General features: G+C 57.9%; 216 protein-coding genes, 4 tRNA genes, 1 other RNA gene and 1 pseudogene (1 of these 222 only partly in view). 102 read left to right on the forward strand and 120 right to left on the reverse strand.

The window, feature by feature from the left end; all coding sequences use genetic code 11:
- The 6 genes from ENGE1_RS02435 to ENGE1_RS27870 all read left to right on the forward strand — a co-directional run.
- Positions 1 to 344 (forward strand): HNH endonuclease signature motif containing protein (locus tag ENGE1_RS02435; protein ID WP_064360539.1); only part of this gene is annotated, 344 nt, incomplete at its 5' end.
- Positions 337 to 489, forward strand: a complete 153-nt coding sequence (locus tag ENGE1_RS28780; RefSeq protein WP_162268877.1) for a hypothetical protein — start codon at positions 337 to 339, stop codon at positions 487 to 489. The genes ENGE1_RS02435 and ENGE1_RS28780, both read left to right, overlap by 8 nt.
- Positions 490 to 617: 128 nt before the next feature.
- The gene (locus tag ENGE1_RS02445) at positions 618 to 974 is read left to right on the forward strand and encodes a phage terminase small subunit P27 family (protein ID WP_048253838.1); all 357 of its coding nucleotides are present in this window, start codon (positions 618 to 620) and stop codon (positions 972 to 974) included.
- The gene (locus tag ENGE1_RS02450; protein ID WP_048253837.1) at positions 958 to 2619 is read left to right on the forward strand and encodes a terminase large subunit; all 1662 of its coding nucleotides are present in this window, start codon (positions 958 to 960) and stop codon (positions 2617 to 2619) included. The genes ENGE1_RS02445 and ENGE1_RS02450 overlap by 17 nt, the downstream gene beginning before the upstream one ends.
- A 2-nt stretch (positions 2620 to 2621) precedes the next feature.
- Positions 2622 to 2813: a hypothetical protein gene (locus ENGE1_RS02455; RefSeq protein WP_048253836.1), complete on the forward strand. Its 192-nt coding sequence runs from the start codon at positions 2622 to 2624 to the stop codon at positions 2811 to 2813.
- Positions 2814 to 2841: 28 nt separating this feature from the next.
- On the forward strand, positions 2842 to 3114 hold the full coding sequence (locus tag ENGE1_RS27870) for an excisionase (protein WP_174543323.1): 273 nt from the start codon (positions 2842 to 2844) through the stop codon (positions 3112 to 3114).
- Positions 3115 to 3280: 166 nt separating this feature from the next.
- On the opposite strand, the gene fis is transcribed toward ENGE1_RS27870, so the two are convergent.
- From fis to acuI, 11 genes are all read right to left on the reverse strand, one after another.
- Positions 3281 to 3577 carry a DNA-binding transcriptional regulator Fis gene (gene fis, locus ENGE1_RS02460; RefSeq protein WP_000462905.1) on the reverse strand — a complete coding sequence of 99 codons (297 nt, stop codon included), beginning with the start codon at positions 3575 to 3577 and terminating at the stop codon, positions 3281 to 3283.
- Positions 3578 to 3602: 25 nt separating this feature from the next.
- Positions 3603 to 4568: a tRNA dihydrouridine synthase DusB gene (gene dusB, locus ENGE1_RS02465; protein WP_043080939.1), complete on the reverse strand. Its 966-nt coding sequence runs from the start codon at positions 4566 to 4568 to the stop codon at positions 3603 to 3605.
- Positions 4569 to 4935: 367 nt separating this feature from the next.
- Entirely contained in the window at positions 4936 to 5817 is an 882-nt protein-coding gene (prmA, locus tag ENGE1_RS02470) for a 50S ribosomal protein L11 methyltransferase (RefSeq protein WP_043080937.1), read from the reverse strand.
- Between the two features lie 12 nt (positions 5818 to 5829).
- Complete coding sequence (gene panF / locus ENGE1_RS02475) at positions 5830 to 7281, reverse strand: sodium/pantothenate symporter (RefSeq protein ID WP_048253835.1); 1452 nt, start codon at positions 7279 to 7281, stop codon at positions 5830 to 5832.
- Positions 7271 to 7513 (reverse strand): YhdT family protein, encoded by a 243-nt coding sequence (locus ENGE1_RS02480; RefSeq protein WP_043080935.1) that lies wholly within the window; start codon positions 7511 to 7513, stop codon positions 7271 to 7273. Before ENGE1_RS02480 ends, panF begins: the two co-directional genes overlap by 11 nt.
- A gap of 97 nt (positions 7514 to 7610) precedes the next feature.
- A complete protein-coding gene (gene accC, locus ENGE1_RS02485) occupies positions 7611 to 8960 on the reverse strand; it encodes an acetyl-CoA carboxylase biotin carboxylase subunit (RefSeq protein ID WP_043080933.1) in 1350 nt (449 codons plus the stop codon).
- 10 nt (positions 8961 to 8970) lie between these two features.
- Positions 8971 to 9429, reverse strand: coding sequence for an acetyl-CoA carboxylase biotin carboxyl carrier protein (gene accB / locus ENGE1_RS02490; protein WP_043080932.1), 459 nt, complete (start codon positions 9427 to 9429; stop codon positions 8971 to 8973).
- Between the two features lie 22 nt (positions 9430 to 9451).
- Complete coding sequence (gene aroQ / locus ENGE1_RS02495) at positions 9452 to 9904, reverse strand: type II 3-dehydroquinate dehydratase (RefSeq protein ID WP_043080930.1); 453 nt, start codon at positions 9902 to 9904, stop codon at positions 9452 to 9454.
- 235 nt (positions 9905 to 10139) lie between these two features.
- Entirely contained in the window at positions 10140 to 10739 is a 600-nt protein-coding gene (gene msrQ / locus ENGE1_RS02500; RefSeq protein WP_048253834.1) for a protein-methionine-sulfoxide reductase heme-binding subunit MsrQ, read from the reverse strand.
- Positions 10740 to 11735, reverse strand: coding sequence for a protein-methionine-sulfoxide reductase catalytic subunit MsrP (gene msrP, locus ENGE1_RS02505; protein WP_043080928.1), 996 nt, complete (start codon positions 11733 to 11735; stop codon positions 10740 to 10742).
- Between the two features lie 77 nt (positions 11736 to 11812).
- Positions 11813 to 12787, reverse strand: a complete 975-nt coding sequence (gene acuI, locus ENGE1_RS02510; RefSeq protein ID WP_048253833.1) for an acrylyl-CoA reductase (NADPH) — start codon at positions 12785 to 12787, stop codon at positions 11813 to 11815.
- A gap of 220 nt (positions 12788 to 13007) precedes the next feature.
- Between acuI and csrD the strand changes: the two genes are divergently transcribed.
- The 8 genes from csrD to tldD all read left to right on the forward strand — a co-directional run bounded on the left by csrD (position 13008) and on the right by tldD (position 25248).
- Entirely contained in the window at positions 13008 to 14948 is a 1941-nt protein-coding gene (csrD, locus tag ENGE1_RS02515; RefSeq protein ID WP_048253832.1) for an RNase E specificity factor CsrD, read from the forward strand.
- 294 nt (positions 14949 to 15242) lie between these two features.
- Positions 15243 to 16286 (forward strand): rod shape-determining protein MreB, encoded by a 1044-nt coding sequence (mreB, locus tag ENGE1_RS02520; protein WP_006818047.1) that lies wholly within the window; start codon positions 15243 to 15245, stop codon positions 16284 to 16286.
- A 68-nt stretch (positions 16287 to 16354) separates the two neighbouring features.
- A complete protein-coding gene (mreC, locus tag ENGE1_RS02525; protein ID WP_048253831.1) occupies positions 16355 to 17365 on the forward strand; it encodes a rod shape-determining protein MreC in 1011 nt (336 codons plus the stop codon).
- The gene (mreD, locus tag ENGE1_RS02530) at positions 17365 to 17853 is read left to right on the forward strand and encodes a rod shape-determining protein MreD (RefSeq protein ID WP_043080924.1); all 489 of its coding nucleotides are present in this window, start codon (positions 17365 to 17367) and stop codon (positions 17851 to 17853) included. The genes mreC and mreD overlap by 1 nt, the downstream gene beginning before the upstream one ends.
- Positions 17854 to 17867: 14 nt before the next feature.
- Positions 17868 to 18455, forward strand: coding sequence for a Maf family protein (locus ENGE1_RS02535; RefSeq protein WP_045288751.1), 588 nt, complete (start codon positions 17868 to 17870; stop codon positions 18453 to 18455).
- Positions 18445 to 19914, forward strand: a complete 1470-nt coding sequence (gene rng, locus ENGE1_RS02540) for a ribonuclease G (RefSeq protein ID WP_043080921.1) — start codon at positions 18445 to 18447, stop codon at positions 19912 to 19914. The genes ENGE1_RS02535 and rng overlap by 11 nt, the downstream gene beginning before the upstream one ends.
- A 25-nt stretch (positions 19915 to 19939) precedes the next feature.
- The gene (gene yhdP / locus ENGE1_RS02545) at positions 19940 to 23731 is read left to right on the forward strand and encodes an AsmA2 domain-containing protein YhdP (protein ID WP_048253830.1); all 3792 of its coding nucleotides are present in this window, start codon (positions 19940 to 19942) and stop codon (positions 23729 to 23731) included.
- A 71-nt stretch (positions 23732 to 23802) separates the two neighbouring features.
- Entirely contained in the window at positions 23803 to 25248 is a 1446-nt protein-coding gene (gene tldD / locus ENGE1_RS02550; protein ID WP_045288753.1) for a metalloprotease TldD, read from the forward strand.
- Between the two features lie 34 nt (positions 25249 to 25282).
- Here the strand turns inward: tldD and aaeR are convergent, their stop codons facing one another.
- Positions 25283 to 26206 (reverse strand): HTH-type transcriptional activator AaeR, encoded by a 924-nt coding sequence (gene aaeR / locus ENGE1_RS02555; RefSeq protein WP_043080917.1) that lies wholly within the window; start codon positions 26204 to 26206, stop codon positions 25283 to 25285.
- A gap of 131 nt (positions 26207 to 26337) precedes the next feature.
- Between aaeR and aaeX the strand changes: the two genes are divergently transcribed.
- The 4 genes from aaeX (at position 26338) to ENGE1_RS02575 (ending at position 29820) form a co-directional block, all read left to right on the forward strand.
- Positions 26338 to 26541 carry a p-hydroxybenzoic acid efflux pump operon protein AaeX gene (aaeX, locus tag ENGE1_RS02560; RefSeq protein ID WP_043080916.1) on the forward strand — a complete coding sequence of 68 codons (204 nt, stop codon included), beginning with the start codon at positions 26338 to 26340 and terminating at the stop codon, positions 26539 to 26541.
- A gap of 7 nt (positions 26542 to 26548) precedes the next feature.
- Positions 26549 to 27481, forward strand: coding sequence for a p-hydroxybenzoic acid efflux pump subunit AaeA (gene aaeA, locus ENGE1_RS02565; protein WP_048253862.1), 933 nt, complete (start codon positions 26549 to 26551; stop codon positions 27479 to 27481).
- 5 nt (positions 27482 to 27486) lie between these two features.
- Positions 27487 to 29454 (forward strand): p-hydroxybenzoic acid efflux pump subunit AaeB, encoded by a 1968-nt coding sequence (aaeB, locus tag ENGE1_RS02570; RefSeq protein WP_043080915.1) that lies wholly within the window; start codon positions 27487 to 27489, stop codon positions 29452 to 29454.
- 90 nt (positions 29455 to 29544) lie between these two features.
- The gene (locus tag ENGE1_RS02575; protein ID WP_043080914.1) at positions 29545 to 29820 is read left to right on the forward strand and encodes a barstar family protein; all 276 of its coding nucleotides are present in this window, start codon (positions 29545 to 29547) and stop codon (positions 29818 to 29820) included.
- 48 nt (positions 29821 to 29868) lie between these two features.
- Here ENGE1_RS02575 and yhcN (ENGE1_RS02580) read toward each other — a convergent pair whose 3' ends face one another.
- From yhcN (ENGE1_RS02580) to argR, 3 genes are all read right to left on the reverse strand, one after another.
- Entirely contained in the window at positions 29869 to 30135 is a 267-nt protein-coding gene (gene yhcN / locus ENGE1_RS02580; protein WP_043080913.1) for a peroxide/acid stress response protein YhcN, read from the reverse strand.
- 141 nt (positions 30136 to 30276) lie between these two features.
- Positions 30277 to 30540, reverse strand: coding sequence for a peroxide/acid stress response protein YhcN (gene yhcN / locus ENGE1_RS02585; RefSeq protein WP_043080912.1), 264 nt, complete (start codon positions 30538 to 30540; stop codon positions 30277 to 30279).
- Between the two features lie 365 nt (positions 30541 to 30905).
- Positions 30906 to 31376, reverse strand: coding sequence for a transcriptional regulator ArgR (argR, locus tag ENGE1_RS02590; RefSeq protein ID WP_043080911.1), 471 nt, complete (start codon positions 31374 to 31376; stop codon positions 30906 to 30908).
- Between the two features lie 415 nt (positions 31377 to 31791).
- Here argR and mdh point away from each other — a divergent pair, with 415 nt between their 5' ends.
- Positions 31792 to 32730, forward strand: coding sequence for a malate dehydrogenase (gene mdh, locus ENGE1_RS02595; RefSeq protein ID WP_043080910.1), 939 nt, complete (start codon positions 31792 to 31794; stop codon positions 32728 to 32730).
- A 60-nt stretch (positions 32731 to 32790) separates the two neighbouring features.
- Here mdh and degS read toward each other — a convergent pair whose 3' ends face one another.
- From degS to zapG, 3 genes are all read right to left on the reverse strand, one after another.
- The gene (degS, locus tag ENGE1_RS02600; RefSeq protein WP_043080909.1) at positions 32791 to 33849 is read right to left on the reverse strand and encodes an outer membrane-stress sensor serine endopeptidase DegS; all 1059 of its coding nucleotides are present in this window, start codon (positions 33847 to 33849) and stop codon (positions 32791 to 32793) included.
- Between the two features lie 89 nt (positions 33850 to 33938).
- The gene (degQ, locus tag ENGE1_RS02605; RefSeq protein WP_043080908.1) at positions 33939 to 35312 is read right to left on the reverse strand and encodes a serine endoprotease DegQ; all 1374 of its coding nucleotides are present in this window, start codon (positions 35310 to 35312) and stop codon (positions 33939 to 33941) included.
- A 97-nt stretch (positions 35313 to 35409) separates the two neighbouring features.
- A complete protein-coding gene (gene zapG / locus ENGE1_RS02610; protein WP_043080907.1) occupies positions 35410 to 35808 on the reverse strand; it encodes a Z-ring associated protein ZapG in 399 nt (132 codons plus the stop codon).
- Positions 35809 to 36002: 194 nt separating this feature from the next.
- Here zapG and zapE point away from each other — a divergent pair, with 194 nt between their 5' ends.
- The 5 genes from zapE to sspB all read left to right on the forward strand — a co-directional run bounded on the left by zapE (position 36003) and on the right by sspB (position 39718).
- Complete coding sequence (gene zapE, locus ENGE1_RS02615) at positions 36003 to 37136, forward strand: cell division protein ZapE (protein ID WP_048253829.1); 1134 nt, start codon at positions 36003 to 36005, stop codon at positions 37134 to 37136.
- Positions 37137 to 37426: 290 nt separating this feature from the next.
- Complete coding sequence (rplM, locus tag ENGE1_RS02620) at positions 37427 to 37855, forward strand: 50S ribosomal protein L13 (RefSeq protein ID WP_002918559.1); 429 nt, start codon at positions 37427 to 37429, stop codon at positions 37853 to 37855.
- A gap of 15 nt (positions 37856 to 37870) precedes the next feature.
- Positions 37871 to 38263 (forward strand): 30S ribosomal protein S9, encoded by a 393-nt coding sequence (rpsI, locus tag ENGE1_RS02625; RefSeq protein ID WP_000829815.1) that lies wholly within the window; start codon positions 37871 to 37873, stop codon positions 38261 to 38263.
- A gap of 311 nt (positions 38264 to 38574) precedes the next feature.
- Complete coding sequence (sspA, locus tag ENGE1_RS02630; RefSeq protein WP_043080905.1) at positions 38575 to 39213, forward strand: stringent starvation protein SspA; 639 nt, start codon at positions 38575 to 38577, stop codon at positions 39211 to 39213.
- 4 nt (positions 39214 to 39217) lie between these two features.
- Entirely contained in the window at positions 39218 to 39718 is a 501-nt protein-coding gene (gene sspB / locus ENGE1_RS02635; protein WP_043080904.1) for a ClpXP protease specificity-enhancing factor, read from the forward strand.
- A gap of 87 nt (positions 39719 to 39805) precedes the next feature.
- On the opposite strand, the gene ENGE1_RS02640 is transcribed toward sspB, so the two are convergent.
- Together ENGE1_RS02640 and gltB are read right to left on the reverse strand one after the other, a co-directional pair.
- Complete coding sequence (locus ENGE1_RS02640; protein WP_045288759.1) at positions 39806 to 41224, reverse strand: glutamate synthase small subunit; 1419 nt, start codon at positions 41222 to 41224, stop codon at positions 39806 to 39808.
- Between the two features lie 9 nt (positions 41225 to 41233).
- Complete coding sequence (gene gltB, locus ENGE1_RS02645; protein WP_106912758.1) at positions 41234 to 45694, reverse strand: glutamate synthase large subunit; 4461 nt, start codon at positions 45692 to 45694, stop codon at positions 41234 to 41236.
- Positions 45695 to 46362: 668 nt separating this feature from the next.
- Here gltB and ENGE1_RS02655 point away from each other — a divergent pair.
- The 4 genes from ENGE1_RS02655 (at position 46363) to mtgA (ending at position 51320) form a co-directional block, all read left to right on the forward strand.
- Positions 46363 to 47283, forward strand: a complete 921-nt coding sequence (locus tag ENGE1_RS02655) for a TIGR01212 family radical SAM protein (protein ID WP_048284012.1) — start codon at positions 46363 to 46365, stop codon at positions 47281 to 47283.
- Between the two features lie 94 nt (positions 47284 to 47377).
- A complete protein-coding gene (gene arcB, locus ENGE1_RS02660) occupies positions 47378 to 49705 on the forward strand; it encodes an aerobic respiration two-component sensor histidine kinase ArcB (protein ID WP_064360540.1) in 2328 nt (775 codons plus the stop codon).
- Positions 49706 to 49944: 239 nt separating this feature from the next.
- Positions 49945 to 50598, forward strand: coding sequence for an isoprenoid biosynthesis glyoxalase ElbB (elbB, locus tag ENGE1_RS02665; RefSeq protein ID WP_043080900.1), 654 nt, complete (start codon positions 49945 to 49947; stop codon positions 50596 to 50598).
- Positions 50595 to 51320, forward strand: a complete 726-nt coding sequence (gene mtgA, locus ENGE1_RS02670; RefSeq protein ID WP_048253827.1) for a monofunctional biosynthetic peptidoglycan transglycosylase — start codon at positions 50595 to 50597, stop codon at positions 51318 to 51320. Before elbB ends, mtgA begins: the two co-directional genes overlap by 4 nt.
- A gap of 1 nt (position 51321) precedes the next feature.
- On the opposite strand, the gene yrbL is transcribed toward mtgA, so the two are convergent.
- The 12 genes from yrbL to ENGE1_RS02730 all read right to left on the reverse strand — a co-directional run bounded on the left by yrbL (position 51322) and on the right by ENGE1_RS02730 (position 60031).
- The gene (gene yrbL, locus ENGE1_RS02675; protein WP_048253826.1) at positions 51322 to 51954 is read right to left on the reverse strand and encodes a PhoP regulatory network protein YrbL; all 633 of its coding nucleotides are present in this window, start codon (positions 51952 to 51954) and stop codon (positions 51322 to 51324) included.
- Positions 51955 to 52136: 182 nt separating this feature from the next.
- Entirely contained in the window at positions 52137 to 52409 is a 273-nt protein-coding gene (npr, locus tag ENGE1_RS02680; protein ID WP_045288765.1) for a PTS phosphocarrier protein NPr, read from the reverse strand.
- Complete coding sequence (gene rapZ, locus ENGE1_RS02685; RefSeq protein WP_043080896.1) at positions 52406 to 53260, reverse strand: RNase adapter RapZ; 855 nt, start codon at positions 53258 to 53260, stop codon at positions 52406 to 52408. The genes npr and rapZ overlap by 4 nt, the downstream gene beginning before the upstream one ends.
- Positions 53261 to 53293: 33 nt before the next feature.
- Complete coding sequence (ptsN, locus tag ENGE1_RS02690) at positions 53294 to 53785, reverse strand: PTS IIA-like nitrogen regulatory protein PtsN (protein WP_043080895.1); 492 nt, start codon at positions 53783 to 53785, stop codon at positions 53294 to 53296.
- Positions 53786 to 53842: 57 nt separating this feature from the next.
- A complete protein-coding gene (gene hpf / locus ENGE1_RS02695; RefSeq protein ID WP_043080894.1) occupies positions 53843 to 54130 on the reverse strand; it encodes a ribosome hibernation promoting factor in 288 nt (95 codons plus the stop codon).
- Positions 54131 to 54152: 22 nt separating this feature from the next.
- Positions 54153 to 55586 (reverse strand): RNA polymerase factor sigma-54, encoded by a 1434-nt coding sequence (rpoN, locus tag ENGE1_RS02700; protein ID WP_043086293.1) that lies wholly within the window; start codon positions 55584 to 55586, stop codon positions 54153 to 54155.
- A 47-nt stretch (positions 55587 to 55633) separates the two neighbouring features.
- Entirely contained in the window at positions 55634 to 56359 is a 726-nt protein-coding gene (gene lptB, locus ENGE1_RS02705; protein ID WP_043080893.1) for an LPS export ABC transporter ATP-binding protein, read from the reverse strand.
- Positions 56360 to 56365: 6 nt separating this feature from the next.
- Positions 56366 to 56920 (reverse strand): lipopolysaccharide ABC transporter substrate-binding protein LptA, encoded by a 555-nt coding sequence (lptA, locus tag ENGE1_RS02710; protein ID WP_043080892.1) that lies wholly within the window; start codon positions 56918 to 56920, stop codon positions 56366 to 56368.
- Positions 56901 to 57473 (reverse strand): LPS export ABC transporter periplasmic protein LptC, encoded by a 573-nt coding sequence (gene lptC / locus ENGE1_RS02715; protein WP_043080891.1) that lies wholly within the window; start codon positions 57471 to 57473, stop codon positions 56901 to 56903. Before lptC ends, lptA begins: the two co-directional genes overlap by 20 nt.
- Complete coding sequence (kdsC, locus tag ENGE1_RS02720; RefSeq protein WP_048253824.1) at positions 57470 to 58036, reverse strand: 3-deoxy-manno-octulosonate-8-phosphatase KdsC; 567 nt, start codon at positions 58034 to 58036, stop codon at positions 57470 to 57472. Before kdsC ends, lptC begins: the two co-directional genes overlap by 4 nt.
- 16 nt (positions 58037 to 58052) lie before the next feature.
- On the reverse strand, positions 58053 to 59039 hold the full coding sequence (gene kdsD, locus ENGE1_RS02725) for an arabinose-5-phosphate isomerase KdsD (RefSeq protein ID WP_048253823.1): 987 nt from the start codon (positions 59037 to 59039) through the stop codon (positions 58053 to 58055).
- Between the two features lie 14 nt (positions 59040 to 59053).
- Complete coding sequence (locus ENGE1_RS02730) at positions 59054 to 60031, reverse strand: calcium/sodium antiporter (protein WP_048253822.1); 978 nt, start codon at positions 60029 to 60031, stop codon at positions 59054 to 59056.
- 210 nt (positions 60032 to 60241) lie between these two features.
- On the opposite strand from ENGE1_RS02730, the gene mlaF reads away from it, so the two are divergent.
- The 7 genes from mlaF to murA all read left to right on the forward strand — a co-directional run bounded on the left by mlaF (position 60242) and on the right by murA (position 65028).
- Positions 60242 to 61054: a phospholipid ABC transporter ATP-binding protein MlaF gene (gene mlaF / locus ENGE1_RS02735; RefSeq protein WP_043080887.1), complete on the forward strand. Its 813-nt coding sequence runs from the start codon at positions 60242 to 60244 to the stop codon at positions 61052 to 61054.
- A 7-nt stretch (positions 61055 to 61061) separates the two neighbouring features.
- Positions 61062 to 61844 carry a lipid asymmetry maintenance ABC transporter permease subunit MlaE gene (gene mlaE, locus ENGE1_RS02740; protein ID WP_043086292.1) on the forward strand — a complete coding sequence of 261 codons (783 nt, stop codon included), beginning with the start codon at positions 61062 to 61064 and terminating at the stop codon, positions 61842 to 61844.
- A 4-nt stretch (positions 61845 to 61848) separates the two neighbouring features.
- The gene (mlaD, locus tag ENGE1_RS02745; RefSeq protein ID WP_043080886.1) at positions 61849 to 62400 is read left to right on the forward strand and encodes an outer membrane lipid asymmetry maintenance protein MlaD; all 552 of its coding nucleotides are present in this window, start codon (positions 61849 to 61851) and stop codon (positions 62398 to 62400) included.
- Between the two features lie 17 nt (positions 62401 to 62417).
- The gene (gene mlaC / locus ENGE1_RS02750; protein WP_043080885.1) at positions 62418 to 63053 is read left to right on the forward strand and encodes a phospholipid-binding protein MlaC; all 636 of its coding nucleotides are present in this window, start codon (positions 62418 to 62420) and stop codon (positions 63051 to 63053) included.
- On the forward strand, positions 63053 to 63340 hold the full coding sequence (gene mlaB, locus ENGE1_RS02755; RefSeq protein ID WP_043080884.1) for a lipid asymmetry maintenance protein MlaB: 288 nt from the start codon (positions 63053 to 63055) through the stop codon (positions 63338 to 63340). The genes mlaC and mlaB overlap by 1 nt, the downstream gene beginning before the upstream one ends.
- A 125-nt stretch (positions 63341 to 63465) precedes the next feature.
- A complete protein-coding gene (ibaG, locus tag ENGE1_RS02760; RefSeq protein WP_043080883.1) occupies positions 63466 to 63720 on the forward strand; it encodes a BolA family iron metabolism protein IbaG in 255 nt (84 codons plus the stop codon).
- Between the two features lie 48 nt (positions 63721 to 63768).
- On the forward strand, positions 63769 to 65028 hold the full coding sequence (gene murA / locus ENGE1_RS02765) for a UDP-N-acetylglucosamine 1-carboxyvinyltransferase (protein WP_045288770.1): 1260 nt from the start codon (positions 63769 to 63771) through the stop codon (positions 65026 to 65028).
- Between the two features lie 57 nt (positions 65029 to 65085).
- On the opposite strand, the gene sfsB is transcribed toward murA, so the two are convergent.
- Positions 65086 to 65355 (reverse strand): DNA-binding transcriptional regulator SfsB, encoded by a 270-nt coding sequence (gene sfsB / locus ENGE1_RS02770; protein ID WP_043080881.1) that lies wholly within the window; start codon positions 65353 to 65355, stop codon positions 65086 to 65088.
- A gap of 176 nt (positions 65356 to 65531) precedes the next feature.
- Entirely contained in the window at positions 65532 to 66503 is a 972-nt protein-coding gene (gene ispB / locus ENGE1_RS02775; protein ID WP_043080880.1) for an octaprenyl diphosphate synthase, read from the reverse strand.
- Positions 66504 to 66759: 256 nt separating this feature from the next.
- Here ispB and rplU point away from each other — a divergent pair, with 256 nt between their 5' ends.
- From rplU to cgtA, 4 genes are all read left to right on the forward strand, one after another.
- Positions 66760 to 67071: a 50S ribosomal protein L21 gene (gene rplU / locus ENGE1_RS26660; RefSeq protein ID WP_000271401.1), complete on the forward strand. Its 312-nt coding sequence runs from the start codon at positions 66760 to 66762 to the stop codon at positions 67069 to 67071.
- 19 nt (positions 67072 to 67090) lie between these two features.
- The gene (gene rpmA / locus ENGE1_RS02785) at positions 67091 to 67348 is read left to right on the forward strand and encodes a 50S ribosomal protein L27 (protein ID WP_004385076.1); all 258 of its coding nucleotides are present in this window, start codon (positions 67091 to 67093) and stop codon (positions 67346 to 67348) included.
- A 92-nt stretch (positions 67349 to 67440) separates the two neighbouring features.
- Positions 67441 to 68406 carry a DMT family transporter gene (locus tag ENGE1_RS02790; RefSeq protein ID WP_045288772.1) on the forward strand — a complete coding sequence of 322 codons (966 nt, stop codon included), beginning with the start codon at positions 67441 to 67443 and terminating at the stop codon, positions 68404 to 68406.
- 15 nt (positions 68407 to 68421) lie between these two features.
- Positions 68422 to 69594 (forward strand): Obg family GTPase CgtA, encoded by a 1173-nt coding sequence (gene cgtA / locus ENGE1_RS02795; RefSeq protein ID WP_048253821.1) that lies wholly within the window; start codon positions 68422 to 68424, stop codon positions 69592 to 69594.
- Between the two features lie 44 nt (positions 69595 to 69638).
- Here cgtA and dacB read toward each other — a convergent pair whose 3' ends face one another.
- Positions 69639 to 71072, reverse strand: coding sequence for a serine-type D-Ala-D-Ala carboxypeptidase (gene dacB / locus ENGE1_RS02800; RefSeq protein WP_048253820.1), 1434 nt, complete (start codon positions 71070 to 71072; stop codon positions 69639 to 69641).
- A 249-nt stretch (positions 71073 to 71321) separates the two neighbouring features.
- On the opposite strand from dacB, the gene greA reads away from it, so the two are divergent.
- Positions 71322 to 71798: a transcription elongation factor GreA gene (greA, locus tag ENGE1_RS02805; RefSeq protein ID WP_043086291.1), complete on the forward strand. Its 477-nt coding sequence runs from the start codon at positions 71322 to 71324 to the stop codon at positions 71796 to 71798.
- Between the two features lie 142 nt (positions 71799 to 71940).
- Here the strand turns inward: greA and yhbY are convergent, their stop codons facing one another.
- Complete coding sequence (gene yhbY, locus ENGE1_RS02810; protein ID WP_045288773.1) at positions 71941 to 72234, reverse strand: ribosome assembly RNA-binding protein YhbY; 294 nt, start codon at positions 72232 to 72234, stop codon at positions 71941 to 71943.
- A 125-nt stretch (positions 72235 to 72359) separates the two neighbouring features.
- On the opposite strand from yhbY, the gene rlmE reads away from it, so the two are divergent.
- The 8 genes from rlmE (at position 72360) to ENGE1_RS29140 (ending at position 84454) form a co-directional block, all read left to right on the forward strand.
- Entirely contained in the window at positions 72360 to 72989 is a 630-nt protein-coding gene (gene rlmE, locus ENGE1_RS02815) for a 23S rRNA (uridine(2552)-2'-O)-methyltransferase RlmE (RefSeq protein ID WP_043080875.1), read from the forward strand.
- Positions 72990 to 73103: 114 nt separating this feature from the next.
- Positions 73104 to 75017 carry an ATP-dependent zinc metalloprotease FtsH gene (gene ftsH / locus ENGE1_RS02820; RefSeq protein ID WP_043080874.1) on the forward strand — a complete coding sequence of 638 codons (1914 nt, stop codon included), beginning with the start codon at positions 73104 to 73106 and terminating at the stop codon, positions 75015 to 75017.
- A gap of 81 nt (positions 75018 to 75098) precedes the next feature.
- A complete protein-coding gene (gene folP / locus ENGE1_RS02825) occupies positions 75099 to 75947 on the forward strand; it encodes a dihydropteroate synthase (RefSeq protein WP_048273205.1) in 849 nt (282 codons plus the stop codon).
- A complete protein-coding gene (gene glmM / locus ENGE1_RS02830) occupies positions 75940 to 77277 on the forward strand; it encodes a phosphoglucosamine mutase (RefSeq protein WP_048253818.1) in 1338 nt (445 codons plus the stop codon). Before folP ends, glmM begins: the two co-directional genes overlap by 8 nt.
- Positions 77278 to 77505: 228 nt before the next feature.
- Entirely contained in the window at positions 77506 to 77835 is a 330-nt protein-coding gene (gene secG, locus ENGE1_RS02835) for a preprotein translocase subunit SecG (protein ID WP_043080871.1), read from the forward strand.
- 15 nt (positions 77836 to 77850) lie between these two features.
- Positions 77851 to 77937 (forward strand) — tRNA-Leu (locus tag ENGE1_RS02840).
- A 225-nt stretch (positions 77938 to 78162) separates the two neighbouring features.
- Entirely contained in the window at positions 78163 to 79416 is a 1254-nt protein-coding gene (locus ENGE1_RS02845) for an SfnB family sulfur acquisition oxidoreductase (RefSeq protein ID WP_048253817.1), read from the forward strand.
- 919 nt (positions 79417 to 80335) lie between these two features.
- Entirely contained in the window at positions 80336 to 84454 is a 4119-nt protein-coding gene (locus tag ENGE1_RS29140) for an autotransporter outer membrane beta-barrel domain-containing protein (RefSeq protein ID WP_176579555.1), read from the forward strand.
- A 75-nt stretch (positions 84455 to 84529) separates the two neighbouring features.
- On the opposite strand, the gene ENGE1_RS02860 is transcribed toward ENGE1_RS29140, so the two are convergent.
- The 3 genes from ENGE1_RS02860 to argG form a co-directional block, all read right to left on the reverse strand.
- Positions 84530 to 84796 carry a hypothetical protein gene (locus ENGE1_RS02860; RefSeq protein ID WP_045288778.1) on the reverse strand — a complete coding sequence of 89 codons (267 nt, stop codon included), beginning with the start codon at positions 84794 to 84796 and terminating at the stop codon, positions 84530 to 84532.
- A gap of 133 nt (positions 84797 to 84929) precedes the next feature.
- Positions 84930 to 86168 (reverse strand): mechanosensitive ion channel family protein, encoded by a 1239-nt coding sequence (locus tag ENGE1_RS02865; RefSeq protein WP_043080867.1) that lies wholly within the window; start codon positions 86166 to 86168, stop codon positions 84930 to 84932.
- Between the two features lie 147 nt (positions 86169 to 86315).
- Complete coding sequence (argG, locus tag ENGE1_RS02870) at positions 86316 to 87662, reverse strand: argininosuccinate synthase (RefSeq protein WP_043080866.1); 1347 nt, start codon at positions 87660 to 87662, stop codon at positions 86316 to 86318.
- A gap of 329 nt (positions 87663 to 87991) precedes the next feature.
- Between argG and ENGE1_RS02875 the strand changes: the two genes are divergently transcribed.
- From ENGE1_RS02875 to mtr, 12 genes are all read left to right on the forward strand, one after another.
- Positions 87992 to 88068, forward strand: a tRNA-Met gene (locus ENGE1_RS02875).
- Between the two features lie 197 nt (positions 88069 to 88265).
- On the forward strand, positions 88266 to 88718 hold the full coding sequence (gene rimP, locus ENGE1_RS02880) for a ribosome maturation factor RimP (RefSeq protein ID WP_043086287.1): 453 nt from the start codon (positions 88266 to 88268) through the stop codon (positions 88716 to 88718).
- A 27-nt stretch (positions 88719 to 88745) separates the two neighbouring features.
- Positions 88746 to 90233: a transcription termination factor NusA gene (gene nusA / locus ENGE1_RS02885; protein WP_045288779.1), complete on the forward strand. Its 1488-nt coding sequence runs from the start codon at positions 88746 to 88748 to the stop codon at positions 90231 to 90233.
- A 24-nt stretch (positions 90234 to 90257) separates the two neighbouring features.
- A complete protein-coding gene (gene infB, locus ENGE1_RS02890; protein ID WP_045288780.1) occupies positions 90258 to 92945 on the forward strand; it encodes a translation initiation factor IF-2 in 2688 nt (895 codons plus the stop codon).
- Positions 92946 to 93045: 100 nt separating this feature from the next.
- Positions 93046 to 93447, forward strand: coding sequence for a 30S ribosome-binding factor RbfA (gene rbfA / locus ENGE1_RS02895; RefSeq protein ID WP_043080863.1), 402 nt, complete (start codon positions 93046 to 93048; stop codon positions 93445 to 93447).
- On the forward strand, positions 93447 to 94391 hold the full coding sequence (gene truB / locus ENGE1_RS02900) for a tRNA pseudouridine(55) synthase TruB (RefSeq protein WP_048253815.1): 945 nt from the start codon (positions 93447 to 93449) through the stop codon (positions 94389 to 94391). Before rbfA ends, truB begins: the two co-directional genes overlap by 1 nt.
- A gap of 147 nt (positions 94392 to 94538) precedes the next feature.
- Positions 94539 to 94808 (forward strand): 30S ribosomal protein S15, encoded by a 270-nt coding sequence (gene rpsO / locus ENGE1_RS02905; RefSeq protein ID WP_024552689.1) that lies wholly within the window; start codon positions 94539 to 94541, stop codon positions 94806 to 94808.
- A gap of 248 nt (positions 94809 to 95056) precedes the next feature.
- On the forward strand, positions 95057 to 97192 hold the full coding sequence (pnp, locus tag ENGE1_RS02910; RefSeq protein WP_043080861.1) for a polyribonucleotide nucleotidyltransferase: 2136 nt from the start codon (positions 95057 to 95059) through the stop codon (positions 97190 to 97192).
- A gap of 107 nt (positions 97193 to 97299) precedes the next feature.
- Positions 97300 to 98190 carry a lipoprotein NlpI gene (nlpI, locus tag ENGE1_RS02915; RefSeq protein ID WP_043086286.1) on the forward strand — a complete coding sequence of 297 codons (891 nt, stop codon included), beginning with the start codon at positions 97300 to 97302 and terminating at the stop codon, positions 98188 to 98190.
- Between the two features lie 104 nt (positions 98191 to 98294).
- Positions 98295 to 98372 (forward strand): protein YrbN, encoded by a 78-nt coding sequence (yrbN, locus tag ENGE1_RS28325; protein WP_122984328.1) that lies wholly within the window; start codon positions 98295 to 98297, stop codon positions 98370 to 98372.
- Positions 98365 to 100239 (forward strand): DEAD/DEAH family ATP-dependent RNA helicase, encoded by a 1875-nt coding sequence (locus tag ENGE1_RS02920; protein ID WP_127626225.1) that lies wholly within the window; start codon positions 98365 to 98367, stop codon positions 100237 to 100239. The genes yrbN and ENGE1_RS02920 overlap by 8 nt, the downstream gene beginning before the upstream one ends.
- Before the next feature lie 133 nt (positions 100240 to 100372).
- Positions 100373 to 101617, forward strand: a complete 1245-nt coding sequence (gene mtr, locus ENGE1_RS02925; RefSeq protein ID WP_048253814.1) for a tryptophan permease — start codon at positions 100373 to 100375, stop codon at positions 101615 to 101617.
- A gap of 36 nt (positions 101618 to 101653) precedes the next feature.
- Here mtr and ENGE1_RS02930 read toward each other — a convergent pair whose 3' ends face one another.
- From ENGE1_RS02930 to ubiU, 3 genes are all read right to left on the reverse strand, one after another.
- On the reverse strand, positions 101654 to 102658 hold the full coding sequence (locus tag ENGE1_RS02930; RefSeq protein WP_048253813.1) for a luciferase-like monooxygenase: 1005 nt from the start codon (positions 102656 to 102658) through the stop codon (positions 101654 to 101656).
- Between the two features lie 76 nt (positions 102659 to 102734).
- Positions 102735 to 103613, reverse strand: coding sequence for a U32 family peptidase (locus ENGE1_RS02935; protein WP_048253812.1), 879 nt, complete (start codon positions 103611 to 103613; stop codon positions 102735 to 102737).
- Between the two features lie 8 nt (positions 103614 to 103621).
- Entirely contained in the window at positions 103622 to 104617 is a 996-nt protein-coding gene (gene ubiU / locus ENGE1_RS02940) for a ubiquinone anaerobic biosynthesis protein UbiU (protein WP_048253811.1), read from the reverse strand.
- A gap of 221 nt (positions 104618 to 104838) precedes the next feature.
- Between ubiU and ubiT the strand changes: the two genes are divergently transcribed.
- Together ubiT and ENGE1_RS02950 are read left to right on the forward strand one after the other, a co-directional pair.
- Positions 104839 to 105363 (forward strand): ubiquinone anaerobic biosynthesis accessory factor UbiT, encoded by a 525-nt coding sequence (gene ubiT, locus ENGE1_RS02945; protein ID WP_043080853.1) that lies wholly within the window; start codon positions 104839 to 104841, stop codon positions 105361 to 105363.
- Complete coding sequence (locus ENGE1_RS02950) at positions 105357 to 105860, forward strand: GNAT family N-acetyltransferase (RefSeq protein WP_048253810.1); 504 nt, start codon at positions 105357 to 105359, stop codon at positions 105858 to 105860. Before ubiT ends, ENGE1_RS02950 begins: the two co-directional genes overlap by 7 nt.
- On the opposite strand, the gene ENGE1_RS02955 is transcribed toward ENGE1_RS02950, so the two are convergent.
- Positions 105847 to 106131: a GIY-YIG nuclease family protein gene (locus ENGE1_RS02955; RefSeq protein ID WP_043080851.1), complete on the reverse strand. Its 285-nt coding sequence runs from the start codon at positions 106129 to 106131 to the stop codon at positions 105847 to 105849. The two genes, ENGE1_RS02950 and ENGE1_RS02955, sit on opposite strands and share 14 nt — an antisense overlap.
- Before the next feature lie 54 nt (positions 106132 to 106185).
- On the opposite strand from ENGE1_RS02955, the gene ENGE1_RS02960 reads away from it, so the two are divergent.
- A complete protein-coding gene (locus tag ENGE1_RS02960) occupies positions 106186 to 106629 on the forward strand; it encodes a YhbP family protein (RefSeq protein WP_048253809.1) in 444 nt (147 codons plus the stop codon).
- Here the strand turns inward: ENGE1_RS02960 and ENGE1_RS02965 are convergent.
- Positions 106609 to 107127: a type 1 glutamine amidotransferase domain-containing protein gene (locus tag ENGE1_RS02965; RefSeq protein ID WP_045287367.1), complete on the reverse strand. Its 519-nt coding sequence runs from the start codon at positions 107125 to 107127 to the stop codon at positions 106609 to 106611. The two genes, ENGE1_RS02960 and ENGE1_RS02965, sit on opposite strands and share 21 nt — an antisense overlap.
- A gap of 109 nt (positions 107128 to 107236) precedes the next feature.
- On the opposite strand from ENGE1_RS02965, the gene ENGE1_RS02970 reads away from it, so the two are divergent.
- Positions 107237 to 107884 (forward strand): NAD-dependent epimerase/dehydratase family protein, encoded by a 648-nt coding sequence (locus ENGE1_RS02970; protein WP_048253808.1) that lies wholly within the window; start codon positions 107237 to 107239, stop codon positions 107882 to 107884.
- Between the two features lie 35 nt (positions 107885 to 107919).
- On the forward strand, positions 107920 to 108960 hold the full coding sequence (locus ENGE1_RS02975; protein WP_048253807.1) for a permease: 1041 nt from the start codon (positions 107920 to 107922) through the stop codon (positions 108958 to 108960).
- A 35-nt stretch (positions 108961 to 108995) separates the two neighbouring features.
- Here the strand turns inward: ENGE1_RS02975 and dolP are convergent, their stop codons facing one another.
- The 4 genes from dolP to ENGE1_RS02995 are packed head-to-tail and all read right to left on the reverse strand — an operon-like array spanning position 108996 to position 112715.
- Positions 108996 to 109571 (reverse strand): division/outer membrane stress-associated lipid-binding lipoprotein, encoded by a 576-nt coding sequence (gene dolP, locus ENGE1_RS02980; protein WP_043080846.1) that lies wholly within the window; start codon positions 109569 to 109571, stop codon positions 108996 to 108998.
- Between the two features lie 9 nt (positions 109572 to 109580).
- Complete coding sequence (gene diaA, locus ENGE1_RS02985) at positions 109581 to 110171, reverse strand: DnaA initiator-associating protein DiaA (protein ID WP_043080845.1); 591 nt, start codon at positions 110169 to 110171, stop codon at positions 109581 to 109583.
- Between the two features lie 25 nt (positions 110172 to 110196).
- Positions 110197 to 110586 (reverse strand): YraN family protein, encoded by a 390-nt coding sequence (locus tag ENGE1_RS02990; protein ID WP_045287364.1) that lies wholly within the window; start codon positions 110584 to 110586, stop codon positions 110197 to 110199.
- The gene (locus ENGE1_RS02995; RefSeq protein ID WP_043080842.1) at positions 110544 to 112715 is read right to left on the reverse strand and encodes a penicillin-binding protein activator; all 2172 of its coding nucleotides are present in this window, start codon (positions 112713 to 112715) and stop codon (positions 110544 to 110546) included. The genes ENGE1_RS02990 and ENGE1_RS02995 overlap by 43 nt, the downstream gene beginning before the upstream one ends.
- A 63-nt stretch (positions 112716 to 112778) precedes the next feature.
- On the opposite strand from ENGE1_RS02995, the gene rsmI reads away from it, so the two are divergent.
- Both rsmI and ENGE1_RS03005 read left to right on the forward strand, forming a co-directional pair.
- Positions 112779 to 113642, forward strand: coding sequence for a 16S rRNA (cytidine(1402)-2'-O)-methyltransferase (gene rsmI, locus ENGE1_RS03000; RefSeq protein ID WP_043080841.1), 864 nt, complete (start codon positions 112779 to 112781; stop codon positions 113640 to 113642).
- 4 nt (positions 113643 to 113646) lie between these two features.
- Positions 113647 to 114654 (forward strand): Fic family protein, encoded by a 1008-nt coding sequence (locus tag ENGE1_RS03005; RefSeq protein ID WP_048253806.1) that lies wholly within the window; start codon positions 113647 to 113649, stop codon positions 114652 to 114654.
- Between the two features lie 12 nt (positions 114655 to 114666).
- Here the strand turns inward: ENGE1_RS03005 and ENGE1_RS03010 are convergent, their stop codons facing one another.
- The 9 genes from ENGE1_RS03010 to kbaZ all read right to left on the reverse strand — a co-directional run bounded on the left by ENGE1_RS03010 (position 114667) and on the right by kbaZ (position 123385).
- Positions 114667 to 115203, reverse strand: coding sequence for a DUF2058 domain-containing protein (locus tag ENGE1_RS03010; RefSeq protein ID WP_048253805.1), 537 nt, complete (start codon positions 115201 to 115203; stop codon positions 114667 to 114669).
- A 91-nt stretch (positions 115204 to 115294) separates the two neighbouring features.
- Positions 115295 to 117187 (reverse strand): alpha-galactosidase, encoded by a 1893-nt coding sequence (locus tag ENGE1_RS03015; protein ID WP_048253804.1) that lies wholly within the window; start codon positions 117185 to 117187, stop codon positions 115295 to 115297.
- Positions 117188 to 117205: 18 nt separating this feature from the next.
- A complete protein-coding gene (gene kbaY / locus ENGE1_RS03020) occupies positions 117206 to 118078 on the reverse strand; it encodes a tagatose-bisphosphate aldolase subunit KbaY (RefSeq protein WP_048253803.1) in 873 nt (290 codons plus the stop codon).
- Between the two features lie 11 nt (positions 118079 to 118089).
- Positions 118090 to 119238, reverse strand: a complete 1149-nt coding sequence (locus tag ENGE1_RS03025; protein WP_048253802.1) for an SIS domain-containing protein — start codon at positions 119236 to 119238, stop codon at positions 118090 to 118092.
- 271 nt (positions 119239 to 119509) lie between these two features.
- Positions 119510 to 119944 (reverse strand): PTS galactosamine/N-acetylgalactosamine transporter subunit IIA, encoded by a 435-nt coding sequence (agaF, locus tag ENGE1_RS03030; RefSeq protein WP_064360541.1) that lies wholly within the window; start codon positions 119942 to 119944, stop codon positions 119510 to 119512.
- A 17-nt stretch (positions 119945 to 119961) separates the two neighbouring features.
- Complete coding sequence (gene agaE, locus ENGE1_RS03035; RefSeq protein ID WP_064360542.1) at positions 119962 to 120840, reverse strand: PTS N-acetylgalactosamine transporter subunit IID; 879 nt, start codon at positions 120838 to 120840, stop codon at positions 119962 to 119964.
- Positions 120830 to 121603 (reverse strand): PTS N-acetylgalactosamine transporter subunit IIC, encoded by a 774-nt coding sequence (gene agaW, locus ENGE1_RS03040; RefSeq protein ID WP_045287356.1) that lies wholly within the window; start codon positions 121601 to 121603, stop codon positions 120830 to 120832. Before agaW ends, agaE begins: the two co-directional genes overlap by 11 nt.
- Positions 121604 to 121613: 10 nt before the next feature.
- On the reverse strand, positions 121614 to 122087 hold the full coding sequence (agaV, locus tag ENGE1_RS03045; RefSeq protein WP_048253800.1) for a PTS N-acetylgalactosamine transporter subunit IIB: 474 nt from the start codon (positions 122085 to 122087) through the stop codon (positions 121614 to 121616).
- A 17-nt stretch (positions 122088 to 122104) separates the two neighbouring features.
- Positions 122105 to 123385, reverse strand: coding sequence for a tagatose-bisphosphate aldolase subunit KbaZ (gene kbaZ, locus ENGE1_RS03050; RefSeq protein WP_048253799.1), 1281 nt, complete (start codon positions 123383 to 123385; stop codon positions 122105 to 122107).
- 250 nt (positions 123386 to 123635) lie between these two features.
- Between kbaZ and ENGE1_RS03055 the strand changes: the two genes are divergently transcribed.
- From ENGE1_RS03055 to ENGE1_RS03065, 3 genes are all read left to right on the forward strand, one after another.
- The gene (locus tag ENGE1_RS03055) at positions 123636 to 124445 is read left to right on the forward strand and encodes a DeoR family transcriptional regulator (RefSeq protein ID WP_045287353.1); all 810 of its coding nucleotides are present in this window, start codon (positions 123636 to 123638) and stop codon (positions 124443 to 124445) included.
- A 59-nt stretch (positions 124446 to 124504) separates the two neighbouring features.
- Positions 124505 to 124881, forward strand: an RNA gene (rnpB, locus tag ENGE1_RS03060) — RNase P RNA component class A.
- A gap of 330 nt (positions 124882 to 125211) precedes the next feature.
- Entirely contained in the window at positions 125212 to 125490 is a 279-nt protein-coding gene (locus tag ENGE1_RS03065) for an IS66 family transposase zinc-finger binding domain-containing protein (protein ID WP_048253798.1), read from the forward strand.
- A gap of 40 nt (positions 125491 to 125530) precedes the next feature.
- Here the strand turns inward: ENGE1_RS03065 and ENGE1_RS03070 are convergent, their stop codons facing one another.
- From ENGE1_RS03070 to ENGE1_RS03075, 3 genes are all read right to left on the reverse strand, one after another.
- Complete coding sequence (locus ENGE1_RS03070; protein WP_043080828.1) at positions 125531 to 125755, reverse strand: YdcH family protein; 225 nt, start codon at positions 125753 to 125755, stop codon at positions 125531 to 125533.
- 220 nt (positions 125756 to 125975) lie between these two features.
- On the reverse strand, positions 125976 to 126146 hold the full coding sequence (locus ENGE1_RS28945; RefSeq protein WP_098938361.1) for a hypothetical protein: 171 nt from the start codon (positions 126144 to 126146) through the stop codon (positions 125976 to 125978).
- Positions 126147 to 126170: 24 nt separating this feature from the next.
- The gene (locus ENGE1_RS03075; protein ID WP_048253797.1) at positions 126171 to 126872 is read right to left on the reverse strand and encodes a pirin family protein; all 702 of its coding nucleotides are present in this window, start codon (positions 126870 to 126872) and stop codon (positions 126171 to 126173) included.
- Between the two features lie 103 nt (positions 126873 to 126975).
- Between ENGE1_RS03075 and ENGE1_RS03080 the strand changes: the two genes are divergently transcribed.
- The gene (locus tag ENGE1_RS03080; RefSeq protein WP_048253796.1) at positions 126976 to 127872 is read left to right on the forward strand and encodes a LysR family transcriptional regulator; all 897 of its coding nucleotides are present in this window, start codon (positions 126976 to 126978) and stop codon (positions 127870 to 127872) included.
- 57 nt (positions 127873 to 127929) lie between these two features.
- Here ENGE1_RS03080 and ENGE1_RS03085 read toward each other — a convergent pair whose 3' ends face one another.
- The 10 genes from ENGE1_RS03085 to ENGE1_RS03130 form a co-directional block, all read right to left on the reverse strand.
- Complete coding sequence (locus tag ENGE1_RS03085) at positions 127930 to 128916, reverse strand: glutathione S-transferase family protein (RefSeq protein ID WP_043080825.1); 987 nt, start codon at positions 128914 to 128916, stop codon at positions 127930 to 127932.
- A 135-nt stretch (positions 128917 to 129051) separates the two neighbouring features.
- On the reverse strand, positions 129052 to 129444 hold the full coding sequence (locus ENGE1_RS03090) for a DoxX family protein (RefSeq protein WP_043080824.1): 393 nt from the start codon (positions 129442 to 129444) through the stop codon (positions 129052 to 129054).
- Between the two features lie 218 nt (positions 129445 to 129662).
- Entirely contained in the window at positions 129663 to 129962 is a 300-nt protein-coding gene (locus ENGE1_RS03095; protein ID WP_043080822.1) for a YqjK-like family protein, read from the reverse strand.
- On the reverse strand, positions 129955 to 130353 hold the full coding sequence (locus ENGE1_RS03100) for a phage holin family protein (RefSeq protein WP_043080821.1): 399 nt from the start codon (positions 130351 to 130353) through the stop codon (positions 129955 to 129957). The genes ENGE1_RS03095 and ENGE1_RS03100 overlap by 8 nt, the downstream gene beginning before the upstream one ends.
- A 2-nt stretch (positions 130354 to 130355) precedes the next feature.
- Positions 130356 to 130658, reverse strand: coding sequence for a DUF883 family protein (locus ENGE1_RS03105; RefSeq protein ID WP_043080820.1), 303 nt, complete (start codon positions 130656 to 130658; stop codon positions 130356 to 130358).
- Between the two features lie 38 nt (positions 130659 to 130696).
- A complete protein-coding gene (locus tag ENGE1_RS03110; RefSeq protein WP_043080818.1) occupies positions 130697 to 131065 on the reverse strand; it encodes a DUF1090 domain-containing protein in 369 nt (122 codons plus the stop codon).
- A 148-nt stretch (positions 131066 to 131213) separates the two neighbouring features.
- Positions 131214 to 131597 carry an EnvZ/OmpR regulon moderator MzrA gene (gene mzrA / locus ENGE1_RS03115; protein ID WP_043080817.1) on the reverse strand — a complete coding sequence of 128 codons (384 nt, stop codon included), beginning with the start codon at positions 131595 to 131597 and terminating at the stop codon, positions 131214 to 131216.
- A gap of 2 nt (positions 131598 to 131599) precedes the next feature.
- Positions 131600 to 132262, reverse strand: a complete 663-nt coding sequence (gene yqjA / locus ENGE1_RS03120; RefSeq protein WP_043080816.1) for a DedA family general envelope maintenance protein YqjA — start codon at positions 132260 to 132262, stop codon at positions 131600 to 131602.
- A gap of 314 nt (positions 132263 to 132576) precedes the next feature.
- On the reverse strand, positions 132577 to 133353 hold the full coding sequence (exuR, locus tag ENGE1_RS03125; RefSeq protein WP_043080814.1) for a transcriptional regulator ExuR: 777 nt from the start codon (positions 133351 to 133353) through the stop codon (positions 132577 to 132579).
- Positions 133354 to 133470: 117 nt separating this feature from the next.
- Positions 133471 to 134766: an MFS transporter gene (locus tag ENGE1_RS03130; RefSeq protein WP_043080813.1), complete on the reverse strand. Its 1296-nt coding sequence runs from the start codon at positions 134764 to 134766 to the stop codon at positions 133471 to 133473.
- A 460-nt stretch (positions 134767 to 135226) separates the two neighbouring features.
- On the opposite strand from ENGE1_RS03130, the gene uxaC reads away from it, so the two are divergent.
- From uxaC to ENGE1_RS03145, 3 genes are all read left to right on the forward strand, one after another.
- Positions 135227 to 136636, forward strand: a complete 1410-nt coding sequence (gene uxaC / locus ENGE1_RS03135; RefSeq protein ID WP_048253795.1) for a glucuronate isomerase — start codon at positions 135227 to 135229, stop codon at positions 136634 to 136636.
- 19 nt (positions 136637 to 136655) lie between these two features.
- The gene (locus tag ENGE1_RS03140; protein WP_048253793.1) at positions 136656 to 138143 is read left to right on the forward strand and encodes a UxaA family hydrolase; all 1488 of its coding nucleotides are present in this window, start codon (positions 136656 to 136658) and stop codon (positions 138141 to 138143) included.
- Positions 138144 to 138216: 73 nt separating this feature from the next.
- Positions 138217 to 138771, forward strand: coding sequence for a YgjV family protein (locus tag ENGE1_RS03145; protein WP_045287343.1), 555 nt, complete (start codon positions 138217 to 138219; stop codon positions 138769 to 138771).
- Between the two features lie 16 nt (positions 138772 to 138787).
- Here the strand turns inward: ENGE1_RS03145 and sstT are convergent, their stop codons facing one another.
- The 4 genes from sstT to ENGE1_RS03165 form a co-directional block, all read right to left on the reverse strand.
- Complete coding sequence (gene sstT / locus ENGE1_RS03150; RefSeq protein WP_043080809.1) at positions 138788 to 140032, reverse strand: serine/threonine transporter SstT; 1245 nt, start codon at positions 140030 to 140032, stop codon at positions 138788 to 138790.
- Between the two features lie 211 nt (positions 140033 to 140243).
- Positions 140244 to 141206: a TerC family protein gene (locus tag ENGE1_RS03155; protein ID WP_043080808.1), complete on the reverse strand. Its 963-nt coding sequence runs from the start codon at positions 141204 to 141206 to the stop codon at positions 140244 to 140246.
- Between the two features lie 238 nt (positions 141207 to 141444).
- On the reverse strand, positions 141445 to 142443 hold the full coding sequence (locus ENGE1_RS03160; protein WP_043080807.1) for a Gfo/Idh/MocA family protein: 999 nt from the start codon (positions 142441 to 142443) through the stop codon (positions 141445 to 141447).
- A 70-nt stretch (positions 142444 to 142513) separates the two neighbouring features.
- On the reverse strand, positions 142514 to 143014 hold the full coding sequence (locus tag ENGE1_RS03165) for a M48 metallopeptidase family protein (RefSeq protein ID WP_043080806.1): 501 nt from the start codon (positions 143012 to 143014) through the stop codon (positions 142514 to 142516).
- 83 nt (positions 143015 to 143097) lie between these two features.
- On the opposite strand from ENGE1_RS03165, the gene rlmG reads away from it, so the two are divergent.
- A complete protein-coding gene (gene rlmG, locus ENGE1_RS03170; protein ID WP_043080805.1) occupies positions 143098 to 144234 on the forward strand; it encodes a 23S rRNA (guanine(1835)-N(2))-methyltransferase RlmG in 1137 nt (378 codons plus the stop codon).
- 36 nt (positions 144235 to 144270) lie between these two features.
- Here the strand turns inward: rlmG and argF are convergent, their stop codons facing one another.
- Complete coding sequence (argF, locus tag ENGE1_RS03175) at positions 144271 to 145275, reverse strand: ornithine carbamoyltransferase (protein ID WP_048253792.1); 1005 nt, start codon at positions 145273 to 145275, stop codon at positions 144271 to 144273.
- 176 nt (positions 145276 to 145451) lie between these two features.
- On the opposite strand from argF, the gene rraB reads away from it, so the two are divergent.
- From rraB to miaE, 3 genes are all read left to right on the forward strand, one after another.
- A complete protein-coding gene (gene rraB, locus ENGE1_RS03180) occupies positions 145452 to 145865 on the forward strand; it encodes a ribonuclease E inhibitor RraB (RefSeq protein ID WP_043080803.1) in 414 nt (137 codons plus the stop codon).
- A gap of 148 nt (positions 145866 to 146013) precedes the next feature.
- Positions 146014 to 146763: a LysM peptidoglycan-binding domain-containing protein gene (locus tag ENGE1_RS03185; protein ID WP_048253791.1), complete on the forward strand. Its 750-nt coding sequence runs from the start codon at positions 146014 to 146016 to the stop codon at positions 146761 to 146763.
- A gap of 90 nt (positions 146764 to 146853) precedes the next feature.
- On the forward strand, positions 146854 to 147612 hold the full coding sequence (gene miaE, locus ENGE1_RS03190) for a tRNA isopentenyl-2-thiomethyl-A-37 hydroxylase MiaE (protein ID WP_048253790.1): 759 nt from the start codon (positions 146854 to 146856) through the stop codon (positions 147610 to 147612).
- A gap of 40 nt (positions 147613 to 147652) precedes the next feature.
- Here miaE and ENGE1_RS03195 read toward each other — a convergent pair whose 3' ends face one another.
- Positions 147653 to 148693: an alpha/beta hydrolase gene (locus ENGE1_RS03195; protein ID WP_048253789.1), complete on the reverse strand. Its 1041-nt coding sequence runs from the start codon at positions 148691 to 148693 to the stop codon at positions 147653 to 147655.
- A gap of 128 nt (positions 148694 to 148821) precedes the next feature.
- Positions 148822 to 149325 carry a GNAT family N-acetyltransferase gene (locus ENGE1_RS03200; RefSeq protein WP_043080801.1) on the reverse strand — a complete coding sequence of 168 codons (504 nt, stop codon included), beginning with the start codon at positions 149323 to 149325 and terminating at the stop codon, positions 148822 to 148824.
- A gap of 190 nt (positions 149326 to 149515) precedes the next feature.
- Between ENGE1_RS03200 and ENGE1_RS03205 the strand changes: the two genes are divergently transcribed.
- The gene (locus tag ENGE1_RS03205) at positions 149516 to 150715 is read left to right on the forward strand and encodes a YjgN family protein (RefSeq protein ID WP_043080800.1); all 1200 of its coding nucleotides are present in this window, start codon (positions 149516 to 149518) and stop codon (positions 150713 to 150715) included.
- Between the two features lie 62 nt (positions 150716 to 150777).
- Here ENGE1_RS03205 and ENGE1_RS03210 read toward each other — a convergent pair whose 3' ends face one another.
- From ENGE1_RS03210 to pepA, 3 genes are all read right to left on the reverse strand, one after another.
- Positions 150778 to 153633 (reverse strand): valine--tRNA ligase, encoded by a 2856-nt coding sequence (locus ENGE1_RS03210; protein WP_043080799.1) that lies wholly within the window; start codon positions 153631 to 153633, stop codon positions 150778 to 150780.
- The gene (gene holC / locus ENGE1_RS03215) at positions 153633 to 154076 is read right to left on the reverse strand and encodes a DNA polymerase III subunit chi (RefSeq protein ID WP_043086282.1); all 444 of its coding nucleotides are present in this window, start codon (positions 154074 to 154076) and stop codon (positions 153633 to 153635) included. Before holC ends, ENGE1_RS03210 begins: the two co-directional genes overlap by 1 nt.
- Before the next feature lie 83 nt (positions 154077 to 154159).
- Entirely contained in the window at positions 154160 to 155671 is a 1512-nt protein-coding gene (pepA, locus tag ENGE1_RS03220; RefSeq protein ID WP_043080798.1) for a leucyl aminopeptidase, read from the reverse strand.
- Between the two features lie 269 nt (positions 155672 to 155940).
- On the opposite strand from pepA, the gene lptF reads away from it, so the two are divergent.
- Positions 155941 to 157041, forward strand: coding sequence for an LPS export ABC transporter permease LptF (gene lptF, locus ENGE1_RS03225; RefSeq protein WP_048253788.1), 1101 nt, complete (start codon positions 155941 to 155943; stop codon positions 157039 to 157041).
- Positions 157041 to 158123 (forward strand): LPS export ABC transporter permease LptG, encoded by a 1083-nt coding sequence (gene lptG, locus ENGE1_RS03230; RefSeq protein WP_043080796.1) that lies wholly within the window; start codon positions 157041 to 157043, stop codon positions 158121 to 158123. The genes lptF and lptG overlap by 1 nt, the downstream gene beginning before the upstream one ends.
- Positions 158124 to 158174: 51 nt before the next feature.
- On the opposite strand, the gene ENGE1_RS03235 is transcribed toward lptG, so the two are convergent.
- Positions 158175 to 159674, reverse strand: a complete 1500-nt coding sequence (locus tag ENGE1_RS03235; protein ID WP_043080795.1) for a helicase HerA-like C-terminal domain-containing protein — start codon at positions 159672 to 159674, stop codon at positions 158175 to 158177.
- A 136-nt stretch (positions 159675 to 159810) separates the two neighbouring features.
- Between ENGE1_RS03235 and ENGE1_RS03240 the strand changes: the two genes are divergently transcribed.
- Positions 159811 to 161463, forward strand: a complete 1653-nt coding sequence (locus tag ENGE1_RS03240) for a dihydroxyacetone kinase subunit DhaK (RefSeq protein ID WP_048253785.1) — start codon at positions 159811 to 159813, stop codon at positions 161461 to 161463.
- Positions 161464 to 161496: 33 nt separating this feature from the next.
- Here ENGE1_RS03240 and ahr read toward each other — a convergent pair whose 3' ends face one another.
- The 8 genes from ahr to ENGE1_RS03280 all read right to left on the reverse strand — a co-directional run bounded on the left by ahr (position 161497) and on the right by ENGE1_RS03280 (position 169985).
- On the reverse strand, positions 161497 to 162516 hold the full coding sequence (gene ahr / locus ENGE1_RS03245; RefSeq protein WP_048253784.1) for an NADPH-dependent aldehyde reductase Ahr: 1020 nt from the start codon (positions 162514 to 162516) through the stop codon (positions 161497 to 161499).
- A 72-nt stretch (positions 162517 to 162588) separates the two neighbouring features.
- Positions 162589 to 164058: a SulP family inorganic anion transporter gene (locus ENGE1_RS03250; RefSeq protein WP_048253783.1), complete on the reverse strand. Its 1470-nt coding sequence runs from the start codon at positions 164056 to 164058 to the stop codon at positions 162589 to 162591.
- Entirely contained in the window at positions 164055 to 164690 is a 636-nt protein-coding gene (locus tag ENGE1_RS03255; RefSeq protein ID WP_048253781.1) for a carbonic anhydrase, read from the reverse strand. Before ENGE1_RS03255 ends, ENGE1_RS03250 begins: the two co-directional genes overlap by 4 nt.
- A gap of 325 nt (positions 164691 to 165015) precedes the next feature.
- A complete protein-coding gene (locus ENGE1_RS03260) occupies positions 165016 to 166329 on the reverse strand; it encodes an ABC transporter substrate-binding protein (RefSeq protein WP_048253779.1) in 1314 nt (437 codons plus the stop codon).
- Positions 166322 to 167395, reverse strand: coding sequence for an ABC transporter ATP-binding protein (locus tag ENGE1_RS03265; RefSeq protein ID WP_048253778.1), 1074 nt, complete (start codon positions 167393 to 167395; stop codon positions 166322 to 166324). The genes ENGE1_RS03260 and ENGE1_RS03265 overlap by 8 nt, the downstream gene beginning before the upstream one ends.
- The gene (locus ENGE1_RS03270; RefSeq protein ID WP_048253777.1) at positions 167389 to 168219 is read right to left on the reverse strand and encodes a phosphodiesterase; all 831 of its coding nucleotides are present in this window, start codon (positions 168217 to 168219) and stop codon (positions 167389 to 167391) included. Before ENGE1_RS03270 ends, ENGE1_RS03265 begins: the two co-directional genes overlap by 7 nt.
- Before the next feature lie 10 nt (positions 168220 to 168229).
- Positions 168230 to 169117, reverse strand: a complete 888-nt coding sequence (locus ENGE1_RS03275) for a carbohydrate ABC transporter permease (protein WP_048253776.1) — start codon at positions 169115 to 169117, stop codon at positions 168230 to 168232.
- Positions 169107 to 169985, reverse strand: coding sequence for a carbohydrate ABC transporter permease (locus ENGE1_RS03280; protein ID WP_043086281.1), 879 nt, complete (start codon positions 169983 to 169985; stop codon positions 169107 to 169109). Before ENGE1_RS03280 ends, ENGE1_RS03275 begins: the two co-directional genes overlap by 11 nt.
- Positions 169986 to 170159: 174 nt before the next feature.
- Here ENGE1_RS03280 and ENGE1_RS03285 point away from each other — a divergent pair.
- The 3 genes from ENGE1_RS03285 to ENGE1_RS03295 all read left to right on the forward strand — a co-directional run bounded on the left by ENGE1_RS03285 (position 170160) and on the right by ENGE1_RS03295 (position 173022).
- Positions 170160 to 170244: transfer RNA gene (locus ENGE1_RS03285), tRNA-Leu, on the forward strand.
- A 199-nt stretch (positions 170245 to 170443) separates the two neighbouring features.
- On the forward strand, positions 170444 to 171700 hold the full coding sequence (locus tag ENGE1_RS03290; RefSeq protein WP_048253775.1) for a tyrosine-type recombinase/integrase: 1257 nt from the start codon (positions 170444 to 170446) through the stop codon (positions 171698 to 171700).
- 197 nt (positions 171701 to 171897) lie between these two features.
- The gene (locus ENGE1_RS03295) at positions 171898 to 173022 is read left to right on the forward strand and encodes a DNA methyltransferase (protein WP_048253774.1); all 1125 of its coding nucleotides are present in this window, start codon (positions 171898 to 171900) and stop codon (positions 173020 to 173022) included.
- Between the two features lie 12 nt (positions 173023 to 173034).
- On the opposite strand, the gene ENGE1_RS03300 is transcribed toward ENGE1_RS03295, so the two are convergent.
- The 11 genes from ENGE1_RS03300 to ENGE1_RS03355 all read right to left on the reverse strand — a co-directional run bounded on the left by ENGE1_RS03300 (position 173035) and on the right by ENGE1_RS03355 (position 189077).
- The gene (locus ENGE1_RS03300) at positions 173035 to 177186 is read right to left on the reverse strand and encodes an AAA domain-containing protein (protein WP_255265513.1); all 4152 of its coding nucleotides are present in this window, start codon (positions 177184 to 177186) and stop codon (positions 173035 to 173037) included.
- Positions 177187 to 177667: 481 nt separating this feature from the next.
- Positions 177668 to 177811 carry an integrase core domain-containing protein gene (locus ENGE1_RS26670; protein ID WP_073971302.1) on the reverse strand — a complete coding sequence of 48 codons (144 nt, stop codon included), beginning with the start codon at positions 177809 to 177811 and terminating at the stop codon, positions 177668 to 177670.
- A 31-nt stretch (positions 177812 to 177842) separates the two neighbouring features.
- A protein-coding gene (locus tag ENGE1_RS03305) for an IS3 family transposase (RefSeq protein ID WP_371320894.1) occupies positions 177843 to 179005 on the reverse strand; the annotation gives its coding sequence in 2 pieces (ribosomal slippage) (positions 177843 to 178747 and positions 178747 to 179005; 1164 coding nt in all).
- Positions 179006 to 179415: 410 nt separating this feature from the next.
- Positions 179416 to 180534 carry a hypothetical protein gene (locus ENGE1_RS03315; protein ID WP_048255202.1) on the reverse strand — a complete coding sequence of 373 codons (1119 nt, stop codon included), beginning with the start codon at positions 180532 to 180534 and terminating at the stop codon, positions 179416 to 179418.
- Positions 180527 to 182356, reverse strand: coding sequence for an AAA family ATPase (locus ENGE1_RS03320; RefSeq protein ID WP_162268878.1), 1830 nt, complete (start codon positions 182354 to 182356; stop codon positions 180527 to 180529). Before ENGE1_RS03320 ends, ENGE1_RS03315 begins: the two co-directional genes overlap by 8 nt.
- A 324-nt stretch (positions 182357 to 182680) precedes the next feature.
- A protein-coding gene (locus ENGE1_RS03325) for an IS3 family transposase (RefSeq protein ID WP_119218195.1) occupies positions 182681 to 183768 on the reverse strand; the annotation gives its coding sequence in 2 pieces (ribosomal slippage) (positions 182681 to 183516 and positions 183516 to 183768; 1089 coding nt in all).
- Between the two features lie 153 nt (positions 183769 to 183921).
- Positions 183922 to 184185: an AMP-binding protein gene (locus ENGE1_RS03335; protein WP_048255205.1), complete on the reverse strand. Its 264-nt coding sequence runs from the start codon at positions 184183 to 184185 to the stop codon at positions 183922 to 183924.
- 110 nt (positions 184186 to 184295) lie between these two features.
- Complete coding sequence (locus ENGE1_RS03340; RefSeq protein ID WP_048255208.1) at positions 184296 to 184637, reverse strand: cupin domain-containing protein; 342 nt, start codon at positions 184635 to 184637, stop codon at positions 184296 to 184298.
- A 24-nt stretch (positions 184638 to 184661) separates the two neighbouring features.
- Entirely contained in the window at positions 184662 to 186776 is a 2115-nt protein-coding gene (locus ENGE1_RS03345) for a TonB-dependent receptor (protein ID WP_048255209.1), read from the reverse strand.
- 686 nt (positions 186777 to 187462) lie between these two features.
- Positions 187463 to 188335 (reverse strand): NAD(P)-dependent oxidoreductase, encoded by an 873-nt coding sequence (locus ENGE1_RS03350; RefSeq protein ID WP_048255211.1) that lies wholly within the window; start codon positions 188333 to 188335, stop codon positions 187463 to 187465.
- Positions 188336 to 188504: 169 nt separating this feature from the next.
- The gene (locus ENGE1_RS03355) at positions 188505 to 189077 is read right to left on the reverse strand and encodes a nucleotidyltransferase family protein (RefSeq protein WP_048255212.1); all 573 of its coding nucleotides are present in this window, start codon (positions 189075 to 189077) and stop codon (positions 188505 to 188507) included.
- A 203-nt stretch (positions 189078 to 189280) separates the two neighbouring features.
- On the opposite strand from ENGE1_RS03355, the gene ENGE1_RS03360 reads away from it, so the two are divergent.
- Genes ENGE1_RS03360 through ENGE1_RS03370 form a run of 3 tightly spaced genes read left to right on the forward strand, consistent with a single transcriptional unit; the run spans position 189281 to position 195217 of the window.
- A complete protein-coding gene (locus ENGE1_RS03360) occupies positions 189281 to 190669 on the forward strand; it encodes a hypothetical protein (protein WP_064360553.1) in 1389 nt (462 codons plus the stop codon).
- Positions 190666 to 192576 carry a phospholipase D-like domain-containing protein gene (locus tag ENGE1_RS03365; RefSeq protein WP_048255213.1) on the forward strand — a complete coding sequence of 637 codons (1911 nt, stop codon included), beginning with the start codon at positions 190666 to 190668 and terminating at the stop codon, positions 192574 to 192576. Before ENGE1_RS03360 ends, ENGE1_RS03365 begins: the two co-directional genes overlap by 4 nt.
- The gene (locus tag ENGE1_RS03370; RefSeq protein WP_048255215.1) at positions 192566 to 195217 is read left to right on the forward strand and encodes a DEAD/DEAH box helicase; all 2652 of its coding nucleotides are present in this window, start codon (positions 192566 to 192568) and stop codon (positions 195215 to 195217) included. Before ENGE1_RS03365 ends, ENGE1_RS03370 begins: the two co-directional genes overlap by 11 nt.
- A gap of 84 nt (positions 195218 to 195301) precedes the next feature.
- Here the strand turns inward: ENGE1_RS03370 and ENGE1_RS03375 are convergent, their stop codons facing one another.
- Together ENGE1_RS03375 and ENGE1_RS03380 are read right to left on the reverse strand one after the other, a co-directional pair.
- Positions 195302 to 195895 (reverse strand): hypothetical protein, encoded by a 594-nt coding sequence (locus tag ENGE1_RS03375; RefSeq protein WP_048255217.1) that lies wholly within the window; start codon positions 195893 to 195895, stop codon positions 195302 to 195304.
- Positions 195896 to 196014: 119 nt separating this feature from the next.
- Complete coding sequence (locus ENGE1_RS03380) at positions 196015 to 197988, reverse strand: PhoX family protein (protein ID WP_048255219.1); 1974 nt, start codon at positions 197986 to 197988, stop codon at positions 196015 to 196017.
- A gap of 246 nt (positions 197989 to 198234) precedes the next feature.
- Here ENGE1_RS03380 and ada point away from each other — a divergent pair, with 246 nt between their 5' ends.
- The gene (gene ada / locus ENGE1_RS03385; RefSeq protein ID WP_048255221.1) at positions 198235 to 199290 is read left to right on the forward strand and encodes a bifunctional DNA-binding transcriptional regulator/O6-methylguanine-DNA methyltransferase Ada; all 1056 of its coding nucleotides are present in this window, start codon (positions 198235 to 198237) and stop codon (positions 199288 to 199290) included.
- Here the strand turns inward: ada and prpR are convergent.
- The gene (gene prpR / locus ENGE1_RS03390; RefSeq protein WP_048255223.1) at positions 199287 to 200888 is read right to left on the reverse strand and encodes a propionate catabolism operon regulatory protein PrpR; all 1602 of its coding nucleotides are present in this window, start codon (positions 200886 to 200888) and stop codon (positions 199287 to 199289) included. The genes ada and prpR overlap by 4 nt on opposite strands.
- A gap of 215 nt (positions 200889 to 201103) precedes the next feature.
- Here prpR and prpB point away from each other — a divergent pair, with 215 nt between their 5' ends.
- The 5 genes from prpB (at position 201104) to ENGE1_RS03415 (ending at position 207321) form a co-directional block, all read left to right on the forward strand.
- Positions 201104 to 201994 (forward strand): methylisocitrate lyase, encoded by an 891-nt coding sequence (gene prpB / locus ENGE1_RS03395; RefSeq protein ID WP_043080763.1) that lies wholly within the window; start codon positions 201104 to 201106, stop codon positions 201992 to 201994.
- Positions 201995 to 202053: 59 nt separating this feature from the next.
- Complete coding sequence (gene prpC, locus ENGE1_RS03400; RefSeq protein WP_048255224.1) at positions 202054 to 203220, forward strand: bifunctional 2-methylcitrate synthase/citrate synthase; 1167 nt, start codon at positions 202054 to 202056, stop codon at positions 203218 to 203220.
- A 20-nt stretch (positions 203221 to 203240) separates the two neighbouring features.
- Complete coding sequence (locus ENGE1_RS03405) at positions 203241 to 204692, forward strand: bifunctional 2-methylcitrate dehydratase/aconitate hydratase (RefSeq protein ID WP_048255225.1); 1452 nt, start codon at positions 203241 to 203243, stop codon at positions 204690 to 204692.
- A gap of 13 nt (positions 204693 to 204705) precedes the next feature.
- Positions 204706 to 206592, forward strand: a complete 1887-nt coding sequence (gene prpE / locus ENGE1_RS03410; RefSeq protein ID WP_048255227.1) for a propionate--CoA ligase — start codon at positions 204706 to 204708, stop codon at positions 206590 to 206592.
- A gap of 114 nt (positions 206593 to 206706) precedes the next feature.
- Positions 206707 to 207321 carry a Fic/DOC family protein gene (locus ENGE1_RS03415; RefSeq protein ID WP_225823439.1) on the forward strand — a complete coding sequence of 205 codons (615 nt, stop codon included), beginning with the start codon at positions 206707 to 206709 and terminating at the stop codon, positions 207319 to 207321.
- Here ENGE1_RS03415 and ENGE1_RS28950 read toward each other — a convergent pair.
- Positions 207318 to 207476 carry a hypothetical protein gene (locus tag ENGE1_RS28950; protein ID WP_169804718.1) on the reverse strand — a complete coding sequence of 53 codons (159 nt, stop codon included), beginning with the start codon at positions 207474 to 207476 and terminating at the stop codon, positions 207318 to 207320. The genes ENGE1_RS03415 and ENGE1_RS28950 overlap by 4 nt on opposite strands.
- A 189-nt stretch (positions 207477 to 207665) precedes the next feature.
- Between ENGE1_RS28950 and ENGE1_RS03420 the strand changes: the two genes are divergently transcribed.
- Positions 207666 to 208091, forward strand: a complete 426-nt coding sequence (locus tag ENGE1_RS03420; protein WP_048255228.1) for a WapI family immunity protein — start codon at positions 207666 to 207668, stop codon at positions 208089 to 208091.
- Positions 208092 to 208735: 644 nt separating this feature from the next.
- Here the strand turns inward: ENGE1_RS03420 and ENGE1_RS03425 are convergent.
- On the reverse strand, positions 208736 to 209776 hold the full coding sequence (locus ENGE1_RS03425; RefSeq protein WP_064360545.1) for an IS481 family transposase: 1041 nt from the start codon (positions 209774 to 209776) through the stop codon (positions 208736 to 208738).
- 193 nt (positions 209777 to 209969) lie between these two features.
- Between ENGE1_RS03425 and ENGE1_RS03430 the strand changes: the two genes are divergently transcribed.
- Both ENGE1_RS03430 and ENGE1_RS28790 read left to right on the forward strand, forming a co-directional pair.
- Positions 209970 to 210533, forward strand: a complete 564-nt coding sequence (locus ENGE1_RS03430) for a hypothetical protein (RefSeq protein ID WP_155409078.1) — start codon at positions 209970 to 209972, stop codon at positions 210531 to 210533.
- 150 nt (positions 210534 to 210683) lie between these two features.
- Positions 210684 to 210941: a hypothetical protein gene (locus ENGE1_RS28790; RefSeq protein ID WP_048254420.1), complete on the forward strand. Its 258-nt coding sequence runs from the start codon at positions 210684 to 210686 to the stop codon at positions 210939 to 210941.
- A gap of 178 nt (positions 210942 to 211119) precedes the next feature.
- Here ENGE1_RS28790 and ENGE1_RS03435 read toward each other — a convergent pair.
- Positions 211120 to 211195: transfer RNA gene (locus tag ENGE1_RS03435), tRNA-Ile, on the reverse strand.
- A gap of 127 nt (positions 211196 to 211322) precedes the next feature.
- Between ENGE1_RS03435 and mug the strand changes: the two genes are divergently transcribed.
- Positions 211323 to 211829 carry a G/U mismatch-specific DNA glycosylase gene (gene mug, locus ENGE1_RS03440; protein ID WP_048254418.1) on the forward strand — a complete coding sequence of 169 codons (507 nt, stop codon included), beginning with the start codon at positions 211323 to 211325 and terminating at the stop codon, positions 211827 to 211829.
- 45 nt (positions 211830 to 211874) lie between these two features.
- Here mug and ENGE1_RS03445 read toward each other — a convergent pair whose 3' ends face one another.
- From ENGE1_RS03445 to rpsU, 4 genes are all read right to left on the reverse strand, one after another.
- Positions 211875 to 212264 (reverse strand): hypothetical protein, encoded by a 390-nt coding sequence (locus ENGE1_RS03445; protein WP_048254416.1) that lies wholly within the window; start codon positions 212262 to 212264, stop codon positions 211875 to 211877.
- A 266-nt stretch (positions 212265 to 212530) separates the two neighbouring features.
- Complete coding sequence (gene rpoD, locus ENGE1_RS03450) at positions 212531 to 214375, reverse strand: RNA polymerase sigma factor RpoD (protein ID WP_043080753.1); 1845 nt, start codon at positions 214373 to 214375, stop codon at positions 212531 to 212533.
- A gap of 155 nt (positions 214376 to 214530) precedes the next feature.
- Positions 214531 to 216273 carry a DNA primase gene (gene dnaG / locus ENGE1_RS03455; protein WP_043080752.1) on the reverse strand — a complete coding sequence of 581 codons (1743 nt, stop codon included), beginning with the start codon at positions 216271 to 216273 and terminating at the stop codon, positions 214531 to 214533.
- A 173-nt stretch (positions 216274 to 216446) separates the two neighbouring features.
- A complete protein-coding gene (gene rpsU, locus ENGE1_RS26685) occupies positions 216447 to 216662 on the reverse strand; it encodes a 30S ribosomal protein S21 (RefSeq protein ID WP_001144069.1) in 216 nt (71 codons plus the stop codon).
- Between the two features lie 226 nt (positions 216663 to 216888).
- On the opposite strand from rpsU, the gene tsaD reads away from it, so the two are divergent.
- Positions 216889 to 217902 (forward strand): tRNA (adenosine(37)-N6)-threonylcarbamoyltransferase complex transferase subunit TsaD, encoded by a 1014-nt coding sequence (gene tsaD / locus ENGE1_RS03460; protein ID WP_043080751.1) that lies wholly within the window; start codon positions 216889 to 216891, stop codon positions 217900 to 217902.
- A gap of 36 nt (positions 217903 to 217938) precedes the next feature.
- Here the strand turns inward: tsaD and fic are convergent, their stop codons facing one another.
- From fic to ENGE1_RS03500, 8 genes are all read right to left on the reverse strand, one after another.
- Positions 217939 to 219015: a protein adenylyltransferase Fic gene (gene fic / locus ENGE1_RS03465; RefSeq protein WP_048254415.1), complete on the reverse strand. Its 1077-nt coding sequence runs from the start codon at positions 219013 to 219015 to the stop codon at positions 217939 to 217941.
- A 189-nt stretch (positions 219016 to 219204) separates the two neighbouring features.
- A complete protein-coding gene (gene ureG, locus ENGE1_RS03470; protein WP_045287297.1) occupies positions 219205 to 219822 on the reverse strand; it encodes an urease accessory protein UreG in 618 nt (205 codons plus the stop codon).
- Between the two features lie 9 nt (positions 219823 to 219831).
- On the reverse strand, positions 219832 to 220506 hold the full coding sequence (locus ENGE1_RS03475) for an urease accessory protein UreF (protein ID WP_048254413.1): 675 nt from the start codon (positions 220504 to 220506) through the stop codon (positions 219832 to 219834).
- Positions 220506 to 220970, reverse strand: coding sequence for an urease accessory protein UreE (gene ureE / locus ENGE1_RS03480; protein ID WP_048254412.1), 465 nt, complete (start codon positions 220968 to 220970; stop codon positions 220506 to 220508). The genes ENGE1_RS03475 and ureE overlap by 1 nt, the downstream gene beginning before the upstream one ends.
- 9 nt (positions 220971 to 220979) lie before the next feature.
- Complete coding sequence (ureC, locus tag ENGE1_RS03485; RefSeq protein ID WP_048254411.1) at positions 220980 to 222683, reverse strand: urease subunit alpha; 1704 nt, start codon at positions 222681 to 222683, stop codon at positions 220980 to 220982.
- A complete protein-coding gene (locus ENGE1_RS03490; protein ID WP_045287293.1) occupies positions 222680 to 222997 on the reverse strand; it encodes an urease subunit beta in 318 nt (105 codons plus the stop codon). The genes ureC and ENGE1_RS03490 overlap by 4 nt, the downstream gene beginning before the upstream one ends.
- A gap of 13 nt (positions 222998 to 223010) precedes the next feature.
- Positions 223011 to 223313 (reverse strand): urease subunit gamma, encoded by a 303-nt coding sequence (locus ENGE1_RS03495; protein WP_048254409.1) that lies wholly within the window; start codon positions 223311 to 223313, stop codon positions 223011 to 223013.
- Between the two features lie 13 nt (positions 223314 to 223326).
- Positions 223327 to 224151, reverse strand: a complete 825-nt coding sequence (locus tag ENGE1_RS03500) for an urease accessory protein UreD (RefSeq protein ID WP_048254407.1) — start codon at positions 224149 to 224151, stop codon at positions 223327 to 223329.
- 265 nt (positions 224152 to 224416) lie between these two features.
- Between ENGE1_RS03500 and ENGE1_RS29455 the strand changes: the two are divergent.
- Positions 224417 to 224866: pseudogene (locus ENGE1_RS29455) on the forward strand (STM2901 family protein).
- Positions 224863 to 225204, forward strand: a complete 342-nt coding sequence (locus tag ENGE1_RS03510; protein ID WP_306725741.1) for a DUF1493 family protein — start codon at positions 224863 to 224865, stop codon at positions 225202 to 225204. The pseudogene ENGE1_RS29455 and the gene ENGE1_RS03510 overlap by 4 nt, the downstream one beginning before the upstream one ends.
- 20 nt (positions 225205 to 225224) lie before the next feature.
- On the opposite strand, the gene ENGE1_RS03515 is transcribed toward ENGE1_RS03510, so the two are convergent.
- Both ENGE1_RS03515 and plsY read right to left on the reverse strand, forming a co-directional pair.
- A complete protein-coding gene (locus ENGE1_RS03515) occupies positions 225225 to 226688 on the reverse strand; it encodes an MFS transporter (RefSeq protein WP_048254406.1) in 1464 nt (487 codons plus the stop codon).
- 111 nt (positions 226689 to 226799) lie between these two features.
- On the reverse strand, positions 226800 to 227426 hold the full coding sequence (gene plsY / locus ENGE1_RS03520; protein ID WP_043080740.1) for a glycerol-3-phosphate 1-O-acyltransferase PlsY: 627 nt from the start codon (positions 227424 to 227426) through the stop codon (positions 226800 to 226802).
- A gap of 107 nt (positions 227427 to 227533) precedes the next feature.
- Between plsY and folB the strand changes: the two genes are divergently transcribed.
- Positions 227534 to 227544, forward strand: partial view of a bifunctional dihydroneopterin aldolase/7,8-dihydroneopterin epimerase gene (gene folB / locus ENGE1_RS03525; protein ID WP_048254404.1) — the 5' end (the start) only. Its footprint extends 355 nt past the window's final position; only the first 11 of its 366 coding nucleotides appear in the window; its start codon is at positions 227534 to 227536; the stop codon falls past the right edge of the window.

Below are 227544 nucleotides of genomic sequence, written 5' to 3' on the forward strand. Positions count from 1 at the left end.
TCGATTCCAGACGCGGCCACCGTCGCGCCCGTGGTTACTCAGCATCATGGGAGAAGTACCGTGCTCAGTATCTGAAACGTCACCCCCTGTGTGTCGAGTGCCAGAAGCTGGGCCTCTACGTTCCTGCAAAGGTTGTCGATCACATCATCCCTATCGACGGCGGCGATGATGTTCTGTTCTGGCCTGAGTGGAATCACCAGCCGTTATGCCAGTCCCACCACAACCAGAAGACCACGCAACAAGACCCCGGCACCAAAGCGAAGCGCAAAGCAGGGCTGTACCGGGAGCAGGAAGAACGCGCGGCCCATCGCAATGACTGGATGTATGAGGCCAGCAATGAATGAGAAAGACGTGGTGAATCTGTACCGATCATTGATGCGCTGCCGTGATGGTTTCATGCAGGGCCGAGACAGACGCACTGAGCGCCAGCCAGTGAAGCGCGTGAGTGAGCGTGACCGGGAGCTGCGGGAATGCTTCCGCAACCGCTGACAGGCCGCATGGACGGGGTGGGGGAGGTTTTCAGGACAAAACTCAAGGTGCCAGGCACCGCCCCCCTCCTCATATTTTTACGCACGGCATTTTTTTTGAAAATAAAACGAACAGGAAAACAGTAAGTTATGGCAAGACCACCAAAACCGCCCGCTTACCTTGATGAAATTGCGGCGCAGCAGTGGAAAGCAAAAGCGAAGCAGTTGGCGGAGCGCGGTGATCTGACGCCTGCCGACTGGAATCACCTGGAGCTTTTTTGCGTCAACTATTCGATGTACCGCAAATCAGTGGAAGACCTTGCCACGCGGGGATTCAGTATTGTGAACAGCCAGGGCGGCGAGAGCAGAAACCCGGCGCTGAGTGCAAAGGCTGACGCTGAAAAAATCATGATTAAAATGTCGTCGCTGCTGGGATTTGATCCGGTAAGCCGCCGCCGTAATCCGGTAGAAACGGAAGAGGAGGACGAGCTTGACCGTCTGGGATGATTACGCAAATGCGATAAAAACGGGTGAAATTCCGGCCTGTAAGCGCGTAAAACAGGCCGTGGAAAGGTACTTTTCAGACCTGAATGACCCCCGTTATGAGTTCGATACGGCGACCGTAGAGCGGTTTATCGCGTTCTCCCGGCTCTGCCCGCACGTCAAGGGCCCGCTACGGGGTCAGTCAATCGAGCTGGAGCCGTGGCAGCAGTTCGCCTTTGCTAATCTGCTGGGCTTTAAAGTCAGGGAATCAGGCCGCCGGAAGTACAGCAGTGCCTTTATCGAGGTGCCGCGAAAGAACGCCAAATCTACCGTGGCCGCCATGCTGGCTAACTGGTTTCTGGTAATGGAGAAGGGCCAGCAGGATATTTACACGGCGGCGGTGAGTCGGGATCAGGCCAGAATCGTGTTCGACGATGCCCGCCAGATGTGCCTGCTGTCAAAACCGCTGAAGAAGCGTGTCAATATTCAGGCGCACAAGGTCATTTACCCAAAGAGCAACAGCCTGTTAAAGCCGCTGGCGGCGAAGGCGGCCACCATCGAAGGGACTAATCCCAGCCTGGCGATTGTCGATGAGTACCACCTCCACCCAGATAACGGCGTTTACTCCGCCCTTGAGCTGGGTATGGGCGCACGACCTGAAGCGATTTTGTTCGCCATCACTACCGCCGGGAGTAACGTTGTCTCTGCCTGTAAGCAGCATTATGACTACTGCTGCCAGATTCTATCCGGGGAGGATGTTAACGATTCGCTGTTCGTTCTCATCTATGAGCTGGACGATGAAAGCGAGGTTGATCAGCCGGAGGCTTGGATAAAGGCTAACCCTAATCTGAATGTTTCCGTTGACGCGGCGAAACTGGAATCCACTATCCAGAAAGCGCGGGGCATACCATCGCAGTGGGTGGAAATGCTGACCAAGCGTTTCAATATCTGGTGCCAGGGCTCCACGCCGTGGATGGGTGCCGGGGCATGGGATGCCTGCAAGGATGAATACACCGAAGAAGAACTGGCCGGAATGGAGTGCTACGCCGGGTTTGACCTGTCATCAACCAGCGATATTACCAGCGTGAGCTACGCTTTCCCGTTCGACAGAGAAATTCGCCTGCTGACCCGCCACTATCTACCGGAAGCGCAGCTGCTTAACGTCGCCAACAAAAACCGCGCCATCTACCGCCAGTGGGTGAAAGCGGGCTGGATACGCACCACACCCGGCGACTGTATCGACTATGACCGCATTCGTGACGATATCCTGCGCGATGCTGAAACCTTCAATATCCGGCTGGTGGGCTTCGATACGTGGAACGCCACGCATCTGCGTACCCAGCTGCAGGGGGCAGGACTTGATGTTGAGCCGTTCCCGCAAACCTATCTCAAGTTCAGTCCGGTAGCGAAGTCCTTTGAGGTGTTCGTTAACCGCAAGGTGGTGCGCCACCGCGGCGATCCTGTTCTGTCCTGGGCAGTAGGTAACGTGGTGATGGAGTCTGACGCCAACGCAAACATCAAGCCCAACAAGAAGAAATCCTCAAACAAGATAGACCCGGCGGTATCTGCGCTGATGGCGTTCGGAACCTTCCAGGCTGAGCACGAGGATTTTGCATTTGATATGAGCGACAGCCATAAGCAGCGACTTGCCGACTTCATCGGGATTTAAATATGCTCAAGCAGAAGAAAATTGAGGCAGTGATCGACGAAATGTCTCGCCAGTTGGGACATGAGCTTAACGGGCAGGATAGATTGCTAATTCGCATTAAAACAGCTTCGGTGCTGGCAGCTAAACAGCGACATCGCCAGCGCATGGAGGCCCCATCCTATCAGTGGAAGAAACCCGAGCGGCGCAGACGTTAATACTGATTTCATGGAGGTGCTGTAGATCATGAGTGGACTTGAGTGCATTCCTTTGGCTGCTTATTGCCTGATGACAGGCGAAACAGCGGAAAAAATTAAAAACAGGGTAAAGTCCGGGATATGGCGACAGGGTACTCACGTTATAAAAATACCCGGCGAGAAGGATTCATGGATTGATTTAACGGAGGTTAACCAGTGGGTTAGAACTCACGCCATACCCTTAACAGATGAAGAGTTGGGGATAAACTGGAAAGCCTTAGATGAACCGTCTCCAGTTGGTAAAGGGAAAAGGAAGCGCTGAAACCTCTGCCATAAAGTGAGAGCGGAGCCATCTGTAAAGCACCTTTGTTCTGGTGCTTTTTTCTTTGTTCACGGCACGATGTATAAACATCTGTATAAACAATATTAAAAAAGGCGCTTCCCCATGCCGGTTAGCGCCTTTTTATCAACAACATAACTGACTAGTATCAGTTCATGCCGTATTTTTTCAGTTTCTTACGCAGGGTGCCACGGTTGATACCCATCATCAGGGCAGCGCGGGTCTGGTTACCGCGGGTGTATTGCATCACCATGTCCAACAGGGGCTGTTCTACTTCAGCCAGTACCAGCTCATAGAGGTCATTCACATCCTGACCATTCAGTTGAGCAAAATAGTTCTTCAGTGCCTGTTTTACCGAGTCACGCAGAGGTTTTTGAGTTACCTGGTCCTGAGAGTTAACGGTAGAAACGGTCAGTACGTCAGAATTTACGCGTTGTTCGAACATAGTTCTGTCAGCTCTTTATTTCTGTTTACGCAAAATTTTCGAAGTATGCCTCCAACGCCTCCAGCTGTTCGCTGGCATCCTCAATGGCGTTGAATGTGCGCCGAAACTGGTCATCTGGTGCATGTTCCTGGAGATACCAGGAGACGTGCTTGCGCGCGATTCGATACCCCTTTGCCTGACCGTAAAAATCATGCAACTCACGAACGTGCGCGCAAAGTAAGCGCTTCACCTCTGCCAGCGGCAGCGGCGGAAGCAGCTCCCCAGTGTCCAGATAATGCTGGATTTCCCGAAAGATCCAGGGTCTTCCCTGAGCTGCGCGGCCTATCATCAGGGCATCAGCCCCCGTATAGTCGAGCACAGCTCTGGCTTTAAGCGGGTCAGTAATGTCACCATTCGCGATAATCGGAATGGAAACTGTCTGCTTAACTGCCCGAATGCTGTCGTATTCAGCGTCTCCGTTAAACAAGCAGGCGCGGGTGCGTCCGTGAATAGTCAGAGCCTGGATGCCACAGTCTTCAGCCAGTTTGGCAATCTCTACACAGTTACGGTGTTCCGGCGCCCAGCCCGTGCGAATCTTGAGAGTAACAGGAACGTCCACTGCGTTAACGACCCCGATAAGGATCGACTTCACCAGATCCGGGTACTGCAAGAGGGCTGAGCCTGCAAGCTTGCGATTCACCTTTTTTGCCGGGCAGCCCATATTGATATCAATAATCTGGGCACCGCTTTCGACGTTAATACGCGCGGCTGCCGCCATCTCTTCGGGGTCGCTTCCGGCTATCTGCACCGTGCGAATTCCCGGCTCATCAACGTGCACCATCCGCAAACGGGACTTGTCGCTCTCCCAGACCTGCGGGTTGGAGGACATCATCTCGGAAACGGTTAAACCGGCTCCCATCTCATAGCACAGTGTCCGAAATGGCCTGTCGGTGATGCCGGCCATGGGCGCTGCGATCAGGCGATTTCTGAGCTGGTGGTGTCCGATGCGCATGAGTTAAGAAATGACCATACTGTGACTGCAAGGCGGCGTATATTACGCATTTTTTACGCGATATGAAAGGCCAAACTTTGAGCAATCCTCTGTTGTAGATCAATGAATCGCCTGTCCCGACAGACTCGCTATTTTTATTTTATTTAAAATCATATGGTTGAGTAAATTCGCAGAATTTATCTACAGATACAATTTTGAGTAACTTCTCGTTTTTTCTGGCAACTGCTGAAGCAGAAAAGGGATTAAACGGCGATTTTTTCAGCATTTTATGCCGCATATTGCGAGCTGGGTCTCATTTTGGCCCGGCCGCCTGATGCAGGCGCTGAGGGTCCGGATTGCTCATTTTATGACCCTCAGCACGTTTATCTTAGCGGCGAGTACCGGTGATGCGGCACCACTCCTCTTTCTCAACCACCGGATCGAGGTCAAAAAGCGCGGCGTAGGCTTCGCAGACGCTATCGGCCTGACTCGCCAGAATCCCGGAGAGGCCCAGCAGGCCGCCCTCTACCGGCAGGACGCTAATCAGCGGCGCCAGCTCGCGCAGGGGACCGGCGAGGATATTGGCGACCACAACGTCGGCTTTCATCGCGTCAGGCTGGTCCTGGGGCAGATAGAGCGACAGGCGGTCGGATACGCCGTTGCGCTCGGCGTTATCGCGGCTGGCCTGGATCGCCTGCGGATCGATGTCGATCCCGATAGCGTGGGCCGCGCCAAGCTTGAGGGCGGCGATCGCCAGAATGCCCGAGCCGCAGCCGAAGTCGATCACTGTCTTGCCCGCCAGATCGAGGCCGTCGAGCCACTGCAGGCACAGGGAGGTGGTGGGGTGGGTGCCGGTACCGAAGGCCAGGCCAGGATCGAGCATCACGTTAACCGCGTTCTCATCCGGCACGTCGCGCCAGCTCGGGCAGATCCACAGACGATCGCCGAAACGCATCGGGTGGAAGTTATCCATCCACTCGCGCTCCCAGTCTTTATCCTCAAGCTGCTCTATCTTATGGGCAAAGCCGCTGCCCAGCAGGGGATGCTGTTCGAGGATGGCCACGACCTCGTTCATGTCGGTTTCGGCATCGAACAGGCCGATAACGTCGGTATCGCCCCACAGGCGCGTTTCGCCCGGCAGCGGCTCAAAGACCGGCGTATCGTGCGTGTCCTGGAAGGTAATGGAGACGGCGCCTGCTTCCATCAGGGCATCGCTCAGCGTCTCGGCGTTGGCGCCGGAGGCGTTCAGTTTCAGTTGGATCCACGGCATGGCAAAACTCTTTTAATGATTAACGGTGATATTCGGAGCCTCCGCCACCGGGCGACCAAAGCGGTTGCCGATGACAAAGGCCAGTAAACTTAACAGCAGCGACGGCACGATCGGATGAAAGCCCAGGTACTGGATTTTCAGCGTCGCCAGTACGGCGTACAGCACGCCGCCGACGATCATCGCGCTCAGCGCCCCGGCGGCGTTGGCGCGCTCCCAGTAGAGCCCCAGCACCAGCGGCCACAGAAACACGGCCTCAAGGCCGCCGAAGGCCAGCAGATTGAGCCAGATTATCATCTCCGGCGGCCGCCAGGCGGCGAGCAGCAGCAGCGCCCCCAGCAGCAGCGTGATAACAGTGGACATCCGCTTCAGCCGCGTTTCGTTGTGCAGCTGTTCAGGGCGCAGATCCAGATACAGGTCTTTAATGAGGGTAGCGGAACTCTGCAGCAGCTGCGCATTGATGGTGGACATAATCGCGGCCATCGGCGCGGCGAGAAAGATCCCGGCGGCGAACGGCGGCAGCACTTTCACCATCAGGGTCGGGATCACCAGGTCCGGTACGGTGAGGTCGGGGATAACCGCCCGGCCAAGCGCCCCCGCCAGATGCATGCCCAGCATCAGCAGGGCGACCACGATAGTGCCAATAATAATGCCGCGATGCACGGCTTTGCTGTCCTTGTAGGAGATGCAGCGCACGGCAGTATGGGGCAGGCCAATCACCCCGAAGCAAACCAGTATCCAGAAAGAGGTCATAAAGGTTGGAGAGAGAATATCATCGGCCCCCTGCGCTGCAACAAGCTTTGGATCTATCTGCGCCAGCGTCTGCACCGCGTGGCCCAGCCCGCCGGCGGCGTGAATGACGCCTGCCAGCAGCACCAGAGTACCGACCAGCATCACCAGCCCCTGCAGGGCATCGTTAAGCACGCTGGCGCGGAAGCCGCCGAAAGCGGTATACAGAGCGATGGTGATGCCGAAGAGCAGCAGGCCGGTTTCATAGGGGATCCCGGCGGCGGTCTCCAGCAGGCGCGCGCCGCCGATAAACTGCACGGCCATCGCGCCGATAAAAGCGATGAGCAGGCTCAGGCTCGCCAGCCAGACCAGCGCCCGGCTGCGGTAGCGGGCCAGCAGCATATCGTTGAGCGTGACCGCATTATAGCGCCTGGCCAGAATGGCAAATTTCTTGCCCAGCACCCCGAGCGATAGCCAGACAGCGGGCAGCTGGATCATCGCCAGCAGCACCCAGCCAAGCCCATATTTGTACGCCGCGCCCGGACCGCCAATAAAAGAGCTGGCGCTGATGTAGGTGGCGGTCAGAGTCATCGCCAGCACGAAACCGCCCATGGAGCGGCCGCCGAGAAAGTATTCATTAAGGAAGCCGCCGCTCGCGCGCTTGCGCATCGCATACAGCGACAGGCCGAACACCAGCAGCAGATAGGCAATGAGCGGCAGGATCACGTCAGACTGCATCATCATCCTCCAGCGACATATCCCGGAACACGAAGCGCACCATCGCCCAGCAGAGCAGAATAAACAGCAGCGGCGTCAGCAGGCAGGCCATTTCAAACCAGTGCGGCAGGCCGGTGAATCCCTGCAGTGAATTGGGGATGTAAGCACTCGCCAACCAGGCGGCAAGATAGAGCAAAGTAAGCCATAACGCCCAGCGGGCTTCTTTGTGGGCCTGGATAAAACGTTTGTCCATAAGGGTCCCGGGGGTAAAAGGAAATCGGGGGATTGTACTAGCAGAAAGGCAAAAAAGAAAAAGGCCGGAAAATCCGGCCTTGTTGCACGCTGCGGGATTACTTCTCCTGCAGACCGAGCTTTTTCTCCAGGTAGTGGATATTGGTGCCACCCTGCTGGAAGTTTTCGTCGGTCATAATACGCATCTGCAGATCGACGTTGGTCTTGATGCCGTCGATGATAAGTTCCTGCAGGGCAATCTTCATGCGCGAGATAGCCACGTCGCGGTTTTCACCGTAGCAGATGAGCTTGCCGATCATCGAGTCATAGTACGGCGGTACGGTGTAGCCGGCGTAGATATGAGATTCCCAGCGCACGCCAAAACCGCCCGGCGCGTGGAAGCGGGTGATTTTACCCGGGCTCGGCAGGAAGGTGTTCGGATCTTCGGCATTGATACGGCACTCGACCGCATGACCGCGCACCTGCACTTCTTCCTGCTTGATGGACAGCGGCTGACCGGCAGCAATGCGCAGCTGCTCTTTGATCAGGTCAACGCCGGTGATCATCTCGGTAACCGGATGCTCAACCTGGATACGGGTGTTCATCTCAATGAAGTAGAACTCGCCGTTTTCGAACAGGAACTCGAAGGTACCCGCGCCGCGATAGCCGATGTCCACGCAGGCTTTCGCGCAGCGTTCGCCGATGAAGCGGCGCAGCTCCGGGGTAATGCCCGGCGCCGGCGCTTCTTCAACGACCTTCTGGTGGCGGCGCTGCATGGAGCAGTCGCGCTCTGCCAGATAGATAGCGTTACCCTGACCGTCGGCCAGCACCTGGATCTCGATATGGCGAGGATTCTCCAGGTATTTCTCCATGTAGACCATGTCATTGTTGAAGGCGGCTTTCGCCTCCGCTTTGGTCATGGAGATGGACTGCGCCAGCTCGGCGTCGCTGCGCACCACGCGCATACCGCGACCGCCGCCGCCGCCGGAGGCTTTGATAATCACCGGATAGCCGATACGCTTGGCGTGGGCGCGGTTCTTATCCATGTCGTCGCCCAGCGGGCCGTCAGAGCCCGGTACGGTCGGCACGCCCGCTTTTTTCATCGCAGTGATCGCGGACACTTTATCGCCCATCAGGCGAATGGTGTCGGCTTTCGGACCGATGAAGATAAAGCCGGACTGCTCAACCTGCTCGGCGAAGTTGGCGTTCTCGGACAGGAAGCCGTAGCCGGGGTGAATGGCGACGGCGCCGGTGATCTCAGCGGCGCTGATGATTGCCGGGATGTTCAGATAGCTTTTTACGGACGGAGCCGGGCCAATACAGACCGTCTCATCCGCCATCAGGACGTGCTTCAGGTCGCGATCCGCGGTGGAGTGCACGGCAACGGTCTTAATGCCGAGCTCTTTGCAGGCACGAAGAATACGCAATGCGATCTCGCCGCGGTTGGCGATAACAATTTTATCCAGCATGTTCGCCTCGTTATTCGATGACGACCAGCGGCTCGTCAAATTCTACCGGCTGACCGCTTTCTACCAGGATTGCCTTCACGGTACCTGATTTGTCAGCTTCGATCTGGTTCATCATTTTCATCGCTTCGACGATGCACAGGGTATCGCCCGCGTTCACTTTCTGGCCTACTTCGATGAAGGCTTTCGCGTCCGGGCTCGGAGTGCGGTAGAACGTACCAACCATTGGGGAGCGTACGATGTGGCCACTGAATTCTGCTTTTGCCGGCGCTTCCGGTGCAGCGGCTGCCGGTGCAGGCGCGGCCTGTGGGGCTGCCATTGGGGCGGCGTAAGCCTGCTGCATTACCGGGAAGCCCGCATTCGCCGCGGTGCGGCTGATGCGTACAGACTCTTCACCTTCAGAAATTTCCAGTTCGGAGATACCTGATTCTTCAACCAGCTCGATCAGTTTTTTAATCTTACGAATATCCATGAGTGGGTTCCGTACTCTTTGTTTAGTGTGATTGTGACAGGCGTTTTACCGCTGTCTGTAAAGCGTATGTATAACCATCGGCGCCTAAGCCACAGATGACGCCGGCAGCAATATCAGAGAGATATGAATGGTGGCGGAACGGCTCGCGGGCGTGCACGTTGCTCAGATGTATCTCGATGAACGGGATACTCACCGCCAGCAGGGCATCACGGATCGCTACGCTTGTGTGCGTGAACGCGGCCGGATTGATCAGGATATAGTCAATGCTGTCTTTAGCCTGATGAATACGGTCAATGATGGCGTGCTCGGCATTCGACTGCAGATGCTCCAGGGACGCATTCAGAGCGCTGGCCTCGGCGGTTAAACCGTTAACAATTTCGGCTAACGTCAGGGTGCCATACTTCTCTGGCTCACGGGTGCCGAGCATGTTCAGGTTCGGGCCGTTCAAAAGCAAAATGCGAAACTTACTGGTCATTGTGCTGCTATCTCCTGCAACTCTCAGGCGAAAAACAAAATATACCTTCGATACGCGATTGTCATCTTTTCAGTGGTTAAAAAAGCACTGTCCGGAAAACCAAAGTCGCACATTATAACGATTTCGTTGCATTTGGCAGCTAAATACTGGTCTTATCAGGGAAGATTATCAACTCAAAAATGAAAAAGCCCTCTGAAGAGGGCGAGTTCTGCGGCTAACAGCACATTATCGGCAATTATCGCCACCACTGGCGGAACTTCTTCCAGCGGCAGCCTAGCAATATAATCGCGGCCGCGGCGTACAGCAGCGGCTGGGGTGACACTATCTTCACTGACCACAGATAGTGGATCGGCGCGAGGATAGCGACCAGATAGACGAAATTATGCAGCTTTTGCCAGCGCGGGCCCAGCTTTCGCTGCGCGCGCTGAAAAGAGGTCGCCGCCAGCGCCAGCAGAATAACCCAGCAGATGAGTCCCAGCGTCAGATAGGGGCGAGTGACCACCTCCTGACCCAGCAGTCCCAAATTGTGAATGCCCAGCTCAAGCAGCGCGTAGCTGATGAGGTGCAGCGTGGCCCAGGCAAAGCACCACAGCCCCAGCATTCGCCGGGTGCGTATTAATAAAGGCTGCTTAGCGTAGCGCGCCAGCGGGGCGACCAGCAAGGTGGCGAGCAGAAGTTTCAGAGCCATCCTACCGGTAAAATGCTGGATATCCTTCGCCGGATCGGCGCTGAAATAGCCCTGATGCCCGGCCCAGAACAGCCAAACCAGCGGTAAGAAAGCGGCAAGATGCAGCCCGGCCTTGAGCCAGGTTATCTGCTTCACGGTCAGGCGCACTCAGAAATTCTCCCGCAGATTAAGGCCCCGGTATAAGGAGGCGACCTCGTCGGCGTAGCCGTTAAACAGCAGCGTCGGCTGGCGCTTAACGTCCAGCACCCCGCCGGCGCCGATAAAGCGCTCGCTGGCCTGCGACCAGCGGGGATGATCGACGTGCGGATTGACGTTGGCGTAAAACCCGTACTCATCGGGCGCCGCGAGGTTCCACGTGGTCGGCGGCCGCTCGCGGGTGAGGGTGATGCTGACGATGGACTTGATGCCCTTAAAGCCGTATTTCCACGGTACCGTCAGGCGCACCGGCGCGCCGTTCTGCGGCGGCAGCGCCTTGCCGTAGACGCCGACGGTCAGCAGCGTCAGCGGATGCATCGCCTCATCGAGGCGCAGTCCCTCGACGTAGGGATACTTCAGCCCGCCGCCGATAAAGCGATCCTTTTGTCCCGGCATGATCTCGGGAGCGTAGAGCGTTTCGAAGGCCACGTATTTGGCATTGCCAGTCGGATCGGCCTGCGCCAGCAGTTTGTGCAGCGGAAAGCCGATCCACGGCACCACCATTGACCACGCCTCGACGCAGCGCATGCGGTAGATGCGCTCCTCAAGCCCGAAGCGTTTCGTCAGATCGTCATGATCGAGGGTCAGCGGTTTATTGACTTCGCCGCCGATTTTCAGCGTCCAGGGATCGGTTTTCAGGCTACCGGCGTTGGCAGCCGGGTCGGCCTTATCCAGACCAAACTCATAGAAGTTGTTGTAGCCGGTGACTTTATCTTCCGGCGTCTTCGCCAGGGCGGGCTGCCACTGCGGCGGACGGGAAAAGTCGAGCGGCTTGCCGGAGGGCGCCGGCGGGCGGTCGTTGCCCTTGAACCAGTCAAGCAGGTCGGCCTGCGGTGCGGTTGAGAATCCGGCTGCGCCGATGCCGAGCAGCTTCAGCACCTGGCGGCGCCTGAGCATGAAGGCCGACTCGGCCGTTACGTCGGCTTCGGTTAATTTTTTCGGGAGCATAGCCACCTCCGTGATGGTTTTTGTTAATCATGACGGAGGCGGCGGGTTATCGCGAATATGTCACGAAAATTTGAAGGTTAAGCGATTTTCACCAGCGTGCGGCCCTGCACGTCATTATTAATGATCCGCTGGGCAAATTCCGGCGCCTGCGCGAGACTTATCTCGGTGGCGGCCTGCTGGTAGAAATCGGCAGGCAGCAGCTCGGCCAGGCGTCGCCACGCTTCCGCCCGGCGCGCCGGCGGGGTCATTACCGAGTCAACGCCCTGCAGGCGGACGTTGCGCAAAATAAACGGCATCACGGTGGTCGGCAGCGCAAAGCCGCCGGCCAGACCGCAGGCCGCTACGCAGCCGCCGTAGTTCATCTGCGCCAGCACTTTCGCCAGCACCTTATCGCCCACGGTATCGACGGCGCCGGCCCACAGCTGTTTCTCCAGCGGGCGGGTTTCGGCAAATTCGCTGCGGCTGAGAATCCGGCTGGCGCCGAGGCTGCGCAGGTAGTCGTGGGTGCTCTCGCGCCCGGACACGGCTACGACCTGATAGCCCAGCGCGTGCAGCAGCGCGACCGCCGTACTGCCGACGCCGCCGCTGGCGCCGGTGACCACTACCTCGCCATCGTGCGGGCGGATCCCCGCATCCGCCAGCGCCATCACGCACAGCATGGCGGTAAAGCCCGCGGTGCCTAAAATCATCGCCTGACGGCCATCAAGTCCCGTCGGCTGAGGCACCAGCCAGTCGCCTTTTACCCGCGCACGCTGCGCCAGGCCGCCCCAGTGATTTTCACCGACGCCCCAGCCGGTGAGGATCACCTGCTGCCCGGCGTGGAAACGCGGATCTTCACTGCTGTGCACGGTGCCGGCGAAATCAATCCCCGGCACCATCGGGAAGTTGCGAATGATTTTGCCTTTCCCGGTGATGGCGAGAGCATCCTTATAGTTGAGGCTTGACCAGGCGATATCGACCGTGACGTCGCCCTGCGGCAGCTGGCTATCCTCAATGTTGCGTACGGATGCGAGAGTCTTCTCATCCTGCTGCTCTAAGATTAACGCCTGCATAATCCCTCCTCGGGGCTCAGTGATTGGAAAAAATTTTCTGAAGACTATACTCGTTTACTTAAGTGTGGCACCGATTTGACGCAATAAATTGCCAGATGCGTTTACTCTGGTAGTATGCAGGGGCCATGCTGGAACGCGAGTTGGTGCTCACTGACTCGATCAGGCGAAAGCGGGTGTCCGGTCAGTCGGGCTGTTTTTGACTTACGGAGTTAATACAAGGATGCGATTAACGACGAAATTTTCCGCTTTTGTGACGCTGCTCATCGGCCTGACTATCTTTGTCACGCTTATCGGCTGTTCACTCAGTTTCTATAACGGCATTCAGCAAAAGATCGACTCCCGCGTGCGCGCCGTGGCGACCATTATCGACTCCCGTCTCATTACAACGCCCTTCAGGCAGCTCGATCAGCAGCTGGATGAGATCATGGTTCCCGTTGATATTGTGCGTATTCAGTGCGTCATCGACGGTAAAATCATCTTCAGCCACGCGCGCAACAGCAGCTATCAGCCGATGGGCAGCAGCTATCGCTTTCGCGAACTCAGCGTGCCGTCGATGCGCAACCCCGGCATGACCATTCAACTGCGCTATCTCGATCCGGTGGTTAACGACTTCGACTCCCTGCTGACAACCGCGCCGCTGACCTTTGCTATCGCCTTTATGGTGCTGACTATCTTCTTTGCCGTGCGCTGGTTGCGCAATCAGCTCTCCGGGCAGGAGCTGCTGGAGCGGCGCTCGACGCGCATTCTCAACGGCGAGCGGGGCAATCAGGTGCGCGGGTCGGTGCATGAATGGCCGGCGCTTGCCAGCAGTGCCCTCGACGCGCTGCTGGCGGAAATTCAGTTTGCCGGCGAGCAGCGCAGCCGCATGGATACCCTGATCCGCTCCTATGCCGCTCAGGATAATAAAACCGGGCTCAGTAACCGGCTGTTCTTTGATAATCAGCTGGCGACCCAGCTTGAAGACCCCGACAAAGTCGGTTCTTACGGCATCGTGATGCTGATCCGCGTGCCGGAATTTGACCTGCTGCGCGACAACTGGGGGCGCGCCGCCGCGGAAGAGCATTTCCACACCTTCATTAATATGCTCTCCACTTTTATGATGCGCTATCCCGGCGCGCTGCTGGCGCGCTATCACCGCAGCGACTTTGCGGTGCTGCTGCCGCACCGCACGCTGAAAGAGGCGGACAGCATTGCCGGGCTGCTGCTGAAGGCGGTCAACACCCTGCCGCCGACCAAAATTCTCGACCGCGACGACATCATGCATATCGGTATCTGCAGCTGGCGCAGCGGGCAAACCACCACCCAGGTGATGGATCACGCTGAGGCGGCGGTGCGCAACGCGGTGCTGCAGGGCAGCAACAGCTGGGCGGTGTATGACGACACCCTGCCGGAGAAGGGCAGGGGCAACGTGCGCTGGCGCACGCTGATTGAAGAGATGCTTACCCGCGGCGGTCCGCGCTTTTATCAAAAACCGGCCCTGCAGTACGATGGCCGCGTGCACCACCGGGAACTGATGTGCCGCATGTACGACGGTAAAGAAGAGGTGGCGGCCGCCGAGTACATGCCGATGGTTATCGAGTTTGGCCGCGCCGAAGAGTATGACCGCCTGCAGATCACCCGCCTGCTGCCTTTCCTGTCGTTCTGGCCGGAAGAAAACCTCGCCATGCAGGTAACCGTCGCCTCGCTTATTCGCCCCCGTTTCCAGCGCTGGCTGCGGGATACGCTGATGCAGTGTGAAAAATCGCAGAGAAAGCGGATTATTTTTGAACTTGCAGAGGCGGATGTTTGTCAACATATCAGCCGGTTACAGCCCGTGGTGCGTTTGATCACGGCATTAGGCGCCAGAGTGGTGGTTATTCAGGCCGGATTGACCCTCGTGGGCACCAGCTGGATCAAGGAGCTGTCGGTTGAAGTGATTAAGCTCCATCAGAGCCTGGTGCGTAATATAGAGAAGCGTAGCGAGAATCAGCTGCTGGTGCAGAGCCTGGTTGAAGCCTGCAAAGGAACATCCACCCAGGTTTATGCCACCGGCATCTGCAGCCGCAGCGAGTGGCAGGTACTAAGAGAGTGCGGCGTATTAGGCGGTCAGGGGGTATTTTTTGCGCCTGTTCAGCCGCTTGATACCAGCGTGAAAAAATATTCGCAAAGATACTCTGTTTAGTCTGCCGTTTAGCGTGATTTCACGTAGAATAACGCGCGCTATTGCTTCGGTGGTCCGCGCGGGCGACCTGCCGAAATGTTTCAGGAAAAGCCAGTGTTCGTCCTTTAAGTCAGCTGCAATGTCGGCGAGGAGTGCTGCGGCTCTGACGGCGTCAGACCGAAATTGTAACAAAGGAAACGAACTGCACTAATTTTCACCGTTGCAGATGATTTTTGCGCCTTGTCGCTGCTGCGTGTGGTTGGTAAAGTAAGCGGATTTTGTGTTCCGCCCCAGCTTTCAGGATTATCCCTTAGTATGTTGAAAAAATTTCGTGGCATGTTTTCCAATGACCTGTCCATTGACCTGGGTACTGCGAATACCCTGATTTACGTAAAAGGACAAGGCATCGTACTGAATGAGCCGTCCGTGGTGGCCATTCGTCAGGATCGTGCTGGTTCCCCGAAAAGCGTCGCGGCCGTCGGTCATGAAGCGAAGCAGATGCTCGGTCGTACGCCCGGCAATATCGCGGCGATCCGCCCGATGAAAGACGGCGTGATCGCCGACTTCTTCGTCACCGAGAAGATGCTTCAGCACTTCATCAAGCAGGTTCACAGCAACAGCTTCATGCGCCCGAGTCCGCGCGTGCTGGTGTGCGTGCCGGTGGGTGCCACGCAGGTTGAGCGTCGCGCCATTCGCGAATCTGCACAGGGCGCTGGCGCCCGTGAAGTATTCCTCATCGAAGAGCCGATGGCAGCAGCAATTGGTGCGGGTTTGCCGGTTTCTGAAGCAACCGGTTCCATGGTGGTCGATATCGGCGGCGGTACGACAGAAGTGGCCGTTATCTCCCTCAACGGCGTGGTTTACTCCTCTTCCGTGCGCATCGGCGGCGACCGCTTCGACGAAGCCATCATTAATTATGTGCGCCGCAACTACGGCTCGCTGATCGGTGAAGCCACCGCCGAGCGCATCAAGCATGAGATCGGCTCTGCCTATCCGGGCGACGAAGTGCGCGAAATCGAAGTTCGCGGTCGTAACCTGGCCGAGGGCGTGCCGCGCGGCTTTACCCTCAACTCCAACGAAATCCTGGAAGCGCTGCAGGAACCGCTGACCGGTATCGTGAGCGCGGTAATGGTGGCCCTTGAGCAGTGCCCGCCAGAGCTGGCGTCCGATATCTCCGAGCGCGGTATGGTGCTGACCGGTGGTGGTGCGCTGCTGCGTAACCTCGACCGCCTGTTAATGGAAGAGACAGGAATTCCTGTCGTAGTTGCAGAAGATCCACTGACCTGTGTTGCCCGCGGCGGCGGCAAGGCGCTGGAAATGATCGACATGCACGGCGGCGACTTGTTTAGCGAAGAGTAGTCAGCCAGAAGTCCGGGGCAGCCTCCGCTGCTCCGTTGATTTCACTGACGCGAGAGTACGCATAGCCTATGAAGCCCATTTTTAGCCGTGGCCCATCGCTGCAGATTCGCCTGATTCTGGCGGTGCTGGTCGCGCTTGGCGTGATTATTGCCGACAGCCGCCTCGGTACGTTCAGCCAGATCCGAACGTACATGGACACAGCCGTAAGCCCTTTCTACTTTATCTCCAATGGTCCCCGGGAACTTCTTGACGGTATCTCACAAACCCTGGCGACCCGCGATCAGCTTGAGCTGGAAAACCGCGCCCTGCGTCAGGAACTGCTGCTGAAAAACAGCGACCTGCTGATGCTGGGTCAGTACAAGCAGGAAAACGCCCGCCTGCGCGAGCTGCTGGGTTCGCCGCTGCGTCAGGACGAGCAGAAGATGGTTACCCAGGTTATCTCCACCGTGAACGACCCTTACAGTGACCAAGTGGTCATTGATAAAGGCAGCGTCAACGGCGTCTACGAAGGCCAGCCGGTCATCAGCGATAAGGGCGTGGTGGGCCAGGTCGTTGCGGTGGCCAAGCTGACCAGCCGCGTGCTGCTGATCTGCGACGCGACCCACGCGCTGCCGATCCAGGTGCTGCGCAACGACATCCGGGTGATTGCCGCCGGTAACGGCTGCACCGACGATCTGCAGCTGGAGCATCTGCCCGCCAATACCGATATCCGCGTTGGCGACGTGCTGGTGACCTCCGGCCTCGGCGGCCGCTTCCCGGAAGGTTATCCGGTGGGCGTAGTCTCCTCGGTTAAGCTGGATACCCAGCGCGCCTATACGGTGATTCAGGCGCGGCCGACCGCCGGCCTTCAGCGCCTGCGCTACCTGCTGCTGCTGTGGGGCGCCGATCGTAACGGCGTAAACCCGATGACGCCGGAAGAGGTGCACCGCGTAGCCAACGAGCGCCTGATGCAGATGATGCCGCAGGTGCTGCCTGCGCCGGATGCGATGGGCCCGCCGGCGCCGATGCCTGCGCCCGCGACCGGCATGGCCGGTAGCGCACCGCAAACTTCCTCGTCTGCGCCTGCGGGAGGACAATAGTGGCCAGCTATCGTAGCCAGGGACGCTGGGTTATCTGGCTATCGTTTCTGGTGGCCCTGCTGCTGCAGGTTATGCCCTGGCCGGATGACCTGATCGTCTACCGGCCTAACTGGGTGCTGCTGATCCTGCTGTACTGGATCCTCGCGCTGCCGCATCGCGTGAATGTCGGCACGGGTTTCGTGATGGGTGCCATACTTGATCTCATCAGCGGTTCAACGCTCGGCGTACGCGCGCTGTCGCTCAGCATCATCGCCTATCTGGTGGCGCTCAAATATCAGCTGTTCCGCAACCTGGCGCTCTGGCAGCAGGCGCTGGTGGTGATGCTGCTATCCCTGTCGGTCGATATCGTGGTGTTCTGGGCGGAGTTTCTGGTCATCGACGTTGCGTTCAAGCCGGAGGTCTTCTGGAGCAGCGTCGTCAACGGCGTGCTCTGGCCGTGGCTGTTTTTGCTGATGCGCAAAATTCGCCAGCAGTTCGCTGTACAATAAAAGGTTTCTATACAATGCTTTATCTCGCTTCCGGCTCCCCCCGTCGTCAGGAGCTGCTGACGCAGCTGGGCGTGCGTTTCGAGCGCATCGTGCCCGGCATTGAAGAGCAGCGTCGCCCGCAGGAGCCGGCGTCGCAGTATGTCTCGCGCCTGGCGCGGGACAAGGCGCAGGCCGGGGTTGCGATGGCAGAGCGCGATCTGCCGGTGCTTGGCGCAGACACGATTGTCGTGCTTAATGGTCAGGTACTTGAGAAGCCGCGCGATGAAGCAGAGGCGGCCGCCATGCTGCGCCAGCTCTCCGGTCAGACGCATCAGGTGATGACGGCGGTGGCGCTGGCCGACCGCGCGCAGATCCTTGATTGTCTGGTGATGACAGACGTCACCTTCAGGGTATTATCAGACGAGGATATCGCGGGCTACGTCGCCTGCGGTGAGCCGATGGACAAGGCTGGAGCATACGGTATTCAGGGGCTTGGCGGCTGTTTCGTCAGAAAAATAAACGGCAGCTATCACGCTGTCGTCGGCCTGCCGCTGGTGGAGACCTGGGAGCTGCTCAGTAACTTTAACGCATTGCGTGAGAAAAGGGATAAACATGACGGCTGAATTATTAGTAAACGTAACACCTTCCGAGACGCGGGTGGCGTACATTGACGGCGGCATTTTGCAGGAGATCCACATCGAGCGCGAAGCGCGGCGTGGCATCGTAGGCAATATCTACAAGGGTCGGGTCAGTCGCGTACTTCCGGGTATGCAGGCGGCATTTGTAGATATTGGTCTGGATAAGGCGGCGTTTCTTCACGCCTCCGATATCATGCCGCACACCGAGTGCGTGGCCGGGGACGAGCAGAAGCAGTTTACCGTGCGCGATATCTCTGAGCTGGTCCGCCAGGGTCAGGATCTGATGGTGCAGGTGGTTAAAGATCCGCTCGGCACCAAGGGCGCGCGGCTGACCACCGATATTACGCTGCCGTCCCGCTATCTGGTGTTTATGCCGGGCGCTTCCCACGTGGGCGTTTCGCAGCGCATTGAAAGCGAGGCCGAGCGCGAGCGCCTCAAGCGGGTGGTTACCGACTACTGCGACGAGCAGGGCGGCTTTATTATCCGTACCGCCGCCGAGGGCGTGTGCGAAGACGACTTAGCCTCCGATGCCGCCTACCTCAAGCGGGTGTGGACCAAAGTGATGGAGCGTAAAAAACGCCCGCAGACCCGCTACAAGATGTACGGTGAGCTGGCGCTGGCCCAGCGCGTGCTGCGCGATTTTGCCGACGCGCAGCTCGATCGCATCCGCGTCGATTCGCGCCTGACCTTCGAGTCGCTGATGGAGTTTACCGCCGAGTATATGCCGGAGATGACCAGCAAGCTGGAGCACTACAGCGGCCGCCAGCCCATCTTTGACCTCTTCGACGTCGAAAATGAAATCCAGCGCGCGCTGGAGCGCAAGGTGGAGCTGAAGTCCGGCGGCTACCTGGTTATCGATCAGACCGAAGCGATGACCACCGTCGATATCAATACCGGCGCGTTCGTCGGCCACCGCAACCTCGACGACACCATTTTCAATACCAATATCGAAGCCACCCAGGCGATTGCCCGCCAGCTTCGCCTGCGCAACCTGGGCGGCATTATCATTATCGACTTTATCGATATGAATAACGATGACCACCGCCGCCGCGTGCTGCATTCGCTGGAGCAGGCCCTGAGTAAAGACCGGGTCAAAACCAGCATCAACGGCTTTTCTCAGCTGGGGCTGGTCGAGATGACCCGCAAGCGCACCCGGGAAAGCCTGGAGCACGTGCTGTGCAACGAATGCCCGACCTGCCAGGGGCGCGGGCGCGTGAAGACGGTGGAGACCGTGTGCTATGAAATCATGCGCGAGGTGGTGCGCGTCCACCACGCCTACGACTCCGACCGCTTCCTGGTGTACGCCTCCGCTGCCGTCGCCGAAGCGCTGAAGGGCGAGGAGTCCCACGCCCTGGCAGAGGTGGAGATCTTTGTCGGTAAGCAGGTCAAGGTGCAAACAGAGCCGCTCTATAATCAGGAGCAGTTCGACGTGGTCATGATGTAATCCCAGCAGCTACAAGGAGAGATGCGTGAGGCGCTTACCCGGGATCCTGCTGATCGCTTTGGCAACACTGGTCGTTATCGTCGCGCTGCTGGTCAGCGGCCTGCGTCTGGTTTTGCCACATCTGGACAAATGGCGCCCGCAGCTGCTGGCGCAGATCAGCCAGATAGCCGGGCGTCCGGTTGACGCCTCGCAGCTGAAGGCCAGCTGGCAGAACTTTGGCCCGACGCTTGAGATCCGGGACCTTAAGACCACCTTTGAAGACAACGGCCAGCTTTCGGTAAAGCGCATCTCGCTGGCCTTTGACGTCTGGCAAAGCCTGCTGCACCTGCGGCCGCAGTTTCGCGAGCTGACCTTCTGGCAGCTGAAAATCCACACCGACTCTACCCTGCAAAGCAACGACAGCGACGACGAGCTGAAGCCCGACCGCGTCGGCGATCTGTTTTTGCGCCAGTTCGACCACTTCACCCTGCGCGACAGCCAGCTGAGCTTTATGAGCATGTCGGGCCAGCGCATTGAGCTGGCTATCCCGCAGCTGACCTGGCTTAACGGCAAAAATCGCCACCGCGCCGAGGGCGAGCTCAGCCTCTCCAGCCTGACCGGACAGCACGGTGTGATGAAGGTGCGGATGGACATGCGCGACAGCGGCGGGCTGCTCAACGAAGGCCGCGTCTGGCTGCAGGCGGACGATATCGACGTTAAGCCGTGGCTTAACAAGTGGACCCAGGATAACGTTGCCCTGACCTCCGCCCGCTTCAGCCTGGAAGGCTGGCTGACGCTCGACAAGAGCGATATCACCAGCGGCGACGTGTGGCTGAAAAAGGGCGGCGCGGGCTGGCAGGGCGCTAACCGCCAGCAGCACACGCTCTTGGTTGATAATCTGACCACGCACGTTTCCCGCGAGGGCGACGGCTGGGCTTTCCATATTCCCGATACCCGCATCGCCATCGACGGCCAGCGCTGGCCGCGCGGGGCGCTGGCGATGGCCTGGTTCCCCGGCAAAGAGAAGGACGACGGCGAAGTGCGCATCCGCGCCAGCAACCTTGAGCTGGGCGGCCTGGCGGGCCTGCTGCCGATCGCCGAAAAGATCTCCCCGTCGCTGGGCGATATCTGGCAGACCACGCAGCCTCACGGCAAAATCGACATGCTGGCGCTGGATATCCCGCTGCAGGCCGCGGACAAGACCCGCTTTAAGGCGGCGTGGAGCGACCTGGCGTGGAAGCAGTGGAAGCTGCTGCCGGGCGCCGAGCACTTCTCCGGCGAAGCCGAAGGCAGCGCCGGCAATGGAATTCTCCGCGTGTCGATGCAGAATGCCGTCATGCCGTATGAAACCGTCTTTCGCGCGCCGCTGGAAATCAGTAAAGGCGTGGCGACGCTAAACTGGGTGCAGAACGAGAAAGGCTTTATGCTCGATGGCCGCGATATCGACGTTCAGGCGAAGGCCGTCCGCGCCCGCGGCGGCTTCCGCTGGCTGCAGCCGGAGGGCGACGCGCCGTGGCTCGGTATTCTGGCGGGCATCAGCACCGACGACGGCGGCCAGGCGTGGCGCTACTTTCCGGAAAACCTGATGGGCAAGGATCTGGTGGACTACCTCAGCGGCGCCATTCAGGGCGGCCAGGCCGACAGTGCCACCCTGGTGTACAGCGGTAATCCACACCTTTTCCCGTACAAGCATAACGAAGGCCAGTTCCAGGTCTGGGTACCGCTGCACAATGCGACCTTTGCCTTCCAGCCCGGCTGGCCGGCGCTCACTAACCTCAATATCGATCTCAACTTCCTCAACGACGGTCTGTGGATGCAGGCGGATAAGGTTGCGCTCGGCGGCGTCACCGCCTCCGATCTTCACGCCGCCATTCCCGATTACTCGAAGCACAAGCTGATTATCGACTCGGATATTCGCGGTCCGGGCAAAGCCGTCGGTCCCTACTTCCAGCAGACGCCGCTGAAAAAGTCTCTCGGGGCGACCCTCGACGAGCTGCAGCTGGACGGCGACGTCAGCGCCCGCCTGCATCTGGACATTCCGCTCAACGGCGAGCAGGTGCTGGCAAAGGGCGATGTGAAGCTTGCCAACAATTCGCTGTTCATTAAGCCGCTCAACAGCACGCTGGAAAATCTCAGCGGCGGTTTTACCTTTGAGAATGGCAATCTGCAGAGCGGCCCGCTCAGCGCCAGCTGGTTTCATCAGCCGCTGAACGTCGATTTCTCCACCCGCGAGGGCGATAAGGCCTATCAGGTGGCGGTTAACCTTAACGGCAACTGGCAGCCCGCGAAAACCGGTCTGCTGCCGCAGCAGATCAATGACGCCATTACCGGCAGCGTGCCGTGGCAGGGCAAGGTCGGTATCGACCTGCCCTACAAAGGTAGCACCCGCTATAAGGTGGATATTGCCGGCGATCTGAAGAACATCAGCAGCCGCCTGCCGGCGCCGGTGAGTAAAGCGGCGGGCGACCCGCTGCCGGTGAAGGTAAACGTCAGCGGCGGCCTCGATCGCTTTGATTTGACCGGCAGCGTGGGCGACAAAAACCACCTCAACAGCCGCTGGCGACTCGATAAAAAGCTGGTGCTCGATCGCGGTATCTGGACCAGCGACAGCCGCACACTGCCGCCGCTGCCGGACAGCGCCGGACTGGAGCTGAATCTGCCGGCGATGGACGGCATGGAGTGGCTGGCACTGTTTCGCAAGGGGGCCGGCGACGGCATTAGCGCCACCACCTCGTTCCCGGGGAAAATCACCCTGCGCACGCCGGCGCTGTCGATGGGCGGCCAGCAGTGGAATAACCTGAGCATTGTCTCTGAGCCGGTTATCGGCGGCACGAAAGTCGAGGCCCAGAGCCGGGAGATCAACGGCTCGCTGACGATGCGCGACAGCGGACCGTGGCTGGCGGCCATCAGCTACCTTTACTACAACCCGTCCTCCTCTTCCTCTTCGACAGGCAGCGCCGAGGGCGGCAGTAATCCGTTTGGCGCCAGTTCGGGCATTGACTTCAAAGGCTGGCCAAACCTGCAGCTGCGCTGCGCCGAGTGCTGGCTGTGGGGGCAAAAATATGGCCGCATTAACGGCGACTTCACCATTAAGGGCGACACGCTCTCCCTGAGCAACGGCCTGGTGGACACCGGCTTTGCCCGCCTGACGACCAGCGGCGAATGGGTCAATGCGCCCGGCGGCGAGCGCAGCGCGCTGAAGGGCAAGCTCAGCGGTAAGAAAATCGACACGGCGGTGAGCTTCTTTGGTCTCGATTCGCCGATCCGCGACTCTTCGTTTGACGTTGATTACGATCTGCACTGGCGCGCGGCGCCGTGGACGCCGGACGTCACCTCGCTCAACGGCATCATCAAAACCCACTTCGGCAAGGGCGAGTTCACCGATATCAGCACCGGCCATACCGGACAGCTGCTGCGGCTGGTGAGCTTCGATGCCCTGCTGCGCAAGCTGCGTTTTGACTTCAGCGATACCTTCAGCGAAGGCTTCTACTACGACTCGGTGCACAGCACCGCGTGGATCAAAGACGGCAAGCTGCATACCGATGATACGCTGGTGGATGGGCTGGAGGCGGATATCGGCCTCAAGGGGTCCGTCGATCTGGTGCAGCGGCGGGTCGATATGGAAGCTATCGTGGCGCCGGAAATCTCCACGACCGTCGGCGTCGCCACGGCCTTTGTTATCAACCCGATCGTCGGCGCGGCGGTCTTTGCCGCCAGCAAGGTGCTGGGGCCGCTGTGGAACAAGGTTTCCATTCTGCGCTATCGCATTACCGGGCCGATTGACCAGCCGCAGATCAACGAGGTTCTGCGCCAGGCGCGCAGCGATAAAACGCAATGATTTGACGGGGCGCGCGAATTGCCCCACTCTCATACCATTCTGAGTATTCCTGGCTAAAAGTGATTAAAACGATGAGTCTGAACCTGGTAAGTGAACATCTGCTGTCGGCGAACGGCCTGAACCATCAGGATCTGTTCGCCATACTTGGGCAACTGACCGAGCGCCGCCTCGACTATGGCGATCTCTACTTCCAGTCGAGCTATCACGAATCCTGGGTGATGGAAGACAGCATCATTAAAGACGGCTCGTACAATATCGACCAGGGCGTCGGCGTGCGGGCGGTGAGCGGTGAAAAAACCGGTTTTGCCTATGCCGACCAGATAAGCCTGCAGGCGCTGTCGCAGAGCGCACAGGCGGCACGCACTATCGTGCGCGAGAGCGGCGACGGCAAAGTCCACGCCCTCGGCGGCAAAGACCATCCGGCACTGTATACCCGCCTCGATCCGCTGCAGAGCATGAGCCGGGAAGAGAAGCTGGATATTCTGCGCCGCGTCGATAAAGCGGCGCGGGCGGCCGATAAGCGCGTGCAGGAGGTCTCCGCCAGCCTGACCGGCGTTTATGAACTGATTCTGGTGGCGGCGACTGACGGCACCCTGGCGGCGGACGTGCGTCCGCTGGTGCGCCTCTCTGTTAGCGTGCTGGTGGAGGACGGCGGCAAGCGCGAGCGCGGCTCCAGCGGCGGCGGCGGCCGCTTCGGCTACGAGTGGTTCCTCGCCGACGTTGATGGAGACGTTCGCGCCGATGCCTGGGCCAGAGAAGCGGTGCGCATGGCGCTGGTGAATCTCACCGCCGTTGCCGCCCCGGCGGGAACGCTGCCGGTGGTGCTCGGCGCGGGCTGGCCGGGCGTGCTGCTGCACGAAGCGGTCGGCCACGGTCTGGAAGGGGACTTCAACCGCCGCGGAACGTCGGTATTCAGCGGCCAGATGGATAAGCTGGTAGCGTCTGAACTCTGCACCGTGGTGGATGACGGCACCATCGCCGACCGCCGCGGCTCCGTCGCCATTGACGATGAGGGCACGCCGGGACAGTACAACGTGCTGATCGAGAACGGCGTGCTGAAGGGCTACATGCAGGATAAGCTCAACGCCCGCCTGATGGGCATGAAGCCGACGGGCAACGGCCGCCGCGAGTCCTACGCCCACCTGCCGATGCCGCGCATGACCAACACCTATATGCTGGCGGGAAAATCGACGCCGCAGGAGATCATCGAGTCGGTCGATTACGGCATCTTCGCCCCGAACTTCGGCGGCGGCCAGGTGGATATCACCTCCGGCAAGTTCGTGTTCTCCACCTCGGAGGCCTACCTGATTGAAAAGGGTAAAGTCACCAAAGCGGTGAAGGGCGCGACGCTGATTGGCTCCGGCATTGAGGCAATGCAGCAGATTTCGATGGTCGGCAACGACCTGAAGCTCGATAACGGCGTCGGCGTCTGCGGCAAGGAGGGCCAGAGTCTGCCGGTAGGCGTCGGTCAGCCGACCCTGAAGGTGGATAACCTGACGGTGGGCGGCACCGCATAACCTCTCATAGCCCGCTTCGGCGGGCTTTCTGCCGCTATCCCTTGTTTCCCTTCATGCCCTGAAAGCGCTTCGCGACCTCAATAAAGTAATCCGTCATATAGTTGATGCACACCTGCACTTTGAGCGGCAGCTTGTCCTTCTCGGTATAGACGGCGTATACCGGGCGGGGATCGGACTGATAGCGCGGCAGCAGGATCTCAAGCTCCCCGCGATTAATTTCATCAATGACCCACATCAGCGGCACGAAGGCGATACCTGCCCCGGCGGTCAGCCAGCGGCTGAGCGTCATCGGATCGTTAGTCACGAAGCGCCCCTGCGGGCTGAGGCGGGTCGAGTTTCCTTCCGGATCGACCAGCTCAAATTCGTTGTGCACCCGAATACTGTACTCAAGCCAGGAGTGGTTTGCCAGGTCGGCGGGTTTTTCCAGCGCGCCGGCCTGCTGTAGATAACTGTGCGCGGCGCACAGCACCATCGGCATGGCGCCAAGGCGGCGCGAAAACAGCCCTGAGTCCTGCAGGGTACCGACGCGGATCACCAGATCGAGACCGTCGGAGATCAGATCCGGGGCCGGGATACCGGTTACCAGATTCACGGAGAGGTCCGGGTACTCCCGCAGCATCTCAGCGGTGATCCTTGAGAGGACATTTTGTGCCATGGTTGAAGAACAACCAACGCGCAGTGTGCCGATAGGGGTGTTGTTAAAGGCGTACAGCTGCTCGTGGACATCCTGCACCTCAAACAGCATCCGCCGGCACCCCTGGTAGTAAATCTTACCCGCCTCGGTGAGGCCAAGGCTGCGGGTACTTCTGTTTAACAGCTTGACTTGCAACTCATTTTCGAGACGGGAAACAGTCTGGCTGATTGACGATACGCTCATTTCCAGCTGCCGCGCCGCCGCTGTAAAGGAGCCAAGCTCCACCACTTTGGCGAAGACGGACATGCGTTTTAGTCTTTCCATTGTTCACTCGGAGTTAAAAGTGATTTAGATCACATAATATAGATCATGCAATAACTGTTACGATAATATACTGTTAGCTGAATAATAAAATTATCGCTCTTACCTGCACTCTCTAATCGTTCAAGGTCAACATGAGTCTGTTTCCCGTTATCGTGATTTTCGGTCTGTCATTTCCGCCGATCTTCTTTGAATTGCTATTGTCGCTGGCCATCTTCTGGCTCCTGCGCCGGATGCTTATTCCCACCGGGATCTATGATTTTGTCTGGCACCCCGCGCTGTTTAACACCGCACTATACTGCTGTTTGTTCTACCTGATATCACGCTTGTTTGTCTGAGGTCGTTGTGAAAGCACTCATAAGAAAATTTTCCCGTACGGCGATTACGGTCATCCTGGTGATACTGGCGTTTATCGCGATTTTTCACGCGTGGGTCTACTATACCGAGTCACCGTGGACCCGCGACGCGCGCTTTAGTGCCGATGTGGTCGCAATAGCGCCGGACGTGTCGGGCCTGATCACCGAAGTTGACGTTAAAGACAACCAACTGGTGAAGAAAGGGCAGACGCTGTTCATCATTGACCGCCCGCGCTATCAGAAGGCGCTGGCGGAAGCGGAAGCCGACGTCGCCTACTACCAGGCGCTGGCGGATGAAAAGCGCCGCGAAGCGGGCCGACGCAACCGCATCGGCCCCGTGGCGCTGTCGCGGGAAGAGGTCGATCAGGCCAATAGCAGTCTGCAGACTGTCGAACATCAGCTGGCGAAAGCGCAGGCGACACGCGATCTGGCGCGTATCGATCTTGAGCGTACCGTGATCCGCGCCCCGTCTGACGGCTGGATAACCAACCTCAACGTTTACGGCGGCGAGTTTATTACTCGCGGTTCAACCGCGGTGGCGCTGGTGAAGAAAGGCACCTTCTACGTTACGGCTTATATGGAAGAGACCAAACTCGAAGGCGTGCGTCCCGGCTACCGTGCGGAGATCACCCCGCTTGGCAGTACCCGCGTGCTGAAGGGCACGGTGGACAGTATTGCATCCGGGGTAACCAATGCCAGCAGCACCGTCGATGCTAAGGGAATGGCGACCGTTGACTCCAACCTCGAATGGGTACGCCTGGCGCAGCGCGTGCCGGTACGTATTCATCTCGACAAGCAGACGGATAATCTCTGGCCTGCGGGCACAACCGCGACGGTTATCGTCACCGGAAAGCAGGATCGCGACCGGGATAAGATGAATTTTTTCCAGAAGCTGGGTATGCGCCTGCGTGAGTTTGGTTAATTACCATGGGCATCTTTACTATTGCCAGCCAGCATTTACGCTTTGCCATCAAGCTTGCGTGCGCCCTTGTGCTGGCGCTGTTTGTTGGCTTTCACTTTGAGCTGGAGACCCCCCGCTGGGCGGTGCTGACAGCGGCCATCGTGGCCGCGGGGCCAGCGTTCGCTGCCGGAGGCGAACCCTATTCCGGGGCGATTCGCTATCGCGGTATGCTGCGTATCTGCGGCACCTTTATTGGCTGTATCGCGGCGCTGATTATCATCATTATGATGATTCGCGCGCCGCTGCTCATGCTGCTGGTGTGCTGCCTGTGGGCGGGTTTCTGTACCTGGGTCTCGTCACTTGTCAGGGTTGAAAACTCTTACGCATGGGGACTGTCAGGGTACACTGCGCTGATTATCATTATCTCTATCCAGTATGAGCCGCTGCTGGCACCCCAGTATGCCGTGGAGCGCTGCAGCGAGATTGTCCTCGGGATCCTTAGCGCTATCGTAGCGGACCTGCTCTTTTCTCCGCGATCCATCAAGCAGGAGATAGACCGCGAGCTTGATTCCCTGCTGGTTGCCCAGTATCAGCTGATGCAGCTTTGCATCCGTCATGAGGACGCTGAGGAGGTGGATAAATCCTGGAGTGGTCTGGTTCGCCGTACGCAGGGTCTGGCGGGAATGCGCAGTAACCTCAATATGGAGTCCTCCCGCTGGGCAAAGGCTACCCGCCGCCTGAAGGCGATCAATACGCTCTCGCTGACGCTGATTACCCAGGCGTGCGAAACGTATCTGATTCAGAATACGCGTCCGGAGGCGGTTGCCCCCGCCTGGCGCGAAATGTTCGACCAGCCGGTTGAGACCGCCCAGGATGTGCATCGACAGCTCAAGCGTATGCGGCGTATTCTTTCCTGGACCGGGCAGCACGATATTCCCGTCACCATCTCCAGTTGGGTAGGGGCGGCAACGCGTTATCTTCTGTTAAAGCGCGGGGTCATTGGCAATACCAAAATCAGCGCCCTGGAAGAGGAGGTTTTGCGCAGCGAGGCCGTGGTTAAGGCGGAGTCCGCCGAGCGACATCATGCGATGGTGAATTTCTGGCGAACCACGCTCGCCTGCGCGCTGGGAACGGTCTTCTGGCTGTGGACCGGGTGGACGTCCGGCTCGACGGCAATGATTATGATCGCCGTGGTCACGTCGCTTGCGATGCGGATGCCGAATCCCAAAATGGTTGCTATCGACTTTCTGGTTGGGACGCTGATTGCGCTGCCGGTAGGCTCACTTTACTTCCTGGTGATTATGCCCTCCACGCAGCAGAGTATGCTGCTGCTCTGCATCAGCCTTGCTGTTCTGGCCTTCTTCATTGGTATCGAGGTGCAAAAGCGGCGGCTGGGCTCGCTGGGGGGACTGGCGAACATCATCAACATCATTGTGCTTGATAACCCGATGACCTTTCACTTCAGCCAGTTTCTGGATAGCGCGCTCGGCCAGATTGTTGGCTGTTTTCTGGCGCTGATTGTTATCCTTCTGATTCGCGATAACTCCCGTGCGCGTACCGGCCGCGTGCTGCTTAATCAGTTTGTGTCGGCAGCGGTGTCGTCCCTGACCACCAATAAAGCGCGGCGCAGGGTCAACCATCTGCCGGCCCTTTATCAGCAGCTGTTCTTGCTGCTGAATAAGTTTCCCGACGACTTGCCGAAGTTTCGCCTGGCGCTGAACCTGATCATCGCCCACCAGCGCCTGCGTAACGCGCCCGTGCCGGTTAACGATGACCTCTCTGACTATCATCGGGTGCTGCGGCGTACCGCCGATAAGCTGATTTCTGCCATCAGTGACGATAAGCGGCACCAGTACTTTGAGCAACTGCTGGAGCAGCTGGATATCTATCAGGAGAAACTCCGCTACTGGGAAGCGCCGCTGCAGGTCACCGAGCCGGTAGAGCGGTTAACCGCTATGCTGAGGAAGTACCAGGTGGCGCTGACGCAGAGTTAATTACTCTCACAGCCGACGCCTCAGGGCGTCGGTTTTTTTATGGCTATACTTAACTGCCGCCGTAGCCAACCGCCGTCAGGGAGTGGAAAAATGAAAACCTGGACTTTTGATTTTAATGCCATCGCCAGCCGCAGCGATTTCTATCGCGAGTTTGCGCGTGCATCCGGTCTTGAAGGGGCGAAGGTCAGCGATCTCGACTCGCTGTGGGAGACGGTGATTGCCGGACAGCTTCCCCTCCCGCTGGAGATAGCCTTTGTCCACATGACGGAAAAGCAGCGACGTCGCTACGGGGCGCTGATTCTACTGTTTGATGAAGCCGAGGAGGAGCTGGAAGGGCAGCTGAGATTCAATATTCATCAGGCATAAAAAAGCCCCCGGGGACGGGGGCAAGTCGTCACCTAAGACGACGAGGGTTTATTTGTATAGCTCGGCGGTTGCGTGCCAGCTATCGCCGGTATGAGCTTCGATAACGCGGTAGCTGCTGGCGCCCTGTTTTTCTGCTTTGGCTGCCAGCTCCTGGCGCATATCCATCGGCGAGCTGCCAATCTGGGAAACGGTCACGGTACCCATCGGCTGCAGGCCCTGGGCCTGCTCTGCGTTAACCTGATGCACCGCGGCGGCGGCGCTGAAAGAAAGAACGGATGCCAGTCCTGCTGCTGCTACGATAGTTGCAATTTTCATCGTTGTACTCCTCAATCTGTTTACGCTGCGGCCAGAAGGTTTAACGTGCTTTTTTTATGCCTGGTGCCGCGCGGCGTCTCTGTTCACTGTTGTTCGTCAGACATTGCTCAATGCTGAAAAATTATTTATACGGCTCGTTACTTACTTATAGAGCTCTGCGGTCGCGTGCCAGTGCGAGCCGGTACGGGCTTCAATGATGCGGTAGGAGGAAGCGCCCTGCTCCTGAGCTTTCTGGTCCAGCATCGCGCGCATATCCATCGGCGATGAGCCAATGGCGCCGACGGACACGGTGCCCAGCGGCTGGCGGTTTGCCGCCTGGTCGAGGTTGATGGAGTCGGCTGCGACAGCACCAAACGAGATGACGGAGAGGATACCCAGAACACTTAATGTTGTTTTGATTTTCATGATTTCTTACCTCGTCGAATTTTTTATTGGGGTCATTTGTTTCGTGACCCTCATCACAAAATTAAGTATACACTAGTAACGCAAAAAATTAATACCAGACTAATTGTTTCATCTGTCATAAAGTAACAAAAAAGCTATTTTTAATAGCTGAATGGAATAAAAAAAGAAACTGTTAATGAGTTATTCTAATTAAATCAAGTAGATACTTGAAATTAGCCTTTTGTGCGATTATGAAAACGAGATTGACTGAATGAGGACAAAAAAGCAGTTAATCGCACTTAGTGTTAAATGTTTTGGGGCGTAATGTAGCGAGCTGATGGCCGGGAGAGGGTATAAACGCTCCGGCGGGGAGCCGGAGAGCGGGATCACAGTTCCTGTTCGAACAGCACCAGGATGGCTTCATACAAATCTTTGACGCTGAAGCCGCGCGCCGGGGTGGTGAAAATAGTGTCATCCCCGGCGATGCTGCCAAGGATACCTTCCGCTTTACCCAGCGAGTCCAGCAGGCGGGCAATAAGCTGGGCGGCGCCGGGGCTGGTATGAATCACCACAACGGCATCGTTATAGTCGATATCCAGTACCAGGTTCTTGAGCGGGCTGGAGGTGGTCGGCACGCCCAGTTCGGCGGGCAGACAGTAGACCATCTCCATTTTCGCGTTGCGGGTACGCACTGCGCCAAACTTGGTCAGCATGCGGGAGACTTTCGACTGATTGATATTATCGAAACCCTCTTCCTGCAGGGCCTGCACAATTTCGCCCTGCGAGCTGAACTTCTCTTCTTTAAGCAGCGACTTAAACGCCTTAATTAACTCTTCTTGCTTAGCGGAGCTTCGCATAATTCACCCATACTATGGCGGTAGATACAACATTATTATGCATATAAATGAATTTTTATGCAAATACTCTGCCACAAGTCAGGCTGAAATAATGTTATGAAAGACGCGAATTTTATCAAAAATCGTTATCGGGGAACATGCTTTCGTTGCGCTGTTAAATTGCGCCAAAAGGTGAATTAAATGTTATGAAAATGATATTGTTTTGCTTGATGAGGTGGGTGTATTGTAACCAACATCGACCGTAACCACGCGCGGAGTAAGCTCTTGATCGGCTGCAAAGTGAGCAATAGCACGACTCTGATGCGGGGAGAGCCGCATTCTTTAGTTACGTTAGTTGTTATTAAGCGGTCCGTGAATTAAGGTTCCCGCGACGGAGTTACGGTAGATGAAACTAAAACATAATAAGGAGTTTAGGATGAAAGTTGCAGTCCTCGGCGCAGCTGGCGGTATCGGCCAGGCGCTTGCCCTACTACTTAAGACCCAACTGCCCTCAGGCTCAGAACTCTCCCTGTATGACATCGCGCCGGTGACCCCGGGCGTGGCGGTGGATCTCAGCCATATTCCCACTGATGTGAACATCAAAGGCTTCGCCGGTGAAGACGCCCGTCCTGCGCTGGAAGGCGCTGACGTCGTGCTCATCTCGGCAGGTGTTGCCCGTAAACCAGGTATGGATCGTTCTGACTTGTTCAACGTCAACGCCGGCATCGTCAAAAACCTGGTGCAGCAGATTGCCGAAACCTGCCCGAAGGCGTGCATCGGCATCATTACGAACCCGGTCAACACCACGGTGGCGATTGCCGCTGAAGTGCTGAAAAAAGCCGGCGTGTATGACAAAAATAAACTCTTCGGCGTCACCACGCTGGATATCATCCGCTCCAATACCTTTGTCGCTGCGCTGAAAGGCAAACAGCCGACCGATGTTAACGTACCGGTGATCGGCGGCCATTCGGGCGTCACCATCCTGCCGCTGCTGTCGCAGATCCCGGGCGTGAGCTTCTCCGATCAGGAAATCGACTCGCTGACGAAGCGCATTCAGAATGCGGGTACGGAAGTGGTTGAGGCGAAAGCCGGTGGCGGGTCCGCAACGCTCTCTATGGGTCAGGCCGCGGCGCGCTTTGGCCTGTCGCTGGTGCGGGCGCTGAACGGCGAGAAGGGCGTAGTGGAGTGTGCCTACGTTGAAGGCGACGGCGAATATGCCCGCTTTTTCTCCCAGCCGCTGCTGCTTGGCAAGAACGGCATCGAAGAGCGTCAGCCGATCGGCGCGCTCAGCGCTTATGAAAAGCAGGCGCTGGAAGGCATGCTGGATACGCTGAAGAAAGATATTGTTCTCGGCGAAGAGTTCGTCAACAAGTAAGCACCGGCTGCTGAAGCAAAAAACCGGAGCGCGTCAGCGCCTCCGGTTTTTTTTCGCCCCTCAGTTGGTGGCCGGATACTCCTGCACCGTCACCTTCAGGGTTATCTTCTTGTCGTCGCGCATTACGACCACCGGGATCTCAGAGCCCGGGCGGATCTCGGCGACCTGATCCATGGTTTCCAGCGCGGAAATGGCCGGTTTGCCGTTCACGGTGATAATCACGTCGTTAACCTGGATCCCCGCCTGCGCCGCCGGGCCGCCCGGGGCGACATCGTTAACCACGATGCCCTGGATCTGATCCAGCGCGCTGCTCTGAGTATGGAGCGGGGCGATTTCACGGCCGCTGATGCCGATATAGCCGCGGATCACCCGGCCATCGCGGATAAGTTTATCCATGATTTTCGTCGCCAGCTGGAACGGGATGGCAAAGCCGATACCTTCCGGCGTTTCCCCGTCATTGCTCTTGTCGAACGACAGCGTGTTGATCCCCATCAGCTCGCCGAGCGAGTTTACCAGCGCGCCGCCGGAGTTGCCGTGGTTAATAGAGGCATCGGTTTGCAGGAAGTTCTGGCGCCCGGAAGGGTTCAGGCCGATACGGCCGGTGGCGCTGATAATGCCCTGGGTAATGGTCTGCCCGAGGTTGTAGGGGTTGCCGATAGCCAGCACCACATCGCCGATGTGCGGCGTGCGCTTGGGATTGATCGGGATCGTCGGCAGGCCGCCGGTGGCGTTGATTTTCAGCACCGCCAGGTCGGTCAGGGTATCAGAGCCCACCAGCAGGGCTTCAAACACGCGTCCGTCCTGCAGGGCGACGATTATCTGGTCCGCATCGTTGATAACGTGCTTATTGGTAAGGATATAGCCGCGATCGTCCATAATCACGCCGGAGCCGAGGGTCAGCATATTGTGGCTGCTGTTATTCAGCGCCCGATTATAGACGTTCACGACCGCAGGCGCGGCGCGCTTCACCGCCTGATTGTAGCTGGCGGGCGATTCATCGGTGCTGTCATAGTGCGGTGACGACAGCGGATTGAGCTGGCGCAAAGAGGGCATGGTGGCCAACAGGATCGCGCTGACAATCAGACCGATAGCAATAGAACGAATAAGCTTTACGAGCATGATGCAGTTATCACTGAGTGGGATTCTGGCGCAGCATACCATGAGTTGCGGGGACATCACACGCGGGTGATGTCCCCCTGTGAGCTGGCTTAGCGCAGCAGCAGATAGAGATTCTGATTTCCGCGCATAATGCTGAGGGCGATGACGTCGGGTTTGCCTTCCAGCACCTTGCGCATGTCGGCGAGGGTGCGGGTGCGCTGGCGGTTAATGCCGATAATGACGTCGTCTTTATGCAGGCCGCTCTGCGCCGCCGGACTCTGCGGCGCGACCTCTTCAACGCTGACGCCCGGCGTACCGTCCTTCATCTGGCCGTCGCTCAGCGCCGCGCCGCTGAGGGCAGGGGCCAGCTCTTCGGCAGAGGCGGTCGTGGAAGGGCTCTTATCCAGCGTGACCTCAACGTCAACCGGTTTACCCGCGCGCACCAGGCCGAGCTTCACTTTGGTGCCTGGGGCCGTGGTGGCAATACGCGAGCGCAGTTCGGCAAAGCTGCTGAGCATCTTGCCGTTGAGGCTGACGATCACGTCGCCCGACTGCACGCCGGCCTTCGCTGAACCGGAGCCGGGTACCACTTCGCTAATAAAGGCTCCGCGCTGGACGTTCATCTTCATCGCGCTGGCGATATCGGCATTCATCTCCATGCCCCGTACGCCCAGCAGGCCGCGCTGCACTTCGCCGCTCTGCATAAGCTGATGAGCGAGGGTCATCGCCATGTTACTTGGAATGGCAAAGCCGATACCGATGCTGCCGCCGCCGGAGGCAAGGATCGCCGTGTTCATGCCGATCAGCTCGCCGTTGAGGTTAACCAGCGCGCCGCCGGAGTTGCCGCGGTTTATTGAGGCATCGGTCTGGATAAAGTTCTCCAGCCCCTCAAGGTTCAGCCCGCTGCGCCCCAGCGCCGAGACGATCCCGGAGGTCGCAGTCTGGCCGAGACCGAACGGGTTGCCGACGGCCACGGCGAAATCGCCGACCCGCAGCTTATCGGAGTCGGCGATGGCGATTTGCGTCAGGTGGTCAGCCTTCTGCAGCTGCAGCAGGGCAATATCGCTCTGCTCGTCGCTGCCGACCAGCCTGGCGGTAAATTCCCGGCCATCGTTAAGCAGGATGCTGATTTTCTGCGCGTCGCTGACGACGTGGTTGTTGGTCAGCACGTAGCCTTTGGCGGCGTCAATAATGATACCCGAGCCCAGACCTTCAAACGGCTGAGGCGCCGCATTGGGGGCCGCACCGCCAAAGAAACGCTTCAGTTCATCGGGAACCTGGGGGCCGGCGTCAGGTGCCGCGCTGCCCTCCACCTGCACGCTGACCACGGCAGGCAGCACTTTCGCCAGCATCGGAGCCAGGCTCGGCATCGGCGGCTGGCCGGGGATCTGTGCGGGGAGGGAAGCGAACGCCGGCGCAGCGGCGCCAGATAACAGTCCAATGCTTAATGCCATCGCACGCAGTAAGGGGGTCTTATTTTTCATTGATACGCCTCTAAGGGCTGGATGTATAAATGAATGATAGCCGGGATAAGGAAGGAGACACAGGCGCTATGCGTGCGCCCGTGGTTTTTTTAGCGAATTATTCGCGATGCGCGCCGCCGCGCAGCAGGCCGGATGCGCCTTCTGAATAGTCGCGCGGCATCTGCACCGGCGCCTGATCGTTGCCAGCTTCGGATTCGGCAAGGCGATTGCGGAACGGATTGCTCTCGGCGCTCAGTTCGGGCAGCAGGCTGCTGGAGCTTTTCGCCATGTGCTGATACAGCTGGCGGTAGTCGTGGGCCATGTTATCGAGAAGTTCGGCGCTCTGGGCAAAATGGCTGACCAGCTCTTCGCGATACTCTTCCAGTTCTGCTTTGTTCTTTTCAAGTTCGTACTGCAGGGCCTGCTGCTGGCGTAACTTGCGGTTACCAAAGCGCATTGCGACGGCACCGATGATGATACCGACGACTAAACCAATTAGCGCATATTCCCAGGTCATGAACTTCTCCCGTTGTTTTGTGATTCCGTAGGGTTGGCAGTAAGGCTCATCGCCCGCGCCTGATGATAATGCCACTATAACCGCTATTTCTGTAGAAGTGGAATCCCGGGCGCACATCGCGTAGTGTAGAACGGCTTTTTTTTCGACATATTATGAACGGCCACCTGCGGTTTTTCAGGACATAACAACACGCTATGCAAAGCATGACGCCATCATCGCAATATCTTCAGGCCCTCCGCGAGGGCAGCCACCAGCCCGACGACGTCCAGCGCGATGCCGTCTCCCGGCTCGACGCCATCTATCAGCAGCTGGTCGCCCGGCCAGAGCCGCAGAGCAGCCCCGCCGGCGGCCTGCGGGCAACTTTCAGCAAGCTGCTGGGCAAAAAGGAAGCGCCTGCCGCCGCGCCGCCCGTGCGCGGTCTCTATATGTGGGGCGGCGTCGGGCGCGGCAAGACCTGGCTGATGGACATGTTCTATCAGAGCCTTCCGGGCAGCCGTAAACAGCGCCTGCACTTCCACCGCTTTATGCTGCGGGTGCACGAGGAGCTGACCGCCCTGCAGGGCCACAGCGATCCGCTGGAGATCATCGCCGATACCTTCAAGGCGGAAACGGACGTGCTCTGCTTTGACGAATTTTTTGTTTCCGACATCACCGACGCTATGCTGCTGGGCGGCCTGATGAAGGCGCTGTTCGCCCGGGGTATTACCCTGGTGGCCACCTCGAACATTCCGCCCGATGAGCTATACCGCAACGGTCTGCAGCGCGCGCGCTTTCTGCCGGCGATTGAGGCGATTAAGGCCCACTGCGATATCATGAACGTCGATGCCGGTATCGACTATCGCCTGCGCACGTTGACCCAGGCGCACCTCTGGCTATCGCCCCTTAACGCCGAGACGCAGCAGCAGATGGAGAAGCTGTGGCTGGCCCTGGCAGGTGCGCCGCGCGGGGAAAATCCGCCGGTGCTGGAGGTCAATCACCGGCCGCTGGCGACGCTGGGGGCTGAAAATCAGACCCTGGCGGTCTCCTTTACTACGCTGTGCGCGGAGGCGCGCAGCCAGCATGACTATATTGCGCTTTCCCGCCTCTACAGCGCCGTCATGCTGTTCGACGTCCCGGTGATGACGCCGCTGATGGAGAGCGAAGCGCGGCGTTTTATTGCGCTGGTGGATGAGTTTTACGAGCGCCACGTGAAGCTTGCGGTCAGCGCCGCTGCGCCGCTGTACAGCATTTATCAGGGGGAGCGGCTGAAGTTTGAATTCCAGCGCTGCCTGTCGCGTCTGCAGGAGATGCAGAGCGAGGAGTACCTCAAGCGCGAGCATATGCCCTAGGTTAAAGCGCCGCTCTGCAACAGAAGCGGGGATTTGCACCCTCTCCCCGTGGGAGAGGGGCGGGGTGAGGGCATCCGTCGATACCGCCCGCCAAAAAAGGGGTCGATCTTTAACCCCGACTTCTCTATAATCTTGCGACCCCACGTTACGAGAAGGTTTTTTTCCCGAAACTTTCTAGTGTCGGCATAGGCTATTCGAAGGGGTAGGTTTGCCGGACTTTGTCGTGTGAACCTCAACTTAAGCGTTTGGGTGTTCACCAACGTGTAACTAATTATTTGGGTAAGCTTTTAATGAAAACTTTTACAGCTAAACCAGAAACCGTAAAACGCGACTGGTATGTTGTTGACGCGACCGGTAAAACTCTGGGCCGTCTGGCTACTGAACTGGCTCGTCGCCTGCGCGGTAAGCACAAAGCGGAATATACTCCGCACGTTGATACCGGTGACTACATCATCGTTCTGAACGCAGAAAAAGTTGCTGTTACCGGCAACAAGCGCGAAGACAAAATGTACTACCACCACACCGGCCACATCGGTGGTATCAAAGAAGCGACCTTTGAAGAGATGATTGCCCGCCGTCCTGAGCGTGTGATTGAAATCGCGGTTAAAGGCATGCTGCCAAAAGGCCCGCTGGGTCGTGCTATGTACCGTAAACTGAAAGTTTACGCGGGCAATGAGCACAACCACGCGGCACAGCAACCGCAAGTTCTTGACATCTAATCGGGATTATAGGCAATGGCTGAAAATCAATACTACGGCACTGGTCGCCGCAAAAGTTCCGCAGCTCGCGTGTTCATCAAACCGGGCAACGGCAAAATCGTTATCAACCAGCGTTCTCTGGAACAGTACTTCGGTCGCGAAACTGCCCGCATGGTAGTTCGTCAGCCGCTGGAACTGGTCGACATGGTTGAGAAACTGGATCTGTACATCACTGTTAAAGGTGGTGGTATCTCTGGTCAGGCTGGTGCGATCCGTCACGGTATCACCCGCGCGCTGATGGAGTACGACGAGTCCCTGCGTGGCGAACTGCGTAAAGCAGGCTTCGTTACCCGTGACGCTCGTCAGGTTGAACGTAAGAAAGTCGGCCTGCGTAAAGCACGTCGTCGTCCGCAGTTCTCCAAGCGTTAATTGTTTTCTGCTCAGGCAGAACAATTGGCCAAAAAGCCCGCTTCGGCGGGTTTTTTTATGGATAAATTCTGCCTTATCCACAGCTACTGTCCCTGTTTTTACTCCTTTTTCGGTATTTCCTACATCCCTTCACCACAAAGGCCGTAAAATCTGGTAAACTATCATCCAATTTTCTGCCCAAATGCCGGTGATAGCTCATTTTTTGTCGCGTAAACGGACGAAATACGCTTTCGGCAGGTGGGCCTAAAACATCTGGCTGGCCACGCCGTGGCCGGCAGCAGTACAAATTCTGAATATACCTGGAGGTTTTCATGGCTGTCGCTGCCAACAAACGTTCGGTAATGACGCTGTTTTCTGGTCCTACTGACATCTATAGCCATCAGGTCCGCATTGTGCTGGCCGAAAAAGGTGTCAGCTTTGAGATAGAGCACGTGGAGAAGGACAATCCACCGCAGGATCTGATTGACCTCAACCCGAATCAAAGCGTGCCGACCCTGGTGGATCGTGAGCTGACCCTGTGGGAATCCCGCATCATCATGGAGTACCTCGATGAGCGCTTCCCGCACCCGCCGCTGATGCCGGTTTATCCGGTTGCGCGCGGCGAAAGCCGCCTGTACATGCAGCGCATCGAGAAAGACTGGTACACGCTGTTGAATACCGTTGAGAACGGTACTGCTGCACAGGCCGATGCCGCCCGCAAGCAGCTGCGCGAAGAGCTGCTGGCCATTGCGCCGGTCTTCACGCAGAAGCCGTACTTCCTGAGCGATGAGTTCAGTCTCGTTGACTGCTACCTGGCGCCGCTGCTGTGGCGTCTGCCGGTCATGGGTATTGAGCTGGTTGGCGCCGGTTCGAAGGAGCTGAAGGCCTACATGACGCGCGTCTTTGAGCGTGACTCCTTCCTCGCCTCCCTGACGGAAGCCGAGCGCGAAATGCGCCTGGGCCGGGGTTAACGCCATGGACGTGTCACAGTTGACGCCCCGTCGCCCTTATCTGCTGCGGGCATTCTATGAGTGGCTGCTGGACAACCAGCTTACGCCGCATCTGGTGGTTGACGTGACGCTGCCAGATGTACGCGTCCCTATGGAGTACGCCCGCGACGGGCAGATTGTCCTGAACATCGCGCCGCGCGCGGTAGGCAACCTTGAGCTGTCTAACGACGAGGTGCGCTTCAGCGCGCGCTTCGGCGGCGTGCCGCGCCAGGTATCGGTGCCGCTGGCTGCCGTACTGGCGATATACGCGCGCGAGAACGGCGCCGGTACGATGTTTGAGCCGGAGGCGGCCTACGACGAAGACGCCGTTCAGGTGAATGACGGCGACGCCGGGCAGGACAGCGCTGAACCCGAAACCGTGATGTCGGTTATTGACGGCGATAAGCCTGATAGCGACGACGACCACGATCCGGATGATACGCCGCCGCCGCGCGGCGGTCGTCCGGCGCTGCGGGTCGTGAAGTAAAGCCCGCCAGCAACAGGAAAATGAAAAGGCCCGGCTGCTGATGCACGCCGGGCCTTTTTGATCCGCCGCGTTCGCGGCGGCGTCAGATTACACTTCCAGCCAGTTCATGATCCCGTCGGCCGCCTTGCGGCCTTCGGCGATGGCGGTGACCACCAGATCGGAGCCGCGCACGATGTCGCCGCCGGCAAAGATTTTCGGGTTGCTGGTCTGGAACGGGTTATCGCTGCCTTCCGGCGCGATGACCCGGCCCTGTGAATCCAGCTCAACGCTGTGCTTCTCCAGCCACGACATGCTGTGGGGGCGAAAGCCGAAGGCCATCACCACGGCGTCGGCCGGGATCACGTGCTCGGAGCCGGGGACGATCTCCGCCCGGCGGCGGCCCTTCGCGTCCGGCGCGCCCATTTCGGTACGCGCCATCTTCACGCCGCACACACGGCCGTTGGCGTTAACTTCAACGCCCAGCGGCTGGATGTTGAACTGGAACTCCACGCCCTCTTCGCGGGCGTTCTTCACCTCGCGCTTCGAGCCGGGCATGTTCTGCTCGTCGCGGCGGTAGGCGCAGATGACGTGCGATGCGCCCTGACGAATCGAGGTGCGCACGCAGTCCATCGCCGTATCGCCGCCGCCGAGGACCACCACGCGTTTGCCTTCCATGCTGACGTAGGGCTCGTGCGCGGTTTCGCCGTAGCCCATGATCTGCTTAGTGTTGGCAATCAGGAACGGCAGCGCGTCGAACACGCCTTCTGCATCTTCGTTCTCCAGCCCGCCGCGCATCGACTGATAGGTGCCGACGCCGAGGAAGACTGCGTCATACTCGCCGAGCAGTTCGTCGATCTGCACGTCGCGGCCGACTTCCGTATTGAGCTTAAATTCAATGCCCATATCGGTGAAGATCTCGCGGCGGCGGGTCATCACCTCTTTTTCCAGCTTGAAGGCCGGAATGCCGAAAGTCAGCAGGCCGCCGATCTCCGGGTGGCGGTCAAAGACCACCGCCTTGACGCCGTTGCGGGTCAGCACGTCGGCGCAGGCGAGGCCCGCCGGGCCGGCGCCGATGATGGCGACGCGCTTGCCGGTTGCCTTGACGCCGCTCAGGTCCGGGCGCCAGCCCATTTCGAACGCCTTATCGTTGATGTAGCGTTCGATGTTGCCGATGGTCACCGCGCCGAACTCGTCGTTCAGGGTGCAGGAACCCTCGCACAGGCGGTCCTGGGGACAGACGCGACCGCACACTTCCGGCAGCGTGTTGGTCTGGTGAGACAGCTCTGCCGCTTCAAAAATGCGCCCCTCATTGGCCAGCTTCAACCAGTTGGGAATGTAGTTGTGTACCGGACACTTCCATTCGCAGTACGGGTTGCCGCAGGAGAGGCAGCGGTCCGCCTGCGCCTTGGCCTGGCCCTCCGAGAAGGGCTCATAGATTTCGACAAAATCAATTTTGCGGATCTTCAGCGCTTTTTTCGGCGGATCCACGCGCTGTAAGTCGATAAACTGGTAAACGTTCTGACTCATTACTACCCCTTACTGCGCCTGCACGCGCAGCTCTGCTGCGCTGCGACTACGGTGACCCAACAGTGCTTTGACATCGCTGGACTTCGGCTTAACCAGTGCGAATTTCGCAGAGAACTCCGGCCATCTGGCGAGGATCTCTTCCCCGCGCTGGGAGCCGGTGAGCTGTACGTGCTCAACGATCAGCCCGCGCAGATGCTCCTCATGGATAGCCAGCGAATCGACGTACAGCATCTCCACCAGCTCCGGGTTAACGCGCTTGCGGAATTCGCCGTCTTCGTCGAGTACGTAGGCAAAGCCTCCGGTCATCCCCGCGCCGAAGTTGACGCCGGTTTTGCCGATCACGCAGACGATGCCGCCGGTCATATATTCACAGCCGTTGTCGCCGATGCCTTCCACCACGGTGATGGCGCCAGAGTTGCGCACGCCGAAGCGTTCGCCCGCCCGGCCCGCGGCGTACAGGCGGCCGCCGGTGGCGCCGTACAGACAGGTATTACCGATGATTACGGCTTCGTGGCTGCGGTAGGCGGAGCCCAGCGGCGGACGAATGGCGATAAGGCCTCCCGCCATCCCTTTGCCGACGTAGTCGTTGGCATCGCCGGTCAGGTGCAGCTCCACGCCGCCGGCGTTCCAGACGCCGAAGCTCTGGCCCGCGGTGCCGCTGAAATATGCCTTGATCGGGTCGGACGCCAGGCCCTGATCGCCGTGGGTGCGGGCGATATAGCCGGAGAGCGACGCGCCGACGGAGCGATCGGTGTTGCGGATATCAAACCAGAAGGTTTTGCTCTGCCGCTCGTCCACGAAGGGCTTCGCCTGCTGTAGCAGCTGGGCGTTGAGCACCCCGTTGTCGAACGGCGGGTTGTTCTCGGTGCAGTAGAGCGCCTTGCCTTCGTGCGGCGTGGCGGTCTCCAGCAGTTTGCTCAGGTTAAGCTTCTGCTGTCTGGCGGTGAAGCCCTCCAGCTCCTTGAGCAGGTCGGTGCGGCCAATCAGATCCACCAGCCGCTTAACGCCGAGCTGCGCCATCAGCTCGCGGGTTTCGCGGGCGATAAATTCAAAGTAGTTAGTCACTTTGAACGGCAGGCCGTGGTAGTGGTTCTTACGCAGCTTGTCATCCTGGGTTGCTACGCCGGTCGCGCAGTTGTTCAGGTGGCAGATGCGCAGGTATTTACAGCCCAGCGCCACCATTGGGCCGGTGCCGAAGCCGAAGCTCTCCGCGCCGAGGATCGCCGCCTTGATGATATCGACGCCGGTCTTCAGACCGCCGTCCACCTGCAGACGGATTTTGTGGCGCAGACCGTTGGCCACCAGCGCCTGCTGGGTTTCCACCAGGCCCAGCTCCCACGGGCAGCCCGCGTACTTCACCGAGGTCAGCGGGCTGGCGCCGGTGCCGCCGTCGTAGCCGGCAATGGTAATCAGGTCGGCGTAGGCTTTCGCCACACCGGTGGCGATGGTGCCGACGCCCGGCTCGGACACCAGCTTCACGGAGATAAGCGCCTGCGGATTGACCTGCTTGAGGTCGAAAATCAGCTGCGCCAGATCCTCAATCGAGTAGATATCGTGGTGCGGCGGCGGTGAAATCAGCGTTACGCCCGGCACCGAGTAGCGCAGCTTCGCGATGTACGGCGTCACTTTGTCGCCGGGCAGCTGGCCGCCCTCGCCGGGCTTCGCGCCCTGGGCCACTTTAATCTGGATAACGTCGGCATTCACCAGATAAGCCGGCGTCACGCCGAAGCGGCCGGAGGCGACCTGCTTGATGCGCGACACTTTGTTGGTGCCGTAGCGGGCCGGATCTTCGCCGCCTTCGCCGGAGTTGGAGTTGCCGCCGATGCCGTTCATCGCCTCGGCCAGCGCTTCGTGGGCCTCCGGGCTGAGGGCGCCGATGGACATCGCCGCCGTATCAAAGCGTTTGAACAGTTCCTGCGCCGGTTCGACGTCGTCGATGCTGACCGCAGTATCGCCCGGGTTAATGGCGAGCAGATCGCGCAGGGTGGCCGCCGGACGCTCGTTGACCAGCGCGGCGTACTCCTGATAGTCGGCGTACTCGCCGCTCTGCACCGCTTTCTGCAGGGTGCGCACCACGTCCGGGTTGTAGGCGTGGTATTCGCCGCCGTGGACGTACTTGAGCAGGCCGCCCTGAGAGAGCGGTTTGCGCACCAGCCACGCCAGGCGGGAGAGGTTCTGCAGATCCTGCTGGAAGTCCTCAAAGCCGGCGCCGCCGATGCGGCTGACCACGCCCTGGAAGCAGAGGTCGGAGACGTCATCGTGCAGGCCCACCGCTTCGAACAGCTTCGAGCAGCGGTAGGAGGCGATGGTCGAGATGCCCATTTTGGACATGATTTTGTACAGGCCCTTGTTGATACCGTTGCGATAGTTCAGCATCACCTGGCGGTAGGCTTTTTCAATCACTTTGCCGTCGACCAGCTTGGCCAGGGTCTCATAGGCCAGGTAGGGGTAGATAGCGGTGGCGCCAAAGCCCAGCAGTACGGCGAAGTGGTGCGGATCGCGGGCGCTGGCGGTCTCAACGATGATGTTGGCATCGCAGCGCAGGTTTTTATCCACCAGCCGGGTCTGGATGGCGCCCACCGCCATCGGCGCGGGCACCGGCAGGCGGTTTTTGGCAATATTGCGGTCGGAGAGCACCAGCAGCACCGTGCCGTCGCGCACCATCTGCTCGGCTTTATCGCACAGCGCTCTCACCGTCTCTTCCAGCGTCGCTTCGCCAGCGTCGAAGGTAATGTCCAGCGTATCGGCGCGGTAGTGCTCATCTTCAATGGTGGTCAGCTGCTTAAAGTCGGAGTAGAGCAGGATAGGCGACTTAAAGCTCAGGCGGTGCGCCTGGCCTTCCGCTTCGCAGAAGACGTTCATTTCGCGGCCGATGCTGGTGGCCAGCGACATCACGTGGGCTTCGCGCAGCGGATCGATCGGCGGGTTAGTCACCTGGGCGAACTGCTGGCGGAAGTAGTCATAGATGATACGCGGCTGGCTGGAGAGCACGGCAAACGGCGTGTCGTCGCCCATTGAGCCGACTGCCTCCTGGCCGTTTTCGCCCAGCACGCGGATCACCGTATCCAGCTCTTCCGAGCTGTAGGCAAACTGTTTCTGGTAGCTGGCGAGGGTATCATCATCCATCTCGCGGCTGCCGACCTCGGCGTCTGACAGATCTTCAAACGGCACCAGGCGGCGGACGTTGCGCTCCATCCACTCTTTGTACGGGTGGCGGATCTTCAGATCGTAGTCGGTTTCAGCGGAGTGCAGAATGCGGCCGACGCGGGTGTCGATAACCATCAGCTCGCCCGGGCCGACGCGGCCTTTCTCTACCACTTCGTCCGGCTGGTAGTCCCAGATGCCCACTTCGGAGGCGCAGGTGATCAGCTTGTCTTTGGTGATGACGTAGCGCGCCGGGCGCAGGCCGTTGCGGTCAAGGTTACAGGCGGCGTAGCGGCCGTCCGACATCACGATGCCCGCAGGACCGTCCCACGGCTCCATGTGCATGGAGTTAAAGTCGAAGAAGGCGCGCAGATCCGGGTCCATATCCGGGTTGTTCTGCCAGGCAGGCGGCACCAGCAGGCGCATGGCGCGCACGATATCCATCCCGCCCGCCAGCAGCAGCTCCAGCATGTTATCCATGGAGCTTGAGTCGGAGCCGGTTTCGTTGACGAACGGCGCGGCGTCGTGCAGATCGGGGATCAGCGGCGTCTGGAACTTATAGGTGCGGGCGCGGGCCCACTGGCGGTTGCCGGTGATGGTGTTGATCTCGCCGTTGTGCGCCAGGTAGCGGAACGGCTGGGCCAGCGGCCAGCGCGGTACGGTATTGGTGGAGAAGCGCTGGTGGAACAGGCAGATGGCCGATTCCAGACGCAGGTCCGCGAGGTCCAGGTAGAAGCGCGGCAGATCCGCCGGCATACACAGACCTTTATAGATATTAATCAGGTTCGACAGGCTGCAGACGTAGAACTCTTTATCGTCCAGCAGGCGCTTTTCGATGCGGCGGCGGGCGATAAACAGGCGGCGCTCCATATCGCGCGGGCGCCAGCCTGCCGGGGCGTTAACGAAGATCTGCTCAATGCGCGGCAGCGAGGAGAGGGCCACTTCACCCAGTACACCCTCATTGGTCGGGACATCGCGCCAGCCGGCAATCGACAGCGTTTCGCGCTGCAGCTCTTCTTCCACCACTTTACGGGCGGCGCTGGCCAGGGCGGTGTCCTTATTCAGGAACAGCATCCCGACCGCGTAGTTTTTGGCTAAGCGCCAGCCGCGCTCTTCGGCGACCATGCGGAAGAAGCGATCGGGTTTTTGCAGCAGCAGGCCGCAGCCGTCGCCGGTTTTACCGTCGGCCAGGATCGCTCCGCGATGCTGCATACGCGCCAGCGCGTGGATCGCAGTACGCACAACCTTGTGGCTAGGTTCGCCTTCTATGTGGGCGATCAGGCCGAAACCACAGTTATCTCTCTCAAGAGACTTATCGTACAACATATCAGTGAACCTCCCCAGGCTCTACGGATGCACTCTGATGCCGGCGCACGCGGGCGCAAAAAGGGCAGGGCGGCGGGGCACGGGCCACGCATTCGCCCTCTTACAATCCTTTCGTTTCGGTAAACAAGTATTCGGACTTGCTATCAGAGGGAATCTCAATTACTGCATAAATATGATGAGCAGACCGCTCATCGAGAAAGCTTCCAGCGGATCCTCAACTTATCGGGAATATTCACGCAGGTCAAATGGCAAGCTTATTTATGAAAAAGTATGCTATATGTCATCTAACTATATAATAGATAACATATTTGTTTTGTTTTTAGATTGTATTTATCCCTTTGCGGGCAAAGAGGTTATGTGATCTGACTCACTATCTGACGGGGCTGGCGTGGAGGGTCTGTGCTGAACTGCTTTTTATTTGCAGATTATTATTCTGCTAAGGCGGTTAAACCCGCATGATGTCACTGTTTTTAAGCCGTGGAGACAATAGTGAAAAAAGCGCGTTCGGCATAAGAAAAAGTAATCACCTTTCAGGTGAATGAAATCGCGTTTATCGTGACTGATTATGCAACGGATGTATTGCCCCCGCGGCGCTTGATCCAGGTCATCGCCGTCAGAGACTAAAAATGGCAGGCTTGCCCCCTTTCTTCGGGGCGGCCTATCAGATTATGCAGTTACAGAAATTAGTCAATATGTTTGGTGGGGATCTCAAGCGGCGCTACGGCGAAAAGGTCCACAAGCTGACCCTGCACGGCGGTTTTAGCTGCCCGAACCGCGACGGTACGCTCGGACGCGGCGGCTGCACCTTCTGTAACGTGGCGTCCTTTGCCGACGAGGCGCAGCAGCATCGCTCTATCGCCGACCAGCTGGCCCACCAGGCGCAGCGGGTTAACCGCGCCCGGCGCTACCTGGCCTACTTTCAGGCCTACACCAGCACCTTTGCCGAGGTCCAGGTGCTGCGCGGGATGTACCAGCAGGCGGTCAGCCAGGCGAATATTGTCGGCCTCTGCGTCGGGACGCGCCCCGATTGCGTGCCGGGGGCGGTACTGGATCTGCTGTGCGAATATAAAGAGCAGGGCTATGAGGTCTGGCTGGAGCTGGGCCTGCAGAGCGCGCTGGATAAAACGCTGCATCGCATCAACCGCGGGCATGATTTTGCCTGCTATCAGCAAACCACCCGGCAGGCGCGGGCGCGCGGCCTGAAAGTGTGCGCGCATCTGATCGTCGGCCTGCCCGGTGAGGGACAGCCCGAGTGTATGCAGACCCTGGCGCGGGTTGTCGACGCCGGCGTTGACGGCATCAAGCTGCATCCGCTGCATATCGTCACCGGCAGCACGATGGCAAAAGCCTGGCAGGCCGGGCGGCTCGACGGCATTGCGCTGGAGGCGTATACGACGATCGCCGGAGAGATGATCCGCCATACGCCGCCGGAGGTTATCTACCACCGCATCTCCGCCAGCGCCCGCCGCCCTACGCTGCTGGCGCCCCTGTGGTGCGAAAATCGCTGGACCGGCATGGTAGAGCTGGACCGCTATCTGAGCCTGCACGGCGTTCAGGGATCGGCGCTGGGCACGCCCTGGCTGGGGTAGACCAGGCGCATCACCCCGCAATTTTCCGCACAACCTTCAACGCGTTGCTCAGAATTGAGTATTATTGAGCGACGTTGTGGTGAAGGAAACTCCTATGAAGCAAATCCGTAAGCTTGCGCAGTACTATGTCGACCTGATGATGAAGCTCGGCCTGGTACGCTTTTCCATGCTGCTGGCGCTGGCGCTAGTGGTGCTGGCGATTGTGGTTCAGATGGCGGTAACGATGGTGCTTCATGGCCAGGTCGAAAGCATCGACGTTATTCGCTCCATCTTCTTTGGTCTGCTGATCACGCCCTGGGCGGTCTATTTTCTCTCGGTGGTGGTCGAACAGCTGGAGGAGTCCCGCCAGCGGCTCTCCAATCTGGTGGCGAAGCTTGAGGAGATGCGCGACAGGGATCTTAAGCTCAATGTCCAGCTTAAGGACAATATCGCCCAGCTCAACCAGGAGATAAGCGACCGCGAAAAAGCCGAGGCGGAGCGCCGCACCACCCTGGAGCAGCTGCGCATTGAGATGCAGGAGCGCGCGGAGACCCAAATTCAGCTTGAGCAGCAGTCATCGTTTCTGCGCTCGTTTCTCGACGCCTCGCCGGACCTGGTGTTCTACCGCAACGAAGACAAAGAATTTTCCGGCTGCAACCGCGCGATGGAGCTGCTGACCGGCAAAAGCGAAAAGCAGCTGGTTAACCTGCGCCCGCAGGACGTCTATTCTGAAGAGGCGGCCGCAAAAGTCATCGAAACCGATGAGAAGGTATTCCGCCACAACGTTTCTCTGACCTACGAACAGTGGCTCGACTATCCCGACGGCCGCAAGGCCTGCTTTGAAATTCGCAAAGTGCCCTATTACGATCGCGTCGGCAAGCGCCACGGCCTGATGGGCTTTGGCCGCGATATTACCGGGCGTAAGCGCTATCAGGACGCGCTGGAGCGCGCCAGCCGGGATAAGACCACTTTTATCTCTACTATCAGCCACGAGCTGCGTACGCCCCTTAACGGCATCGTGGGCCTGAGCCGCATCCTGATGGATACCGAGCTGACCGCCGAACAGGAGAAATACCTCAAAACCATCCACGTCTCGGCGGTGACGCTCGGCAATATCTTCAACGATATTATCGATATGGATAAAATCGAGCGCCGCAAGGTGCAGCTCGATAACCAGCCGGTGGACTTTACCGGCATCCTTTCAGACCTGGAAAACCTTTCCGGCCTGCAGGCGCAGCAGAAGGGGCTGCGCTTCGTCATGGAGCCGACCCTGCCGCTGCCGCATAAAGTCATTACCGACGGCACGCGCCTGCGCCAGATCCTGTGGAACCTGATCAGCAATGCGGTCAAGTTTACCCAGCAGGGGAGCGTCACGGTGCGCATCTGCTACCAGCAGGGCGATATGCTGCGCTTCGAGGTGGAAGATTCCGGGATCGGGATCCCGCAGGAGGAGCAGGATAAGATCTTCGCCATGTACTATCAGGTTAAAGACAGCCAGGGCGGCAAGCCGGCAACCGGCACCGGCATCGGCCTTGCGGTATCGCGCCGCCTGGCGAAGAGTATGGGCGGCGATATCACCGTCGCCAGCCAGCCGGGGAAAGGCTCTACCTTCACGCTCACCGTCCATGCGCCGGCGGTGGCGGAAGAGGTGGAGGATACCCTCAGCGACGACGAAATGCCGCTGCCGGCCCTGCACGTGCTGCTGGTTGAGGATATTGAACTTAACGTTATCGTCGCCCGCTCGGTGCTGGAGAAGCTCGGCAACACCGTGGACGTGGCGATGACCGGCAAGGCGGCGCTGGAGATGTTCGCGCCGGGCGAATATGACCTGGTGCTGCTGGATATTCAGCTGCCGGACATGACCGGACTGGATATCTCCCGCGAGCTTAAAAAGCGCTACCAGGCGGACGATCTGCCGCCGCTGGTGGCCCTGACGGCCAACGTGCTGAAGGACAAGAAAGAGTATCTTGATGCCGGGATGGACGATGTGCTCAGCAAACCGCTGGCCGTGCCGGCCCTGACCGCAATGATCCAGAAGTTCTGGGATACCCGTAATGATGAGGAGAACAGCGTGGCGGAAATCGACAGCAGTAAAGCGCAGAGCGTACTGGATACCGACATGCTCGACCAGTATATCGAGCTGGTGGGGCCGAAGCTTATCACCGACGGTCTGGCGGTGTTTGAGAAGATGATGCCGGGCTATCTGGCGGTGCTGGAGTCCAATCTCACCGCCCGCGACCAGAAGGGCATTGTTGAAGAGGGGCACAAGATTAAAGGTGCCGCGGGATCGGTCGGCCTGCGCCATATCCAGCAGCTGGGACAGCAGATCCAGTCACCCGATTTACCCGCGTGGTGGGATAACGTCGGCGAGTGGGTCGAAGAGATGAAAACCGAGTGGCAGCAGGACGTGGCGACGCTCAGGGCATGGGTTGCCGGAAAGTAGAAAAAAATGACCCCGGCCAGGCCGGGGTGCGCGAACGTTGCGCCAACACCAGGGAAATCGTAGCCGCGCTTAATCATTCGAATAAATTTTAGGCGCACGCAGCCGGTGAATGGTTACACGCTGATAAAGATAGCAAAGCTTGCGGTAAATGTTACATAAATCAGTAAAATATGTGAAGCGTAGCGGTTTAATCACAATTATTAATTACCTGGTCCTACCAAAAATAAGGGAGACGCGTAATGAAAAAAATCGGCGTAGTACTGAGCGGCAGCGGCGTTTACGACGGCAGCGAGATACATGAGGCGGTCATCACTCTGCTGGCTATCGCCCGCAGTGGTGCTCAGGCGGTCTGCTTTGCGCCGGACAAGAGCCAGGCCGATGTGGTGAACCACCTCGCCGCAGAGCCGGCCTGCGAACAGCGGAACGTACTGATTGAGTCCGCGCGAATTGCCCGCGGCGATATTCAGCCGCTGAGCGGCGCGCGGGCAGAGGAACTGGACGCGCTGATTGTTCCCGGCGGTTTCGGTGCGGCGAAAAACCTCTGCACCTTTGCCGCCGAAGGCAGCGCCTGCCGCGTCGATGAAAGTCTGAAGGCGCTGGCCCTCGCGCTGCACCAGGCGGGCAAGCCGCTGGGCTTTATGTGCATTGCGCCGGCGATGCTGCCGAAGATTTTTGACGTTCCGCTGCGTATTACTATCGGTACCGATATTGATACCGCCGAGGTGCTGGAGGAGATGGGCGCCGAGCACGTTCCCTGCCCGGTGGACGATATCGTGGTTGATGAAGATAACAAGGTGGTGACGACACCCGCTTATATGCTGGCGCAGAATATTGCCGAAGCGGCGACCGGTATTGAGAAGCTGGTGGCGCGCGTGCTGGCGCTGAGCGAATGAGCCAGCGCCGGTCTCCGGCAGGATGGTTGCGCCGTATTCTGCTGCGCGCCGTTCTGCTGCTGGCGGTCGTCTGGGGCGGCGGTATTCTGCTGTTCAGCGTTGTGCCGGTACCTTTTTCGGCGGTGATGGTCGAGCGGCAGCTCGGGGCCTGGCTCAGCGGCGATTTTGGCTACGTGGCGCACTCTGACTGGGTTGGCATGGATGAGATCTCGCCGTGGATGGGGCTTGCGGTCATCGCCGCTGAAGATCAGAAGTTCCCTGAGCACTGGGGTTTTGACGTGGCGGCTATTGAAAAGGCGCTGGCGCATAACGAGCGCAGCGATAGCCGCATTCGCGGGGCATCGACGCTCTCGCAGCAGACGGCGAAAAACGTTTTTCTGTGGGACGGCCGCAGCTGGCTGCGCAAGGGGCTTGAGGCGGGGCTGACGGTCGGGATCGAAACGGTGTGGAGCAAGCGGCGGATCCTGACGGTCTATCTGAACGTAGCGGAGTTTGGCAACGGCGTGTTCGGCGTCGAGGCAGCGGCGCAGCGCTATTTCCACAAGCCCGCCAGCCGGTTGACCATGTCGGAAGCCGCGCTGCTGGCCGCCGTGCTGCCGAATCCGCTTCGCTTTCGCGCTGATGCCCCTTCAGGCTACGTGCGCAGCCGCCAGGCGTGGATTATGCGCCAGATGGGGCAGCTCGGCGGCGAAGGCTTTATGGACCGCCACCGGCTGCGATAGATTATGCCGTGACTTTTTGCCGGGCTGAAATGCCATCTCTGCCGCCGTCGCCGCTGCTCTTCAGCGCGGTTGCCAGCGCCGGCTGCCTGAGAAATCGCTGCCACAGGCGCGCCTGCTTGCGGTGGCAAAACCACGCAGACCAGGTCGCCACGGGCAAAAACGTGCTCTCGCCAATGTTGTCGCAGACCACCGGCACCACTTCCGACTCGCTGATGCGCTGGCAAAGGATGTTCTGCGGCTTCAGCGTCATGGTTACGATGCGATTTTCATACAGATAGGTTTTCAGCGCTTTCAGCAATTGGCGAAGCGTGCGGAAATCTTCTTCATAGTGGCAGTTTTCCGCAAACTCGGTCATGGTTACTGAGGGCTTACCGTCAAAGTCCAGAATCGCGTCGTACACGTAGCCGGTACCGCAGTCGGTTTCAACCGTGCCGTAGTAGCGCGGAAGGCCGCGCCAGTCCTGCAGACGACGTGACAGATGGCGGTAGTAGCCCAGTTCGCGCTTGATTTCTTTATCGCCGCCGCTCTCGCTGTTGTAGACGACTTTAATGCAGCGGGCAGGGTCCGTCGGATGCGAGTAGCATTTGCGGTGTCTGCCGGTGCCGAGCGGCTTAGTTTCAGATAAATGGATCATGGGCCTTCCCTTTTTCGGTTAATTCCTGGAATTAGCCCTAAATTTAGCGCAAACCGGCGCCTTAAGGTTTTCTTAATATTTATATGGGTAGGTAAAGAGCACTTTTTGTTCGTCACTCCGTACATAAGGTATAAAAAAACGCCTTTCGGCGTCTTTTTGGAATAAGAGAAAGCGCGGTGGAATCAGTCTTCGTCAAAGCCGGCGTTGAACAGCGCAATCACCGCCGCGAGGGCCTCTTTTTCCTGCGGACCGGTAGCGACAATTTCAATCTGGCGGCCCTTTGCCGAGTCCAGCATCAGCAGGGCGATGACGCTGCTGGCCTCCGCTTCTGTGCCCTCATCGTTGCGCAGCAGCACTTCGGCATCATAATCCTGCACCAGTTCGAACAGCTTCATCGCCGGGCGGGCGTGCATACCCAGCCGGTTGGTGATCTCAACGGTTTGCTTAACGGTCATGATTTGCGTTTTTCCAGCGTTCTGTGCCGGGACTGGACGTTCTTGCCGCGGGAGCGGAAGTAGTCCGCGAGCTGCTCGGCAACGTAGACAGAGCGGTGTTTACCGCCGGTACAGCCGACGGCCACCGTCAGATAGCTGCGGTTGTTGGTTTCCAGCATCGGCAGCCAGAGTTCAAGATAGCTGCGGGTCTGATAGATGAAGTTATGGACTTCGGTATGCCGATCGAGGAAGGCCGCCACCGGCTTGTCGAGTCCGGTCATCGGACGCAGCTTGGGATCCCAGTGCGGGTTCGGCAGAAAGCGCACGTCGAACACGTAGTCGGCGTCAATGGGAATGCCGTGCTTGAAGCCAAAGGACTCGAAGACCATCGTCAGTTCGCGCTCGCGCTTGCCCAGCAGTCGGGTGCGCAGCATTTCCGCCAGTTCGTGAACGGACATCTCCGAGGTATCGACGATCAGATCCGCCCGCGAGCGCAGCGGTTCCAGAAGATCGCTCTCCTGATCGATGGCGCTTTCCAGCGACAGATTTTTGCTTGAGAGCGGGTGCAGGCGGCGGGTATCGCTGTAGCGGCGGATAAGCGTATTGCGGTCGGCATCAAGAAACAGCAGCTGCGGCGAGAAATCCTCGGGCAGGTTTGCCATGGCCGTTTCGAAGATCTCCGGAGATTCTGGCATATTGCGCACGTCGATGCTGACGGCGGCGGAGATTTGGCGATCGGCCAGGCTTTTTGCCAGCTCCGGCAGCAGCACCACCGGCAGGTTATCGACGCAGTAGAACCCCATATCCTCCAGCGCGCGCAGGGCGACGGATTTCCCTGAGCCGGAGCGTCCGCTGACGATCATCAGGACCATGCGATATTTCTCCTTTGCGCCGAAGCGGCAGCGTTATGCGTCGTCATCATCGCCTTCTTCACCGGTAATTATCCTGTACAGCTCTTCGTCGCTCTGCGCGCCGCGCAGGCGGCGGCAGATAGTTTTATCCGCCAGCCGTTTCGCCACCAGAGAGAGCGTGTGCAGATGCGTTTTCGTCTGATCGGCAGGCACCAGCAGGGCAAACAGCAGGTCCACAGGCTGATTATCGATGGCATCGAAGGCAATGGGCGTCTCAAGCTGGACAAACACGCCGACCGCCCGCAGCGTATCCTCCTCGAGCTTGCCGTGAGGGATCGCAATGCCGTTGCCAATGCCGGTACTGCCCATCTTTTCACGGGTCAGTATCGCTTCGAAAACCACCTGCGGCGGCAGGCTCAGCTGTTTGGCCGCCATTTCGCTGATGATTTCGAGCGCGCGTTTTTTACTCTGGCAGTGGACGCCACTGCGGGTACATTCCTGGTTAAGGACAGTGCTCAGTTGCAGAGCGGGATCGTTGTTCATCATAATTTCACCTGCGTTTCGCCCGCCCCGGTTAACCGGAGCGGGCGAACGCCCGGACGATTAGTGTTGTTTTAGTTTGTCTTTGTGCTTGTTCAGCTGCCGCGCCAGCTTATCGATGAGGCCGTCGATAGCGGCATACATATCCTGCCCTTCCGCACTGGCATGGATTTCGCCCCCGTTAACGTGCAGGTTGGCATCCGCGATATGGGTCACCTTTTCCACTTTTAACACCACGTAGACCTGATTTATCCGTTCGAAGTACTGCTCCAGCTTGGCAAACTTCGTGTTCACGAAATCGCGCATGGCCTCAGTAATTTCGACGTTATGGCCGGTGATATTGAGCTGCATAGTGTCTTCCTTATCGGTTGTGTCAGACCAGCTGTTTACGCTGATTTGACGGCGGAATGGATAAAGACTCTCGGTACTTTGCAACGGTGCGGCGTGCCACCATGATACCCTGCTCGGACAGCATGGTAGTCAGCTTACTGTCGCTCAGCGGTTTCGCGGGATTTTCCGCGGCAATTAATTTCTTCACCAGCGCGCGAATGGCCGTCGAGGAGGCTTCGCCGCCGCCCTCGGTGCTTACGTGGCTGGAGAAGAAATACTTAAGCTCAAAAATGCCCCTCGGGCTGTGGAGATATTTCTGCGTGGTGACGCGAGAAATCGTGGATTCGTGCATCTCGACGGCCTGGGCGATGTCCGCCAGCACCATCGGCTTCATAAACTCTTCGCCCTGATCAAAGAACGCCTGCTGTTGCTCGACGATGCAGCGGCTGACCCGCAGCAGGGTATCGTTGCGGCTCTCAAGGCTCTTAATCAGCCACTTCGCTTCCTGCAGATTGCTGCGGATAAACTGGCTGTCGGCGTCGCTGCGCGCGCTATTGCACATCCCGGCGTAGTGCTGGTTAATCTGCAGGCGCGGAATGCTGTCGGAGTTCAGTTCGACGGTCCAGCGGCCGCTCACCTTGCGCACCAGCACGTCGGGGATGACGTACTCCGGTTCGCCGGTCTGAATCGACTGTCCCGGACGCGGGTCGAGGGACTGTATAAGCGTGACCGCCTCTTTCAGCACCTCTTCGCGCATGCGGGTCACGCGCATCAGGCTGCGAAAGTCGTGGTTCGCCAGCAGATCCAGATGATCGCTGACGATACTTCTGGCTTCCGCCAGCCAGGGCGTATCGCTGGCGTACTGGGAGAGCTGAATCAGCAGGCAGTCGCGGAGATCTTTCGCCGCCACGCCAATCGGATCGAAGCGCTGGATGCGCTTGAGGACCGCTTCAACTTCTTCAATGTCGATATCCGCATCGCCGATGCTTTCAAGGATATCTTCGATAGGGATAGTGAGGTAGCCGGTGTCGTCTACGGCATCAACGATGGAGGTGGCAATGGCGCGGTCGGTGTCCGAGAAGGGCGTCAGCTCCACCTGCCACATCAGATAGTCCTGCAGCGACTGGGTGGTTTCACCCTGATAGACGGGCAGCTCGTCGTCCTGATAATCGACGCCATTTCCCGAGGGGGTGCCAGCGGTGTATATCTCATCCCAGCTGGCATCAAGAGGCAGCTCCTCCGGCATCTCTTTCTGCTCAAGCGCATCGACGCTGTCTAGCGCTTCGGTATCGGCACTTTCAGGCGACTCAACTTCTTCGTGAAGATCGGTTTGCTCAAGCAGGGGATTGCTCTCGAGCGCCTGCTGGAGCTCCTGCTGAAGTTCCAGCGTAGAGAGCTGCAGCAGACGAATAGCCTGCTGCAATTGCGGCGTCATGGCGAGCTGTTGGCTGAGCCTTAGTTGCAAACCTTGCTTCATAATCAGAATCAATTTCTCCGGGCAGAACGTCGATATTCAATACCCTATCAGAGTCTGAAGTCTTCCCCAAGATAGACGCGCTTAACTTGTTCATCCTGCAGGATCTGTTCTGGCGTGCCGTGGGCGATAAGGTGGCCCTGGCTGACGATATAGGCACGTTCACAGACCGCGAGCGTCTCACGGACGTTGTGGTCGGTGATCAGCACGCCGAGGCCGCTGTCGCGCAGGTGCTCGATGATGCGCTTGATATCGATAACGGAGATCGGGTCAACGCCGGCGAAGGGCTCATCGAGAAGGATAAATTTCGGATTGGCCGCCAGCGCGCGGGCGATCTCCACGCGGCGGCGTTCACCGCCGGAGAGCGCCTGGCCGAGGCTGTCGCGCAGGTGCTCAATGTGGAACTCCTCCATCAGCTCGTTGGCGCGGTCCACGCGCTGCTCGCTGCTCAGATCGTCGCGGATCTGCAGAACGGCCATCAGGTTATCGTAAACGCTCAGACGGCGAAAAATGGAGGCTTCCTGCGGCAGATAGCCGATCCCGCGGCGGGCGCGGGCGTGCAGCGGCAGCAGGCTGATATCTTCGTCGTCAATAATAATGTTGCCCGCATCGCGTGGTACGATGCCGACCACCATGTAGAAGGTGGTGGTCTTACCGGCGCCGTTCGGCCCGAGCAGGCCGACAATCTCGCCGGAGTTAACGTCCAGGCTGACGTCTTCAACCACCCGGCGGCCCTTGTAGGCTTTCGCCAGGTTTTTTGCAATTAATGTTGCCATAACGAATCAGTTACTCTTCTTTTGACCGGCGGGGGCGCTGCTGTTTTTATCCTGCAGCTGGTTCGGGACCAGAACGGTGGTCACGCGTTTGCCTTTTTCGCTGTACGCCTGCATTTTCTGCTGCTTAACCAGATAGGTAATTTTGTCGCCCTTAATGTTGCTGTCGAGCTGTTCCAGATAGGCATTGCCGGTCAGGACTACCAGGTCGTTGGCGGTTTCATAATGCATTTTCGCGGCGTGGCCTTTGACCGGCTTGCCGCTGTCCTGCATCTGATAGAAGGTGGCCGGGTTACCGTAGCCGTCCATGATCTCTTTGCCTTTCTCGCCGTTAGGGCGAGTGACGACCACCTTGTCGGCGTTAATTTTGATACTGCCCTGGGTCACGATGACGTTGCCGGTAAAGGTCGCCACGTTACCCTGCATATCCAGCGACTGCTGATCGGACTCGATATGGATCGGCTGATCGGTATCGCCAGTCAGGGCCAGCGCCGGCAGACTGGAAGCCAGCAGGGCGCTGGCAATAACAAGCTTAAGGCTGAGTTTAGTTGTTCTGAGTTTCATATGAGGTTCTCACCTTTTCAATCAGCTTCGCGGTTTTGCTGCGTAAATTGCCGCGCATCTTCAGGCCGCTGGAATTAAATGTTGTACCGTAAAGTGTAACCAGATCGTCGGAACTTACGTCCTGTGTGACCAGATTAACCTGGGCATTATCCGTTGTGATTCTGCGCAACTGCGAGTCCGGGGTCAGGGCCGTGATCTCAACGTGACCATAAAGATACAGCATACGATCGTTGGTCAGCTTCGCTTTGTCGGCTTTGACTGACCAGGTCGCCACTTTATTGGCATCGTTTACGTCAAATGTCGTTAATACCGGCTGCATAAACCAGGACTCCGCCGGCTCAGAAAAATACTCCACGTGATCGGCGATTAAATGATAGGCCAACGCACCTGTGGGGTTGTAAACAACCGTTGAGGTATGCTCGCTCTGATAGGTTGGCTCGCCGCTGTTGACAACGGGCTTCACCGCATCATCTTTATCGACAAGGTTGATACCGATAAAGACAAGCACCAGCAGCGATAGCAGAATGATAACCCAACGTCTGGTTTTACTCATAGCGATTGCCCTTTGGCCTCGTCCAGCTTGCCCTGCGCCAGCAGCAGCAGATCGCACACTTCACGCACCGCGCCGCGCCCTCCGTTGATCCGCGTGACGTAGTTGGCGCGCGGCGTCAGCAGCGGATGCGCATCGGCGACCGCCACGCTCAGGCCGACGTTTGCCATCACCGGCCAGTCAATCAGGTCATCACCGATATAGGCGACCCGATCGGGGCTGAGCGCCAGCTTTGCAAGCAGTTCGCGGTAGGCGACGAGTTTGTCAGACTGGCCCTGCCACAGCCAGGTGATACCCAGCGTTTTACAGCGGTCTTCTACCAGTTTAGCGCTTCGCCCGGTGATGATGGCAACTTCGATGCCAGAGGTGAGCGCACAGCGGATCCCGTAGCCGTCGCGGACATTAAAGGCCTTCAGCTCTTCGCCGTTGTTGCCCATGTAGATAAGGCCGTCAGACATCACGCCATCGACATCCAGAATCAGCAGGCGAATGTTTTTCGCCCGCGCCATCACGTCGGCGCTAACGGGGCCATAGCAGGTCGATATCGACTCGCCAGCGTTGCTCATTATTTTTTATCCTTACTTACACTACGCCAGCGCGCAGCAGATCATGCATATGTACCACACCCAGCAGATGGTCGCCATCCGCAACCATCACGCAGGTAATATTGCGCGACTGCATCAGGTTCAGGGCATCTACAGCAAGAATGCCGGAGCGAACGCGGATGCCGCCGGGGGTCATGACGTCGGCGATGCTCAGATTGCGCACGTCGACGCCCATATCGAAGACGCGACGCAGGTCGCCGTCGGTGAAAATACCTTCAATCGTCATCTGCTCATCGCAGATAACGGTCATGCCCAGATTTTTGCGGGTGATTTCCAGCAGGGCATCGCGCAGGGAGGCCTCTTTGCTAACGCGGGGAATTTCGTCGCCGGTGTGCATGATATCGTTAACCCGCAGCAGCAGCTTGCGTCCCAGCGCGCCGCCGGGATGAGAAAGGGCAAAATCCTCCGCCGTAAAGCCGCGCGCTTTGAGCAGCGCAACCGCCAGCGCATCGCCCATCACCAGCGCCGCCGTGGTGCTGCTGGTTGGCGCCAGACCCAGCGGGCAGGCCTCTTTCGGCACGCTGACGCAGAGGTGAATATCGGCCGCTTTCGCCATGTTGCTTTCCGGGCGGCTGGTGACGCAGATGAGCGGCACGTGCAGGCGCTTGAGCACCGGGATCAGCGCCAGGATCTCGTTGGACTCTCCGGAGTTAGAGAGGGCGATGACGATATCCTGCGCGGAGACCATGCCAAGATCGCCGTGAGCCGCTTCGCCGGGATGTACAAAGAAGGAGGGCGTGCCGGTGCTGGCAAAGGTCGCCGCCATTTTGCGGCCGATGTGGCCGGATTTCCCCATGCCCATCACGACCACTTTACCGCTGCAGGAGGCCATCTTCTGGCAGGCGAGAACGAAGTCCTGATTGATATACTGGTCAAGCTGCGCCAGACCTTCACGTTCAATCTCCAGAACCTCACGTCCTGCCTGCTGAAAGTCAAAATCCGGCTGAACATCTGTGTGTGACATAACGATCTTCCAGTTTACTCTGTGAAAAACGGCGTGCCCAACCACAGGAACGCCAGCCAAACAAAAAAGCCGCCGGTGAGCAGCGCGCCCGCGCATTTGCCAATCCGCGCTTTGCGTCGCCAGCACAGCAGGGCAAAAATAAGGCTCACCAGCACCATCACGCCGTAATCGCGGCTAAAGGCCAGCGGATTAAAGGCGCCGGGCGCGACCAGCGCCGGGATCCCCAGGACGATGGCAAGGTTAAAAATGTTGGAGCCGATAATGTTGCCGATGGCGATATCATCTTCTCCTTTACGCGCGCCGGCGATGGCGGTCGCCAGCTCCGGCAGGCTGGTGCCGACGGCGATGACGGTCAGGCCGATGGTCAGTTCGCTGAGGGCGAAGTAGTTTGCCAGCACGGTCGCATTATCAATCACCATCCGGGTCGCCATCGGCATAATGATAAGCGCAACGCCGAGCCACAGAAACGCCACCGACAGCGATCCGTCCCGCGGCAGCTCGGCCAGCTGGTCCCGCGTCAGGCTGTCGACGCCCTGTTTTTCCGCAAGGCGGGCGATTTTCACCATGAAGAGCAGCCATGCCGCCGCCAGCGCCAGCAGAAAAACGCCGTCCGCCCGCGAAAGCTCGCTATCATACAACACAAAACCGGTAAGCACGCTGGCCACTAACATTAGCGGTAATTCACGGCGCAGGATATCGGAATGGACGCTAAATGTGTGCAGCAGCGCGGAAAGACCGAGGATCAATAACATATTGACGATATTTGAACCAATTGCCGTTCCGATGGCCAAATCAGTTTGACCGTTCAGGGAGGCGCTGACCGAGACAATGATCTCCGGCAGAGAGGTACCGATGCTGACGATGGTCATGCCGATAAGCAGCGGTGGAATATTCAGCGCCCGGCAAAGAATAGAGGCGGAAAAGACAAGACGATCGGCGCTGTAGACCACCAGGAATAAACCAATAATTAACAGAGCCGTCGCTAAAAGCATCTAAAGTCCTTTCTTCAGGTATAATCGTCTTCTGGCTAAAGTAGCTCATGCGGCGCAGACGAAGCGCTAATTTTGACTTTATGCGCTGGAAAAGTAAAACAAATGCCTGCTTTCGCTAATCGTGGCGGGTAAGATTCTGTAAAAATAATGTGTTGATGGCGTGATTACGCGCCATGCTTACGCTTAAGAGATTTCTCCGGGGATGTATCGATGAGTCAGACACAGGAAAATTTAGTTGAGGTCCGCGACGTCAGCTTTTCGCGCAGCGGGCGTCCTATTTTCGATAACATCTCGCTGTCGGTGCCGCGCGGTAAAATAACGGCCATTATGGGGCCATCGGGTATCGGTAAAACGACGATGCTGCGGCTCATTGGCGGACAGATCCCGCCGGACAGCGGTGAGATCCTTTTTGATGGCGAAAACGTGCCAGAGATGTCGCGTAGCCGACTGTATGACGTGCGCAAGCGCATGAGCATGCTGTTTCAGTCCGGCGCGCTGTTCACCGACATGAACGTTTTCGATAATGTTGCCTACCCGCTGCGCGAGCACACCATGCTGCCGCCCGCGCTGCTCAAAACTACCGTCATGATGAAGCTGGAAGCCGTTGGCCTGCGCGGCGCGGCAAAGCTGATGCCTTCTGAGCTGTCCGGCGGTATGGCGCGGCGCGCGGCGCTGGCCCGTGCCATTGCCCTTGAGCCCGACTTGATTATGTTCGATGAACCGTTCGTCGGACAGGACCCTATTACCATGGGCGTGCTGGTGAAGTTGATTTCCGAACTTAACAGCGCGCTGGGCGTGACCTGTATTGTGGTCAGCCACGATGTGCCGGAAGTCCTCAGTATTGCCGATTACGCATACATCGTGGCGGAGCGAAAAATTGTGGCCCACGGCAGCGCTCAGGAGCTGCAGGAGAACTGCGATCCGCGCGTACGCCAGTTCCTCGACGGCATTGCCGATGGCCCGGTACCCTTCCGCTTCCCCGCGGGCGATTACTATCACGATTTACTCGGAACAGGGAGTTAAGTTGCTCATGCTGTTAAATGCACTGGCAAGGCTTGGACGCAGCGGGATTACCACCCTCGCGACGTTCGGCCGCGCCGGGTTAATGTTATTCAATGCCATTATTGGCAAACCGGAGTTTCGCAAGCACGCACCGCTGCTTGTGCGCCAGCTGTATAACGTTGGCGTACTCTCGATGGTGATAATCCTGGTTTCCGGGGTCTTCATCGGCATGGTTCTGGGTCTGCAGGGGTATCTGGTACTCACGACTTACGGTGCTGAAACCAGTCTCGGTATGCTGGTGGCGCTTTCACTGCTGCGCGAGCTGGGACCTGTTGTTGCGGCGCTGTTGTTTGCCGGTCGTGCCGGCTCGGCGCTGACGGCGGAGATTGGCCTGATGCGCGCCACCGAGCAGCTCTCCAGCATGGAGATGATGGCGGTCGATCCCCTGCGCCGGGTTATCTCGCCGCGCTTCTGGGCCGGGGTTATCTCGCTGCCGCTGCTCACCATCATCTTCGTCGCCGTCGGCGTCTGGGGCGGCTGGCTGGTCGGCGTGAGCTGGAAAGGTATTGATGCAGGTTTCTTCTGGTCGGCGATGCAGAATGCCGTTGACTGGCGGATGGACCTGGTTAACTGCATCATTAAAAGCGTGGTGTTTGCCATCACCGTAACATGGATTGCGTTGTTTAACGGCTACGATGCGATCCCGACTTCTGCCGGGATCAGCCGCGCAACGACCCGCACCGTGGTGCACGCGTCGCTGGCTGTGCTGGCGCTTGATTTTGTGCTGACTGCACTGATGTTTGGGAATTGAGTTCATGCAAACGAAAAAAAGTGAAATCTGGGTAGGGATATTTTTACTGGTGGCGTTTCTGGCGGCGCTGTTTGTCTGCCTGAAGGCGGCGAACGTGACCTCCCTGAGGGCTGAGCCGACCTATCAGGTCTATGCGACCTTCGATAACATCGGCGGCCTGAAGGTCAGCTCTCCGGTGCGTATTGGCGGCGTGGTTATTGGCCGGGTTGCCGATATTTCGCTGGATCAGAAAACGTATCTGCCGCGCGTGACGCTGGATATCGAAAGTCAGTACAACCAAATCCCGGATACCAGTTCGCTGGCTATCCGCACCTCCGGCCTGCTCGGTGAGCAGTACCTGGCGCTCAACGTCGGGTTTGACGACCCTGAGATGGGAACGTCTATGCTTAAAGAGGGCAGTACGATTCAGGACACCAAATCAGCGATGGTGCTGGAGGACCTGATCGGCCAGTTCCTTTACAGTAATAAGGGAAATGACAAGAAGGATTCTGGCGATGCGCCGGCGTCCGCCGAAGGACACACTGACGCTGCGGCACCTGCAGGAACCGCACACTAATCTCAGGAGAAGAATCGATGTTTAAACGCTTACTAATGGTTGCGATGCTGGTGATTGCCCCGCTGACGGCGGCAACGGCTGCGGACCAGTCTAACCCCTACACGCTGATGAATCAGGCCGCGAAGAAAACCTTCGACAGGCTCAAGCACGAGCAGCCGAAGATCCGCGCCAATCCAGACTATCTGCGCCAGGTTGTCGACCAGGAGCTGCTGCCGTATGTGCAGGTGAAATACGCAGGCGCCCTGGTACTGGGCCGCTACTATCGCGAGGCCACGCCGGCCCAGCGTGATGCCTATTTTGCCGCCTTCCGCGAGTACCTGAAGCAGGCCTACGGTCAGGCGCTGGCAATGTACAACGGTCAGACCTACCAGATTGCCCCGGAAAAGCCGCTGGGCGATGCCACCATTGTGCCTATCCGCGTGACCATCATCGACAGCAACGGCCGTCCGCCGGTGCGCCTGGACTTCCAGTGGCGCAAGAACAGCCAGACCGGCAACTGGCAGGCGTTTGATATGATTGCAGAAGGCGTGAGCATGATCACCACTAAGCAGAATGAGTGGAGCGATCTGCTGCGTACTAAAGGGATTGATGGCCTGACCGCCCAGCTGAAGTCCATCTCCAGCCAGCCTATCACCCTGGACAAGAAACAGTAATGAGCTCGCTGAACTGGACGCGCGACGGCGGACGGCTGTCGCTACAGGGAGAACTGGACCAGGATTTCCTGGTCCCGCTCTGGGACGCTCGCGTAGAGGCGACCCGTGGCGCAGAAACCATCGATATTAGCGCCATTACCCGCGTCGATACCGCGGGCGTGGCGCTGCTGGTGCATCTCGTTGCGCTGATCCGCGCCGAGGGGCGGACCGTCCATATTGAAGGCAAGAGCGAAAAAATGACGACCTTTGTCCAGCTCTATAACCTGCCTGAAGACGCTCTCCCCTAATAGATTCAGCGTATTACTCTTAAAAGCCCCGACGTTTTGTGCCTCGGGGCTTTTTGCTTGTTTAAGACTGCGCCACTTTCCTCTAAGATGTTGGGCTGTTTTCACACTCAGATGAAATTGCACCCATGGAAAATCAAGAAATTCAGACAGTGCTGATGAACGCACTCTCCCTCCAGGAAGCCCACGTCACCGGCGACGGCAGCCACTTCCAGGTTATTGCCGTGGGTGAGCTGTTCGACGGAATGAGTCGGGTCAAGAAACAACAGACAATCTATGCGCCGCTGATGGAATACATCGCCGATAACCGCATCCACGCCCTGTCTATTAAGGCGTACACGCCGCAGGAGTGGGCGCGCGATCGTAAACTCAACGGTTTTTAAGCAGCGGACCTTGCCGCTGCGCAGACACATTTAGAAGAGACTTATTGAATGGATAAATTCCGTGTACAGGGGCCTGCGCGTCTTCAGGGCGAAGTCAGCATCTCCGGCGCGAAAAACGCCGCGCTGCCTATCCTTTTTGCCGCGCTGCTGGCCGAAGAGCCGGTTGAAATCCAGAACGTGCCGAAGCTGAAAGACATTGATACCACCATGAAGCTGCTGAGCCAGCTCGGTACCAGCGTTGAGCGCAACGGCTCCGTGTGGATTGATGCCAGCAAGGTCAACGTCTTCTGCGCCCCTTACGAGCTGGTGAAAACCATGCGCGCCTCTATCTGGGCGCTGGGACCGCTGGTGGCGCGCTTTGGCCAGGGCCAGGTATCTCTGCCGGGCGGCTGCGCTATCGGCGCGCGTCCGGTGGATTTACACATTACCGGCCTTGAGCAGCTCGGCGCTGAGATCAGGCTGGAAGAGGGTTACGTCAAAGCCTCCGTAGAGGGACGCCTGAAGGGCGCGCATATCGTCATGGACAAAGTGAGCGTCGGCGCCACGGTGACCATCATGAGCGCCGCAACGCTGGCTGAAGGCACTACCGTGATTGAAAACGCCGCCCGCGAGCCGGAAATTGTCGATACCGCCAACTTCCTCAATACGCTGGGCGCGAAAATCAGCGGCCAGGGCACCGACCGCATCACGATTGAAGGCGTTGAGCGTCTGGGCGGCGGCGTTTATCGCGTCCTGCCGGACCGTATCGAAACCGGCACCTTCCTGGTGGCGGCGGCCATCTCCGGCGGTAAAATCGTCTGCCGCCACGCCCAGCCGGATTCGCTGGATGCGGTGCTGGCGAAGCTGCGCGAAGCCGGTGCCGATATCGAAACCGGGGAAGACTGGATTAGCCTCGATATGCACGGCAAGCGCCCGAAGGCCGTGAACGTGCGCACTGCGCCGCACCCGGGTTTTCCAACCGACATGCAGGCACAGTTCACGCTGCTGAACATGGTGGCCGAAGGGACCGGCGTTATCACCGAGACCATCTTTGAAAACCGCTTTATGCACTTACCGGAACTTATCCGCATGGGTGCCCGCGCGGAGATCGAAAGCAACACCGCCATTTGCCACGGCGTCGAGAAGCTCTCCGGCGCGCAGGTGATGGCGACCGATTTGCGCGCTTCTGCAAGTCTGGTGCTGGCGGGCTGCATTGCCGAAGGGACCACCATCGTCGACCGTATCTACCACATCGATCGCGGCTACGAGCGCATTGAAGATAAGCTGCGCGCGCTGGGTGCGACCATCGAGCGGGTAAAGGGCGAATAAGCCGCCCCTCACCGCTGTCTGTGAAAGCCCGTACCGCTTGCGGTACGGGCTTTTTCATTACTTCTTACCGGAATGGCGGATACGCTGCCGTCGGTCAATAAACTCGTGGGTCACGGGGTCGTGGTAGCGCGAGGGCCAGATAATCCACGGATCGGTCTCCAGTGCGGCGGCAATAATCGACTCTCCCTTCGGCCACGAGCGGATGAGTGCATTGGCCAGCGTCGATGAGCTGAGGCCATTTTTGCGCGACTCGGCGGCGAGGGAAGTCCCTTTCTTTCTGAGGCCGGCAATGATATCGGCCGGATGCCAGTCAATTAGCTTGTCCATACTCTTCTCCATTCCTTAAATACCACGTCAGTAGTAAGGGTTATCTTCGTGATGCTGATTTAACCACTTGTGTTCATATAAGTTCAAGTAACGATGATCAAATCAGACAAAACTTGGATGGGTGGAGAAAAGGGAGATTTCCCGCGCCAGGCTGGCGCGGGACTGGGAGCGGGGCGTTAGCGGTCGCGCTGGACGGCGATATGGGCGAGACCGATGAGCGCCTCTTTCCACGGGGTGTCGGGCAGCGAGTGCAGGGCGGCAATGGCTTTGTCCGCCTCTTCTTCCGCGCGCTGGCGGGTCCACTCCAGCGAGCCGCAGTCGGCCATGGCGGCCAGCACCGGCTCAAGCAGGTGGCGACCATTGCCGTCAAGAATAGCCTGGCGGATCATCGCCGCCTGCTCCGGCGTACCGTGATGCATGGCGTGCAGCAGCGGAAGGGTCGGTTTGCCCTCATTGAGATCGTCGCCGACATTCTTACCGAGGGTTTTACCGTCGGCGCTGTAGTCGAGAAGATCGTCAATCAGCTGGAAAGCGGTGCCGATATAGCGGCCGTAGTCCTGCAGACCTTTTTCCTGTTCTTCCGTGCAGTCAGCCAGCAGGCCGGAACACTGGGAGGCCGCCTCGAACAGGCGGGCGGTTTTACTGTAGATAACCCGCATGTAGTTCTCTTCGGTGATATCCGGATCGTTGACGTTCATCAGCTGAAGCACTTCGCCTTCGGCGATGACGTTAACCGCTTCGGACATAATTTCGAGGATCTTTAAGGATCCGAGACTGGTCATCATCTGAAAGGCGCGGGTGTAGATAAAATCGCCAACCAGCACGCTGGCCGCATTGCCGAAGGCGGCATTGGCGGTGGCTTTGCCCCGGCGCATATCCGACTCATCCACCACGTCATCGTGCAGCAGGGTGGCGGTGTGGATAAATTCGATGAGCGCGGCGATAGTGACGTGGGCGTGACCTGTATAGCCCACTGCACGCGCTGCCAGTACAGCGATCATCGGGCGAATACGTTTGCCGCCGCCGCTGACGATGTAGTAACCCAGCTGGTTTATCAGCTGGACATCAGAATCGAGTTGCTCAAGGATTGCCGCATTGACACCCGCCATATCTTGCGCGGTTAACTCATTGATTTTTTCTAAATTCATCGCAAATGCCGGGCTTAATGTCCAATTTACCGCTTATCCAAACGGGATAACGAAAGGGTCGAAACATAATTGTAGCTCTGATTGTACTGAAAAAACGACGCAGATAAACGTTGCCGTGTCGGTTGTAGTTTTTTTCTGCATGGATTGACGATCCCACTTGTCAAAGGCTCTCCTTTTGCGTAATATTCGCGCCCTATTGTGAATATTTATAGCGCACTCTGAATCACACGAGGATGTGCGCGGAAGCGGAGTTTATATGTACGCGGTTTTCCAAAGTGGTGGTAAACAACACCGAGTAAGCGAAGGTCAGACCGTTCGCCTGGAAAAGCTGGACATCGCAACTGGCGAAACTGTTGAGTTCGCTGAAGTTCTGATGATCGCAAACGGTGAAGAAGTCAAAATCGGCGTTCCTTTCGTTGATGGCGGCGTAATCAAAGCTGAAGTTGTTGCTCACGGTCGTGGCGAGAAAGTTAAAATCGTTAAGTTTCGTCGTCGTAAACACTATCGTAAGCAGCAGGGCCATCGTCAGTGGTTCACTGATGTGAAAATTACTGGCATCAGCGCCTAAGACCTGAGGAGTAGATTAAATGGCACATAAAAAGGCTGGCGGCTCAACTCGTAACGGTCGCGATTCAGAAGCAAAACGTCTGGGCGTAAAACGTTTCGGCGGTGAAAGCGTTCTGGCAGGTAGCATCATCGTTCGTCAGCGTGGCACCAAATTCCACGCAGGCAACAACGTTGGTTGCGGCCGTGACCACACTCTGTTTGCAAAAGCAGACGGTAAAGTGAAATTCGAAGTTAAAGGCCCGAACAACCGCAAATACATCAGCATCGTTGCTGAGTAAGTTTTTCGGTCCGGTAACGGATGAAAGCCCCGCAACGTGTTGCGGGGCTTTTTACATTAGAAGTCCGGTAAATTTCTGACAGGGAAACGGGCATGAAACAGCAGGCGGGTATTGGTATTGCGCTGGCCCTCACCACTGCGATGTGCTGGGGTGCGTTGCCGATCGCGATGAAGCAGGTGCTGGTAGTGATGGAGCCGCCGACGGTGGTGTTCTGGCGCTTTCTGATGGCCAGCATCGGGCTGGGCATTATTCTGGCCGCCAAAGGCAAGCTGCCGTCGCTGCGGCTGTTCCGCAAGCCCCGCTGGCTGGTGCTGCTGGCTATCGCTACCGGCGGCCTGTTTGGCAACTTTATCCTGTTCAGCTCTTCCCTGCAGTACCTGAGCCCCACAGCATCGCAGGTAATAGGCCAGCTGTCGCCGATTGGCATGATGGTGGCCAGCGTGGTGATCCTCAAGGAGAAGATGCGCGGCACCCAGATAGTGGGCGCTACCATGCTGCTGTGCGGGCTGGTGATGTTCTTCAACACCAGTCTGGTGGAGATCTTCACCCGGCTGACGGACTACACCTGGGGCGTGATCTTTGGCGTTGGCGCCGCCACGGTCTGGGTCAGCTACGGCGTCGCGCAAAAGGTGTTATTGCGCCGCCTGGCGTCACAGCAGATCCTGTTTTTGCTGTACACTTTATGTACGATAGCGCTGCTGCCGCTGGCAAAGCCGGGCGTCATTACCCAGCTCAGCGGCTGGCAGCTGGCGTGCCTGATTTTTTGCGGACTGAACACGCTGGTAGGCTACGGCGCGCTGGCGGAAGCGATGGCGCGCTGGCAGGCGGCGCAGGTGAGCGCGCTGGTGACGCTCACGCCGCTGTTTACGCTGTTATTTTCAGATTTATTATCAGTGGCCTGGCCCGATTTCTTCGCCAGACCGATGTTGAACCTTGTCGGTTACCTCGGTGCGTTTGTCGTGGTTGCGGGCGCGATGTATTCCGCCATTGGCCATCGTCTTTGGGGACGGTGGCGTAAGCGTGAAGCGGTTGTACCGTTACCCCGCTCAGGCGAATGATTTACGGAGAGTAAAATGAAGTTTGTTGATGAAGCAACGATCCTCGTTGTGGCAGGTGATGGCGGCAACGGCTGCGTCAGCTTCCGTCGCGAAAAGTATATCCCGAAAGGCGGCCCGGACGGCGGCGACGGCGGCGACGGCGGTGACGTCTGGCTTGAGGCCGATGAGAACCTGAACACGCTGATCGACTACCGCTTCGAGAAGTCCTTCCGCGCCGAGCGCGGGCAGAACGGCCAGAGCCGCGACTGCACCGGTAAACGCGGTAAAGACGTGACCGTCAAAGTGCCGGTCGGCACCCGGGTGATTGACCAGGGTACCGGCGAAACGATGGGCGATATGACCAAACACGGCCAGCGCCTGATGGTCGCCAAGGGCGGCTGGCACGGCCTGGGCAACACCCGCTTTAAGTCCTCCGTTAACCGTACTCCGCGTCAGAAGACGATGGGGACGCCGGGCGACAAGCGCGACCTGCAGCTGGAGCTGATGCTGCTGGCTGACGTCGGGATGCTGGGGATGCCGAACGCCGGTAAATCCACCTTCATCCGCGCCGTCTCTGCGGCGAAGCCGAAAGTGGCGGACTATCCGTTCACGACCCTGGTGCCGAGCCTCGGCGTAGTGCGCATGGACAGCGAGAAGAGCTTCGTGGTCGCCGATATACCGGGACTTATCGAAGGCGCTGCCGAAGGCGCGGGCCTTGGCATCCGCTTCCTCAAGCACCTGGAGCGCTGCCGCGTACTGCTGCACCTGATCGACATCGATCCTATCGACGGATCCGATCCGGTAGAGAATGCGCGCATCATTATCGGCGAGCTGGAGAAGTACAGCGAGAATCTGGCCTCCAAGCCGCGCTGGCTGGTCTTCAACAAAATTGACCTGATGGACAAAGCGGAAGCCGAAGTAAAAGCCAAAGCGATTGCAGAGGCGCTGGGCTGGGAAGAGAAGTTCTACCTGATCTCCGCCGCCAGCCAGCAGGGCGTGAAGGATCTGTGCTGGGACGTGATGACCTTCATCATCGAAAACCCCGTGGTGCACGCCGAAGAAGAGAAGCAGCCGGAGAAAGTCGAGTTTATGTGGGATGACTACCATCGCCAGCAGCTTGACGAAATGGAAGCGGAAGAAGAGGAAGAGTGGGACGACGACTGGGATGAAGACGACGAAGAAGGCGTCGAGTTCATCTATAAGCGTTAATCACGCTACTTCCAGAAAAGGCGCCTCCCGGCGCCTTTTTCACATCAGTTGTTCTGGTAAATGTCTTTATACAGCCGGCTCTCAAAACGCACCAGCGGAATGCGGCGATTGCGCTGGTCGGCGGGCTCCACTGCGTAGCCGGACAGATACTGGACGAAGGCCATGCGCTGGCCGCTGGCGGTGGTGATAAAGCCCGCCAGGTTGTACACGCCCTGCAGCGAACCGGTTTTTGCCGATACCTTGCCGTCGACGCCCGCCTGGTGCAGGCCCGCGCGATACTGCAGGGAGCCGTCGTGGCCCGCCAGCGGCAGCATGGTAATGAAGTTAAGCTCGCTGTCGTGCTGGGCGATGTACTGCAGCACCTGCATCATGGTGGCGGGTGCGATCAGGTTGTGGCGCGACAGGCCGGAGCCGTCGGCAATAATGGTGTTACCGAGATCGACGCCCGCCTTCTGGCGCAGGATCTGCCGCACCGCGTCGGATCCCGCGCGCCAGGTGCCCGGCACGCCGAAGCGGGCGTGGCCGATGGTGCGGAAGACGGTATCGGCAATCATGTTGTCAGACTTCTTCAGCATGATCCGCAGCAGATCGTGCAGCGGCGCCGACTGGGTGCTGGCAATCACCGTGCCCGGCTCGTTGGGCAGCGTCTGGCGCAGCAGCGTACCGCTGTAGGTTATTCCGGCATCTTTCAGCTCAGCCTTAAGAATTGCCCCCGCATAGCCTGCGCCGTCCTGGATGGCGAAAGCCAGGGGCAGGGGCTCGCTGCGCTGCGGCAGGCAGCCGGTCAGCGTGTAGCGGTTCAGATCGCCCGGCACCACGTCCAGTTCGCAGTACTGCGCCTCGCCGGAGCCGCGCGCCAGGGTGCGCACCTGGCTGAACATGGTCACCGGATAGTAGGACGCCACGCGGATAAAGGCGAGGTCTCCGGGCTTTTGCGCGCTGTAGAGCGATACCGAGAAGCAGTTGCGATCGACGATCGCCGCCGCGGGGGGAGCGCTGAAGCACTGGGTCAGGTCGTTCCACGGCCAGCCCGGCGCCTTATCGTGGCTGGCAAATACCGAGGTGTCGATAAGCACGTTGCCGTCAATTTTCTCCACGCCGGATTTTTTCAGTACCGCCACCATGTTGCGGATATCCTGGCGTTTTAGCGTCGGATCGCCGCCGAATCGTGCAATCAGGTCGCCTTTCAAAACGCCGCCATCTACGCTACCCTTACGCTCCAGCGTGGTGGTAAAGCGGAAATCGGGACCCAGTTGCAGCAGCGCCGCCAGCGCGGTGATTACCTTCTGGGTACTTGCCGGCAGGGCCATTTGCTGACCGTGGTAGTCGATGCTGGGCGCCTGAGCGCCTATCTTCTGTACCATAAAAGCAAGGTTGGCACCGGCCGGAAGCTGATTGATATATTCGTCAACGTTGGCGGCCTGAACGCTGAAGGCTAAACTGCTGGTCAATCCGATGATAAATCTGGAGAATCGCATAATCTCGCGCTAACAACCTGGAAACAAGCCGTCATACTACGGCGCAAAGCCCTGTAAAGTAAACGATGACCCATAGTGAACTTCAGGGTAAAATGTGTATCAAACAGAAAAATTACCGCTGACCTGGAATTGAAGTTCCGGGTCAGTTTTCTTTTTGCTTCTCCCCTGGCTCAGGCCCAGCCAGCAGGGGGAGAGGACGCGGTGCAGCGCTGCGCTGTGCCCAAAGGAATGATGAACGAGGTAGAACACATGCAAGCGATCCCAATGACCTTACGCGGTGCTGAAAAATTACGCGAAGAGCTGGATTTTCTGAAGTCGGTTCGTCGCCCGGAAATCATCGCGGCCATCGCCGATGCGCGCGAGCATGGCGATCTGAAAGAGAACGCCGAATACCACGCAGCCCGCGAGCAGCAAGGGTTCTGTGAAGGCCGTATCAAGGATATCGAGGCAAAGCTCTCCAATGCCCAGGTGATTGACGTGACCAAAATGCCGAACAACGGCCGGGTCATCTTCGGTGCCACGGTGCAGGTGCTGAACCTGGACAGCGACGAGGAGCAAACCTACCGCATCGTGGGTGACGATGAGGCGGATTTTAAGCAAAATCTGATCTCGGTGAATTCGCCTATCGCGCGCGGCCTGATCGGTAAAGAGCAGGATGATGTCGTGACGATCCGCACGCCCGGCGGCGAAGTGGAATACGAAATCATCAAGGTTGACTACCTCTAAGCGCGCGCTTTCGGCGCCAATGTAAAGATAGGAAAAAGGCCGCAATGCGGCCTTTTATCAACGTTAAGAGCGTGGCATTTTGCTCACCTGCCCGCTGGAACCCCTCGTTTTACACATCAGATGTGTTCAATTCAGGTTACTCTTAACGTGGCAGCGAGATTTTACGCTCTGCTGTTGGGCGGTACAGAACCAGCGTTTTACCGATGACCTGGACATTGCAGGCGCCGGTTTCGCGAACGATAGCTTCCACGATAAGGCCTTTAGTCTCGCGATCTTCCGAGGCGATCTTCACCTTGATAAGTTCGTGGTGCTCTAACGCTTGTTCAATCTCGGCCAGTACCCCTTCGGTCAAACCATTGTTGCCAAGCATAACTACCGGCTTGAGCGGATGTGCCAGACCTTTCAGGTGCTGTTTTTGTTTAGTACTCAGATTCATCGTATATTTTTGCTTACGTTGGGATTGAAAACGGCTCATTCTACCGCCATCTCCCAACTATCGCCAAATCAGCGCGTCAAAATTTACGCAGCTGCTACGATGAACTACCCGAACGGGAATGTTAAATGACAGGTAAAAAGCGTTCTGCCAGCTCCAGCCGCTGGCTCCAGGAACACTTTAGCGATAAATATGTGCAGCAGGCGCAGAAAAAGGGGTTACGTTCCCGTGCCTGGTTTAAACTTGATGAAATACAGCAAAGTGACAAACTTTTTAAGCCGGGAATGACTATTGTTGATCTCGGTGCTGCGCCCGGCGGCTGGTCTCAGTATGCTGTTACGCAGATCGGTAACAGCGGCCGCATCATCGCATGCGATCTTTTACCGATGGATCCGATTGTTGGTGTGGACTTCCTTCAGGGCGATTTTCGTGATGAATTAGTGCTGAAAGCGCTGCTTGAACGCGTAGGCGACAGTAAAGTCCAGGTTGTCATGTCCGATATGGCACCGAACATGTGTGGAACACCCGCGGTGGATATCCCCCGCGCCATGTATCTGGTGGAACTGGCCCTTGAGATGTGCCGTGATGTGCTGGCACCGGGCGGCAGTTTTTTAGTGAAGGTGTTTCAGGGCGAAGGTTTCGAGGAGTACCTGAAGGAAATTCGCTCCCTGTTTACGAAAGTGAAAGTTCGTAAGCCGGACTCTTCCCGCGCTCGTTCGCGTGAAGTGTACATTGTAGCGACCGGGCGTAAGCCATAGTTACCGGAACCTAAGCCGCGGCCCGTGCTGGCGCGGTTTCAAATTCGGTAGATATAGCGTAACCTGACGCTGTTATTAACACAGTTGTAATAAGAGGTTAATCCCTTGAGTGACATGGCGAAAAACCTAATACTCTGGCTGGTCATCGCAGTTGTGCTGATGTCCGTGTTCCAGAGCTTTGGGCCCAGCGAGTCAAATGGCCGTAAGGTGGATTACTCTACCTTCCTGCAAGAGGTCAATCAGGACCAGGTTCGCGAAGCGCGTATCAATGGACGTGAGATCAACGTTACCAAGAAAGACAGTAACCGTTACACGACCTACATTCCGGTAAACGATCCCAAACTGCTTGATAATCTGCTGACCAAAAACGTAAAAGTGGTTGGTGAACCGCCGGAAGAGCCGAGCCTGCTGGCTTCTATCTTCATCTCCTGGTTCCCGATGCTGCTGTTGATTGGCGTCTGGATCTTCTTTATGCGGCAAATGCAGGGCGGCGGCGGCAAAGGCGCAATGTCGTTTGGTAAGAGCAAAGCGCGGATGCTGACCGAAGATCAGATCAAAACCACCTTTGCAGACGTTGCCGGCTGTGACGAAGCGAAAGAGGAAGTGGGCGAGCTGGTGGAATACCTGCGCGAGCCGAGCCGCTTCCAGAAGCTTGGCGGTAAAATTCCTAAAGGCGTGCTGATGGTGGGCCCGCCGGGTACCGGTAAAACGCTGCTGGCAAAAGCCATTGCCGGTGAAGCGAAAGTCCCGTTCTTCACCATTTCCGGTTCTGACTTTGTGGAAATGTTCGTCGGCGTCGGCGCATCCCGCGTGCGCGACATGTTCGAACAGGCCAAGAAAGCGGCGCCGTGCATCATCTTTATCGATGAAATCGACGCCGTGGGCCGCCAGCGTGGCGCAGGCCTCGGCGGCGGTCACGATGAACGCGAGCAGACCCTGAACCAGATGCTGGTTGAGATGGACGGCTTCGAAGGTAACGAAGGTATCATCGTTATCGCCGCGACCAACCGTCCGGACGTACTCGACCCTGCGCTGCTGCGCCCGGGCCGCTTTGACCGCCAGGTCGTGGTTGGCCTGCCGGACGTTCGCGGCCGCGAGCAGATCCTGAAAGTCCATATGCGTCGCGTACCGCTGGCGCCGGACATCGACGCGGCAATCATCGCGCGCGGTACGCCGGGCTTCTCCGGTGCGGATCTGGCGAACCTGGTCAACGAAGCCGCCCTGTTTGCCGCCCGCGGCAACAAGCGCGTGGTGTCGATGGTCGAGTTCGAAAAAGCGAAAGACAAAATCATGATGGGTGCGGAACGCCGCTCCATGGTGATGACCGAAGCGCAGAAAGAGTCCACCGCGTACCACGAAGCGGGCCATGCGATCATTGGTCGCCTGGTGCCGGAGCACGATCCGGTGCACAAGGTAACGATTATCCCGCGCGGCCGCGCGCTGGGCGTAACCTTCTTCCTGCCTGAAGGCGATGCCATCAGCGCCAGCCGTCAGAAGCTGGAGAGCCAGATTTCCACGCTGTACGGCGGTCGCCTGGCGGAAGAGATCATCTACGGTGCTGAGCACGTTTCCACCGGCGCGTCTAACGACATCAAGGTGGCGACTAACCTGGCCCGCAACATGGTTACCCAGTGGGGCTTCTCTGACAAGCTGGGCCCGCTGCTGTATGCGGAAGAAGAGGGCGAAGTGTTCCTCGGTCGTTCGGTTGCTAAAGCCAAGCACATGTCTGACGAAACGGCGCGCATCATCGACCAGGAAGTCAAATCCCTGATCGAGCGCAACTACGGTCGCGCGCGCCAGATTCTGAATGACAATATGGACATCCTTCACGCGATGAAAGACGCGCTGATGAAGTATGAAACCATTGACGCGCCGCAGATCGACGATCTGATGGCACGCCGCGAAGTGCGGGCACCGGCGGGCTGGGAAGAGCCGCCGGCACCGAAAGACTCCGACAACAATGGTACGCCACGCGCGCCGCGTCCGGTTGACGAACCGCGCACGCCGAATCCTGGTAATACCATGTAAGCGCGGCGAAATATCGCTATAATCGAAACCCCGGTGCAGCTTGTCTGCTCCGGGGTTTTTCTTTTCAGACAGGGACCACGCATGAAACTCTTTGCCCAGGGCACCTCACTCGATCTTTCCCACCCTCACGTGATGGGGATCCTCAACGTCACGCCCGACTCCTTCTCCGACGGCGGCACCCACAATCAGCTGATCGATGCCGTTAAGCACGCCAACCTGATGATTAACGCCGGGGCAACTATTGTTGACGTCGGCGGCGAGTCCACGCGGCCGGGCGCGGCGGAGGTCAGCGTTGACGAGGAGCTGGCGCGGGTGATTCCGGTGGTGGAGGCGATTGCGCAGCGCTTCGAGGTGTGGATCTCGGTCGATACCTCTAAGCCCGAGGTGATCCGCGAATCGGCCCGCGTCGGGGCGCACCTCATCAACGATATCCGCTCCCTGTCGGAGCCCGGAGCGCTGGAGGCTGCGGCGCAAACCGGTTTGCCGGTGTGCCTGATGCACATGCAGGGCGAGCCGAAAACCATGCAGGCGGCGCCGCAGTATGACGACGTCTTTGCCGAGGTGAACCGCTACTTTAGCGAGCAGATCGCGCGCTGCGAGCGGGCGGGGATCGCAAAAGATAAATTGCTGCTCGACCCCGGATTCGGATTCGGTAAGAATCTCAGGCACAATTATGCCCTCCTCGCGCGCCTCTCGGAGTTTCATCACTTTGGCCTGCCGCTGCTGGTGGGCATGTCGCGCAAGTCGATGGTGGGCCAGCTCCTCAACGTCGGGCCTTCTGAGCGCCTGAGCGGCAGCCTGGCCTGTGCAACGATTGCGGCAATGCAGGGGGCGCAGATCGTTCGCGTCCACGATGTTAAAGAAACGGTAGAAGCGATGCGCGTAGTGGAAGCTACGCTGTCGGCAAGGGAAAACAGATACTATGAGTAACCGTAAATATTTTGGTACCGACGGCATCCGCGGCCGCGTCGGCGATGCGCCCGTCACGCCGGACTTCGTGCTCCGCCTCGGCTTTGCCGCCGGTAAAGTGCTGGCCCGCCACGGCTCGCGCAAAGTGATCATCGGCAAAGACACGCGTATCTCCGGCTATATGCTGGAGTCAGCCCTGGAGGCCGGTCTTGCCGCCGCAGGCCTGTCGGCGGCCTTCACCGGCCCGATGCCGACGCCTGCCGTCGCCTACCTGACCCGCACTTTCCGCGCCGAAGCGGGCATTGTCATCTCCGCCTCGCACAACCCGTACTATGACAACGGCATCAAGTTCTTCACTATCGACGGCACCAAGCTGCCGGACGAAGTTGAGGAGGCCATTGAAGCCGAGATGGAAAAACCGCTGACCTGCGTTGAATCCGCCGAGCTGGGCAAAGCCAGCCGCATTGTCGATGCCGCCGGCCGCTATATCGAATTCTGCAAAGCCACCTTCCCCAACGAGCTGCGCCTCAATGAGCTGAAGATCGTGGTCGACTGCGCCAACGGTGCTACCTACCACATCGCGCCGAGCGTCTTTCGCGAGCTGGGCGCCCAGGTGATCGCTATCGGCTGCGAGCCGGACGGGGTGAACATCAACGAAGAAGTCGGGGCGACCGACGTTCGCGCCCTGCAGGCGCGGGTGTTGGCGGAGAAGGCCCACCTCGGGATCGCCTTCGACGGCGACGGCGACCGGGTGATCATGGTTGACCACGAGGGCAATAAGGTCGACGGCGACCAGATCCTCTACATTATCGCCCGCGAGGGCCTGCGCCAGGGCCAGCTGCGCGGCGGCGCCGTCGGTACGCTGATGAGCAACATGGGGCTTGAAGTTGCGCTTAAACAGCTTGGCATTCCCTTCACCCGGGCGAAAGTGGGCGACCGCTACGTGATGGAAAAAATGAAGGAGAAAGACTGGCGCATCGGCGCGGAGAACTCCGGACACGTTATCCTGCTGGATAAGACCACCACCGGCGACGGGATCGTCGCGGCGCTGCAGGTGGTGGCCGCGATGGCGCGTAACCACATGACGCTGCAGGATCTGTGCAGCGGCATGAAGATGTTCCCGCAGGTGTTAGTGAACGTCCGCTACAAGGACAGCGCGGTGAACCCGCTGGAAAACGAGACGGTTAAAGCCATTGCCCATGAAGTCGAACAGGCGCTTGGCAACCGCGGCCGCGTGCTGCTGCGCAAGTCCGGCACCGAGCCGCTGATCCGCGTGATGGTCGAAGGTGAAGATGAAGCGCAGGTGACCGCTTTTGCTCACCGCATCGCCGACGCGGTAAAAGCCGTATAATCCGCAGGTAACTGCTTAAAAAGGCGGCATTTGCCGCCTTAAAATTGCGTAATGTCTCGTCTTTTGCTGTTTTTTTCCGCACTTGATACAATGCGCTGAAATTGCCCTTGCGAAGCCCATTCGCTTTGGTTAGTATTCACACCCGCTTCAGTGGGAAAGTTAATAAACGTCCCGCTTTATTGGTTGAAGCAATTGGTATGCGGTAATCCCGCAAGGAACAGGTTGATTATGTACGAAGCTCTTTTAGTCGTTTTCCTTATTGTTGCGATTGGCCTCGTAGGGCTTATTATGCTGCAGCAGGGTAAAGGCGCTGATATGGGAGCCTCCTTCGGAGCAGGCGCATCCGGAACGCTGTTTGGTTCAAGTGGTTCAGGCAACTTCATGACCCGCATGACCGGCATCCTCGCGGCGCTGTTCTTCATCATCAGTCTGGTTCTTGGCAATATCAATGCTAACAAGACTCATAAAGGAAGCGAGTGGGATAACCTGAGCGCACCGAAGACGGAGCAGACTCAGCCAGCAGCCCCGGCCCAGCCGAGCAGCGATATCCCGCAGTAAAAAGTAGTACCCCGTACCGAGGTGGTGGAATTGGTAGACACGCTACCTTGAGGTGGTAGTGCCCTAACGGGCTTGTGGGTTCGAGTCCCATCCTCGGTACCAATATTCCAGAAAAAAGACGCTGCAAAGCGTCTTTTTTTGTATCCGCAATCCGGATAACCGGCGCTCTGCTTTCTCCCGCTGATTACCCGCTCTCCGCGCCCTCCGTATTCATCCCCGCCGCGCCGGCCAGTGCCGGGTAGCAACTTTGCATAGCCGCAATTGAGATATGTCGCCGCCCGTCGCCGTGCGAGGATATTTTTCCACACATAATGCACGGGAGGTAATATGTCGCAAAGCCATGCCACGACGCTCAGGGTTAATACGCAGCGGGAAGAGGCGCCGGTGCCGCTGCCCGCCGGGCCGGCGCAGGTGATACGCGATGATGCGGAGGCGATTGCCGTCGCCCATCGGCTGGCGGAGAGTTTTGCCGCGGAGGCCGCGCTGCGCGACCGGGAGGGCATCCTGCCCCTGCGCGAGCTGGACGCCTTTTCGCAAAGCGGACTGTGGGCGATGACCGTTCCCAAAGCGTGGGGCGGAGCGGGCGTTTCCTGGGTCACGGTCGCGAAAGTGATCGCCATTATCTCGGCGGCCGACCCGGCGCTCGGGCAGCTGCCGCAGAATCACCTGGCGGGCGTCGCCCACCTGGTGGAGGACGGCACCCCGGCACAAAAAGAGGTTCTGCTGGCAGAGGTCCTGGCCGGGCTGCGCTGGGGGAACGCTTTCTCAGAGAAAGACTCGCGCACGGTAGCCGAATTCCGGACCCGCTTTCACATCGAGGGCGACGATGTCGTGATTAACGGCGAAAAGTTCTACGCCACCGGCGCGCTGCTGGCCCACCGGATCCACGTTGTGGCCGTCGACGAGCGCGGCAGGGCGCACCTGATCGTGGTGGACCGCAATACGCCGGGGCTGAGCGTCATCAACAACTGGTCCGGCTTCGGCCAGCGGACCACCGCCTCGGGCACCGTTCTGCTGGAGAACGTTCGCGCGCCACTGTCGCGGGTCATCCCCGTTTTTCAGGCCTTTGAGCGTCCGACGGTCGCCGGCCCTGTCTCGCAGATTATCCAGGCGGCAGTGGATGCGGGCATTGCCCGGGGCACGATTGAGGATACGCTGCGCTTCGTGCGCGAACGCTCGCGCCCCTGGGTGGACAGCGGCCAGGCGCGGGCGGCGGAAGATCACTTTACTCTCGCCGCGGTCGGCGATCTGAAGATCCGCCTTCACGCGGCGGAGGCGCTGCTGTGGCGCGCCGGGGAGGCCATCGATCTCGCCCTGCGGCAGCCCGATGAACAGACGGTTGCCGCAGCGGCGGTGGCGACGGCGGAAGCCAAAGTGCTCACGACGGAGATAGCCATTCTGGCCGGCAATAAGCTGTTTGAGCTGGCCGGTACCCGCTCCACGCTGCAGGAGCTTAATCTCGATCGCCATTGGCGCAACGCGCGCACCCACACGCTGCACGATCCGGTGCGCTGGAAGTATTACCACGTCGGGAATTATTACCTCAACGGCACCCCGCCGCCGCGTCACGCCTGGAGCTGAGAAAGCGGCGGGCCGCGCGCGCCATACGCAACCGGCGCGCTTCTGCGTTAAAAGGTATTTTCAGGCGCAGAGCGCGATGGGCATCCACTGCGGGTCCGCTACGCTGCCCCTTTTTCCGCGCCCCCGTTTCGGCCTGAACCTGCCGCAAGCCGTCCGGCGTATGGCGGAAAGAGGATGTGGGGGCGTTATTCATCGTATTTTTCATATGGACAATTTTACGGTTATTTTTGAGTGTAATAAATGAATAATACGATAGTATGGACCGGATATTGGCAGCGTATCAGCGTGAATAGTTTATGAATTTTCTTTTTACTTAATATGACTATTTTGCGGCTGAAGTGAATAAGGCGGTACTAAAAGGCAAGCGGTGCGCAGGGGGAGTGCTTCTGATATATTATTTTGCCATTTTACGCGCGGCGGAGGATCATAAGATATTCAATAAAGAGTAATCATTACGTGCACTAATACATTCGGCACATAACATTCAGCAGATGAATACTTCGCAATACAATGTGATGCAGATCACGTTAAACCCTTTTATTTTATGGGAAATTGCTCAAAACATAGATGTTATTGAGCATTCGCTGTGTGATTTTAAAAAGATCGCATAGTGAGTAACGTCTATAAGCACATCTTTTAATTAGCGGTATGGATACATGGAGTGAAACCAGGAAGTTTGCTATCTCACTTTTTTAACGCTGAAGTTAATTCATTCAATATTTTATTTTTATAAAAATAACAACGAAGTTTGCCGTTGTGGAATACCTCTTGCCTGTAATCTATCCTGGCGAGCACGCACGTGTGGCTAATTTGTATCTCAAGTACTGGATTTTTACTGCGTAATTCTGACTAAATATATTTGTTATAGCCACATCAGGATAGAGCGTTATCGATTGGACAATAAGGATATATCAGCTCTATGCGCACTTTCAAAGTTAATACTCTCGCCAGAGTCATCAAAGGCACGCTGATGATCGGCGCGTCCTGCCTCGCTTCCGGTATCCCGTATTCTTACGCAGATCCCACGGTCATTTCTGATGAAACCCGTGACCACTTATCGGCATTGGAAGTGGGTATGGAGATCGTTGGTACTAATATCAACATTATTACAGCCGCAGAGGGGGATAACGGCCACAGTGTTGTGGCTGAGAATGGTGGACGCATCGCCCTGACGGATAGCTATGTCTCCTCTATTGCAGATGGCGTTGATGCCGTTACCGCTCAGGTTTTGTCAGCCTCCGTCATTACCAATAATGTGAATATTGAAACCGGCGGTGACAATGCCTGGGGAGCCCTTGCTTTTAATACCGGGACCATAAGTCTGAATGGTGGACGCATAAATACATCTGGAGCTGATAGCATCGGGGCTGCTGCCAACTATGCGCGGGTTGATGCCGATAATATAGCCATCGGAACGACGGGTAAAGATGCCGATGCAGTTGCCGCCTTTAATCAGGGGCAGCTCACCATTCACGATGGACAGATAACGACTGCAGGTGACGACGCAAGGGGCGCCGTGGCTAGCGGAGCGGGATCTATTATGTCTATTGATGGCGGCAGTATTACTACTCAGGGTGAAGACGCCTATGGCGTTCTGGCTCTCAATGCAGGCATTGCTGATATTAATGATGGAACGGTTACGACGAGCGGATTATACAGCCACGGCCTTGTATCCTACGGCAGCGATGCCACACTGACGGCAAAAAGTAGCGTAATCGAAACGAGCGGTGAGGCTGCCAATGGTCTGCAGAGTCAGAACAGTGGTCATATCGTTATTCAGAGCAGTAAGGTCAGCACAACCGGCCTGAATGGCATTGGTATGTATTCAACGGGTACCGGCTCATCAATTGAAGCGCAGGATGTCGATATTCAAACCTCAGCTGAGCGGGCGTATGGCGTTGGCGTAATGGGCGCTGCCAGCGCGGCTATCCGCGGTGGTTCGGTGACGACGGCGGGGCCAGAGGCGTATGGTCTTGCCTCGGGAGGTGCTGGCTCATCGCTGACGGCTGAAAATGTGGCTGTGCTGACCGGCGGGGAAAACGGCTACGGCGCGCTTGCGGAGAAAGGCGGAAAAATCGCCATTCAGGGGGGAAAAATCACCACGACAGGACTGCAGGCGAGCGGTATCGCTCTACGCAATCCTGATAGCGCAGTTGAGACACAGGACGTGAGCATACAGACGTCAGGTGACTATGCGTCTGGCGTGGGCGTTACGCTGGGCAGTGGGGCCACAATACGCGGCGGCGCTATTGCCACTACCGGAGTGGAAAGCCACGGTCTGACGAGCAGTGATGCAGGTTCACTGTTAAATGCACAAGACGTTGATATTAAGACCGGCGGCGAAAATGCCTATGGTACTTATGCAATAAAGGGGACCACTGCGGCGATTAATGGTGGAAATATAAATACGACGGGGCAAGGAGGCGTGGGGGTTGCAATCCGGGATTCAGGCACTTCTGTTGACGTATCCGACTTAACTATTGCGACGTCAGGAGAAGTCGCTTACGGCGTGGTGGCTTTGGATGGCGGTGAAGCGACTGTTACTGGCGGCACGATTATTACTCATGGCAAAGAAAGCCACGGTGTAGGCGCGGGCGATGCGGGGTCATCCGCCGTGGTTAAACAGGTCAGCATTGAGACATCGGGAGAGATGGCGCGGGGCGCCAATGTCAGTAATGCTGAAATGACGCTGGACAATAGTGATATCACCACCCACGGTGAGAATGCCTACGGCATTTTCGTGAATAAAGGGGGACATGCCGTCGCGACTAACGGTAGCGTGCTCACGAGTGGCGTACAGGGCCATGGGCTTGGCGTTACAGACGCAGGGTCTTCCCTGACCGCCGAAGGGCTCGCTGTTGAGACCCGTAATGCCTACGCCATGGGCGCGGATGCCGCCTCCGGGGGCGAGATTACGCTTAAAGATGCCCGGGTAAACACGCTTGGCGAAGGTGCTTACGGACTCACCATGTATGATGGCGGCGCCATTTCCGTCAGCGGAAGTGAAGTGCAAACCCAGGGCGCAAATGCCCACGCCATTCAGGCGACCCGCGATGGCATCGATGGCTCTACGGGCTCGGCTGCCGTCAACACCGTTCGCGTCACCAACAGTAGCCTTAAATCGGCGCAGGGCGATACCATTCACGCCGAAGGTACGGCGATGGACGTTGCCTTTGACCAGGTGAAAGATCAGAGCGCCGGCAGCGGCCTGCTTATCAATGCTCTGAATGACCGGAGCGGCAACCGCGCGACGGTGAATTTTAGCGCCAAAGATTCGGCGCTTGTGGGCGATATCGTTGCGGAGGACGGCAATAGCGTATCCGTGACGCTGGATAACACGACATATACCGGCGCGGTGAAAAACGGCGCGACGCTGGCCCTTAATTCGGGCAGTACGTGGAATGTCACCGGCGACTCCAGGCTGAGCCAGTCGCTTGATAACGCAGCGACTATTGCCTTCGCCGCTCCGGTTAACGGCCACTATAAAACGCTGACGACGCAAAACTATACCGGTAACGGTGGGACGATTATTTTTAATTCTGTCCTCGGCGACGATAGCTCACAGAGCGACAGGCTGGTTATTCTCGGTGATTCCGCAGGTTCTTCTAACGTCCGGGTCAATAACCTCGGCGGCAAAGGCGCGCAAACTATCGAGGGGATCGAACTCATCGCCGTAGGCGGTAAGTCAGACGGCGTATTTGCCCGCTCAGGCCGTATTGCGGCAGGGGCCTACGATTACGATCTGCAAAAACGCGATAAAAACTGGTATTTAACCAGCACTTACGTGGAGCCGGTGAAGCCCGTTGATCCGGTTGATCCCGTCACGCCGACCGATCCGGTGACACCGGTCGATCCCGCTACGCCGACCGACCCGGTAACGCCGGTCGATCCCGTTACGCCAACCGAACCGGTAAAACCCGTTGAGCCGGTCACCCCAACCGATCCGGCAACGCCGGTTGATCCCGCGAAGCCGGCCGAACCCGCAGAGCCGGTCACGCCCGTTGATCCGGGTGGCAAAGGAGGCGGTGGCGGCACTTCCGGGTCGGCAAAACATGTCTATCGTCCGGAAACCGGCAGCTATGCCGCTAACCTGATGGCGGCCAATACGCTGTTTAACCTTACGCTGCACGACAGGCTGGGTGAGACGCAGTACACCGATGTCCTGACCGGTGAGCAGAAGGTTACCAGCCTGTGGATGCGTAATGAGGGCGGACACCAGAGAAGTAAAATGGCCGGCGGGCAAAATAAAACCCAGGCAAACCGCTATGTGGTGCAACTGGGTGGCGATCTGGCCCAGTGGACCAGCAACGGGCTGGACCGCTACCATCTGGGGGCGATGGTGGGTTATGCAAACCAGAAAAGCCGGACCCATTCGTCCCTGACGGGCTATCACTCCCGGGGACAAATCCACGGTTACTCAACGGGCCTCTATGGCACCTGGTATGCCAATGAGGCGGATAAGTCGGGACTTTACGTTGATAGCTGGGTGCAGTACAGCTGGTTCAAAAATAAAGTGAACGGCGATGAGCTGCCGGCAGAGAAATACAACTCCCGCGGCTTTACCGCTTCCCTGGAAAGCGGCTATAGCTTCCTGCTTGGCGAGACCCGAACCGCAGAGAATATGGTCAACTCATACTGGATCCAGCCTCAGGCGCAGGCGATCTGGATGGGCGTTAAGGACAAAAAGCATACCGAAGATAACGGTACGCGGGTGCGCGGTAAAGGCCAGAACAACATCCAGACGCGTCTGGGGATGAAGGCCTACATGCAGGGACACAGTGCGATGGATGAGGGTAAGGAGAGAAACTTCCAGCCCTTTGTCGAGGCGAGCTGGATCCATAATACTAAGCGCTTTGGCGTCACCATGGACAGCGTCACCACAAAAATGGACGGTGCCCGAAATATCGCAGAGATCAAAACCGGTGTTGAAGGGCAGATCTCTCAAAACGTTAATCTGTGGGGCAATGTCGCCCAGCAGGTGGGGGATAAAAAATACAGCGATACGCAAGCAGCAATTGGCATTAAATATCTTTTCTGATGCCAACTAAGCGCACTGCGGGCCCTCTGGGCCCGCTTTTTTTACCTGGTGCACAAACACGTGATGCAAATAACGTTAATTTTGCTGTTCGCTATTATTAATCGTGATTTCAAGATCCTGAATTACTGCATCAATATCATCCAGCAGCTTACCCTGCTTGTTCAGCAGCGTATCAAATTTACCGGCGTACTCTTTATCCTTGTACTCGCCCTCATCAAACGCCAGCCAGTGGCTGGAGAGCGTTTCGGTATTGCTCTGCGCATAGTGGCGCATCTCTTTTAACTGTGTGGCGACGTCACGCAGGTAGTCAGCTTTGGTTTTAACGATTTCAGTATCACTCATGCTAATTTTCCTTATGCAGTTAAAATAACGCCTGAGATATTAAGCATAGAGCAATATAGCGTGAATTCACTAAGAATAATCGGAAGTGTCTGCGGCGGGAGAATTTCCCCGGAAATAACTCCGGGGAGAAATATTACTGCGGCGAGCGGCTACGGTTGTGCCTGATAGTCATATTTTTCATATCAATACCGGAGGGCTGCTGGTATATCTCAAGACCAAAATAGCGGGCGATTGCCAGCACATACTCAAAAATTTCAGACTGCGTATCCTCATATTCGGTCCAGAACACGTTCGAGGTGAAGCAGTAAATTTCCAGCGGCAGGCCTTCTGAGGTCGGGCTAAGCTGGCGCACCACCAGATACATATCGTTGCGGATATCGGTGCGGCGGCGAAGGTAGTTAAGCAAATGCTTTCTCAGCAATTCGAGGTTAGTTACGCCGTGTTCAATCAGCTCATGAGCGTTAATTTCACCGACCCGGGTTTTAAGCCAGGTTTCCAGCATGGCGTATTTATCCGCCGACATCTTTTCCAGCGAATGCAGCAGATCCATGGTGGCGAAAGCAATGCTGGACTGGTCGATAAAAAAGCTGCGCTTTATACGCCGGCCGCCGGACTCAAACATCGGCTGCCAGTTGGTATAAGACTCGGTAATAAAGTTTTTGGTCGGCACCCAGGAGACAGTGTTGTCCCAGTTGCGGACTGTGATGGTATGCAGGGCAATATCCGTGACCTCGCCGCTGATATTATTTTGCGGCATTTCGATCCAGTCTCCCTGTTTGATCACGTTGGAAGACGAGACCTGAATATTGGCCACCAGCGAGATAAGCGTATGCTGAAATACCAGCATCAGCACGGCGGCGGCGGCGCCGAGGCTTGAGAAAATAATCACCGGCGAGCGGTTGGATAGCGTGGCAATCACCAGAATCGTGGCAATGGATGACACCAGTATTTTGGCTATCTGAATGAAGCCTTTAATCGAGTGCTGCTTCTCACCGTGCTTCTTGATATAGATGATATTGACCAGATCGAGCATCTGGATCACCATCATGGTGAGGTTAATAATAAACAGCACGCCGCAGATGGTCTTAATCGCCTCCAGCAGCCCCGCGGGCAGGCCTACGATCAGCTGCGCCAGCACGTACACGGTAACGACCGGCACGAGGTTCGCCAGGCCGCGGGCGATACGCGTATCTTTATCGTGAGGGTCCGATTTTTTTGTGTGCAGGATGAAGCGTCTGACAATGTTCAGCAAAAAAAACTTACAGATCATTGAGGCGACGAAACCGGCGAGCAGTAAAAAAATCACCGCGACCACGGAAAACGCAATTTCATTGCCCCGAAGCCAGTTCCAGGCGATAAGCAGATCGTGCATAAGGGCGTTCCTCAGTATGCGAAGAAATAGACCATCATGGTTATTCTGAGTATATCGTTTTTACAAAAGATGGGATTTTAGCGGCACGTTAAGAATAAGCGGAAGAAGAGAGCCGCCGGCGGAGGAGGGCGCCGGCGGCAGGGACTATCAGGACTTATCGCCGTTTTCGAGGTTCTCTACCTGCGGGATGCCGTCCACGGCGGTGCTGGAGAGCAGACCGGTGCGCGCGTAGCCGAACAGCTTCTCGCGGGTATCGGTGATATCCAGGTTACGCATGGTCAGCTGGCCGATACGATCGTCCGGCGAGAACACCGAGTCGCCTTTCTCCATCGTCAGGCGCTCCGGCTTATAGGTCAGGTTGTCCGATACCGTATTCAGGATCGAGTAGTCGTTGCCGCGGCGCAGCTCCAGCGTCACTTCGCCGGTGATCTGGCTGGCGACCCAGCGCTGCAGCGCATCGCGCAGCATCAGCGCCTGGGAGTCAAACCAGCGGCCCTGGTACAGCAGGCGGCCAAGCTGGCGACCGTGGGCGTGGTACTGCTCGATAGTGTCTTCGTTGTGAATACCGGTCAGCAGGCGCTCGTAGGCGATATGCAGCAGCGCCATGCCCGGGGCTTCATAAATACCGCGGCTCTTGGCTTCAATGATGCGGTTTTCAATCTGGTCGCTCATGCCCAGTCCGTGGCGGCCGCCGATGCGGTTGGCTTCCATCATCAGCTCGACGTCGTCGCTGAAGGTTTTGCCGTTCAGCGCCACCGGATGGCCCTGCTCAAAGCGCACGGTCACTTCTTCGGCCGGGATCTTCACATTCTCGTCCCAGAACTTCACGCCCATGATCGGATTGACGATTTTGACGCTGGAGTTCAGGAACTCAAGATCCTTCGCTTCGTGCGTCGCACCGAGCATGTTGGAGTCGGTCGAGTAGGCTTTCTCAACGGACATCTTGTAATCGAAGCCGCAGGCAATCATAAACTCTGACATCTCCTGGCGGCCGCCCAGCTCGTCGATAAAATCAGTATCGAGCCACGGCTTGTAAATTTTCAGCTCGGCGTTGGTCAGCAGCCCGTAACGATAGAAGCGCTCGATATCGTTGCCTTTGTAGGTGCTGCCGTCGCCCCAGATGTTCACGCCATCTTCTTTCATCGCGGCGACCAGCATGGTGCCGGTTACGGCGCGGCCCAGCGGCGTGGTATTGAAGTAGGTCAGGCCGCCGGTGGTATTGTGGAACGCACCGCACTGAATCGCAGCGATGCCTTCGGCTACCAGCTGCTTACGGCAGTCGATAAGACGAGCATTTTCGGCGCCATATTCCATTGCCCGACGCGGGATCGCGTCGTAATCATCCTCGTCCGGCTGGCCCAGGTTTGCGGTATAGGCATAAGGCACGGCGCCTTTTTTTCGCATCCACAGCAGTGCGGCGCTGGTGTCCAGACCGCCGGAGAAAGCGATGCCAATACGTTGACCAACCGGAAGATGCTTGAGTATCGTCGTCATAAAGTAAAACCCTGCTTGCCAGACTGTGTTGAAGTGTATGCGCTTACTGAAATTGCATGTTTATGCAAAATAAGTGAGTTTTCATTTAATCATCTTTTTAGGGTAACAGGAAGGGCTTCGTCGGGTTTCACCGAAAAAATCTGCCACAACTTGCTAACACAGGCATATCAGCAGGTTTCTCCGGCGGGCGCAATCCTCCGATCCTTTCATTGACAGACGCCACTCCTTTTCTCTATACTGCACCCCGATTTTACGTCCCGTCTCGGTACCAAATCCCAGCAGTATTTGCGTTTTTTGCTCAAAATGGGTAAAATACGCCACGTTTCAGGCGCGGGGTGGAGCAGCCTGGTAGCTCGTCGGGCTCATAACCCGAAGGTCGTCGGTTCAAATCCGGCCCCCGCAACCACTTTCCCTTTGAGTTCTTTTTCAAATATACTTCGCACAATCGTTGACGAATTTGAAAAAATTCTCTCGGAAAGTACTCGAACCGCAGTTGCGGTTCCAGGGTTCAGTTATATAAAACCCCGATTTATCGGGGTTTTTTGTTATCTGACTAAAGAATAACTGGGCTTTATGCCCTTTTTTTATGTCCTGGGGGTGGGCTTGTCCACATTAGAACAGAAATTGACAGAGATGCTGACGGCGCCGGTTGAGGCCTTGGGCTTCGAGCTGGTCGGCATCGAATTTATTCGCGGTCGCACATCGACGCTGCGCATCTATATTGATAGTGAGAATGGCATCAATGTTGATGATTGTGCTGATGTGAGCCACCAGGTCAGTGCCGTCATGGATGTCGAAGACCCCATTACCGTCGCGTACAACCTGGAAGTTTCCTCACCGGGACTCGACCGTCCTCTGTTTATTGCCGAACACTACACCCGTTTTATCGGCGAAGAGGCATCTCTGGTCCTGCGCATGGCGGTTCAGAACCGTCGCAAATGGCAGGGCATTATCAAAGCGGTAGACGGTGAAATGATTACACTCGCTGTCGAAGGCAAAGATGAAGTGTTCGCGCTGAGTAACATCCAGAAGGCGAACCTGGTTCCCCACTTTTAACAGTCTGGATTGAGGTGAAAGGCCACGATGAACAAAGAAATTTTGGCTGTTGTTGAAGCCGTTTCCAACGAAAAGGCGCTGCCGCGCGAAAAGATTTTCGAAGCACTGGAAAGCGCTCTGGCAACGGCGACCAAGAAAAAATACGAGCAAGAGATCGACGTTCGCGTTGAAATCGACCGCAGAAGCGGCGACTTTGATACCTTCCGCCGCTGGTTAGTGGTCGAAGAAGTCACAATGCCGACTCGCGAAATCACTCTCGAAGCGGCCCGCTACGAAGACGAAAGCATGAACGTGGGCGACTACGTTGAAGATCAGATTGAATCTGTCACCTTCGACCGCATCACCACGCAGACCGCCAAGCAGGTTATCGTGCAGAAAGTGCGCGAAGCCGAGCGTGCGCTGGTCGTCGATCAGTTCCGCGAGCACGAAGGTGAAATCATCACCGGCGTGGTCAAGAAAGTGAACCGCGACAACATCTCTCTGGATCTGGGCAATAACGCAGAAGCCGTTATTCTGCGCGAAGACATGCTGCCGCGTGAAAACTTCCGTCCGGGCGACCGCATTCGCGGCGTACTTTACTCCGTACGTCCGGAAGCGCGCGGTGCGCAGCTGTTCGTCACCCGCTCCAAGCCGGAGATGCTGATTGAACTGTTCCGCATCGAAGTGCCGGAAATTGGTGAAGAAGTTATCGAGATTAAAGCCGCCGCCCGCGATCCGGGTTCCCGCGCTAAAATCGCGGTAAAAACCAACGACAAGCGTATCGACCCGGTCGGCGCCTGTGTGGGTATGCGCGGCGCGCGCGTTCAGGCCGTCTCTACTGAGCTTGGCGGCGAGCGTATCGACATCGTGCTGTGGGACGATAACCCGGCGCAGTTTGTGATTAACGCCATGGCCCCGGCTGACGTAGCATCCATCGTGGTTGATGAAGATAAACACACCATGGATATCGCGGTAGAAGCGGGCAACCTGGCGCAGGCGATTGGCCGTAACGGTCAGAACGTCCGCCTCGCCTCGCAGCTGAGCGGCTGGGATCTCAACGTCATGACCGTTGATGACCTGCAGGCGAAGCATCAGGCGGAAGCCCACGCGGCGATCGATACCTTCACCAAATATCTCGATATTGATGAAGAGTTCGCCACGGTACTGGTGGAAGAAGGCTTCTCCAGCCTCGAAGAGCTGGCCTACGTGCCAATTAAAGAGCTGCTGGAAATCGACGGTCTCGACGAAGATACCGTAGAAGCCCTCCGTGAACGCGCGAAAAACGCATTGACTACGCTGGCGCTGGCCCAGGAAGAGAGCCTCGGTGATAACAAACCGGCTGACGATCTGCTGAACCTTGAAGGTATGGATCGTCCTCTGGCGCTCACGCTTGCCGCCCGCGGTGTTTGTACGCTGGAAGATCTCGCCGAGCAGGGCATTGATGATCTGGCCGATATCGAAGGGTTAACCGACGAGAAAGCCGGCGAACTCATCATGGCCGCACGCAATATTTGCTGGTTTGGCGACGAAGCGTAATAAACTGTAGCAGGAAGGAACAGCATGACCGATGTAACCGTAAAAACGCTGGCCGCTGAGATTCAGACCTCTGTGGACCGCCTGGTACAGCAATTTGCTGATGCAGGTATCCCGAAGAAGGCTGATGATGCAGTAAGCCCGCAAGAGAAACAAACTCTGTTAACGCACCTGAACCGTGAAAACAACTCCGGTCCGGGTAAGCTGACGCTGCAGCGCAAAACGCGCAGCACCCTGAGCGTCCCGGGTACCGGTGGTAAGAGCAAATCGGTACAGATCGAAGTCCGCAAAACGCGCACCTTTGTAAAACGCGATCCGCAGGAAGCCGAACGACTGGCCGCGGAAGAAGAGGCGAAGCGTGAAGCGGAAGAACAGGCCCGCCGCGAGGCTGAAGAAGCAGCCAAACGCGAGGCACAGGCAAAAGCTGAACGTGAGGCCGCGGAAAAAGCCAAGCGCGAATCTGCTGAGCAAGCAAAGCGTGACGCTGCGGAAAAAGACACAGTGAATCAACAGACAGACAATATGACCAAAACCGCCCAGGCCGAAAAGGCCCGCCGTGAAGCCGAAGCCGCCGAGCTGAAGCGTAAATCGGAAGAAGAAGCGCGTCGCAAGCTGGAAGAAGAAGCTCGCCGCGTAGCGGAAGAAGCGCGCCGCATGGCTGAAGAGAACGAGAAGAACGGCGTTGATACCGTTGAGCCGGTAGAAGATACCAGCGACTATCACGTGACCACTTCCCAGCACGCGCGCCAGGCTGAAGACGAAAACGATCGCGAAAGCGAAGGCGGCCGTACCCGCACCCGCAGCGCGAAAGCGGCGCGTCCTCAGAAGAAAGGCAACAAGCACTCTGAATCGAAAGCCGATCGTGAAGAAGCCCGTGCGGCCATTCGCGGCGGTAAAGGCGGCAAGCACCGTAAAGGTTCTACTCTGCAGCAGGGCTTCCAGAAGCCGGCGCAGGCCGTTAACCGCGACGTGGTGATTGGCGAAACCATCACCGTCGGCGAGCTGGCGAACAAGATGGCGGTCAAAGGCTCTCAGGTCATCAAAGCGATGATGAAGCTGGGCGCGATGGCGACCATCAACCAGGTTATCGATCAGGAGACCGCGCAGCTGGTGGCCGAAGAGATGGGCCACAAAGTTATCCTGCGTCGTGAAAACGAGCTGGAAGAAGCGGTAATGAGCGACCGTGATACCGGCGCGGCGGCTGAACCGCGCGCACCGGTAGTGACCATCATGGGTCACGTTGACCACGGTAAAACCTCGCTGCTCGACTACATTCGTTCTACTAAGGTTGCCTCCGGCGAAGCGGGTGGTATTACCCAGCACATCGGTGCCTACCACGTAGAAACCGACAACGGCATGATCACCTTCCTGGATACCCCGGGCCACGCCGCGTTTACCTCCATGCGTGCCCGCGGTGCGCAGGCGACGGATATCGTGGTCCTGGTGGTTGCTGCCGACGACGGCGTGATGCCGCAGACCATCGAAGCTATCCAGCACGCGAAAGCGGCGCAGGTGCCTCTGGTGGTTGCCGTCAACAAAATCGATAAGCCGGAAGCCGATCTGGACCGCGTGAAGAACGAACTCTCCCAGTACGGCGTTATGCCGGAAGAGTGGGGCGGCGAAGCGCAGTTCATCCCGGTTTCCGCGAAAGCCGGTACCGGTATCGACGACCTGCTGAACGCTATCCTGCTGCAGGCGGAAGTGCTCGAACTGAAAGCAGTACGTAAAGGTATGGCCAGCGGCGCGGTTATCGAATCCTTCCTCGACAAAGGCCGTGGCCCGGTTGCCACCGTGCTGGTGCGCGAAGGTACCCTGCACAAGGGCGATATCGTGCTGTGCGGCTTCGAGTACGGCCGCGTGCGTGCGATGCGCGACGAACTCGGCAAAGAGGTGATGGAAGCGGGTCCGTCCATTCCGGTTGAGATCCTCGGCCTGTCCGGCGTTCCGGCTGCCGGTGACGAAGTGACCGTGGTTCGCGACGAGAAGAAAGCGCGTGAAGTTGCGCTCTATCGTCAGGGCAAATTCCGCGAAGTTAAGCTGGCGCGTCAGCAGAAATCCAAGCTGGAAAACATGTTTGCCAACATGACCGAAGGCGAAGTTCACGAAGTGAACGTGGTGCTGAAGGCCGACGTACAGGGTTCCGTGGAGGCGATCTCCGACTCCCTGCTGAAGCTCTCCACCGACGAAGTGAAGGTGAAGATCATCGGCTCCGGCGTGGGCGGCATCACTGAAACCGACGCCACCCTGGCGGCTGCGTCCAACGCTATCCTCGTGGGCTTCAACGTGCGTGCCGATGCCTCTGCGCGCAAAGTTATCGAAGCGGAAAGCCTGGATCTGCGCTACTACTCCGTCATCTATAATCTGATCGACGAAGTGAAGGCGGCGATGAGCGGCATGCTCTCTCCGGAACTCAAGCAGCAGATCATCGGCCTGGCCGAAGTGCGCGACGTGTTCAAATCACCGAAATTCGGTGCGATCGCGGGCTGTATGGTTACCGAGGGCATCATCAAGCGCCACAACCCAATCCGCGTTCTGCGCGACAACGTGGTTATCTATGAAGGCGAGCTGGAATCCCTGCGCCGCTTCAAGGATGACGTTAACGAAGTCCGTAACGGCATGGAGTGTGGTATCGGCGTGAAGAACTACAACGACGTTCGCGTTGGCGATATGATCGAAGTGTTCGAGATTATCGAGATCCAACGTAGTATTGATTGATCCACAGCGGATTGATCAATGTAGGCCGGGTAAGCGAAGCGCCACCCGGCAGTTATTTAAAAAGGGGCTTTTAGCCCCTTTTTTATCTGGAGAATTTACTATGGCGAAAGAATTTGGTCGCCCGCAGCGCGTGGCCCAGGAGATGCAGAAAGAGATTGCTATCATCCTGCAGCGCGAAATCAAGGACCCGCGTCTGGGCCTGATGACCACCGTGTCCGGCGTCGAGATGTCCCGCGATCTGGCCTATGCGAAAGTGTACGTCACCTTCCTCAACGATGAAGATGAAGCTTCCGTCAAAGCGGGCATTAAAGCCCTGCAGGAAGCCTCCGGCTTTATCCGCAGCCTGCTCGGCAAAGCGATGCGCCTGCGCATCGTGCCGGAGCTGACCTTCTTCTACGACAACTCGCTGGTTGAAGGTATGCGCATGTCTAACCTGGTGACCAGCGTGGTGAAGCATGACGACGAGCGTCGTGTGAACCCGGACGACAGCAAGGAGGACTGATGAGTCGTCCCCGTCGTCGCGGTCGCGATATTCACGGCGTGCTGCTGCTGGACAAGCCGCAGGGTGCCTCCAGCAACGACGTGCTGCAGAAGGTGAAGCGCCTGTACAACGCCAACCGCGCCGGGCATACCGGCGCGCTGGATCCGCTGGCGACCGGCATGCTGCCGATCTGCCTCGGTGAGGCCACCAAGTTTTCTCAGTACCTGCTCGACTCCGACAAGCGCTATCGCGTCATCGCGAAGCTCGGCCAGCGCACCGATACCTCCGACGCCGATGGCCAGGTGGTCGAGGAGCGCCCGCTGACCTTTAGCGACGCCGACCTCGCGAGCGCGCTGGAGAGCTTCCGCGGCGATACGATGCAGGTGCCGTCGATGTACTCCGCGCTCAAGTACCAGGGTAAAAAGCTCTACGAGTACGCGCGTCAGGGCATCGAGGTGCCGCGCGAGGCGCGGCCAATCACGGTCTATGAGCTGCTGTTCATCCGCCACGAAGGCGATGAACTGGAGCTGGAGATCCACTGCTCCAAAGGCACCTACATCCGCACCATCATCGACGATCTCGGTGAGAAGCTCGGCTGCGGCGCCCACGTCATCATGCTGCGCCGCCTGGCGGTGAGCCGCTATCCGGTCGAGCGCATGGTGACCCTGGAGCAGCTGCAGGCGCGGGTAGCAGAGGCCGAAGCCCGCGACATCCCGGCGGCACAGCTGCTCGATCCGCTGCTGATGCCGATGGACAGCCCGGCCTCCGATTTTCCGCTGGTGAATCTGCCGCTGACCTCGTCGGTCTACTTTAAGAACGGCAATCCGGTACGTACCGCCGGCGCTCCCGCAGGCGGCCTGGTCCGCGTGACGGAAGGCGAAGAGGGCAAGTTTATCGGCATGGGCGAAATCGACGACGAGGGCCGCGTGGCGCCGCGTCGTCTGGTGGTTGAGTACCCGCAGTAATCGGCCCATCTTGCGATAACAGGCCGCTGCGAGTAGAATATCGCCGCTTAGCGTCCGGCTTTTGTTAAACAACCGCCGGGGCGCTAACCTCGGGGCTGCTGAATTAGAGATCGGCACCCCTTTATTTCTTTTAATCTGGAGTACAACATGTCTCTAAGCGTTGAAGCTAAAGCAAAAATCGTTTCCGAGTTTGGTCGTGGTGCTAACGACAGCGGTTCTACCGAAGTTCAGGTTGCCCTGCTGACCGCGCAGATCAACCACCTGCAGGGCCACTTTGCAGAGCACAAAAAAGATCACCACAGCCGTCGTGGTCTGCTGCGCATGGTTTCTCAGCGTCGTAAACTGCTCGACTACCTGAAACGTAAAGATGTTGCACGCTACACTGCGCTGATCGAGCGTCTGGGTCTGCGTCGCTAACTCTTGCGAGTTTCTGAAAGAGGGGCCTGATGGCCCCTTTTTTCACACTGACGGCAGCAATTAAACAGAAAGTAATGTATTGTTTGTGTTGCTGTAATTAACACTCTTCAGTGCAGCGTTTCGCGCGGCTAATGAGAGTCCTGGGCACTCTGGCGCAGGCCTCTCATTAGTCGCGAGGATGCAGTGAAGATAAGTTCCATTAGCGGCTCGCTGAAGGCAGCCGTTACTTATTGAGAAAGGAAAAGATTTTGCTGAATCCTATCGTTCGCAAGTTCCAGTATGGTCAACATACCGTAACCCTCGAAACCGGCATGATGGCGCGTCAGGCTTCTGCTGCCGTCATGGTAAGCATGGATGACACTGCGGTTTTCGTTACCGTTGTTGGTCAGAAAAAAGCCAAGCCGGGCCAGGACTTCTTCCCGCTGACCGTGAACTATCAGGAGCGTACCTACGCTGCCGGTAAAATCCCGGGCGGCTTCTTCCGCCGCGAAGGCCGTCCGAGCGAAGGCGAAACCCTGATTGCGCGTCTGATTGACCGCCCGGTTCGTCCGCTGTTCCCGGAAGGTTTCGTTAACGAAGTGCAGGTTATTGCCACTGTTGTTTCCGTAAACCCGCAGGTTAACCCGGACATCGTCGCGATGATCGGTGCTTCTGCCGCGCTGTCCCTGTCCGGTATTCCGTTCAACGGCCCGATCGGCGCCGCGCGCGTGGGCTACATCAACGACCAGTACGTGCTGAACCCGACCCAGGAAGAGCTGAAATCCAGCAAACTGGACCTGGTGGTTGCCGGTACCGAAGCCGCCGTGCTGATGGTGGAATCCGAAGCCGAACTGCTGAGCGAAGACCAGATGCTGGGCGCCGTGGTATTTGGCCACGAGCAGCAGCAGATCGTCATCCAGACCATCAACGATCTGGTGAAAGAAGCGGGCAAACCGCGCTGGGACTGGCAGCCTGAAGCCGTTAACGAGCCGCTGCTGGCGCGCGTTACCGAGCTGGCGCAGTCTCGCCTGAGCGACGCCTACCGCATCACCGACAAGCAGGAGCGCTACGCGCAGGTTGACGTCATCAAGTCTGAAGTCATCGACACCCTGGTTGCCGAAGACGAATCCCTCGACGCTAACGAGCTGGGCGACATCCTGCACGGCATTGAGAAAAACGTCGTTCGCAGCCGCGTGCTGGCCGGCGAGCCGCGCATCGACGGTCGTGAAAAAGACATGATCCGCGGTCTGGATGTGCGCACCGGCGTACTGCCGCGCACCCACGGTTCCGCGCTGTTCACCCGCGGCGAAACGCAGGCGCTGGTCACCGCGACCCTCGGCACCGCCCGCGACGCGCAGAACATCGATGAGCTGATGGGCGAACGTACCGACAGCTTCCTGTTCCACTACAACTTCCCTCCGTACTCCGTCGGCGAAACCGGCATGGTCGGTTCACCGAAGCGTCGTGAAATTGGTCACGGTCGCCTGGCGAAGCGCGGCGTGCTGGCCGTGATGCCGACCACCGAAGAGTTCCCGTATACCGTTCGCGTGGTGTCTGAAATCACCGAATCTAACGGCTCTTCCTCCATGGCTTCCGTGTGCGGCGCCTCGCTGGCGCTGATGGACGCGGGCGTGCCGGTGAAATCTGCGGTTGCTGGTATCGCGATGGGTCTGGTGAAAGAGGGCGACAACTACGTCGTACTGTCTGACATCCTCGGCGACGAAGATCACCTCGGCGACATGGACTTCAAAGTGGCGGGCTCCCGCGACGGTATCTCTGCGCTGCAGATGGATATCAAAATTGAAGGCATCACCAAAGAGATCATGCAGGTGGCGCTGAACCAGGCTAAAGGTGCGCGTCTGCACATTCTGGGCGTGATGGAGCAGGCGATCAACGCGCCGCGCGGCGATATCTCTGAATTCGCACCGCGTATCCACACCATTAAGATCAGCCCGGACAAGATCAAAGACGTGATCGGTAAAGGCGGCTCGGTGATCCGCGCGCTGACCGAAGAGACCGGCACCACCATCGAAATCGAAGATGACGGTACCGTGAAGATCGCAGCGACCGACGGCGACAAAGCGCAGCACGCTATCCGCCGTATCGAAGAGATCACCGCTGAAATCGAAGTTGGCCGTATCTACAATGGTAAAGTAACCCGCATCGTTGACTTTGGCGCTTTCGTTGCCATCGGCGGCGGTAAAGAGGGTCTGGTTCACATCTCGCAGATCGCCGACAAGCGCGTAGAGAAAGTGACCGATTACCTGCAGATGGGTCAGGAAGTACCGGTTAAAGTTCTGGAAGTTGACCGCCAGGGCCGCGTACGTCTGAGCATTAAAGAAGCGACCGAGCAGACTCAGCCTGCCGCCGCGCCGGAAGCACCGGCCGCGGAACAGGGCGAGTAACGTTGTCGTTAGCCCTCCGCGATAGCGGAGGGCGCATTCCGGGCAGGACGCTTGTTTGCTGTTGGGGAACAGGACGTTCATCCAATCGTTGTCTTCGGGAGTGGGAAATGAAGCCTTTTTTGCGCTGGTGTTTCGTTGCGACAGCACTCACGCTGGCGGCAGGATGCAGCGACTCCTCTGCCTGGCGTAAGAATGAAGTCCTGGCGGTGCCACTGCAACCAACGCTGCAGCAAGAAGTCATTCTGGCGCGCATGGAACAAATTCTTGCCAGTCGGGCTTTAACCGATGATGAACGTGCACAGCTTTTATATGAGCGCGGAGTGTTGTATGATAGTTTGGGTCTGAGGGCACTGGCGCGTAATGATTTCTCGCAAGCCTTAGCCATCCGACCGGATATGCCTGAAGTATTCAATTACTTAGGCATTTACTTAACGCAGGCAGGCAATTTTGATGCTGCCTATGAAGCGTTTGATTCTGTACTTGAGCTTGATCCAACTTACAATTACGCTCACTTAAACCGCGGCATCGCGCTCTATTACGGTGGTCGCGCTAAGTTAGCGCAAGATGATCTGCTGGCGTTTTATCAAGACGATCCCAATGATCCTTTCCGTAGTCTGTGGCTCTACATCGTTGAGCGGAAGCTCGATGAGAAGCAGGCTAGCGTCGCGCTGAGGCAGCGCTATGAAAAATCGGACAGAGAACAATGGGGATGGAACATTGTCGAGTTCTACCTCGGTGACATCAGCGAAGCAACGCTGATGGACAGACTGAAGGCAGACGCAACGGATAACACCTCGCTCGCTGAGCATCTCAGTGAAACCAACTTCTATTTAGGTAAGTACTACCTAAGTCTGGGGGACAGGGACAGCGCTACGGCACTGTTCAAACTGGCGGTTGCTAACAACGTTCATAACTTTGTTGAGCACCGATACGCATTGTTGGAATTAGCGCTCTTGGGCCAGGAGCAAGACGACCTGGCAGAATCGGACCAGCAATAGCTGACGAACAAATCAGCCCAAATCTTTTTTGATTGCCATCACCTTCGCGGGTGAGGGCTTTACTGTTCGTCAATTCAACTAATTTGAGCCGGTTCACACTTTTGATGAAAATAGCCCCAATTTTTCACGATGAGGTATGTAGACTGGCCGCCATATTTGAGGCACACGTACTACATGGCTGAATTCGAAACCACTTTTGCAGATCTGGGCCTGAAGGCTCCTATTCTTGAAGCCCTGACCGATCTCGGTTACGAAAAACCATCTCCCATCCAGGCTGAGTGTATTCCTCACCTGCTGGGCGGCCGCGACGTGCTGGGCATGGCCCAGACCGGTAGCGGTAAAACTGCGGCGTTCTCGCTGCCGCTCCTTAACAACCTCGATCCTGAGCTGAAGGCACCGCAGATCCTGGTGCTGGCCCCGACCCGCGAACTGGCGGTTCAGGTTGCCGAAGCAATGACCGATTTCTCTAAACATATGCGCGGCGTAAACGTGGTGGCCCTGTACGGCGGCCAGCGTTATGACGTGCAGCTGCGCGCCCTGCGCCAGGGCCCGCAGATCGTGGTCGGTACCCCGGGCCGCCTGCTGGATCACCTCAAGCGCGGCACCCTGGACCTCTCTAAGCTGAGCGGCCTGGTGCTGGATGAAGCCGACGAAATGCTGCGCATGGGCTTTATCGAAGACGTCGAAACCATCATGGCCGAGATCCCGGAAGGTCACCAGACCGCCCTGTTCTCCGCCACCATGCCGGAAGCGATCCGCCGTATCACCCGCCGCTTTATGAAAGAGCCGCAGGAAGTGCGCATCCAGTCCAGCGTGACGACCCGCCCGGACATCAGCCAGAGCTACTGGACCGTCTGGGGCATGCGTAAGAACGAAGCGCTGGTGCGCTTCCTCGAAGCCGAAGACTTTGATGCGGCGATTATCTTCGTGCGCACCAAAAACGCGACCCTGGAAGTGGCGGAAGCCCTGGAGCGCAACGGCTACAACAGCGCTGCGCTGAACGGCGACATGAACCAGTCCCTGCGCGAGCAGACCCTGGATCGCCTGAAGGACGGTCGTCTGGATATCCTGATCGCCACCGACGTTGCCGCCCGCGGCCTCGACGTTGAGCGCATCAGCCTGGTCGTTAACTACGATATCCCGATGGATACCGAATCTTACGTTCACCGCATCGGCCGTACCGGTCGTGCGGGCCGCGCCGGCCGCGCCCTGCTGTTCGTTGAGAACCGCGAGCGCCGCCTGCTGCGCAACATCGAACGTCTGATGAAGCTGACCATTCCGGAAGTTGAGCTGCCGAACGCCGAACTGCTCGGCAAGCGTCGTCTGGAAAAATTCGCCGCCAAAGTCCAGCAGCAGCTGGAAAGCAGCGATCTGGACCAGTACCGCGACCTGCTGACTAAACTGCAGCCGGAAGGCCAGGAAGAGCAGGAACTGGATATGGAAACCCTGGCCGCAGCGCTGCTGAAAATGGCCCAGGGCGAACGTCCGCTGATCCTGCCGCCGGATGCGCCGATGCGTCCTAAGCGCGAATTCCGCGATCGCGACGACCGCCGCGGTGACCGCAACGATCGCGGTCCGCGCGAAGACCGTCCGCGTCGCGAGCGTCGTGACGTTGGCGACATGCAGCTGTACCGCATCGAAGTGGGCCGCGATGACGGCGTTGAAGTTCGTCATATCGTTGGCGCTATCGCTAACGAAGGCGACATCAGCAGCCGCTACATCGGCAACATCAAGCTGTTCGGCTCCCACTCCACCATCGAGCTGCCGAAAGGTATGCCGGGCGAGGTACTGCAGCACTTTACCCGCACCCGCATCCTCAACAAGCCGATGAACATGCAGCTGCTGGGCGATGCGCAGCCGCACACCGAACGCCGCGGCGGCGGCCGCAGCTTCGGCGGCGAGCGTCGTGAAGGCGGACGTCCTGAAGGTCGTCGCTTCAGCGGCGAACGTCGCGAAGGCGGCCGCAGCTTTGGCGGCGAGCGTCGTGAAAACCGCGGCCCGCGCCGCGACGACAACGGCAGCCGCCGTCGCTTCGGCGGCGACGCATAATCAAAGCGTAAAATGCTGAGATTAGGCCCGTAAAGTAAAATATACAGCCCCGGTCACCGCGATCGGGGCTTTTTTTATTCCATTTGTACTCGTGTACTGGTACAGTGCTTCGCGTAAACTCAGGAGAAGATTGATGGCGACACTCACTACCACAGCATCGCACCCGTCACTGTTTGGCGGCGTGGTGATTATCGGCGGCACCATAATTGGCGCAGGAATGTTCTCCCTGCCGGTGGTCATGTCCGGGGCGTGGTTTTTCTGGTCGCTGGCGGCGCTGCTGTTTACCTGGTTCTGTATGCTGCACTCCGGGCTGATGATCCTTGAGGCTAACCTCAACTACCGCACCGGCGCCAGTTTCGACACGATTACCCGCGACCTGCTGGGCAAAGGCTGGAACCTGGTTAACGGCATCTCGATTGCCTTCGTGCTCTATATCCTGACCTACGCCTATATCTCGGCCAGCGGCTCTATTCTGCACCACACCTTTAGCGAGTTGTCGCTGAACGTCCCGGCGCGGATGGCGGGCTTCGGCTTTGCGCTGCTGGTGGCTTTTATCGTCTGGCTGAGCACCAAAGCGGTAAGCCGGATGACCGCTATCGTACTGGGCGCCAAGGTGATCACCTTCTTCCTGACCTTCGGCAGCCTGCTGGGCCACGTCCAGCCGGTGACGCTGTTTAACGTCGCGGAGAAAAACGCCTCCTACCTGCCTTACCTGCTGATGACCCTGCCGTTCTGCCTGACGTCGTTCGGCTTTCACGGCAACGTGCCGAGCCTGATGAAGTACTACGGTAAGGATCCGCGCACTATCGTGAAGTGCCTGGTGTACGGCACGCTGCTGGCGCTGAGCCTGTACGTTATCTGGCTGCTGGGCACCATGGGCAACATCCCGCGCCCGGAATTTATCGGCATTGTGCGGCAGGGCGGCAATATTGACGTGCTGGTGCAGGCCCTGAGCGGCGTGCTGAACAGCCGCAGCCTGGATCTGCTGCTGGTGATTTTCTCGAACTTTGCGGTGGCCAGCTCCTTCCTCGGCGTGACCCTGGGACTGTTTGATTACCTGGCGGATCTGTTTAAGTTTAACGACTCGCCGCTGGGGCGCTTTAAGACCGCGCTGCTCACCTTTGCGCCGCCGATTGTCGGCGGCCTGCTGTGGCCGAACGGCTTCCTGTACGCCATCGGCTACGCGGGCCTGGCCGCCACTATCTGGGCCGCCATCGTGCCGGCGCTGCTGGCGCGCAAGTCCCGCAAGCGCTTCGGCAGCCCGCAGTTCCGGGTCTGGGGCGGCAGGCCGATGATTATCCTGATCCTGCTGTTTGGCGTCGGCAACGCGATTGTGCACACCCTGGCGAGCTTTAATCTGCTGCCGGTGTATCAGTAAATACCGCAGCGCCGGGCGAGCCCGGCGCTGCGCCCGTTACGCCATCTCCCTGTACACCTCCATCGCCAGCTCAAACGAGCGCAGCCGCGCCTGGCAGTCATAGATCTGCCCGTTAACCATCACCTCATCCGCCTGGGTCTCGCGCAGCAGCGACTCCAGCCCGTGGCGCACCTTCGCCTTATCGCCGACGATCGACATGCCCAGCGCCCGGTCAACGCCGTACTTCTCGGCGGGCGTCCAGACGTGGTCCATATTCTCCACCGGCGGCGGCAACTGGTTGCTCTCGCCCCGGCGCAGTTTGACGAAGGCCTGCTGCATGGAGGTGAACAGAAACTCCGCGTCGCGCACGCTGTCGGCGGCGATAACGTTGACGCAGACCATCGCGTAGGGTTTAGCGAGCCGCGCCGACGGCTGGAACTGGCTGCGATAGAGCTGCAGCGCCTGGAACAGCATATCCGGCGCGAAGTGCGAAGCGAAGGCGAAGGGCAGCCCGAGCTGCGCCGCCAGCTGGGCGCTGTAGAGGCTGGATCCGAGTAGCCACACCGGAATTTTTTCGCCGTAGCCCGGCACCGGACGCACCTGCGGCTCTGGATCGCAGGCGTCAAACCAGTTCACCAGCTCCGCCACATCGCGGGGGAAATTGTCGATATCGCCGCTCATGTGGCGGCGCAGGGCGCGCATGGTCGGCTGATCGCTGCCCGGCGCGCGGCCGAGGCCGAGGTCGATACGCCCCGGATAGAGCGTGTTGAGCGTGCCAAACTGCTCGGCAATCACCAGCGGCGCGTGGTTGGGCAGCATCACGCCGCCGGAGCCGAGGTGCAGGGTGGTGGTATTAGCCGCCAGGTAGCCAATCAGCACCGAGGTGGCCGCGCTGGCGATGCCGCTCATGTTGTGGTGCTCCGCCAGCCAGTAGCGGTGGTAGCCCAGCCGCTCGGCCAGACGGGCGAGTTCGAGAGAGCGGGAGAAGGCCTCTCTCGCCGAGGAGCATTCGGGGATCGGCGCTAAATCAAGCACCGAAAAGTTGAAATGTGTATTGGTCATAGAGGCTCACTTTGTCTTCGTTACATTTAATACTGTATGAAAAAACCGTAACGATCGTTAACAAAGTGAGCTTTTTTTATGCCTGCAGTTCGAGACCGGCCAGCCGCCTCCAGTAGCCGTTGCAGTCGCTGTTGCGCTCAAGACTCAGCGGCGACGCGCCGTTTTCATTGGCGCGGAAGGCGTCGAGCATCGCGAAGGTTTCTGTACCCATCGGCGACAGACGCACCACGTCAACCAGACCCTGCATCGAGGCCAGCTCGTTGCCGAGATTGTAGACATAGCCGCTCATGGTCTGAATGCCGTTGAGCACGAACACCTGCTGATTCTCCTGGGAGAGGATCGGCCGCCCGTTGGGATAGTTGATACAGCAGGTCTCGCACTCGTCCTTCGGCCTGTCCTCGGAGCGGGCGGTAAAGCAGCGGGCGGAGTAGGCCAGCGGCAGGTGGCCGTAGCTCAGGACTTCCACCTCAAACTTGTCGCGAATGCCCAGCTCGTCGCACTGGCTCAGCAGGTTCGCCAGCCAGTCGCGGGAGAGCTCTACCGGCATACACCAGCGCGTCATGCCCTGCTTGTGCAGCAGGCGCAGGGTGACGGCGTTGTAGCAGTTGAGCGCGTGTCCGGCGACAAACGGCAATTTGCGCTCGGCGCACATATTCACCGCGCCCAGGTCGCTGGCCTCAATCAGAAAGTCGCCGTTCTCGACGTAGCGCTTCAGCTCGCCGAGCTCGGAAGAGGCCTGCACCAGCGCAAGCGTTGACAGCACCACCTGCTTGCCGCTGCCGGCGACGCTTTTTGCCATCGCCAGCCAGTCGCCTACTTTGGTGGCGCGGCGCTTGCTGCATACCGCCTCGCCGAGATAGATAATATCGGTGCTGCTGCTCATCGCCTGGCGGTAAAAGTCTTCCAGCGTCTCTTTCGGCCAGTAGTAGAGTACCGGCCCTAATGCGTATTTCATTGCGTTACCTACTGCCATTTGCGGTGGTAGGCGCCCAGCGTGGTCTGGGTGCCTTCGGACATGGAGCCGAGCGTCTCCATCCACGCGGCCTGCGGGACGAAGTTCTGCGGGTCGGCGATGCAGCGGTCGATCGCCTGCCGCCACACCTTCGCCACCTGGCTGACGTAGGCCGGGCTGCGCTGGCGTCCCTCGATTTTCACCGAAGCGATATTGGCCGCCAGCAGCTCCGGCAGCAGCTCCAGCGTATTGAGGCTGGTCGGCTCTTCCAGGGCGTGATAGCGCTGGCCGTCCACCATATAGCGTCCTTTACACAGCGTCGGATAGCCGGCGTTTTCGCCGTCCTGATAGCGGTCGATCAGCACTTCGTTAAGGCGCGACTCCAGGCCCTGCGGCGTCTGCTGCCAGCGCACGTAGCGGGCCGGCGAGCAGGCGCCAACGGTGTTCGGCGACTCGCCGGTTAAGTACGAGGAGAGATAGCAGCGCCCCTCGGCCATGATGCACAGACTGCCGAAGGCGAACACCTCCAGCGGCACCGGCGTGACGCGGGCCAACTGCTTCACCTGATGAATGGAGAGCACGCGCGGCAATACCACGCGGGCGACGTCGAAGTTGCGCTGGTAGAAGCGAATCGCCTCTTCATTGGTGGCGGAGGCCTGCACCGACACGTGGCGCTCAATGTGCGGATAGCGCTCGGCTGCGTACTCCAGCATCGCAATATCGGCGAGGATCAGCGCGTCGGCGCCGAGCTGCGCCGCCATATCGACGGCGCGCTGCCAGCGGGCGTAGCCGTCCGGATGCGCGAAGGTATTAATGGCGATGTGCAGCTTGCGGCGGTGCTGGTGGACAAAGCTGACCGCGTCCTGCAGTTTCTTTTCGGTGAAATTAAGACCGGCAAAGTGGCGGGCGTTGGTATCATCTTTTAGCCCGATATAGACCGCATCGGCGCCGTTTTCGATGGCCGCCTTAAGCGCCGGAAGGTTTCCGGCAGGGCAGAGCAGCTCCATAAGTATTCCTGAAGGCAGCGACCCGCAGGGCCGCAGAATTGTTAAGGAACCGGGATTTTAGTTAACCCATCGTCGACAATTTTTGATTTGAGGCAGTTAAAAGCGTATTGATGGCATCAATAATGCCCGCGATTGCCAACAGAATTGTTGATTCATACCGCGTTGTGCGAGTATGGATGTGGCAGAATAGAGAAACTATTGCATTTAAGGGAGTAAAGCTCGTGTTGAATAAACTGCGTTCACGCCTGGTTGAAATGGGCCCAACATTAATGCGCCTCCCGGTGCGGGTTACGCCTTTTGCCCTCAAGCGCCAGGTGCTTGAACAGGTGCTCGGCTGGCAGTTTCGCCAGGCGCTGGCCGACGGTGAGCTGGAATTTCTTGAAGGGCGCTGGCTGAGCATTGACGTGCGCGATATTGGCCTGCGCTGGTTCACCACGGTCGAAAACGGCCGCCTGGTGGTTAGTCCGTCGGCGACGGCAGATGTTAGCTTCAGCGCCGATGCCAGCGATCTGCTGATGATCGCCGCGCGCAAGCAGGATCCTGACACGCTCTTTTTCCAGCGCCGGCTGGTGATTGAGGGTGACACTGAGCTTGGGTTGTATGTTAAAAATCTGATGGACGCTATTGAGCTGGAGCAGATGCCGGGCGCGCTGCGCGTCATGCTGCTGCAGCTGGCGGACTTTGTGGAGGCGGGCCTCACGAGCGCGCCGCAAACCAGACAGACATCGGTAGGTGAACCATGCTGATTCGGGTAGAAATTGGTATAGATGCGCCGGGAATTGATGCACTGCTGCGCCGGTCGTTTGACGGCGGCGCAGAAGCGGATCTGGTTCACTCCCTGCGGGAAGATGGTCTGATCACGCTCGGGCTGGTGGCGACGGACGATGAAGGGCAGGTGGTCGGCTACGTGGCCTTCAGCCCGGTCAGCATCGACGGTGAAGAGCGCCAGTGGCTGGGCTTAGCGCCGCTGGCGGTGGACGCGCAGTACCGCGGCCAGGGCATCGGTCGCCAGCTGGTCTACGACGGGCTGGATTCGCTCAATGAGTTTGGCTACGCCGCCGTGGTTACGCTTGGCGATCCGGCACTGTACGGCAAGCTTGGTTTTCAGCCTGCCGCCCGCTACGATCTGCGCTGCCGCTGGCCGGGCACCGAGGCCGCCTTCCAGGTTCATCCGCTGGCGGATGATGCCCTGAACGGCGTTCACGGCCTGGTGGAGTACAGCGACCACTTCAATCGCTTCTGAGCGGCGCGAGCAGCGCTTCCAGCGACGTTTCTCCGGCGACGAGGCGCTCTTTCTGGCGCTTCGTCAGCTGTTTAATCCGGTACTCAATGCGTAACGCAAGTGAGCGCTCGCCAACTTCCTGTGAAAAGGCCAGCGTCAGCTCACCCCTGCCGCGCAGCGCCTTCGCGCCGGTGCCTTTCTGATGCTGCTGCACGCGCCGGGCGACGTCGGTGGTGATCCCGGTATAGAGGCGGTTATCCGCCGCGCGGATCAAATAGACAAACCAGCACACTGCGCCTGCTCCTGTGATAAGTTGAGCGGCACCATAGCATGAGGGAGGCAAAAAATGGAGTCACTGAGCGCAATCAGCCGCTGGCTGGCGAAGCAGCACGTCGTCAGCTGGAGCGTAGCGCGCGACGGCGAACTGTGGGCGGCCTGCGCGTTTTATCTCTACGACGGTGAAAAGGTAGCGTTCTACATCCTCAGCGATGAATCGACCCGCCACGCGCAGATGAGCGGCAGCCGGGCGGCGATTGCCGGGACCGTTAACGGTCAGCCAAAAACCGTCGCGCTGATCCGCGGGGTGCAGTTTCGCGGTGAGATCCGCCTGCTCCAGGGCGATGAGGCAGCGGCCGTGCGCGAGCGCTACAACCGCCGCTTTCCGGTAGCGAGAATGCTGGCAGCCCCGGCGTGGGAGCTGCGCATTGATGAGATGAAGTTCACCGACAACACTCTCGGCTTCGGTAAAAAGCTGCTCTGGGCGAGAGGCTCAGGCGCCGAGCAGGCGTAGTGCTTCGCGGTTAAAGGCGGGCAGGTCATCCGGCGTGCGGCTGGTGACCAGCTGGTCTTTATCCACCACCACTTCCTGATCGTAGAACTCGCCGCCGGCATTTTTCACGTCCACTACGATAGGCTTCACCGCCGTCAGCTTGCGGCCGCGTACGGCGTCGGCGCTGATCAGCAGCTGCGGGCCGTGGCAGATGGCGAATACCGGCCTGCCGCTGTTGATAAATTCGCGGGTGAAGTCGACAAAGCGGTCGTCGCCGCGCAGCGCGTCCGGCGAGTAGCCGCCGGGCAGCAGCAGGGCGTCGAAGTCGCCGGGCTTCACCTCATCAATGGCTTTATCAATGGTGACTTTCGCTTCGCCCTGCTTGCCGGTAACCGTTTTGCCGGCCTCTTTCTCAATGGTCACTACCTGGTGCCCGGCCTTTTTAAACTCCGCGGCGGGCGAGGTGAATTCGGAATCCTCAAAGTCATCGGTAATCAGTACGGCAATCTTCTTGCTCATAGGTTTCCTCTATGTTTCAGGTTTTAAAAAGTTAAGCTTACGACCTACCATTAAGCATGGCGCACCCAGCCGCGAGCGCCACACGGATAAATCTGCAAAGGAGCAGGCGATGAATAACGTACTGATAACCGGCGCTTCTGGGTTAGTTGGTGATCACTTACTTCGGATGCTGATTCAGCAGCCCGACGTTTTGCGCATAGCGGCCCCTGGCCGGCGGCCGCTTGCCGGCGTCGGTGACAAGGTGCAGAACCCCTGCGATCCGCAGCTCACCGATGCGCTGGCGCAGGTCGCGGGGCCGATAGATACGGTGTTTTGCTGCCTCGGCACCACCCGGCGCGAGGCGGGCAGTAAAGAAGCTTTTGTCCACGCCGATTATGCGCTGGTGGTCGATACCGCGCTCACCGGGCTCCGCCTCGGGGCGCGCCACCTGCTGGTGGTCAGCGCGATGGGCGCCAGCGCGCGTTCGCCGTTCTTCTACAGCCGGGTAAAGGGCGAAATGGAAGAGGCGCTGATGGCCCAGGGCTGGCCGCATCTCACCCTTGCTCGCCCCTCAATGCTGATCGGCGAGCGGGCCAAAAGGCGCGCCGGCGAGTCGCTGCTGGCGCCGCTGTTCGCTCTGCTGCCCGGCAACCTGAAAAGTATCGACGCCCGGGACGTCGCCCGGGCGCTGCTGCGGGAGGCGCAGCACCCCTCCGCCGCCGGGACGGTGATTATTCCCTCTGCAAAACTGCGTGAAATGGCCGCAGGTGAAGAGTAATATCTCGCCACGCAAATCTTCCGGAGCTTAATGGTATGACTGGTCAGTCTTCCTCCCGGGCGGTATCCCCACTGGCGTGGTGGAAACCGGCCCTCTTTTTCCTCGTTGTCATCGTCGGCCTCTGGTACGTCAAGTGGCAGCCCTATTATGGTAAGGCTTTCACCGCTGCCGATACCCACAGCATCGGTAAATCGATTATTGCTAACGCCGCCGATAACCCGTGGCGGGCGGCGCTCGACTACGCGATGGTGTATTTCCTCGCGGTGTGGAAAGCAGCGGTGCTCGGCGTGCTGCTGGGGTCGCTGATTCAGGTGCTGATCCCCCGGGACTGGCTGCTGCGCACGCTCGGTCAGCCGCGTTTTCGCGGCACCCTGCTGGGCACGCTGTTCTCCCTGCCGGGCATGATGTGCACCTGCTGCGCGGCGCCGGTGGCCGCCGGGATGCGCCGCCAGCAGGTGTCGATGGGCGGCGCGCTGGCGTTCTGGCTGGGGAATCCGCTGCTCAATCCGGCAACGCTGGTATTCATGGGCTTCGTGCTGGGCTGGCAGTTTACGCTGATCCGCCTGGCGGCCGGCCTGGCGACGGTGCTGATCGTCGCCTCGCTGGTACAGCGCTGGGTGAAGGAGCCGCCGCGGGCGCAGGTGGTGCCCGACATTGCGCCGGAGGCGGATAACCGGCCGTTTCTGCTGCGCTGGGGCAGCGCGCTGTGGACGCTGTTCTGGAATACCATCCCGGTCTATATCATCGCCGTGCTGATCCTCGGCGCGGCGCGGGTGTGGCTGTTCCCCCACGTCGACGGCGCGGTGGGCAATACGCTGTTCTGGGTGATTGCCATGGCGATCGCGGGCTGCCTGTTCGTGATCCCGACGGCGGCGGAGATCCCAATTGTACAGACCATGATGGCCGCCGGGATGGGCGTTGCCCCGGCGCTGGCGCTGCTGATTGCCCTGCCTGCCCTGAGCGTACCGTCGCTGGTGATGCTGCATAAGGCATTTCCGGCGAAGGCGCTGTGGCTGAGCGGCGCGCTGGTGGCGGCGTGCGCGGCGGTGACGGGTGGACTTGCCCTGCTGGCGTGAGGAAAGAAAAGCCCGGCGGCTGCCGGGCTGAGAGATCACTTAATGGTGGTAAACGCCGTGGTGACGTGCTTGACGCCGCTAACCCGGCTGGCGATATCTGCCGCCGCCTGCGCTTCGCGGGCGGTAACCAGCCCCATCAGGAACACTTCGCCGTTCTCGGTGGAGACCTTCACGGAGGAGGATTTCACCTGATCGCTGCCCAGCAGCTGGGAGCGCACTTTGGTGGTTATCCAGGTATCGGAAGAGGCGGTGCCCAGGCCAATCGGCGCGCCCTGGCGAATTTCGTTAAACACTTCCGTTGCGCCGTCGACGCCCATGGCGATCTGCTTGGCCTGAGACGCCAGCGACGTTGACGGCGCCTGGCCCATCAGCAGCACTTTGCCCTGGTAGGCCATGACGCTGATGCGCGCCTCTTTCTTCAACTGTTCATCTTTGTTCAGCGCGCTGTTGACGCGCAGCTCCAGCGTACCGTCATCGACCTGAGTGCCGACGGTGCGCGCATCCGTTGCCGTTTTGGTGCCAACTGCCGCCGTACCGACGACTGCCGCTGCGATACAGCCCTGCAGCAGCAGCGCAGAGATAAGGACTGCGAGGGGCGCTAATGCTTTCATGAGTACTCCTTAATCGTCCTGATGTGGAAAAAGCGTGTTATCGATCAGATCGCACAGGCAGTTGACCGTCAGCATATGCATCTCCTGGATGCGGGCACCGCGGTGGGAAGGAATGCGGATCTCGACATCCTGCGGCCCTAACAGCCCGGCCAGTTCCCCGCCGTCGTAGCCGGTCAGCGCCACGATGGTCATATCGCGGGTGACGGCAGCCTCAACGGCCTTAACGATGTCGCGGCTGTTGCCCCGGGTCGAGATAGCCAGCAGCACGTCGCCGGCGTGGCCGAGGGCGCGAACCTGCTTGGCGTAGATTTCGTCGTGCAGACGATCGTTGGCGATGGCGGTCAGCACCACATTATCGGTAGTCAGCGCAATGGCGGGTAAACCGGGACGCTCTGTTTCAAAGCGATTGATCATGCAGGCCGCAAAGTGCTGGGCGTTGGCCGCCGAGGTGCCGTTGCCGCAGCAAAGGATCTTGTTGCCGTTGAGCAAGGACTGCACCAGCGTCATGGCGGCCCGGGAAATGGCATCCGGCAGCGCTTCCGCTGCGGCAATCTGGGTCTGAATGCTTTCCGTAAAGCAGGCTTTAATTCTGTCGAGCACGGTATCCCTTAATTCTTCTGTCAGGCTATTCGCCAAAGGCATTTTGCAGCCATTCGATCTCACTGCCGGTGAAGGCTACCACATCAAACCGGCAATCCACAGTATCAAAACTCCCATTGTGGCGGGCGAGCCACAGGCGGGCGGCGTGTAATAACTTCAGCTGCTTGCTGCGGGTCACGCTGGCGGACGCGCCGCCGAAGTGCGCTGAGGCCCGGTAGCGGACCTCAACAAAGACCGTCACCGCGCCGTCGCGCATGATGAGGTCAATTTCGCCGCCGCGCACGCGCACGCCGGCGGCGATAAAACGCAGTCCCTTGCGCTCCAGCCAGCGGCGCGCCTGCTGTTCAAACGCATCGCCGGTCTGTTTGCGGCTTAACTGGCGGGAACGATCTGCCCCTGCTGGTATTTGAGCCATGACAACTTCCTGTTGATCACACAATCCTGATTGGCGCTCAGATCGCCGGTATTGCCGCGCAGCTCGTAGCCCGGCATCTGGCGCATCTGCGAGAAGTGGTTCGCCAGCGTCCACGCATCCGCGCCCATCGCGTACAGGCGCGCCAGCGAGTAGTCGTTATGTACGGCACTCAGCGCCTGGCGCATCAGCGACGGGTTGCTGCCCGCCAGCATCGGAATTTCGCTGTACTGCAGGCCGTCCATTTCCAGACGGAAGTCCGGGCCGGCGGTGCCCTGGGCGCTGCGCGAGCTGGCGTACAGCGTCGCGCCGCTGCGGCTGCCGTTGCGCATGGAGATCATCGGCTTGATGTAGGCAATCTCATCCGGCGTGGCGACGATATAGGCTGCGTCGACGCTGCCGCCGCTGGCCGGCTGGGTGTCCGCCGGGGCGGGGATCGTCAGATCGCCGAGCGTCACGCTCTGCGGCTGGCTGGCGGCCACCGGCGTGCCGGTCAGGGCAATGCCGCCGCCGCCGTTGACGCCGCCGCGCAGTTCGCTGAGCGAGCCAAACTTCTGCTGCAGCACCACGCCGCCGCCGAGGCTCTGCCACTCCTGGGCAAAGGCGTTCGCCACGCGATCGCCCAGCGCGCTGCGCGGGATCAGCAGCAGCGGAGCCTGCTTGCCCTGCTCGTGAATGTGGCGCGCGGCGTCGCGGGCCTCATCTTCCGGAGACAGCGCGAAGTAGCAGATATTGGCGCGGTTTTCGACGCTCTCCGGCTGGTTGAGGGCCAGCACGTTAAGCGGCGTATTGCTCTTCACCACGCCGTCAACGTCGTTTTTCAGCAGCGGGCCGACCACCAGCGAGGCGCCGTCCTGCTGCGCCTGGGTCAGAAGCTGGCTCAGCGGCGCGCTGGTGGTGTCATACACCTTCAGTTCGACGGAGGAGGGCGCAGGAGCGGGAGCGGAGGCGGCGGTGGAAGCCGGCTCTGCAGCAGGCGGCACGCTGTAGGGGACTGGTGCGGCGCTCTGCGGCTCCGGCGCTGCGCTATTCGCCGTGCTATCGGCTGCGCTATCCTGCGGCTGATCCGCCGCCGGCGTCGGCACCGTTTCGCCGTCCTGCTCGGATCCCGGCGCGCGCACCGGATTGGCCTGAGTACCTGCGGCCTGCGGCTGCTGGGTCAGGTCGTCGGTCCCGGCCGCGGCGGGGCTGGCCACGCCGGTGTCATCAACGTTTGCGGCCTGCGCCGACTGCTCGGGCACGGCGCTGCCGCTGATGGCGCCCGCGCCGCCGTTTTTCGCCGCCTCAAAGCCCTGCTGGATGGTGCGCCCAAAGACGGCGGCCTGGCCGTTGAGCGGCAGCAGCAGGGCGATTTTGCTGGTGGAGGCCGGTTTAAAGTTCTGTACGTTGGCAAGCTGGCTCGGCAGCATCTTCGCGGCGGGGTTCTGCGGATAGCGGGTCTGCCAGTCCTTGATCCCGGCCTTGAGCATCTCCGCATCGCCCCGGCTGTCGAACCACACCCGCTGCAGATCGAGCCAGCCCTGCAGCACGTTCTCGTCGGCGTTAATCACCAGCGCCGCGGCCTGCTCTTTGCTCATTGACGCCAGGGCCTGCCAGGTCGCGTCAATGTTCTTCTGTTTATCCTGCTCTGCGGTCAGCAGCGGCTGCTGGGCAATCAGCGCCCGCAGCAGCGTCAGCGATGGCTTGCCCTGCTCAGCGGCGATAACGTCCTGCCAGTAGCGGGCCTGCTGATCCTTACGCACGGACGCCGCGTCCAGCTTCGCCAGCAGCGCCTTCGCCGCGGCGGGATCGTTCTGCGCCAGCTTCAGCTCGACCGCCAGCAGCGCCTGCTCCTGGCGCTGGGTCTCGCTCAGGTTCTGCGGCAGCTGGCCAAACAGCTCCTGCGCCTTCTGGCTCTGGCCCTCTTTCAGCAGGGCACGAATGGCGAGTAATTGCCAGGTTGTCTTGCTATCATCTGAGCTCTGCTGCATCTGCTGCAGATAGTAGTTAGAGTCGGCCTGTGCGCTCCCCTCAAGGTGCGCGGCAGGTTGATCGGCGCTCTTTTGAGTGCCGCAGCCGGCAAAAAATAACGCGGCCAGTACGACAGGCAGGCAGCGCGCGGCTTTAGAACGAAAAGAAGTTAACGGTACCATTACGTATCCAGTGCTCTTTTTTAGATTAGTGCTCAATATTAAATCGGCTATACGGACGAAACAATGAAACATCGTGAATCAGCGGACAATTCTCAGGGCCAGCTCTACATCGTGCCCACGCCAATCGGTAATCTGGCTGACATCACGCAGCGCGCGCTGGAAGTATTACAGTCCGTCGATTTGATTGCCGCAGAGGATACCCGCCATACCGGCCTGCTGCTGCAACATTTTGCGATTAGCGCCCGCCTTTTTGCCCTCCACGACCACAATGAGCAGCAAAAAGCCGACACGCTGCTGGCGAAACTGCAGGAGGGGCAGAATATCGCCCTGGTCTCCGACGCCGGCACGCCGCTGATTAACGACCCCGGCTATCACCTGGTGCGCACCTGCCGCGAGGCGGGCGTGCGCGTGGTGCCGCTGCCCGGCCCCTGCGCGGCCATTGCCGCCCTCAGCGCCGCCGGGCTGCCGTCGGACCGCTTCTGCTATGAAGGCTTCCTGCCCGCCAAATCAAAAGGCCGCCGCGATACCCTGCGGGCGCTGGAAAACGAGCCGCGCACGCTGATTTTCTACGAATCCACCCACCGGCTGATCGACAGCCTGGAAGATGTTGCCGCCGTGCTCGGCGAGTCCCGCTACGTGGTACTGGCCCGCGAGCTGACCAAAACCTGGGAAACCATCACCGGCGCGCCGGTGGGCGAACTGCTGGCGTGGGTCAAAGAGGACGAAAACCGCCGCAAGGGCGAAATGGTGCTGATCGTTGAAGGCCACAAGGCACAGGAAGACGCTCTGCCGGCCGAGGCCCTGCGTACTCTGGCGCTGCTGCAGGCGGAGCTACCGCTGAAGAAGGCGGCGGCGCTGGCGGCGGAGATCCACGGCGTGAAGAAAAATGCGCTCTATAAATATGCGCTGGAGCAGCAGGAGGGGTGATCGCGTGAGCCGCTACCAGCCGCCGTTTTCGATTACCCCCGCGATGCTCAACAGCATCGTCGAAGCCGGAGAGCTGCTGGGCCACTGGGCGGCCCGGGCCGGGCGCGCGTCGCCGCTGCTGCGCAAAAAGAACCGCATCCGGACGATTCAGGCTTCGCTCGCCATTGAGCATAACTCCCTGAGCACCGAACAGGTAACGGCAATCCTGGAAGGGCGGCGAGTGCTGGCGCCGGTAAAGGATATCCAGGAGGTACGCAACGCCATCCTGGCCTATGATCGGATGTCCGCCTGGCAGGCGTGGCGGCTTGGCGATCTGCTGGCGGCGCATCGCCTGCTGATGGCGGGGCTGGTGGAGATGCCGGGCCAGCTGCGTCAGGGCGACGTCGGCGTTTATCGCGAGAAGACGCTGATTCACATGGCGCCGCCGGCGTCCCAGGTTCCGCGCCTGATGGCCGACCTGCTCGGCTGGCTGAAGGAGACGGATATCCATCCGCTGATTGCGGGCTCGGTCTTTCACTACGAGTTTGAATTTATCCATCCGTTTACCGACGGTAACGGCAGGATGGGGCGCCTGTGGCAGACGCTAATCCTCAGCTGCTGGCGCAGCGAGCTGGCCTGGCTACCCGTTGAAACCCTGATCCACCACCAGCAGGCGCGTTACTATCAGATCCTCGGCGAGTGCGACCGGGCAAGCGACTGCACGCGCTTCGTTGAGTTTATGCTGGGAAATCTCACCGACGCGCTAAAAGCAGGACTGGTGTCGGAAGAAATGTCGGAAGAAATGTCGGAAGAAATGTCGGAAGAAATGTCGGCGCCGCTGTCGGACGTCGAGCGGGCGCTGCTGCGGATCCTGCGCCAGGAGCCTCAGCTGACGGCGGCCCGGCTGGCGCCGCAGCTTGGCGTTTCTCAGCGCACCGTCGAACGCTATCTCAGCGCGCTGGTGCGCAAAGGCTACCTGCGGCGCAGCGGCTCAACCAAGCGCGGCCAGTGGATCCTGTGCCGCGCCGATTAGCGCCGCGGCCTGTCACCACATCAGATCGTCCGGGATCTTAAAGTCGGCGTACGGATCGTCCTCATCCTGCACCTCTTCGCTGAGCGCGCTGTGCAGCACAATGCTGTCGGCATCGCGCTGGGTGATTTTTTCGGCGACCACTGCGGGGATAATGGCATAGTCGCTCTTGCCGTCGGCGGTCAGCAGCCGGGCGATAGCGAGGCGGCCGTTAATCAGCTGGGTCTGAGTCTGCTTATCGACGGCGATTTTTTTAATGACGCTGCCGTCGGTGAAGTTGAAATCAATCGCGCCTCGGTTGATGACGATGCGGTTCATCTCAATCAGCTGCTTAACCTGGGCCTTGTACTCTTTGGCAAGCGCAGCCTGCTTCTGCTGCTCGCTCAGCTGGCGGTCGCGCTCGGCCTGCGCCTTTTTGTTCTCTTCCACGGCTTCGCGGGCCTCGCGGGCCTGAACGCGGGACTTCTTCGCCGTTCTCTGCACTTTCGCCATCTTTTTGCTGCTGACCAGACCGGCCTTCAGCATCTGCTCTTGAAGGGTGAGTTTTGTCATCCTGGTGTCTGCGTTGGGGGGTTGTAGGGCAGAGTATACCGCTAATTGCGCGCGGCGAAAAACGGCCCGGACGGGGATCCGGGCCGATAGCTTAGCGGGCGGGGGTTGCCTCCCACACCAGCGTTTCAAACGGCTTGAGGGTAATGACCGTTGGCGCATCGTAGCTTTGCGGAACGGTATCGTTGCTGCCGTAGACCGGTTTGAGCGTAAAGGCCGTTGCTTCTCCCGACGGGATCTCAAACGCCCGGCTCAAATCCAGATAGAAGCGCTGCGGCTTATCCGACGGGTTGCGCAGGCCGAGGATTGCTTTCTCCTTGCGCCACGACGCCCAGCCGTACACCTCCAGCGCCGTCGGGTTGCCGCCGACCCAGTGGGTATCCACCAGCACGTCGGCATTGGCCCGAGACCACTTCGCCGCCTCCGCAAGCGTGTTCCATTTGGCATCGTTAAGCATCGATGGCGTGATGTACAGCTCCTGCAGCTGGGTGCCGGTGGCGAAGAAGCTCCACGCCTGGTCGGCAAAATCGCCGTCGGTCTGCACCTTCTCCAGCCCGTAGTAGGCGTGCGCCGCGCTGACGATGCCGTGATACATCAGCGAATTCAGCGGGAACAGCGGTCCCTTGCGCACGATCGAACGCCAGGTTTCCGCATCGCGATAGGTCATCCACTGCTGCACCGGCGTACCCGGCCCGTAGAGGTTGATATCGTCCCCCTGGCGCCAGATGGAGTCGGCATAGAACAGCCACGACGGGCTGGCGTTGGTGCCGGTGGTCAGGTTGATAAACAGATCCGGCCTCGCGCTGCGCATGTTGTGGATCAGCGCGATAGAGGCGTCAAAATCGGAGGCGAACTGGCTGCCCGCAATATGCGAATTGGCGTTGCCCATGCCGTCGAGCTTAAACGACGTAATGTGCTCGTTGTTGATAAGGCTGAGGATCTGCTGGTTGAAGTTTTTAAAGTAGTTCGGCCCGGAGAGGGCAAACTTGCCGTCGACGGTTTCATAGCCGTACTCCTGCGCGTGGGAGACGCGCTCATCGCGCGGTTTGTTATAGCCGCCCCACGGCGACAGCCACAGGCCGACGGAGCTGTCGATGCTGGCGGCTTTCTCCCGCACCGCCGCAAAGCCGCTGCTGAAGGCCGGGCCGAACAGCCAGCGTCCGCTTCTGTCGTCCCAGCCGTCATCAAGCAGAAACGCGTCGAGCCTGACGCCCCTGCCGGTGATGAACGATTTATCCCACTCGTCCATGCGGGTCATCACATCCTGCTCGCTGTAGGGGGTGAAAAAGCCGATATCCATCCAGCTGTTGTAGTGCAGATAGGGCTTATAGGGCCGCGGACGCACGGCGTTGATAAACAGGTTTACGCTGCGCCGCAGCTGGCTGACTTCAGGAAACGTGCCGAAGTAGACGGTATAGCTCACCGGGCTGCCCGGCTGCACCGGCGTCTTCAGCTCGACGTTGAGGTTGGTGGTGGCCTCGTAGGCGTAGGTGTTGACGATAGGCTTATCCGGCATGATGAAAAAGCTGTCGGCTACGATCGGCGAACTGTTGATATCGCCGTCAACGTAGGGCGCCTGGGACTGGCCGGCGGTGGGAAAGAGGGTGATTTTCGCCACTTCGCGCGGCTTACCGACCGCCGCAACCGTATAGCCGATGCTGGCGTATTTGCCCTTCAGCACGTTCAGCGTCAGGGTGACGCTGTAGTCCGGGTGAGCGTACCCGACCCGCAGCGTATCGCTCTGCTTTTCTACCCGGGTGATTTTGAAGTCCGCCGCGTGGATGACTTTTTCATCCGGCAGCGTCAGAAAAAACGGCTCTTTTGGCGACAGCAGATGGCCGCTGCCGGCGTCCTTAATCGACAGCTTTTGGCTGGCATCGTCAAAGGTAAAGGCAATGCCCTCATTGCTCAGCTGGTACTGCGCGGCGTAGCCGGCGGCGGAGATAAGCGCCGCCAGCAGGGCTGCGGCTCCCTGAAGTTTGTTCATCGCTGTTATCCTTATGGGTTAGGCTTCCTGCAATAGCTGCAGGCGCTCTGCGGAGCCGCAGACGCGAATTTTGCTGCGGACAACCGCTTTCATCGCTTCCATGCCGACGCGCATGTAGAAGCGCGGATCGTTGCCGTCGGGATTGTCGGCAAACCAGGCTTTCACGGCGTTTGAGAAAGCGATTTTCAGTTCGGTGGCGACGTTAACCTTGCACACCCCAAGGGCGATGGTGCGCCGCACGTATTTGTCCGGCACGTCGCTGGCGCCGTGCAGCACCAGCGGGACGCTGACCACTTCCCGGATCTCCCCGAGGCGCTGAAAATCTATCTTCGGCTTTTTGGTATAGAGACCGTGGGCGGTGCCGATGGCTACCGCCAGGCTATCGACGCCGGTCTGTTCCACGAAGCGCCTGGCCTCCTGCGGATCGGTCAGGAAGGCGCTCTCTTCGTCAACGTCCATATCATCTTCGACGCCGCCGAGGCGCCCCAGCTCGGCCTCGACGCTGCAGTCGTTTAGGTGGCAGAAATCGACTACCGACTTCACCAGCTTCACGTTCTCCGCAAACGGAAAGTGGCTGCCGTCGATCATCGCGCTGCGCACGCCGGCGTTGACCTTGCGGCGGATATCGGCCAGCGTTTCGTGGTGATCGAGGTGGATCGCCAGCGGGATTTTAAAGCTGCGGGAGTAGGCGCTGCACAGGGCGTAGATCTCTTCAAACGCGATGTGCTTAAAGGTGCCCGGCGTGCCGGCGAGGATCACCGGCGATTGCATTTCGCTGCACACCTCAACGATTGCCTGAATCGTCTCGGCGTTGTGGATATTGAACGCCGGCACGGCGTAGCCCTTAGCCTGAGCGTCCTGCAGCAGATATTTGGTTGAAATAATGCTCATCGTTGACTCCTTTAGCCTACCCAGGGATGGATGGCTACGCCTTTCACCACCCGGTTGACCGTCCCGTTCGCGGAGGGCGTATCCGGCGTATTGCCGACGTGCAGGGATTCGCTGAGGGCGAAAGCCTGGGCGTATATCAGAAAGCAGAACGCCAGCTCGACGTCGGTAAACTCGCGCGCGGCGGGCAGCAGAATATGCGGCCCGGCGGTAACGGCGGCGTCCTGGCCGGCGGCGATGGCGACAACCCGCAGCGCCTCACCGTCGCGGCGCAGCTCGCTGAGCAGATCGAGATCGTACTGGCGGGTGTAGGGATGGCTGGAGACAAAGACCACCACCAGCGTCTCGCCGTTCACCAGCGACTTCGGCCCGTGGCGAAAGCCCGTCGGCGAGTCGTAAAAGGCGGCGACTTTCCCGGCGGTTAGCTCCAGCACCTTGAGGGCGGATTCGCGCGCGGCGCCCTGCAGGCCGCCGCTGCCGAGGTAGACCACTCGCGTCCACGGCTCGCGGCCGAAGACGTTGCCGCTGAAGTCGTCGAGACCGTTGAGAATGGTCTGGCAGCGCCCGGCGACGTCGCGAAAGCGGCGGCTGTTGACCGCATCCGGGGCGAAGACGGCGAGACAGCTTGCCATCATGGTGGTGATGCTGCTGGTCATCGCAAAGCCCCGGTCGTGGGTTTCCGCAGGCATCAGCAGCGCGAAGGCGTTATCGGCCTCCCGCGCGTTCTGGTACAGCGAGCCCGCCTCGTTACAGGTGATGGCCAGGTGGTAGCACTCGCTGACGAACTGGTTAGCCAGGTTGACGGCGGCGACGCTCTCCGGGCTATTGCCGGAACGGGCGAATGAGACCAGCAGCAGCGGGCTGTCGGTTTTCAGATAATCCATCGGGTTACTCACCAGATCGGTGGTGGCGATGGCGCTAAAGGTTTTCCCGGTGTGGCGCGAAAGCCAGGGGGCGATAATATCGCCAATAAAAGCGGAAGTGCCCGCGCCCGTCAGGACGATGCGCAGATCTTTTTTAGTGAGCAGCGGAGCCAGAAAAGCGTCGATCTGCTGGCGAATGCTGTCGATATGAGTCAGGGAGCGGATCCAGCTGGCGGGCTGCTGACGGATCTCTTCTTCCGTCCAGGTCCCGGTGCCGGAGAGCGTTTGCGTTTGCGGCATTACATCGTCCTTCTGTTGCGTGAAATCAACGGCAGGCATCATTGGTAAAAGATAAATGCTGTCTTTCGTTTTATTTCTCACGGTCAATTTTTGCGTTAAATAAAAATAAAATGAAGATTGAAATGATCTATTGTTAGTGAAACGAAAATATTGTCCGTAGCGAAGTTACGAATCCTTTCTATGGAAAGGAAAAGAAAGTAAAGCTACAGGGTTTGTGCCAGGCCCTGGGCCCGGAGCTTCTCCGGGCCCAGGCTATCGCTAAGGGCGCTGCTCATATGCCTTCCTCTGCCGTTTGCGCTTCCCGGCGGCGGTCCAGTTCGTCCACCAGGCTGGTCAGGCCGCGGTGGCCGCACTCCAGGGCCATCCTGCGAAACGCCTCGCTGCTGAGATCGTCCCGCTCCAGCACCATTTCCAGCATCAGCTGCAGATTGGTTCCGGCGATCACCTCCCGGCCCGGCTTCTGTATCGCCAGGGTGGAGGCCACGCGGAACGGCGTTCCGCCAAGCAGATCCGTCAGAAACACCACGTCCTCCAGCGGATCGAGGCGGGACAGCGCCTCCTCCATCTGTTGGGTGAGCAGGGCCGTCGTCGAGGCCTCCGGAAAATCGATCGCCACGAACTGCGGCTGCTCACCGAGGATCTGTTTCATGGCGGTTTCCATTCCGCTGGCGAAAGCGCCGTGACCCGTCAAAATAATACCCAGCATCTGAGACCTCTTTTCGCTTACAGGAAATGGCAGAATTTGCCGACGACGCCCAGCACCACGGTGATGCCGATCAGGCGCAGAGGGCTCCAGCCGCGGCGCACCAGCCAGAACATGGCCAGGGTATAGACCAGCGGCAGGAAGGCGGGCATCAGCTTATCGATGACGTCGCTCTGCAGCTTGACCACCGCATCGCCGGCGTTAATTTCAAGCGTGGTGCTGAGCCGCACGTAGGTTGCCACCAGGGCGCCAATCACCGTCATGCCGACGATAGAGGCCGCGTGGCCGACCTTCTTGGTGTTAGCCTTAATCAGCGGAATGGCCGCCACGCCCATCCGGTACGCGTAGTGGGCAAGGCCGAAGCGCAGGCCGAGGTGCACGACGTTAAACATCAGCAGGAACACCACCGCGCCGAGGATCGATCCCTGCAGCGCCAGGCTGGCGCCGATGCCGCCGCAAATCGGCAGCAGGGTCAGCCAGAACATGGCATCGCCGATGCCGCCCAGCGGCGCGCCGACGGCGATTTTGGTGCTCTGAATGCTGTTCACATCCTGCTTGGAGCGCTCCATTGCCAGAATGATGCCGATAACAAACGTCACCAGGAACGGGTGGGTATTGAAGAAGCCCATGTGTCCCTTCATGGCGCGGGCGAGGTCGCGCTTGTTGGTGTGGATCTTCTTCAGGGCCGGCAGCAGGCCGTAGAGCCAGCCGGAAGCCTGCATACGTTCATAGTTAAAGGACGCCTGCAGCAGCATTGAGCGCCACGCCACGCGGTTGATATCGCTGCGGGTCAGTCCGGCGCCGATTGTCTGGTCTTCATAGTCGTTGTCATTGTGGCCGCTGAGCAGCGTTTCTTCGCCATTATCAACGGCAGGCAGCGCGCTGTGATTAGATTCCATCTTCGAACTCCTCTTTCGGGGCTGCTGGGGTTTCCGCAGGCTTGCGCATCAGGTCAATCATCGCCATCGCCAGCGCGGCGGCGGCGATAGCCAGTACCGGCAGCTTCAGCCAGGCCGCCGCGACGAAGCCGAGAATGAAGTAGGGGATGTAGACATTCTTCATCATGATTTTCAGCAGCACCGCGAAGCCGATGGCCGGCATGATGCCGCCCGCCACGCCGAGGCCGTCAATCAGCCGCGCGGGTAGGACGTCAATCACCGTTTTGGCGTGATCGGCGCCGAAGTAAATCGGCAGAAAGGCGCAGAGAAAATAGAATATTCCGAGCGCGAGCATGGCCAGATAGTTCACCCGCTCAATGCCCGCGGTATCGGCGTTGGCCGCCATCCGGTCGCAGCGCGACATCACTCCCGACATCACCGAGAACAGGAAGGTGATCCCCATCTGCACGGCAACGGCGAAGGGGACGGCCACGCCGACCGCCACCTCCGGCTTGACGCCGGTGTTGATGGCGAAGGCGGTGCCGACGATGGTGCCGATAATGACGTTCGGCGGCTGGGCGCCCGCCAGCGGCGCCAGGCCCATCCACACCAGCTCCAGAGTGCCGCCGGTAAGAATGCCGGTATTCAGGTCGCCCAGGATCAGGCCCACCAGCGGGCCGAGCACCACCGGGCGGTGCATGTGCGTCAGGCCGTCGAACATATCCAGCCCGGCGATAAAGGCGAGCAGCCCCAGGGCCGCGGCCTGCAGTAAGCTGATTTCCATTGCTGGCTCCTCAGAGAAGTGTAAACAGGTCCTGGGCAGGCTCGGTGGGCACGCCCTGCACGAAGCACGCCACGCCCGCCGCCTTCAGGCCGTTAAAGGCGCTGATATCGTCCTGATCCACCGATACCGTTTTGGCAATCTGCCGCTTGCCGCTGGCGAAGTGCATATTGCCGACGTTAAGGCGGGTAATCGGCACGCCGCCCTCCACCAGGCGCAGGAAGTCCGCCGGGGTCCTGCACACCAGCAGGATCTTCTGCCGGTCGGCGGCGCGGTGAATGTTGTCGATGGTTTTCTGCAGCGACCAGAAGCGCGCGGCGATCCCTTCCGCCAGCACCATCTCCATCAGATTCTGCTGCACCGGATCTTCGGCAACCTCATCATTGGCGACCAGCACCAGGTTGGCGCCGGCGAAGCCGACCCACTGCACGCCAACCTGGCCGTGGACCAGGCGTTCATCAATGCGGCTCAGTACGATATTTGGCATTATTATTTTCCTCGCGTTTATTCGCCGGCACAGGCGGCGTGGTACTGGCGGATAACATCCTGAATATGGTCAATAATCAGCGCCTGCGGCGCGGCGGCGAGCCTGCCTTCGCGCACGGCGGTGTACTGCAGGGGCAGATACTGGCTGATAAGCGGCAGCGGTACCGGGGTATCGCCGAGATTGCGCACCAGATGGGCGAAGGCTTCATCAATGTGTGCATCCGGCCAGTAGTAGCGTATGCGGTCCGAATAGCTGTAGCTGCGGGCCAGGCGGCGGGTATTGCTGTCGCCGTGATAGTGGCTCTGCCAGTACTCGGGTCTGTCCAGCATCACGTCCTCCAGCACCTGGCGCAGGCTGGAGCAGGACTTCGCCGGGATCAGCTCCTCTTCGATGCCCGCCAGCGAGAACAGCGCCTCGCGCAGGGCGAAAGTCAGCGCCGGGCCCACTTTGAGGATCGCGAAGTGATCGACCACCAGCTGACGCAGCGACTGCGGGGTCTGATAGTCGGTAGAGTGGGCCTCGAACACCAGCGTCTCGTAGCTTTCGACCATCCTGCTGAGGGCCACCGCTTTCTCCGGGCGGTAGTCGATCACGCTGTTGTGGTCGAACTCGACGCCGGGCTGTACCACCAGGCCAATGATGCGCGGCCACAGCGCCGACAGGCCCTCGGCCTCAAAGGCATGGCGGTGGGCCCTGAGAGTGGCCGTTGCGGCCTCCGGCGTGGTGATCGCCAGCTCGCTGAGGGGTTCGTGGGCGCCGCCGGGCACCGGCACCTCGGTGCCGATGATGTAGACCAGATCGGCTTCACCGAACTGTTCAATGCAGGTCTCTTCAGCGATCTTCGCCAGCCGCGCGGCGCGGGCGGCGACGATCTCATCGGTGAGCGGCAGCGGATCGTCGGCGCAGGACATGCTGCAGTCGAGATGGATCTTTTTGAAGCCGGCGGCCACGTAGCTGCGGATAAGCTCTTGCGCTTTCTCCATTGCCGCCGCCGACGGTTCCCCCTGCCAGCGGTTCGGCCCGAGATGATCGCCGCCGAGGATCAGCTGTTCGCGCGGAAATCCGAGCCGGTCCGCCATCTGGCTGACGAAGCCAAAGAAGTCGGCGGGCGTCATGCCGGTGTAGCCGCCGAACTGATCGACCTGGTTGGACGTGGCCTCAATCAGCAGCGGGGCCTGCTGCTCTCTGGCGAACAGGATGGCGGCCTCCAGCACCAGCGGATGGGCGGAGCAGATGGCATAGATGCCGCCCGGTTTTCCCTGCTTGTGTTGAGCAACGATATCAATAAGATGTTTCACTTTCCTCTCCATAGTGGATTGTCTGGCAAATATCTTTCGTTTTATTTCATTTAATATCGCACCAGCCTGCGTCAAAAATAAAACGAAAGATAATGGTTTTCCGATCTGATTCACAAAAGAAACATAATGAAAGTCTATGACCCGCGAAAAAGGGCCATTTTTGCCACCGGAGGGGTCTTGCATTTCGCGATAAGAAAGGGGTTAATAGATAAATCGAAATGAAACGAAAGAAGCGGATAAAGGATCTTTTATGAGTAGTAGCGATACTGCTGCAGGTAAGCGCGTCTCCGGCACCAGCGAGAGGCGGGAGCTGATTATCCAGCGGCTGCGGCAGCACGGAAGCGTGCAGGTTAACGATCTCTCTGCGCAGTTTGGCGTCTCAACGGTCACCATCCGCAACGACCTGGCCTTTCTGGAGAAGCAGGGAATTGCGGTTCGCGCCTACGGCGGGGCGCTTATCTGCAGCGGCCCCACGCCGGGCGCAGAACCGTCGGTTGAGGACAAAAGCGCCCTCAATACAGCCCTCAAGCGCAAGATTGCGGCGGCGGCGGTGGCGATGATTAGCCCCGGCCAGCGCATTATCCTCGACTCCGGCACCACCACGTATGAAATCGCGCTGCTGCTGCGCGACCATCAGGATCTTATCGCCATGACCAACGGCATGAACGTCGGCAGCGCGCTGGTGGACGCCGAAGGCGTGGAGCTGCTGATGACCGGCGGCCACCTGCGCCGCCAGTCGCTGTCGTTCTACGGCGATCAGGCCGAGCAGTCGCTGCTCAACTACCACTTTGACACCCTGTTTCTCGGCGTCGACGCCATCGACACCGAGCGCGGGGTCAGCACCCACAACGAAGACGAAGCGCGGCTCAACCGCCGCATGTGCGAAGTGGCCGATCGCATCATCGTGGTGACCGATTCCAGCAAGTTCAACCACTCCAGCCTGCACAAAATTATTGATACCCAGCGTATCGACACCATTATTACCGATGAGGGGATCCCGGCGGAGAGCCTGCGGGAGCTGCAGCGCGCCGGCACTGAGGTGGTGCTGGTGAAGGCGTGATGCCGCCGCCCGGATAACGAAGGGTGACATCGCGCGTCAAACCCTCTATACTTCGCGCCGAAGCTGACCAGACAGTCGCCGCTGCGTCGTCGTCCTTTCGGGGAGACGGGCGCAGGGGAGGAAAGTCCGGGCTCCATAGGGCAGGGTGCCAGGTAACGCCTGGGGGGCGCAAGCCCACGACCAGTGCAACAGAGAGCAAACCGCCGATGGCCCGCGCAAGCGGGATCAGGTAAGGGTGAAAGGGTGCGGTAAGAGCGCACCGCGCGGCTGGCAACAGTTCGCGGCACGGTAAACTCCACCCGGAGCAAGGCCAAATAGGGGTTCATAAGGTACGGCCCGTACTGAACCCGGGTAGGCTGCTTGAGCCAGTGAGCGATTGCTGGCCTAGATGAATGACTGTCCACGACAGAACCCGGCTTACCGGTCAGCTTCACACTCTTCTGACAGCCGCTGAGGTGCTTTTCGGGTTACGAAAGCGCCTCAGCGGATGATCGCCTCTGGTCTTCTGTTTATTCCTGTTCTCAGAGTTAACTGTAAATGTTTGCGGAATATCTCTAAAAAATAAGAGAGTTATTTATTTTTACGTCATTCTCTTCAGCCGCCGGAATTATCCTTGGCGGCGATGGTTATTGTGCTGAATAAGTATGAAAACAGGCAGATCCGCTGATTGCTATCACCGTCCCGTGGAGTATATGCTCAAAATAATCACCTGCTTTGCAAGTCAAACAGGCGCAAGGAGTTATATCGTTTACAGGGAGAATCATGCATGGACTGCCCATATAAAACCGGCGCGGCAGATGCCGACGATCACCGTCAGCCTCTACCTGAACATTTGCCGCGGATAACCCAAAGCCGCGACCCGGTCAGCGTCGACTGCTGTCCGTACTGCCGGGGCGAGCTGATGTTTATTCGTAATGAGATAAGAGAGCGGCTGGTGTTTACGGCAGGCCGCTTTGCCGTTGAACAGTATGTTCAGCCGCTCTACCGCTGTCAGAAGTGTCTGCGGCTGGTGGAGGGGAAAATCTCTGCCAATACGGACCATTAGCGATGAGATGCGCCTGCCGCCTCCGGGCAGGCGCCGTTGGTTAGCTGCTGTGCTGGCTCTCCTGCTGAAGAATTTTATACAGCTCATCTTTGATCTGCAGTTTCTCTTTCTTCAGGGTAACCAGCTGCTGACCATACCCCTGCCCTTCGCCATTTTCGATTCGGGAAATTTGATGGTCAAGATCGTTATGTTTCTCAAACAGCGCCTGGAAACGCGGGTGGGTTGTTTTTAATTGCGAAATTAACGCTCGATATTCCGGAAACATATCTCTTCCTTGTTAATTGTGGTGAGGGTAATCCATATCCTGATAATAATTCCACGCGGTGCAACAATAATGAGAACGGTGTCGCATTTAGCACCTATTTGAAATTAACGCGCGGTTGTGCAAAGAAAGACGATTTAAATGCTGGGAGCAATAGCGTGAGCAAAAGAAGCGTTTAATTAAACGCCCTTTTACCCGATTTTATCTTCGCGGATAGCCTGGGCTACTGCTTCAGCGCATCCTCGGCGTTGCGCACTTCCGCATCGCTGACGATGGCCTCCAGTTCAGTAAGCATCTCTTCATAGCCAAACGCCAGCGGCGCCGGGGCGGGGGTTGCTTCCGGGATCGCTGGCTCTGGGACGTTTTTCGGCAGGCGTCGGCTCTTTTTACTCATCGTGACCTTCTGATGTTCATCCTTTTACACCGGTAAATCTATCAGCAAAGCGCGCAGCGGCGTATCGGCAACTAACGTAATGTTAGGCTCGTCACGAATAAATGCGCCGTCGCCGCAGGTGAGCGCCTTTTTCTCTTCCTGCGGCGTCAGCGCGTGGAAGGTGCCGTGTATTGACTGCAGATAGGCGCGGGCGCCGTGGATCTCAAAGCTAACCTGTTCGCCTTTTGCCAGCTCAATCTGATGAACCCAGGCCTGCTGGCGCAGTTGCAGGCTATGCTCGCTGCCGTCCGGAGAGGCCAGCAGCTGATGTACGCTGCTCTCCAGGGTCAGCTTCTGCACCGACGCATTCTCGCGCTCCGGGCAGGCATCAAGCCACAGCTGCATGCGGGTCAGGGGCTTATCTTTGCTGAGGTTGTGCTCGCTGTAGCTGACGCCGGGCTGGGTGGCCAGCAGCAGCGCTTCTCCGGCTTTCGCCTGCACGTGGTTGCCTTCGCTGTCGCGATACTCGGCTTCACCTTCCAGGATCAGATTAAGGATGTCCACCTTCGGATAAGTTCGGGGCTGGAACGAAGCGCCCGGCGCCAGCACTTCCTGATTGAGCACCCGCAGGGAGGCATAGCCCAGCAGTTTTGGGTCGAAGTAATGTCCAAATGAGAAGGTGTATCGAGCCTGCAGCCAGCCGAAGTCTGCTTGTCCACACTGTTTGGCCGTTCGGGTAGTAATCATATTTTGACCTCTCTTTACACTAAAACAATGGTAAAGGTATGGACGGTGCATTGTTAGCCAGATATTCTGCCCGGTATATTCAAATTTCCTGAATGAGAACAGCATGGCAAAAGAGAGAGCATTGACGCTGGAAGCGCTGCGGGTGATGGACGCTATCGATCGCCGGGGGAGCTTTGCCGCCGCCGCAGATGAGCTGGGACGCGTGCCTTCGGCACTGAGCTATACCATGCAGAAGCTGGAAGAGGAGCTGGACGTGGTGCTGTTCGATCGCTCAGGCCATCGGACCAAGTTCACCAACGTGGGCCGTATGCTGCTCGAACGGGGGCGCGTGCTGCTGGAGGCGGCGGATAAGCTGACCACCGACGCCGAGGCCCTGGCCCGCGGCTGGGAGACGCACCTGACGCTGGTGACCGAAGCGCTGGTGCCGACGGCGGCCTTTTTTCCGTTAATTGACAAGCTGGCCGTGAAGGCGAACACCCAGCTGTCGCTGATAACCGAGGTGCTGGCCGGCGCCTGGGAGCGCCTGGAGCAGGGGAGGGCGGATATCGTTATCGGCCCGGACATGCACTTTCGATCCTCGTCGGAAATCAACTCCCGCAAGCTTTATTCGGTGATGAACGTCTACGTTGCCGCCCCGGATCATCCTATCCACCAGGAGCCGGAGCCGCTCGCCGAAGTGACCCGGGTGAAGTATCGCGGCATCGCCGTGGCGGATACCGCCCGCGAGCGCCCGGTGCTGACCGTGCAGCTGCTCGATAAGCAGCCGCGCCTGACGGTCAGTACGATCGAGGATAAGCGTGCGGCGCTGCTGGCGGGGCTTGGCGTGGCGACGATGCCCTACGACCTGGTCGAGCAGGATATTGCCGAAGGCAGACTGCGGGTGATAAGCCCGGAATCCACAAGCCAGGTGGACATCATCATGGCCTGGCGGCGCGACAGCATGGGCGAGGCAAAGTCCTGGTGCCTGCGCGAAATTCCTAAGCTGTTTGCCGGACGATAGGGCCGACAGCAAATGAAAAAGGCGATCCGCGGATCGCCTTTTTTATGCTGCCAGCGCTTAGCCGAAGCGCAGATCGCGCCCGTGCGGTTCATCCAGATCCTGCCACGGACCGATGGAGATAACCCCGGTCGGGTTGATGTTCCTGTGGCTGCGGAAGTAGTGGTTGCGGATATGCGCAAAATCGACCGTCTCTGCAATGCCCGGCGTCTGATAGAGGTCGCGCAGGAAGCCGTGCAGGTTCAGATAGTCGCTGATGCGGTGCCTGTCGCACTTAAAGTGGGTGACGTACACCGGATCGAAGCGGATAAGCGTCGTCCACAGGCGGATATCGGCTTCGGTAAGCTGGTTGCCCGTCAGGTAGCGGTGCTGGCCGAGGATCTGCTCAACGCGCTCAAGGGCGTCGAACACGCCCGCGACGGCTTCGTCGTAGGCCTCCTGCGAAGTCGCGAAACCGGCTTTATAGACGCCGTTGTTGATACTGTCGTAGATCCAGCCGTTAAGCTCGTCTATCTGCTCGCGCAGCGCGGGCGGATAGTAGTCTCCCGCCCTGGCGCCGAGGGCGTCAAAGGCCGTATTGAACATGCGGATGATTTCTGAGGACTCGTTGCTGACAATCGTCTGCTGCTTTTTATCCCACAGAACGGGCACCGTCACGCGGCCGCTGTAGTGCGGATCGGCGTGCAGATAGAGCTGATAAAGAAATTCGTGCTGATAGAGGCTGTCGCCGGTGGCGGCCGGAAAGGTATCTTCAAACGTCCAGCCGTTCTCCAGCATCAGCGGGCTGACCACGGAAACGCCGATAAACGGCTCAAGCCCTTTCAGGCTGCGGACAATCAGCGTGCGGTGGGCCCAGGGACAGGCGAGAGAAACATAAAGGTGATAGCGGTCCTTCTCCGCGGCGAAACCGCCTTCGCCGGACGGACCCGCCGCGCCGTCAGCGGTCAGCCAGTTGCGAAAGGCCGAGGTGGAGCGCTTAAAGCGGCCCCCGGTTGATTTGGTGTCATACCAGACATCGTGCCAGACGCCGTCGATCAGTTGTCCCATACTTCTCTTCCTCTCTGGATGGCAAAAACGAGGACCTGACCTCGCTTTCTGGATTTCACTCAGTATATACCCTTCCTGCTTCGGGCAGCGGACGCGATAGCGTTCTGCTGCCCGAATTATTGAGGTATAGCTAACTTACCATTTTTTATTCAATACGCGGTCGATGCTGAACGCGCCGGGGCCGGTGATGGCCAGCAGCAGGTAGCCCCCCACGATGGTCAGGTTTTTCATGAACATCAGCGAGTTGACGCCATCCGCAAAATTGCTGTGGAACAGGAAAGCGGTCAGCAGCGTAAAGCCGGCGGTAAACAACGCCGTGGTGCGGGTCAGGAAGCCAAACAGAATGGCCAGGCCGCCGCCGAATTCAAGCAGGATGGTCAGCGGCAGCAGCGCGCCGGGAACGCCCATCGCCTCCATATACTGCTGAGTGCCGGCATAGCCGGTAATTTTGCCCCAGCCGGCGGTAATAAACAGGATTGGCATCAGAATACGCGCAGCCAGAATACCAACATCATCTAATTTTTTCATTTTCTCTCCAGATTGAGACAGTTTACTTCTGTTCGTTAAGTCCGCAATTCTTATGCAGAATTACGTGCTTGCTGTGTATGGCGAGGAGTGTAATGGTATGAGCAGGCAATTGTTATCGAGGAAAACTGTCCGCTTAAGTCAAAAAAATTGATTCTGTCAGAAGGGGGATCGCAGACAATAAAAAAGCGCCCGGAGGCGCTTTATCGCAGTGCGTCTGTTCAGCCGCGCAGCCGCTGCTTTTGCAGCGTCTTCTTGGCCAGTCGCCAGGCGCTCCAGATGCCAAAGCTGCGTTTAGCCCAGCGAACGGCAAAGCGCGGATGGCGCACGGACCAGATGGCCATGATGCTGCTGCCGACCAGCGCCCAGGAGCGCAGGTTCAGCAGCGCGTTCCAGCCGCGGTCGTAGCTGCTGGTGACGCGGTGCCAGTCTTTGCTGCAGCCGGCCAGATCGAGACGCTGCTGCTGGATCTGGCTGAGCAGCGCCGCTTTGCGCTGCTCAAGCTCGTGCCGGCTACTCACGGTCTTTCTCCAGCAGCGCCAGGTCGTTTGCCAGCTCTTTGCGGGTGTGGCGCAGCAGAGAAGCGCGCCGCGCTCTCACCATCGTCCAGACTCCGCCAATCAGCGCTAGCAGGAACAGCACCACAGTAGTGGCAATCATCGCATTCAGCCGGTACTGAGGATCGATAGCCCAGATAAGCAGGACCATCAGGCTCATCAGCCCAAATGCGGCGAACAGCAGCGTCAGGCCCAGCATCAGCAGCATCTGAAAGAGATTGGCTTTCTCCTCTTCCAGTTCGACGACGGCCAGCCGCAGGCGGGTCTCCACCATTTCGACGAGGATGGTCACCATCCGCTGCCCGATACTGAAGACGCCTTTACCCGGGCCCTGGGGTTGATGAGTATTTGCCATAATTAACGACGCGACAGCAGAACGCCGAGCACCAGACCCACAGCGGCGCCGATACCCACGCCCTGCCACGGATTATCGCGAACGTATTCGTCGGCGCGGGCCGCAGCTTCGCGGGTTTGCTTAGCAATAGCGTCGCCGGTTTCACCCAGGCGATAGCGGCTCTCTTTCAGCGCGCGTTCAGCTTTGCTGCGCAGCTTACCGAGCTCTTCTTTTGATTTATCGGTGGAGGTGTTCAGCACCTCTTCCAGCGTATCTGCCAGGGATTTCAGTTCTGCGCGCAGGTGTTCAGAATTATCTTTAGACATGATTTTCTCCAGTGTTAAACAAGTAAACTTCCTTTAACTCAGTAAGTGCGGGATTCGAGCTTTTTCAGCTCATCCCGGGCTTCGCTGAGCTTGTGTTCACGCTTGCTGATTTTATCCGCATCGCCTTTTTCCTTTGCTTCCGCCAGATCCCGGCGGCGCTCGGCAATCTCTTCCTTTTGCTCAGCGATTTTCTGCTGATGTTCAGCGCGCAGCTTGCTGTCGCTACAGTTCGCTTTCACTTCGCGCAGCGCCTTATTCAGACCATCAATGCGTCTCTGATTCTGATGCTTTTCGGCATAGCTGATTTCACGCTGAATATCCTGCTGCTTTTGCAGGCAGGGCGCAGAAGCCAGGGCCTGTGCGCTTAATGCTGCGAGACCAAATGCCAGAGCGATGCGGTATTTCATAGTAGGAACCTTCCATTGTGTAGCGGTAGCGCGTAGCACTATCCGATCCAGTCGATACTGTAATGACGGTGACTCCCGCTCATACAAGCATAGTAACTAAACGTGAAATCACCAAAATTAGTGAAAAAATTCAGAATGTTTGAAGTGCTCAGCCGAGACGGTGGGTGGAGTTGCGTAACCGGGAGAGCCACCCCAGCGTCAGCGAATCATCATCCTGCAGCGCAATGATATAGCCCTGCGGTAAGGAGCGGTCAAGCACGGCCTTAGCGGCCGCGCTCTGATCGCTGGATTCAAACTTTATCACCAGCCCATCATTCAGCGGCGTAATGCTTTTAAAATGAATGCCGTTTGCGTCGAGGTGATGCCAGACTGAAAACCCGTCCGGCAGGCTGACGTTGCTGCTGGCCGGGCGAATAGCAAGCGTGGATTCGCTCTGTTTTAAGGCAGTGCCAAACCATAACGCGACGCCCAGCAAGAGTAGCGCGCTAAGGCTGAAGGTAAAACGACGAAACGTGCGGTTGAAAAGGCGCATGGTCAGCCCCGGCTTCCGTGCTTTTTCTTCCACAACACCACCAAAGAGCCAATCAGGCCAAAGACCAGCAGCACGACCGGCAGCAGCATCAGGCAGGACATCAGCGCATCTTCATACTTGAGAAAGACCGGCGTTTTGCCCAGCAGATAGCCCAGCGTGGTTAAAATCAGCACCCACAGTAGGCCGCTCATCCAGTTGAAAAACTGAAAGCGGGTGCTGCTGAGGCCGGAAAGGCCGGCGATAGTCGGCAGCAGGGTGCGGACAAAGGCGATGAAGCGGCCCAGCAGCAGCGCCGAGAGGCCGTGCTTGTGAAACAAGTGATGCGCCCGCTGGTGATAGTGGGCGGGCAGATGCGATAGCCAGTTTTGCACGATGCGGGTATTACCCAGCCAGCGTCCCTGAATATAGCTCAGCCAGCAGCCGAGGCTTGCGGCAATGGTCAGCAGCGCGATGGTTTGCGGAAATCCCATCGCGCCTTTGGCAATCAGTACGCCAACCAGCACCAGCAGGCTATCGCCAGGCAGGAAAGCGGCAGGCAAAAGTCCGTTCTCCAGGAACAGAATCATAAATAATACAACGTAAAGCATGCCAATCATTGAGGGATTCGCCAGGGTTTCGAAGTCCTGATTCCATAAGGCATGAAGTAATTGGGTCAACAGTTCCATTTATGATTCCTGGTACATCGATTAACGTCACGGCGGAGCGCGCTAAGAGACCTGACGACGGCGATTTTGTTCATTATGAAGGCCGCAGGGGTTTATTTCTTAACTTTCCATGTTCAGAAAAATCAGCTGACGCTGATTAAGGCACAACAAAATGCATCTAAGTGTAACAAAGGCTCGGCCGTGGGGTTACAAAATTTGCAGGGTGTTGCCGGTTGATTTTGCTGATTGCAGGCAGGTGAGGCGAGGTTTTTTACACAGGCTGACACTATATAGGGTTAACTTACCCTCAGCGGCGCGCCGAGGGCGACAGGAGACTATTTCGCTGCGTTAGCGGCAGTGTCGAGGTGAACAACGGGATTTTCAGCAAACAGATAGCGGTCGGCGTTGAATTCAAAATCGTCGCTGGTTTCGTTAAACAGCATCTGCTTGGTGTTTTCCATATGCTGCCACATCGCAAGCTTGGCGGCATGCGGGTCTTTACGGATCAGCGCCCGTAGAATCTGGTCGTGATCGTCGCACCAGCTGTCAACGGTGCGCAGGTCAATGTGCTCGTGGAGCTTTTTCCAGTACGGGTTGTGCGCGCGCTGGGTCCACATTTTCTCAACGATGGCGGCCAGAGCCGTATTGTGGGTCGCCAGCGCCACCTGCACGTGAAACTGCAGATCCCACTCAGAGTCGCGAAAGCACTTCTCCTTGCGGGCGTGCTCCTGGATCTCCATCAGCTTCATGATGTCCTGCTTGGTCACCTGAGTTGCGGCGAACTCAGCGATATTGCTCTCGATCAGCTGGCGGGCCTGCAGCAGCTCGAACGGGCCGTAGTTGGCAAATTCCAGGGATTCATTGTGGGTGTGCGAGTGCTTCGCGGTATTTGAAACGACGTGGATCCCGGAACCTTTGCGTACCTCTACGTAGCCCTCAACCTCCAGCATGATGATCGCTTCGCGCACCACCGTGCGGCTGACGTTCTTTTCATCGGCAATAAAGCGCTCGGCGGGCAGTTTGTCCCCCACAAGATAGACGCTGTTCTCGATGCGATCTTTTAGCTCAGCGGCAAGCTGTTGATATAAACGGCGTGATTCCGTGATTTCCATATGCGCTCCAGTCTGTACGGCTGTATTGATTTGTTATACCACTTATCCGCTATCGTCACCAGCAGAGGGCAGCAAAAAGCCGCCCTCGGGCGGCTGTTTTGCGAGATGTATGACAATTTAGTGCTGCGTTGCCGGGCCACCCACCGCAGCGGCGGTTTCGCTGGCCGGCTTGTTCTGCAGTACCGTCCAGATAACCAGCGCCCCGAGCAGGTCGAACACTGCCAGCACGGCGAACAGCGGGCTGAAGCCGAGGGTATCGGCCAGCGCGCCGACCACCAGAGCAAACAGGGTGCTGGCAGTCCAGGCGGCCATCCCGGTCAGACCGTTGGCGGTTGCCACTTCGTTGCGGCCGAAGACGTCGGAAGAGAGCGTAATCAGAGCACCGGACAGCGCCTGGTGAGCAAAGCCGCCGACGCACAGCAGGGCAATGGCCACGTACGGGCTGGTAAACAGGCCGATCATGCCGGGGCCAATCATCAGTACGGCGCCCATGGTCACCACCAGCTTACGGGAGACAATCAGGTTAACGCCAAACCAGCGCTGGAACAGCGGCGGCAGGTAGCCGCCGATCACGCAGCCGAGGTCGGCAAACAGCATTGGCATCCAGGCAAACATCGCGATGTGCTTCAGGTCAAAGCCGTAAACCTTAAACATGAACAGCGGGATCCAGGCGTTGAAGGTACCCCACGCCGGCTCAGCCAGGAAACGCGGCAGCGCGATGCCCCAGAACTGGCGGTTGCGGATGATTTCCATTGCCGACATTTTTTTGCCGTTATTGGTCTGGTGCTGCGCTTCCTGACCGCTGATGATGTACTCGCGCTCTTCATCGGTTAAATGCTTCTGGTCGCGCGGATGCTTATAGAAAATCAGCCACGCCATCGCCCAGGCGAAGCTCAGGACGCCGGAGATAATGAACGCCATCTGCCAGCTGTGCGCCATGATAGCCCACACTACCAGCGGCGGCGCAATCATCGCCCCGATAGAGGAGCCGACGTTAAAGTAGCCCACGGCCACGGAGCGCTCTTTTGCCGGGAACCACTCGGAGCTGGCCTTCAGGCCCGCCGGGATCATCGCCGCTTCGGCAGCGCCGACCGCGCCGCGCGCTACCGCCAGACCGCCCCAGCTCCCCGCCAGCGCCGTGGCGCCGCAGAAGCAGGCCCACAGTACGGCAAACATGGCATAGCCAATCTTGGTGCCGAGCAGGTCGAGAACGTAGCCTGCCACCGGCTGCATCACGGTATAGGCCGCGGAGTAGGCGGCAATAATGTAGGAGTATTGCTGGGTAGAGATATGCAGCTCTTGCATAAACGTCGGTGCGGCGGCTGCCACGGTATTACGCGTCAGGTAGCCCAGAACGGTACCTAAGGTTACCAGGGCGATCATATACCAACGCAACCCTTTAATTTTACGCATGTAAAACCTCATCGCTTGTTATATCCGCGCTTTGCGCGACCCTTTCCCGTGAGGAAAGCGGGTAATTAACGGAGGGTCTGACAGGAGAACCTGGGGTGACCCGAATTTTTACGTAGCCATCGTGCTAATTCGGTATCCGTACCGCTAAAGTCCGGTGCGATCGTCACCGGAAATACATTCCGTCGGTTTATAGGTTTCGACGGGCTGAACGATAACTTGTCATACAGCTTTAAAGGGTGAGAACCGTCACAAAAGAGGGAATAACAGTGTAGACAATATCTCCGACAGATGAAGCCAGTACTGGTGCGGCCTGGAGCGAGGTTTACTTCTTTCTGGGTACTTTTTTTATCTGGTTTTATTGATCTGACTCACTAAATAACCTTCTGTTTCTGGAAATTGGTGTGATAACTTTGCAGCATACACGTTAAGCATCTGACGCACTCGTTGAGAGGAAGACGTAATGACCCCGTTTATGACCGAAGATTTTCTGCTGGACAGCGAATTTGCCCGCCGTCTGTACCACGATTACGCCAAAGATCAGCCGATCTTTGACTACCATTGCCACCTGCCGCCGCAGCAAATTGCGGAAAACTATCGTTTTCAGAACCTGTATGACATCTGGCTGAAAGGCGATCATTACAAGTGGCGCGCGATGCGCACCAACGGCGTGGCCGAGCGCCTGTGTACCGGCGATGCGTCCGATCGCGAAAAGTTTGACGCCTGGGCGGCGACCGTCCCGCACACCATTGGCAACCCGCTGTACCACTGGACGCATCTGGAGCTGCGCCGCCCGTTCGGCATTACCGGCAAGCTGCTTTCTCCGGCGACCGCCGATGAGATCTGGCACCAGTGCAACGATCTGCTGGCCCAGGAGAGCTTCTCCGCCCGCGGTATCATGCAGCAGATGAACGTCAAAATGGTCGGCACCACCGACGATCCGATTGATTCTCTCGAACATCACGCCCGCATCGCCGAAGACGGCTTCAGCGTCAAGGTGCTGCCGAGCTGGCGCCCGGACAAAGCCTTCAACATCGAGCAGGCGACCTTTAGCGACTACATGGCGAAGCTGGCCGACGTTTCCGACACAGACATCACCCGCTTTGCCGATCTGCAGAGCGCGCTGGCGAAGCGCCTGGATCATTTCGAAGCCCACGGCTGTAAAGTTTCCGACCACGCCCTCGACGTCGTGCTGTTCGCCGACGCCAGCGAAGCCGAGCTGGACGCGATCCTGGCGCGCCGCCTGGCAGGCGAAGCGCTGAGCGAGCATGAAGTCGCGCAGTTTAAAACCGCCGTGCTGGTCTGGCTGGGCGCCGAATACGCCCGCCGCGGCTGGGTGCAGCAGTACCACATCGGCGCGCTGCGCAACAACAACCAGCGCCAGTTTAAGCTGCTGGGGCCGGACGTCGGCTTTGACTCCATCAACGACCGCCCGCTGGCGGAGGCGCTGTCGAAGCTGCTGAGCAAGCAGAACGAAGAGAACCTGCTGCCGAAAACCATCCTCTACTGCCTGAACCCGCGCGATAACGAGGTGCTGGGCACCATGATCGGCAACTTCCAGGGCGAAGGGATGCCGGGCAAGATGCAGTTCGGCTCCGGCTGGTGGTTCAACGATCAGAAAGACGGCATGGAGCGGCAGATGACCCAGCTGGCGCAGCTCGGCCTGCTGAGCCGCTTTGTCGGCATGCTGACCGACAGCCGCAGCTTCCTCTCCTACACCCGCCACGAATACTTCCGCCGCATCCTGTGCCAGATGATTGGCCGCTGGGTTGCCGCGGGCGAAGCGCCTGCCGACGAGCAGCTGCTTGGCGAGATGGTGAAGAATATCTGCTTTAACAATGCGCGCGACTACTTCGCCATTGCGCTGAACTAAAGACCCGAGGCTGGTTGATATGCAATACATCAAGATCCATTCGCTGGACAACGTGGCTGTCGCTCTGGCCGACCTCTCCGCAGGCGCGGAAGTGGCCGTTGAGGGTAAGGCCGTGCGGCTGCTGTCCGACATTGCCCGCGGGCATAAATTCGCCCTGCGGGCGATAGCGAAAGGTGAAAACGTCATTAAATATGGTCTGCCCATTGGTCACGCGCTGACGGACATTGCGCCCGGGGAACATATTCACTCCCACAACGCGAGAACCAACCTGAGCGATCTGGACGAGTATCGCTATCAGCCTGATTTTCAGGCGCTGCAGGAGGCGGGCGGCGACCGCGAGGTGCAGATTTACCGCCGCCCCGGCGGCGAGGTCGGGGTCCGCAACGAACTGTGGATCCTGCCGACCGTCGGCTGCGTGAACGGTATCGCCCGCCAGATCCAGAATCGCTTTCTGAAAGAGACCAACAACGCGGAAGGCACCGACGGCGTGTTTCTCTTCAGCCACACCTACGGCTGCTCCCAGCTCGGGGACGATCACGTCAACACCCGCACCATGCTGCAGAACATGGTGCGCCACCCCAACGCCGGGGCGGTGCTGGTGATTGGCCTCGGCTGTGAAAACAACCAGGTGGACGCCTTCCGCGAAACCCTCGGCGATTTCGACGCTGACCGCGTGCGCTTTATGATCTGCCAGAAGCAGGATGATGAAGTGGAGGCGGGCCTTGAGGCGCTGCATCAGCTTTATGCCGCCATGCGCCACGACAGGCGCGAACCGGGCAGGCTCAGCGAGCTGAAATTTGGCCTCGAGTGCGGCGGCTCCGACGGCCTGTCCGGGATTACCGCTAACCCGATGCTGGGGCGCTTCTCCGACTACGTGATCGGCAACGGCGGCACCACGGTACTGACCGAAGTGCCGGAGATGTTCGGCGCCGAGCGGTTGCTGATGAGCCACTGCCGCGATGAAGCGACCTTTGAGAAGACCGTCACCATGGTTAACGACTTCAAGCAGTACTTCATCGCCCACAACCAGCCCATCTACGAGAATCCGTCGCCGGGCAACAAGGCGGGCGGCATTACTACCCTTGAGGAGAAATCGCTGGGCTGTACTCAGAAAGCGGGTTCAAGTCAGGTGGTGGACGTGCTGAAGTACGGCGAGCGTCTGAAAACTCCCGGCCTCAATCTGCTGAGCGCGCCGGGCAACGATGCGGTCGCCACCAGCGCCCTGGCGGGCGCGGGCTGTCACATGGTGCTGTTCAGCACCGGGCGCGGCACGCCTTACGGCGGCTTCGTGCCGACGGTGAAGATTGCCACCAATAGCGAGCTGGCGGCGAAGAAGAAGCACTGGATAGACTTTGACGCCGGCCAGCTGATCCACGGTAAGGCGATGCCGGAGGTGCTTAACGCGTTCATCGATGCCATCGTCGAGTTTGCCAGCGGCAGGCAGACCTGCAACGAAAAGAACGATTTCCGCGAACTGGCGATTTTTAAATCTGGCGTCACGCTCTGATCCTGATTAACATAAAACGGCGTTTCATCACTGAAGCGCCGTTTTCCTGTCAGCGTCATTCAAAGGACCCATCATGACCGCGTATTGGCTTGCCCAGGGCGTTGGCGTCATCGCCTTTCTGGTCGGCATTACCACCTTCATTAATCGCGACGAGCGGCGGTTCAAGAAGCAGCTTTCCGTCTATAGCGCCATCATCGGCGTACACTTTTTCCTGATGGGCGCCTTTCCGGCGGGCGCCAGCGCGCTGCTTAACGCGGTGCGCACGCTGGTTACCCTGCGCACCCGCAGCCTGTGGGTGATGGCGCTGTTTATTGTCCTGACCGGCGGCATCGGGCTGGCAAAATTCCACCATCCGATGGAACTGCTGCCGGTGGCGGGCACCATCGTCAGCACCTGGGCGCTGTTTCGCTGCCGGGGCCTGACGATGCGCTGCGTGATCTGGTGCTCGACCGCCTGCTGGGTGGCCCACAATGTCTGGCTCGGCTCGATTGGCGGCTCGCTGATTGAGAGCAGCTTTCTGGTGATGAACGGCCTGAATATTATCCGCTTCTGGCGCATGCAGCGGCGCGGTATCGATCCGTTTAAAGTGGAGGCGTCGCTGAGGGAGGAGAGCTCTTCCGCCCGATAGCGGAAGAGCGGGTCAATCAGCCGTGCAGCGGGTTTTTCGCCAGCCGGGCATCCTCGGCCTGGCAGGCGGCAGCGGTAAACAGCACGTCGGTTGACGAGTTGAGCGCCGTCTCGCAGGAGTCCTGCAGCACGCCGATAATAAAGCCGACCGCCACCACCTGCATGGCGATATCGTTCGGGATGCCGAACATGTTGCAGGCCAGCGGGATCAGCAGCAGCGAACCGCCCGCCACCCCGGAGGCGCCGCAGGCGCACAGCGACGCCACCACGCTCAGCAGCAGGGCGGTAGGCAGATCCACCGGAATACCCAGCGTATGCACCGCCGCCAGCGTCAGTACCGTAATAGTGATCGCCGCCCCGGCCATGTTAATGGTCGCGCCCAGCGGAATTGAGACCGAGTAGGTGTCCCTGTCCAGATTCAGCTTTTCCGCCAGCGCCATATTCACCGGAATATTGGCCGCCGAGCTGCGGGTAAAGAAGGCGTAGACGCCGCTTTCGCGCAGGCAGAGCAGCACCAGCGGATAGGGGTTGCGGCGAATTTTCCAGTACACCAGCAGCGGATTCAGCACCAGGGCCACAAACAGCATACAGCCCACCAGCACCAGCAGCAGCTGCGCGTAGCTGAACAGCGTTTCGAAGCCGGTGGTGGCAAGCGTTGAGGCGACCAGGCCAAAAATACCCAGCGGCGCAAAGCGGATCACCACTCTGACCATAAAGGTGACCGCGTGAGACACGTCGTTAACCAGGTTTTTGGTGCTCTCACTGCCGTGGCGCAGCGCGAAGCCGAGGCCGACGGCCCAGACCAGAATACCGATATAGTTGGCGTTCAGCAGGGCATCAATAGGATTCGAAACCATGCTTAACAGCAGGCCACGCAGCACCTCTACGATCCCCGACGGCGGCGTGACGCCGGTTGCGCCGGTGACCAGATGCAGCGAAGAGGGAAACAGGAAGCTCACGACCACGGCGGTGAGCGCCGCGGCGAAGGTCCCCAGCAGATAGAGGAACAGAATCGGGCGAATGCTGGTTTTCTGCCCCTTCTGGTGGTTGGCGATGGAGGCCATCACCAGCATCAGCACCAGCACCGGGGCGACCGCTTTCAGCGCGCCGACGAAAAGCGTGCCGAGCAGACCCACGGCATTGGCTGCCGAAGGTGAAACCCAGGCCAGTAAAATACCCAGCACCAGGCCGACGAGAATTTGTTTTACCAGGCTACCCTGCGCGATGCGCTGGAACAGGCCCGAGGGGCGTTGCGTAGTCATGACTCTTCCTTCGTGTGTTATGTGGCGTGATCCCGGCGATTCTGCGACCGCGCTGTCGGATGTAACAAATGTTTGCAGAGATGAGTATAAAGATTATACGGCGGCGGGGAAGCGTGAAATGCTGGATTTTACGCAGTGCGTCATAGTTTTTAACTGTTCATTTACGGCATCAGGCCGGGTGACGCTGAGTTCACCCGGCTTCAGCCGTCATTTAGGCTGTTTTTTGGTCATTTTTGTGGTTGACCCACGTATTGATCAGCAGGGTCAGCACCAGAATGCCAAACACCACGCCCAGCGAGATGGCGACAGGGATATGGTAGAAATCGACGATCAGCATCTTGACGCCAATAAAGACCAGGATCACCGACAGGCCGTACTTGAGCATCGAGAAGCGCTCCGCTACGCCCGCCAGCAGGAAGTACATCGCGCGCAGGCCGAGGATAGCAAACAGGTTCGAGGTCAGGACGATAAACGGATCGGTGGTCACCGCGAAGATAGCGGGGATGCTGTCGACCGCAAAGATAACGTCGCTCAGCTCCACCAGGATCAGCACCAGCAGCAGCGGCGTGGCGTACAGCAGGCCGCTGCGGCGGACGAAGAATCTCTCGTTTTCGATTTTGTCGGTCATGCGCAGGCGGCTGCGCAGCCAGCGGATCATCGGCTTATCGCCAATATCGCCCTCGTCCTCTTTCGCCAGCGCCATCTTGACGCCGGTAAACAGCAGGAAGGCGCCGAAGAGATAGAGCAGCCAGTCAAACTGCGCGATCAGCCAGCTGCCGGCGAAGATCATGATGGTTCGCAGTACGATAGCGCCCAGCACGCCGTAAACCAGCACCCGGCGCTGCAGCGCGGCCGGAACGGCAAAGTAGCTGAACAGCATCAGCCAGACGAAGACGTTGTCCACGGCCAGCGCTTTTTCTATCAGGTAACCGGTCAGAAAGGCCATCGCCTGCGGGTCGGCCACGGCGCGTCCCTGGGTGGCGCTCAGATACCACCAGAAGGCGAGGTTAAACAGCAGGGAGAGCGTCACCCAGACGATGGACCAGCCGGCGGCCTGCTTCATGGTCATGGTCTGCGCGCCGCGACGGCCCTGCAGCAGGAGATCGATGGCCAGCATAATGGCCACCACTACCGCGAATCCGCCCCACAGCAGCGGGTTGCCGACACTATTCATAACGTTGTCCTCACGCAAAAAAAACGGCTAATGTCAAAAGACGTTAGCCGTTGCAGGAGTTTTTGCGCGGACCTCGCCTTTCGGCAAGGTCTCACTTACAGCGACGCTCTGTTGCGCTGCCCGGCGACCGGAAGCGATAAACGCTTCGTAATGACGACCCACCGGCGAACAAGTTACTCCCCTTTGCGTGTGTCAAAATATGACAGCCGGCGGGCGGCGTCAACGCCTTTACGCGCTTTTACGCAATGGCCTGCGCGCTGATGCCGTCGGCGGGAAAGACCACGCCGGTCTGACGGCGGATGTCGGTCAGCAGCCTGGCGGTGGTGCGGCTCACCGCCAGCCCCGGATGGTTGACCTCATTCTCCGCCACCAGGCGGGCAAACAGCTCCGCCTCGTAGAGCATGGTATTGATGTGCTGCGGCTGGCTCAGATCCTGCGGCTTGCCGCCGCGCGGCACGAAGGCGACCTTCTGACACTCGGAAATCTTCTCAATCACCAGCGAGCCTTCTTCGCCCTGGATTTCGCTCGCCAGCACCGAATCGCTCACCTTTGAGTGCTGCAGCGTCACGCTAAAATCGCCGTAGTCGAGCACCGCCACGCCGTGGGCGTCGACGCCGCTCTCCAGCAGTGTGGCGGTCGCCTGCACGCCGTGCGGCTCGCCCCACAGCGCCACCGCCGCCGCCAGGCAGTAGAAACCGATATCCATGATCGAGCCGTTGGAGAAGGCCGGATTAAAGGTGTTGGGGTTTTCGCCGTCGAGGTAGCGCTGATAGCGGGAAGAGTACTGGCAGTAGTTGATAAACGCCTTGCGCAGCTTGCCGACGCGCTGCATCGCCTGCTGCAGCTGGATAAAGTTGGGCAGGCTGGCGGTTTTGAAGGCTTCAAACAGCACCACCTGGTTTTCCCGCGCCAGCGCGATGGCCGCCTCCACTTCGTCAATGTTTGAAGCCAGCGGCTTCTCGCAGATGACGTGCTTTTGGTGCCCGAGAAACAGCGCGGTCTGCGCAAAGTGCAGCGAATTGGGGCTGGCGATATAGACCGCGTCGATCTCATCGCTCTGCGCCATCTCTTCAAGGGAGGTAAACAGCCTGTCGACCAGATAGTCGCTGCCGAAGCGTTGCGCCTGTTCAGCGCTGCGGGAGTATACGGCGGTCAGCTTATACTTGCCCGTTTCATGGGCGGCATCGACAAACTGACGGGTGATCCAGTTGGTGCCAATCACGGCGAGACGTATCATGAGAAGTTGGGTGCTCCGGATAGTTAACTTCTTATCACTTTAGCACGCGAAAATGACAAAACACGTGCGCTTACGCAGATCCTGCCAACGCCATCTCCGTCAGCCACAGCCGGGTATCGAACTCCAGCTGGTGATACTGCGGCTCCATGTGGCAGCAGAGCTGATAGAACGCCTTGCTGTGCTCTTTCTCCTTCAGGTGCGCCAGCTCGTGGACCACGATCATGCGCAGAAACGCCTCCGGCGCCTCGCGAAACACGGTGGCGACGCGGATTTCCGCCTTTGCTTTCAGCTTGCCGCCCTGTACCCGGGAGATGGCCGTGTGCAGCCCCAGGGCGTTTTTCAGTACGTGGATCTTGTTATCAAACATCACCTTATTGAGCGGCGGCGCGCTGCGCATATAGCGGTTTTTCAGATCCTGCGTAAACGCCCACAGCGCCTTATCGTTGCTGATGCCGTGGCGGTCCGGGTAGCGCTTCGCCAGCACGGCGCCCAGCTTATCCTGAGCGATCAGGTCGCGAACCTGCGCCACGAGGTGTTCGGGATAGCCGCTAATGTAGGGAAGTTCGCTCATGATGGTCTCGGTTATGCTCAAAAAAGGGTATACTCACGCGCCCCGTCGGGGGACGACCAGAATTTTATCACTCAGGAGGGCCGATGAGCCATTCAGACAACGGTTTCCGTTCACTGTCACTTAAGCGTTTTCCGGAAACGGACGACGTCAGCCCGCTTCAGGCGTGGGAGGCGGCGGATGAGTATCTGCTGCAGCAGCTGGACGATACCGACATCAGCGGCCCGGTTCTGATTTTTAACGATACCTTCGGCGCGCTGGCCTGCGCGCTGGCGGCGCATAAGCCCTACAGCATCGGCGACTCGTACCTCAGCGAGCTGGCGACCCGCGAAAACCTGCGCCATAACGATATCGCCGAAAACAGCGTTACCTTTCTCGATAGCACTGCGGATTATCCGCAGGCGCCGGCGGTAGTGCTGATTAAAATCCCCAAAACCCTGGCCCTGCTGGAGCAGCAGCTGCGCGCCCTGCGCGGTGTGGTGACCCCGCAAACGCGGATTATCGGCGGCGCCAAGGCCCGGGATGTGCACACCTCGACGCTGGCGCTGTTCGAACAGATCCTCGGCACCACCACCACCACGCTGGCGTGGAAAAAGGCGCGGCTGATTAACTGCACCTATACCGCGCCCGCGCTGGCAGAGTCCTCCTCCGTGACCTCCTGGCCGCTGGAGGGCACCGGCTGGACGATCCACAATCACGCCAACGTCTTCTCGCGCAGCGGGCTGGATATCGGCGCGCGCTTCTTTATGGAGCACCTGCCGCAGGATCTGGAAGGGGAAATCGTCGATCTCGGCTGCGGCAACGGCGTGATCGGCATGACCCTGCTGGAGAAAAATCCGCAGGCTCGCGTCGTGTTTGTGGATGAGTCGCCGATGGCGGTGGCCTCGAGCCGGATGAACGTCGAAGCCAACCTGCCGGAGGCGCTGGACCGCTGCGAGTTTATGATCAACAACGCGCTCTCGGGCGTCGAGCCGTTCCGCTTTAACGCGGTGCTCTGCAATCCGCCGTTCCACCAGCAGCACGCCCTGACCGACAGCGTCGCCTGGGAGATGTTCCACCACGCCCGCCGCTGCCTGAAAATCAACGGCGAGCTGGTGATCGTGGCCAACCGCCACCTCGACTATTTCCACAAGCTGAAGAAGATTTTCGGCAACTGCACCACGGTGGCGACCAACAAGAAGTTCGTCATTCTGAAGGCGGTAAAGCTGGGGCGTAAGCGCTAAAAAAACGTCTCCCGGACCCGCCGGGAGACGCGGTTGCTACTTCGCGAGGGTGGCGACCATCACCGCTTTAATGGTGTGCATGCGGTTCTCGGCCTGGTCAAACACGATGCTGGCGGCGGACTCAAACACCTCATCGGTCACCTCCATGCCGCCGTGCAGGCCAAAGTCGGCGGCCATCTGTTTGCCGAGCGTCGTCTGGTCGTCGTGGAAGGCGGGCAGGCAGTGCAGGAACTTGACCTGCGGGTTGCCGGTGAGGGCCAGCATCTGCGCATTGACCTGGTAGCCGCGCAGCAGCGCGATGCGCTCCGCCCACTTCTCTTTCGCTTCGCCCATCGATACCCAGACGTCGGTATAGATAAAGTCCGCGCCCTTCACGCCCGCGGCGATGTCTTCGGTCAGCGTAATATTGCCGCCGTTTTTCTGCGCCAGCGCTTTGCATTCGGTCACCAGGCTCGCTTCCGGCCAGCAGGCCTTGGGCGCGACCAGGCGCAGATCGAGGCCGGTGAGCGCCGCGGCCTCAAGCATCGAGTTGCCCATATTGTTGCGGGCGTCCCCGGCGTAGACCAGCGTCATTTCGTTAAACGCCTTGCCCGGCAGGTGCTCCTGCATGGTCAGCAGGTCCGCCAGCAGCTGGGTCGGATGAAACTCGTCCGTCAGCCCGTTCCACACCGGCACCCCGGCGTACTGCGCCAGCGTTTCAACGATCTCCTGGCCGTAGCCGCGGTACTGAATACCGTCATACATTCTGCCCAGCACCCGGGCGGTGTCTTTGATGGATTCTTTGTGGCCGATCTGGCTGCCGCTCGAGCCAAGATACGTTACCCGGGCCCCCTGATCGTAAGCGGCAACTTCGAAAGAGCATCGGGTGCGGGTCGAGTCTTTTTCGAAGATGAGCGCGATGTTTTTACCGGTCAGCCGGGCTTGTTCACTGCCGCTTTTTTTATCGGCTTTAAGCTTGGCTGCCAGCGCGAGCAGGCTGTTGATATCGGCAGGTGTGAAGTCGAGCAGTTTCAAAAATGATTGCTGATAGAGCGTTGTCATGTTTCCCTCTCATGGCTTAGGCCACTTATTGAATTAAAATTCAATTTATATGGATTAATATTCACATGCAACCCCGTCTCACAAATCTTTTCAGGAAAGGTGGAGGCAATCATCATGCTGTGTGAAAATAGACGTATCTGCCGCACTATCTGCCGCACATTTATGAGGAACGAGCCATGGCAAACCCGGAGCATCTGGAAGAGCAGCGTGAAGAGACGCGCCTGATTATTGAAGAGTTACTGGAAGATGGCAGCGATCCGGACGCGCTGTATACCATTGAGCACCACCTCTCTGCGGATGACTTTGAAACGCTTGAGAAAGTGGCGGTAGAGGTCTTTAAGCTGGGCTACGAAGTGACCGAGCCGGAAGAGCTGGAAGTGGAAGAGGGCGAGGTGGTTATCTGCTGCGACGCGCTCTCCGAGTGCGCGCTGAATGCCGATCAGATCGATGCCCAGGTTGAACAGCTGATGACCCTCGCCGAGAAGCACGGCGTTGAGTACGACGGCTGGGGCACCTACTTCGAAGATCCGGACGGCGAAGAGGGCGACGAAGAGTACATCGACGAAGACGACGACGGCGTTCGCCACTGATTTAGCGGCAGCGGCCTCGTGCCGCTGTCGTACATACTGTTTCCCGTCCTGTAAAATCTAAGCATATTCTATTTTTTTTCAAACCTCTTCATATCTTCAATCGCACGTCATACCATGCCGGCAGAATGACCATACTCGGAATATGTCTATGATGACCGATGCGATTATTTCGCCAGAAAAAAACGCCAAAGCAGTGATAACACTATGGCAGGAAAGTATTAATAGTGCGCTTAACGATACCGCCTGGCGATTCTGGGACGGCGAAATTCAGCGTACGGTCGATGCCTACAATAAACATCTTGCCGACACCCCCGGCTATCAGCCGCTCAGCGGGACGTTGATTAAGGCCGTCCTGTGGGCGGAGACCGGCGCCCGCCACGGCGAATGGTATACCCGGCCGATGCGGGGCGGCGCGTCGGATGACGACGGATTGTGCGCTTTTCTCCGTGGTACAGAAGGTGGGGAGTTGATCATTCCGCCGGCATGGAAGCTGCTGCTCTCCGGTTCGGTGCGCACCAGGCCGGAATATACCCTGCGCGCCGACGTCGGCTATTTGCTAAAGCAGATGGCGCTCTTTTCCCATCAGAGCATCGTCGCCGCAGGCGGTAAGATCTTTGACATCACGGTCAAGCCCGGCGACAGCATTGAGAAGATTGCCCGCCATCAGGGAGCGACCGTCGAAGTGATGCTCAGGTTGAATCCTGGGGCGGATCTCTCCCGACTGCATGCCGGACAGGTGCTGAAATGCCGCAGGGCAAGCATTAAGCGGTGCATTACCGGCTGGCGCGCAATGGAAGCGGAGACGATAGCGCAGCGCTACGGCAGCGACGATCCGCTATATGCCACAAAGCTCAGGTATGCCTTTGAGGTCATTGAGAAAGGCAAAGCGGCCGCATAATCGTGATTCGCCGCGCGCAATATGCCAGAATCCACGTCTGATTCAGATATTCAGTCATGGCCGCGACGGCGGCCAACAGTGAGACTCTTCATGGACTACCCACAGATAATCGCGCCCGTCCTCGCCTTCCTCCACTGCCCGACGCCGCAGGCGTGGCTGGACAAGGCCCGGGACCCGCAAAATCTGCCGCTGCTGCTCACCGACCACCTGGTTTGCGAACTCAAGGCCGCGCAGACGGCGATGCTGCTGGTGCGCAAGTACGTTGCCGACAAACAGGGCGCCGACGCGCTGCTGGCGTGGCTGCAGCCCTATGAGGCCTTTGCCTTTCGCCGGGGGCCGGAGCCGGACTTTGCCGCGCTGGGCCGTCAGATCGGCAAAAGCGCCATGCCGCAGACCGACGACCCGTGGGGCAGGCTGCTTATCGACAGCATGGTGCTGCTGATTAAAGAGGAGCTGCACCACTTCTGCCAGGTGCGCGAAGCGATGGCCGCCCGCGATATCCCCTATGTTAAAATCACCGCCAGCCGCTACGCCAAAGGCCTGCTGCAGGAGGTGCGCACCCACGAGCCGCTGACGCTTATCGACAAGCTTATCTGCGGGGCCTATATCGAGGCCCGCTCCTGCGAGCGCTTCGCCGCTCTGGCGCCGTACCTTGATGCCGATCTGCAGAAGTTCTACCTGTCGCTGCTGCGCTCCGAGGCGCGCCACTATCAGGACTACCTGGCGCTGGCGCAGCGGGTCTGCGATGAGGATATCGCAGCGCGGGTACGCTTTTTTGGCGAGGTCGAGGCGCGGCTGATCTCCACGCCCGACGAGACGTTCCGCTTTCACAGCGGCGTGCCGGCTTAATCTGCGCCGGGCCGTTCAACTGCCCCGGCGCGGCGCTGGCTTACAGATTGGCGTTTTTATCCTTCGCTGCCCCCGGGGCGGCGGGCGCGTTTTGCGGATCGCCGAGGGTCGCTTTAAACCAGTTCACGACCCGCTCAATCACCGGCGTCTGATACCACGTATCATCCCCGTGCTCCGCGCCCGCCAGAATGACATAGTCGGCCCGGTCGCCGGCCTTTTTCAGCGCGTTATAAAGCTGCTGGCTCTGCAGAGGAGAAACCAGCGTATCGGCGCTGCCGTGCATAATTAAGAACGGCGGCTTTTTGCCGCTCAGATGGCCCATCGGGCTGGCGGCCAGCGCTTTTTTCTCATCGCTGCCGATCGCCGCGCCCGGGAAATCGCGAAACGCGGTACCGTTGACCAGCAGCGCCTCAGTGACCGCCGGGGACCGGTGGACGTTCTGCACGACCTCGGGGAACCCTTCGCCGATATTGCGCAGATCGGAGATGCCGTAGAGCGTGGCGGCGGCCTGGACCGCGGATGACTGCGTCAGATAGTCGCCCTGTTCGAAGCGTTTCTCGCCGCCCGTCAGGGCGACCATCTGCGCCAGATAGCCTCCCGCAGAGTCTCCCAGCACGCCGATGCGCTTTGGATCGATACCGTATTCGGCGGCATGTTCACGCAGGTAGCGAACGGCGGCTTTACCGTCAACGACAGGCGCCGGGAAGGTATCCGGAACGGTGCGGTATTCCGCGGACGCCACCACAAATCCGGCATTAGCCAGCGCCATGCGCATGGCGATGTATTTATGCCAGGAGGCGCTGGTAAAGCCGCCGCCGGGGAAATAAACGATAGCGGGCTTGAGCTTATTATTGCGCGGAACCAGCAGCGACATATGCAGCTGCCGCACGTCGGTTGCGCTTTTAACCTGGCTATACACAATATCGTTGAGCGCATCAACGCGCCCCTGCGTTTTCTCGACGCGCATGACCTGCGCGCCCTCCGCGTAGCCCGTAATCTCACTCGCGCCTGCGCTGACGGCCATGGCGCTTAGCAGCAGGCCGCTGGCCAGTCGAAAGGAACATTTATTGATAAGAGTCATTCTGTGCAGTACCCGTGAAGAGTGTAAAAAAGCGATGCAGACACTCTATGAGGCGTCTGCCGCCGTGAATACTGCATTTATTGGATGATATTCATTCAATTTTTTAATGAATATCCTGAGCGGTAACTCTACAGGTGCTTCAGCATCCGCACTTCGCAATCAACGTGCCCGGTACTGCCCAGCGGATGGTCGATATGGGCAAAGCCGAGGCGCTCGTACAGGGCAATCGCCTCACGCAAAAAGGCGGTGGTTTCCAGATAGCAGCGGGAAAACCCCTGACTGCGGGCGTGATCCAGCGCCTGCTGCGCCAGTTTTCTGGCCATTCCCCGGCCGCGGGCGGCGGGTAAAAAGTACATCTTCTGCAGTTCGCAGATATCCGGCTCGCCGCCGCGCAGCGGCGCAACGCCGCCGCCGCCGACTACCGCGCCATCCAGCTCCACCACCCAGTAGGCGTGGCCGGGGCGGCTGTAGTGCTGGTAAAGGGTATCCAGCTCGGGATCGGCAACGGTATAGCCCTTATCGGCGGTTAAGCCATATTCAGCGGACACGGCGCGAATAACGCCGGCGATGGCGGCGTTATCAGCAGGCGTTATCGGGCGCAGGGCCAGCGTGGGTTCAGCGGAAACAGTCATTTTGTTGCTCAATTAAGAAAAAACGCACCTCGAAAAGGCATTTAATACCACTCTCATACCGCGCGCGCAAGTTACCGATACCTGGATTTTAGGGTTGTTGACTGCTTAATTTGTGGACATACTGTGCCGCGTTAAATGAAGAATAATTGTTTAATTGCTGTGATTTATTTGATAAAGGAATATTTTCAGTATGGTTAATAACGAAAATAGTACCACCTCCGGGCAGTACAGATTTGTTTTTCACGGTAAGGGCTGGCCATTTTTTAAAATCTGTCTGGTAAATCTTATCCTCTCCATTATTACCCTCGGGATCTATCTGCCCTGGGCCTTCGTCAGAAGCCGCCGCTATATTTATGAGCACACCGAGCTGAACGGCGTGCGCTTTGGCTATAACGCCACCGGCGGCGTCTTTTTCGTCAGCTGGCTGCTGATTGGCGTCTTTATGTTTCTCGGCACCCTGGTGTGCGCGGTCATCAGCCCGGCGCTGACTATTCTGCCGATGCTGGTACTGATGGTGCTGATGCCGATCATGGCGGTTAAAGGCCTGCGCTACCAGGCGCTGATGACTACCCTCAACGAGGTGCGCTTTGGCTTCAACTGCGGCAGCGGTCAGGCGCTGTGGGTGATGCTCGGCCTGCCGGTACTGCTGGGTATTGCCGCGGTTATGGTTATCATGTTCACCGCCAAAGTCATGCCCGATGCTGAAACGATGACCGGTCTGGTTGTCCCTATCGCCATTCTCGCGCTGCTGACGCTGGTAGTGATTGGCGTGGTTAACGGCATCGTTTACGGCAAATGGATGCAGCTGCTGGGAAATAATGCCACCTTCGGTATTCACCGTTTCAGCGTCAACATTTCGCTGAAGCGCAGCATCGTCATTTGCATTGTTTCCATGCTTATTCTTATTCCCTTTATCTTTGTTATCGGCAGCCTGATGAGTTCGGTGGTGATGACGCTGATGTACACCCAGGCGGCGGGGGGAATGGATGAGTCGGCGAGATTAGCGCTGCTGGAGGGATATCAGATGCAGTTTATCATGAGCTATCTGGTCTATTTCGGCGGCCTGATCCTGATGTCGGTCTATATTGTCGCCGCGCTGCGCAATCAGTTTATTAACGGTCTGCGCCTCGGTGAGCTGCTGACGTTCCGCTCGGGCATAACCTTCTTCGGCCTGCTGATGCAGATCCTGGTGCTGAGCATTGCCAGTTCCTTTACCCTGGGTCTCGCCTACCCGTGGGCGAAGATGCGCCTGATGCGCTATATGGCAAACAATACGTGGGTAGAAGGCGATCTGGACGCCGTTGAGCTGAAAGATACGGATGAAAAGCTGGATACCGGCTTCTTCTCGGCTATCGCCTCAGGCACCACGCCGGCGCTGCCGTTTATTTAATCATTAAGTCTGATAACAAAAAGGCCGGGCATGCTGCCCGGCCTTTTTACGTTAGCGACAGCTTACAGCGCGGCAATGACCGCCTGCTGCTCAATCAGCTTGGCTTTCGACTCGGCGTAGCCCGCCAGCTTCTCGCGCTCTTTGGCGATCACCGCCTCCGGGGCGCGGGCGACAAAGCCCTCGTTCGCCAGCTTGCTTTCGACGCGGCTGATTTCCGCCTCCACCTTCTCGACTTCCTTCGCCAGGCGCGCCAGCTCGGTGGCCTTATCGACCAGATCGGCCATCGGGATCAGCAGCTCGGCGCCATCGATAATCTTGGTTACCGAAACCGGGCCCTTATCATCGGCAGGCAGCACGGTGATGCTCTCCAGGCGCGCCAGGGTCTGCAGGAAGCTGCGGTTTTCGCTCACGCGGCGTACGGCGTCGTCGCTGCAGCCGCGCAGCAGCAGCTCAAGCGGCTTGCCCGGCGCAATGTTCATCTCGGCGCGAATATTGCGCACCGCGATGATCGCCTGCTTCAGCCACTCGGTATCGGCCAGGGCCGCTTCGTCGACCTGAGAGGCGTCATACTGCGGGAACGGCTGCAGCATAATGGTATCGGCGGTGTTGCCGCAGATAACCTTCACCCGCTGCCAGATGGTTTCGGTAATAAACGGAATGATCGGATGGGCCAGGCGCAGCAGGCCTTCCAGCACCGTCACCAGCGTGTTGCGGGTGCCGCGCAGCTCGGCCTCGCTGCCGCCGTTCATCACCGGCTTGGTCAGCTCCAGATACCAGTCGCAGAACTGGTTCCAGGTGAACTCGTAGAGGATGCCCGCAGCGATATCGAAGCGGAAGCTGTCCAGCGCTTCACGGTAGGCTTTAATCGTCTGGTTAAACTCGGCCAGGATCCAGCGGTCCGCCAGCGACAGCACTTTTTCACCGCCGTTAAAGCCGCAGTCCTGCTCTTCGGTGTTCATCAGCACGAAGCGGCTGGCGTTCCACAGCTTGTTGCAGAAGTTGCGGTAGCCTTCCAGGCGCTTCATGTCCCAGTTGATGTCGCGGCCGGTAGAGGCGAGTGCGGCCAGAGTGAAGCGCAGGGCGTCGGTGCCGTGCGGTTCGATGCCGTTCGGGAACTGCTTCTCGGTGCGTTTGGCGATTTTCTCCGCCAGCTGCGGCTGCATCATGTTGCCGGTGCGCTTAGCAAGCAGCTCCGGCAGGGAGATGCCGTCCACCATGTCCAGCGGATCGAGAACGTTGCCCTTCGACTTGGACATCTTCTGCCCTTCATCGTCGCGGATAAGCCCGGTCATGTAGATGGTTTTGAACGGGATCTGCGGCTTGCCGTCTTCGTCTTTGATGAAGTGCATGGTCATCATGATCATGCGCGCGATCCAGAAGAAGATGATGTCGAAACCGGAGACCATCACGCTGGTCGGGTGGAACTGGCGCAGGGCGTCGGTATTTTCCGGCCAGCCGAGGGTCGAGAAGGTCCACAGGGCGGAGGAGAACCAGGTATCGAGCACGTCTTCGTCCTGGCGCAGGGCGACGTCGGCGCCGAGGTTATTTTCCTGACGCACTTCCTCTTCGGTGCGGCCAACAAAGACGTTGCCTTCGCTGTCGTACCACGCCGGAATGCGGTGGCCCCACCACAGCTGGCGGGAGATGCACCAGTCCTGAATGTCGCGCATCCACGAGAAGTACATGTTCTCATACTGCTTCGGCACGAACTGGATATCGCCGTTCTGCACCGCTTCTACCGCAGGCTTGGCCAGCACGTCGGCGCGCACGTACCACTGGTCGGTGAGCATCGGCTCGATAACCACGCCGCCGCGATCGCCGTATGGCACGGTCAGGTCGTGGGGCTTAATGTCTTCCAGCAGGCCGAGGGCGTCAACCGCCGCGACCATCGCTTTACGGGCGGCAAAGCGCTCCAGCTTTTGGAACTCGGCAGGGATATCGCTGGGATAGACGTCGGACTCTTCGCCTTTGGTGTCGAACACTTCCGCGCTTTCGCGGATATCGCCGTCAAAGGTCAGAATGTTGATCATCGGAAGCGCGTGGCGGCGGCCGACTTCGTAGTCGTTAAAGTCGTGGGCCGGAGTGATCTTCACGCAGCCGGTGCCCTTTTCCATGTCGGCGTGCTCGTCGCCGACGATCGGAATGCGGCGGTTAACCAGCGGCAGCACCACGAACTTACCGATTAGGTCTTTGTAGCGCGGATCTTCCGGGTTCACCGCCACGCCGGTATCGCCGAGCAGGGTTTCCGGACGGGTGGTGGCGACCACCAGGTAGTCTTTACCGTCGGCGGTTTTCGCGCCGTCGGCCAGCGGATAGCGGATGTGCCACATCGAGCCTTTCGACTCGCGGTTCTCCACTTCCAGATCGGAGATGGCGGTGCGCAGTTTCGGGTCCCAGTTGACCAGGCGCTTGCCGCGGTAGATCAGATCCTCTTTATACAGGCGGACGAAGACCTCTTTCACGGCATTGGAAAGCCCCTCATCCATGGTGAAGCGCTCGCGCTCCCAGTCCACGGAGTTGCCGAGGCGGCGCATCTGGCGGGTGATGGTGCCGCCGGATTCCGCTTTCCACTGCCAGATTTTGTCGATGAAGGCGTCGCGACCGTAGTCGTGGCGGGTTTTTCCCTCTTCGGCGGCGATTTTACGCTCCACCACCATCTGGGTGGCGATACCCGCGTGGTCGGTACCGGCCTGCCACAGGGTGTTTTTGCCCTGCATGCGCTGGTAGCGGATCATGGTGTCCATGATGGTTTGCTGGAAAGCATGACCCATATGCAAACTGCCGGTGACGTTCGGCGGCGGGATCATGATGCAGAAGCTTTCCTGGCTTTCATCACCGTTTGGTTTGAAATAGCCCTGCTTTTCCCAGTGCTCGTAAAGCGGCTGTTCGATATCTTGTGGGTTGTATGTCTTTTCCATTATTTCCAGGTTGCCGTATTCAGGTTAAAACCGGCCATGCGGTACGCCTTGTAGCGTTCACGCGCCAGTTGTTTCAGGGAATCTTCGTAGGGTACGAAGTCTATCACTTCTGTGAAAGCGGTGGCAAAATCTGCAAAATTCGCCCGCAGGCTGATCAGCAGATCGCGCGGGCTGCTGTTGCGCTTCTGCGGCCAGGCTATCTCTACCGGCGCGCCGCCGCGCGGCCCTTCGCCGGACAGGTTATGCGGCACAAAACTTTCCGCCGGGCGCGACCACAGCGCCTCGTCGAGGCGAATGGCCTGCTGCTCGTCTTCACAGGCGATCAGAATGCGCTTGCCCGCCCGGAAGCGCTCCGCCGCCACGTCGCACACCAGCTGCTCCACGGCGCTGAGTCCGTCGGCGGTAGCGTCATTATCGAGCAGGTAGAACGTCGCATTCTTCATCATATGGGGCTTCTTGTCGTTGCTTTAAATGGGGTGTGGAGCAGGCCCTCCCCGCGAAGGAGAGGGCCGCGGCGAGGGAAAACTCACTCCTCGCCGTTATACCCGGCGCGGTTCAGCAGGAACTGCGACAGCATCGCCACCGGGCGACCGGTTGCGCCTTTGGCTTTGCCGGAGCGCCACGCGGTGCCGGCGATATCCAGGTGCGCCCAGTTGTACTTGCGGGTAAAGCGCGACAGGAAGCAGCCGGCGGTGATCGCCCCGCCCGGGCGGCCGCCGATATTGGCCATATCCGCGAAGTTGGACTCCAGCTGGTCCTGGAACTCGTCCGCCAGCGGCAGGCGCCAGGCGCGGTCGCCCGCCTGCTCGGAGGCGCCAATAAGCTCATGGGCCAGCGGATTGTGGTTTGCCATCAGGCCGGTGATATGGTGGCCCAGGGCAATCACGCAGGCGCCGGTCAGGGTCGCGACATCAATTACCGCTTCCGGCTCGAAGCGCTCGACGTAGGTCAGCACGTCGCACAGCACCAGGCGGCCTTCGGCGTCGGTGTTCAGCACCTCGACCGTCTGGCCGGACATGGTGGTCAGCACGTCGCCCGGACGATACGCCCGGCCGCCGGGCATGTTCTCGCAGCCTGCCAGCACGCCGACCACGTTCAGCGGCAGCTGCAGCTCGGCCACCATCCGCATCACGCCGTACACCGCCGCCGCGCCGCACATATCGTACTTCATCTCGTCCATGCCTTCGGCCGGCTTGATAGAGATACCGCCGGAGTCGAAGGTCAGACCCTTACCGACCAGCACGATAGGCCGCGCATCTTCCGCCGGATTGCCCTTGTATTCAATGACCGACATCAGGGATTCGTTCTGCGAGCCGTTGCCCACCGCCAGGTAGGAGTGCATCCCCAGCTCTTTCATCTGCTGCTCGCCGATAACGCGGGTCACCACGTTCTGGCTGTAGCTGTCCGCCAGCTGGCGCGCCTGGGAGGCCAGATAGGCCGCGTTGCAGATGTTCGGCGGCATATTGCCGAGATCTTTCGCCGCCTTGATACCGGAGGCGATCGCCAGCCCGTGCTGGATAGCGCGCTCGCCGCTGGTCAGCTCGCGGCGGGTCGGCACGTTGAACACCATCTTGCGCAGCGGACGGCGCGGCTCGCTCTTGGTGGTTTTCAGCTGATCGAAGCTGTACAGCGTCTCCTGCGCGGTCTCGACCGCCTGGCGCACCTTCCAGTAGTTATTGCGGCCCTTGACGTGCAGCTCGGTGAGGAAGCAGACTGCCTCCATTGAGCCGGTATCATTCAGGGTATTGATGGTTTTCTGAATCACCTGCTTATACTGGCGCTCATCCAGCTCGCGCTCTTTGCCGCAGCCAATCAGCAGAATGCGCTCCGAGAGCACGTTCGGCACGTGGTGCAGCAGCAGGGTCTGGCCGGGCTTGCCCTCAAGCTCGCCGCGGCGCAGCAGCGCGCTGATGTAGCCATCGCTGATTTTATCGAGCTGTTCGGCTATCGGGGAGAGACGGCGCGGCTCAAAGACGCCCACGACGATGCAGGCGCTCCGCTGTTTCTCCGGGCTGCCACTTTTTACACTGAACTCCATGCACTACGCTCCTGAATCTTAAAGACAACGACAGTGGCTACGGCTAGAATGTCATGCTTTCGTAACTCATGACCGTCGTTGTGATGACTTCGTGTTAGTCTTAACGATATCGCAATGTTGGCTTCTCAGAACCGAAGGTCTGCTGTGAAAAGCCGCTGAGTCTTCTAATCTTAGCGATGTTTTTCGACGACTAAAGAGAATAAATGACGTTTAAGCCATGAAACAAGCAATTTTCCTGTAACAAAACGGGTTTAACGGGCGTACTTATAGTGATAATCATTAGATACCTGGTGCGGGAGACGCTAAAAAGCCAGCTGGCTATCCTGTTCATCCTGCTACTGATCTTTTTCTGTCAGAAACTGGTCAGGATCCTCGACGCGGCGGTTGACGGCGAAATCCCGACAAATCTCGTGCTTTCTCTGCTCGGGCTGGGCGTGCCGGATATGGCACAGCTTATTCTGCCGCTCAGCCTGTTCCTTGGCCTGCTGATGACGCTGGGCAAACTCTATACCGAAAGTGAAATTACGGTCATGCACGCCTGCGGCCTCAGCAAGGCGGTGCTGATCAAGGCGGCGATGATCCTGACGCTGTTTACCGGCGCGGCCGCGGCGATTAACGTGATGTGGGTCGGGCCGTGGTCAGAGCGCCATACCGACGAAGTGCTGGCGGAAGCCAAAGCCAACCCCGGCATGGCGGCGCTGGCCCAGGGCCAGTTCCAGCAGGCCAGCGACGGCAACTCGGTGCTGTTTATTGAAAACGTTAAGGGCAGCCAGTTCAGCAATGTATTCATGGCGCAAATACGTCCCCGCGGCAGCCAGCGTCCTTCGGTGGTGATTGCCGATTCCGGTCACCTCTCCCAGACCGAGGACGGCTCCCAGGTGGTTAACCTCGACAAAGGCACCCGCTTTGAAGGCACCGCCATGCTGCGCGACTTCCGCATTACCGACTTTACCGGCTACCAGGCGATTATCGGCCATCAGGCAGCGACCTTCGATCCGACCGATACCGATCAAATGAACATGAGCACGCTGTGGAAAACCGACACCAGCCGCGCGAAAGCGGAGTTTCACTGGCGCCTGACGCTGGTGGTAGCCGTATTCATCATGGCGCTGATGGTGGTGCCGCTCAGCGTAGTTAACCCGCGCCAGGGCCGCATGCTCTCGATGCTGCCGGCGATGCTGCTCTACCTGCTGTTCTTCCTTGTCCAGACTTCGCTCAAGTCGAACGGCGGTAAAGGAAAGCTCGATCCGGCCCTGTGGATGTGGGTCGTGAACATCGGCTACATCGCGCTGGCGGTGGCGCTCAACCTGTGGGACACCGTGCCGGTGCGCCGCCTGCGGGCGCGGTTTAGCGAAAGAGGAGCGGTATAATGCAGCCATTTCGCGTACTCGACCGCTATATCGGTAAAACCATTTTCAGCACCATCATGCTCACGCTGTTCATGCTGGTGTCCCTGTCGGGCATCATCAAGTTCGTTGACCAGCTGAAAAAAGCCGGGCAGGGGAGCTACGATGCCCTCGGCGCCGGGCTGTACACTCTGCTCAGCGTACCGAAAGACGTACAGCTCTTCTTCCCGATGGCGGCCCTGCTCGGCGCGCTGATGGGCCTGGGGATGCTGGCCCAGCGCAGCGAGCTGGTGGTGATGCAGGCCTCCGGCTTTACCCGCATGCAGGTGGCCATGTCGGTGATGAAAACCGCGATCCCGCTGGTGCTCATCACCATGGCCATCGGAGAGTGGGGCGCGCCGCAGGGCGAACAGATGGCGCGCAACATGCGCGCCCAGTCGATGTACGGCGGTTCGCTGCTCTCGACCCAGCAGGGCGTATGGGCGAAGGACGGCAACAGCTACATCTACATTGAGCGCATTAAGGGCGACGACGAACTGGGCGGTATCAGCATCTACAACTTCAACAAGCAGCGTCGCCTGGAGTCGGTGCGCTACGCGGCCACCGCCAAGTTCGATAAGGACAACAAGCAGTGGCGCCTGTCGATGGTGGATGAATCCGACCTTAGCGATCCGAAGCAGATCACCGGCTCCCAGACCGTCAGCGGTTTGTGGAAGACTAACCTGACGCCGGACAAGCTCGGGGTGGTGGCGCTGGATCCGGATGCGCTGTCGATCACCGGCCTGCGCAACTACGTCAAGTACCTGAAGTCCAGCGGCCAGGATGCCGGGCGCTACCAGCTCAACATGTGGAGCAAGATCTTCCAGCCGCTCTCGGTGGCGGTGATGATGCTGATGGCGCTGTCGTTTATCTTCGGCCCGCTGCGCAGCGTGCCGATGGGCGTGCGGGTGATCACCGGCATCAGCTTCGGCTTTGTCTTCTACGTGCTCGACCAGGTGTTCGGCCCGCTGACCATCGTCTACGGCATCCCGCCGATCGTCGGGGCGCTGCTGCCGAGCGCCAGCTTCCTGCTGATAAGCCTGTGGCTGCTGCTGCGGCGCAGTTAAAAAACCTGCGGAGGGCAGCCGGGCGGCTGCCCTTTTTTATTGCCCGCAGGCTCAGCGCCTGCGCCCGCCCATCAGGCTGCCCAGCACGCCGCGGATGATCTGATTGGTTATCTGCCGGGTGGCGCTCTTCGCCATGGTCTGCACCACGCCGTCGCGCTTGCCGCCGCGCGGCCCGGTGCTGCCGAACAGAATATCCTTCAGCCCGCCGAGAATACCGTCGTCTTCATCCGCCGCTTTTTTTGCCGCCGGGGCGTTCTGCGCCTCGGTGGTCTGCTGGACGCCCTTCTGCAGCATCTCGAACGCCGATTCGCGATCCACCTCGTCCTCGTACTTGCCGTACAGCGGCGAGTGGTTGATCAGCCCGTTGCGCTCGTCGTCCGTCACCGGCCCCATCCGCGAGCAGGGGGCGATGACCATCGCCCGCTCCACCACCGACGGGCTGCCCTTCTCATCGAGGAAGGAGACCAGCGCCTCGCCGGTGCCCAGCTCCTGAATGGCCGCCTCGGTGCTGAACGCCGGGTTGGCGCGCATGGTCTGGGCGGCGGTCTTCACCGCCTTCTGATCCTTCGGCGTAAAGGCGCGCAGGGCGTGCTGCACGCGGTTGCCGAGCTGGCCCAGCACGTTGTCGGGAATGTCCGACGGATTCTGCGACACGAAATAGACGCCGACCGCTTTCGAACGGATCAGGCGGATCACCTGCTCGATTTTGTCCAGCAGCACCTGCGGCGCGTCGCTGAACAGCAGGTGCGCTTCGTCGAAGAAGAACACCAGCTTCGGCTTATCGAGATCGCCCGCCTCCGGCAGCTGCTCGTACAGCTCGGAGAGCATCCACAGCAGGCTGGCGGCGTACAGCTTCGGCATCTGGTACAGCTTCTCGGCGCTGAGGATATTGATGACGCCTTTGCCGTTCGCGTCGGTGCGCATCCAGTCCTTAATATCGAGCATCGGCTCGCCGAAGAAGTGCTCCGCGCCCTGCTGCTCAAGGGTGAGCAGGCCGCGCTGAATGGCGCCCACCGAAGCGCTGCTGATATTGCCGTACTGGTTCTGGAACGATTTGGCGTTATCGCCGATGAACTGGGTAATGGCGCGCAGATCTTTAAAATCGAGCAGCAGCAGGCCGCGGTCGTCGGCGATGCGGAAGATGATATTCAGCACCCCGGTCTGCACCTCATTGAGATCCAGCAGCCGGGCCAGCAGCAGCGGCCCGAGGTCCGATACCGTGGCGCGCACCGGATGGCCCTTTTCACCGAAGATATCCCAGAGCACCACCGGGTTGTCGTGCGGCTGCCAGTCGGTCACGCCTATCTTATTCAGGCGGGCGGTCAGCTTCTCCGACGCCTGGCCCGCTTCGGCAACGCCGGTCAGGTCGCCCTTCACATCGGCCATAAACACCGGCACGCCAATCTCCGAGAAGGACTCGGCCATTTTTTGCAGGGTGACGGTCTTGCCGGTGCCGGTGGCGCCGGTGATCAGTCCGTGACGGTTGGCCATACCGGGCAGCAGAAACAGCTGCGTTTCTTCGGTACGGGCAATCAGCAGGGGTGCGCTCATGTTCATTCCTCCGTTTATCCTCGCTCGAGTATAGGCGAAAGCGCCGGCGAAAAGACCCGACAAATGCTGAGTTTTGCCGCGCCCGGCGGCAAAAAGACTATCCTTTTTTCTGACGCTTACAAAATCAGGAACGCTTATGTCCAGATTCTTCTTTGACGACCGTAAACAGCTGGTCAACGATGCCGTTGAGGGCATTGTCCTGTCCGCGCCGCGCGGCAACCTGGTGCGGCTGGATATCGATCCGGCCATTCGCATTATCGCCCGCGCCGACTGGGATAAAAGCCGGGTCGCGGTGATCTCCGGCGGCGGCTCCGGCCACGAGCCGGCCCACGCCGGGTTTGTCGGTAAAGGCATGCTCACCGCCGCCGTCTGCGGCGATCTGTTTGCCTCGCCGAGCGTGGACGCGGTGCTCAACGCCATCGTGGCGATGACCGGCGACCGCGGCTGCCTGCTGGTGGTGAAAAACTACACCGGCGACCGCCTCAACTTCGGCCTCGCCGCCGAGAAGGCCAAACGCTACGGCCTGAAGGTGGAGATGGTGATTGTCGGCGACGATATCGCTCTGCCGGATAACAAGCAGCCGCGCGGCATCGCCGGCACGGTGCTGGTGCACAAGATTGCCGGCTACGCCGCCGAGCAGGGGAAAACCCTCAGCGAAGTGCGCGACCTGGCGCAGCGGGCCTGCGACAGCGTCTACAGCCTCGGCGTAGCGATGACCACCTGCAGTCTGCCGGACGGCGATAGCGACGGCGACGATGATGAAGGACGCATCAAGTCCGGGCAGGTCGAGGTCGGCCTCGGCATCCACGGCGAGCCGGGGGCCTCCACCGCCGAAACCAATAACAGCCGGGAAATTATCGACATGCTGGTCGGACCGCTGAAGGAGAAGGCGGGCGACGCGGAGCTGGCGGTGCTGATCAACAACCTCGGCGGCGTCTCCGCCCTCGAGATGGCCCTGCTTACCAAAGAACTGGCCCACTCGGCGCTGGCGAAGAACATCCGCTGGCTGATCGGCCCGGCGCCGCTGGTCAGCGCCCTCGACATGAAGGGGTTCTCGCTGTCGGTGCTCAAGCTCAACCCGACCTTTGAAAAGGCGCTGCGGACCGACGTTGAAACCATCGGCTGGCAGCCGCCGGTGGCTTTCGGCGCGCTCAGGACCGCCCGGCACAGCAAAATTCACGACAGCGTCGAGTATACGCCGTCGGAGAACGCCCGGGTGAAAGCGGTGGTCGGGACGGCGGCGCAGACGCTTATCGACCTTGAAAGCAGGCTCAACGCCCTGGACGCCAAAGTCGGCGACGGCGACACCGGCTCGACCTTTGCCGAAGGCGCGCGCGATATTGCGAAGCTGCTCAAGGAGGGCGAACTGCCGCTCAACAACAGCGCGCAGCTGCTGCAGCTTATCGGCGAACGGCTGGCGACGGTGATGGGCGGCTCCAGCGGCGTGCTGATGTCGATTCTGTTCACCGCCGCCGGACAGGCGCTGCGCGACGGCAAAGCGCTGCCGGAGGCCCTGCTGGCCGGGCTGGCGCAGATGAAGCACTACGGCGGCGCGGATCTCGGCGATCGCACGCTGATCGACGCTCTGCAGCCCGCGCTGGAGGCGCTGCGCGACAAAGATCTGAATGCTGCAGCCAAGGCGGCGAAACAGGGCGCCGAGGACACGGCGAAGATGCACAAGGCCGGGGCGGGGCGCTCGTCGTATGTGAATAAGGCGAATCTGCAGGACGTGACCGATCCGGGGGCGGTGGCCGTGGCGGAGGTGTTTGCAGCGGTGGCGAAGCAGTAGCGTACAGGCCCGGCAGCGCCGGGCCTGTTGCGATCAGAAATCCGCCTTCAGCACCACCCGATAGCGCGCCTTGCCCTCGCGAACGTGGCGCAGGGCGTCGTTGATCCCCGACATCGGATACTCCTCGGTCACCGGCGCCACCTTCGCCCGCCCGGCGAAGCGCATCAGCGTGCGCAGCTCCGACGGATTGCCGGTCGCCGAGCCGGAAACGCGGCGGTCGCCGCCGATCAGGGTAAACGCCGGAACCTGCAGCGGCTTCATCACTACGCCGACGGTGTGGAAGTTGCCGCCGTAGGCCAGCGCCTCGAAGTAGGGCTGCCAGTCGAGATCCACCGACACGGTATTGATGATCAGATCGAACTGCCCGGCCAGCGCCTTCAGGGCTTCCGGATCGCGGCTGTTCACCACCCGATCGGCGCCCATCTCCCGCACTTCCTGCTCTTTCGCCGGATTGGAGCTAAAGGCCGTTACCTCCGCGCCCATCGCCCGCAGTAGCTGGATGGCGATATGCCCCAGGCCGCCGATGCCGATCACGCCCACCCGGCTGGTGGCGGTGACGCTGTTGAGCAGCAGCGGTTTAAACACGGTGATGCCCCCGCACAGCAGCGGCCCGGCGGTGGCGATATCGATGTTCTCCGGCAGGGGGATCACCCACTGCCAGTCGGCGCGCAGCTTATCGGCAAAGCCGCCGCGGTTCATGATGGTCGGCAGGGAGCCTTCGAGGCAGTTGATTTGGTTGCCGCTGATGCAGGCATCGCAGTGGTTGCAGCTGCGCGCCGTCCAGCCGATGCCGACCCGCTGGCCGACCTTCAGACCCTTGTCCGCCGCCGCCGTCCCCAGCGCCGCCACCCGGCCAATCACCTCGTGGCCCGCGACCAGCGGGTAGCTCGACATGCCCCACTCGTTATCGATCATCGACAGATCCGAGTGGCAGATGCCGCAGTAGTCCACCTGCACCTCAACGTCGTCCGGCAGCAGATCGCCCGCCTCGTACTCCCACACTTCCAGATCGGCGCCTGCCGCTTTGGCGGCGTAACTTTTTATGATGCTCATCACAATTTCCCGTTATGGCAAAGATAAAAAGCAGTGTAGATCATCGGGCAGCGCGTTGCCCGATGTTCATGGCTAATGGCTGCCTACCGGCCACTGATTCAGATGTATCCCGCGCTGCGGCGCGCTTTCGGCGAAGTCGTCAAGCACCGCCTGCACGTCCGGATCGAGATAGCCCGCGCTGTCGTGCTCGACGATCACTACGCTCTTCTCGGGGATCTTCGCCAGCAGCGCCAGCAGGTGCGGGTTGTGCAGGAAGGTCAGGTTCTGCTGAATGCGCAGCACGTAGTGGTCGTCATAGCGCGCCAGCTGCAGCGAGTGGCGGTGGCTGCGCCAGATGCTGAAGGCGACCTGGACCGCAATACCGATCCCAATGCCCGCCAGCATACCGAAGACGAGGATCCCGGCGATGGTGGCGAGGAACGGCACGTACTGCGCCGGGCCCTGGCGGAACTGCTCGATGAACAGCCGCGGGGTTGCCAGCTTATAGCCGGTATACAGCAGCACCGCCGCGAGGCTCGCCAGCGGGATCAGCGTCAGCAGGCCGCTGAACCACAGGCCGCAGATCAGCAGCAGCGCGCCGTGAATAAAGATAGAGAGTTTAGTCTGGGCGCCGCTGCTGACGTTCACCGAACTGCGGACGATCACCGCGGTGATCGGCATCGCGCCGAGCGCGCCGGAGAGCAGGTTACCCACGCCCTGGGCGAACATCTCGCGGTTCGGCGACGGCGGCGGGTTCTGCGGGCGCATCTTCTTCAGGGCTTCCTGGCTGAGCAGAGTTTCCAGACTGGCCACCAGCGCCAGGGTCACCGCTACCGTCCACACCGCCGGGTTGCGCAGGGCGCCCCAGGCCGGAGACTCCAGCTCGCCGACCAGCTCGCCGGGGCTGGCGAACTCGGGCAGGGCGATTCGCGGCAGCGCCGCCAGCGCCTGCGGATCGATGCGGGTCAGCAGCAGAGTGGTCAGGCAGCCGATCAGTACCGCGATCAGCGGCCCGGGGATCCAGCGCAGGCTCTTAATCCGGCGGATCGGCACCGATCCCCACAGCCACAGCACCAGCAGGCCGCCCGCGGCCACGGCGATTGCGCTGGTGGAGAAGGACGTCTCTCCGTCCGCCAGATCGGCCAGCCGGATCTCTTCCTCAGTGCCGAGCGCCACCGGGATCTGCTGGACGATCAGCAGGATGCCGATCGCCGCCAGCATCCCTTTGATCACGCTGGCGGGCACCAGAGAGATAAAGCGTCCGGCGCGCAGCACGCCGAGCAGCAGCTGCAGCACCCCGGCCAGCGCCAGCGCGGTCAGGAAGGCGGAGAAGGAGCCGAGGGTTTCAATCGCGGCAACGACGATGGTCACCAGCCCGGCGGCGGGGCCGCTGACCGCAAAGCGCGACGGGCTGAGCGCGGTGACCGCGATGCCGCCGATAATGCCGGTCAGCAGGCCGACGAACGGCGGCAGACCGCTGGCCTGGGCGATCCCCAGGCACAGCGGCAGGGCGACAAGGAAGACGACGACCCCGGCAAGGGCGTCCTGGCGCAGCGTATTCATAGGCTTTGCTCCCCGGATTCAGGATGTTCAACGAGGGTGGTCAGATGGCCGGAGGCCAGGTCGTATACGCAGCCGTGCAGACTCAGCGGCCTGCCGCTGGCGAGCACCGCCTGCACCGGCTCGCACAACATCAGCTGGCGGAACTGGGCGCGGACGTTGGCCTCCACCAGCTGATTCAGGGCGTCGGTATCGCCCGCGTCTGCCGCAGGCGTCAGCCGATGGATCTCGCTATTGAGCGTGGCGCGCAGCATGCCGATGCGCCTGGAAAGGGCCGAAGACTCCTGCGCCAGCGCCATCTTCGGCAGCGACAGCGCCGCCTGCACTCCGCCGCAGCCGTAGTGGCCGCAGAGCACCACCTGCCCGACGTTGAGATAGTGCAGGGCATACTGCAGCACGCTCATAAAGTTATCGTCGTTGGGGTCAATCATATTGGCGATATTGCGGTGGACGAACAGCTCGCCCGGCTGGGCGCCGGTGAGCACCTCCGCCGGCACGCGGCTGTCGGAGCAGCCGATCCACAGCGAATGGGGCTGCTGGCTCTCGACCAGCTTTTCAAAATACTCGGGGTCGCGCTGGCACTTCTGCAGCGCCCAGCTGCGGTTCTTCGCCAGCAAAGGTTTTAGCGTCGTCAAGGTGGTTTCTCCTGCGTAAATTCACGAGCGAAAATATCCTTCAATACTCGTACGGCAATTAATAAAATAGTATTTACCGGAACTTTGTCGCCTGAGGATATTCCTGAAACGCGGAGGATTTAGGAAACTTTGCACTAACGTAAAGTTTTAAAAATGGCGGCGGCAGATAATAATTCGTTAAGAATAATAAAATCAGCGGGCTATTATCTGGATTATCATTGAGATATTAATTCTGCTTCTGACATATATATGAAGCTTTATTATAGCCTATTCCTGAATGATATTGATGGTGCCGCCGAATGCCGGCGGCGCCCCTATTTCCCCGCTACTCCTTCACTTCCGCCAGCGCCGTTTTATCGACGTAGGGCTTCAGCAGGGTATCCGCCTCCTGCTGGGCGGCCTTCGCGGCGGCCTCAGGCGTCACCTTCGGGTCGTTAACCACTGCCGCCAGCTGATTCTCCATCGCTTTGCGCACCGCTACCGTTTCGTAGGTGGCGTACCACGGATGGGCGTACTGCAGCTGCTTCAGCGCCACCTCCGCGCGGGGATCCTGCTGCAGGTAGGCCTTCATTTCCGGCGTGTCGTAGGCGGCCTTCAGCGGCGAGAAGTAGCCGGAGAAGCGGCTCCAGGCGCCGTTGACCTGCGGGCTGCTGAGGTAGGTCAGGAACCGGTAAGCGGCTTTTTGCTGCCCCTCGGTGATGCCCTTGAAGCTCACCAGGCTGGCGCCGCCGATGCCCACCGCGCGGCGTATTTTGGCGGGCAGCATCGCCACGCCCAGCGCAAAGTCCTTGCTGTTCTCGCGCATAAAGCCCAGCGATCCGGTGCTGAGGATCGCCATCCCGACGTGGCCGGCAAAGAACTGGGCGCTGATCTGCTTCGAATTGAGCACGCCGGAGGGCATCACCTTATCGCGCCAGACCAGGTTCTGCCAGAAGCGCAGGGCGCCCACGGTGCTCGGCGCATCGTAGTAAACCTCGCCGGGATAGCTCTCGTTAAAGTAGCTGCCGCCGTTGGCGCGCACCAGCGAGGAGAAGACCCAGCCGCCGTAGTCGTCGTTGGTGGAGGGCAGCATGATGCCCCACTGGCCCTTGCCCGCATCGGTGAGCTTTTTGGCGTCCGCCAGCAGTTCGTCCCAGGTTTGCGGCGGTTCGCTGATGCCCTTCTGCGCCAGCAGGGTTTTGTTGTAGTAGAGCACCGGCGTGGAGTTGTGGAACGGAATAGCGTAGGTGACGCCGTTCACCTGGGCATTGGCCTGCATCGCCGGGAAATAGTCGCTGCGCAGCACGTCGCCGGCCTTGCGCGGGCCATATTTAAATAGCGCGTCCATTGGCAGTATTTCATTTTTCAGCGCCAGGTCGGTGGTGAAATTGGCGGACATGATCGCCAGCGCCGGCGGCTGGCCCGCTTTTTGCGCCGATTCGGCCTTTATTTTGGTGGTGTCATAATTACCGGTAAATATGCCGCGCACCTCGACGTCCTGCTGCGAGGCGTTAAATTCTTTAATAATGCGCGTCATCTCCTGGGTGAATTTACCCTCGATCGGCGCGGGGAACATAAAGTCGATATTCTCTTTCGCCTGCGCGCCGGCGCAGGCAATAAGCGACAGGCCGACGGCGGCGGCGTTCAGCGGCTTAAGCATGGTTATTTTCCCTGAGTAAATTGCAATGGTTGCTGCTGTGAAACAGATGGATATCGGCCGGTGAGAAGCCGAGGACCAGCATGTCGCCCTTCTCCGGGGCGGCTCCGCGGTGGCGGCGCGTATAGCGCAGCGGCCCGACGGGCGTGCTGACGTGGATAAGGTAGTCGGCCCCCAGCAGCTCGCGCTGCTCGACCCAGGCGGGCAGGGTGAGCATATCGGGCGCCGGGGCGTCGCTGACGTGCTCCGGGCGGATGCCCAGCCACGCCTGCTGCTCGCCGCGCCAGGCGGGCGGCAGCGGGTAGCGCTGCTCGCTGATTTCGACTTCGCCATTGCGGCAGGGCACCGTCAGCAGGTTCATCGCCGGCGAGCCGATAAAGCCCGCCACGAACAGGTTTGCCGGGCTGTTGTAGAGTTCTTCCGGCGTGCCGACCTGCTGCACCCGACCGCCGTTCATTACCACGATGCGGTCCGCCATCGACATCGCCTCGGTCTGATCGTGGGTAACGTAGACAGTGCTGATCTTCAGCTGCTGGTGCAGGGCCATGATGCTGTCGCGCACGTCGCTGCGCAGGCGGGCGTCGAGATTGGAGAGCGGTTCGTCCATCAGGAACAGCCGCGGATTGCGCACGATGGCCCGCGCCATCGCCACCCGCTGGCGCTGGCCGCCGGAGAGCTTCCCGGGCCTGCGGTCCAGAAGCTCCTCCAGCTCCAGCATCTGCGCCACCTGCTGCAGGCGCGGCTCCCGGGTCGCCTTCTCCTCGCGGCGGATCTTCATCCCGAAGGTGATGTTGTCCCGCACGGACAGGTGCGGAAACAGGGCGTAGTTCTGGAAGATCATCGCGAAGTTGCGCTCCCGGGGCGACAGGGCGGTGATGTTCTCGTCGCGCAGCCAGATGTCGCCATCGCTGACGCTCTCCAGCCCGGCCAGCAGACGCAGCAGGGTGCTCTTGCCGCAGCCGGAGGGGCCGACCAGCACCACGAACTCGCCGTCGTGGATAGTCAGCGACAGCGCGCTGAGCGCCGCCTTGCCGTCAAACTGCTTGCTGACGTTGTCGATTTTCAGCACGGACGGTCCTCCAGCGGGCAGCTGATGGCCGCATCGTACAGCCACGGCCCGGCGTAGTGCGCCAGCGAGTGCTGGTAGCTGACCCACTGGTCGCCGACCTGGCGGTGCATCACGCAGGCCGGGGGCGACATATCGTAGTAAGGGCGGCGATCTTCGTGGCAGTACGGCACCTGGTGGACGGTGCCCGGCACCGTGGCGATGGTCAGCTGGCGGTACTGGGTGAAGGCCAGGCCGTGGTTGTGGCCACAGAACACCCGCACCAGCGCCGGAAAGCGGTCCGCCAGCGCCAGCAGCAGGTGGCCGTTCTCGCAGGCGATGGGATCCATCTGCGCGTGGCCCAGCGGCAGCGGCGGATGGTGCATAAAAATCGCCGTCGGGCGGCCGTCGGCGCGCACCAGCTCGGCCTCCAGCCACTCCAGCGTCTGCGGCGTTAAAAAGCCCTTCGACTCCCCGGCGAGGCTGGAGTCGATAAACAGCAGCCGGGTGGCGAAGTCGTCGATGGCGTAGCGCATATTCTGCGCATCGCGCCCCAGCTGCGGGCAGAGCGGCGACAGCGCCTCCAGAAAGTGCGCCTTATCGTCGTGGTTGCCGGGAATGAGCAGCAGCGGGTAGTTCAGCCCGCCCAGCACCCGGCGGGCCACCTGATACTCCTGCGGGCGGCCGCAGTTGACGATATCGCCGCTGACCACCACCGCGTCCGGGCGCTCGCGCAGGGCGTTAAGCTGCGACACCGCGTCCGCGTTGGCGGCGTTGACGTCGATAAAGCCGTACAGCTTCTCGCCGGCGCTTCGGAAGTGGGTATCGGATATCTGGGCTAACAGCATGACAAACTCCTTATTTAATACCGGAGAAGCCGAAGCTTCTGAGGAACTGTTTCTGGAAGGTGATAAAGGCCACCATCAGCGGCAGGCAGACCATCAGCGTACCGGCGCAGATAACCCCCCACTGGCCGCCGGACTCCGCGCCCAGCGCGAAGGAGACGAGGCCCACGGTCAGCACCTGCTTATCGGGATCGTTAAGCATCATCAGCGGCCACAGGTACTCGTTCCAGTGATAGGTAATGCTTACCGTGGCGAAGGCCAGCACCGACGGCCAGCACATCGGCAGCAGCACCCGCCACAGCACCTGCCACCAGCGGCAGCCCTCCATCAGCGCCGCCTCTTCCAGCTCCTTCGGCACCGCGAGGAACGCCTGGCGCATCAGGAACACGCCGAAGGCGGAGGTGAAGTAGGGCATCATCACCCCGGTCAGGGTATTGAGCAGGCCGAGACTCTTCAGCGTCATCATGTTCGGCACCATCATCACTACCGGCATGATCATCAGCTGCACCAGAAACAGCATGAACAGCGTCTGCTTACCGCGAAACTCGTGGCAGGCGAAGACGTAGCCCGCGGTGGTGATGGTCAGCAGCTGCACGGCAAAGGTGCCGAAGGCAAAAATCACGGTGTTGGCGTACAGGCTCAGCCAGTCGGCGCTCTGCCACGCCTCGCGGAAGTTATCCAGCGTCAGCGGCAGGCGCGGCAGCACCGACGCCATATCGGCCGAGAAGGTGCCGGCGCTGAACGCCGACGACAGCATCCACAGAAACGGGCTCACCCACAGCAGCGCCAGGCAGACCATCAGCGCCGCGAGGGTGAACGACTTCGCATAGCGCAGACGCAGCCACAGCGGACGCGGCGCCGCCTGCGCCCGGTAGACAACGGGAGTAACTTCAGCGCTCATAGTGGGCTCCGCGCTCCAGCAGCTTCAGGTTGAGGAATGAGAAGGCGAACAGCCCGGCCAGCGTCAGGAACGTCGCCGCCGACGCCTTGCCAAGATCGTGGGTCTCCCACGCCAGGTTCTGGATGTAGTACAGCAGTACGCTGGTGGCGTTATCCGGCCCGCCGTGGGTCATCACCGCCACGTGGTCAATCTGGGTAATCGAATAGATAAGCGCCGTGGTCACCACGAAGCTCAGGGTCGGGCGCAGCAGCGGCAGCGTCACCTTAAAGAAGATCTGCGTACTGCTCGCCCCCTCCATCATCGCCGCCTCCCGCGCCGATGCCGGAATGCCCTGCAGCCCGGCGAGAAAGAACAGCATGTAGTAGCCGGCGAACTTCCACACCCCGATCAGAGCCAGGGCGTACAGCGCGCTGCTGCGATCCCCCAGCCAGTTATTGTTCAGCGGCCCGAACAGCTTCGCCAGGTAGTAGTCCAGCATCCCCATCCCCGGCATAAAAATGAACAGCCATATCGCCGCCGCGCTCACCATCGGCACAATCATCGGAAAGAAGAACGCCGTGCGCAGCCAGCGGTTGATCCGGTGGTTCTCCCACAGCGCTACCGCCAGCAGCAGCGCCAGCGCCACGCCGGGCACCACCGTCAGCAGCAGATAGATAAGGTTGTTGACCAGCGACTGCCAGAATGCCCCGTCGGCAAACAGCCGCAGGAAGTTCTCCGCCCCGACAAACGGCGCATCCCCGCCCGCCGCCATGCGGGTATCGAACAGGCTGTCGTAGACCGAGCGCGCCAGCGGAAAATAGGTAAACAGCGCCAGAAACAGCAGCGACGGAGAGAGGATGAGCCAGGGAAGCAGGCGATTTTTTGTCATCATCGGTGAAGGCCGTTGTAACGTTTCGATGGCGTGGCAGTGTGGGGACGGCGGGTTGCGATAGCGTGACGGCCGGGTGACGGTTTTATGAACGGTTGGCGGGAGAGGTCGCGGCGGCCGCTTGCATGGCGGGCCGGGACAGGTATAATCGCAGGCGTTTACATTCCCTTCCGTGCCGGAGTGGCGAAATCGGTAGACGCAGTTGATTCAAAATCAACCGTAGAAATACGTGCCGGTTCGAGTCCGGCCTTCGGCACCAGTGGGACATGAAGGAGACGCGGAAGGCGTCTTTTTTTGTGTCTGAAATCCGCGCCACACAAGGCTTTTCGCGATTTTCCTTTCAACAGAAGTCAATCTGACTCAACCCACATCAAGTCTCTTGTGAGTATAGAACCGAGTATATATGCTGGTTCGATAATGGTTGTATACTCACAGCGGCACATGGAAGGAGAACTTTTATGGCTCTAACAGATATCAAAGTGCGTTCTGCAAAACCGCAGGAAAAGGAATACACCCTTGTCGATGGGGATGGCATGTTTTTGCTTATTCACCCTAACGGCTCAAAATACTGGCGGTTCCGCTTTCGTTTTGGTGGTAAGCAGCACCTGATGGCATTTGGGGTTTATCCTGAAACGTCACTGGCAGATGCTCGTCAAAAAAGGGAAGAGGCCAGAAAGCTTGTTGCTGCAGGCATCGATCCCCGTGAACACAAACGTGCAGTGAAAGAAGAGCAGACGAAAGAGGCTATTACCTTTGAGTCAGTTGCCAGAGAGTGGCACGCAGCAAATAAAAAATGGACAGAAGAACATAGCCGACGGGTGCTGAAGAGCTTGGAAGATAATTTGTTCCCAGCAATTGGGAAGCGGAGTATTGATAGTTTTAGTACGCGCGATCTCCTTGTCCCTATCAAAGTAGTTGAGGCTACAGGGCGTCTTGAAGTGGCTTCGCGTCTTCAGCAGCGTACCAATGCGATTATGCGTTATGCAGTGCAAAGCGGTTTGATCGATTACAATCCTGCTCAGGAGATGGCTGGGGCAGTTGCTTCAAGTAATCGTGTCCATCGACCAGCACTTGAACTGAAACGCTTACCTGAACTACTCCAGCGAATTGATAGCTACTCCGGACGACCTTTAACCCGTCTGGCTGTTGAGCTCACGTTATTAATCTTTATTCGTTCCAGTGAGTTGCGCTTTGCCCGTTGGCCCGAGATCGATTTTGAAAGGGCAATGTGGACAATCCCAGCAGAACGAGAAGCTATAGAAGGTGTTAAGCATTCGCAACGAGGTTCTAAAATGCGTACACCTCACTTAGTACCGCTGTCTCGCCAGGCATTAGAAATTCTGAAACAGGTTCACAAGTTTAGTGGCGAGCGTGATTTTGTTTTCGTTGGCGATCATAACCCTCGTAAACCGATGAGTGAAAACACGGTGAATAAGGCGCTGCGTGTTATGGGGTATGACACTAAGGTGGAGGTTTGTGGGCATGGCTTCAGGACTATGGCATGTAGTTCGCTGATTGAGTCAGGGCTGTGGTCAAGGGATGCTGTAGAGCGGCAAATGAGCCATATGGAACGTAACTTAGTACGTGCGGCTTACATTCACAAGGCCGAGCACTTAGATGAGCGCCGATTGATGTTGCAGTGGTGGGCGGATTATTTGGATGTGAATCGGGAGAAGGGGATTAGTCTATTTGATTTTGCTAAAGTAAAGACATAGTATTTTTATTAATTAACATATTGAAAAATAGTATGTTTATGTTATTGGTGCCATTATTCAATGGCTAACTTACACCGCACTTATTTGTGAAACGAAATTGAATGCTTCTTCATCGTCGACTAGTGTGTATCACCTACTGCTAGTAGAATATCTTGGTATGAGGTAGCATAGATAAAATTTTAAGGAAGAGCAGAGTCATGGCCCTTGCATACCGTAAAGAAAATGCGCTGAATGCTATTTGCCCATATTTTACTATGTTTCCGTTGGAATATCCTAATAAAATAATAAAGAAATACAAAAAACAACGCCCGGTGGTTTTAGATCCGTTTTGCGGGAGAGGTACAACGCTTTTTTCAGCTCGTACATTTGGAGTTTCTGCATGGGGGATTGATTCATCACCCGTTGCAGTAGCTGTTGCAAGAGCGAAACTTGCTAGTTGTGATCCCATGTCACCTATTGAGCTTGCAGAAAATATTCTTTCTAAAGTTGATCCAAATAAAATACCTAATACTCCATTTTTTAGGGTTGCATATCATTCTGATACTCTAAGAGATATTTGCGCATTAAGAGAAGGACTATCTAAATTACCATTAGATACAGACAGTTCCGTTATACTTAGAGCTGCAATATTAGGGGCATTGCATGGCCCTCTTGCAAGAAATATAGATAATATGAGTTATTTTTCAAATCAAATGCCTCGAACTTATGCTTCTAAACCAGATTATGCTGTAAGGTTTTGGAGTGAGCGAGGAATGAGTCCACCTAAAGTCGATGTTTTGCGAGTCCTTCGTCGTAAAATTGAACGTCTTGTCGGTCTTTCAAGCGGGATTCCGGACACATTTAAACAAGTGATCCAAGGAGACTCAAGGTCTGCTGATGTTTTTCAGTCTTTGAATATGCGTCCTTCACTTATAATTACCTCTCCTCCTTATTATGGTATGAAGACCTATGTACAAGATCAGTGGCTAAGGAATTGGTTTTTAGGTGGTCCTGAATCCGTAGATTACAGTTCTGGATCACAATTAGATCATTCTGGTAAGGATACATTTTCAAAATCACTTGGTGAGGTTTGGCGTAACATTGCTAAATGTGCTTCTGAAAGTAATGATCTGCATATGTATGTTAGATTTGGAATTATTCCATCTGCATCAGTGAATGCTAAAGAGATATTTAGAAATTCACTAGAAGAATCGAACATTCTATGGCGATTGATATCTGTTCGGGCTGCTGATAGTGCTGAAGCAGGTAAGCGGCAAGCCCATCAAATGAGAACAGGATCTTCTGCCGCTATAGAATATGACTTCCATGTCGAGCGAATTTAGCTCAGTCAATGTCTAAACATGATATCGCAATTTAGCATTCCTAACTTCTGAGCCATATTGAATCTGTGCAAGGATTTCTTGATTACAGAATTCATCAACATAGTCTTTTATTGCATGGGCTGTCTCAAGTGCTTTTTTATCTTGGGGCACATGCCCTGCAAGAGTCTGAGGCATAACTACAATACACTTGGCCATTGCACGCGATATAGCAACATTTGTACGTTCTAGTTGCATTAAAAATGTCTCTTCACCGATGATGACATCTGCATCACCTACTCCAAATGTTACAATGATCGTATGTCTTTCACCACCTTGAAATTTTTCTACAGTATCCACTGCGCTATCAATAAGTTCTCCTTGATCTGCAGGAAAAATAGATTTTAGCTCTCTTATTACCAGTGCTCGTTGGGCTCTATGTGGCGTCACTATACCAATGCATTTTTGCCAGAAGTGTTCGGCGGTCGGCGTATCATGAACACATGCTTCCCTGCCGTTCAAGTTATTACTAACTGTCTGACTTAATATCCAAGTTAAAGCAGAAACAATCTTCGCTTCGAAAATGTTACTCTGAGATGATAGTTCATCTTCATGTAATAATGTTAATATCTTTTTGTTTTCATCTAGAATATCAGACCATAAAGTAGACCAGGGAAGGGTGCTAGGATAGTTTGATAGTGGTTTCGGATATTTAGACAAGAAATGAAGGCTTGTTTTCTCATTTGATGCTTTAAGAGTAGATCTGTAACCTATAGTTCTTGCATACGCAACAATATCTTCGGCAGAACGATAATTTTCTTCTAATGGACATGGCAATATTTTACTGCCAAAGGATCGTTCCATGAGATATTTTTGAATGCTGCTGACTAAATATTCAGATCCTTTTGGTGGTTCTAATGCTAATATTGGCGGCATCTGTAAATGATCACCCGCGATAATAACACGTGAGCTGTCTTTTATTGTAGCTAACGGAGAAATAGCTGTAGTAACTTGAACTTGGGAGCTTTCATCTATGATTAAAATGTCAAAAATAGGAGCTACGGAAGAACCATGCATCCATTCGGCAAGTTTATAAGCTTGCATAGTAGATGTTGCGACTATTGTAGTAGATTTTGTATTCCTTAAACTTGCAATGCAATCAGCTGTTTCATTATTGCTATTTGAGAGTTTAAATGAAGATACTTTTAAGTGTGTTGTGCAACATGAGATGTTTTTTGGGGAGTGAGATTGTGAATATCCTACGAATATCTCAGTGTTACACGATTTTTCCGCACTTAGTGAGTTAATTACCCTTTCTATAAGTTCTTCAACTGCTTTATATGTTGGACCTGTTACTAAGACTTTCAAGGGGGCGTTGGTATTCATAGCATGATAGACCATGCTATGAATACATGCTGCTAATGTTTGAGTTTTGCCCGTTCCAGGTGGTCCCCATATTAGCGTTAATCCTTTTTCTGAAGCATGTGATATAGCAGCCTTTTGGCTATCATTCAAACCAAATTTTGCTTTCGCATATGAGGCAATAGATTTAGCATCTGCTGTTGAAATTATTGAATTATTATAAAGGGTATCAGCTTCCCATAATACGCGGGCAAGAGGAGTCACAACATCTTTACCAGATTTTGCAGGTTTAGCCCCCATTGCATGTGCAGCGTTAGTATCTGCAACAGCTATTGATGGATTTCCAACTAAGCTTAAGATATTTTTTACTTTTTCATACCATTTAAATGATGATTGCCCTTTTGTTATAAAAACATCATTCATGAAATCTATAGGCGAATTTGCGACAAGTAACTGAAAGAAATTAGTTTGCTTTCTATTAAATATTGATAGTACTGCCTTACGAGTGTTTCTATCGAATGAAATTAATGTTACGCTAAGTGATGACCATAAGGGAGTGGTCAACAATGCATCTTGAATTAAAGAATAGTTAATACCCTTATTTAAGATATCTAATGCACGTTGTAATGGAAAACCAGGGAATCCTTCTTTTCCAAGAATCAAAAAACCATCATTGTCATCAAGTTTAGCCTCTGTAGAACCAGTTAGTACATCGAATACATACTCGTTAGGTTGACCTGTTGGTTTTCCATTTGTAATTCTAATAGCATCGTAGTTTGCCTCTAATGTCTCGGCGTCAAGAGCGATTCTCTGATGTGACTCTAATTTTTTTGTCTGATATTGTAATTCATCCCACCAAACCCATAGTTTGGAGTCAAAAGCAACATTTGTTGTACCTCTGGGGATAGAAAGAGAGAGTTTAGGAGCATTTGCCTTTAAATGCCCGCTGAAGTCAAATCGTAATTTATCAACAATACTGTTTAACGCTTTACATTGTTTTTCTAAAGCGTTTGCAAATTCTTGAATAACAGTATTTCTTGGAGATATGACACTTCCTCTTTTTATTGTGGCCGCATTACTCCATATTTCATATATTCTTTCACGGGGTATACCATTAGTAAGAAACTCACGATAATAAGCATCTTTTTGTACGACAGGAAAGTTCCCGAAGTAATAGTTTGCTGCTGTGTCAAATAAAGTGATGACATGAGGTGATGGAGAGAAAACAACTCTCTTAATAATGTCATCAATGAATACTACACATGGGCTAACTGCTCCATCCGGTTTTTCTATAAGTTCATCCGCTGGGAATAACCATGCTAATGCTTTTGTTTTTCTATCAGTTAGACCAAGTACGTGTGGTAGATGTCTCCCCATCGCATTACATAACTCCTCAAACTGACGTTTTTCCCAAAATGCAATTTGAGCTGTGAGGGGGGGTTTTCCGGCTTCTCGAATATATTTTTCGGATTGATCAATCATATCAGATAGTGTAGATAATAAACCTTCGAGAGCGTTCCATTCATCGTCTAAGTTTTTCTGATCCACAACAAACGATTTAGTTGGGAAGTATCGTGGACTTTGACCTTTTATATAAGCAGTTGTTTTTCCTGTAATTGATAATCCCGTTAATAATCCGGCGCTTGGATCAAAGTTAACGGCTATACATGAATGTAGTTGTGGCCATGGAGCTAAGCTAGCAAGTACAGCTGAAGTATCAATATTTGTATTCGATGATAAAAGAGCATTTGCTCTTGCTGGGATTCGGCTGCGCTCTTTCTTTAAGTGACTATGAGATTGAAAAGCAATATCTGAAGGAGGCAATGTAGCGACATCGTTTGTGCAATTTATTCTGTTCAGATTAAGTGTTTTTCTTGCCCCTCGTGTCATTCCTGCGATTTGGCTTAGGTGGCCGGTAATTTTGGCTGCTGTGAAGCAGTAGTGATTGGGAAAGGCAGAAATTCTGGTTTTATCTTTTGTATTTGCCCATACTTCATTTCCGAGCCAGTCACAGGCACTGCATCGGCTGTCAACATGCCATTCCAGATTTTCCCAGCCTTTATTAGAACTATCACCAATAGAAATTACTCGCGGTAAATCTTCGCGAAAAAAATGTAACACTGTAGGTAGATAAAATCGAAGATTCGCATCTTCACTATCTGAAATAAGAGCGTTGATGTATTGCTCAGGTGCTATGTTGTTAGGGTTTAATAATAGCGTATCAAGTATGGACTGTCCTTGCTTGAATCTTGTCCATAGATAACTACGAATGGTGACGAAATATTTATTCTGCAACCCTTGTTTAATAATCCAATTTGAAAGGAGTAGCGCATACAATGCAACCTCAGCAGAATAACTTGGGTTTGCCTCACTTGTATGTTTAATATCAATAATGCTTAGGGCAAAACGTTTTTCTGTTGCAGTTTGTATAACATTCCGGCTTCCATTTGGTTTTATTTCCTCGTCGTCCTCTCTGGGCTCTCTTACTAAAATAATATCTGGTATAAGCCCTGCTATAGGAGGAATAAGTGAGGAGTGAGATGAATTAAGTCCAATGTTATTTAGAAAGTCACTTTGGAAATCTATTGGCTCAAATTTTCCTTGGAGAATGACAGACGGAAGAGAGTTGACTTTTTTTAACAAATCAGAAAGAGAAGCTTTGACCGGTTTATTTGTACCTAATTTATCTGGCTGGTAGATAACTCTACTACCAAAAGCTCGAATCAGTTGGTCGTTACGCTGATCCTCAAAATCACGACCGGCTGTTTGAAGAACGCCAACTCCAGGTCGAGCTTGCAAGGGAACCGGCATGTTGTGAGTAGCCAACTCAGAATCTTAGTGAAGAGATAAAAATAAACTTCTGTCACACTTTGATCTTAGAAACATTGACAAAGTGCTTTTTGATATTCTTTTATCTGCCATCTTATGATACCTATTTATTGGATCTATAGTTCAGTTCTTTTCCTGAGTAACAGAATTGTAGAAAATATAAACTATATGTCATTAGATATAAATAATAAACGACTTTTATTGTTAGTTAGGCTCTATAATTCTCTATTTTAAAAAAATAACTTCTATTGTCAAGTTTGTTATTATAAAATATCCTCTAAAGAGGAATTCTAAAAATCTATTTATCCTCATCCAAAGATTTAAGTCTTTTATAGGCTACGCAGCTAGCTACGGAGATTTGTTGTGCAAATCCATGCTGTTAACCTGCTCCCGTTGATTAACACACCGCGATGTTAGTAATGTCTTCTTGTGACCCTGACCCCGAATATGCTCCAAGCATAATCAGGAATAACCGGCTTCATGTTGGTTGCATATTCTGGCAACCGACAGATTTTTCTGCAAATTCGGACGGGGTTATCCATCCCAGCGTAGAATGAGGACGTCTCTGGTTATAGTGTATGCGCCAGTCCTCGATTTTGCACCGTGCGTCCTCCAGGAACATGTGATCCTCCCCTCATAATGTGGACACGCTTCTAAGCGAGGTTCTTTTTTTCAAATTGCTCCGGGCTGAGACCGCCACACGCACTGTGACGACGCCAACGATTGTAATCGCACTCAATGTAATTAAATACCACGGTACGCATATCATCACGACTGATTAGACACTCACCGTGGATACATTCCACCTCCAGCGAGTGGAAAAAACTTTCCGCACAGGCATTGTCATAGCAGCAGCCTTTGGCACTCATGCTGCCACGAAGGCCGTGCTGCATCAGTAGGGTATGATAATCTGCTGAGCAGTATTGGCCGCCGCGATCGCTGTGAGCAATAACATTCATTGGCCGCTTACGCCGCCAAAGCGCCATCTGCAGGGCATCGCACACCAGCTCTGCTGTCATCCGGGATGACATTGACCAGCCAATGACCGCACGGGACCACAGGTCAATCACCACGGCAAGATACAGCCAGCCCTCGTCGGTACGTATATAGGTGATGTCCTGCACCCACTTCTGATTTGGTGCGCAGGCGGTGAAATCCTGCTTCAGCAGGTTATCGAATACCGGCAGATTATGTGCCTTATAGCTGACCGGATTGAATTTCCGGGCGGCTCTGGCCCTCAGCCCCTGCCGTTTCAGGCTGGTCGCCACCGTCTTAATGTTGTACCTGAGCCCCTGTTCGCGGAGCTCATCAGTAATGCGCGGTGCGCCGTAGCGCTGTTTTGCCTGATGAAAAGCCTGGCTGACCACCCTGTCACACTGCTGGCGAAATTGTTGACGCGTACCCGGCTGCACGCGACGGTTACGGCGAGCATAACAGCCGCTGCGGGACACGCGCAGCACCCGACACATCGCTTTGATACTGAACTCTGCCCGATGTTTTTCGATGAAGACATACTTCATTTCAGGCGCTTCGCGAAGTATGTCGCTGCCTTTTGGAGAATAGCCAGCTCCTCGGCCTGCTCCGCCAGCTGGCGCTTCAGGCGGGCATTTTCGGCAGCCAGCTCATTCTCTCGTTCGGAGGACGTTTTCTGCTGCTGAATTTTGCTGCGCCATGCATAAAGCTGAGACTCATAAAGGGAGAGTTCGCGGGCAGCGGCGGCCACGCCGATTCGCTCAGCAAGCTTCAGGGCTTCGCTGCGGTATTCAGGAGAATACTGTTTTCGTGGCTTCTTAGTTACGGTTGCTGATTTAGTCATGTGAGTCACCTCTGTCTGAGAGTTTACTCACTTAGTTGCGTGTCCACTATTGGCGGGTAGGATCAGCATAGGCCAGAGACCCTATGGGAAAAGTTAGTAACAGAAATAATGAACTATGTCGCATGGCAGTATTTTCCTGAAGCGTATTCAGGGCAGGGTAGATGAGATGCTGGGGTGGCACAGTGAAGAAATATTTGTGTCTAATAAAAGATTTTAGTCGGTGCTGTGAATGCTAACTCACTATTTTTAATATGGAAGATACTAGTAATAGTCAAGTTTTATCTACTGTTTACTGCATTAGGGCTATTGGATTTTATAGCCGGCAAACGTTCGTATCTTCTATGGATAAAGTTTGGTAGTTGTGATTCTAACAACTACCAAAAATTACTGGATTGGACAATTAAAGTATGTCAACTTTTAAGAATATCATTCTTTAATTTCGATAAAGGTATCGTAGAATAATCTTGTTCGTTTCCTGTTACCCCAAATATGAAATGCCTAAATTCGTCTTCTGTCATTTTTGTCGATAGGATTTTTTCTATGGATTTTCTATATCCATCGGTGAAAATTAAACGTTTTTTGAGAAGGTTAGCTACGTCTGATTTATGATTCTCATATATCTCCCGATGTCTAAAGAAATATGAGTTATTAATATCATCTTTATCCTTGGGGATTACTTTTAAGTCAAATCCATCCATGTCTCCATATAGTCCTTTTACGTTATTATAAATCACATGGAAATATTTCTCATCTATTAATCTATTAGAGTATATGTTTGCCCAAGGGAACAGTTTGTCTTTTTTTATTATGCAATTGCAATATGAACAAGATGGTATAAAGTTTAACAAGGTCAGTGAATATAAAGGAAAGATTAATTTTGGGAATTGATGATCAATTTGAGCTAAAGATTTTACCTCACCATTATAGGAGTATGTATCAATATATTGTCTATTACAGTAAGGGCAAATAGTTATTTTAATATTATTAAGTATATCGTTTCTTATATTTTTTACTGACATCAAAAACTCATTGTAGTTAAAAATGGCAGCAATGCTTTTGTTGTTTTTTTTAAATGCGGTAATTATTTTCTTATGAAAGTCCAAATAGTTCTTTTCGTTTTTTACAATATCTGAGTTATTAATGCCAAATTTTTTTAGGATATTATTATGCCTGAATTTATCTATAATATAAATCCGTTCATCAGCTAATGCTTTTTTATACAGAGAGCCACTTAGAACCTTATGTTGAATTTTTATTATTTTTAGATAATCATTGCCATGTAATAAAAATCTTGAGATCTCGTAGTAGTCTTTTAGAAATTCATCATTTTTCTTAATTAATCCTTTTTGAACAAATGGATCAAAAGAGATGGAGTTTAAAAGTTCATCCGAGCACACCTCATTAAATGAAAATGAGTGATTAAAAAAATCAATTCCTAATTTTTTGTTCAGGATGAATGATTTAACTTTTCGTTGATGTGAAACAATAAATTCATTATTAAAAAATTGCTCTTTAGAAAATTTAATCATGTTTCTTTTCATTCATTTTATTAAGGATTTTTTCTTTCTTTTTGATTAAAGTGTTTATTTCATCATCTAATTTAACTAATTGCATTTTTTTATCATAATTATAATTGGCGTTAAGTTGATTAATCAATGTTCGTCTAATATACTCATCATCAATGGAATGTATTATATTACGTAGGCTAGTATAAGTTTTTGAAGTGGTATTCATGTTTACATTATCTACTTGAGTCAATAATTCATTTAATTTTCGTACAGCAAACTCACCAATTGGTTGTGATAAAAAGAATGAATCATTTATTATATCATATATATTGCTTGCAAAACTACGGTTTGCTTTACTACTATAATATTTACCTTCAGAGGGGATGTATTCTATTTTTATAACATTTTCTTTTAACAGATCGCTGATGACATATGGTGAATGTGTTGATAAAAGTATCTGGAAGGAATAATTATTGTAACCTTTGTTCAAGTATTGTAGTAGGTAATCTAAAAATAATCTTGACCACTCTGGATGAAGGTGTTCATCATACTCATCTAATATAATAATAAAACCATGAATCTCTGGGTTGTTCTCTATGGTTAGTTTAATCGCTTTATTAATACCAGCGATCTTGCTATTTATATCAAACTCCCCTGTGCTCATTTTAGGCAACTTGAGAGTAATTGGGTTGTTTCCAGCGCCAATTTCAGTAATAAAAGAATGTACCTTGTCATCATAATTATTAAGATTTATGGAACATGTTACGTTTTCTTTTAGTCCGTTTCCTTCTTTCGTAAAAAATAATTTGTCATTGTTTTCTAAAAAATTTATAACTACGGTCCATTCTATATCATCTAAATATGAAACTATTTCATCATCATTTTTTGTTAATAGTTCAATAGTATTGTCTATTGTTTTTAACAAGAAAGATTTTATTTTAGCATAATCTAATATATCGCTATTATATCTGTTAGAGTTAATTAACTCTTGACAGATTGCTCTGTTTTTTTCATCAAAAGAATTATGGATTATGTGTAAGATATATTCTTCCATAAAATTTATTACAAAAAGTTTTTTGCTGTCTTGTATTTTTTTTGGTTTGTTTTGATTAAATAATATGATATTAGAGTCTAAATATCTATCAAAGTCATTATAAAATTTAAACTCTTTTTTTTCTTCACGCATCTGGTATGCTTCGATCTTTATATCAATGCTTTTTTTGTTTATGTGACTGCAAAAATCATTGGCATTATTAGTTATAAATTCATAAAAATTTGCCATGTTGGTTTGCAGATAATTTCTTTTAAAACCATAGTTTCTATCATCGTTATCATGAATGTTCCTGCGTCCTTTTCCATTTATGCTATTGGAAAAATTTGGTTTGTGAATAACACAGTATTTATTTTGAATGTTATTTTCAAATTGGATAAATGAATCTAGGTAAAGAATATTTTCTGTTCTACCTAATCTATAGGCTATATAAGATTGATTTACTTTCCCGATATTTATAATTTTATCGGCATTAAAACCTTCTAAAAAATAAGTATCATTATGTTCATAAACGGCTACCCATTGACTATTAGGGTAGCAACTATGTAAGTCTATGTGGCTCAAACCAAGTATATTAAAAATGGTGCTTTTCCCTACACCATTTTGTCCCACGACAGCATTTACATTAATGATATTATTTCCATAGAAATTTTGTAATGGTGTATATTCCAAGTCAATTATCTTCAATTCACGTGTGTTTGTGATATTTATTTCTTTATCTTCTGAGAAATTAATTCCCAAATTAAAGTCAACATCAAAGCAATTAGCCAAATAAAAATAAATTAATCTCATTTCATCCCTCAACATAAATCATTAAAACTATCAAGCATGGAGTTAAAGTGTAATAGTCAAAGTATATCGTTTAAATTGTTGATGTTAATTATACTAAAGAGAATATCATAATACAATAATTATACTGAAGTTAGGATTCGATGTTCTATGTTTTTTTAATTGTAATTGCATTTTTATTATTAGTATCTCTTTATTAAGAAGCCATTTTTGTATGTAACATGCAATCATATTATAAGTTTTGACATGTCTTACTACACTAATGATGATTTAAGGCGTAAGGACAGTGGGTAATCCTCCCATTTTTAACGGAGGCGATAAGTAGAATCAGGTCATGCGTTGAATATGCTGCATTGGCGTGAAGCCATTCAGTGCCATATTCGGACGCTCGTGATTATAAAACCATTGCCAGCGTGTGGCATAGTCCTGCAATTCATCCAGTGATGTAAACAGGTGCTGTCCCAGCCAGTCATAACGTACTGTCCGGTTATATCGCTCAATATAAGCATTCTGCTGAGGTTTACCGGGTTGAATAAAACGCAGGGTGATATCCTGCTGAGCAGCCCATGACATCAGTACCTTGCCAGTATATTCTGGCCCGTTATCACATCGTATTGCTGCCGGTTTACCTTTCCACTCAATGAGTTGTTCGGGAGTCCTCACAACACGATTTGCGGGAAGAGAAAAATCCACCTCAATGGCCAGCGCCTCACGATTAAAGTCATCAATAACGTTTAGCAACCGGACTGAGCGGCCATCCGATAGCTGCTCATGCATGAAGTCCATTGACCAGCATTCATTGCGGCTTTCAGGCACTGCCAGCGGTTCGGGCTTATCCCGTTTCAGTCGTTTCTTCGGTTTAATTCGCATGTTCAGAGACAATTCGCAGTATATCCGGTATACCCTTTTGTGATTGAACTTAAAGCCTTTTACGTTAAGCAGGTACAAAAAGCACAGACCAAAACCCCAGTTGCGCTGACCGTCAGCGATGCGGAGCAGCCAGTCAGCAATAACCGTGTTTTCTTCATTCAGATGAGGCTGATAGCGATAGCAAGTTTCGCTGACAGCAAACAACTGGCAGGCAAAACGTATGCTGACGCTTCGGTTTTTGACCGCGTCCTGTGCCATCCGCTTTCGATGCGATGGCTTCACCACTTTTTTGCCATGGCCTCCTGAATAATTTCGGCCTTTAGTCGCTCTTCGGCATACATCTTTTTGAGACGGCGGTTTTCGTCTTCCAGCTCTTTTAGTCGGGCCATCATTGAGGCATCCATTCCGCCAAAGTGTGAACGCCACTTATAAAAACTGGCACTGCTCATACCATGCTCGCGGCATTGCTCAGCAACTGGCGTTCCGGCCTCGGCCTGCTTGAGGATGGTCATGATCTGGCTGTCGGTAAAGCGTGATTTTTTCATAGAGATCTCCCCGGTTCAGGTTACGAGAAAATTCTACTTATGAACACACCGGTTTTTCGGGGGGATTACCGGAGCGGCAGCGGCCGACCGTCGCGGGTCAGGTACAGCGCGCCGGGGGGGCTTCCCCACCTCCGGCTGCGGGGTAGTCCACCATCACCATATCGACGAAGGCCGGGTGGGGCCGCTGAGGGAATAGAGCGCGAGAGCGGGACTCAGGGCGCGCAGCGTCTGCACCGTCTCCGGCTTGATATAGTCCCCGCCCTGGCCGACCAGGCGCAGGGTGCTCAGGCTCCCCGCCGTCCGGCAGGCGAGCAGCATCTCCAGAATGGCGGGCACCGAGCGCCAGATGGTGACGCCGTGGCGCGCCACCAGCCGGTTCCAGTTGATGGCGTCTTTCTCCCGATCCGCGGCGGTCATCGCCCGGCGTCGCCGGGTCTGCGCAATCACATTGCCGGTGGCGCGGCAGATAGAGGGCCGCGACGCTGCCCGACCGATCCTTCCGCTCGCTTGCCGGCCCCCGGTAATGATTACTGTCCCTTACCAGCAATAATCGGCGCGATCAGCAGCAGCCGGGTGCGCACCTCAGACCACGGCTTGCTCTCTTCGCCCTTCGGTACGATGAAGAACTCGCCCTGCTTAATCGACACCCGCTCGCCGTTTCTGAAATCAATAAACAGCTCGCCCTCGGTGACCATAAACAGCTTGTCCTCATCCTCGTGGGTGTGCCAGATAAACTCGCCCTCGGCGAGCAGGATAATGACTTTATAGTCTTCGGTTTCGGCGATGACTTTTGGCGACCAGACCGTCTCCAGGCGGGAGAACTGCTGATCCAGGTTGGTGACCAGTCCGAATGCTGAGGCTGGGTTCATCTTCGTCTCCTTCCCTATTTATTATCAGAAGCGTGCCTTCATGCCGATGCCGAGTTCGCGCGGCGCGACCATCGTGCCGGTTACGCCTGCCGTGCGGTCATTGGCCTTGGTCGCCGGGGTGCGGCGGTCAAAGACGTTATCGACGTAGGTAAACAGCTCAAGGTTCCGGGTCGGGCTGTACGCCAGGCGCAGGTTGGCGATGGCATAAGAGCCGACGCGCAGGTCTCGGTCGTTCTGATCGTTGGAGTAGTAGCGGTTGATGTAGCGCATATCGCCGCTCAGGCGAACCTGCTCGGTGATGTCCCAGTCGCTGCCGAGGTTGAACATGTAGCCCGGCGCTTTGGCGAACTTATTGCCCTCAAAGGCGTTGCCGCGATAGTCGTTGAACTTCTTGATTTCGCTGTGCAGTAGCCCGACGCCGCCGCGCAGGCGCAGGTTGTCCAGCACCCGATAGTCGGCGCTGGTTTCCAGTCCGTAGGTCACGGCTTTATCGGCATTGACCAGGATCGAACCGTTAGGCCTGTCCGCGGTGTAGTCGGTTACCGAACTCTGGAAGTCCTTATAGTCGGAATAAAACAGGTTGCTGGTCAGCAGCAGGCGGTTATCCAGGGCGTTGATGCGCGAGAACAGTTCGTAGTTCCAGGCCTTCTCCGGGGAGAAGGTATAGTAAGAGTGGCCGGAGAAGTTAACGCCCGTCCCGCCCGGCGCGTAGCCCCTGCTGACCATGGCGCCGACCGTAACATCGTCGGTGATGTCGTAGCTGAGCGAGGCCTTCGGCAGCACCGCGTCAAAGCCTTTGCTGTAGTCGTGATACTCGCCGGGCACGTAGCTGGTGGTGCCCTTATGCTGCACCTTGTCGTACTGATAGCGTAACCCGCCGGTCAGCCGCCACTTCTCCGCCAGCCGGCGGGTCACTTCCGAGAAAATGCCCAGGCTGTCGTTGGTCAGATCGGCGTCCGCTTTACCTAAGGCGTTATCCAGCACGTTGGTGGCGGTCTCTCTCGAGTAAAACACGCCCGCCATTCCGCTCCAGAGAGACTCTTCCGTACCGAAGTTCATCCGCGTCTCGTTGGAGACGTTGTGCGAATCGCGCCGGGCGATGCCGGGGAACATTTTGGTGAAGGTGTAGCGGTAGCGGGAGCCGGAATACTGGGCCTGGTTCGACAGCGTAATGTCGTTTTCGAAATCATACTGCAGATCGAAGATCCCCACGTCGCTGGTGGTGCGCGACCGGTTGGTGCTCAGCCCTGCATTTTGTAGCTTGTGGTAGGGCCGGGTGGCGGACTCGGCGTCCGGACTTTCGTCCATCGCGTGGGAGTACGTCAGCTTAGCCTTAAACCACGGGCTTTCCGCCGGCTGAAACAGCGCCTTGACGCGGGCGTTGAGGTTCTCATAGCGCTTATCCAGCCCGCCGTCGAAGTAGTTCGGGTTGGTGTAGTTGATGTAATCATGGCGGCCGCTGTAATCCATCGCCAGGCGCAGGGCGATGTCGTCGCTCACCGGGCCGCTGGCGGCAAACGAGGCGCGCTTTTTAGCGTGGGAACCGTACAGCACCTGGCCGTCAAATTCCGGCGTAAAGGTCGGGTCGTTAGTCTTGACCACGATAGCGCCGGCGATGCTGTTCGCCCCCTGCGAGGTGGTCTGCGGGCCGCGGTAGACCTCCATCGAGCTGACGTCCCACAGGGCGCCGCCGCCGAGGCCGTACTCCGCCGCGCTGATGTAGCGCCCGTCGACGTTGATCGTCGCGCGCGGAATCGGCTTGGAGAGGAAGGTGTTGCCGCCGGTGAGCGGGCCGTTGGTGTCGATACCGCGGATGGTCGGCGCGCCGGTGGGGCTGGTGTAGAGCACGTTGGGCGTGCCCTGTAGCGCATCGGCGAAGGTGACCGCATCGGGCCTCGCCTTCAGCGCCTCGCCGGAGATCACGGTCACGGAGCTGGACGTTCGCTTAAGCGTCCGGTCGGTTTTTTCCCCGGTGACAATAATTTCATTGAGATTCTGCGGATTAGCGCTTTTCTCTTCTTCACCTGCCGCAGCAAGTGCCTGACCGTTCAATGAGTATAAGGTGAATACCAGCGCGCCGTTGATGGCTATTTTCCCGCAAGAGACGAACCGGTTTCCCGGCAGAGTAGACCGTGTCATGTCGATTCCTTTTCAACCATTAAATTGCTGTGACAATTGTTATTGTTTGTGATAATCATAATTATTATCATTTGCATTTGTAAATATATATCACCGCTGTAATACCTGGAAAGAAATATTTTTTAGGGCCGGTCGGGAGGCAGCCGCCGCTGCGTTAAGCATTTTGTTGCCGTGCGGAAAAGGGGGAAGTCGTTAATTTTGTGCGCCTTTTATAACGACGATGGGTAGTTATATCCGCGCAGAGTGTGCGTGAACCCGTTAAATATCGTTAACGCGTAGCGCGATATTTCAATCAGCGACCTATCTTCATAATCATTTGAATATGAATGCTTTTAGCTTTCGCCTGATTAAGTTGGTTGAAAATGATAGGGGACGCCGCTGCGGACGGTATCTGATGATGATGGCAGGTCTGGCTTATCCAGCGCTGAGCGGATCCTGAAGCCTATCGTCATCTGGCGGCTGGATGCCCGGGAAGATATTGTGACGCTGCTAAGCGCCATCGAAAATCTTATTGAGCAGTCTCCCCACCTGAATGCGCGATATAACCTGAGCGATGATGGGGAGTTAATGAAATACGCCGGGCAGACGTAGCGCGACTGCTGCTTGCAGGCCGGGTCGGCGGCGGGCTGGTCATCGCCGCTGATTTCGGTTCCCCGCCTGCTGAGCGGCGCGCTGGCGAACTGCCGTTACGCCTGCCCCGCCCGGCGCGCGCTGGTGCGCGCCAGCGCCGCAAAGTCCAGATCGCCGTCGCCGTGGGCCAGCCCTTCGATAATGGCATCGCGCACCGTGCTGGCGAGCGTCAGGGGCACGCGGGCCTGCTCCGCTGCCGCGATAGCGAGATTAACGTCTTTCAGGCCCAGCTCAAGTCGGAACCCTGCGGGCGTGAAGCGCTCGTCGGCAATAGCGCTGCCGTAGCCCTGGTACACCGGCGAGGCGAACCCGGTGCTGGTCACCAGGCCGAGAAAGTCGGCGGCATCCACGCCGTGGCCGCGCACCAGCGCCGCGGCCTCGCCCATCGCGCCGATGGCGCTGGCAATCATAAAGTTCACCGCCAGCTTCACCACACTGGCCTGCTCCGGGCGCTCGCCGTAGCGCCAGGTTTTGCGGCCCATCACGTCGAACAGCGGCTGCACCGTGTCAATGGCAGCGGCTTCTCCGGCGGCGAGAATGTTAAGCTCTCCGGCCTCGGCCACGTCGACCCGTCCCAGCACCGGCGCCGCCACGTAGCGGATGCCGCGCCCGGCAAAATCTGCCGCCAGCACGGCGGAGAGTTCTGCGGAGACGGTGGCCATATTGACCACGATAGCGCCGGGGCGCAGCGCCTCGTCGGCCGCCTGCAGCGTACTGCGGGTAGCCGCATCGTCGGCCAGGATCAGAATAACCACATCCGCATCCCGCACCGCCTCGCGGGGTGAAGAAGCGACCTGTGCCCCGCGCGCCGCCAGCCGCTGCCCCGGCTCCGGGCTGCGGTTCCACGCCCGCAGGTCATAGCCTGCCGCCAGCAGGTTAGCCGCCATCGGCCAGCCCATCGTTCCGAGACCTAAAAAGCTTATCTTCATCATGCCACTCCGTAACAGGAAACGATTGATTCCAGAATGTAGCAGTAAACGGTGGGGGAGGGTAAATAGCAGTAGGTGGACAATCTTCAGAAGTCCGTCTTTGCGTTAGCGCGTGCCGCCCGGCGATGGGCAGAATCGAATCGCGGAGCCCCGACGGAGAGCGTACAACTTAAAAACGGCCGCTGAGGCCCGGCAGGTCGGCGTCGCGGATGACGCCGGGGTGGGCGTCAATCGCCCGCAGCAGCGCCGAATCGAGAAGCGCGCGGGCGCCGCTATCGCCGCGCAGGGCCAGCAGGCGCTCGCGCCAGGCGGCGCTGAACCCCACCGGATGCCCCGGGAACCCCTGCCAGCGTAGCCTGACCTGCTCCGCGCCCTCGGCGAGCGCCTGCGCCACCCGCCGGTGATCTTCCGCCGTGATCCACGCCATATCGCCGGGCACAATCAGCCAGCCCGCCCGCGCCTGTGCGGCGCGCACCCCGGCGGCAATGCTCTCGCCGGAGCCGCCGCTGGGCAGGCAGACGGTCCGCACGCCGCGCCGCTGCGCCAGCGTCAGGATCTCCGCATATTCAGGACGGGTAACCACAACCGGCGGCAACCCGCTGGCCTGCGCGTGCGCCAGCGTCTGCTCCAGCAGCAGGACGCCATCGGCAAGGGGCGCCAGCAGCTTATTGCCGACGCCGCCCGCCCGGCGGAAGCGGGCGCCGAGTCCGGCGGCGAGGATGATGATACCGGGCGTATTCATGGGTGACACTCCGTCAGTGGCGATAGGGCATTATTCCTCGCCTGTGGGGGAAGGTCTAATGGTGATGAAAGTGGGGTTTACGTCCACGGACGATGCGAAGATACCCTAAAGGCTGTTATACACCGATGAACATTGACTTCATTAGAAGGTTCCCTTCGTACATCATGTTATCCTTACCGTTATTTTTTAACGAATTCAGTAGCATGTATATTGATCGATTTTTAACCGAATACGACGAATCGCTGACCGGCGAGATGAATATCGACCCTCTTGGTCAGCTGGTTATTTGGTCATCCTGGGGCCAGGCTATCTTTCACAGCCGCATCACTTCAATTGCTAATGACGTCCGGCAATATACGCTTAACCTGCTGCACCACAGCGTTATCCGCGAAATCATCCGGGATGATGCTGTGCAAACGGCGGGTGCAATGAAAATACGCTATCCCAAAAAGCAGGCCCGGGAGTTTATCGCGGCAAGCCTTATCCATCTGGAGAATATTTATATTTATTCGATGCTGGCTGCGGAGCAGGGGGAAGTAACGCTCGCGGGCGTGCAGGGGATTAATAAGGCCCGGGCAAAATGGCATACCTCAGACAATAACCCTCAGCTTATTTTCGGCCACAGCAAAGAAAGTGAATTGCTGACAAATCAGCTTGCGCTTGGGACGAACGGCCGCTACAAGTCGCCGATGATCAGTATGAGGTTTTTCACCACATCCTACGATTATGATCTACCGGATAATAAGCCCGTATGGGAGGCTGCTGAAGCCTTTATTCAACAGGTCCACGCGTTACGCGAACTACGTACTACGGCACTGGCCTACCTTAAGCCGCTGATGGCCGAAGTGAGTAAGGATGCTCTTACACCCTTTTTCAGCGCTATTCCTGATGTCCTTAAATCTGCCTTCGTCAGCGCATTTCTCAATCCTAAATATGTAGGTAACTACTCGCAGGCCTTCTGGCTTGGCAGAACCGGGCTTAATAAGAATGGTGCGGGAGCTATTTATCAGGTACTGAAGCGTGAACGAGAATACCCGGAGCAATCTCCCTTACCGGTATCGGGGGTTTTTCATGAGGCCAGGAAGAATTCCGATCTCATGGCGGAGATGGATGATGGCGAGCGCCGAACGCTGGACTATATCATTGAGGCTGAACCATTTCTCTCTTTAGCCGACCTGATGTTCGCAGGGCTCAGGCGGCAGAGCCAGCAGACCCTCGCCGACTTTGCACAATTCTGGAAGGAACATGGACTGACGGAGCAGAGTTTACCTGAACTGTCGGCAAAGCTGGCACAAAACGCTGACCTTGTCGCATCGCTTTCCGGTACCCCCGGCAAACGCTTCAGGCAACTCCTTGAGCTTGCCAGCCGCCCCTCACTGGAGGAACAGGTGCGCGGGCTGCTGAACTATCACAATGAGCTGATGGAGATTCGCGGACAGTTTCCCTGGCTTGGACTTGATGGCGATACCCTCACGCTGCAGACATCTCCCGCCATTATCGATCGCGAGCGCAAGAGTGGCGATTGGGTAAATCATTATTACATCCCGCAATTCCGTAATTTACTGGATGGATTATGGGGAGATAAGACATGAAGCTTCTGGATATGTTTAAGAAGCAGATAGCGCAAATGGGGCCGCTGAAGCGCGTCTGGCTCACCACCTTTAACCTCGATATTGCCTTTGTTGAAAGCCGTATCCTTCCCGCCGTTTTGGATATGGACCCGCCCACGGGGCGGATGGACTATGAAGGGCTGCAGAGGGCATTAAGTGACAGTGGTATTGATTTCCGAATCTATTGCGATCCGCGAATGATCGACATTGTGAAGCCCAAAAGAACCTCTATAGGGATCTATCCGGTGTCGGTGCGCAAGCTTGCTGTTGATGAAGCACTATACCTGGACGGTGAACGCAGCCTGTTTCACCCAAAAGTGTTTTATCTTGAAGATAATAGTAAAAAAATTGTTCTCGGCGCCGGGAGCGCGAACCTTACGCTCAGCGGCTGGGGAAGGAATCAGGAGGCCGTAGACTTTCGGACGGTTTCCAGCAATGCGCAGTATCAGCAGATAAAACAGTTTTTTATGGGGCTTCTTGATGAGGAGCTTAGCTACGGGGACTTTTTCCCGGTGCGACGCAAATTTTATGGTGACGATCCTGACTGGTCGTTCATTCACAGTCTCAATCAGCACACATTATTAGATGCGCTAGCGGCGGGAGGAGAGCTGACAAAACTCAGCGTCTGGTCCCCCTACCTTGCCGACAGCTTGCCTGTGCTGATATCGAAGCTGGCGGGCCCTGAGCTGCGCGTTGAGCTCGTGCCCGATCTCGCCGCCGGACAATTTATTCGCACCCGCTGGGGAGAGGAGCTACAGACGCTCATTGCCTCGCAGCGATTGACGTTATTCAGGCCTCCCGCCGAGCGCGATCCGCGAATCATGATGACACACGCCAAGCTGTGGCTGGCAGAGAGTAGTGCGGGCCGTCACCTGGCGATTGGTTCCTGGAATTTTACCGGCCCGGGATGCAGTAGCCTGCCAGTAAAGGGCAGAAATGTTGAAGCCGGGATCGTGCACCCCGTCAGCAAAGGGACGAAGCTGTGCTCAGCGCCTTGGGCCGTGAGTGAAGGCGACTTTGCCTGCGAAGAGTTGCTGGAGGAGGAAGCACTGGTACCCGGCAGTCTGCCACCTTTCGACTTGACGGTCGTTTTTGACTGGCAGCGCTGCGAGTACAGGCTGTCAGGAGAGTGGTTCCTCGGTAAGCCACAGGAGGGTCATCTGCTGATTCTTCCCGGGGTCAAAAAGCCGGTCAGGCTTTCCTGGAACGTTGCTGACGGTGTGCTGAAATCCCCCTTAAAAATAAACGTTGAGCAAAGCGCCGCGCTGCTGGACAGCCCTTTCTACACGCTGCGTAAAGCCGGTGAAGCCGACTGGACCGGGACTATTGTTGAAACAGGTGCAGAATACCGCCGCGCCCTGCGCTTTAAATCCCTGGACGATATTCTCGACAGCTATATGAACGCCTCTGAACCTGAACAAAGCGATAATCTGATGCTCCGCAGCGCGGCGGGACAGGATGAACTGCTGAGCGAATCACTGGAAGAGGTCGCATCCGCAAGCCCGGAAAGCACCAGCTACTTTCGGCTGTTTCAGGCAATGCGGCTGCGCGGAAATGGGCTGTCGACCATAAAAGAGAGTAAGCAGCTGCATCGTCGCCTTTTCAGCGATCCCGGCTGCCTGCTGGAGCTGGCTGAGATGGTCCGTGCCCTGCTTGAGCAGCAGCCCGGCTCGGTATTTGGCTGGTTTCTGGCGCAAGAGGTCAATAGCATGGCGGATCGGGCAAAGGTGCGATTTGATCAGATTAAGCGGTCAAATACAGCGGACGCTGCAGATATTACCGTGCATCAGTGGCGCTCTCTGTACGTGGCTCCTCCGCCTCTAAAAGGGAAAAAAGGGACCCATCGTTATCTGAATATCATCCGCAAGGAGTGCAGCTATGACCACTAAACTCCCTAAGCTAATAACGCCGCATTGTGTCGCGAAAAAAATGAACTTTGATGCTGCAAATACCGCGTGGCGCTACGAGGCCGGCAGTACCAGCATGGCGGCTAAGCAGGCGGAAGGCGTGGCTGGCCTGTGGAACTTACTTACTCAGAAGCGGGTAGCCTTGCTTGCCGATGAAGTCGGGATGGGGAAAACCTACCAGGCAATCGCGGTGATGCTGCTGATGTGGCAGTTAAAGCCCGATGCGCGCATTTTGGTCATGGCACCTAACGCGACGTTGTGCAACAACTGGCAGACCGAGTTCTCTACCTTTGTCCATAAGCATCTCAGGATGAAAGAGAACCCTTTTACGTCTCAGGAAGGAAAGGAAAAATATGCACCGCAGTTTCACGGTCGGTTGGCGGAGTTAAGCGCTGCCGTTGGAGAGAAGTCTCACCATTTCTTTTTGACCACGATCTATTCGTTGAGTGGGCTAGTGCCTAAGGGGCAAAAAGAGGGCGATGTAATCTCCATTGCTGAGATGAATGGAGAGGTATATCGAAAAAAAATAAAAGCGGCTCTCGACGGCGTAGGTTTTGATTTAATCATCATCGACGAAGCCCACTATTTCCGCAATCGTGAGGGCAGCCAGCGAGCCGCCGCCGCGCAGACTTTTTTTGGCGAAGGGCATGATCGCCTGTCCAGCAATGCGCTTCTGCTTACTGCCACGCCAAATCACTCTGCCGCCCGTAATGTATACGATATATTAAGTTACTTTATCGATATCAAGCAGACCTATGACGAAGATGACGTGCGTTCTTTGATGGAAAACTTCGCCATCCGTCGATTGCGTAAGATGTCAGGAAGCGATAACCAGCATTACAGTAAATATGCGTATCGCCGGGAGCAGGCTACAGGCGCCAGCTTTACCGGCAATATTGATGCAGAATTGTTTTTTGCCCTGTATCAAAAAAGTCTGGTTAAAGAACTGGATGAAAATAATAAGGGCACCGGCGACAAGCGAATGATGTATGGATACCTGGAGGGTTTTGAATCCATTGGTAATATTGAGAAAATTCAGGACATACATGATAACGCAGATGCAAACAGTGATTTTAACCATGCGGCAGATTCGGAGTTATTAACCGAATTAACCCGGCAGTTTCATAACGTTTATCACCGTTTTCCGGACCATCCGAAATATGATGTTCTGGTCAACACGTGCATGTCCGGCGATCCCTTCATGTCTGGGGCGCTTTATGACCGCAAGCACCTGGTCTTTGTCCGTCGCATCCCGTCAGTGCGCGAGATAACGCAGCGCATAAATGCTCGCTATGATGAAATGATGGCCGAGCGCTTAATCCGGCTTTGGCAACTGCCGCCGGAGGCGTTAGAGAAATGGCGTAGTACGCGCTGGTCCAGGGATGAGTATGAAAACCTGATATCGATAAAGGCTATCCACTCTCACGAGCCGGATGAGCCTGCCGAAGAGAGCCTGCCGGACGATGACGACGAAGAAAACGAAGCCAAGCTTTCCAGCAGGATTGCGGCCCTGTTTGTGACCCAAAAGAGCGGCCCGCTGCGGCGCACGGACTGCAGCAACGTCAGCCTGCGTTTTCGTCGCCCTGAAAGTCTGCTGTCGCTGTTTCTGGAGCCGGCTTGCGATGGTTTTGTGGGGGCCTATACGCAATATTATCGCAGGGAGTCCGGCGATCGGATGCGCGATAGCTATAGTGATGCCGCGAGAGATACTCGTCAGGAAAGGCTGGGGGAGAATGTTGCAAACTATGCCCACCCTATGCCAACGGCCTGGGGAATTATGTTCGATTTACTTCCTGAGCGGCATCAGCAGCAGATAAAAGCATGGAAAGCGCAGTCGAACGGCATGGCAATAATCGAGAACTTTGCTAACTATCTGCGCATCGGCTATCTGTTCGCCAGCCCGGTGATGGTCGAGCTTTACTGCTGGTTCACAGAATTTAATCGTGAACCCCAGCGCGGCGATGCCCAACAGCGGTATTTGCATTTTATCGCGTGGGTTACGCCGAAGCTTAAGCATTCGCTGATGCTGCGCTACTTCTCGGCAGCTATCGAGACCTTTGAAACGCTGTGCGAGAAGATTGTCGGGCAACGGCTAGATAATAGCCTATATGCCTGGCGCGAGCTCAGCAGCCTGAACAGTCCGGCATGGTACGCCAGCGGGGAGTCTCATAATCGCGAACGGCTTATACGCGGATTTAACTCGCCATTCTTCCCGGATGTGCTGGTGGCAACTTCGGTAATGCAGGAAGGCGTAAACCTGCATCTGCAGTGTCATAAAGTCCATCACTACGGCATTGCCTGGACGCCTGGTGATAATGAGCAGCGTAATGGCCGCGTCGACCGTCTCTTCGGCTGCGTAAACAGGCTGCTCGAAGAGAGCAGCAATGCCGAGCTGGTGATTAATTATCCCTATCTTGCAGGCTCATTCGATCAGGATCAGCTGGCTTCATTTATCCGGCATAAGTACGCCGTGGAGGAGAAGCTGGATAACTGTGAAACCCAACGTTTCAATCGCGAAATCGATACTCAGGAGAGTACCTCAGGCTGGCGGCAGTGGCTACGGCAACCCGTTCGGGATCGGGAAGTCGAAGATCCCTACCCGGCGAAGTGGGCTCAAAAGTAGCTTTGTTTAGACTACACGGGAATAGGGCTAGCCGCTCAGACAGGGCATTATCCATGACGGGATATTCAATCTTGCAGACAGCGGCTATTTTAGCCGCTTCTGCACCAATTCACGCTTTCGCTTCCACGATATCCGCCACGCCCGGAGGCATAAGAAATCGTCTACCGCTTGCGCAAACCACCGGGTATTGAGAAGCGCAATCGAGGCAATACTCAGCCCGGCATTAAGCAAAGCCGTAATCAGATAGAATAGCCGGTTCTCAGTACCGCCGAACGCCTGCGTTAAAGCAAAAACGATATAGCCTGAAGAGAGCGCAGCCAGGCCGCAGACCAGGATTAAATATCCTGTGAGCGCCCTGGAATATCCTCTGCCGAGCATAATTACAGGCGCATATAACAAAGGGCAAAATAGCAGGATACTGGGGACAACGCCGGCCATAACAGCATATTCTGGCCATTCCGCGAGTGTGAAAATGCCCCGCCAGATAAAGAACAGCGGGTGGGTGAAGCTGATAAGCGCGCAAAACATACTGACCACGAGCGGCCACGAGAACAGGAGCTGATGTCTTATGGCCGGCGAAAGCGCGTGAGTCATGGGATCGACACCCGGCGCATTTCCTTGCCTGAGCTGCATCTCAAAGCGTTTCATCCGCGCCATGCTGGCTCTGAGCTGCTTCATGTCACCTCTGATAGATATAAAGTGGACTTACCGCAGCTGAATTGTAACCCGTCTGTTGCTTAAAATCGCCCGATCTAAAACGACTAAAGCAGCCCGCGGGCTGCTCTGTTTCTTAATGCTTAACTACCTATCACCCCGCCATCCTCTTTCACAATCACCACCGTTGCCGACCTCGGCCTCCCGTCGGCCCGGCCGTCCGGCCAGTTGGAGACCGCCCGCGGATTGGCGGGATCGGTAATATCGTCGCCGCCTTCGCCCGGATGCTGAATGTTGATAAACAGCGTGCGGTTATCCGGCGTAAAGGCGATGCCGGTGATTTCGCAGCCGCAGGGGCCGGTGAGGAAGCGGCGGTAGTCGTTGCTGCCGGGGAGGGTCGCCACCATCTGGTTGTTGCCCATGCCTTCGTAAGCCTTTTTATTGATGGTGCTGGAGGAGACGTCGGTCTGGATCCACAGTACGCCGCGGTGGTCGAAGGCGAGGCCGTCGGGGCTGCCGAACGCCGCGCCCTGCATATTGCCTTTGCTTGCCGGGTCGGCGCTGTCGGGGCGTCCGGCCAGCACCAGAATGTCCCACGCAAAACGCGCGGCGGCCGGATCCGAGCCGTCTTCGCGCCAGTGCATGATGTGGCCGAACAGATTATTGGCGCGCGGGTTGGCGGCGTCCGGCGGTGCCTTGCCTTCTTTACCGCGATCGCTGTTGTTGGTCAGCGTGCAGTAGACGCTGCCGCTGGCGTGGGGATCGACGGCGATCCACTCCGGGCGATCCATTTTGGTGGCCCCCACCGCGTCGGCGGCCAGCCGGGTTTTGATCAGCAGATCCCCCTGGCTGTCGAAGCCGTGGGCCTGATCCAGGCCGTTTTCACCGAACGTCAGCGGCAGCCAGTCGCCGGTTCCGTCCGGGTTGAAGCGGGCGACGTACAGCGTTCCCGACGTCAGCAGGTCCATGCCGGCCCGGCGATCGGCGGGATCGTATTTTTTATCAGAGACAAATTTATAGATGTACTCGAACTTCTGATCGTCGCCCATGTACACCACCGCCCGCTTATCGGCCGCCAGGGTGACGGCGGCGCCTTCGTGCTTGAAGCGGCCGAGCGCCGTGTGCTTGCGCGGCGTGGAGTGCGGATCGTAGGGATCGATCTCCACCACCCAGCCAAAGCGGTTCGGCTCGTTGGGGGTCTTATCGACGCTGAAGCGGTCATCCACTTCGCTCCAGCGGTAGGAGGCGTCGCTGTCGCTGATACCGTAGCGTTTCTCAAGCGTCGTGGCGGCGGCTTTTTTAACAAAAATATCCGACCAGTTCTCTTCGCAGGTCAGGTAGGTGCCCCACGGCGTGCGGCCGTTGGCGCAGTTCTGCATGGTGCCGAGCACGCGCTCGCCCAGCGGGTCCGCCGCCGTTTTCATCAGCGTCTGGTGGCGGGCGGGGCCGGTGAGCAGCATCGGCGTATTGACGGTTATCCGCCGGGCAAAGGCCGAGGGGCGCACCACCTGCCAGCCGCTGTCCGCCTTCTTCACTTCAATCACCGACACGCCCATGGCGTTCTGCCCCTTGCGCGCCTTGTCCAGGCTCCAGTCGGCGGTGCCGTCTTTGAACAGCATGCCGTTATCAATGTATTCGTGGTTGAGGGCCAGCAGGCCGTGGTCCGGGCCGTCGCCGCCCTGCGGCAGGCTGAACCAGGCCATGCCGTCGTGGTGCATACCGGCCTGCAGCGCCTGCTCGTCGCTGCTGTTGCTGGCGTCCGGTTTGAAGTCGGGCATCCCGCCCGCGATACCGGTGGCGTCGCCCCAGCGGTAAAAGGGGCGCGCGACGTAGCCCGGCGGCACGGTGACGGTATCCGCCGTGGAGACGGGAATGCTGGTAAATCCCAGCGCCACGGCCTTCGCCAGCGGCGTGGTCTGCGGAGCAGACGCTAAGGCGCTGCCGGTGCCGGTCAGAAAGGGAAAAGCAACGCCGGCCCCGGCCACCGCGCCCAGCTGCAGAAAGCGGCGGCGTGAGAGGTAGGCATCTGCCACCTCCGAAAACGCCGGATTGACGCTGCGGTTGCTGATATCGGCGCGGTGCTCGTTTTTGAAAACGGATTTTAGCGGTCTGCCCATTGCGGCTTCCTGTTATTGTGACGTTAAGAGGTGAATGTGCTGACCAGACTAAGAATAGTTTGTTACAAATTAATAACAGGTATGGGGAAAGATTGCCGGATGTGTCCGGATCGGCGCCGCGGCCTCCCTGCCGCACTTGTACGCCGCAGAATTAAAAAGCAATCTCCGGAGTGTTTTGCCACGCGAAAGCGGCCACACTGCGACTGTGTTACTCTCTTTTCAGCCACAGCGCAGAGGACGGTTATGATGTCAAAACGTACCCCCTGGGCCACCGACGATGCCCGCTGGCAGGCGGTGGTCGAGCGCAACAAAGCCGCTGACGGACACTTCGTCTACGGCGTGCGCACCACCGGCCTCTACTGCCTGCCGTCCGGTTCTGCGCGTCTGCCAAAGCGCGAGAATGTTGAGTTCTTCGACTCGCCGGCAGAGGCCGAATCGCAGGGCTATCGCCCCGGCAAGCGCTTTCTACGCCAGCAGGCGAGCGATCCGGCGGCGGCCATTGCCCGCGCCTGCCGCTATATCGAAGCGTGCGACGATCCGCCGACCCTGGCCGATATCGCCGCCCGCGCGGGAATGAGCGCCTTCCACTTTCACCGCCTGTTCAGGGCTGCCACCGGCCTGACGCCGAAGGCCTATGCCGCCGCGCACCGCAGCCAGCGCCTGCGCGGCCGGCTGCGCGAGGCTCAGCGCGTCACCGATGCTTTCGTTGATGCCGGCTTCGGCTCCAGCGGCCGTTTTTATGAAAGCGCGCCGGCGATGCTCGGCATGACGCCGAAAAACTGGCGGGCCGGAGGCGAGGGCGTGCGCATCTGGTTTGCCCTCGGGGCCTGCTCGCTGGGCGATATTCTGGTGGCGCAGAGCGCAAAGGGTATCTGCGCCATCCTGCTCGGGGAGGATGCCGACGCTCTGTTGCGCGAGCTGCAGGACAGCTTCCCGCAGGCGGAGCTGGTGGGCGGCGACGCGGCGTTTGAGCAGGTCGTTGCCCGGGTGGTGGGCTTTATCGAGCATCCGCAGGCTGGCCTCGGGCTGCCGCTGGACATCCGCGGCACCGCCTTCCAGCAGCGGGTGTGGCAGGCGCTGCGCGATATTCCGCCGGGGGCTACCGTCAGCTACGCCGAGGTCGCCCGCCGCATCGGTTCGCCGAATGCCGTGCGCGCCGTCGCCGGGGCCTGCGCCGCTAATAAACTGGCAGTGGCGATCCCCTGCCACCGGGTGGTGCGCAACGACGGCGCACTGTCGGGCTACCGCTGGGGCGTCGAGCGCAAGCGGGCGCTGCTGGAGAAAGAGGCGAAGGCCGGCTAGTCCCGCTCCTCCTTCAGACGCCGCCAGAGGGTGGTCCGGCTGATGCCGAGCCGCCGGGCGGCGGCCTGCCTGTCGCCTTTGCACAGCGCCAGCGTCTCGCTGGCCGTTAGCGGCACAACTGCCGGGACCGCATCCTGCCGGGCATAGATCTCCGGCACCACCATCTTCAGATCGCGCGCATCCTGCGGGCCGCCGTTTGCCAGCAGCAGCGCCAGCCGCTCGGCGACGTTGCGCAGCTCGCGAATATTGCCCGGCCAGGCGTAGTCCAGCAGCGGAGTGATGTACTGCTCCAGCCGCCGGGCCAGCGGCTCGCCGGGCGTCACCGCCATCGCCGCCAGCGCGCGATAAATACTCTCCCTGGCCAGCAGGCGGATATCCTCTCCGCGTGCGCGCAGCGGCGGGAGCGGCAGGCGCAGCGCGCTCAGGCGGTAGAACAGGTCGGCGCGGAAGCGGCCCTCGGCAATGTCGCGGTCGAGGTTGCAGTGGGTGGCGCTGATCACTCGGAACTCGACGTCGATGGGCTGATGGCCGCCGACGCGGGTGACGCGCCGCTCCTCAAGCACCCGCAGGAGTCGGGTCTGCAGATGCAGCGGCATCTCGCCGATCTCGTCGAGAAACAGCGTGCCGCCGCTGGCCACCTCCAGCAGCCCGCTGCGCCCGCCGCGCCGCGAGCCGGTGAACGCCCCCTCTTCATAGCCGAACAGCTCGGCCTCCAGCAGCGATTCGGCGATGGCCCCGCAGTTGATCGCCACGAACGGCGGCTGCCGCCCGCGTCCGGCGGCGCCGCGGCGGGCGAAGTACTCCTGGTGCAGGGCCTGGGCGGCCAGCTCTTTGCCGGTGCCGGTCTCACCCTCAATCAGCACCGCCGCCGGCGAGCGGGCGTAGAGCATGATGGTATTGCGCACCCGCACCATCGGCGGCGAGTCGCCCTGTAAATCCGCCAGGCCGTAGCGCGCCCTGAGCGTATCGCGCCGGCGGCCGGCGGCGCGGCGCTGCGCGCCGCCCAGCGACAGGCGGGTGAGATCCAGCGCGTCGCTGAAGGCTTCCCGGATGGTGGTCGCCGAATAGAGAAAGATGGCGGTCATGCCCGCTTCCTCGGCCAGTTCGGTCACCAGCCCGGCGCCGACGACGGTGTTTATCCCGGCGGCCTTCAGTTCGCCTATCTGCCCGCGGGCGTCCTCTTCGGTGACGTAGCTGCGCTGCTCCAGCGGTAGCCCAAAGGCGGTCTGAAACTCCTGCAGCGCCGGCAGCGGCGTTTTATAGGTGATGACGCCGATGCGCTCGCTGACCCGCCGCGCCTTGCTCAGGGCCTGGAGCAGATCGAAGCCGCCGGGGCGGATCAGGATCACCGGCACCGACAGGCGGCTCTTGAGATATGCGCCGTTGGAGCCGGCGGCAATGATGGCGTCGCAGTGCTCGGTGGTGAGTTTCTTGCGGATGTACTGCACCGCTTTTTCGAAGCCGAGCTGGATCGGCGTAATGGTGGCAAGGTGGTCGAACTCAAGGCTGATATCGCGGAAGAGATCGAACAGCCGGGTAATGGAGACGGTCCAGATAACCGGCCGGTCGGCGTGGGGGACAGGGCTGGCGTCAGACATAGCGAATCACCGAGTTTGTTTCATGAATGTTGCAATTTTAACCGATGAAACGCGTTATGAAACGCGAGCCGTTGCACCTTTTCACCATTCTCTTAGCTCAGTGAATAATAAAGTGATTTTTTTCATGGCGTTAGTCAGTAAGGCTGGTGAGATCCGTTTTCTGGCATACCTCTTGCTCCTTTGTGTTTACATTTAAATAACAAAAGGGTGCTGCCATGGGCACACGATCACCGGGACAGGCGTTTCGCGCCGCCCTCAGTAAAGAGAAGCCGCTGCAGATTGCCGGCGCGATTAACGCCAACCACGCCCTGCTGGCGCAGCGGGCGGGTTTTGAGGCGATTTACCTTTCCGGCGGCGGCGTGGCGGCGGGTTCGCTGGGCCTGCCGGATCTCGGCATCTCCACGCTCGACGACGTGCTGACCGATATCCGCCGCATTACCGACGTCTGCCCGCTGCCGCTGCTGGTCGACGTCGACAGCGGCTTCGGCGCCTCGGCGTTTAACGTCGCCCGCACCGTGAAGTCGGTGAGCAAGGCGGGGGCCGCCGCGCTGCATATTGAGGATCAGGTGGGCGCCAAGCGCTGCGGCCACCGCCCTAACAAGGCCATTGTGCCAACGGCGGAGATGGTGGACCGCATTAAAGCGGCGGTGGACGCCCGCCCCGATGACGATTTCGTGATTATGGCCCGCACCGACGCCCTGGCGGTGGAGGGGCTGGAGGCCGCGCTGGAGCGGTCGATGGCCTACATCGAGGCCGGGGCCGACATGCTGTTTCCCGAGGCGATCACCGAGCTTGCGATGTACCGCCAGTTTGCCGACGCGGTGCGGGTGCCGATCCTCGCCAATATCACCGAGTTCGGCGCCACGCCGCTGTTCACCACCGAGGAACTGCGCTCGGTGAACGTGGCGATGGCGCTCTATCCGCTGTCGGCGTTTCGTGCTATGAACCGCGCGGCGGAGCGGGTCTACGGCGCCCTGCGCCGGGACGGGACCCAGCAGGCCGTTATCGACAGCATGCAGACCCGCAGCGAACTCTACGACAGCATCAACTACTACCAGTTTGAAGAGAAGCTCGACGCCCTGTTCGCCAGGGGCGGCGGCCGCTAGGGCCGCGCAGCAAGCCTTACCCTACACCTGCATTACCAAAAAATAAGAATGAGGCCAGTATGAGTGAAACGACCCTTTTACAAAGTACGAATGGCAGTAAACCGAAAAAGTCCGTCGCCCTCTCCGGCGTGCCGGCGGGCAATACCGCCCTCTGCTCGGTAGGCCGCAGCGGCAACGATCTGCACTATCGCGGCTACGATATTCTCGACCTTGCCCGCCACTGCGAGTTTGAAGAGGTGGCCTGGCTGCTGATCCACGGCAAGCTGCCCAACCGCGATGAGCTACTGGCCTATAAGACCCGGCTGAAGGCGCTGCGCGGGCTCCCCGCCAACGTGCGCACGGTGCTGGAGTCGCTCCCCGCCGCGTCGCATCCGATGGACGTGATGCGCACCGGCGTGTCGGCGCTGGGCTGCACCCTGCCGGAGAAGGAGGGGCACACCGTCTCAGGAGCGCGGGATATCGCCGATAAGCTGCTGGCCTCGCTGGGTTCCATCCTGCTCTACTGGTATCACTACAGTCACAACGGCGAGCGCGTTCAACCGGAGACCGACGATGACACGGTCGGCGGCCACTTCCTGCACCTGCTGCACGGCAGGGCGCCGTCGGAGAGCCACATTAAGGCGATGCACGCTTCGCTTATCCTCTACGCTGAACACGAGTTCAACGCCTCGACCTTTACCAGCCGGGTGATCGCCGGCACCGGGTCGGATATCTATTCCGCTATTATCGGCGGCATCGGCGCGCTGCGCGGGCCGAAGCACGGCGGCGCCAACGAGGTGTCGCTGGAGATCCAGCAGCGCTACGAGACCCCCGACGAAGCCGAGCAGGACATTCGCCGCCGCATTGAAAACAAAGAGGTGGTGATCGGCTTCGGCCATCCGGTCTACACGATTTCCGATCCGCGCCACGAGGTGATCAAGACCATCGCCCGGCAGCTGTCGCAGGAGGCCGGATCGATGAAGATGTACGACATCGCCGACCGGCTGGAGGCGGTGATGCAGGAGACCAAGAAGATGTTCCCCAACCTCGACTGGTTCTCGGCGGTCTCCTACAACATGATGGGCGTCCCCACCGAGATGTTCACTCCGCTGTTTGTGATGGCCCGCGTCTGCGGCTGGTCGGCGCACATCATCGAGCAGCGGCAGGACAACAAAATCATTCGCCCTTCGGCCAACTACACCGGACCGGAAGAACGCCCCTTTGTTGCCCTGGCGCAGCGCCCGTAATCTTTAAAAAGGAAACCGTGATGTCTCAGCCTGTTGCCGCGCAGCGCGCACCCTTTGACCGGGAAATGGTCGATATTGTTGATTACGTAATGAACTACCGCATTGAGTCCGACGTTGCCTGGCGCACCGCCCACTACTGCCTGCTGGATACCCTCGGCTGCGGGCTGGAGGCGCTGGAGTACCCGGCCTGCAAAAAGCTGATGGGGCCCGTTGTTCCCGGCACGGTGGTGCCGAACGGCGCCCGGGTGCCCGGCACCCAGTTTCAGCTCGATCCGGTGCAGGCGGCCTTTAACATCGGGGTGATGATCCGCTGGCTCGACTTTAACGACACCTGGCTGGCGGCGGAGTGGGGGCATCCCTCCGATAACCTCGGCGGCATTCTGGCGGTGGCCGACTGGCTGTCGCGTAGCGCGGTGGCCGCCGGCAGGCCGCCGCTGACCATGAAGGCAGTGCTGAACGGCATGATCAAGGCCCACGAGATCCAGGGCGTCATCGCCCTGGAGAACGCCTTCAACCGCGTCGGGCTGGATCATGTCCTGCTGGTGAAGGTGGCCTCTACCGCCGTGGTCGCAGAGATGCTGGGCCTGAGCCGGGAAGAGATCCTCAACGCCGTGTCGCTGGCGTGGGTAGACGGCCAGGCGCTGCGCACCTATCGCCACGCGCCCAACGCCGGCAGCCGCAAGTCCTGGGCCGCCGGGGACGCCACCTCGCGGGCGGTGCGCCTGGCGCTGATGGCGTGCACCGGCGAGATGGGCTATCCCACGGCGCTGACGGCTAAAACCTGGGGCTTCTACGATGTCTCTTTTAAAGGCGAGGTGTTCCGCTTCCAGCGCCCGTACGGCGCTTACGTGATGGAGAACGTGCTGTTTAAAATCTCCTTCCCGGCGGAGTTCCACGCCCAGACCGCCGTCGAGGCGGCGATGACCCTGCACCACAGGATGCGCGAGGCCGGTAAATCGGCGGCGGATATCGAGCGGGTCACCATCCGCACCCACGAAGCCTGTATCCGCATTATCGACAAGCAGGGGCCGCTCAATAACCCGGCCGACCGGGACCACTGTATTCAGTATATGGTCGCGGTGCCGCTGCTCTGGGGGCGGCTGACCGCCGCCGACTACGAGGACGGCGCAGCGGCCGATCCGGCGATTGATGCTCTGCGCGCCCGCATTGAATGCCGGGAAGACCCGCAGTTCACCCGCGACTATCACGACCCGGACAAGCGCTCTATCGCCAACGCGCTGACCGTGACCTTCGCCGACGGCAGCCGCCTGGACGAGGAGGTGGTCGAGTATCCCATCGGCCACGCCCGCCGCCGCGAGGAGGGTATTCCGCTGCTGGTAGAGAAGTTCAGGACCAACCTGGCGCGCCAGTTCCCGGCCCGCCAGCAGCAGCGCATCCTCGACGCCTCGCTGGACAGAGCGCGGCTGGAGCAGATGCCGGTCAATGTGTACCTCGACCTGTTCGTTATCTGATCCGGAGGCCGCTATGTCTTATGAATCCTGGTATCAGCGCTCGATTAACGATCCCGGCGGTTTCTGGGCGGAGCAGGCCGGCCGCATCGACTGGCAAACGCCGTTTACCCGCGCGCTGGACTACGATAACCCGCCGTTCGCGCGCTGGTTCTGCGGGGGCACCACCAACCTGTGCCACAACGCCGTCGACCGCTGGCTGGCGAGCCAGCCCGAGGCGCTGGCGCTAATCGCCGTCTCGGCGGAGACCGGTGAGGAGCGCACCTTCACTTTTCGCCAGCTGCACGCCGAAGTAAACCGGGCGGCGGCGGTGCTGCTGACGCTCGGCATCGGGCGCGGCGACCGGGTGCTGGTCTATATGCCGATGATCGCCGAGGCGCAGATCCTTCTGCTTGCCTGCGCGCGCATCGGCGCTATCCACTCGGTGGTGTTCGGCGGCTTCGCCTCCCACAGCCTGGCGGCGCGCATCGACGACGCGCGCCCGGCGCTGATTGTTTCCGCCGATGCGGGCAGCCGGGCGGGGAAAATCATTCCGTATAAGCCGCTGCTGGACGCGGCCATCGACCAGTGCCGCTACGCGCCGCGGCACGTGCTGCTGGTGGACCGCGGCCTGGCGGAGATGCGCCCGGTGGCGGAGCGCGACGTGGACTACGCCCTCCTGCGCGAGCAGCACCTGAACGCAGAGGTGCCGGTCACCTGGCTGGAGGCCAGCGAGGTCTCCTGCATTCTGTATACCTCCGGCACCACCGGCAGGCCCAAAGGTGTGCAGCGCGACGTCGGCGGCTACGCGGTGGCGCTGGCGACCACCATGGCGACGATTTTCGGCGGCCGGCCCGGCGGCGTCTTCTTCTGCACCTCGGATATAGGCTGGGTCGTGGGTCACTCCTATATCGTCTACGCCCCGCTGCTGGCGGGCATGGCGACGGTGGTGTTTGAGGGCACGCCGGTCTGGCCCGACTGCGGCGTCTGGTGGCGCATCGTCGAGAAGTACGGCGTCAGCCGGATGTTTTCCGCGCCCACCGCCGTGCGGGTGCTGAAGAAATTTCCCACGGCGCAGATCCGCTCTCACGATATCTCCTCGCTGGAGGCGCTCTACCTCGCCGGTGAACCGCTGGACGAACCGACCGCCGCCTGGGTTACGGAGACGTTAGGCATTCCGGTGATTGATAACTACTGGCAGACCGAGTCCGGCTGGCCGATCATGGCCCTCGCCCGCGCGCTGGACGACCGGCCGTCGCGCCCCGGCAGCCCCGGTGTACCGATGTTTGGCTACAACGTGCAGCTGGTAAACGAAAGCAGCGGCCAGCCCTGCGGCGTCAACGAAAAGGGTATGGTGGCGATTGCGGGGCCGCTGCCGCCGGGCTGCATTCAGACTATCTGGGGCGACGACCGGCGCTTTATCGACACCTACTGGTCGCTGTTCGACCGACCGCTGTACGCCACCTTCGACTGGGGCATCCGCGACGCCGACGGCTACTACTTTATCCTCGGGCGCACCGACGACGTGATCAACATCGCCGGGCACCGCCTCGGCACCCGTGAAATCGAAGAGAGCATCGCGGGCTACGGTAACGTCGCCGAAGTGGCGGTGGTCGGCGTTAAGGATGCGGTTAAAGGCCAGGTGGCCGTCGCCTTCGTCATCCCAAAGCAGGGCGACAGCCTGATCCTGCCCGACGTCGCGCAGCAGGAGGCGCAGGCCATCCAGCAGCAGGTCGGCGAGCAGATAGGATCCTTCGGGCGGCCGGAGAAGGTGTACTTCGTATCCCGCCTGCCGAAAACCCGATCCGGGAAGATGCTGCGGCGCACGATGCAGGCGCTGTGCGAAGGGCGCGATCCGGGGGATCTGACGACCATTGAGGATCCGGGGGCGCTGGGGGAGGTGAGGCGGGTGCTGGGGGAGTAGGGGGAGGTCCGTAATCGTACGCAGCGTCTTGTTTTAAAGGATACGCTGCCGAAATAAGATGGCTGCCTGATTCAACAGGCAGCGGGAGAGACTTTGCCCGGGCGGAGGCCATCATTGGCGAAGTATGAATTAAGCTCAGCGGAGGAGCGATATCAGCCGGGTTCTGATAATCTCGTGCTGGCGAATAAGTTAAACATTGTTGATCCGGCTGAAATGGATGCGCTCGAGTCTGGGCTGCTGCTCATGCTTTACGAGCAGATGTTCATCGAGGGTCAGCTTCCCGCTATTTTGACCTTTGACCATGTCTGCGCGTGGCATCGCAAGTGGCTGGGGAATATCTACCCCTGGGCCGGGAGACTCCGTAACGCCAATCTGGCGAAAGAGGGGTTTCGGTTTGCTGCGGCTGGCAGGATACCGCTGCTTATTACAGGGTTCGAGGCACGCTTTCTCTCCCGGTTTACTGAACTAAAAACGCTATCTCGCCCGGAATTGATTCGTTATCTGGCTGAATGCCATGTGGAATTTATTTTGATTCATCCCTTTCGGGAGGGCAACGGCCGTTTATCGCGCTTGCTTCTTGATGTACTGGCAGCGCAAGCCGGGGCAGGCGTGCTGGACTATAGCTTGCTGGATGAACACAGAACGTTTTATTTTAAAGCTATTCAGGCGGGTGTGTCGGGCAACTTTGAGCACATGATACGGTTGATGAGCGACATCCTTACGGATTAACGCGCAAGGCCAATAGCCTTAGCCCGTTGCTGAGTGCGCTTGAGCTGCTGCTCAATTTTTTCAATGGGCACGCCTGTTTCGATAGCCGTTGAGCTGGCCACGGTGCGCAGGATCTGTTTTTTTGTTATCCGGGCATGGGATGTCTTGTGAGTCATTATATCGCCTCGCTGTTTACGGAGTGATTCTAGTCCGGTGGAGAGGCGCTGGCAAGGCTGTGGCGCACGGGCTCAAAAGGGAACCATAGCAATGAGTGTTGGATTGATTACTGATGAACCGGGACGTTTTTATACCTTTCAGATGAGAAGGGGGCAATAGCTAACTTTATTTATAAATGATGAGGGAATATGATTGAAATAATTAAAGATAAGAAAATACTGCGGATTACTCCTTTTCAGCGAGAGAATACGCCTGACATACCTGAATCTGACTGGATACAGGTCTATGTGGAGTACATGCTGCCTGAGATTAAGATTCAATATCAGGCCTCATTTACTGCTGGTGAGCTTAACCTTCTCAAAAATAATCTCACAGGATTATATATGAATTTAGTTAAGGGTAAGATAGCAAATGAGATTGTGTTTGACAGCATGGAAAATCAGTTGAATCTGATATTCTCGCCATCATTAAGGAAAGGCGTATTATTAACATTAACTCTCAGACCGGAAAACTCCGCTGAAAGTATTATTGTCAGTGACTGTCTCGGTATGGATGAAAGTTACTTTCCGGCGCTGCTTTCAGGACTCAATGAAATCATTAATTGGCCGAGTTAGTGTTTTTTCGCTATGTACGAGCCACAGTGATCAGGTAACTGCACTAAAGCCGGTTTATAAGGCGGGCAGAACAGTGAAATGCCGTCGAGGTCTACTTGAGCGTCTCTTATTCCAAGGGAACACAGTAAAAATATTGATGCCGTTTTCGGCCATGTTTTTTTCGGGGCCCTTTAGCCCTAATTATTGTTAATTCTTCTTGATTTACTGATTTTAGCCGTAGGTAACTAAATTTTAATGTGGTTCTTGCTCTGGATGTTTTATAGGCAAGCGAAATATATAATATCGAAATTAATACCAACGGTTATATTTGATATAAATAAAGGAAATAAATAAAGCCCACGAAAAGCTAAGGATCCCAAAATGGTCGGGGAAGAAACAAGCGAAAATATATACACCGATTCCGATAAATGCTAAAGGTACCAGATAGATAAATGATTGTAGTAACCATAATATTGAGCGCATAATTATTTTGTAAACCATATTTTTTAACCTTTTAAAAATCTGGACATGAAATGATTGATCATCCTCGATCGAGTAGCAAGGGAAAAGTGAAGGCGCTGCCACTCGTGGTCTTAGAACGATAATATGTATTAGCTCAGACCTGATCTGACAGTTACCGGTTATTTATACAGGTATCTGTTAGATTACATCTGGTCTAAATTTTTCTCAGCCCAGACGTACTTTCCATCAAGTAACGTTTCCATCGGCGTCCGGCCACAGCACATTTTTCCCTGATGGGTTCGCTCATTATTATAGTGAGCCAGCCATTCATCAAGATCCGACTGTAATGTATCAAGATCGCCGTACAGCTTTTTACGGAACGTTACCTGATAAAATTCGTTCAGTATTGTTTTATGGAACCGCTCGCAGATGCCGTTGGTCTGCGGGGACATCGCCTTCGTTTTCGTGTGCTCTATGTCGTTTATTGCCAGATAAAGCTGATAATCATGCTGTTCCACTTTGCCACAGTACTCTGTGCCTCTGTCGGTCAGTATTCTCAGCATCGGCAGGCCCTGTGAAGCATAAAACGGCAGCACACGATCGTTCAGTAAGTCAGCCGCTGTAATCGGTGTTTTGGTGACGTAAAGCTTACAGTGAGCCACTTTCGAGTACGTATCAACGAATGTCTGCTGATAAATACGGCCGACACCTTTCAGGTTGCCTACATAGAACGTGTCCTGCGAACCCAGGTATCCCGGATGAGCGGTTTCGATTTCGCCACAGGCCTCGTCATCACACGCTTTACGCTCCAGTGCTGCGATCTGGCTGTCGGTCAGTTCAATGCCATCACGGGCCACTTTTTCTTCCAGTGCTTTTAGCCGTTTTTTGAAATTCTCAAGGTTATGGCGTAACCAGATAGAACGGACACCACTACCGGAGATAAAAACGCCCTGTTTACGCAGATCGTTGCTGGTCCGGTGCTGACCGTGTGCCGGGAAAGCGATGGCGTAATCAATAACAGCCTGTTCGGTTGCATCATCGGTACGGTTCTTAAGGTTAGGTATGCGGCGACTGCGATTAATCAGCGCATCCACACCGCCTTCATCGGCCAGTTCGCGGTAACGATAAAACGTATCACGCGAAACGCCCATGATTTTACAGGCTTTTGATACGTTGCTAAGTTCTTCAGCCAGATTGAGTAAACCGGCTTTGTGTTTGATGACCGGATTGGTAGTATGAAGCATGAGAGTTACCTCGTGTTTTGTATAAGGATTCGACACCCATATCAAAACCGGTAACTCTCAACCTTTCAAGGCCATGTGTCAGATCAAGTCGCGACTAATACAGATAATAGCATTCATACTCTGGTATTCGGCTAGTAGTTTCTACGCCTCGCATCATAAAACGAGAAAAAATTACTACAATTTTACTCTGAGGTTGTCGATTAAAATTAAATATTCTTTAATTACTTTTCTGCTTTTTTTTATTCCGATAGCCGCTATTGCTATCAATGGTACGGTCTATCAAGATAAGCCGACAGAGGATGCCGCGAATCTGGTCGCTAAGTACACGCTTTCTGACGATGCTGACAAAGAGGGATATGTGAAGCAATTAGAAGATATGACGATTAAGTATCCGAATAACATTAATGTTAGAAATATGTATACCAATATACTGCTTGCTGATAAAAAGTATTTATTGGGACTGGAACAATTAAAAATAATCAACAAGGTCAATCCAAAGCCGGTTTCCAAACTTACAGAGTGCATGTTGGTCGAGCGGAATGATAAAGATGCTGCGAGCTGCTATAAATATGCAGTCTCTCTTTTTGAAAAAAATAATAAAGAAGATGATAATTATATTATTGCGCTTTACCTTGCCGGAGATTCAAGGTTTGAAGTGGCAAAAAATGAGCTAGTGAGCTCAGGAAAATTGATGGATACAGAGAAAAGTATTTTATCGATGAGTAGAAATCAGCTAATCGGCACTTTTTTTCCTTAAAGGTTTGGTGTCTGCTTGTACAGACGCTTTCATTAAGTAAAAAAGCATATTTTTGAGGGGGGTACCTTTATATGATATTGTTTTCATTGCTTTGTTACAATATTATTACTCAATGACTGGTCACGATCGCTCGCGGGAGCAAGGATAAAGATGAAAAAAAGCCGAAAAGTACTCATATACGTTTTAGCCGTGATTATGTCATTTCTGGTACTTCCTGAGATTGTTTTAAGGACGATATCAGGTGAAGCTCTCGTCGCTCTGAGCGAATTTACGAGTTTAGGCGGTCTGCTCAGCCCCTTCCTTTCAGTGATGATTTTTATCGGCGTTGCATCCATCCTGAGCGCGGTCGTTGGAGTGTATGTTGTGAGTCGGATTTATCAGGGGTTAACGCGCGCTAACGGTAAATAAACCTGCTGGTCGGTTAACCCGCATGGCGCTCTGCTTTGACGGAAGGCATGACATTTTGAGTTGATTCTTTATGGTCAAAGTATGGCGGGTTTAAAAACCCCTGCTGCCCTCTGCTATCGCGACAACAAAAAAGCCACTCAATCGAGTGGCTTAACTATATGCTTTTAAAGCTAAAATCTGGTGGCCCCTGTTGGGTTTGAACCAACGACCAAGCGATTATGAGTCGCCTGCTCTAACCACTGAGCTAAGGGGCCTGAGGGGGAGGATTATAAAGTAACTCTGGCCGCCAATCCAGCCCGTAACGCATGGTTGCTGTTTTTATAAACAGCGAAATTTCAATCCGTTATACTCTCTCCAGAGTTTAACGATACGGACAACGTCATGATCAACGATATTCTGGCCCCCGGGCTGCGGGTGGTCTTCTGCGGCATCAATCCCGGCAAATCCTCGGCCCATACCGGCTTTCACTTCGCCCATCCCGGCAACCGCTTCTGGAAGGTGATCCACCAGGCCGGGTTTACCGAGCGGCAGCTGAAGCCGGAGGAGGAGAGGCACCTGCTGGATACCCGCTGCGGGATAACGATGCTGGTGGAGCGCCCGACGGTGCAGGCCAGCGAAGTGGACCTGCGCGAGCTGCGCAGCGGCGGGCGGGAGCTGGTGCAGAAGATTGAGGAGTACCAGCCGGCCGCGCTGGCGGTGCTGGGCAAGCAGGCCTACGGGCAGGCGTTTAATCAGCGCGGGGCGCAGTGGGGCAGGCAGCCGCAGACCATCGGCGCGACGCAGGTGTGGGTGCTGCCGAATCCGAGCGGGCTGAATCGGGCGACGCTGGAGAAGCTGGTGGCGGCCTACCGCGAGCTGGATGAGGCGCTGGCGGCGCGGGGGATGTAGGCTGTGAGAATACCCTCTTCCTGAAAAGGAAGAGGGGTAAGGCCGTCAGAGGCGCTCTGACTGGCTCACCATTGCCTGGCCCAGCGTACTCTGAATGCGGTAGCACAGGGTCTGCATGCGCGAGGAGTAAGTGTTGGCAACGATATTGCTGATGCCGGGGTCGACGCCCTCTTTCACGGAAATAAACAGGCTGGTCTGGCCGGTGAGCGTTTTCATCTCGTCGCTGTAGCGGTTCCAGGCCTTGCGGTTATAGATGCGCAGGGCGGCAAGTTCCTTCACGCAGGTTTCATTGGCCGTCAGGCTGGTTTCAGCGCGCGGTTCGGCTTTGACCGGCGCAGTCTGTTGGGGTGTTACCAGAGACACCGGCGCGTTTTCTGATTTTCCCGCACAGCCGGCGAGAGAGAGGCACAGCATCATCAGCCATGTTTTTTTCATTGCAAGTTCATCCCTGTAAGGTAGACGTTGTCGTGAGTGACGACAGAAAATCGTGATTTTACAGCAGGCGTCAGCACAAAAAATACGATGCGGTCAGTAAAGTGACATTTACGCGGGGAGTATATGCCGAAGGGCTGGGTGATAAAAAGTGGCATAAGCGCCCGGCGGGGGCCGTTAAATCGGCGATAGGGACGCGAAATCTCCGCCGGCTGAAAATGAAAAAGGGCCATACTCGCGTATGGCCCTTTTGTACGATTAAACAGGCATTAATCGTCGAGGAAGCTGCGCAGCACTTCCGAGCGGCTCGGGTGGCGCAGCTTACGCAGCGCTTTTGCTTCGATCTGACGGATACGTTCGCGGGTAACGTCGAACTGCTTGCCGACCTCTTCCAGCGTGTGGTCGGTATTCATGTCGATACCGAAGCGCATGCGCAGGACTTTGGCCTCACGGGCGGTCAGGCCCGCCAGCACGTCGTGGGTGGCGGCGCGCAGGCTCTCGGTGGTGGCAGAGTCCAGCGGCAGTTCGAGGGTGGTGTCCTCGATGAAATCGCCCAGATGCGAATCTTCGTCGTCGCCGATCGGCGTCTCCATCGAGATAGGCTCTTTGGCAATCTTCAGCACTTTGCGGATCTTGTCTTCCGGCATCAGCATGCGTTCGGCCAGCTCTTCCGGCGTCGGCTCGCGGCCCATCTCCTGCAGCATCTGGCGGGAAATACGGTTGAGCTTGTTGATGGTCTCAATCATATGCACCGGAATACGGATGGTGCGCGCCTGATCCGCGATAGAGCGGGTGATCGCCTGACGGATCCACCAGGTTGCATAGGTGGAGAACTTGTAGCCGCGGCGGTATTCAAACTTATCCACCGCCTTCATCAGGCCGATGTTGCCTTCCTGAATCAGGTCGAGGAACTGCAGGCCGCGGTTGGTGTACTTCTTGGCGATCGAGATAACCAGACGCAGGTTCGCCTCTACCATCTCTTTCTTCGCCCGGCGGGCCTTGGCTTCGCCGATGGACATGCGGCGGTTGATGTCTTTGACCTGCTCGATGGTCAGGCCAGTCTCTTCTTCAATTTGCTGCAGCTTCTGCAGGCCGCGCTGCACGTCTTCCTTCACGTCGTTCAGCTTTTCAGACCACGGCTTGTTCATCGCTACGGCGGCGTTGAACCAGGTTTCGCTGGTTTCGTTGCCGGTGAATAGGGTGATGAAGTTCTTCTTCGGCATTTTGCACTGCTCAACGCACAGCTTCATGATGATGCGTTCCTGAGTACGGACGCGGTCCATCATGACGCGCATGCTGTTGACCAGGTAGTCGAACTGCTTCGGCACCAGGCGGAACTGCTTGAACACTTCAGAGAGCTTGAGGATCTCTTCCTGCGCGGCGGCGTGGCTGCGGCCTTTGGCCTTGATGGTGTCGCGGGCCAGCTCGTGCTGGGTGCGCAGTTCGCCAAACTTCTCGCGGGCCAGCTCCGGATCGATGCTGTTGTCATCGTCGCTGGAGTCGTCGTCGCTCTCTTCGTCTTCATCGTCGTCGTCGTCCAGCTCTTCCTGAGAGAGCTCGGAGCCAACGTGGGTGGCGGTCGGCGCCATATCTTCTTCGGCGTTCGGATCGACAAAGCCGGTGATCAAGTCGGAGAGGCGGGCATCGCCGGCTTCTACGCGGTCGTACTGCTCCAGCAGATAGGTGATCGCTTCCGGATATTCGGCAACTGAGCACTGAACCTGGTTAATACCGTCTTCGATGCGCTTGGCGATGTCAATTTCGCCTTCGCGGGTCAGCAGCTCAACGGTACCCATTTCACGCATGTACATGCGCACCGGGTCGGTTGTGCGTCCGATTTCAGATTCAACGCTGGACAGCACCTGAGCCGCGGCTTCTTCCGCGTCTTCATCGGTGTTGTTGGAGTTTTCAGCAAGCAGCAGATCATCGGCGTCCGGTGCTTCTTCCATCACCTGGATGCCCATGTCGTTGATCATCTGAATAATGTCTTCAATCTGATCGGAGTCGACGATATCTTCCGGCAGATGGTCATTGACCTCAGCATAGGTCAGATAGCCTTGCTCCTTACCACGGGTAACAAGAAGCTTGAGCTGTGACTGCGGGTTTTGCTCCATAAGACGGTATCCACACTTAATTCATTGATTGGTGTCGGTCGGCGAATTGAACAACCGACTTTTAAAGCGAGGGCCTGCTTATATTTTTGCCGCTGCGCCTCGGTGCGGCTGTCGGGGTCTACCCGAGTAGTATTCGGCAGTTAAGCCGTTAAATTCTATTTTTTCTCGAGCGCCTGGCGAATTTGCCAGAACTCCATGCGCTCCTCGTTACTCAGGCCATGCGTGCGGTCGCGGGCAATAAGCTCTTCCTGCCGCAGCTCGAGTATCGAGTCCAGAATGTGGTTCAACGTGTCCGTGAACATTTTTTCGACGTTTTCGTCTCTTATATCGGTCCACACCGACAGCTTTTCAAGGGTTGCGGCCTCATTGGTGCCGCGATACTGCTCCAGCAGCTGGCCGGTGGTCAAACCAGGCTGTGATAAACAAGTGTTGACCAGCTCGGAGAATAAACCAAGTCCGGGCTGCTTTTTCGGGTCAAGTCCCGAAAGCGGCGGCACCACGGCGGCAAGCTCGGGATTCTGGACCAGAAGCCCTATAAGTATACGCATAGGCGTACGTTTTAGCTGCGGAGCCGGGCGGTTAGCGCCATTTTCTGCCTGTTTCGGAATAAGACGATCCAGCTGCGTGTCGTCGAATATGCCGATTTTGTTGCTGAGGATCTGCCGAAGCTGGATCCGCAGCGTCTCACCCGGTATCTGGGTTATCAGCGGCAGCGACAGGGCGGCCAGCTGGGTTTTGCCATCGGGCGAGGTGAGATCCGCCTGCGGCAGTAAGCTGTTAAACAGAAACGTGGAGAGCGGCTGGGCCTGCTCCATCCGCGCTTCAAACGCCGCTTTACCCTCTTTGCGCACCAGCGTATCCGGATCTTCGCCGTCGGGCAGAAACATAAAGCGCAGCTGGCGGCCGTCGGTCATATACGGCAGCGCGGTCTCCAGCGCGCGCCAGGCGGCGTCGCGTCCGGCCCGATCGCCGTCATAGCAGCAGATGACGTTATGGGTCACCCGAAACAGCAGCTGGATATGATCGGCGGTGGTCGAGGTGCCGAGTGAGGCAACGGCGTAATTAATGTCGTACTGCGCCAGCGCCACCACGTCCATATAGCCTTCGACCACCAGCAGGCGCTGCGGTTCAGCGGCCGCCTGCTGCGCTTCATAAAGGCCGTACAGCTGGCGGCCCTTATGGAAAATATCGGTTTCCGGGGAGTTGAGGTACTTCGGCATGCCGTCACCGAGGACGCGTCCGCCAAAGCCTATCACCCGGCCACGCTTGTCGCGGATGGGGAACATTACCCGTTCGCGGAAGCGGTCGTAGCTGCGTCCCTGATCGTTGGTCACCAGCATGCCCGCATCGATAAGCGACTGCTTATTCTCGCGGTTGGCGCCAAAACGCTTAAGCACGTTGTCCCAGCCGGGCGGGGCGTAGCCAATGGCAAAGCGGCTAATCACCTCGCTGCTCAGTCCGCGCTTTGCCAGATACTGGCGGGCGGGGTCGGCATTGGGCTGATTCAGGGATTGCTGGTAAAACGCGTTCAGGCCCTCCATCAGTTGGTAGAGATTTTGCCGCTGATGGCGCTCAATCTGCGTAGGGCCGGAACCTGCTTCATACGGCACTTCAAGGTTGTGCATTGCCGCCAGCTCTTCGACGGTTTCGACAAACTCGAGCTTGTCGTAGTTCATCAGAAAGTCGATGGCGTTGCCGTGCGCGCCGCAGCCGAAGCAGTGGTAAAACTGTTTTTCACCGTTGACGGTGAAGGAGGGGGTCTTTTCGTTATGGAAGGGACAGCACGCGTGAAAATTCTTGCCCTGCTTTTTCAGCTTCACCCGCGCATCGATCAGATCGACGATGTCGGTTCTTGCCAGCAGGTCATTAATAAAGACACGTGGGATACGTCCAGCCATAAGCCCCGCAACTTGATACGCTATCTTCCGGGCTACCCGCGCTGCGGTGAGGGACGCCTGAACGAGAGTGCGTATACTAATGTATAAACGAAAATAAGCCGCGCATTCCTTCCGGAAGCACGGCCTTTACAGCGTAAACTCGGTCTGAATTGAGGGCCGTTGCCCTCAACAGATTAGTACAGACGAGTGCGGCGTGCGTTTTCGCGAGCCAGTTTCTTCGCGTGACGTTTCACAGCAGAAGCTTTAGCGCGCTTACGTTCGGTAGTCGGTTTTTCATAGAACTCACGACGACGAACTTCAGCCAGAACACCCGCTTTTTCGCAGGAACGCTTGAAGCGACGCAGTGCTACGTCGAACGGCTCGTTTTCACGTACTTTAATTACCGGCATGTAACTCTCACCTTAATAAATTCGGTTTGCCGCTGGCATCAACGCCAGCTTATTTCAAAATGGTGCGGAATTTTACTGCAACTGCTGCTGCTTTGTAAAGCACCAATGCCGTTTTTGAACGGGACTTTTGTAAGGGGGAAGAGTATACACGAAGTGGCCCCTCAGGGTATACATCGACCCGCATTCGCCCTACACTGCGCGGTATTGAAATGAGGTAAAACGAACCATGCGCGTACTGGGAATCGAAACATCCTGCGATGAAACCGGCATCGCTATTTATGACGATGAAAAGGGGCTTTTAGCCAACCAACTGTATAGTCAGGTGAAACTGCACGCCGACTACGGCGGCGTGGTGCCGGAGCTGGCCTCCCGCGATCACGTGCGTAAAACCGTGCCGCTTATCCAGGCCGCGATGAAAGAGGCGAATCTCGCGCCAAACGACATCGACGCCGTGGCCTATACCGCGGGGCCGGGCCTGGTGGGGGCTCTGCTGGTTGGCGCCACCGTCGGCCGCGCGCTGGCCTTCGCCTGGGACCGCCCGGCCATTCCGGTACACCATATGGAAGGGCACCTGCTGGCGCCGATGCTGGAAGAGAACCCGCCGGCGTATCCGTTTGTCGCCCTGCTGGTTTCCGGCGGCCACACCCAGCTGATTAGCGTCACCGGCATCGGTGAATACCAGCTGCTCGGCGAATCCATCGACGACGCCGCCGGCGAAGCCTTCGACAAAACCGCCAAGCTGCTGGGCCTCGACTATCCCGGCGGCCCGCTGCTGTCGAAGATGGCCGCTCAGGGCGTTGAGAAGCGCTTTGTGTTCCCGCGTCCGATGACGGACCGTCCGGGACTGGACTTTAGCTTCTCCGGCCTGAAAACCTTTGCCGCCAACACTATCCGCGACAACGGCACCGACGATCAGACCCGGGCCGATATCGCCCGCGCCTTTGAGGATGCGGTAGTGGACACGCTGATGATCAAATGCCGCCGGGCGCTGGATCAGACCGGCTTTAAGCGCCTGGTGATGGCGGGCGGCGTCAGCGCCAACCGCACCCTGCGGGCGAAGCTCGCGGAGATGATGCACAAGCGCAAGGGCGAGGTGTTCTACGCCCGGCCCGAATTCTGCACCGACAACGGGGCGATGATCGCCTATGCGGGCATGGTGCGCCTGAAGGCGGGCGCCCGCGCCGATCTCGGCGTTACCGTCCGCCCGCGCTGGCCGCTGGCGGAGCTGCCCGCCGCCTGAGCCTACCGTTCCCCGGCGGCGCTGCGCTTGCCGGGGCTACGCGTTCAATTCCCGCAGCAGTCGGGTGTTGAGATACAGTTTTTCTCTTCCGGCACTCATCTCCTCCAGCACGCCGATCTCCACCAGCTGCTTCAGGTAGGCTGACGCCGTCTGCCGCTTCGCGACGCCGCGCTCAACGAGGTTATCGATCCGGCAATAGGGCTGGGCAAACAGCGCCTGAACAAGCTCATAGCTGTAAATTTTTGGCAGCTTCTCGCGCACATATTCCGTTGTTTCAGCAATCAGCGCCCGGATAACCGCAATTTTTTCTGTCGTCCAGCGGGCGGTGTTTTCTACCGCCTCCAGCATGAACCGTATCCAGGGCTGCCAGTCTCCCTCTGCGGTGACGTTGCGCAGAAGAGTGTAGTAATCATCTCGCCGTTCAAGAATAAAGCGTGAGAGATAGAGGATTGGCAGAGAGAGAAGCTCTGCCTGGATTAGATAGAGGATATTAAGGATCCGCCCGGTGCGACCGTTGCCGTCGTGGAATGGGTGGATGCACTCGAACTGGTAGTGGGCAATCGCCATCTTAATCAGCGGATCGAGATCGTCATCGCCGTGGATGAACCGCTCCCAGTTTGCCAGCAGGCCGCGGATCGCCTCTTCGCCTTCAGGAGGCGTGTAAACAATCGCCTTATCGCGATCGCGCAGGACGGTGCCCGGCGTTTTGCGAACGTCAGTCTGCACTTCGCGCAGGGTGGTGCAGATGAGGAGCGCCGTACTGGTGCAGAGCGGATACGTTTCAAGATGCCGATAGCTGTCGTAGAGCGCCGTCCGGTAGCGCAGCGCCTCTTTGGTGGCCGGGTCTGCGCCCTCTTCGCGATCGGCGTACTGAAACAGCCTGTCGCTGGTGGTGACGATATTCTCAATGCGCGAAGAGTCCTTCGCCTCCAGCATAGGCAGAATATTGATCAGCAGTCCCTGGTCGGGAAGCAGTTCACCCGCCGTTTTCAGCTCCGCCAGCGCCGCCCGCGCGCTGATGCAGGCTTTCAGCACATCGCGGGTCTCAACCTGTTCAGGCTCAGGCGGCAGCAGCGGCAGGTTGTTATATAGGATGTTTGGCTGCCAGGTCATATGTTTAAAAAAACCGTTTTTATCGACATATGGTCATCATATGTCGATACCATAAACATGTCACGCCAACATGTTTAAAAAAACGCGTTTTATCGACACGTCGTCAAAACGTGTCGATGCGATAAACCTGTTCGGGCGATATGTTTAAAAAAAAACGTTTTATCGACATATCGCCCGGAGCGTCTCCTGCTACGCCTTCAGCATCCCTTTATCTTCAAGAAAGGCGATAATTGTCTGCAGGCCTTCGCCCGCCTTCAGGTTGCTGAAGGTCCAGGGCTTGTCGCCGCGCATGCGGTTGGTGTCGCGCGCCATCACCTCCAGCGAGGCGCCGACGTAGGGGGCGAGGTCGGTCTTGTTGATCACCAGAAAATCGGATTTGGTGATCCCCGGCCCGCCCTTGCGCGGGATCTTCTCTCCTTCCGCCACGTCAATCACGTAGATGGTCAGGTCCGCCAGCTCCGGGCTGAAGGTGGCGCTCAGGTTATCGCCGCCGCTCTCGACGAAGATAAGCTCCAGGTTGCCGAACTTCTCGCTCAGCGCCTCGACGGCGGCGAGGTTCATCGAGGCGTCCTCGCGGATCGCCGTGTGCGGGCAGCCGCCGGTTTCGACGCCGACGATGCGCTCCGGCTCCAGTGCTCCGGCTTCGGTGAGGATGCGCTGATCCTCTTTGGTGTAGATATCGTTGGTCACCACCGCCAGCTGGTAGCGGTCGCGCATCGCCTTGCACAGCGCCTCCAGCAGGGCGGTTTTGCCGGAGCCTACCGGGCCGCCGACGCCGACGCGCAGCGGATGTTTATAGCTTGCCATACCTTCTCCTCAGGAACGGAACAGTCGGGAATATTGCGTTTCGTGGCGCGCCGAGGCGATAGCCGCCAGCGGCGTCGCCGAGCCGATGGCGTCGTCGGGGCAGTTCAGCCCGCGGTCGACGCCGTCGGCGTAGCGTTCGCACAGGGTTAAAATCAGCTGCTGGGCCGCCTGCTGGCCGAAGGGCACCAGCTTGACGCCCGCCATCACCGCGCTCTCTATCCAGCTGTAGCCCAGCACCAGCGCCAGATCCCTGAGCGGGATCTGCCACTGGACGCCGAGCCACGCCATGCCGCACAGCTGGCTCTGGCGAAACAGCGCGCGCCATTCGGGGGCGGCTTCCGGGCACCAGTCGCAGACCAGCCGGGTAAAGGCCGCGCCGCGGTTGCGCTCCTCGTCGCGCAGCTCTTTGGTCTCCCGGCAGGCCAGCAGCCAGCCGCTCCAGCGCGCCGCCGCCGCAATATCGTCCTGCTCGCAGGCGCGGTACAGCCGGGCGAACAGCGGCAGGTCGACGTGAAAAAAGCTCTTCTCCATCTGCTGGGTCTGCCAGCGGGCAAAGGCGTCGGCGCCGGTGACCCACCCCGCCTCGACGGCCCACTCCAGCCCCTGGGACCAGCTGTAGCCGCCCACCGGCAGGTTGCTGCTGGCCAGCTGAAAGAGGCGCAGCTGCTGTAGCGACGGCCCCATCAGTGGTCGTGATGATGATGGTGGTGATGTCCCTGCGCTTCGCTGGTGTAGGCTCCGGCCTCCGGCTCAAAGGGCAGGTCGGCGAACTCGACCGTCAGCCCCATCAGGGTGAGCATCTCATCCAGCACGTGGTCGTGGTGGTAGCGCAGCTCGTTGGGCAGGATCTGCAGCGGCACGTGGCGGTTGCCGAGGTGGTAGCAGGCCCTGGCCAGCTGGAACGGGTCGTCGCAGCGCACTACCGACACCGCTTCGGCGGCGGCAACCACTTCCACGCGCTCGCTGCCGTCTTCGCTGCCGAGAATATCGCCGCCGCGCAGCAGCAGGCCGCGGGGCAGCATCAGCCCGGCCTCGCGGCCGTCGCTGAGGGTCACTTTCGCCCGGCTCTTCACCCGCACGTCAATCGGCAGCGTGACGCGGGCGGTGATGGTGTGCGCGTGGTCAAGGCGCTGGGTCAGATACAGCATCGTTGCTCCTTAAAACAGAAAATAGCGCTGCGCCATCGGCAGCACCTCGGCCGGCTCGCTGACGATGGCCTTGCCGTCCACCCGCACCTCGTAAGTCTGGGCATCGACGGTAATGTCCGGCTGATAGTCATTGTGGATCATGTCGCGCTTCTTCACCGTCCGGCAGCCCTTCACCGCCGCAATCCGGCTTTTAAGCGCCAGCCGGTCGGCAAGGTTGTTGTCGATCGCCGCCTGCGGCAGAAAGGTCAGCCGGGTGTGGTGGCGGGCGCCGCCCAGCGCGCCGAACATCGGCCGGTAGTGCACCGGCTGTGGGGTGGGGATCGAGCCGTTGATATCGCCCATCGGCGCGGTGGCGATCATTCCGCCCTTGATGATGCAGGCGGGCTTGACGCCGAAGAACGCCGGAGACCAGACCACCAGATCCGCCAGCTTGCCCGCCTCGATAGAGCCGACCTCGTGGGCGATGCCGTGGGTCAGGGCCGGGTTGATGGTGTACTTGGCGACAAAGCGCTTGACGCGGAAGTTGTCGTTATCGCCGGTCTCCTCCGCCAGCGCCCCGCGCTGGACCTTCATCCGGTGCGCCACCTGCCAGGTGCGCAGGATAACCTCGCCGACGCGCCCCATCGCCTGCGAGTCGGAAGAGGTCAGCGAGAAGGCGCCCATGTCGTGCAGCACGTCTTCGGCGGCGATGGTCTCCCGGCGGATGCGGGACTCGGCAAACGCCACGTCCTCAGCGATGTCCGGCGACAGGTGGTGGCAGACCATCAGCATATCGAGGTGCTCATCGACGGTATTCACCGTGTAGGGCAGCGTCGGGTTGGTGGAGGAGGGCAGGATATTCGGGTGCGCGCAGGCGGTGATGATATCCGGCGCGTGGCCGCCGCCGGCGCCTTCGGTGTGGAAGGTGTGAATGGTGCGGCCGCCGATGGCCGCCAGGGTATCTTCCACAAAGCCGGATTCGTTGAGGGTGTCGCTGTGCAGCGCTACCTGGACGTCCATCTCATCGGCCACCGTCAGGGCGCAGTCGATGGCGGCGGGCGTGGCGCCCCAGTCTTCGTGTATTTTCAGGCCGATGGCGCCCGCCGCCACCTGTTCGCGCAGGGCCGCCGGGTTGGCGCTATTGCCCTTGCCCAGCAGGCCGACATTGACCGGCAGGCTGTCGACGGCCTGCAGCATCCGGCTGAGATACCACGGCCCCGGCGTACAGGTGGTGGCGAGGGTGCCCGCCGCCGGGCCGGTGCCGCCGCCGATCATGGTGGTGACCCCGGAGACCAGCGCCTCTTCCGCCTGCTGGGGCGAGATCCAGTGGATGTGGGTGTCTATCCCGCCGGCGGTGACTATTTTGCCCTCGGCGCCGATAATTTCGGTGGCTGCGCCGATGGGGATGGTGACGTCCGGCTGAATGTCCGGGTTGCCCGCCTTGCCGACGGCGACGATCCGGCCGTCCTTAACGCCGATGTCGGCTTTGACGATCCCCCAGTGATCGACGATCAGCGCGTTGGTCAGCACCAGATCGGCGCAGTCGTCGGCCAGCATCTGCCCCTGGCCCATGCCGTCGCGGATCACTTTTCCGCCGCCGAACTTGACCTCCTCGCCGTAGGTGGTGAGATCGTTTTCCACTTCGATCCACAGGTCGGTATCCGCCAGCCGCACCTTATCGCCGGTGGTCGGCCCGAACATGTCCGCGTAAGCCTGGCGTGAAAGGCTGCTCATGATTTTGCCTCCAGCTCGCCCATGACCCCGGCGCGAAAGCCGAAGATGCGCCGGTCGCCGCCGACGGCCACCAGCTCCACTTCCCGCTTCTGGCCCGGCTCAAAGCGCACGGCGGTGCCGGCGGGGATATTGAGGCGAAAGCCCCGGCACGGCTCGCGGTCGAATTTCAGCGCCGGATTAACCTCGTAAAAGTGGTAGTGGGAGCCGACCTGGATCGGGCGATCGCCGTGGTTTTCGACGATCGCGGTGCGGGTCTCGCGCCCGACGTTGATATCAATATTGCCGGACTGGATCCGGTATTCTCCTGGGATCATCGCCGCCTCCTCCTTACAGGATCGGGTTGTGAACGGTCACCAGCTTGGTGCCGTCCGGGAACGTGGCTTCCACCTGAATGTCGGGGATCATCTCCGGCACGCCCTCCATCACCTGATCGCGGTTCAGCACGTGGCGGCCCTCCTGCATCAGCGAGGCGACGGTTTTGCCATCGCGGGCGCCTTCCATAATGAAGGCGCTGATCAGCGCCACCGACTCGGGATAGTTGAGCTTCACCCCGCGGGCGAGGCGGCGCTCGGCCACCAGCGCGGCGGTAAACAGCAGCAGTTTGTCTTTTTCTCTGGGCGTCAGTTCCATGGTTGTCTCTTTGTTATGTCAGCCAGATGCGGGGAGGGACGGGGTCTTTGTGCAGCAGGGCCGGGCGCATCAGCTGCCAGACGGTGCGCATCGCGCGCTGGCAGATAAGGTTATCGTCGCTGAGAAAGCGCACGCTCATCAGCGCGTCGGTCAGCGTCGCCCCGGCGTAGCTTTCCAACGGCGCCAGCGCCCCGCGCACGGTTTCAAGTATCGCCTCGTCGGCGGGGTAAAACAGCAGCGTGCCGACCCAGGGCTGATTCGCCACCGGGCTGAGATCGCCGTCGGCAAGGGTCAGGCGCTCGATCAGCAGCGGCGCGTCGTCGAGCCACACCTCCAGCCGGTTGACGATCTCGCCTTCGCTGAAGGCGACACCGTTCACCGGCCTGCCGAGGCAGAACAGCTCCCAGGCCAGCAGCCGCGAGCCCGAGGTGAGCTGAAAGCGGGTGCTGAGCCGGGCGCGGGCAGCCGGAAAGAAGATCGTGTCCTGCGGCAGCCATTCGAGGGTGGCGTTTTCGCCCACCGTCATGCGCTGGCTGAGCCGGCCCTCCGCCCCGGCGCTGCGGTAAAACTTGCTGGCGCCGGGCATGGTGATCAGCGCGTGGCTGCCCGCCTCAAGCGTGACCTCAATATCCAGCTCGTCGCCGCCGACGATGCCGCCGGGCGGGTGCAGCAGATAAAGGTGACAGGTTTCCCCTTCGGGATAGAACGGGCGCTGCACGGTCAGCGGCCCGACGTGGGCCGCGCGGGCCAGCACCGTGCGCTCGGAGTCCCGGCGAAACTGCAGACTCAGCGATGCTTGCCAGCCGACTCTGCTACAGGAGGATGCGTTGCCCTGCACGTGAGTGCCTCTAATAAACGGTAGATACAGTTAGGGTGAGTATTGATCGGCCCGGCGGCCCACTGGTCATATGAAAAGCTTATGAGTGGGGCGGCGATGAGGGCTGATAATGCCCGGCATGAGTAGCATAGTCTGGAGAGAGGCAATGGATCGTCAACAGCAGAAAAGCGGGCCATTTTCGGATAGGTTCTGATTAATATTCTGGTGATTAAAACGAAAGCCTGTGTTACCTAATTGATAACATGAATGTTATCGGAGCAAGGTTATGGATACGACCGAAGAGCTTGGTGAAACTTATTTCTATAAAGGGATGAATAATTTGACTGCGGGAGAGCTGTTTTTTTGGGTCTTTCTTGAAAAAGCTCAGCAACACTTTGGTGTAGAAGACATTGTTGCTCTCGCACTCATCATATTGGGACAGCCGACACTCGGAACAAGAGGCAAGCCCATTGGCTCAACGAAAGGGACCAGTATTTTGAGCAGTAATTTAAGGCGGCTGCTCGATATCGAAACGGGAAGAAGATGACCAACATTAACGACGGGATCGATCAGTCGGCTGAAGTTTAGCTACGTGACTAACTTAGGCGCGTTTGCCGGTCGATGGATACCGGTGCTTGGTATTATGTATATGATAGGAGAAGTGAGCTACATCGCCGCCAGGGCCACCATGACATATAACACGATAGCCAGGAAAAATGACAAGCTATGGTCATGAGCAATCGAATCGAAGCTGAAGTGCTTGACTGGTATGCGCAAACCTGGAATTTACCGGGCATCACCGGGAAACAGCATCCTCTCTCGCCAGAGACCGCGCTAAACACGGGGGATAGCCCGTGGGCGCCTGAAGCGGGTGACGACATTATGCGTGATTTTTTTGCCCGTTTTGACGTCAACCCCGCTGGATTTGACCTTATCCGCTACTGGCCCGTCGAAAAGGGCATTATCCCGAATTTTCTGCGGCCTCGCTCAAAGCGCGTATATCCCGGCATGCCGGAGCCACTTACCTTATCTATGCTGATTGCCTCAGCAAAGGCCCGGCGCTGGATATATTGAAAAGCGCCTGGCCCACGCCGCTACCCCCGATAATCCTCCGCATCAATATCATAGCCCGACGGCTCCCAGCGGATCGCCAGCAGCGACAGCAGGCCAATCAGCGGCGCGGCGGCGATTACCCAGAATACGCCGGTGTCAAAGGCGGCCACCAGCAGCGGGAACAGGAACAGCGACAGGGTCGAGCTGCTGCGCATCAGCGTCTGATTGAGGCCGACGCCGACGCCGCGCAGGGAGGTCGGGTAGCTCAGCGAGGCGAAAGTCATGGTGTGGGCCCCGGGGCCGAAGCCCTGGCCGAACAGGAACAGCGCCAGCATCGCCACGGCGATAATGCCGTCGGCGGCGTCCGCCGGGCGGCCGATAATCGCCAGGACTACCAGCGCCGTCAGCTGGCAGGCGTAGCCGCCCAGCGACATTTTCCACGCCCCGATGCGCGGCACCAGCCGCACCGCCAGCAGGCCGCCGGTAAAGGCGAACAGCAGGTTCAGCGCCAGCGAGATCAGAATGGTGGTCAGCATCGACTGGACGAAGAAGCTGGCGATAATCACCGGCAGGCCGAAGGCCACGGCGTTGTAGGCGAACGAGGACACCATGGAGAGCAGCGTCGCCAGCGTCGTGCGCCGCAGATAGCGGCCGCGAAACAGGCTGAGGTAGTTCCCCCAGCGGGCCCGGTGCACCACCGGAGCGGGCGCAGCCAGCGCCTCCTGCGGCACGCGGGCGTTGATGTTGTACGCTTTGCGCAGGATTGCGGCGGCCTCCTGCAGGTTGCCCTGATTGGCAGCCCATACCGGCGATTCGCTCATGTAGCGGCTGCGGATGGCGATAATCACCAGCGCGGGCACCGCGCCAAAGCCGAGGATAATCCGCCACAGCCAGTCGCTGTGGGAGGCGGGCAGCACGGTGTAGAACAGCAGTACCAGCAGGTAGGAGATACTGATTGCCGCATACCACGTCGGGCACCACATGGCGACGCTGGCGGCCTTATTGCCCGGTCCTTTCAGGCGGGCAAACTCGCTGAGGAAGGCCATCGCCACCGGCAGATCGATGCCGACGCCCAAACCCATCACAAAGCGCGCCCCCGCCAGCACGTATTCGTTCGGCGCCAGGGCGCAGGCGATGGCCGCGACCACGAAGAACACCATATCGGCCATAAAGACCCGGTAGCGGCCAATTTTATCCGTCAGGTAGCCGCCGAGCAGCGCGCCGACGATGGCGCCGAAGGTAATGGCCGAGGCGACCATGCCGGTGCCGGCCGGCGTCAGGCCGAACTCGCGGGTGATATCTTTCAGGCCGAAGGCCAGCGCCCCGAGATCGTAGGCATCGAGGAAAATGCCGCCCAGCGCGATGGCGATGACGATGCGGGCATTGCTGCGCGCCTGGGTGGCGTCGTTAACCAGCCGCGAGACGTCGGCGGCGCTGCGCACCCACTGGATCTCGCCGGAATTTTGCGGTGCAACGGCGGCCGCGGTTGGAAGTACGTCTGTCATGGTGTTGTTCTGCGCTTATGGGAAATTAGCGCAGAGCATCTCACAGACATATAGACGTCTAAAAGGCGAGATGGTTATGTGTTATAACCAAAAGATGTAAAAAACCCGGAATTACTCCGGATCCTTCTCTGCGGGCGCTTTCTTGCGCCCCAGCTTCGACCAGATGCGGCTCTCTTCCCGCCGCCACAGGCGCTGGATATTGTCGTGGTGGCGCAGCAGGATCAGGCAGGAGAGCATGGAGACCGGGAAGGTGTACTGGGGCTTAAACCACCAGACGTAGAACGGGGCCACCAGCGCGCTGACGATGGCGCCCAGCGAGGAGTAGCCGCTGAGCAGCACGGTCAGCAGCCAGGTGCCCGCCATCACGCCGGTCAGATCCCAGCCGATGGGCGCGATGGCGCCGAAGGCGGTGGCGACGCCCTTGCCGCCGCGAAAGCCGAAGAATACCGGCCAGATATGGCCGATACAGGCGGCAAGTGCCACCATACCTATCCAGAACGGCGTGAGCCCCAGGCCCCATGCGCCCCAGGTGGGCAACATGCCTTTAAGGATGTCGAAAACCAGTACCGCGACCGCCGCGCCCTTGCCGCCGAGGCGCAGCACGTTGGTTGCGCCGGGGTTGCCGGAGCCGTTGAGGCGCGGATCGGGAAGACCCGCGATGCGGCTGACCAGAATGGCGCTGGAGATGGAGCCGCAAAGGTAGGCGAGGAGAACCATTCCTGGCGCGATTACACTCATGACTCTGTTCCGTTTAGAAAATGTATCGGTATTCTCTTCATCTGTGGATAATACGCATAAATCGCCGGAAGTGGTATCCGGCCGGGACAAAAAGCAGGCAGGGCGTGATGGATATTGT

This window comes from Pluralibacter gergoviae ATCC 33028 = NBRC 105706 (assembly GCF_001598855.1).
GTDB classification, from domain to species: domain Bacteria; phylum Pseudomonadota; class Gammaproteobacteria; order Enterobacterales; family Enterobacteriaceae; genus Pluralibacter; species Pluralibacter gergoviae.

Bases quoted from the DNA above. Each gene is read 5' to 3' on its own strand.
- dolP (WP_043080846.1), bottom strand. From the start codon at position 109,571: ATGAAAGCATTAGCGCCCCTCGCAGTCCTTATCTCTGCGCTGCTGCTG.
- ENGE1_RS02455 (WP_048253836.1), top strand. From the start codon at position 2,622: ATGCTCAAGCAGAAGAAAATTGAGGCAGTGATCGACGAAATGTCTCGC.
- rng (WP_043080921.1), top strand. From the start codon at position 18,445: ATGACGGCTGAATTATTAGTAAACGTAACACCTTCCGAGACGCGGGTG.
- prpB (WP_043080763.1), top strand. From the start codon at position 201,104: ATGGGCACACGATCACCGGGACAGGCGTTTCGCGCCGCCCTCAGTAAA.
- tldD (WP_045288753.1), top strand. From the start codon at position 23,803: ATGAGTCTGAACCTGGTAAGTGAACATCTGCTGTCGGCGAACGGCCTG.
- rpsU (WP_001144069.1), bottom strand. From the start codon at position 216,662: ATGCCGGTAATTAAAGTACGTGAAAACGAGCCGTTCGACGTAGCACTG.
- agaW (WP_045287356.1), bottom strand. From the start codon at position 121,603: ATGGAAATCAGCTTACTGCAGGCCGCGGCCCTGGGGCTGCTCGCCTTT.
- ENGE1_RS03100 (WP_043080821.1), bottom strand. From the start codon at position 130,353: ATGGCAAATACTCATCAACCCCAGGGCCCGGGTAAAGGCGTCTTCAGT.
- ahr (WP_048253784.1), bottom strand. From the start codon at position 162,516: ATGAGCATCATAAAAAGTTACGCCGCCAAAGCGGCAGGCGCCGATCTG.
- ENGE1_RS03105 (WP_043080820.1), bottom strand. From the start codon at position 130,658: ATGTCTAAAGATAATTCTGAACACCTGCGCGCAGAACTGAAATCCCTG.
- ENGE1_RS03155 (WP_043080808.1), bottom strand. From the start codon at position 141,206: ATGAATAGTGTCGGCAACCCGCTGCTGTGGGGCGGATTCGCGGTAGTG.
- yrbN (WP_122984328.1), top strand. From the start codon at position 98,295: ATGAAAATAGCCCCAATTTTTCACGATGAGGTATGTAGACTGGCCGCC.
- prpR (WP_048255223.1), bottom strand. From the start codon at position 200,888: ATGTCTGACGCCAGCCCTGTCCCCCACGCCGACCGGCCGGTTATCTGG.
- degQ (WP_043080908.1), bottom strand. From the start codon at position 35,312: ATGAAAAATAAGACCCCCTTACTGCGTGCGATGGCATTAAGCATTGGA.
- glmM (WP_048253818.1), top strand. From the start codon at position 75,940: ATGAGTAACCGTAAATATTTTGGTACCGACGGCATCCGCGGCCGCGTC.
- ureG (WP_045287297.1), bottom strand. From the start codon at position 219,822: ATGGCAAGCTATAAACATCCGCTGCGCGTCGGCGTCGGCGGCCCGGTA.
- ENGE1_RS02445 (WP_048253838.1), top strand. From the start codon at position 618: ATGGCAAGACCACCAAAACCGCCCGCTTACCTTGATGAAATTGCGGCG.
- exuR (WP_043080814.1), bottom strand. From the start codon at position 133,353: ATGGAAATCACGGAATCACGCCGTTTATATCAACAGCTTGCCGCTGAG.
- msrP (WP_043080928.1), bottom strand. From the start codon at position 11,735: ATGCTCCCGAAAAAATTAACCGAAGCCGACGTAACGGCCGAGTCGGCC.
- ENGE1_RS03185 (WP_048253791.1), top strand. From the start codon at position 146,014: ATGATGACCGATGCGATTATTTCGCCAGAAAAAAACGCCAAAGCAGTG.
- accB (WP_043080932.1), bottom strand. From the start codon at position 9,429: ATGGATATTCGTAAGATTAAAAAACTGATCGAGCTGGTTGAAGAATCA.
- plsY (WP_043080740.1), bottom strand. From the start codon at position 227,426: ATGAGTGTAATCGCGCCAGGAATGGTTCTCCTCGCCTACCTTTGCGGC.
- agaE (WP_064360542.1), bottom strand. From the start codon at position 120,840: ATGGAATCTAATCACAGCGCGCTGCCTGCCGTTGATAATGGCGAAGAA.
- lptB (WP_043080893.1), bottom strand. From the start codon at position 56,359: ATGGCAACATTAATTGCAAAAAACCTGGCGAAAGCCTACAAGGGCCGC.
- ENGE1_RS03270 (WP_048253777.1), bottom strand. From the start codon at position 168,219: ATGCTGTTAGCCCAGATATCCGATACCCACTTCCGAAGCGCCGGCGAG.
- ENGE1_RS03345 (WP_048255209.1), bottom strand. From the start codon at position 186,776: ATGACACGGTCTACTCTGCCGGGAAACCGGTTCGTCTCTTGCGGGAAA.
- mug (WP_048254418.1), top strand. From the start codon at position 211,323: ATGATCAACGATATTCTGGCCCCCGGGCTGCGGGTGGTCTTCTGCGGC.
- ENGE1_RS03085 (WP_043080825.1), bottom strand. From the start codon at position 128,916: ATGGGACAACTGATCGACGGCGTCTGGCACGATGTCTGGTATGACACC.
- ENGE1_RS02790 (WP_045288772.1), top strand. From the start codon at position 67,441: ATGAAACAGCAGGCGGGTATTGGTATTGCGCTGGCCCTCACCACTGCG.
- sspA (WP_043080905.1), top strand. From the start codon at position 38,575: ATGGCTGTCGCTGCCAACAAACGTTCGGTAATGACGCTGTTTTCTGGT.
- ibaG (WP_043080883.1), top strand. From the start codon at position 63,466: ATGGAAAATCAAGAAATTCAGACAGTGCTGATGAACGCACTCTCCCTC.
- ENGE1_RS02970 (WP_048253808.1), top strand. From the start codon at position 107,237: ATGAATAACGTACTGATAACCGGCGCTTCTGGGTTAGTTGGTGATCAC.
- sstT (WP_043080809.1), bottom strand. From the start codon at position 140,032: ATGACTACGCAACGCCCCTCGGGCCTGTTCCAGCGCATCGCGCAGGGT.
- gltB (WP_106912758.1), bottom strand. From the start codon at position 45,694: ATGTTGTACGATAAGTCTCTTGAGAGAGATAACTGTGGTTTCGGCCTG.
- zapG (WP_043080907.1), bottom strand. From the start codon at position 35,808: ATGACCTGGGAATATGCGCTAATTGGTTTAGTCGTCGGTATCATCATC.
- ENGE1_RS03275 (WP_048253776.1), bottom strand. From the start codon at position 169,117: ATGAGCGCTGAAGTTACTCCCGTTGTCTACCGGGCGCAGGCGGCGCCG.
- prpE (WP_048255227.1), top strand. From the start codon at position 204,706: ATGTCTTATGAATCCTGGTATCAGCGCTCGATTAACGATCCCGGCGGT.
- secG (WP_043080871.1), top strand. From the start codon at position 77,506: ATGTACGAAGCTCTTTTAGTCGTTTTCCTTATTGTTGCGATTGGCCTC.
- mreB (WP_006818047.1), top strand. From the start codon at position 15,243: ATGTTGAAAAAATTTCGTGGCATGTTTTCCAATGACCTGTCCATTGAC.
- ENGE1_RS03070 (WP_043080828.1), bottom strand. From the start codon at position 125,755: ATGTTTCCGGAATATCGAGCGTTAATTTCGCAATTAAAAACAACCCAC.
- mlaD (WP_043080886.1), top strand. From the start codon at position 61,849: ATGCAAACGAAAAAAAGTGAAATCTGGGTAGGGATATTTTTACTGGTG.
- dnaG (WP_043080752.1), bottom strand. From the start codon at position 216,273: ATGGCTGGACGTATCCCACGTGTCTTTATTAATGACCTGCTGGCAAGA.
- ENGE1_RS03380 (WP_048255219.1), bottom strand. From the start codon at position 197,988: ATGGGCAGACCGCTAAAATCCGTTTTCAAAAACGAGCACCGCGCCGAT.
- ENGE1_RS03280 (WP_043086281.1), bottom strand. From the start codon at position 169,985: ATGACAAAAAATCGCCTGCTTCCCTGGCTCATCCTCTCTCCGTCGCTG.
- npr (WP_045288765.1), bottom strand. From the start codon at position 52,409: ATGACCGTTAAGCAAACCGTTGAGATCACCAACCGGCTGGGTATGCAC.
- ispB (WP_043080880.1), bottom strand. From the start codon at position 66,503: ATGAATTTAGAAAAAATCAATGAGTTAACCGCGCAAGATATGGCGGGT.
- argG (WP_043080866.1), bottom strand. From the start codon at position 87,662: ATGACGACGATACTCAAGCATCTTCCGGTTGGTCAACGTATTGGCATC.
- ENGE1_RS03445 (WP_048254416.1), bottom strand. From the start codon at position 212,264: ATGAAAAAAACATGGCTGATGATGCTGTGCCTCTCTCTCGCCGGCTGT.
- rpsI (WP_000829815.1), top strand. From the start codon at position 37,871: ATGGCTGAAAATCAATACTACGGCACTGGTCGCCGCAAAAGTTCCGCA.
- lptG (WP_043080796.1), top strand. From the start codon at position 157,041: ATGCAGCCATTTCGCGTACTCGACCGCTATATCGGTAAAACCATTTTC.
- ftsH (WP_043080874.1), top strand. From the start codon at position 73,104: ATGGCGAAAAACCTAATACTCTGGCTGGTCATCGCAGTTGTGCTGATG.
- lptA (WP_043080892.1), bottom strand. From the start codon at position 56,920: ATGAAACTCAGAACAACTAAACTCAGCCTTAAGCTTGTTATTGCCAGC.
- ENGE1_RS02995 (WP_043080842.1), bottom strand. From the start codon at position 112,715: ATGGTACCGTTAACTTCTTTTCGTTCTAAAGCCGCGCGCTGCCTGCCT.
- arcB (WP_064360540.1), top strand. From the start codon at position 47,378: ATGAAGCAAATCCGTAAGCTTGCGCAGTACTATGTCGACCTGATGATG.
- ubiU (WP_048253811.1), bottom strand. From the start codon at position 104,617: ATGGAGCTGCTCTGCCCTGCCGGAAACCTTCCGGCGCTTAAGGCGGCC.
- acuI (WP_048253833.1), bottom strand. From the start codon at position 12,787: ATGCAGGCGTTAATCTTAGAGCAGCAGGATGAGAAGACTCTCGCATCC.
- prmA (WP_043080937.1), bottom strand. From the start codon at position 5,817: ATGCCGTGGATCCAACTGAAACTGAACGCCTCCGGCGCCAACGCCGAG.
- ENGE1_RS02975 (WP_048253807.1), top strand. From the start codon at position 107,920: ATGACTGGTCAGTCTTCCTCCCGGGCGGTATCCCCACTGGCGTGGTGG.
- ENGE1_RS03165 (WP_043080806.1), bottom strand. From the start codon at position 143,014: ATGAGCGAACTTCCCTACATTAGCGGCTATCCCGAACACCTCGTGGCG.
- rapZ (WP_043080896.1), bottom strand. From the start codon at position 53,260: ATGGTCCTGATGATCGTCAGCGGACGCTCCGGCTCAGGGAAATCCGTC.
- aaeB (WP_043080915.1), top strand. From the start codon at position 27,487: ATGGGCATCTTTACTATTGCCAGCCAGCATTTACGCTTTGCCATCAAG.
- ENGE1_RS03110 (WP_043080818.1), bottom strand. From the start codon at position 131,065: ATGAAATACCGCATCGCTCTGGCATTTGGTCTCGCAGCATTAAGCGCA.
- mreC (WP_048253831.1), top strand. From the start codon at position 16,355: ATGAAGCCCATTTTTAGCCGTGGCCCATCGCTGCAGATTCGCCTGATT.
- ENGE1_RS28790 (WP_048254420.1), top strand. From the start codon at position 210,684: ATGAAAAAAAGCCGAAAAGTACTCATATACGTTTTAGCCGTGATTATG.
- ENGE1_RS03075 (WP_048253797.1), bottom strand. From the start codon at position 126,872: ATGATTACTACCCGAACGGCCAAACAGTGTGGACAAGCAGACTTCGGC.
- mlaE (WP_043086292.1), top strand. From the start codon at position 61,062: ATGCTGTTAAATGCACTGGCAAGGCTTGGACGCAGCGGGATTACCACC.
- ENGE1_RS03065 (WP_048253798.1), top strand. From the start codon at position 125,212: ATGGACTGCCCATATAAAACCGGCGCGGCAGATGCCGACGATCACCGT.
- fic (WP_048254415.1), bottom strand. From the start codon at position 219,015: ATGACCTGGCAGCCAAACATCCTATATAACAACCTGCCGCTGCTGCCG.
- nusA (WP_045288779.1), top strand. From the start codon at position 88,746: ATGAACAAAGAAATTTTGGCTGTTGTTGAAGCCGTTTCCAACGAAAAG.
- uxaC (WP_048253795.1), top strand. From the start codon at position 135,227: ATGACCCCGTTTATGACCGAAGATTTTCTGCTGGACAGCGAATTTGCC.
- ENGE1_RS03360 (WP_064360553.1), top strand. From the start codon at position 189,281: ATGTATATTGATCGATTTTTAACCGAATACGACGAATCGCTGACCGGC.
- ENGE1_RS03090 (WP_043080824.1), bottom strand. From the start codon at position 129,444: ATGAAAAAATTAGATGATGTTGGTATTCTGGCTGCGCGTATTCTGATG.
- ENGE1_RS03365 (WP_048255213.1), top strand. From the start codon at position 190,666: ATGAAGCTTCTGGATATGTTTAAGAAGCAGATAGCGCAAATGGGGCCG.
- ENGE1_RS03420 (WP_048255228.1), top strand. From the start codon at position 207,666: ATGATTGAAATAATTAAAGATAAGAAAATACTGCGGATTACTCCTTTT.
- ENGE1_RS02845 (WP_048253817.1), top strand. From the start codon at position 78,163: ATGTCGCAAAGCCATGCCACGACGCTCAGGGTTAATACGCAGCGGGAA.
- truB (WP_048253815.1), top strand. From the start codon at position 93,447: ATGAGTCGTCCCCGTCGTCGCGGTCGCGATATTCACGGCGTGCTGCTG.
- ENGE1_RS03370 (WP_048255215.1), top strand. From the start codon at position 192,566: ATGACCACTAAACTCCCTAAGCTAATAACGCCGCATTGTGTCGCGAAA.
- ENGE1_RS03080 (WP_048253796.1), top strand. From the start codon at position 126,976: ATGGCAAAAGAGAGAGCATTGACGCTGGAAGCGCTGCGGGTGATGGAC.
- ENGE1_RS03015 (WP_048253804.1), bottom strand. From the start codon at position 117,187: ATGAACAAACTTCAGGGAGCCGCAGCCCTGCTGGCGGCGCTTATCTCC.
- rpoN (WP_043086293.1), bottom strand. From the start codon at position 55,586: ATGAAGCAAGGTTTGCAACTAAGGCTCAGCCAACAGCTCGCCATGACG.
- cgtA (WP_048253821.1), top strand. From the start codon at position 68,422: ATGAAGTTTGTTGATGAAGCAACGATCCTCGTTGTGGCAGGTGATGGC.
- ENGE1_RS03160 (WP_043080807.1), bottom strand. From the start codon at position 142,443: ATGATACGTCTCGCCGTGATTGGCACCAACTGGATCACCCGTCAGTTT.
- ENGE1_RS03010 (WP_048253805.1), bottom strand. From the start codon at position 115,203: ATGACAAAACTCACCCTTCAAGAGCAGATGCTGAAGGCCGGTCTGGTC.
- ENGE1_RS28950 (WP_169804718.1), bottom strand. From the start codon at position 207,476: ATGACTCACAAGACATCCCATGCCCGGATAACAAAAAAACAGATCCTG.
- yhbY (WP_045288773.1), bottom strand. From the start codon at position 72,234: ATGAATCTGAGTACTAAACAAAAACAGCACCTGAAAGGTCTGGCACAT.
- ENGE1_RS27870 (WP_174543323.1), top strand. From the start codon at position 2,842: ATGAGTGGACTTGAGTGCATTCCTTTGGCTGCTTATTGCCTGATGACA.
- rraB (WP_043080803.1), top strand. From the start codon at position 145,452: ATGGCAAACCCGGAGCATCTGGAAGAGCAGCGTGAAGAGACGCGCCTG.
- kdsD (WP_048253823.1), bottom strand. From the start codon at position 59,039: ATGTCACACACAGATGTTCAGCCGGATTTTGACTTTCAGCAGGCAGGA.
- argF (WP_048253792.1), bottom strand. From the start codon at position 145,275: ATGACAACGCTCTATCAGCAATCATTTTTGAAACTGCTCGACTTCACA.
- ENGE1_RS03515 (WP_048254406.1), bottom strand. From the start codon at position 226,688: ATGACAGACGTACTTCCAACCGCGGCCGCCGTTGCACCGCAAAATTCC.
- ENGE1_RS03195 (WP_048253789.1), bottom strand. From the start codon at position 148,693: ATGACTCTTATCAATAAATGTTCCTTTCGACTGGCCAGCGGCCTGCTG.
- hpf (WP_043080894.1), bottom strand. From the start codon at position 54,130: ATGCAGCTCAATATCACCGGCCATAACGTCGAAATTACTGAGGCCATG.
- ENGE1_RS02930 (WP_048253813.1), bottom strand. From the start codon at position 102,658: ATGACCAATACACATTTCAACTTTTCGGTGCTTGATTTAGCGCCGATC.
- ENGE1_RS02535 (WP_045288751.1), top strand. From the start codon at position 17,868: ATGCTTTATCTCGCTTCCGGCTCCCCCCGTCGTCAGGAGCTGCTGACG.
- ENGE1_RS03260 (WP_048253779.1), bottom strand. From the start codon at position 166,329: ATGCTTAAGCCGCTGAACGCCGCCGCCGTCGGCCTGTCGCTTATTGCC.
- rplM (WP_002918559.1), top strand. From the start codon at position 37,427: ATGAAAACTTTTACAGCTAAACCAGAAACCGTAAAACGCGACTGGTAT.
- ENGE1_RS02920 (WP_127626225.1), top strand. From the start codon at position 98,365: ATGGCTGAATTCGAAACCACTTTTGCAGATCTGGGCCTGAAGGCTCCT.
- pepA (WP_043080798.1), bottom strand. From the start codon at position 155,671: ATGGAGTTCAGTGTAAAAAGTGGCAGCCCGGAGAAACAGCGGAGCGCC.
- ENGE1_RS03200 (WP_043080801.1), bottom strand. From the start codon at position 149,325: ATGACTGTTTCCGCTGAACCCACGCTGGCCCTGCGCCCGATAACGCCT.
- ENGE1_RS03235 (WP_043080795.1), bottom strand. From the start codon at position 159,674: ATGAGCGCACCCCTGCTGATTGCCCGTACCGAAGAAACGCAGCTGTTT.
- mlaC (WP_043080885.1), top strand. From the start codon at position 62,418: ATGTTTAAACGCTTACTAATGGTTGCGATGCTGGTGATTGCCCCGCTG.
- ptsN (WP_043080895.1), bottom strand. From the start codon at position 53,785: ATGATGAACAACGATCCCGCTCTGCAACTGAGCACTGTCCTTAACCAG.
- ENGE1_RS03140 (WP_048253793.1), top strand. From the start codon at position 136,656: ATGCAATACATCAAGATCCATTCGCTGGACAACGTGGCTGTCGCTCTG.
- ureC (WP_048254411.1), bottom strand. From the start codon at position 222,683: ATGAGCAGCCTTTCACGCCAGGCTTACGCGGACATGTTCGGGCCGACC.
- holC (WP_043086282.1), bottom strand. From the start codon at position 154,076: ATGAAGAATGCGACGTTCTACCTGCTCGATAATGACGCTACCGCCGAC.
- ENGE1_RS02950 (WP_048253810.1), top strand. From the start codon at position 105,357: ATGCTGATTCGGGTAGAAATTGGTATAGATGCGCCGGGAATTGATGCA.
- dacB (WP_048253820.1), bottom strand. From the start codon at position 71,072: ATGCGATTCTCCAGATTTATCATCGGATTGACCAGCAGTTTAGCCTTC.
- ENGE1_RS02655 (WP_048284012.1), top strand. From the start codon at position 46,363: ATGCAGTTACAGAAATTAGTCAATATGTTTGGTGGGGATCTCAAGCGG.
- aaeR (WP_043080917.1), bottom strand. From the start codon at position 26,206: ATGGAAAGACTAAAACGCATGTCCGTCTTCGCCAAAGTGGTGGAGCTT.
- ENGE1_RS02480 (WP_043080935.1), bottom strand. From the start codon at position 7,513: ATGGACAAACGTTTTATCCAGGCCCACAAAGAAGCCCGCTGGGCGTTA.
- ENGE1_RS02965 (WP_045287367.1), bottom strand. From the start codon at position 107,127: ATGAGCAAGAAGATTGCCGTACTGATTACCGATGACTTTGAGGATTCC.
- mtgA (WP_048253827.1), top strand. From the start codon at position 50,595: ATGAGCCAGCGCCGGTCTCCGGCAGGATGGTTGCGCCGTATTCTGCTG.
- ENGE1_RS03375 (WP_048255217.1), bottom strand. From the start codon at position 195,895: ATGAAGCAGCTCAGAGCCAGCATGGCGCGGATGAAACGCTTTGAGATG.
- infB (WP_045288780.1), top strand. From the start codon at position 90,258: ATGACCGATGTAACCGTAAAAACGCTGGCCGCTGAGATTCAGACCTCT.
- rlmE (WP_043080875.1), top strand. From the start codon at position 72,360: ATGACAGGTAAAAAGCGTTCTGCCAGCTCCAGCCGCTGGCTCCAGGAA.
- ada (WP_048255221.1), top strand. From the start codon at position 198,235: ATGTCAAAACGTACCCCCTGGGCCACCGACGATGCCCGCTGGCAGGCG.
- nlpI (WP_043086286.1), top strand. From the start codon at position 97,300: ATGAAGCCTTTTTTGCGCTGGTGTTTCGTTGCGACAGCACTCACGCTG.
- ENGE1_RS03490 (WP_045287293.1), bottom strand. From the start codon at position 222,997: ATGATCCCAGGAGAATACCGGATCCAGTCCGGCAATATTGATATCAAC.
- sfsB (WP_043080881.1), bottom strand. From the start codon at position 65,355: ATGGACAAGCTAATTGACTGGCATCCGGCCGATATCATTGCCGGCCTC.
- rplU (WP_000271401.1), top strand. From the start codon at position 66,760: ATGTACGCGGTTTTCCAAAGTGGTGGTAAACAACACCGAGTAAGCGAA.
- agaV (WP_048253800.1), bottom strand. From the start codon at position 122,087: ATGCCAAATATCGTACTGAGCCGCATTGATGAACGCCTGGTCCACGGC.
- rsmI (WP_043080841.1), top strand. From the start codon at position 112,779: ATGAAACATCGTGAATCAGCGGACAATTCTCAGGGCCAGCTCTACATC.
- ENGE1_RS28780 (WP_162268877.1), top strand. From the start codon at position 337: ATGAATGAGAAAGACGTGGTGAATCTGTACCGATCATTGATGCGCTGC.
- agaF (WP_064360541.1), bottom strand. From the start codon at position 119,944: ATGCTGGGTATTATTTTGACGGGTCACGGCGCTTTCGCCAGCGGAATG.
- lptC (WP_043080891.1), bottom strand. From the start codon at position 57,473: ATGAGTAAAACCAGACGTTGGGTTATCATTCTGCTATCGCTGCTGGTG.
- folP (WP_048273205.1), top strand. From the start codon at position 75,099: ATGAAACTCTTTGCCCAGGGCACCTCACTCGATCTTTCCCACCCTCAC.
- argR (WP_043080911.1), bottom strand. From the start codon at position 31,376: ATGCGAAGCTCCGCTAAGCAAGAAGAGTTAATTAAGGCGTTTAAGTCG.
- ENGE1_RS02730 (WP_048253822.1), bottom strand. From the start codon at position 60,031: ATGCTTTTAGCGACGGCTCTGTTAATTATTGGTTTATTCCTGGTGGTC.
- ENGE1_RS03350 (WP_048255211.1), bottom strand. From the start codon at position 188,335: ATGAAGATAAGCTTTTTAGGTCTCGGAACGATGGGCTGGCCGATGGCG.
- zapE (WP_048253829.1), top strand. From the start codon at position 36,003: ATGCAAAGCATGACGCCATCATCGCAATATCTTCAGGCCCTCCGCGAG.
- rbfA (WP_043080863.1), top strand. From the start codon at position 93,046: ATGGCGAAAGAATTTGGTCGCCCGCAGCGCGTGGCCCAGGAGATGCAG.
- ENGE1_RS26670 (WP_073971302.1), bottom strand. From the start codon at position 177,811: ATGTTCCTGGAGGACGCACGGTGCAAAATCGAGGACTGGCGCATACAC.
- accC (WP_043080933.1), bottom strand. From the start codon at position 8,960: ATGCTGGATAAAATTGTTATCGCCAACCGCGGCGAGATCGCATTGCGT.
- sspB (WP_043080904.1), top strand. From the start codon at position 39,218: ATGGACGTGTCACAGTTGACGCCCCGTCGCCCTTATCTGCTGCGGGCA.
- greA (WP_043086291.1), top strand. From the start codon at position 71,322: ATGCAAGCGATCCCAATGACCTTACGCGGTGCTGAAAAATTACGCGAA.
- ENGE1_RS03025 (WP_048253802.1), bottom strand. From the start codon at position 119,238: ATGCCGCAAACGCAAACGCTCTCCGGCACCGGGACCTGGACGGAAGAA.
- yrbL (WP_048253826.1), bottom strand. From the start codon at position 51,954: ATGATCCATTTATCTGAAACTAAGCCGCTCGGCACCGGCAGACACCGC.
- csrD (WP_048253832.1), top strand. From the start codon at position 13,008: ATGCGATTAACGACGAAATTTTCCGCTTTTGTGACGCTGCTCATCGGC.
- ureE (WP_048254412.1), bottom strand. From the start codon at position 220,970: ATGCTGTATCTGACCCAGCGCCTTGACCACGCGCACACCATCACCGCC.
- aaeX (WP_043080916.1), top strand. From the start codon at position 26,338: ATGAGTCTGTTTCCCGTTATCGTGATTTTCGGTCTGTCATTTCCGCCG.
- mzrA (WP_043080817.1), bottom strand. From the start codon at position 131,597: ATGCGCCTTTTCAACCGCACGTTTCGTCGTTTTACCTTCAGCCTTAGC.
- ENGE1_RS28945 (WP_098938361.1), bottom strand. From the start codon at position 126,146: ATGAGTAAAAAGAGCCGACGCCTGCCGAAAAACGTCCCAGAGCCAGCG.
- ENGE1_RS03510 (WP_306725741.1), top strand. From the start codon at position 224,863: ATGAGCAATCGAATCGAAGCTGAAGTGCTTGACTGGTATGCGCAAACC.
- ENGE1_RS03290 (WP_048253775.1), top strand. From the start codon at position 170,444: ATGGCTCTAACAGATATCAAAGTGCGTTCTGCAAAACCGCAGGAAAAG.
- fis (WP_000462905.1), bottom strand. From the start codon at position 3,577: ATGTTCGAACAACGCGTAAATTCTGACGTACTGACCGTTTCTACCGTT.
- ENGE1_RS03130 (WP_043080813.1), bottom strand. From the start codon at position 134,766: ATGCGTAAAATTAAAGGGTTGCGTTGGTATATGATCGCCCTGGTAACC.
- mdh (WP_043080910.1), top strand. From the start codon at position 31,792: ATGAAAGTTGCAGTCCTCGGCGCAGCTGGCGGTATCGGCCAGGCGCTT.
- tsaD (WP_043080751.1), top strand. From the start codon at position 216,889: ATGCGCGTACTGGGAATCGAAACATCCTGCGATGAAACCGGCATCGCT.
- aroQ (WP_043080930.1), bottom strand. From the start codon at position 9,904: ATGACCAGTAAGTTTCGCATTTTGCTTTTGAACGGCCCGAACCTGAAC.
- ENGE1_RS02860 (WP_045288778.1), bottom strand. From the start codon at position 84,796: ATGAGTGATACTGAAATCGTTAAAACCAAAGCTGACTACCTGCGTGAC.
- prpC (WP_048255224.1), top strand. From the start codon at position 202,054: ATGAGTGAAACGACCCTTTTACAAAGTACGAATGGCAGTAAACCGAAA.
- mtr (WP_048253814.1), top strand. From the start codon at position 100,373: ATGGCGACACTCACTACCACAGCATCGCACCCGTCACTGTTTGGCGGC.
- elbB (WP_043080900.1), top strand. From the start codon at position 49,945: ATGAAAAAAATCGGCGTAGTACTGAGCGGCAGCGGCGTTTACGACGGC.
- dusB (WP_043080939.1), bottom strand. From the start codon at position 4,568: ATGCGCATCGGACACCACCAGCTCAGAAATCGCCTGATCGCAGCGCCC.
- ENGE1_RS29140 (WP_176579555.1), top strand. From the start codon at position 80,336: ATGCGCACTTTCAAAGTTAATACTCTCGCCAGAGTCATCAAAGGCACG.
- ENGE1_RS03475 (WP_048254413.1), bottom strand. From the start codon at position 220,506: ATGGGGCCGTCGCTACAGCAGCTGCGCCTCTTTCAGCTGGCCAGCAGC.
- ENGE1_RS03495 (WP_048254409.1), bottom strand. From the start codon at position 223,313: ATGGAACTGACGCCCAGAGAAAAAGACAAACTGCTGCTGTTTACCGCC.
- ENGE1_RS03205 (WP_043080800.1), top strand. From the start codon at position 149,516: ATGGTTAATAACGAAAATAGTACCACCTCCGGGCAGTACAGATTTGTT.
- ENGE1_RS03240 (WP_048253785.1), top strand. From the start codon at position 159,811: ATGTCCAGATTCTTCTTTGACGACCGTAAACAGCTGGTCAACGATGCC.
- ENGE1_RS03405 (WP_048255225.1), top strand. From the start codon at position 203,241: ATGTCTCAGCCTGTTGCCGCGCAGCGCGCACCCTTTGACCGGGAAATG.
- degS (WP_043080909.1), bottom strand. From the start codon at position 33,849: ATGCTCGTAAAGCTTATTCGTTCTATTGCTATCGGTCTGATTGTCAGC.
- ENGE1_RS03335 (WP_048255205.1), bottom strand. From the start codon at position 184,185: ATGACCGCCGCGGATCGGGAGAAAGACGCCATCAACTGGAACCGGCTG.
- ENGE1_RS03145 (WP_045287343.1), top strand. From the start codon at position 138,217: ATGACCGCGTATTGGCTTGCCCAGGGCGTTGGCGTCATCGCCTTTCTG.
- murA (WP_045288770.1), top strand. From the start codon at position 63,769: ATGGATAAATTCCGTGTACAGGGGCCTGCGCGTCTTCAGGGCGAAGTC.
- ENGE1_RS02960 (WP_048253809.1), top strand. From the start codon at position 106,186: ATGGAGTCACTGAGCGCAATCAGCCGCTGGCTGGCGAAGCAGCACGTC.
- ENGE1_RS03210 (WP_043080799.1), bottom strand. From the start codon at position 153,633: ATGGAAAAGACATACAACCCACAAGATATCGAACAGCCGCTTTACGAG.
- miaE (WP_048253790.1), top strand. From the start codon at position 146,854: ATGGACTACCCACAGATAATCGCGCCCGTCCTCGCCTTCCTCCACTGC.
- ENGE1_RS02575 (WP_043080914.1), top strand. From the start codon at position 29,545: ATGAAAACCTGGACTTTTGATTTTAATGCCATCGCCAGCCGCAGCGAT.
- panF (WP_048253835.1), bottom strand. From the start codon at position 7,281: ATGCAGTCTGACGTGATCCTGCCGCTCATTGCCTATCTGCTGCTGGTG.
- ENGE1_RS03055 (WP_045287353.1), top strand. From the start codon at position 123,636: ATGAGTAGTAGCGATACTGCTGCAGGTAAGCGCGTCTCCGGCACCAGC.
- kbaY (WP_048253803.1), bottom strand. From the start codon at position 118,078: ATGAGCATTATTTCAACCAAATATCTGCTGCAGGACGCTCAGGCTAAG.
- ENGE1_RS03355 (WP_048255212.1), bottom strand. From the start codon at position 189,077: ATGAATACGCCCGGTATCATCATCCTCGCCGCCGGACTCGGCGCCCGC.
- ENGE1_RS02640 (WP_045288759.1), bottom strand. From the start codon at position 41,224: ATGAGTCAGAACGTTTACCAGTTTATCGACTTACAGCGCGTGGATCCG.
- yhcN (WP_043080913.1), bottom strand. From the start codon at position 30,135: ATGAAAATTGCAACTATCGTAGCAGCAGCAGGACTGGCATCCGTTCTT.
- ENGE1_RS03315 (WP_048255202.1), bottom strand. From the start codon at position 180,534: ATGATTAAATTTTCTAAAGAGCAATTTTTTAATAATGAATTTATTGTT.
- ENGE1_RS03250 (WP_048253783.1), bottom strand. From the start codon at position 164,058: ATGAATACGCTGCGCCAGGACGCCCTTGCCGGGGTCGTCGTCTTCCTT.
- yhcN (WP_043080912.1), bottom strand. From the start codon at position 30,540: ATGAAAATCAAAACAACATTAAGTGTTCTGGGTATCCTCTCCGTCATC.
- kdsC (WP_048253824.1), bottom strand. From the start codon at position 58,036: ATGAGCAACGCTGGCGAGTCGATATCGACCTGCTATGGCCCCGTTAGC.
- mlaF (WP_043080887.1), top strand. From the start codon at position 60,242: ATGAGTCAGACACAGGAAAATTTAGTTGAGGTCCGCGACGTCAGCTTT.
- rpsO (WP_024552689.1), top strand. From the start codon at position 94,539: ATGTCTCTAAGCGTTGAAGCTAAAGCAAAAATCGTTTCCGAGTTTGGT.
- rpoD (WP_043080753.1), bottom strand. From the start codon at position 214,375: ATGGAGCAAAACCCGCAGTCACAGCTCAAGCTTCTTGTTACCCGTGGT.
- rlmG (WP_043080805.1), top strand. From the start codon at position 143,098: ATGAGCCATTCAGACAACGGTTTCCGTTCACTGTCACTTAAGCGTTTT.
- rpmA (WP_004385076.1), top strand. From the start codon at position 67,091: ATGGCACATAAAAAGGCTGGCGGCTCAACTCGTAACGGTCGCGATTCA.
- mlaB (WP_043080884.1), top strand. From the start codon at position 63,053: ATGAGCTCGCTGAACTGGACGCGCGACGGCGGACGGCTGTCGCTACAG.
- ENGE1_RS03425 (WP_064360545.1), bottom strand. From the start codon at position 209,776: ATGCTTCATACTACCAATCCGGTCATCAAACACAAAGCCGGTTTACTC.
- yqjA (WP_043080816.1), bottom strand. From the start codon at position 132,262: ATGGAACTGTTGACCCAATTACTTCATGCCTTATGGAATCAGGACTTC.
- ENGE1_RS02990 (WP_045287364.1), bottom strand. From the start codon at position 110,586: ATGGCTCAAATACCAGCAGGGGCAGATCGTTCCCGCCAGTTAAGCCGC.
- ENGE1_RS03295 (WP_048253774.1), top strand. From the start codon at position 171,898: ATGGCCCTTGCATACCGTAAAGAAAATGCGCTGAATGCTATTTGCCCA.
- ENGE1_RS03320 (WP_162268878.1), bottom strand. From the start codon at position 182,356: ATGAGATTAATTTATTTTTATTTGGCTAATTGCTTTGATGTTGACTTT.
- ENGE1_RS02935 (WP_048253812.1), bottom strand. From the start codon at position 103,613: ATGAAATACGCATTAGGGCCGGTACTCTACTACTGGCCGAAAGAGACG.
- ENGE1_RS03340 (WP_048255208.1), bottom strand. From the start codon at position 184,637: ATGAACCCAGCCTCAGCATTCGGACTGGTCACCAACCTGGATCAGCAG.
- ENGE1_RS02865 (WP_043080867.1), bottom strand. From the start codon at position 86,168: ATGCACGATCTGCTTATCGCCTGGAACTGGCTTCGGGGCAATGAAATT.